At 32.1% G+C, this 230,686-nt stretch carries 249 protein-coding genes, 6 tRNA genes and 1 pseudogene (2 of these 256 cut by a window edge); 158 read left to right on the forward strand and 98 right to left on the reverse strand.

Going from position 1 to position 230,686, the window contains the following annotated elements:
- On the forward strand, positions 1-297 hold the end of the coding sequence (locus tag ACS5L2_RS00610) for a CBS domain-containing ParB/RepB/Spo0J family partition protein (RefSeq protein WP_459201834.1). It extends 498 nt beyond the left edge of the window; the window shows 297 of its 795 coding nt (coding positions 499-795); its start codon lies beyond the left edge, outside the window; the stop codon is at positions 295-297.
- A gap of 44 nt (positions 298-341) precedes the next feature.
- Positions 342-1,082: a heparan-alpha-glucosaminide N-acetyltransferase gene (locus tag ACS5L2_RS00615; protein ID WP_459201835.1), complete on the forward strand. Its 741-nt coding sequence runs from the start codon at positions 342-344 to the stop codon at positions 1,080-1,082.
- A 23-nt stretch (positions 1,083-1,105) separates the two neighbouring features.
- Here the strand turns inward: ACS5L2_RS00615 and hypD are convergent, their stop codons facing one another.
- A complete protein-coding gene (gene hypD / locus ACS5L2_RS00620; protein ID WP_459201836.1) occupies positions 1,106-2,188 on the reverse strand; it encodes a hydrogenase formation protein HypD in 1,083 nt (360 codons plus the stop codon).
- A 183-nt stretch (positions 2,189-2,371) separates the two neighbouring features.
- On the opposite strand from hypD, the gene ACS5L2_RS00625 reads away from it, so the two are divergent.
- Positions 2,372-2,752, forward strand: a complete 381-nt coding sequence (locus ACS5L2_RS00625; protein WP_459201837.1) for a nascent polypeptide-associated complex protein — start codon at positions 2,372-2,374, stop codon at positions 2,750-2,752.
- Between the two features lie 64 nt (positions 2,753-2,816).
- On the forward strand, positions 2,817-4,160 hold the full coding sequence (locus tag ACS5L2_RS00630) for an AIR synthase-related protein (RefSeq protein ID WP_459201838.1): 1,344 nt from the start codon (positions 2,817-2,819) through the stop codon (positions 4,158-4,160).
- Here the strand turns inward: ACS5L2_RS00630 and ACS5L2_RS00635 are convergent.
- Both ACS5L2_RS00635 and ACS5L2_RS00640 read right to left on the reverse strand, forming a co-directional pair.
- Positions 4,157-4,342, reverse strand: coding sequence for a hypothetical protein (locus tag ACS5L2_RS00635; RefSeq protein WP_459201839.1), 186 nt, complete (start codon positions 4,340-4,342; stop codon positions 4,157-4,159). The genes ACS5L2_RS00630 and ACS5L2_RS00635 overlap by 4 nt on opposite strands.
- Before the next feature lie 11 nt (positions 4,343-4,353).
- Positions 4,354-5,280 (reverse strand): aldolase, encoded by a 927-nt coding sequence (locus ACS5L2_RS00640; RefSeq protein ID WP_459201840.1) that lies wholly within the window; start codon positions 5,278-5,280, stop codon positions 4,354-4,356.
- A gap of 237 nt (positions 5,281-5,517) precedes the next feature.
- Here ACS5L2_RS00640 and ACS5L2_RS00645 point away from each other — a divergent pair, with 237 nt between their 5' ends.
- Positions 5,518-6,423: a homoserine kinase gene (locus ACS5L2_RS00645; RefSeq protein WP_459201841.1), complete on the forward strand. Its 906-nt coding sequence runs from the start codon at positions 5,518-5,520 to the stop codon at positions 6,421-6,423.
- A 23-nt stretch (positions 6,424-6,446) separates the two neighbouring features.
- Here ACS5L2_RS00645 and ACS5L2_RS00650 read toward each other — a convergent pair whose 3' ends face one another.
- A complete protein-coding gene (locus ACS5L2_RS00650; protein ID WP_459201842.1) occupies positions 6,447-7,535 on the reverse strand; it encodes a 60S ribosomal export protein NMD3 in 1,089 nt (362 codons plus the stop codon).
- A 56-nt stretch (positions 7,536-7,591) separates the two neighbouring features.
- Positions 7,592-8,008 carry a translation initiation factor IF-2 subunit beta gene (locus ACS5L2_RS00655; RefSeq protein ID WP_459201843.1) on the reverse strand — a complete coding sequence of 139 codons (417 nt, stop codon included), beginning with the start codon at positions 8,006-8,008 and terminating at the stop codon, positions 7,592-7,594.
- A 227-nt stretch (positions 8,009-8,235) separates the two neighbouring features.
- On the opposite strand from ACS5L2_RS00655, the gene ACS5L2_RS00660 reads away from it, so the two are divergent.
- Positions 8,236-8,820 (forward strand): 50S ribosomal protein L15e, encoded by a 585-nt coding sequence (locus tag ACS5L2_RS00660; protein WP_459201844.1) that lies wholly within the window; start codon positions 8,236-8,238, stop codon positions 8,818-8,820.
- 893 nt (positions 8,821-9,713) lie between these two features.
- On the opposite strand, the gene ACS5L2_RS00665 is transcribed toward ACS5L2_RS00660, so the two are convergent.
- Entirely contained in the window at positions 9,714-10,265 is a 552-nt protein-coding gene (locus ACS5L2_RS00665; RefSeq protein WP_459201845.1) for a hypothetical protein, read from the reverse strand.
- A 221-nt stretch (positions 10,266-10,486) separates the two neighbouring features.
- Between ACS5L2_RS00665 and ACS5L2_RS00670 the strand changes: the two genes are divergently transcribed.
- From ACS5L2_RS00670 to ACS5L2_RS00685, 4 genes are all read left to right on the forward strand, one after another.
- Entirely contained in the window at positions 10,487-10,714 is a 228-nt protein-coding gene (locus ACS5L2_RS00670; protein ID WP_459201846.1) for a hypothetical protein, read from the forward strand.
- Between the two features lie 239 nt (positions 10,715-10,953).
- Positions 10,954-11,415, forward strand: a complete 462-nt coding sequence (locus tag ACS5L2_RS00675) for an RNA-binding domain-containing protein (RefSeq protein ID WP_459201847.1) — start codon at positions 10,954-10,956, stop codon at positions 11,413-11,415.
- Positions 11,415-11,795 (forward strand): hydrogenase maturation nickel metallochaperone HypA, encoded by a 381-nt coding sequence (gene hypA, locus ACS5L2_RS00680; RefSeq protein ID WP_459201848.1) that lies wholly within the window; start codon positions 11,415-11,417, stop codon positions 11,793-11,795. The genes ACS5L2_RS00675 and hypA overlap by 1 nt, the downstream gene beginning before the upstream one ends.
- A 186-nt stretch (positions 11,796-11,981) precedes the next feature.
- Entirely contained in the window at positions 11,982-12,341 is a 360-nt protein-coding gene (locus tag ACS5L2_RS00685) for a hypothetical protein (protein ID WP_459201849.1), read from the forward strand.
- Between the two features lie 12 nt (positions 12,342-12,353).
- Here ACS5L2_RS00685 and ACS5L2_RS00690 read toward each other — a convergent pair whose 3' ends face one another.
- The 4 genes from ACS5L2_RS00690 to ACS5L2_RS00705 form a co-directional block, all read right to left on the reverse strand.
- On the reverse strand, positions 12,354-12,491 hold the full coding sequence (locus ACS5L2_RS00690) for a rubredoxin (RefSeq protein ID WP_459201850.1): 138 nt from the start codon (positions 12,489-12,491) through the stop codon (positions 12,354-12,356).
- 65 nt (positions 12,492-12,556) lie between these two features.
- Complete coding sequence (locus ACS5L2_RS00695) at positions 12,557-13,315, reverse strand: N-glycosylase/DNA lyase (protein WP_459201851.1); 759 nt, start codon at positions 13,313-13,315, stop codon at positions 12,557-12,559.
- Positions 13,316-13,363: 48 nt separating this feature from the next.
- The gene (locus ACS5L2_RS00700) at positions 13,364-14,224 is read right to left on the reverse strand and encodes a thiamine pyrophosphate-dependent enzyme (protein WP_459201852.1); all 861 of its coding nucleotides are present in this window, start codon (positions 14,222-14,224) and stop codon (positions 13,364-13,366) included.
- 4 nt (positions 14,225-14,228) lie between these two features.
- Positions 14,229-15,941 carry a 2-oxoacid:acceptor oxidoreductase subunit alpha gene (locus ACS5L2_RS00705; protein WP_459201853.1) on the reverse strand — a complete coding sequence of 571 codons (1,713 nt, stop codon included), beginning with the start codon at positions 15,939-15,941 and terminating at the stop codon, positions 14,229-14,231.
- Positions 15,942-16,013: 72 nt separating this feature from the next.
- On the opposite strand from ACS5L2_RS00705, the gene ACS5L2_RS00710 reads away from it, so the two are divergent.
- The 8 genes from ACS5L2_RS00710 (at position 16,014) to ACS5L2_RS00745 (ending at position 19,733) form a co-directional block, all read left to right on the forward strand.
- Positions 16,014-16,703, forward strand: a complete 690-nt coding sequence (locus ACS5L2_RS00710) for an SWIM zinc finger family protein (RefSeq protein ID WP_459201854.1) — start codon at positions 16,014-16,016, stop codon at positions 16,701-16,703.
- A gap of 156 nt (positions 16,704-16,859) precedes the next feature.
- Positions 16,860-17,072 carry a sulfurtransferase TusA family protein gene (locus tag ACS5L2_RS00715; protein ID WP_459201855.1) on the forward strand — a complete coding sequence of 71 codons (213 nt, stop codon included), beginning with the start codon at positions 16,860-16,862 and terminating at the stop codon, positions 17,070-17,072.
- Positions 17,073-17,081: 9 nt separating this feature from the next.
- Positions 17,082-17,426 (forward strand): DsrE/DsrF/TusD sulfur relay family protein, encoded by a 345-nt coding sequence (locus tag ACS5L2_RS00720; protein ID WP_459201856.1) that lies wholly within the window; start codon positions 17,082-17,084, stop codon positions 17,424-17,426.
- 115 nt (positions 17,427-17,541) lie between these two features.
- The gene (gene taw3 / locus ACS5L2_RS00725) at positions 17,542-18,126 is read left to right on the forward strand and encodes a tRNA(Phe) 7-((3-amino-3-carboxypropyl)-4-demethylwyosine(37)-N(4))-methyltransferase Taw3 (RefSeq protein WP_459201857.1); all 585 of its coding nucleotides are present in this window, start codon (positions 17,542-17,544) and stop codon (positions 18,124-18,126) included.
- Between the two features lie 54 nt (positions 18,127-18,180).
- Positions 18,181-18,567: a DUF2111 domain-containing protein gene (locus ACS5L2_RS00730; protein WP_459201858.1), complete on the forward strand. Its 387-nt coding sequence runs from the start codon at positions 18,181-18,183 to the stop codon at positions 18,565-18,567.
- Positions 18,568-18,587: 20 nt separating this feature from the next.
- Positions 18,588-19,040 carry a methanogenesis marker 5 protein gene (locus ACS5L2_RS00735; protein ID WP_459201859.1) on the forward strand — a complete coding sequence of 151 codons (453 nt, stop codon included), beginning with the start codon at positions 18,588-18,590 and terminating at the stop codon, positions 19,038-19,040.
- Position 19,041: 1 nt separating this feature from the next.
- A complete protein-coding gene (locus ACS5L2_RS00740; protein ID WP_459201860.1) occupies positions 19,042-19,497 on the forward strand; it encodes a hypothetical protein in 456 nt (151 codons plus the stop codon).
- A gap of 107 nt (positions 19,498-19,604) precedes the next feature.
- Entirely contained in the window at positions 19,605-19,733 is a 129-nt protein-coding gene (locus ACS5L2_RS00745) for a hypothetical protein (RefSeq protein WP_459201861.1), read from the forward strand.
- 41 nt (positions 19,734-19,774) lie between these two features.
- Here the strand turns inward: ACS5L2_RS00745 and ACS5L2_RS00750 are convergent, their stop codons facing one another.
- The 3 genes from ACS5L2_RS00750 to iorA are packed head-to-tail and all read right to left on the reverse strand — an operon-like array spanning position 19,775 to position 23,452.
- Positions 19,775-21,019 carry a phenylacetate--CoA ligase family protein gene (locus ACS5L2_RS00750; RefSeq protein WP_459201862.1) on the reverse strand — a complete coding sequence of 415 codons (1,245 nt, stop codon included), beginning with the start codon at positions 21,017-21,019 and terminating at the stop codon, positions 19,775-19,777.
- Complete coding sequence (locus tag ACS5L2_RS00755) at positions 21,009-21,617, reverse strand: indolepyruvate oxidoreductase subunit beta (RefSeq protein WP_459201863.1); 609 nt, start codon at positions 21,615-21,617, stop codon at positions 21,009-21,011. Before ACS5L2_RS00755 ends, ACS5L2_RS00750 begins: the two co-directional genes overlap by 11 nt.
- A complete protein-coding gene (gene iorA, locus ACS5L2_RS00760; RefSeq protein WP_459201864.1) occupies positions 21,614-23,452 on the reverse strand; it encodes an indolepyruvate ferredoxin oxidoreductase subunit alpha in 1,839 nt (612 codons plus the stop codon). The genes ACS5L2_RS00755 and iorA overlap by 4 nt, the downstream gene beginning before the upstream one ends.
- Positions 23,453-23,812: 360 nt before the next feature.
- Between iorA and fbp the strand changes: the two genes are divergently transcribed.
- A complete protein-coding gene (gene fbp, locus ACS5L2_RS00765; protein WP_459201865.1) occupies positions 23,813-24,964 on the forward strand; it encodes a fructose-1,6-bisphosphate aldolase/phosphatase in 1,152 nt (383 codons plus the stop codon).
- A gap of 83 nt (positions 24,965-25,047) precedes the next feature.
- Here the strand turns inward: fbp and ilvD are convergent, their stop codons facing one another.
- The 4 genes from ilvD to ACS5L2_RS00785 form a co-directional block, all read right to left on the reverse strand.
- Complete coding sequence (gene ilvD, locus ACS5L2_RS00770; RefSeq protein ID WP_459201866.1) at positions 25,048-26,700, reverse strand: dihydroxy-acid dehydratase; 1,653 nt, start codon at positions 26,698-26,700, stop codon at positions 25,048-25,050.
- Between the two features lie 68 nt (positions 26,701-26,768).
- Positions 26,769-28,040 carry a hypothetical protein gene (locus tag ACS5L2_RS00775; protein ID WP_459201867.1) on the reverse strand — a complete coding sequence of 424 codons (1,272 nt, stop codon included), beginning with the start codon at positions 28,038-28,040 and terminating at the stop codon, positions 26,769-26,771.
- Between the two features lie 20 nt (positions 28,041-28,060).
- Positions 28,061-28,747 carry a precorrin-2 C(20)-methyltransferase gene (gene cobI / locus ACS5L2_RS00780; RefSeq protein WP_459201868.1) on the reverse strand — a complete coding sequence of 229 codons (687 nt, stop codon included), beginning with the start codon at positions 28,745-28,747 and terminating at the stop codon, positions 28,061-28,063.
- A gap of 19 nt (positions 28,748-28,766) precedes the next feature.
- Positions 28,767-29,618: a shikimate kinase gene (locus ACS5L2_RS00785; RefSeq protein WP_459201869.1), complete on the reverse strand. Its 852-nt coding sequence runs from the start codon at positions 29,616-29,618 to the stop codon at positions 28,767-28,769.
- Between the two features lie 138 nt (positions 29,619-29,756).
- Between ACS5L2_RS00785 and ACS5L2_RS00790 the strand changes: the two genes are divergently transcribed.
- Positions 29,757-30,302, forward strand: coding sequence for a DUF447 domain-containing protein (locus tag ACS5L2_RS00790; RefSeq protein WP_459201870.1), 546 nt, complete (start codon positions 29,757-29,759; stop codon positions 30,300-30,302).
- Positions 30,303-31,760, forward strand: coding sequence for a replication factor C large subunit (locus ACS5L2_RS00795; protein ID WP_459201871.1), 1,458 nt, complete (start codon positions 30,303-30,305; stop codon positions 31,758-31,760).
- A 17-nt stretch (positions 31,761-31,777) separates the two neighbouring features.
- On the opposite strand, the gene trm5b is transcribed toward ACS5L2_RS00795, so the two are convergent.
- From trm5b to ACS5L2_RS00810, 3 genes are all read right to left on the reverse strand, one after another.
- Positions 31,778-32,806, reverse strand: a complete 1,029-nt coding sequence (trm5b, locus tag ACS5L2_RS00800) for a tRNA (guanine(37)-N1)-methyltransferase Trm5b (protein ID WP_459201872.1) — start codon at positions 32,804-32,806, stop codon at positions 31,778-31,780.
- A gap of 50 nt (positions 32,807-32,856) precedes the next feature.
- On the reverse strand, positions 32,857-33,237 hold the full coding sequence (locus ACS5L2_RS00805; protein ID WP_459201873.1) for a hypothetical protein: 381 nt from the start codon (positions 33,235-33,237) through the stop codon (positions 32,857-32,859).
- A 69-nt stretch (positions 33,238-33,306) separates the two neighbouring features.
- A complete protein-coding gene (locus tag ACS5L2_RS00810; protein ID WP_459201874.1) occupies positions 33,307-34,329 on the reverse strand; it encodes a type II glyceraldehyde-3-phosphate dehydrogenase in 1,023 nt (340 codons plus the stop codon).
- A 207-nt stretch (positions 34,330-34,536) separates the two neighbouring features.
- Between ACS5L2_RS00810 and metG the strand changes: the two genes are divergently transcribed.
- The 5 genes from metG (at position 34,537) to ACS5L2_RS00835 (ending at position 40,093) form a co-directional block, all read left to right on the forward strand.
- Complete coding sequence (gene metG / locus ACS5L2_RS00815) at positions 34,537-36,528, forward strand: methionine--tRNA ligase (protein ID WP_459201875.1); 1,992 nt, start codon at positions 34,537-34,539, stop codon at positions 36,526-36,528.
- 149 nt (positions 36,529-36,677) lie between these two features.
- The gene (locus tag ACS5L2_RS00820; protein ID WP_459201876.1) at positions 36,678-38,195 is read left to right on the forward strand and encodes an AMP phosphorylase; all 1,518 of its coding nucleotides are present in this window, start codon (positions 36,678-36,680) and stop codon (positions 38,193-38,195) included.
- A gap of 142 nt (positions 38,196-38,337) precedes the next feature.
- Entirely contained in the window at positions 38,338-39,144 is an 807-nt protein-coding gene (locus ACS5L2_RS00825; protein WP_459201877.1) for a DUF63 family protein, read from the forward strand.
- Between the two features lie 14 nt (positions 39,145-39,158).
- The gene (locus tag ACS5L2_RS00830; RefSeq protein WP_459201878.1) at positions 39,159-39,446 is read left to right on the forward strand and encodes a DUF2097 domain-containing protein; all 288 of its coding nucleotides are present in this window, start codon (positions 39,159-39,161) and stop codon (positions 39,444-39,446) included.
- A 14-nt stretch (positions 39,447-39,460) separates the two neighbouring features.
- On the forward strand, positions 39,461-40,093 hold the full coding sequence (locus ACS5L2_RS00835) for a cobalt-precorrin-8 methylmutase (RefSeq protein WP_459202641.1): 633 nt from the start codon (positions 39,461-39,463) through the stop codon (positions 40,091-40,093).
- Positions 40,094-40,132: 39 nt separating this feature from the next.
- Here ACS5L2_RS00835 and ACS5L2_RS00840 read toward each other — a convergent pair whose 3' ends face one another.
- Positions 40,133-40,525, reverse strand: coding sequence for an HIT family protein (locus ACS5L2_RS00840; protein ID WP_459201879.1), 393 nt, complete (start codon positions 40,523-40,525; stop codon positions 40,133-40,135).
- A 210-nt stretch (positions 40,526-40,735) separates the two neighbouring features.
- On the opposite strand from ACS5L2_RS00840, the pseudogene ACS5L2_RS00845 reads away from it, so the two are divergent.
- The 4 genes and pseudogenes from ACS5L2_RS00845 to ACS5L2_RS00860 all read left to right on the forward strand — a co-directional run bounded on the left by ACS5L2_RS00845 (position 40,736) and on the right by ACS5L2_RS00860 (position 44,958).
- A pseudogene (locus ACS5L2_RS00845) lies at positions 40,736-42,542 on the forward strand (AAA family ATPase).
- Between the two features lie 332 nt (positions 42,543-42,874).
- Complete coding sequence (locus ACS5L2_RS00850; protein ID WP_459201880.1) at positions 42,875-43,588, forward strand: TIGR00297 family protein; 714 nt, start codon at positions 42,875-42,877, stop codon at positions 43,586-43,588.
- 181 nt (positions 43,589-43,769) lie between these two features.
- Complete coding sequence (locus tag ACS5L2_RS00855) at positions 43,770-44,474, forward strand: TrmJ/YjtD family RNA methyltransferase (RefSeq protein WP_459201881.1); 705 nt, start codon at positions 43,770-43,772, stop codon at positions 44,472-44,474.
- A gap of 70 nt (positions 44,475-44,544) precedes the next feature.
- Entirely contained in the window at positions 44,545-44,958 is a 414-nt protein-coding gene (locus ACS5L2_RS00860) for a hypothetical protein (RefSeq protein ID WP_459201882.1), read from the forward strand.
- Positions 44,959-45,007: 49 nt separating this feature from the next.
- Here ACS5L2_RS00860 and hjc read toward each other — a convergent pair whose 3' ends face one another.
- From hjc to cobT, 3 genes are read right to left on the reverse strand one after another with little or no spacing between them, the layout of a single operon-like run.
- On the reverse strand, positions 45,008-45,406 hold the full coding sequence (gene hjc, locus ACS5L2_RS00865) for a Holliday junction resolvase Hjc (RefSeq protein ID WP_459201883.1): 399 nt from the start codon (positions 45,404-45,406) through the stop codon (positions 45,008-45,010).
- Between the two features lie 16 nt (positions 45,407-45,422).
- Positions 45,423-45,869, reverse strand: coding sequence for a methanogenesis marker 6 protein (locus ACS5L2_RS00870; protein ID WP_459201884.1), 447 nt, complete (start codon positions 45,867-45,869; stop codon positions 45,423-45,425).
- A gap of 35 nt (positions 45,870-45,904) precedes the next feature.
- A complete protein-coding gene (cobT, locus tag ACS5L2_RS00875) occupies positions 45,905-46,957 on the reverse strand; it encodes a nicotinate mononucleotide-dependent phosphoribosyltransferase CobT (protein ID WP_459201885.1) in 1,053 nt (350 codons plus the stop codon).
- Between the two features lie 137 nt (positions 46,958-47,094).
- Between cobT and ACS5L2_RS00880 the strand changes: the two genes are divergently transcribed.
- The 6 genes from ACS5L2_RS00880 to ACS5L2_RS00905 all read left to right on the forward strand — a co-directional run bounded on the left by ACS5L2_RS00880 (position 47,095) and on the right by ACS5L2_RS00905 (position 51,564).
- A complete protein-coding gene (locus ACS5L2_RS00880) occupies positions 47,095-47,610 on the forward strand; it encodes an NUDIX domain-containing protein (RefSeq protein ID WP_459201886.1) in 516 nt (171 codons plus the stop codon).
- A gap of 119 nt (positions 47,611-47,729) precedes the next feature.
- A tRNA-Arg gene (locus ACS5L2_RS00885) sits at positions 47,730-47,807 on the forward strand.
- Between the two features lie 27 nt (positions 47,808-47,834).
- A tRNA-Glu gene (locus ACS5L2_RS00890) sits at positions 47,835-47,909 on the forward strand.
- Positions 47,910-48,122: 213 nt separating this feature from the next.
- Positions 48,123-49,832 (forward strand): sodium-extruding oxaloacetate decarboxylase subunit alpha, encoded by a 1,710-nt coding sequence (oadA, locus tag ACS5L2_RS00895; RefSeq protein ID WP_459201887.1) that lies wholly within the window; start codon positions 48,123-48,125, stop codon positions 49,830-49,832.
- 44 nt (positions 49,833-49,876) lie between these two features.
- Entirely contained in the window at positions 49,877-51,400 is a 1,524-nt protein-coding gene (locus tag ACS5L2_RS00900) for an acetyl-CoA carboxylase biotin carboxylase subunit (RefSeq protein ID WP_459201888.1), read from the forward strand.
- Between the two features lie 87 nt (positions 51,401-51,487).
- A tRNA-Val gene (locus ACS5L2_RS00905) sits at positions 51,488-51,564 on the forward strand.
- Between the two features lie 108 nt (positions 51,565-51,672).
- On the opposite strand, the gene ACS5L2_RS00910 is transcribed toward ACS5L2_RS00905, so the two are convergent.
- The 11 genes from ACS5L2_RS00910 to ACS5L2_RS00960 form a co-directional block, all read right to left on the reverse strand.
- On the reverse strand, positions 51,673-52,344 hold the full coding sequence (locus tag ACS5L2_RS00910; protein ID WP_459201889.1) for a diphthine--ammonia ligase: 672 nt from the start codon (positions 52,342-52,344) through the stop codon (positions 51,673-51,675).
- A gap of 51 nt (positions 52,345-52,395) precedes the next feature.
- Positions 52,396-53,274 carry a hypothetical protein gene (locus tag ACS5L2_RS00915; protein WP_459201890.1) on the reverse strand — a complete coding sequence of 293 codons (879 nt, stop codon included), beginning with the start codon at positions 53,272-53,274 and terminating at the stop codon, positions 52,396-52,398.
- Positions 53,275-53,404: 130 nt separating this feature from the next.
- Complete coding sequence (locus tag ACS5L2_RS00920) at positions 53,405-54,526, reverse strand: double-cubane-cluster-containing anaerobic reductase (protein WP_459201891.1); 1,122 nt, start codon at positions 54,524-54,526, stop codon at positions 53,405-53,407.
- Between the two features lie 254 nt (positions 54,527-54,780).
- Positions 54,781-55,095 (reverse strand): hypothetical protein, encoded by a 315-nt coding sequence (locus tag ACS5L2_RS00925; RefSeq protein WP_459201892.1) that lies wholly within the window; start codon positions 55,093-55,095, stop codon positions 54,781-54,783.
- Positions 55,096-55,188: 93 nt separating this feature from the next.
- On the reverse strand, positions 55,189-55,923 hold the full coding sequence (locus tag ACS5L2_RS00930; protein ID WP_459201893.1) for an acyl-CoA dehydratase activase: 735 nt from the start codon (positions 55,921-55,923) through the stop codon (positions 55,189-55,191).
- Positions 55,924-55,958: 35 nt separating this feature from the next.
- The gene (locus ACS5L2_RS00935) at positions 55,959-57,284 is read right to left on the reverse strand and encodes a UDP-glucose dehydrogenase family protein (protein WP_459201894.1); all 1,326 of its coding nucleotides are present in this window, start codon (positions 57,282-57,284) and stop codon (positions 55,959-55,961) included.
- Positions 57,284-57,832 carry a hypothetical protein gene (locus tag ACS5L2_RS00940; protein ID WP_459201895.1) on the reverse strand — a complete coding sequence of 183 codons (549 nt, stop codon included), beginning with the start codon at positions 57,830-57,832 and terminating at the stop codon, positions 57,284-57,286. Before ACS5L2_RS00940 ends, ACS5L2_RS00935 begins: the two co-directional genes overlap by 1 nt.
- Entirely contained in the window at positions 57,829-59,127 is a 1,299-nt protein-coding gene (locus ACS5L2_RS00945; RefSeq protein ID WP_459201896.1) for a DUF58 domain-containing protein, read from the reverse strand. The genes ACS5L2_RS00940 and ACS5L2_RS00945 overlap by 4 nt, the downstream gene beginning before the upstream one ends.
- A gap of 12 nt (positions 59,128-59,139) precedes the next feature.
- Positions 59,140-60,069, reverse strand: a complete 930-nt coding sequence (locus ACS5L2_RS00950) for an AAA family ATPase (protein WP_459201897.1) — start codon at positions 60,067-60,069, stop codon at positions 59,140-59,142.
- Positions 60,044-61,036, reverse strand: coding sequence for a DUF4350 domain-containing protein (locus tag ACS5L2_RS00955; RefSeq protein ID WP_459201898.1), 993 nt, complete (start codon positions 61,034-61,036; stop codon positions 60,044-60,046). The genes ACS5L2_RS00950 and ACS5L2_RS00955 overlap by 26 nt, the downstream gene beginning before the upstream one ends.
- Positions 61,036-62,874 carry a hypothetical protein gene (locus ACS5L2_RS00960; RefSeq protein WP_459201899.1) on the reverse strand — a complete coding sequence of 613 codons (1,839 nt, stop codon included), beginning with the start codon at positions 62,872-62,874 and terminating at the stop codon, positions 61,036-61,038. Before ACS5L2_RS00960 ends, ACS5L2_RS00955 begins: the two co-directional genes overlap by 1 nt.
- On the opposite strand from ACS5L2_RS00960, the gene ACS5L2_RS00965 reads away from it, so the two are divergent.
- The 15 genes from ACS5L2_RS00965 to ACS5L2_RS01035 all read left to right on the forward strand — a co-directional run bounded on the left by ACS5L2_RS00965 (position 62,873) and on the right by ACS5L2_RS01035 (position 78,637).
- Positions 62,873-63,670 (forward strand): hypothetical protein, encoded by a 798-nt coding sequence (locus tag ACS5L2_RS00965; RefSeq protein ID WP_459201900.1) that lies wholly within the window; start codon positions 62,873-62,875, stop codon positions 63,668-63,670. The genes ACS5L2_RS00960 and ACS5L2_RS00965 overlap by 2 nt on opposite strands.
- A gap of 3 nt (positions 63,671-63,673) precedes the next feature.
- Positions 63,674-63,913 carry a hypothetical protein gene (locus ACS5L2_RS00970; protein ID WP_459201901.1) on the forward strand — a complete coding sequence of 80 codons (240 nt, stop codon included), beginning with the start codon at positions 63,674-63,676 and terminating at the stop codon, positions 63,911-63,913.
- A 9-nt stretch (positions 63,914-63,922) separates the two neighbouring features.
- Positions 63,923-64,468, forward strand: coding sequence for a DUF1616 domain-containing protein (locus ACS5L2_RS00975; RefSeq protein WP_459201902.1), 546 nt, complete (start codon positions 63,923-63,925; stop codon positions 64,466-64,468).
- An 80-nt stretch (positions 64,469-64,548) separates the two neighbouring features.
- Positions 64,549-66,540, forward strand: a complete 1,992-nt coding sequence (locus ACS5L2_RS00980; protein ID WP_459201903.1) for a TIGR04279 domain-containing protein — start codon at positions 64,549-64,551, stop codon at positions 66,538-66,540.
- A 46-nt stretch (positions 66,541-66,586) separates the two neighbouring features.
- Positions 66,587-67,972: a hypothetical protein gene (locus ACS5L2_RS00985; RefSeq protein ID WP_459201904.1), complete on the forward strand. Its 1,386-nt coding sequence runs from the start codon at positions 66,587-66,589 to the stop codon at positions 67,970-67,972.
- Between the two features lie 242 nt (positions 67,973-68,214).
- Positions 68,215-69,090 carry a glucose-1-phosphate thymidylyltransferase RfbA gene (gene rfbA / locus ACS5L2_RS00990; RefSeq protein ID WP_459201905.1) on the forward strand — a complete coding sequence of 292 codons (876 nt, stop codon included), beginning with the start codon at positions 68,215-68,217 and terminating at the stop codon, positions 69,088-69,090.
- Positions 69,091-69,101: 11 nt separating this feature from the next.
- Positions 69,102-70,025 (forward strand): dTDP-glucose 4,6-dehydratase, encoded by a 924-nt coding sequence (rfbB, locus tag ACS5L2_RS00995; protein ID WP_459201906.1) that lies wholly within the window; start codon positions 69,102-69,104, stop codon positions 70,023-70,025.
- A gap of 25 nt (positions 70,026-70,050) precedes the next feature.
- Positions 70,051-71,307, forward strand: a complete 1,257-nt coding sequence (locus tag ACS5L2_RS01000; RefSeq protein WP_459201907.1) for a hypothetical protein — start codon at positions 70,051-70,053, stop codon at positions 71,305-71,307.
- A gap of 42 nt (positions 71,308-71,349) precedes the next feature.
- A complete protein-coding gene (locus ACS5L2_RS01005) occupies positions 71,350-72,807 on the forward strand; it encodes a lipopolysaccharide biosynthesis protein (RefSeq protein WP_459201908.1) in 1,458 nt (485 codons plus the stop codon).
- A 102-nt stretch (positions 72,808-72,909) separates the two neighbouring features.
- Positions 72,910-73,608 carry a WbqC family protein gene (locus ACS5L2_RS01010; protein WP_459201909.1) on the forward strand — a complete coding sequence of 233 codons (699 nt, stop codon included), beginning with the start codon at positions 72,910-72,912 and terminating at the stop codon, positions 73,606-73,608.
- Between the two features lie 8 nt (positions 73,609-73,616).
- Positions 73,617-74,567: a hypothetical protein gene (locus ACS5L2_RS01015; protein WP_459201910.1), complete on the forward strand. Its 951-nt coding sequence runs from the start codon at positions 73,617-73,619 to the stop codon at positions 74,565-74,567.
- 21 nt (positions 74,568-74,588) lie between these two features.
- A complete protein-coding gene (locus ACS5L2_RS01020; RefSeq protein WP_459201911.1) occupies positions 74,589-75,860 on the forward strand; it encodes an ATP-grasp domain-containing protein in 1,272 nt (423 codons plus the stop codon).
- Between the two features lie 14 nt (positions 75,861-75,874).
- Entirely contained in the window at positions 75,875-76,825 is a 951-nt protein-coding gene (locus ACS5L2_RS01025) for an NAD-dependent epimerase/dehydratase family protein (RefSeq protein ID WP_459201912.1), read from the forward strand.
- A 19-nt stretch (positions 76,826-76,844) separates the two neighbouring features.
- Positions 76,845-77,552: a CatB-related O-acetyltransferase gene (locus ACS5L2_RS01030; RefSeq protein WP_459201913.1), complete on the forward strand. Its 708-nt coding sequence runs from the start codon at positions 76,845-76,847 to the stop codon at positions 77,550-77,552.
- Entirely contained in the window at positions 77,549-78,637 is a 1,089-nt protein-coding gene (locus ACS5L2_RS01035; RefSeq protein ID WP_459201914.1) for a DegT/DnrJ/EryC1/StrS family aminotransferase, read from the forward strand. The genes ACS5L2_RS01030 and ACS5L2_RS01035 overlap by 4 nt, the downstream gene beginning before the upstream one ends.
- A 35-nt stretch (positions 78,638-78,672) precedes the next feature.
- Here the strand turns inward: ACS5L2_RS01035 and ACS5L2_RS01040 are convergent, their stop codons facing one another.
- The 5 genes from ACS5L2_RS01040 to ACS5L2_RS01060 are packed head-to-tail and all read right to left on the reverse strand — an operon-like array spanning position 78,673 to position 84,793.
- Positions 78,673-80,823, reverse strand: coding sequence for a DUF2206 domain-containing protein (locus ACS5L2_RS01040; protein WP_459201915.1), 2,151 nt, complete (start codon positions 80,821-80,823; stop codon positions 78,673-78,675).
- A gap of 5 nt (positions 80,824-80,828) precedes the next feature.
- The gene (locus tag ACS5L2_RS01045; RefSeq protein WP_459201916.1) at positions 80,829-81,941 is read right to left on the reverse strand and encodes a glycosyltransferase family 4 protein; all 1,113 of its coding nucleotides are present in this window, start codon (positions 81,939-81,941) and stop codon (positions 80,829-80,831) included.
- 5 nt (positions 81,942-81,946) lie between these two features.
- The gene (locus ACS5L2_RS01050) at positions 81,947-83,053 is read right to left on the reverse strand and encodes a glycosyltransferase family 4 protein (RefSeq protein WP_459201917.1); all 1,107 of its coding nucleotides are present in this window, start codon (positions 83,051-83,053) and stop codon (positions 81,947-81,949) included.
- Complete coding sequence (locus ACS5L2_RS01055; protein ID WP_459201918.1) at positions 83,050-84,093, reverse strand: DUF354 domain-containing protein; 1,044 nt, start codon at positions 84,091-84,093, stop codon at positions 83,050-83,052. Before ACS5L2_RS01055 ends, ACS5L2_RS01050 begins: the two co-directional genes overlap by 4 nt.
- 10 nt (positions 84,094-84,103) lie before the next feature.
- Positions 84,104-84,793, reverse strand: a complete 690-nt coding sequence (locus tag ACS5L2_RS01060) for a glycosyltransferase family 2 protein (protein WP_459201919.1) — start codon at positions 84,791-84,793, stop codon at positions 84,104-84,106.
- A gap of 126 nt (positions 84,794-84,919) precedes the next feature.
- On the opposite strand from ACS5L2_RS01060, the gene ACS5L2_RS01065 reads away from it, so the two are divergent.
- Positions 84,920-85,537: a trimeric intracellular cation channel family protein gene (locus ACS5L2_RS01065; protein ID WP_459201920.1), complete on the forward strand. Its 618-nt coding sequence runs from the start codon at positions 84,920-84,922 to the stop codon at positions 85,535-85,537.
- A 94-nt stretch (positions 85,538-85,631) separates the two neighbouring features.
- Here the strand turns inward: ACS5L2_RS01065 and ACS5L2_RS01070 are convergent, their stop codons facing one another.
- The gene (locus ACS5L2_RS01070) at positions 85,632-86,465 is read right to left on the reverse strand and encodes a F420-dependent methylenetetrahydromethanopterin dehydrogenase (protein WP_459201921.1); all 834 of its coding nucleotides are present in this window, start codon (positions 86,463-86,465) and stop codon (positions 85,632-85,634) included.
- Between the two features lie 202 nt (positions 86,466-86,667).
- On the opposite strand from ACS5L2_RS01070, the gene ACS5L2_RS01075 reads away from it, so the two are divergent.
- Positions 86,668-86,916: a hypothetical protein gene (locus ACS5L2_RS01075; protein ID WP_459201922.1), complete on the forward strand. Its 249-nt coding sequence runs from the start codon at positions 86,668-86,670 to the stop codon at positions 86,914-86,916.
- Between the two features lie 29 nt (positions 86,917-86,945).
- On the opposite strand, the gene ACS5L2_RS01080 is transcribed toward ACS5L2_RS01075, so the two are convergent.
- Positions 86,946-87,476: a type II toxin-antitoxin system VapC family toxin gene (locus tag ACS5L2_RS01080; RefSeq protein ID WP_459201923.1), complete on the reverse strand. Its 531-nt coding sequence runs from the start codon at positions 87,474-87,476 to the stop codon at positions 86,946-86,948.
- Positions 87,477-87,560: 84 nt separating this feature from the next.
- On the opposite strand from ACS5L2_RS01080, the gene ACS5L2_RS01085 reads away from it, so the two are divergent.
- The 5 genes from ACS5L2_RS01085 (at position 87,561) to ACS5L2_RS01105 (ending at position 92,834) form a co-directional block, all read left to right on the forward strand.
- A complete protein-coding gene (locus ACS5L2_RS01085; protein ID WP_459201924.1) occupies positions 87,561-88,934 on the forward strand; it encodes a radical SAM protein in 1,374 nt (457 codons plus the stop codon).
- A gap of 440 nt (positions 88,935-89,374) precedes the next feature.
- Complete coding sequence (locus tag ACS5L2_RS01090; protein ID WP_459201925.1) at positions 89,375-90,313, forward strand: DNA adenine methylase; 939 nt, start codon at positions 89,375-89,377, stop codon at positions 90,311-90,313.
- Between the two features lie 10 nt (positions 90,314-90,323).
- A complete protein-coding gene (locus tag ACS5L2_RS01095; protein WP_459201926.1) occupies positions 90,324-91,208 on the forward strand; it encodes a type II restriction endonuclease in 885 nt (294 codons plus the stop codon).
- A 411-nt stretch (positions 91,209-91,619) separates the two neighbouring features.
- Complete coding sequence (locus ACS5L2_RS01100; protein ID WP_459201927.1) at positions 91,620-91,862, forward strand: hypothetical protein; 243 nt, start codon at positions 91,620-91,622, stop codon at positions 91,860-91,862.
- Between the two features lie 189 nt (positions 91,863-92,051).
- On the forward strand, positions 92,052-92,834 hold the full coding sequence (locus ACS5L2_RS01105) for a hypothetical protein (protein ID WP_459201928.1): 783 nt from the start codon (positions 92,052-92,054) through the stop codon (positions 92,832-92,834).
- Positions 92,835-93,076: 242 nt separating this feature from the next.
- On the opposite strand, the gene ACS5L2_RS01110 is transcribed toward ACS5L2_RS01105, so the two are convergent.
- The 5 genes from ACS5L2_RS01110 to ACS5L2_RS01130 are packed head-to-tail and all read right to left on the reverse strand — an operon-like array spanning position 93,077 to position 98,901.
- Positions 93,077-94,261 carry an RNA ligase gene (locus tag ACS5L2_RS01110; RefSeq protein ID WP_459201929.1) on the reverse strand — a complete coding sequence of 395 codons (1,185 nt, stop codon included), beginning with the start codon at positions 94,259-94,261 and terminating at the stop codon, positions 93,077-93,079.
- A gap of 5 nt (positions 94,262-94,266) precedes the next feature.
- Positions 94,267-94,911, reverse strand: coding sequence for a PHP domain-containing protein (locus tag ACS5L2_RS01115; protein WP_459201930.1), 645 nt, complete (start codon positions 94,909-94,911; stop codon positions 94,267-94,269).
- Between the two features lie 30 nt (positions 94,912-94,941).
- Positions 94,942-96,225 (reverse strand): amidohydrolase, encoded by a 1,284-nt coding sequence (locus ACS5L2_RS01120; protein WP_459201931.1) that lies wholly within the window; start codon positions 96,223-96,225, stop codon positions 94,942-94,944.
- Positions 96,226-96,230: 5 nt separating this feature from the next.
- Positions 96,231-96,554: a gamma-glutamylcyclotransferase family protein gene (locus tag ACS5L2_RS01125; RefSeq protein WP_459201932.1), complete on the reverse strand. Its 324-nt coding sequence runs from the start codon at positions 96,552-96,554 to the stop codon at positions 96,231-96,233.
- 4 nt (positions 96,555-96,558) lie between these two features.
- Entirely contained in the window at positions 96,559-98,901 is a 2,343-nt protein-coding gene (locus ACS5L2_RS01130) for a DNA-directed DNA polymerase (RefSeq protein WP_459201933.1), read from the reverse strand.
- Between the two features lie 179 nt (positions 98,902-99,080).
- Between ACS5L2_RS01130 and hacB the strand changes: the two genes are divergently transcribed.
- From hacB to ACS5L2_RS01145, 3 genes are all read left to right on the forward strand, one after another.
- Positions 99,081-99,566 carry a homoaconitase small subunit gene (gene hacB / locus ACS5L2_RS01135; RefSeq protein ID WP_459201934.1) on the forward strand — a complete coding sequence of 162 codons (486 nt, stop codon included), beginning with the start codon at positions 99,081-99,083 and terminating at the stop codon, positions 99,564-99,566.
- A 46-nt stretch (positions 99,567-99,612) separates the two neighbouring features.
- Positions 99,613-101,385, forward strand: coding sequence for a ribosome biogenesis/translation initiation ATPase RLI (locus tag ACS5L2_RS01140; protein WP_459201935.1), 1,773 nt, complete (start codon positions 99,613-99,615; stop codon positions 101,383-101,385).
- A gap of 485 nt (positions 101,386-101,870) precedes the next feature.
- Positions 101,871-103,475, forward strand: a complete 1,605-nt coding sequence (locus tag ACS5L2_RS01145) for an S-layer protein (protein WP_459201936.1) — start codon at positions 101,871-101,873, stop codon at positions 103,473-103,475.
- A gap of 264 nt (positions 103,476-103,739) precedes the next feature.
- Here ACS5L2_RS01145 and ACS5L2_RS01150 read toward each other — a convergent pair.
- The 5 genes from ACS5L2_RS01150 to ACS5L2_RS01170 all read right to left on the reverse strand — a co-directional run bounded on the left by ACS5L2_RS01150 (position 103,740) and on the right by ACS5L2_RS01170 (position 105,738).
- A tRNA-Met gene (locus ACS5L2_RS01150) sits at positions 103,740-103,815 on the reverse strand.
- A gap of 196 nt (positions 103,816-104,011) precedes the next feature.
- Positions 104,012-104,090, reverse strand: a tRNA-Met gene (locus tag ACS5L2_RS01155).
- Between the two features lie 114 nt (positions 104,091-104,204).
- Positions 104,205-104,387, reverse strand: coding sequence for a DUF2116 family Zn-ribbon domain-containing protein (locus ACS5L2_RS01160; RefSeq protein ID WP_459201937.1), 183 nt, complete (start codon positions 104,385-104,387; stop codon positions 104,205-104,207).
- A 236-nt stretch (positions 104,388-104,623) separates the two neighbouring features.
- On the reverse strand, positions 104,624-105,301 hold the full coding sequence (pyrH, locus tag ACS5L2_RS01165) for a UMP kinase (RefSeq protein WP_459201938.1): 678 nt from the start codon (positions 105,299-105,301) through the stop codon (positions 104,624-104,626).
- 233 nt (positions 105,302-105,534) lie between these two features.
- Positions 105,535-105,738, reverse strand: a complete 204-nt coding sequence (locus ACS5L2_RS01170) for a histone family protein (protein WP_011170330.1) — start codon at positions 105,736-105,738, stop codon at positions 105,535-105,537.
- Between the two features lie 289 nt (positions 105,739-106,027).
- Here ACS5L2_RS01170 and ACS5L2_RS01175 point away from each other — a divergent pair, with 289 nt between their 5' ends.
- Entirely contained in the window at positions 106,028-106,564 is a 537-nt protein-coding gene (locus ACS5L2_RS01175; RefSeq protein WP_459201939.1) for a S24/S26 family peptidase, read from the forward strand.
- A gap of 22 nt (positions 106,565-106,586) precedes the next feature.
- On the opposite strand, the gene ACS5L2_RS01180 is transcribed toward ACS5L2_RS01175, so the two are convergent.
- The 8 genes from ACS5L2_RS01180 to ACS5L2_RS01215 form a co-directional block, all read right to left on the reverse strand.
- A complete protein-coding gene (locus tag ACS5L2_RS01180) occupies positions 106,587-107,759 on the reverse strand; it encodes an NAD(P)/FAD-dependent oxidoreductase (RefSeq protein WP_459202642.1) in 1,173 nt (390 codons plus the stop codon).
- Positions 107,760-107,761: 2 nt separating this feature from the next.
- Positions 107,762-107,926: a 4Fe-4S binding protein gene (locus ACS5L2_RS01185; protein WP_012193397.1), complete on the reverse strand. Its 165-nt coding sequence runs from the start codon at positions 107,924-107,926 to the stop codon at positions 107,762-107,764.
- An 86-nt stretch (positions 107,927-108,012) separates the two neighbouring features.
- Positions 108,013-108,672, reverse strand: a complete 660-nt coding sequence (yjjX, locus tag ACS5L2_RS01190) for an inosine/xanthosine triphosphatase (protein ID WP_459201940.1) — start codon at positions 108,670-108,672, stop codon at positions 108,013-108,015.
- A 64-nt stretch (positions 108,673-108,736) separates the two neighbouring features.
- The gene (locus ACS5L2_RS01195) at positions 108,737-109,885 is read right to left on the reverse strand and encodes a pyridoxal-phosphate-dependent aminotransferase family protein (RefSeq protein ID WP_459201941.1); all 1,149 of its coding nucleotides are present in this window, start codon (positions 109,883-109,885) and stop codon (positions 108,737-108,739) included.
- Positions 109,886-109,982: 97 nt separating this feature from the next.
- Positions 109,983-111,317 (reverse strand): phosphoribosylamine--glycine ligase, encoded by a 1,335-nt coding sequence (gene purD / locus ACS5L2_RS01200; protein WP_459201942.1) that lies wholly within the window; start codon positions 111,315-111,317, stop codon positions 109,983-109,985.
- 207 nt (positions 111,318-111,524) lie between these two features.
- Positions 111,525-112,040: an MJ0936 family phosphodiesterase gene (locus tag ACS5L2_RS01205; RefSeq protein WP_459201943.1), complete on the reverse strand. Its 516-nt coding sequence runs from the start codon at positions 112,038-112,040 to the stop codon at positions 111,525-111,527.
- A 57-nt stretch (positions 112,041-112,097) separates the two neighbouring features.
- Positions 112,098-112,832 (reverse strand): uroporphyrinogen-III synthase, encoded by a 735-nt coding sequence (locus ACS5L2_RS01210; RefSeq protein WP_459201944.1) that lies wholly within the window; start codon positions 112,830-112,832, stop codon positions 112,098-112,100.
- Positions 112,833-112,846: 14 nt separating this feature from the next.
- Positions 112,847-113,125: a hypothetical protein gene (locus tag ACS5L2_RS01215; RefSeq protein WP_459201945.1), complete on the reverse strand. Its 279-nt coding sequence runs from the start codon at positions 113,123-113,125 to the stop codon at positions 112,847-112,849.
- 243 nt (positions 113,126-113,368) lie between these two features.
- Between ACS5L2_RS01215 and eno the strand changes: the two genes are divergently transcribed.
- From eno to ACS5L2_RS01270, 11 genes are all read left to right on the forward strand, one after another.
- Positions 113,369-114,661, forward strand: coding sequence for a phosphopyruvate hydratase (gene eno / locus ACS5L2_RS01220; RefSeq protein ID WP_459201946.1), 1,293 nt, complete (start codon positions 113,369-113,371; stop codon positions 114,659-114,661).
- A gap of 181 nt (positions 114,662-114,842) precedes the next feature.
- Positions 114,843-117,521, forward strand: a complete 2,679-nt coding sequence (alaS, locus tag ACS5L2_RS01225; RefSeq protein WP_459201947.1) for an alanine--tRNA ligase — start codon at positions 114,843-114,845, stop codon at positions 117,519-117,521.
- A gap of 41 nt (positions 117,522-117,562) precedes the next feature.
- Positions 117,563-118,438, forward strand: coding sequence for a pantoate kinase (locus tag ACS5L2_RS01230; protein WP_459201948.1), 876 nt, complete (start codon positions 117,563-117,565; stop codon positions 118,436-118,438).
- A 10-nt stretch (positions 118,439-118,448) separates the two neighbouring features.
- Positions 118,449-119,306: a zinc metalloprotease HtpX gene (locus tag ACS5L2_RS01235; RefSeq protein ID WP_459201949.1), complete on the forward strand. Its 858-nt coding sequence runs from the start codon at positions 118,449-118,451 to the stop codon at positions 119,304-119,306.
- A 9-nt stretch (positions 119,307-119,315) separates the two neighbouring features.
- Positions 119,316-119,969 carry a DUF5612 domain-containing protein gene (locus tag ACS5L2_RS01240; RefSeq protein WP_459201950.1) on the forward strand — a complete coding sequence of 218 codons (654 nt, stop codon included), beginning with the start codon at positions 119,316-119,318 and terminating at the stop codon, positions 119,967-119,969.
- 37 nt (positions 119,970-120,006) lie between these two features.
- The gene (locus ACS5L2_RS01245; protein WP_459201951.1) at positions 120,007-120,945 is read left to right on the forward strand and encodes a methionine synthase; all 939 of its coding nucleotides are present in this window, start codon (positions 120,007-120,009) and stop codon (positions 120,943-120,945) included.
- Positions 120,946-120,963: 18 nt separating this feature from the next.
- The gene (locus ACS5L2_RS01250) at positions 120,964-122,325 is read left to right on the forward strand and encodes a helix-turn-helix transcriptional regulator (protein WP_459201952.1); all 1,362 of its coding nucleotides are present in this window, start codon (positions 120,964-120,966) and stop codon (positions 122,323-122,325) included.
- A 293-nt stretch (positions 122,326-122,618) separates the two neighbouring features.
- Positions 122,619-123,704 carry an MJ1255/VC2487 family glycosyltransferase gene (locus tag ACS5L2_RS01255; RefSeq protein WP_459201953.1) on the forward strand — a complete coding sequence of 362 codons (1,086 nt, stop codon included), beginning with the start codon at positions 122,619-122,621 and terminating at the stop codon, positions 123,702-123,704.
- A gap of 31 nt (positions 123,705-123,735) precedes the next feature.
- Positions 123,736-124,689, forward strand: a complete 954-nt coding sequence (gene cofD, locus ACS5L2_RS01260; RefSeq protein ID WP_459201954.1) for a 2-phospho-L-lactate transferase — start codon at positions 123,736-123,738, stop codon at positions 124,687-124,689.
- Positions 124,690-124,769: 80 nt separating this feature from the next.
- Positions 124,770-125,570 (forward strand): GTP cyclohydrolase III, encoded by an 801-nt coding sequence (locus tag ACS5L2_RS01265; protein ID WP_459201955.1) that lies wholly within the window; start codon positions 124,770-124,772, stop codon positions 125,568-125,570.
- Between the two features lie 27 nt (positions 125,571-125,597).
- Positions 125,598-126,362: an MJ0144 family RNA dihydrouridine synthase-like protein gene (locus ACS5L2_RS01270; protein ID WP_459201956.1), complete on the forward strand. Its 765-nt coding sequence runs from the start codon at positions 125,598-125,600 to the stop codon at positions 126,360-126,362.
- Between the two features lie 11 nt (positions 126,363-126,373).
- On the opposite strand, the gene ACS5L2_RS01275 is transcribed toward ACS5L2_RS01270, so the two are convergent.
- Positions 126,374-126,787 (reverse strand): CBS domain-containing protein, encoded by a 414-nt coding sequence (locus ACS5L2_RS01275; protein ID WP_459201957.1) that lies wholly within the window; start codon positions 126,785-126,787, stop codon positions 126,374-126,376.
- A gap of 158 nt (positions 126,788-126,945) precedes the next feature.
- Between ACS5L2_RS01275 and ACS5L2_RS01280 the strand changes: the two genes are divergently transcribed.
- The gene (locus ACS5L2_RS01280; protein ID WP_459201958.1) at positions 126,946-127,866 is read left to right on the forward strand and encodes a DUF1611 domain-containing protein; all 921 of its coding nucleotides are present in this window, start codon (positions 126,946-126,948) and stop codon (positions 127,864-127,866) included.
- Between the two features lie 27 nt (positions 127,867-127,893).
- On the opposite strand, the gene ACS5L2_RS01285 is transcribed toward ACS5L2_RS01280, so the two are convergent.
- Positions 127,894-129,054, reverse strand: coding sequence for a GMC oxidoreductase (locus ACS5L2_RS01285; RefSeq protein ID WP_459201959.1), 1,161 nt, complete (start codon positions 129,052-129,054; stop codon positions 127,894-127,896).
- Between the two features lie 131 nt (positions 129,055-129,185).
- On the opposite strand from ACS5L2_RS01285, the gene ACS5L2_RS01290 reads away from it, so the two are divergent.
- Positions 129,186-130,049, forward strand: a complete 864-nt coding sequence (locus ACS5L2_RS01290) for a ribose-phosphate diphosphokinase (RefSeq protein WP_459201960.1) — start codon at positions 129,186-129,188, stop codon at positions 130,047-130,049.
- 71 nt (positions 130,050-130,120) lie between these two features.
- Here the strand turns inward: ACS5L2_RS01290 and comD are convergent, their stop codons facing one another.
- Entirely contained in the window at positions 130,121-130,624 is a 504-nt protein-coding gene (comD, locus tag ACS5L2_RS01295) for a sulfopyruvate decarboxylase subunit alpha (protein WP_459201961.1), read from the reverse strand.
- Positions 130,625-130,657: 33 nt separating this feature from the next.
- Between comD and ACS5L2_RS01300 the strand changes: the two genes are divergently transcribed.
- Complete coding sequence (locus ACS5L2_RS01300; protein ID WP_459201962.1) at positions 130,658-131,935, forward strand: tRNA (N(6)-L-threonylcarbamoyladenosine(37)-C(2))-methylthiotransferase; 1,278 nt, start codon at positions 130,658-130,660, stop codon at positions 131,933-131,935.
- 44 nt (positions 131,936-131,979) lie between these two features.
- Here ACS5L2_RS01300 and ACS5L2_RS01305 read toward each other — a convergent pair whose 3' ends face one another.
- Positions 131,980-133,848 (reverse strand): threonine--tRNA ligase, encoded by a 1,869-nt coding sequence (locus ACS5L2_RS01305; RefSeq protein WP_459201963.1) that lies wholly within the window; start codon positions 133,846-133,848, stop codon positions 131,980-131,982.
- A 182-nt stretch (positions 133,849-134,030) separates the two neighbouring features.
- On the opposite strand from ACS5L2_RS01305, the gene ACS5L2_RS01310 reads away from it, so the two are divergent.
- The 13 genes from ACS5L2_RS01310 to ACS5L2_RS01370 all read left to right on the forward strand — a co-directional run bounded on the left by ACS5L2_RS01310 (position 134,031) and on the right by ACS5L2_RS01370 (position 150,209).
- The gene (locus ACS5L2_RS01310) at positions 134,031-135,674 is read left to right on the forward strand and encodes a bifunctional N(6)-L-threonylcarbamoyladenine synthase/serine/threonine protein kinase (protein WP_459201964.1); all 1,644 of its coding nucleotides are present in this window, start codon (positions 134,031-134,033) and stop codon (positions 135,672-135,674) included.
- Positions 135,675-135,777: 103 nt separating this feature from the next.
- Entirely contained in the window at positions 135,778-136,374 is a 597-nt protein-coding gene (locus ACS5L2_RS01315; RefSeq protein ID WP_459201965.1) for an ECF transporter S component, read from the forward strand.
- Between the two features lie 208 nt (positions 136,375-136,582).
- The gene (gene hisA / locus ACS5L2_RS01320) at positions 136,583-137,299 is read left to right on the forward strand and encodes a 1-(5-phosphoribosyl)-5-[(5-phosphoribosylamino)methylideneamino]imidazole-4-carboxamide isomerase (protein WP_459201966.1); all 717 of its coding nucleotides are present in this window, start codon (positions 136,583-136,585) and stop codon (positions 137,297-137,299) included.
- Positions 137,300-137,325: 26 nt separating this feature from the next.
- Positions 137,326-138,234, forward strand: a complete 909-nt coding sequence (locus ACS5L2_RS01325; RefSeq protein ID WP_459201967.1) for a carbohydrate kinase family protein — start codon at positions 137,326-137,328, stop codon at positions 138,232-138,234.
- Between the two features lie 150 nt (positions 138,235-138,384).
- A complete protein-coding gene (locus ACS5L2_RS01330; RefSeq protein ID WP_459201968.1) occupies positions 138,385-139,896 on the forward strand; it encodes a sodium-dependent transporter in 1,512 nt (503 codons plus the stop codon).
- A 32-nt stretch (positions 139,897-139,928) separates the two neighbouring features.
- Positions 139,929-140,009, forward strand: coding sequence for a MetS family NSS transporter small subunit (locus ACS5L2_RS01335; protein ID WP_459202643.1), 81 nt, complete (start codon positions 139,929-139,931; stop codon positions 140,007-140,009).
- A gap of 272 nt (positions 140,010-140,281) precedes the next feature.
- Positions 140,282-141,241, forward strand: coding sequence for a CBS domain-containing protein (locus ACS5L2_RS01340; protein WP_459201969.1), 960 nt, complete (start codon positions 140,282-140,284; stop codon positions 141,239-141,241).
- A gap of 17 nt (positions 141,242-141,258) precedes the next feature.
- Positions 141,259-142,170, forward strand: coding sequence for a methanogenesis marker 7 protein (locus ACS5L2_RS01345; RefSeq protein WP_459201970.1), 912 nt, complete (start codon positions 141,259-141,261; stop codon positions 142,168-142,170).
- 34 nt (positions 142,171-142,204) lie between these two features.
- Positions 142,205-142,651, forward strand: a complete 447-nt coding sequence (locus ACS5L2_RS01350; RefSeq protein ID WP_459201971.1) for a hypothetical protein — start codon at positions 142,205-142,207, stop codon at positions 142,649-142,651.
- Between the two features lie 125 nt (positions 142,652-142,776).
- Positions 142,777-143,895, forward strand: coding sequence for an FRG domain-containing protein (locus ACS5L2_RS01355; RefSeq protein WP_459201972.1), 1,119 nt, complete (start codon positions 142,777-142,779; stop codon positions 143,893-143,895).
- A 253-nt stretch (positions 143,896-144,148) separates the two neighbouring features.
- Positions 144,149-144,790 carry a lactate utilization protein gene (locus ACS5L2_RS01360; RefSeq protein ID WP_459201973.1) on the forward strand — a complete coding sequence of 214 codons (642 nt, stop codon included), beginning with the start codon at positions 144,149-144,151 and terminating at the stop codon, positions 144,788-144,790.
- A gap of 9 nt (positions 144,791-144,799) precedes the next feature.
- On the forward strand, positions 144,800-145,369 hold the full coding sequence (locus ACS5L2_RS01365; protein ID WP_459201974.1) for a nitroreductase family protein: 570 nt from the start codon (positions 144,800-144,802) through the stop codon (positions 145,367-145,369).
- 406 nt (positions 145,370-145,775) lie between these two features.
- On the forward strand, positions 145,776-150,209 hold the full coding sequence (locus tag ACS5L2_RS01370; RefSeq protein ID WP_459201975.1) for a beta strand repeat-containing protein: 4,434 nt from the start codon (positions 145,776-145,778) through the stop codon (positions 150,207-150,209).
- A gap of 81 nt (positions 150,210-150,290) precedes the next feature.
- Here the strand turns inward: ACS5L2_RS01370 and ACS5L2_RS01375 are convergent, their stop codons facing one another.
- Entirely contained in the window at positions 150,291-151,238 is a 948-nt protein-coding gene (locus tag ACS5L2_RS01375; RefSeq protein ID WP_459201976.1) for a replication factor C small subunit, read from the reverse strand.
- Between the two features lie 90 nt (positions 151,239-151,328).
- Complete coding sequence (gene cfbD / locus ACS5L2_RS01380; protein WP_459201977.1) at positions 151,329-152,429, reverse strand: Ni-sirohydrochlorin a,c-diamide reductive cyclase catalytic subunit; 1,101 nt, start codon at positions 152,427-152,429, stop codon at positions 151,329-151,331.
- Between the two features lie 242 nt (positions 152,430-152,671).
- Here cfbD and ACS5L2_RS01385 point away from each other — a divergent pair, with 242 nt between their 5' ends.
- The 3 genes from ACS5L2_RS01385 (at position 152,672) to ACS5L2_RS01395 (ending at position 158,249) form a co-directional block, all read left to right on the forward strand.
- Positions 152,672-152,965 carry a DUF211 domain-containing protein gene (locus tag ACS5L2_RS01385; RefSeq protein ID WP_459201978.1) on the forward strand — a complete coding sequence of 98 codons (294 nt, stop codon included), beginning with the start codon at positions 152,672-152,674 and terminating at the stop codon, positions 152,963-152,965.
- A 55-nt stretch (positions 152,966-153,020) separates the two neighbouring features.
- A complete protein-coding gene (rnp3, locus tag ACS5L2_RS01390) occupies positions 153,021-153,716 on the forward strand; it encodes a ribonuclease P protein component 3 (protein WP_459201979.1) in 696 nt (231 codons plus the stop codon).
- 153 nt (positions 153,717-153,869) lie between these two features.
- Complete coding sequence (locus ACS5L2_RS01395; RefSeq protein WP_459201980.1) at positions 153,870-158,249, forward strand: NosD domain-containing protein; 4,380 nt, start codon at positions 153,870-153,872, stop codon at positions 158,247-158,249.
- A gap of 66 nt (positions 158,250-158,315) precedes the next feature.
- Here ACS5L2_RS01395 and ACS5L2_RS01400 read toward each other — a convergent pair whose 3' ends face one another.
- Positions 158,316-159,617, reverse strand: coding sequence for an MBL fold metallo-hydrolase (locus ACS5L2_RS01400; protein WP_459201981.1), 1,302 nt, complete (start codon positions 159,615-159,617; stop codon positions 158,316-158,318).
- Positions 159,618-159,790: 173 nt separating this feature from the next.
- On the opposite strand from ACS5L2_RS01400, the gene ACS5L2_RS01405 reads away from it, so the two are divergent.
- Together ACS5L2_RS01405 and ACS5L2_RS01410 are read left to right on the forward strand one after the other, a co-directional pair.
- Positions 159,791-160,552, forward strand: coding sequence for a TatD family hydrolase (locus tag ACS5L2_RS01405; RefSeq protein ID WP_459201982.1), 762 nt, complete (start codon positions 159,791-159,793; stop codon positions 160,550-160,552).
- An 18-nt stretch (positions 160,553-160,570) separates the two neighbouring features.
- A complete protein-coding gene (locus tag ACS5L2_RS01410; RefSeq protein ID WP_459201983.1) occupies positions 160,571-161,068 on the forward strand; it encodes a flavodoxin family protein in 498 nt (165 codons plus the stop codon).
- A 51-nt stretch (positions 161,069-161,119) separates the two neighbouring features.
- Here the strand turns inward: ACS5L2_RS01410 and ACS5L2_RS01415 are convergent, their stop codons facing one another.
- Complete coding sequence (locus tag ACS5L2_RS01415) at positions 161,120-161,368, reverse strand: DUF378 domain-containing protein (protein WP_459201984.1); 249 nt, start codon at positions 161,366-161,368, stop codon at positions 161,120-161,122.
- A gap of 284 nt (positions 161,369-161,652) precedes the next feature.
- Here ACS5L2_RS01415 and ACS5L2_RS01420 point away from each other — a divergent pair, with 284 nt between their 5' ends.
- Genes ACS5L2_RS01420 through ACS5L2_RS01430 form a run of 3 tightly spaced genes read left to right on the forward strand, consistent with a single transcriptional unit; the run spans position 161,653 to position 164,299 of the window.
- Entirely contained in the window at positions 161,653-162,258 is a 606-nt protein-coding gene (locus ACS5L2_RS01420; protein WP_459201985.1) for a RimK-like ATPgrasp N-terminal domain-containing protein, read from the forward strand.
- Positions 162,259-163,209, forward strand: coding sequence for an ATP-grasp domain-containing protein (locus ACS5L2_RS01425; RefSeq protein ID WP_459201986.1), 951 nt, complete (start codon positions 162,259-162,261; stop codon positions 163,207-163,209).
- Positions 163,196-164,299 (forward strand): glutamate-cysteine ligase family protein, encoded by a 1,104-nt coding sequence (locus tag ACS5L2_RS01430; RefSeq protein WP_459201987.1) that lies wholly within the window; start codon positions 163,196-163,198, stop codon positions 164,297-164,299. Before ACS5L2_RS01425 ends, ACS5L2_RS01430 begins: the two co-directional genes overlap by 14 nt.
- A 9-nt stretch (positions 164,300-164,308) precedes the next feature.
- Here the strand turns inward: ACS5L2_RS01430 and ACS5L2_RS01435 are convergent, their stop codons facing one another.
- Positions 164,309-165,094 (reverse strand): epoxyqueuosine reductase, encoded by a 786-nt coding sequence (locus ACS5L2_RS01435; protein ID WP_459201988.1) that lies wholly within the window; start codon positions 165,092-165,094, stop codon positions 164,309-164,311.
- A 90-nt stretch (positions 165,095-165,184) separates the two neighbouring features.
- On the opposite strand from ACS5L2_RS01435, the gene ACS5L2_RS01440 reads away from it, so the two are divergent.
- The 6 genes from ACS5L2_RS01440 (at position 165,185) to ACS5L2_RS01465 (ending at position 168,071) form a co-directional block, all read left to right on the forward strand.
- Positions 165,185-166,099 carry a dihydroorotate dehydrogenase gene (locus ACS5L2_RS01440; protein ID WP_459201989.1) on the forward strand — a complete coding sequence of 305 codons (915 nt, stop codon included), beginning with the start codon at positions 165,185-165,187 and terminating at the stop codon, positions 166,097-166,099.
- A gap of 156 nt (positions 166,100-166,255) precedes the next feature.
- Complete coding sequence (locus ACS5L2_RS01445) at positions 166,256-166,819, forward strand: DNA-directed RNA polymerase (RefSeq protein ID WP_459201990.1); 564 nt, start codon at positions 166,256-166,258, stop codon at positions 166,817-166,819.
- Positions 166,820-166,870: 51 nt separating this feature from the next.
- Positions 166,871-167,047 carry a transcription elongation factor subunit Spt4 gene (gene spt4 / locus ACS5L2_RS01450; RefSeq protein WP_459201991.1) on the forward strand — a complete coding sequence of 59 codons (177 nt, stop codon included), beginning with the start codon at positions 166,871-166,873 and terminating at the stop codon, positions 167,045-167,047.
- A gap of 33 nt (positions 167,048-167,080) precedes the next feature.
- Positions 167,081-167,557: a GTP-dependent dephospho-CoA kinase family protein gene (locus ACS5L2_RS01455; protein ID WP_459201992.1), complete on the forward strand. Its 477-nt coding sequence runs from the start codon at positions 167,081-167,083 to the stop codon at positions 167,555-167,557.
- A gap of 6 nt (positions 167,558-167,563) precedes the next feature.
- Positions 167,564-167,866: a 30S ribosomal protein S24e gene (locus ACS5L2_RS01460; protein ID WP_459201993.1), complete on the forward strand. Its 303-nt coding sequence runs from the start codon at positions 167,564-167,566 to the stop codon at positions 167,864-167,866.
- Between the two features lies 1 nt (position 167,867).
- Entirely contained in the window at positions 167,868-168,071 is a 204-nt protein-coding gene (locus tag ACS5L2_RS01465; protein ID WP_459201994.1) for a 30S ribosomal protein S27ae, read from the forward strand.
- Between the two features lie 107 nt (positions 168,072-168,178).
- Here the strand turns inward: ACS5L2_RS01465 and ACS5L2_RS01470 are convergent, their stop codons facing one another.
- The 11 genes from ACS5L2_RS01470 to ACS5L2_RS01520 all read right to left on the reverse strand — a co-directional run bounded on the left by ACS5L2_RS01470 (position 168,179) and on the right by ACS5L2_RS01520 (position 175,004).
- A complete protein-coding gene (locus tag ACS5L2_RS01470) occupies positions 168,179-168,454 on the reverse strand; it encodes a hypothetical protein (protein ID WP_459201995.1) in 276 nt (91 codons plus the stop codon).
- A gap of 207 nt (positions 168,455-168,661) precedes the next feature.
- Complete coding sequence (locus ACS5L2_RS01475) at positions 168,662-169,045, reverse strand: NifB/NifX family molybdenum-iron cluster-binding protein (protein WP_459201996.1); 384 nt, start codon at positions 169,043-169,045, stop codon at positions 168,662-168,664.
- Between the two features lie 158 nt (positions 169,046-169,203).
- Positions 169,204-169,560 (reverse strand): NifB/NifX family molybdenum-iron cluster-binding protein, encoded by a 357-nt coding sequence (locus tag ACS5L2_RS01480; RefSeq protein ID WP_459201997.1) that lies wholly within the window; start codon positions 169,558-169,560, stop codon positions 169,204-169,206.
- A gap of 30 nt (positions 169,561-169,590) precedes the next feature.
- Entirely contained in the window at positions 169,591-169,878 is a 288-nt protein-coding gene (locus tag ACS5L2_RS01485; protein ID WP_459201998.1) for a hypothetical protein, read from the reverse strand.
- Between the two features lie 146 nt (positions 169,879-170,024).
- On the reverse strand, positions 170,025-170,870 hold the full coding sequence (locus ACS5L2_RS01490) for an ATP-binding protein (RefSeq protein WP_459201999.1): 846 nt from the start codon (positions 170,868-170,870) through the stop codon (positions 170,025-170,027).
- Complete coding sequence (locus ACS5L2_RS01495; RefSeq protein ID WP_459202000.1) at positions 170,867-171,724, reverse strand: ATP-binding protein; 858 nt, start codon at positions 171,722-171,724, stop codon at positions 170,867-170,869. Before ACS5L2_RS01495 ends, ACS5L2_RS01490 begins: the two co-directional genes overlap by 4 nt.
- Before the next feature lie 9 nt (positions 171,725-171,733).
- On the reverse strand, positions 171,734-172,093 hold the full coding sequence (locus tag ACS5L2_RS01500) for a NifB/NifX family molybdenum-iron cluster-binding protein (RefSeq protein ID WP_459202001.1): 360 nt from the start codon (positions 172,091-172,093) through the stop codon (positions 171,734-171,736).
- Between the two features lie 178 nt (positions 172,094-172,271).
- Positions 172,272-172,544, reverse strand: a complete 273-nt coding sequence (locus ACS5L2_RS01505) for a hypothetical protein (RefSeq protein ID WP_459202002.1) — start codon at positions 172,542-172,544, stop codon at positions 172,272-172,274.
- A gap of 40 nt (positions 172,545-172,584) precedes the next feature.
- Positions 172,585-173,598 carry a site-2 protease family protein gene (locus ACS5L2_RS01510; RefSeq protein WP_459202003.1) on the reverse strand — a complete coding sequence of 338 codons (1,014 nt, stop codon included), beginning with the start codon at positions 173,596-173,598 and terminating at the stop codon, positions 172,585-172,587.
- Between the two features lie 128 nt (positions 173,599-173,726).
- Positions 173,727-174,248 carry a hypothetical protein gene (locus ACS5L2_RS01515; protein ID WP_459202004.1) on the reverse strand — a complete coding sequence of 174 codons (522 nt, stop codon included), beginning with the start codon at positions 174,246-174,248 and terminating at the stop codon, positions 173,727-173,729.
- 207 nt (positions 174,249-174,455) lie between these two features.
- A complete protein-coding gene (locus ACS5L2_RS01520; protein ID WP_459202005.1) occupies positions 174,456-175,004 on the reverse strand; it encodes a tyrosine-type recombinase/integrase in 549 nt (182 codons plus the stop codon).
- A gap of 1,118 nt (positions 175,005-176,122) precedes the next feature.
- On the opposite strand from ACS5L2_RS01520, the gene ACS5L2_RS01525 reads away from it, so the two are divergent.
- Positions 176,123-177,763 carry a DEAD/DEAH box helicase gene (locus ACS5L2_RS01525; RefSeq protein WP_459202006.1) on the forward strand — a complete coding sequence of 547 codons (1,641 nt, stop codon included), beginning with the start codon at positions 176,123-176,125 and terminating at the stop codon, positions 177,761-177,763.
- Between the two features lie 176 nt (positions 177,764-177,939).
- On the opposite strand, the gene ACS5L2_RS01530 is transcribed toward ACS5L2_RS01525, so the two are convergent.
- On the reverse strand, positions 177,940-178,137 hold the full coding sequence (locus ACS5L2_RS01530; protein WP_459202007.1) for a hypothetical protein: 198 nt from the start codon (positions 178,135-178,137) through the stop codon (positions 177,940-177,942).
- 242 nt (positions 178,138-178,379) lie between these two features.
- On the opposite strand from ACS5L2_RS01530, the gene ACS5L2_RS01535 reads away from it, so the two are divergent.
- The gene (locus ACS5L2_RS01535; RefSeq protein ID WP_459202008.1) at positions 178,380-180,026 is read left to right on the forward strand and encodes a hypothetical protein; all 1,647 of its coding nucleotides are present in this window, start codon (positions 178,380-178,382) and stop codon (positions 180,024-180,026) included.
- 74 nt (positions 180,027-180,100) lie between these two features.
- Positions 180,101-180,185 (forward strand) — tRNA-Ser (locus ACS5L2_RS01540).
- A gap of 421 nt (positions 180,186-180,606) precedes the next feature.
- On the opposite strand, the gene ACS5L2_RS01545 is transcribed toward ACS5L2_RS01540, so the two are convergent.
- Positions 180,607-181,017: a hypothetical protein gene (locus ACS5L2_RS01545; protein ID WP_459202009.1), complete on the reverse strand. Its 411-nt coding sequence runs from the start codon at positions 181,015-181,017 to the stop codon at positions 180,607-180,609.
- 166 nt (positions 181,018-181,183) lie between these two features.
- Here ACS5L2_RS01545 and ACS5L2_RS01550 point away from each other — a divergent pair, with 166 nt between their 5' ends.
- A complete protein-coding gene (locus ACS5L2_RS01550; protein WP_459202010.1) occupies positions 181,184-181,471 on the forward strand; it encodes a transcriptional regulator in 288 nt (95 codons plus the stop codon).
- A gap of 18 nt (positions 181,472-181,489) precedes the next feature.
- Here the strand turns inward: ACS5L2_RS01550 and ACS5L2_RS01555 are convergent, their stop codons facing one another.
- The 6 genes from ACS5L2_RS01555 to ACS5L2_RS01580 form a co-directional block, all read right to left on the reverse strand.
- A complete protein-coding gene (locus ACS5L2_RS01555; protein WP_459202011.1) occupies positions 181,490-182,476 on the reverse strand; it encodes a GTP pyrophosphokinase in 987 nt (328 codons plus the stop codon).
- A gap of 11 nt (positions 182,477-182,487) precedes the next feature.
- Positions 182,488-183,585, reverse strand: coding sequence for a nucleoid-associated protein (locus ACS5L2_RS01560; protein ID WP_459202012.1), 1,098 nt, complete (start codon positions 183,583-183,585; stop codon positions 182,488-182,490).
- A gap of 167 nt (positions 183,586-183,752) precedes the next feature.
- Positions 183,753-184,055 (reverse strand): type II toxin-antitoxin system RelE family toxin, encoded by a 303-nt coding sequence (locus ACS5L2_RS01565; protein WP_459202013.1) that lies wholly within the window; start codon positions 184,053-184,055, stop codon positions 183,753-183,755.
- Positions 184,052-184,300, reverse strand: a complete 249-nt coding sequence (locus ACS5L2_RS01570; protein ID WP_459202014.1) for a DUF2683 family protein — start codon at positions 184,298-184,300, stop codon at positions 184,052-184,054. Before ACS5L2_RS01570 ends, ACS5L2_RS01565 begins: the two co-directional genes overlap by 4 nt.
- A gap of 152 nt (positions 184,301-184,452) precedes the next feature.
- Positions 184,453-184,866 carry a hypothetical protein gene (locus tag ACS5L2_RS01575; RefSeq protein ID WP_459202015.1) on the reverse strand — a complete coding sequence of 138 codons (414 nt, stop codon included), beginning with the start codon at positions 184,864-184,866 and terminating at the stop codon, positions 184,453-184,455.
- Positions 184,851-184,988, reverse strand: coding sequence for a DUF2080 family transposase-associated protein (locus ACS5L2_RS01580; RefSeq protein WP_459202644.1), 138 nt, complete (start codon positions 184,986-184,988; stop codon positions 184,851-184,853). Before ACS5L2_RS01580 ends, ACS5L2_RS01575 begins: the two co-directional genes overlap by 16 nt.
- A 259-nt stretch (positions 184,989-185,247) precedes the next feature.
- Between ACS5L2_RS01580 and ACS5L2_RS01585 the strand changes: the two genes are divergently transcribed.
- From ACS5L2_RS01585 to ACS5L2_RS01620, 8 genes are all read left to right on the forward strand, one after another.
- Positions 185,248-185,538 carry a transcriptional regulator gene (locus tag ACS5L2_RS01585; RefSeq protein WP_459202016.1) on the forward strand — a complete coding sequence of 97 codons (291 nt, stop codon included), beginning with the start codon at positions 185,248-185,250 and terminating at the stop codon, positions 185,536-185,538.
- A gap of 92 nt (positions 185,539-185,630) precedes the next feature.
- Positions 185,631-186,125 (forward strand): hypothetical protein, encoded by a 495-nt coding sequence (locus tag ACS5L2_RS01590; RefSeq protein ID WP_459202017.1) that lies wholly within the window; start codon positions 185,631-185,633, stop codon positions 186,123-186,125.
- A 10-nt stretch (positions 186,126-186,135) separates the two neighbouring features.
- Positions 186,136-186,729, forward strand: a complete 594-nt coding sequence (locus ACS5L2_RS01595) for a hypothetical protein (protein WP_459202018.1) — start codon at positions 186,136-186,138, stop codon at positions 186,727-186,729.
- 70 nt (positions 186,730-186,799) lie between these two features.
- Positions 186,800-187,060: a winged helix-turn-helix transcriptional regulator gene (locus ACS5L2_RS01600; RefSeq protein WP_459202019.1), complete on the forward strand. Its 261-nt coding sequence runs from the start codon at positions 186,800-186,802 to the stop codon at positions 187,058-187,060.
- Positions 187,061-187,193: 133 nt separating this feature from the next.
- Positions 187,194-187,781 carry a barstar family protein gene (locus ACS5L2_RS01605; protein WP_459202020.1) on the forward strand — a complete coding sequence of 196 codons (588 nt, stop codon included), beginning with the start codon at positions 187,194-187,196 and terminating at the stop codon, positions 187,779-187,781.
- A 168-nt stretch (positions 187,782-187,949) separates the two neighbouring features.
- The gene (locus ACS5L2_RS01610) at positions 187,950-188,291 is read left to right on the forward strand and encodes a hypothetical protein (protein WP_459202021.1); all 342 of its coding nucleotides are present in this window, start codon (positions 187,950-187,952) and stop codon (positions 188,289-188,291) included.
- Between the two features lie 218 nt (positions 188,292-188,509).
- A complete protein-coding gene (locus tag ACS5L2_RS01615) occupies positions 188,510-188,779 on the forward strand; it encodes a hypothetical protein (RefSeq protein ID WP_459202022.1) in 270 nt (89 codons plus the stop codon).
- On the forward strand, positions 188,776-189,123 hold the full coding sequence (locus ACS5L2_RS01620; protein WP_459202023.1) for a hypothetical protein: 348 nt from the start codon (positions 188,776-188,778) through the stop codon (positions 189,121-189,123). Before ACS5L2_RS01615 ends, ACS5L2_RS01620 begins: the two co-directional genes overlap by 4 nt.
- Before the next feature lie 200 nt (positions 189,124-189,323).
- On the opposite strand, the gene ACS5L2_RS01625 is transcribed toward ACS5L2_RS01620, so the two are convergent.
- Both ACS5L2_RS01625 and ACS5L2_RS01630 read right to left on the reverse strand, forming a co-directional pair.
- Entirely contained in the window at positions 189,324-189,737 is a 414-nt protein-coding gene (locus ACS5L2_RS01625) for a hypothetical protein (protein WP_459202024.1), read from the reverse strand.
- 12 nt (positions 189,738-189,749) lie between these two features.
- The gene (locus ACS5L2_RS01630; RefSeq protein WP_459202645.1) at positions 189,750-189,872 is read right to left on the reverse strand and encodes a DUF2080 family transposase-associated protein; all 123 of its coding nucleotides are present in this window, start codon (positions 189,870-189,872) and stop codon (positions 189,750-189,752) included.
- Positions 189,873-190,096: 224 nt separating this feature from the next.
- Here ACS5L2_RS01630 and ACS5L2_RS01635 point away from each other — a divergent pair, with 224 nt between their 5' ends.
- From ACS5L2_RS01635 to ACS5L2_RS01660, 6 genes are all read left to right on the forward strand, one after another.
- Positions 190,097-190,363 (forward strand): MarR family winged helix-turn-helix transcriptional regulator, encoded by a 267-nt coding sequence (locus tag ACS5L2_RS01635; protein ID WP_181488708.1) that lies wholly within the window; start codon positions 190,097-190,099, stop codon positions 190,361-190,363.
- Between the two features lie 101 nt (positions 190,364-190,464).
- Positions 190,465-191,316 carry a hypothetical protein gene (locus ACS5L2_RS01640; RefSeq protein ID WP_459202025.1) on the forward strand — a complete coding sequence of 284 codons (852 nt, stop codon included), beginning with the start codon at positions 190,465-190,467 and terminating at the stop codon, positions 191,314-191,316.
- Positions 191,317-191,323: 7 nt separating this feature from the next.
- Entirely contained in the window at positions 191,324-192,070 is a 747-nt protein-coding gene (locus tag ACS5L2_RS01645; protein WP_459202026.1) for a HEPN domain-containing protein, read from the forward strand.
- Positions 192,071-192,705: 635 nt separating this feature from the next.
- A complete protein-coding gene (locus ACS5L2_RS01650; protein WP_459202027.1) occupies positions 192,706-193,089 on the forward strand; it encodes a hypothetical protein in 384 nt (127 codons plus the stop codon).
- Positions 193,090-193,270: 181 nt separating this feature from the next.
- Complete coding sequence (locus ACS5L2_RS01655) at positions 193,271-193,522, forward strand: DUF2683 family protein (protein WP_204936374.1); 252 nt, start codon at positions 193,271-193,273, stop codon at positions 193,520-193,522.
- 18 nt (positions 193,523-193,540) lie between these two features.
- Positions 193,541-193,801 carry a type II toxin-antitoxin system RelE family toxin gene (locus tag ACS5L2_RS01660; RefSeq protein WP_459202028.1) on the forward strand — a complete coding sequence of 87 codons (261 nt, stop codon included), beginning with the start codon at positions 193,541-193,543 and terminating at the stop codon, positions 193,799-193,801.
- A gap of 107 nt (positions 193,802-193,908) precedes the next feature.
- Here ACS5L2_RS01660 and ACS5L2_RS01665 read toward each other — a convergent pair whose 3' ends face one another.
- Positions 193,909-196,752: a NosD domain-containing protein gene (locus tag ACS5L2_RS01665; protein WP_459202029.1), complete on the reverse strand. Its 2,844-nt coding sequence runs from the start codon at positions 196,750-196,752 to the stop codon at positions 193,909-193,911.
- A 335-nt stretch (positions 196,753-197,087) separates the two neighbouring features.
- Complete coding sequence (locus tag ACS5L2_RS01670; RefSeq protein WP_459202030.1) at positions 197,088-197,501, reverse strand: hypothetical protein; 414 nt, start codon at positions 197,499-197,501, stop codon at positions 197,088-197,090.
- Positions 197,502-197,720: 219 nt separating this feature from the next.
- Between ACS5L2_RS01670 and ACS5L2_RS01675 the strand changes: the two genes are divergently transcribed.
- From ACS5L2_RS01675 to tsaA, 9 genes are all read left to right on the forward strand, one after another.
- On the forward strand, positions 197,721-198,002 hold the full coding sequence (locus ACS5L2_RS01675; RefSeq protein ID WP_204936369.1) for a MarR family transcriptional regulator: 282 nt from the start codon (positions 197,721-197,723) through the stop codon (positions 198,000-198,002).
- Positions 198,003-198,109: 107 nt separating this feature from the next.
- Positions 198,110-198,931, forward strand: a complete 822-nt coding sequence (locus tag ACS5L2_RS01680; RefSeq protein WP_459202031.1) for a hypothetical protein — start codon at positions 198,110-198,112, stop codon at positions 198,929-198,931.
- A gap of 26 nt (positions 198,932-198,957) precedes the next feature.
- Positions 198,958-199,539, forward strand: coding sequence for a hypothetical protein (locus ACS5L2_RS01685; RefSeq protein WP_459202032.1), 582 nt, complete (start codon positions 198,958-198,960; stop codon positions 199,537-199,539).
- Positions 199,540-199,756: 217 nt separating this feature from the next.
- On the forward strand, positions 199,757-200,047 hold the full coding sequence (locus ACS5L2_RS01690) for a hypothetical protein (protein ID WP_184231134.1): 291 nt from the start codon (positions 199,757-199,759) through the stop codon (positions 200,045-200,047).
- A 19-nt stretch (positions 200,048-200,066) separates the two neighbouring features.
- A complete protein-coding gene (locus ACS5L2_RS01695; protein ID WP_459202033.1) occupies positions 200,067-200,231 on the forward strand; it encodes a hypothetical protein in 165 nt (54 codons plus the stop codon).
- A gap of 15 nt (positions 200,232-200,246) precedes the next feature.
- Positions 200,247-201,104 carry a hypothetical protein gene (locus ACS5L2_RS01700; RefSeq protein ID WP_459202034.1) on the forward strand — a complete coding sequence of 286 codons (858 nt, stop codon included), beginning with the start codon at positions 200,247-200,249 and terminating at the stop codon, positions 201,102-201,104.
- 582 nt (positions 201,105-201,686) lie between these two features.
- Positions 201,687-201,920, forward strand: coding sequence for a hypothetical protein (locus ACS5L2_RS01705; protein WP_459202035.1), 234 nt, complete (start codon positions 201,687-201,689; stop codon positions 201,918-201,920).
- Between the two features lie 281 nt (positions 201,921-202,201).
- Positions 202,202-203,473 carry an ATP-binding protein gene (locus ACS5L2_RS01710; protein WP_459202036.1) on the forward strand — a complete coding sequence of 424 codons (1,272 nt, stop codon included), beginning with the start codon at positions 202,202-202,204 and terminating at the stop codon, positions 203,471-203,473.
- Positions 203,474-203,695: 222 nt separating this feature from the next.
- Positions 203,696-204,238 carry a tRNA (N6-threonylcarbamoyladenosine(37)-N6)-methyltransferase TrmO gene (tsaA, locus tag ACS5L2_RS01715; protein ID WP_459202037.1) on the forward strand — a complete coding sequence of 181 codons (543 nt, stop codon included), beginning with the start codon at positions 203,696-203,698 and terminating at the stop codon, positions 204,236-204,238.
- Positions 204,239-204,347: 109 nt separating this feature from the next.
- Here tsaA and ACS5L2_RS01720 read toward each other — a convergent pair whose 3' ends face one another.
- Positions 204,348-204,758 (reverse strand): hypothetical protein, encoded by a 411-nt coding sequence (locus ACS5L2_RS01720; RefSeq protein WP_459202038.1) that lies wholly within the window; start codon positions 204,756-204,758, stop codon positions 204,348-204,350.
- A gap of 135 nt (positions 204,759-204,893) precedes the next feature.
- On the opposite strand from ACS5L2_RS01720, the gene ACS5L2_RS01725 reads away from it, so the two are divergent.
- The gene (locus ACS5L2_RS01725) at positions 204,894-205,055 is read left to right on the forward strand and encodes a hypothetical protein (RefSeq protein WP_459202039.1); all 162 of its coding nucleotides are present in this window, start codon (positions 204,894-204,896) and stop codon (positions 205,053-205,055) included.
- 54 nt (positions 205,056-205,109) lie between these two features.
- On the opposite strand, the gene ACS5L2_RS01730 is transcribed toward ACS5L2_RS01725, so the two are convergent.
- A complete protein-coding gene (locus ACS5L2_RS01730; protein WP_459202040.1) occupies positions 205,110-205,433 on the reverse strand; it encodes a hypothetical protein in 324 nt (107 codons plus the stop codon).
- Between the two features lie 175 nt (positions 205,434-205,608).
- Here ACS5L2_RS01730 and ACS5L2_RS01735 point away from each other — a divergent pair, with 175 nt between their 5' ends.
- The 3 genes from ACS5L2_RS01735 (at position 205,609) to ACS5L2_RS01745 (ending at position 207,536) form a co-directional block, all read left to right on the forward strand.
- Positions 205,609-205,785, forward strand: a complete 177-nt coding sequence (locus tag ACS5L2_RS01735; protein WP_459202041.1) for a hypothetical protein — start codon at positions 205,609-205,611, stop codon at positions 205,783-205,785.
- A gap of 220 nt (positions 205,786-206,005) precedes the next feature.
- Positions 206,006-206,758 carry a hypothetical protein gene (locus ACS5L2_RS01740; RefSeq protein ID WP_459202042.1) on the forward strand — a complete coding sequence of 251 codons (753 nt, stop codon included), beginning with the start codon at positions 206,006-206,008 and terminating at the stop codon, positions 206,756-206,758.
- 22 nt (positions 206,759-206,780) lie between these two features.
- Positions 206,781-207,536 (forward strand): hypothetical protein, encoded by a 756-nt coding sequence (locus ACS5L2_RS01745; RefSeq protein WP_459202043.1) that lies wholly within the window; start codon positions 206,781-206,783, stop codon positions 207,534-207,536.
- A 116-nt stretch (positions 207,537-207,652) separates the two neighbouring features.
- Here ACS5L2_RS01745 and ACS5L2_RS01750 read toward each other — a convergent pair whose 3' ends face one another.
- The 4 genes from ACS5L2_RS01750 to ACS5L2_RS01765 form a co-directional block, all read right to left on the reverse strand.
- Positions 207,653-208,930 carry a restriction endonuclease subunit S gene (locus ACS5L2_RS01750; protein ID WP_459202044.1) on the reverse strand — a complete coding sequence of 426 codons (1,278 nt, stop codon included), beginning with the start codon at positions 208,928-208,930 and terminating at the stop codon, positions 207,653-207,655.
- 27 nt (positions 208,931-208,957) lie between these two features.
- A complete protein-coding gene (locus tag ACS5L2_RS01755) occupies positions 208,958-212,056 on the reverse strand; it encodes a type I restriction endonuclease subunit R (protein WP_459202045.1) in 3,099 nt (1,032 codons plus the stop codon).
- A gap of 17 nt (positions 212,057-212,073) precedes the next feature.
- Positions 212,074-213,579, reverse strand: coding sequence for a class I SAM-dependent DNA methyltransferase (locus ACS5L2_RS01760; RefSeq protein WP_459202046.1), 1,506 nt, complete (start codon positions 213,577-213,579; stop codon positions 212,074-212,076).
- A gap of 201 nt (positions 213,580-213,780) precedes the next feature.
- The gene (locus ACS5L2_RS01765) at positions 213,781-214,014 is read right to left on the reverse strand and encodes a DUF3892 domain-containing protein (protein WP_459202047.1); all 234 of its coding nucleotides are present in this window, start codon (positions 214,012-214,014) and stop codon (positions 213,781-213,783) included.
- Positions 214,015-215,263: 1,249 nt separating this feature from the next.
- Here ACS5L2_RS01765 and ACS5L2_RS01770 point away from each other — a divergent pair.
- The 24 genes from ACS5L2_RS01770 to ACS5L2_RS01885 form a co-directional block, all read left to right on the forward strand.
- Complete coding sequence (locus tag ACS5L2_RS01770; RefSeq protein ID WP_459202048.1) at positions 215,264-215,599, forward strand: hypothetical protein; 336 nt, start codon at positions 215,264-215,266, stop codon at positions 215,597-215,599.
- Positions 215,592-217,553 (forward strand): hypothetical protein, encoded by a 1,962-nt coding sequence (locus ACS5L2_RS01775; protein ID WP_459202049.1) that lies wholly within the window; start codon positions 215,592-215,594, stop codon positions 217,551-217,553. The genes ACS5L2_RS01770 and ACS5L2_RS01775 overlap by 8 nt, the downstream gene beginning before the upstream one ends.
- Complete coding sequence (locus tag ACS5L2_RS01780) at positions 217,550-219,568, forward strand: tetratricopeptide repeat protein (RefSeq protein ID WP_459202050.1); 2,019 nt, start codon at positions 217,550-217,552, stop codon at positions 219,566-219,568. The genes ACS5L2_RS01775 and ACS5L2_RS01780 overlap by 4 nt, the downstream gene beginning before the upstream one ends.
- 29 nt (positions 219,569-219,597) lie before the next feature.
- Positions 219,598-219,816 carry a hypothetical protein gene (locus ACS5L2_RS01785; protein ID WP_459202051.1) on the forward strand — a complete coding sequence of 73 codons (219 nt, stop codon included), beginning with the start codon at positions 219,598-219,600 and terminating at the stop codon, positions 219,814-219,816.
- Positions 219,817-219,826: 10 nt separating this feature from the next.
- Entirely contained in the window at positions 219,827-220,057 is a 231-nt protein-coding gene (locus tag ACS5L2_RS01790; RefSeq protein WP_459202052.1) for a hypothetical protein, read from the forward strand.
- A gap of 1 nt (position 220,058) precedes the next feature.
- Positions 220,059-220,586, forward strand: coding sequence for a hypothetical protein (locus ACS5L2_RS01795; protein ID WP_459202053.1), 528 nt, complete (start codon positions 220,059-220,061; stop codon positions 220,584-220,586).
- Positions 220,587-220,654: 68 nt separating this feature from the next.
- On the forward strand, positions 220,655-220,930 hold the full coding sequence (locus ACS5L2_RS01800; protein WP_459202054.1) for a hypothetical protein: 276 nt from the start codon (positions 220,655-220,657) through the stop codon (positions 220,928-220,930).
- A gap of 229 nt (positions 220,931-221,159) precedes the next feature.
- Positions 221,160-221,288 carry a hypothetical protein gene (locus ACS5L2_RS01805; RefSeq protein ID WP_459202055.1) on the forward strand — a complete coding sequence of 43 codons (129 nt, stop codon included), beginning with the start codon at positions 221,160-221,162 and terminating at the stop codon, positions 221,286-221,288.
- Positions 221,289-221,293: 5 nt separating this feature from the next.
- Positions 221,294-222,025 carry a hypothetical protein gene (locus ACS5L2_RS01810; RefSeq protein WP_459202056.1) on the forward strand — a complete coding sequence of 244 codons (732 nt, stop codon included), beginning with the start codon at positions 221,294-221,296 and terminating at the stop codon, positions 222,023-222,025.
- Between the two features lie 9 nt (positions 222,026-222,034).
- Complete coding sequence (locus ACS5L2_RS01815) at positions 222,035-222,529, forward strand: hypothetical protein (protein ID WP_459202057.1); 495 nt, start codon at positions 222,035-222,037, stop codon at positions 222,527-222,529.
- 5 nt (positions 222,530-222,534) lie between these two features.
- Positions 222,535-222,975, forward strand: coding sequence for a hypothetical protein (locus ACS5L2_RS01820; RefSeq protein ID WP_459202058.1), 441 nt, complete (start codon positions 222,535-222,537; stop codon positions 222,973-222,975).
- 11 nt (positions 222,976-222,986) lie between these two features.
- Positions 222,987-223,112, forward strand: coding sequence for a hypothetical protein (locus tag ACS5L2_RS01825; RefSeq protein WP_459202059.1), 126 nt, complete (start codon positions 222,987-222,989; stop codon positions 223,110-223,112).
- A gap of 3 nt (positions 223,113-223,115) precedes the next feature.
- A complete protein-coding gene (locus ACS5L2_RS01830; protein WP_459202060.1) occupies positions 223,116-223,655 on the forward strand; it encodes a hypothetical protein in 540 nt (179 codons plus the stop codon).
- 127 nt (positions 223,656-223,782) lie between these two features.
- Positions 223,783-225,135 carry an ATP-binding protein gene (locus ACS5L2_RS01835; RefSeq protein WP_459202061.1) on the forward strand — a complete coding sequence of 451 codons (1,353 nt, stop codon included), beginning with the start codon at positions 223,783-223,785 and terminating at the stop codon, positions 225,133-225,135.
- Positions 225,136-225,912, forward strand: coding sequence for a hypothetical protein (locus ACS5L2_RS01840; protein WP_459202062.1), 777 nt, complete (start codon positions 225,136-225,138; stop codon positions 225,910-225,912).
- 10 nt (positions 225,913-225,922) lie between these two features.
- Positions 225,923-226,456 carry a hypothetical protein gene (locus ACS5L2_RS01845; protein ID WP_459202063.1) on the forward strand — a complete coding sequence of 178 codons (534 nt, stop codon included), beginning with the start codon at positions 225,923-225,925 and terminating at the stop codon, positions 226,454-226,456.
- 16 nt (positions 226,457-226,472) lie between these two features.
- Positions 226,473-226,847 carry a hypothetical protein gene (locus ACS5L2_RS01850; RefSeq protein WP_459202064.1) on the forward strand — a complete coding sequence of 125 codons (375 nt, stop codon included), beginning with the start codon at positions 226,473-226,475 and terminating at the stop codon, positions 226,845-226,847.
- Positions 226,844-227,026 carry a hypothetical protein gene (locus ACS5L2_RS01855; RefSeq protein WP_459202065.1) on the forward strand — a complete coding sequence of 61 codons (183 nt, stop codon included), beginning with the start codon at positions 226,844-226,846 and terminating at the stop codon, positions 227,024-227,026. Before ACS5L2_RS01850 ends, ACS5L2_RS01855 begins: the two co-directional genes overlap by 4 nt.
- 1 nt (position 227,027) lies before the next feature.
- A complete protein-coding gene (locus tag ACS5L2_RS01860) occupies positions 227,028-227,384 on the forward strand; it encodes a hypothetical protein (protein ID WP_459202066.1) in 357 nt (118 codons plus the stop codon).
- A gap of 15 nt (positions 227,385-227,399) precedes the next feature.
- Positions 227,400-227,549, forward strand: a complete 150-nt coding sequence (locus ACS5L2_RS01865) for a hypothetical protein (protein WP_459202067.1) — start codon at positions 227,400-227,402, stop codon at positions 227,547-227,549.
- Positions 227,550-227,712: 163 nt separating this feature from the next.
- On the forward strand, positions 227,713-228,267 hold the full coding sequence (locus tag ACS5L2_RS01870) for a recombinase family protein (protein WP_459202068.1): 555 nt from the start codon (positions 227,713-227,715) through the stop codon (positions 228,265-228,267).
- A 164-nt stretch (positions 228,268-228,431) separates the two neighbouring features.
- Entirely contained in the window at positions 228,432-229,805 is a 1,374-nt protein-coding gene (locus ACS5L2_RS01875) for a hypothetical protein (protein ID WP_459202069.1), read from the forward strand.
- A gap of 2 nt (positions 229,806-229,807) precedes the next feature.
- Positions 229,808-230,401, forward strand: a complete 594-nt coding sequence (locus ACS5L2_RS01880; RefSeq protein WP_459202070.1) for a GNAT family N-acetyltransferase — start codon at positions 229,808-229,810, stop codon at positions 230,399-230,401.
- 142 nt (positions 230,402-230,543) lie between these two features.
- Positions 230,544-230,686, forward strand: partial view of a hypothetical protein gene (locus tag ACS5L2_RS01885; RefSeq protein WP_459202071.1) — the beginning only. Its footprint extends 268 nt past the window's final position; the window shows 143 of its 411 coding nt (coding positions 1-143); it begins with the start codon at positions 230,544-230,546; the stop codon falls past the right edge of the window.

Here is a 230,686-nt window from a genome sequence, read left to right on the forward strand (position 1 = left end):
GGAAGGGCTTATGAATTAAAACGGGGACTTGCTGAACCGATAATTGTTATAAAGACCAATAACAATAGAAAATACATTTTAGTCGATGGTCACCATAGGGCAGTGGCAGCATACCTTTCGAATATAAAAGAACTTGAAGCGCATGTTTTGGAAATAAATACTGATAAAAAAATGGGTATTGAGAAAACTGCAGAAAAACAAGGTTTGAAATGTTTAAAAGATATTAAAATACTTGATGAAGAAAAAATGAATTGTAGTAGCGCTTACAAACTCAAAACAAGCATTCTTGAGTTATAACTATTCAATAACAATCATCATTTTTAAAATGGATGTTTAAAACCATGCAAAAAACCGGCCGATTTTTAGAAATCGATTTTTTCAGGGGGATTGCGATAATATTAATGGTTGTTTCGAATTTTGTAACTGATTTAAAATATTTTTTGGGATACTCTGAAAATCTAGTATTTTGGAGTATTTTTGCTCTTTTTGTTGCATCCAGTTTTGTATTTATTTCGGGAGTTTCTTTTAACATCAGCTTTTCAAAAAAAGTTGTTTCTAAAAATTTAAATTATAGGTCGTATTTAATTCGTTTTTTAAAACTTTATTTACTTGCAGTAGTTATAACTGCTGTTACTGCATATTTTTTAACTTCTGGAACAATATATTTTGGAATAATGCACTTTTTGGCGATTTCAGGTATTTTAGGGATTTTATTCTACCGTTTTAAAAAATTAAATCTATTTTTTGCTATTATTTTTTTGATAGTTGGATTATTACTCAATAGAACTGCAATAGATATTTCATATTTACTCCCATTTGGAATAAGGCCTGCTAACTTTTACACGCTTGATTATTTTCCAATTTTTCCGTGGTTTGGAATTTATCTACTTGGAATGAGTTTTTCAGAAAAATATTACAAAAACGGAGTTTCAAAATATTCATTTGAAATTTTTAAAAACAAAATTTTTAATAAAATCTGTTATCTTGGACAAAACACGCTTTTTATTTACATAATCCACCAGCCAATCTTGGTTGGACTTTTAATTTTAAAATACGGAATATTTTCAAAAATAGCGCTGTAAAAAATAAAAACGAATTGTTGTATTTATCTAAATTTATTGTATTTATAAAATATTCTACAGGTTCCTTCGTCAGAAACCATGCAGCTTCCAACTGGATTCATTGGATCGCAGGTTTTTCCAAATAGTTTGCATTCATTTGGAAGTTTTTCTCCCCTTAAAATTTCACTGCAAATACATGCTTTATTTATTGATTCTTTAATGTCAGGAATATCTATATTTTCATGAACATCGTATTTTTTGAATTCTTCTCTTAATTTCATGCCACCATCTTTGATAACTGGAAAGCCTCTCCATGCAACGTCTGATGGTTCGAAAACTCTATTCATAATTTTTTGTGCAATAACGTTTCCTTCTTCTTTAACTCCACGGGTGTACTCATTTTCAACTTTAGCTTCCCCTTTTACGAGCTGTTTTAATATCATTACAAGAGAAGCCATTACGTCGATTGGTTCAAATCCTGCAACGACCATCGGTGCGTGGTACGTTTCACATGGGCCGTAGTATGGTTTTAAGCCGGTAATCGTTGAAACGTGGCCAGGACATATAAATCCATCCAAGTTAAGTGAGGTTCCACCACCGAGTAAAAATCCCATTACTGGGGGGGTCTGCCTGTGCGAATTTAAGATATAGAAATTTTCAGGTTTATTTAATAATTCAGCAGCAGTTGTTGGTGCAGTAGTTTCAAATCCTATTGCAACAAAAATTACCTTTTCATCCTGTTTTTTTGCGAGTTTTACTGCATCTCCAATTCCATAAACAATTTTTACGTCTGCACCTTCTGATTGGAGTTGCATTAATGATTTGTTACTTCCCGGAACTCTGTACATGTCTCCAAGGGTTGCAATTGTGTAGCCCCGTTCTGCAAGATACATTGCTTCATCGATTTCTTTCTGGGTTGTAACACACACAGGACATCCCGGTCCCGGAACTACGGTGATATTATCAGGTAAAACATCTCTTATTCCATATTTACAAATGGTATGTTCGTGTGAACCACAAACGTGCATTATTTTTACTTCATCCAGTTTTTCAGAGAGTTTTTGGATTGTCTGAATGGATTTCTTAATTAATTCTTTATCATTGATGTTCATGAGTTTTGCATCCATATTATTCCTCTTCTGATTAAGATACCAAAATTAGGATAAAATACTATATAAAAATAGCATAGTGAATTTTTCTAAAAAAAGCTAAAAATTCGTGAATGCCACGAAATATTATATATATTTTTATACCATGTTGCCAAATTATAGTTATTCTAAACATATTCGAACTTATTATGAGGTGTTTTTATGTTTCCTGGCGGAGGAAAGTTCAATCCAAGAATGATGAAACAAATGCAGAAAATGATGAAAGACTTTGGAATGGATTCTGAGGACTTAAAAGCTGTTAAGGTTACAATCGAACTCGAAGACAAAATTTTAGTCTTTGAAAAGCCAAAAGTTCAGGTAATGGACATGCTTGGAACAAAAACATATTCAGTTACCGGAAAAGCTAAAAAATTAGAAAAAAAAGAAGAAAAAATTGAAGACGTTGAAGTAAAAGTTGAAGTAACTGAAGAAGACATTGAAATGGTTTCAAGCCAATGCGGGGTTTCAAAAGAAGAAGCTAAAAAAGCATTGGAAGACGTGAACGGGGATTTAGCCGAAGCAATTTTAAAACTTGGAAATTAAATTGATTTTTTTTAATTTTTTAAACAGTTATTTATTTTTTTATTTTTTCTAAACCGGTGAAAGAATGGATATCGAAAGGTATGTAAGAAAGTGTCTTAAAAAAGGCATTTCAGAGTCTAAAATTGTTGAAGACGGTTTTAAAAAAGTTATTGAAGTCAAAGACACTGATGAAGGATGGGCAAGAAGATTTGTCGAAGCAGTAGTCGAAGAAGTAAAAACAACTGAAAAATTCCGTGAATCAGAAGATAAAAATTTAAAATATTTACTTGAATGCCCCGAATCAGGAATTACAATGGGAAAAATGGGCGTTGGAAGCCGAGGAGAAGGCGATTTTTTTGTTCACCGCGAAATTGCGAGAATTATTGAAAGTACAAATCAAGAAACTGAAGTTGACAGTACTGAACAGGATGATGCAGGTGTTGTAAAAGCAAATGCAGAACACGTTGTAGTCGCGGTTGACGGAACACACTCAAGATTAAGTGATTTTCCATTTATTGCAGGATTTCACGTTGCAAGGGCTGCTTTAAGAGACGTTTATGTAATGGGTGCAGATGCAGTTGCAGTTATAAGTGATATTCACCTCGCAGACGATGGAGACGTTTCAAAAATATTTGATTACACTGCAGGAATCTGCGCAGTTTCTGAAGCTGTAAATGTGCCTCTTGTTGCAGGAAGTACCCTCAGAGTTGGCGGCGATATGGTTTTAGGGGACAGGATGGTCAGTGCTGTTGGTGCAATAGGTGTGATTAAAAAAGGAGAACCAACTGCAAGAAAAAGGGCCGAAGCTGGAGATGTAATTTTAATGACTGAAGGAAGCGGTGGAGGAACGATTTCAACGACTGCTCTTTACTACGGAATGTTTGATGTAATAAAAGAAACGATAAACGTGGATTTTTTAACCTCTTGTAAGAATTTGATTGAAAAAGACCTTTTAAAACACATTCACGTGATGACTGACGTTACAAATGGTGGTTTAAGGGGAGATGCATTCGAGATTACAAATACTGCAAAAGTTTCACTTGAAATATACAAGGAAAAAGTCTATGAACTCGTAAACCCGAAAGTTCTTGAAATGCTCGAAAAATTAAACATTGACCCGCTTGGAGTTTCAATTGACAGCCTTTTAATAATTGTTCCAGGAGACAAGGCCGGAGAAATAATGGAAGAAACCGGTGCTAAACAGATTGGGGTAGTTAAAAAAGGTGATGTTAGTTATTTAATTGATAAAAACGGTGAAAAAGAGCTTTTAATTCCAAAATTCCGGGAAGCTGCATACACGCCAGTTAAAAAAGTGGTCGGGGAACAAAAACCTGACAACTTTGAAGAAATGAAAGAAAAAGTTAGAAAAACATGTGACATGGCAATAGAAAAGAAAGATTTTATCGTAAAAGAAATGTTTAAAGATTAATCGGTCTTTATATTAAGTTCTTTTATTAATTTTCCTATTTTTGAAGGGTCTACAATATTTATATCTACATTTTTATTTTTTATCGAAATTTCGACTGTTTTTTGGTTTTCAACAGACAGCTGAATTCCAACTCCTTTTTTTTCAAGGGTATCGATAAGTCCAAGTACCATTTCCATATCCATAGTATCACCTTTTAAGATTTTCTTTCGTTGTATGTATTTAAGGCTTCTGAAACGGTTTTTCCTTCAATTGTTATTGCATAGATTGCATTACACATCGAAATTGCATCAGACAATGATTTCTGGTGGATATTTCGACCAGTAGCATTTCCAGAAGCTCCACTTATGTGAATCTGTTCATAGAGCTGTTTTAAGAATGTTTCAATATCTGTACTTGATCCGCCTGCACAGACAACTTTAGTTCTTCCAGCAGCCATGACAGCTTCTTTAAATGATTCTACAGGATTTTCTGACTTTGGATAATTTACTTTTACAAAATCTGCTCCAAGACACGACGCAACACCCGTAGCTCCAGCAATTAGATGCGGGTCTTTTTCATATATTATGGCTTTTCCCCGAGGGTAAATCCAGAGTATTACAACGAGTCCCCCTTTATGGGCTTCATAAATTATTTTTGAAGCTTCAGAAAGCATTTCGGATTCATAATCACTTCCAAGGTAGATTGTATACCCAACTCCAACTATGTTAACTCCGGAATTTTTCTTAAATTCTAAAATATCGCTAATATTTAAAAGTGAGTGACTTACAGGGTCTTTTTGGTTCGTGTCTACAAGATTCGTTTTTGAATTTAATTTTACAATGTAATTTATGTCTTTATAGTCGCGGCCGTATCGTGATAGCAGCCCAAACTGAACTGCAAAACCGCCAATATTTGAATTTTTAGCAATTTTAAATAAATGTTCGGGGTTAGAATCATCTTTTGAAATATCTTTCCCGTAAAAATCTTCATTTAAGTGTTCAATTTTTTGGTCTCCTGCAAAAAGCATCAGATTACCCGTATTTCTTGTAAGATTCAGGTAATTTTTTATATACTCGTCATGCATCGATTCTGGAGTTTCCAGAGGAATTATTATATCGTTACGGGTTATTTTTTTAACCACTTATCTTCCCCTCTTTATTTTTTAACTAACTATAATAGTACTTTCTTTTTTTAATTTAAAATAGTTTAGATTTGTCAGACATAAGGTGTCTTTGTACAATACCGTAATCCAGTTAAATTTTCAATAACACCTTTTATTAATTTAAAAAGATTAAAATTCAGAGTAGCATTTTTATATCTATTTTTACTTATGTTTAATTAAGTATTGAGCAATATTCAGGATTATTTTGGTGATATTATGGAAAAAGTAAAAGTGTGTTCTCCAGGAACTTCTGCAAATCTCGGGCCAGGGTATGATATTTTCGGGCTTGCTCTTTCAAAGCCATACGATATAGTAGAAGTTAAAAAAACAAAAAGCGGAATTACAATCTCTGTTGAAGGGGAAAAAGCAGAAGAAATACCTACAAACGTGGATGAAAATACCGCGGGAGTAGTTGCTAAAAAGATGATGGAAGATTTTAAAATTGATTCAGGAATACATATCCACATAATTAAAGGAATAAAGCCGGGAAGCGGTCTTGGAAGCAGTTCTGCATCCTGTGCAGGGATTGCGTTTGCATTAAACGAACTTTTTGAACTTGGATTATCAAAATTAGAACTTGTTAAATATTCTTCGCTTGGAGAAGCAGTTGCAGCAGGAGCTCCTCACGCAGACAATGTAGCACCTGCAATTTTTGGGGGATTTACCCTTACAACAAGCTACGAGCCCCTTGAAGTACTTAACATTCCTGTAGACCTTGAAGTATTAATTGCACTTCCAAACATTCAGGTAAGTACGAAAACCGCAAGAGAAATACTTCCAAAAGAAATCCCGATAAAAGATATGGTAAACAACGTCGGAAAAGCTGCAGGAATGGTTTATGCATTATACAACAACGATTTAGAACTTTTTGGAAGATACATGTCGAAAGACTGCGTTGTTGAACCATGCAGAGCTAATTTAATTGATGGATATGATGAAGTTAAAGAAAAAGTAAAAGATTTAGTCTATGGTATAACGATCAGTGGTTCAGGACCTGCAATTATTACAATACCTAAAAAAGAACACGTAATTGATATCGAAAATATATTTAAGGAAGTCTGGAACTGTCCGGTTTACTACACGAAAGTGGGACTCGGATGTTACGTTGAAGAAATTGAATAATTTAAAAATAAAAAATTTTTTATTTATTCTATAATTTCTAAAATCCTGTTAATTTCTTCGTTTTTAAATATTCTTATTTTATTTCCTTCTTTTACATTTTCAATCGTATTATTATACTCGTAAATCTCGTAATTTGAATCGTCCATTGCAGTTATCGTGTCAGGTGTAATTGAAATAACTGTTGCTGTTTCGCAATCTTCTCCCTTTTTAATTAATTTTGCAGATTTATCGATTTCATTCCATGCAATTGAAATTTTATCCCCAAGTTCAACAGGTTCAAGGTAAACTCTCACTTCATTCAACGAAGAAACGACATACAGTTTTTCATTATATTCTAAAATATCTCCGAGTTTAAATTCTGGAATTCTAACTGCAACCGTAATTCTATACTGGTCTTTTCCAGTATCTTTATCTACTCCAACGAGTTTTGCAGTTTCAATTGATTTTCCACCGTATTTTGCTTTTATGGCTGATGCGATGTTTCTTATTGCACCCATTGAACCCATCTGGTAGTCGAGACCTTCTTTTTGAGGAATATATTTTGAGATAAATGCCATCCTGTCTTTATTAAGTCGTTTTTCAGCTTCATCTCTAACGAAGTCGTCCAACTCTATCCTTTCTTTGTCATTTAAAAACCGGTTCATGGCCCTAACTTGCAATGTTCCTTCGTAGTAGTTTGACATGCATCTCGAACATCTTGGGCACTGCACCATATCAAGATAAACTGTGATATGTCTTTCTTCATCTCTATCGTTATCTTCCCCAACAAGCCGTCCTTCTGCAAAAACAACAACCGGAATTTCTACACGTGATCTTTTTCCTCCGGGAAGCTGTCGTGGCTCTTGCGGGATTATTTCTACATCAATGCTTTTATTTGCCTTTTTTAAATTATCTTTAACCCCAAAATATGCAATTTCTTCCATTACTTCGTATGTTTCCCTTTTTTGAGGGTCTTGCCAGAGTTTTCTTTTATATGATCCGCACATGTGACAGACTTCAACGTGGATTTCGTTATCGAGTTCAATAAGCGGATTCATATGAGTATAACAGATTTTACAGAGACCATCAAGAAGTTCGCCTTCATGACCGCAGCGGTAGCAGAATCCTTTCATAATATCACCAAAAATGTAAAATTCGTTAATTAAGTAAAAAAGAAGAAAAAGAGTACTTATAATGTTTTAACTGGTTTCATTGCACCACAAGCTGTACATTTCAAGAAGTGTATTCTTCCTTCTTTTACGATTTTTGTGTCCGGTTTTCCACATTCTGGACAGAGTACGTATTCGTTTACGTAGTTTTGGATTTTTTCGTTTACCATTCTCCATCCAAATTTACCCTGCAAGATTAATCTAACACCTTCCATGTCTCCCGCAGTACCTAATTCTTTCATTACGTATTTTGCAAATTCTTGTGGGTCTCTTTCCATGAATTTTGCAATATCTTTAAAGTTTTTAATAATAGTCCTGTTTCCTTCTACAAAACTGTCTGCAGATGGAATTTCAAACCTTACGTCTCTGAATACTTCTTCTGGAAGTTGTTCTCGCGCTCTTGTCAATAAACTGTTGTAATCGAAGTAGTCGACCATGTTTTCACCAAATTTAAATTAGAAACTAATATTAATAAAAAAGTGTACAAGTTCTAAACTTGTTCTCTATTCCATTGTTTATATACTTGCCGTTAAATTAATATAGTTGTCACGATACATGATGTTAAGACTAGGTTATACTAGTAGTTTAGTGACGGGTGAATTCCCGTAGGGCATGTAGCATTAAGCTGAACCCATAAACAGAAATCGACGAAACAAGTGATACCATGAGTATGTACAACTACGTGAAAGAAGCATGGAAAGTACCTGCTAACTCATACGTTAAAGAGTTACAATGGTCAAGAATGCAAGACTGGAGAAAAGAACCTTCAGTATTAAGAATTGAAAGACCTACAAGAATTGATAGGGCTAGAAACTTAGGATACAAAGCAAAACAAGGAATTGTTGTTGTAAGAGTTAGTGTTAGAAGAGGAGGTTTAAGAAAACCAAGACCAAAACACTCCAAAAAACCTTCAACATTAGGTATCAACAAAATTACAATGGCAAAATCCATTCAAAGAATTGCTGAAGAAAGAGCAGCTAAAAAATACCCTAACATGGAAGTATTAAACTCCTACTGGGTAGGACAAGATGGAAAACAAAAATGGTACGAAGTAATCTTAGCTGATCCATGCCACCCATCAATCAAAAGCGACAAATCCTACAACTGGCTCTGCAAAGGAACCCACAAAGGTAGAGCAACCAGAGGTTTAACATCAGCTGGTAAAAAAGGAAGAGGATTAATGTACAAAGGAAAAGGTGCTGAAAAAGCAAGACCAAGTGTCAGAGCTAACGGCAAAAAAACGAAATAATTAAATTTCCTTTAGTTTAATTCTTTTAAATAAATTTTCTTTTTTTATTTTTTTAGTTTTTCAGATTATTTTAAAAATTTCAAAGTTTATTTTGAAACGAAGTTTCAATCCCCATTTAAAAAAGCATGTAAAAATCGTGTGGGAAAGTAATTTGTGAAATAAATACTTCACATTTAAAGTCAACCCAAATAATTTATCCAAAGATATTTAGTATCCCCAATTAAATCCAACGGTTTTTTGGTGTTCCCACACGTATTCTGTATATAATACTCCCTGTATTAATATTCACTATATTTTAACATATGACAAATTATATATCATAAGTATATTAAACGCTGTTAAAGTGGTTATTTCGTTAAAATTTCTTAAAAAAAGTTTATTTTTTAAAAATATGTATTATACCCGTTACAGTAAATGAAATAACCGCTAAAATAATAATTAAAGCTATAAGTTTTATAAAAATGTCTGTGAAAACAGCGGTGCTTGACGAATACATTATTCACCCAATTGATATGTAGATAATTAAATTTACCGCGATAGAATTTTAAATAGGTTTTCAATTTTAAATGTTGTTCTCTTGATTTTTAGCATGTAAATTCCATATTTAAATATTAAAATATTTAATCGCAACTAAATAGACTAAATAGAAACAGATAAAAACTGTGTCTAATAATATTACTAATGTACCAAATTAGCTTAATAAGTAGCTAAACTTATTTTACCAAATCTAAGAATTAACACTCTATAAAGTACTATTGAATTATTGACACGTGATTTAGTCTATAAATACCACCACTCTCCGATTTAAACCTAACTGGCCTTAAGGTTTAAAATCTAATAATCTAACCCGAACTTTTTTTATTTTTTTAACAAGTTTAAAAAAAGGTTCAGAATTACATTTCAAACATCGCAATTATCGAACCAAACACTTCTGGTAAAATCCAACTTGCATTATTTTTAAGGTACTTTAATGCATCTGTTACATTTGACCTGTTAATTATTTCATTTGAAAGTTCTTTTTCAATCATTCGAACGTTTTTAATGATTTCAAACCTGTTTTCTGGATTTTTATCATTAATTTTATCGTAAACTTTTTTAAATGGCAGTATCGTGATTAAATGTTCACTTCCCATTCCAAATATAATATCATTATCATGTATTACAGGCTCGAATTCAGGAAATTTGTTTTTAAAATGTTTTGAATTTTCGATAAATGCTATTCCACTTTTAGACAGCCTTACGATGTAAAAAATGCCAACTGTCGTGTGAACTCTCGACTTGATTTCTATATACCCAATTGAGTTTAAATTTTTAAATATTATATCAAGATTCTGGTCGTCAGGTTCTATATATTTAAAATCCTTTCTTTGAAGGCTTATATTCCCGTTCCGGTATTCTAAATACATTTTTTCTAAAATAGCGTTTTGAAGTTCATTCATATCCATTTTCACACCAATTTAAATTTCCCAAACAATAGTTATGTCCCAATTTATCTATTTTCAAAAATATATTTAAAAATGTTGATTTTATTAAATATTAAATTAAAGTATTATGGTATTTAGTTATCTAAAATATTAATAGCAAGATTATAGAATTAAATCGCAAACAAGATATATCATATAAATAATATAAGTTTGAAGTTTAAAATTGGGACAAAAGGGTTAAAATGGATATTGAATCTCAAATAAAACGATATTTTAAAAAAGATATTTCTTACATGCTGTTTATTGTTATTGCAGTGATGTTTTCAATTCTTACGAGTTTAACCGTATTTCACGTACTCGGATTTAAAAGTCAGTTTCTAATTGAATTATTTCACGACCTTACAATTTTATTAGGCTTTTTCATAGTGGTTTCAATAATTGGAATTGTGGTTTTAGAATTCATTTTTTAAAAAATTAGGGAAAATCAGAACTTAATTGTAAATATTAAAATTTGATAAAGCCACTAAATCTATTAAATCCTGAGTTGTTAGGTTCTTTTTTGTAAAATTTTAATTTTTCTTCCATCCTAAAAAGTAGTTTTCTGCTCATTGTCAACTACTGCTTAGCAGTATATTTTTAATATGTTTTGTTTATATAGTATGGTAAACGTCAAAATTTACGAATTTAATCCTCAAGGGTGTTTATAAAAATGGTAAATAACATCACAATATCGACGATTGCAAATGCAACCGAAGATGAAGAAAAAGTGCTCGATGCAATGGTTTTCTTTTTACCTGAAATAATTGAAGAAGACGATTTAGAAACCGAGACAGTCGAAACAGAAGGAAATTTTGGAAATCCTATTGAAATCCACACTGTTAAAATTTCTGGAAAAAAGGCAAAAACGGTATTCAATTATATTATTGATTTGATAAAAAGCGATGAAAGAAATGTAAACAGATTAAAAAGTGAATTAGATAGCAGGATTGATAAAAATAAACTTTATTTAAGATTTGATAAACAAAAAGCTTATCTTGAAGAATGTAAACTTTCAGATGGCGATGATACTGTACGGATTGTTGTAAATTTCAAGATTTTTGTTCCAAGTGGAAAAGAAGAAAAAGTAAAAACAATGGTTCTTGAAAGACTCGATAAAAGAGGTGTTTTTTAATGCACGAACTTTCATACGCGACATCGGTGTTAAATGCAATTCTTGAAGCGGTAAAACAGCAGGAGGACCTCGGCAGAAAGGTTACAAAAGTAAATGATATTAATCTTGAAATTGGGGACCTTACATTGATAAGTCTGGACCAGTTACAGTTTGTTTTTGAAGTTATTTCAGAAGATACTGTCTGTAAGGGTGCAGAATTGAAAGCAGAAATGGTAAAACCAAAAATTTTCTGTATTGACTGTGAATTTGAAGGAAATTTAAATACTAAAGATGAACTTGAAGTAATATGCCCAAAATGCGAATCTAGAAACATTAAATTAAAAGGCGGAAAGGAATTTAACATAGTAAATGCTACAATTGAATTCGAGGGCGAAGAATAATCTTTTTTATATAAATTTAGTTGATTTTAACTTTTATATAGTATCTTTTTGATAATGTTATTTGTTGAAATTTGATTTTTAAAATAAAACGATTAATATCAAAAATACTTTAAATTACTGAATGATTTTAAACATGGCCGTACATAAACTGCAAGAAACCAAGCCCAATCTGTTCTGGTGTACAAAATGAAAAAAGAAATTAAATTAAAAGAACTTTCGAATACCATTGTAAAATCGCTTTTAGAAAATCCTGACAAGCCCGTTCACGAGATAATGGACGAACTCGATATTTACTCGATGAATCTCGATGATGAGGATTTGGACAGGGCTAAAAGTTTAGTCTGCGAATTGCTCAGTAGAATCGATGTAGTTTCGATGAATCTCGATGATGAGGATATTGCACACACGATGTCGATGATTTCTTTGAGATTTCACATGCACGATAAATACAATAAATTCGAGATAATGGATGTACCGCACCTTCAGGCAAGAATAAAAGATGCTGCAAAATATATAAAATATGTTAAAAAAAGTAATAAAGCTTAATTTTCTATTTTTTTATTTCTTTTCCACGAATGCAGATTTTTTAGCTCCGCAAATTGGGCATGTCCAGTTATCGGGCAATTCTGAGAATTTTTTTCCCTCTTTCTCTTCGTCATATAAGTATCCGCAGATAGTGCATTTCCAAACTGACATATTATTACCTCCTTTTCCAATAGATTTATTTTGAAAACACTTATTTATATAATTTTATAACGGTATTAGATTTCAAGAAGTTTGTTCAAATATTTTGATTTTTCACCAATTTTTCCATCACATGAATTAAAATCAAAATTTCTTCCAAGAACTGGCCATATTATCGAATCTATATGCAATGGCGGAATTTTTGTGGTTTTTGAAATATTGTTCCAGAATTTTATCGGGTTTTCATCCGTGAATTTAAGCGTGTATTTTTCAACTCTCGAATCTTTTGGAATTTCAATTTCCATTGGGTAGGGGACAAACTCATTAAATACCATCCTTGAAGCGTATCCAAACATTTTTACTGCAAAAACAATAGTTTTTGAGTCTTTTTTTGAATTTAAGTTCTTTGATAGATTTTCAAGAAGTTTTTTCATGTTTGAATAGTAATTTTTAAAATCCAAAAGACTTAAGTTTTCAAGAAACGGAATAACTTTTTCGATCCTTTTTATTTTTACATTTAAAAGCCGCCGGTTTCCTTTTGAATTTTCAAGGAAATTAACGTAATTTTCCCCTAAATTTTCATTATTAACTTCATTTTTTGACCAGTATTCTGAAAATTCGCTCCACCAGAGTTCTCCAGTAGTGCATAGCTGGTAGCTCACAATTGAATTTAAAATTACAAGTTTTATAAACATTTCATCGTTATTCATGGAGTTTTTTAAATTTTCAAGCACGAAATATTGTGTATCTATTTTTTCTTCCATGAGTTTAGCAAATTCCACGTCAAAATGCCCAAATATTTCGACAAGTTCGTTTATTTTTTCTAAATTTTCCATAATTTTCACAAAAATTTTTAATAATAATTTAAATTGGTAATTTAATTCTTAAGTTCTTTTTGAATTTAGTATTTCTTCAATTTTTTCTAAATTTGGTTCCCTTTTCCATATCGGAGTTTTTTCTGAAATGTATGGTGGAACAACTTCTTCAAATACCGGTTTTTCACAAATATAAAATATTCCAAGAGGATATTTTTCAGTTTCAAGTGATTTTTCAAAGGCTTTTTTCCTATCTGTTGCGTCGTGGTCTTCCATAAAATATGTATTTTCTCTGTACCATTGAAGAGTATTTACTTTGTTAAATGATGGACAGGGATGGAAGATATCTACTATCGATAAACCCTTATGATTTATTGCTTTAATTATTATTTCTTCAGTTTTTTCAAGGTTTCCTGAAAAAGTACGCGCTACAAAAGATGCATTTAGGGATATTGCAAGTGCTATTGGATTTAGTGGCTCTTCAAACACCCCCCACGGTTGAGTTGGAGTTTTCGTTGAAACAAGTGTTGTTGGGGATGCCTGTCCTTTTGTAAGCCCGTATATCTGGTTATTATGTATTAAAACTGTGATATTTGGATTTCTTCTTATCGCATGAATAAGGTGATTTCCACCTTCCGCATACATGTCCCCATCGCCACCTTCCGCAATTACTGTCAGTTCTGGATTTGTAGCTTTTACGGCAGTTGCAGCAGGTATTGCTCTTCCATGTAATGTATGAAATCCGTTTATATTTATGTAGTGAGGCATTTTTCCAGCTTGTCCAATTCCTGAAATTATCGCAACATTTTGCGGTTTTAAATTTAGTTTTGATAGGGCATTTAAAAGTGATGCTTTTATTGCAAAGTTCCCGCATCCCGGACACCAGGAAATATCTATTTTTTCAGTTCTTTGAAAAGAATTGCTTTCCATAAATTCACCCCCTCAAAACTTTTTTAATTTTTTCAGTAAGCTCTTCAACCGAAAATGCCCTTCCATCGTATTTTAAAATACTATCCTTCATTTCAGTTCCAAATTCCCTTTTTAAAAGTCTTCCAAGCTGTCCAGAATAATTTAATTCAATATTTACTACTTTTTCAGCTTTTTTCAAGTATTTTTCAGCAGAATCTGAAATAGGATAAACTTGACTGAAGTGTAAAAATGCAGTATCATTTAAGTTTAATTTTTCAAGTGCATCTTTTATTGGGTAGAACGTTGTACCGAAAGAAACAATCAGGTTTTTGTAATCTTTATTTCCAATGAATTCTGGTTCAAGCGCATCTTTTTTAATTAAGTCTAACTTTTTATTCCGTTTTTCAGTCATTTTAGTTACTAAATCAATATCTTCAGTAATATCTCCAAATTCGTCATGCTCATTCCCACATATCAATACAATTCCGTCACCAAATCCAGGAATTCCTCGTTTTGAAACTGGATTTTCTGTTAATTGGTACCTTTTGTAGTTAGATTTGGTTTTTACAACATGATTTTCTTTTTTTAAAGTTTTTAATTCAGTATCTGATAAATTGTAGAATGTATCTGCAAGATATTCATCAGATAAAATAAAAACAGGAACCTGGTATTTATCTGCCATATTAAACGCAGTCTGGCTTATATTGTGGGCATCTTCAATTGTGCCTGGCGAATATATGATTTTTGGAAATTCGCCATGTCCAGAATATAATGCTAATTCTAAATCCCCTTGTGCAGTTCTCGTTGGAAGTCCTGTTGACGGCCCAGGTCTTTGTGCAAGGTATATTACAACTGGAGTTTCGGTCATTCCTGAAAGACTTACTGCTTCACACATTAGGGAAAATCCACCTCCTGACGTTGTAACAAGACTTCTTGCACCCGCATAGCTTGCACCAATGGCCATATTTATTGCAGAGATTTCATCTTCGACCTGTTCAACGATAATTCCAAGGTCTTTTGAATGACTTGCAAGAAATGTGGAAACTCCTGTTGAGGGAGTCATTGGGTAAAATGATACAAAATTACAGCCAGCTTTTGCAGCTCCTAATGCAACAGCTTCTGTACCACTTAATACAATTTCATCTTTGAGTTTGCCATTCTTTTCAAGGTTTATTTTTAAATCTAAATCTTTTAAAATTTTTTTTCCAAGTAAGTATCCTTCTTTTGCAGCTTCCAAGTTTTTATTTACAATTTCTTCTCCTTTTTTGGAAAATTTATCTTTCAGATAATTGTTAAAAAGTTCTAAATCACAATCAAAAATTCCAAGGATTATTCCTGAACCTACAGTATTTGAAAATAAAACGTTTCCTATGTTTTTACTTATTTCCTGAATTGGAATGTCTACAATATTGTTATTATCCAAAAATTCTTCGTCTATATTTTCTTTTTCCCCTAAAATAATCGTTTCATTGGAAATCCTATCTTTAAGATGATTTAAAACGCCTTTTTTAAACGTTACAAGTAAATCTATTCTCGTTAAAAAAGAACGCCTTTTTTCAGAGGATATTATAATTTCAGTAGTGTTAATTCCGCCCCTAACTCTTGACATGTATTCTTTTGTTGCAAATACGTTGTATCCTGATAATTTTAATATTTTGGTAAGTGATTCTTCAATGGTTTGTATTCCCTGTCCTGCAGCACCGCCGAGGACTATTGAAACTTCTTTTTCAAGATTCATGTTCCCCCTCCACTGAATACACATATAAATTTGAATTTGGATATATTTAACATTGTTATATTTAGTGATAAAATGGATAATGACATCTACGACGAAATGGTTAGGGAACGGGGAAAAGAGTATTTCTTAAAAAATATGGTAAAATACTGTATAAAACGAGGAAATACTCTTCAGGGGGCTGTTTATGGCAGTGATAATTATATCACAAAAGTTGATTTAAAAACAAATACTGGAATATGTACCTGCCCATATCAATACAACTGTAAACACGCTTATGCACTTTTAGAGTCATATAAAAATGGAAAATATACAAATGGGGATGAATTATTTTTCAATCTTTCAAAATTGGATAAAAATGAGATTTTAAAAATTTTTGAAGATATTGTTGAAAAACATAATTTATGGGATGAATTTGTAAAAACGGACAGAACATTGTTAGATACTGCAAAAAACATGCTTGAACTTACAAAAATCGAAAAGAAAAACTTATTTACATTTACTTCGTTTTTAAGAAATCAATTCCTGAAAAATGCGGAAAATCATGAATTACTTGAGATAATTCCTGATGTAATTAAATATATCCAAGAGAGAAGAAAACTCGAAGAAATACTATTTTTAATAGTTGATGAACTTTTCGAGCGTGGAAAAACGGATAAGGATATTTTGAAGAGATTAATAGAACTTTCAAGAAAATATCGGGAGCTTTGGATGGTAAAAGACAATATTTTAGATTACGAGTATTTTGAACTCTTAGATTATTAATTTTAGGAGTAATTTAAGCTTTATTAGAATATTTAATAAATATATTTATATAATCTCCTTAAAAATATAAATTGTAGCAAGTTAGCTCTTTAATAACAAAAATAAAAGTATGTTCTAAAAAATTAGTTTTTCTAATACCAACTTGGAGGTAATACTATGGAACTTGATGTTACTGGAACCGTATGCCCAATGCCGGTTTTAAAAACAAAAAAAGCATTAGATTCATTAAATTCCGGAGATGAATTAATCGTTACTGGGGACTACAAGCCCGCTCTTCAAAATATCAAAAGATTTGTAGAAGAAAAAGGCCACGAAGTGTTATCCGCTGAAGAAAGTTCAAATGGATTTAAAATTGTTATAAAAAAATAAGGTGAAATTTTGAAATTTACGGTTATAATCGGAGATGCACCTTACGGAAAAGAAAGAGCATATTCTGCTTTAAGATTTGCGTTAACCGCGCTTTTGGAAGGAATTGACGTGAATATATTTTTACTCGAAGATGGGGTTTACGTTGGTAAAAAAGACCAAAATCCTGCAGGAGTTCCAAGATATTCAGAACTTTTAGAAAATGCAATCGAAGCAGGCGCAGTTGTAAAAGCATGTGGCCCATGCGGCAAAGCAAGAGGAATTTCTAATGAAGAACTCATTGACGGGGTTGCTTTTGGAACAATGCACGATTTAATAGCTTTCGTAAAAGAAGCAGATAAAACAATAAACTTCTAATCATACTCTTTTTTTCTAAGTTCACTTTTTTAATTGTCAAATCAATTTTAAAATTTAGTTAAAGTTTTTATATTATTTTTTGAAACTTAACATATTCTATAAATCGAGTGAAAATATGTTTAGCGATGATAAAGAATTTACAATGAAAAAGCTTCAGGCGGCCCTTGATAATGGCTTTGTGGACCTTGAAGTCATGTATTTAGTCGATAAAATAAATGAATTTGATGATTACTACACTACAAGCAGCTGTATTGGAAGATGCGGTATAATCGAGTTTCCAAAGGATAAAAATCCAAAAATACACTCAAAATGGCTTGGAAAATGGCACCATTATGCAAATTATGATGAAATTGATCAAGCACTTTCTGAAAAATCTGAAAGTTTTGAAAAAATTTCTTTTGTATTAAATTCTCCAATTTTACACATCGCATCAAGAGACGCAGATACGAGTAAAAAGCTCTTAGAACTTGCGTATCACAATGGTCTAAAAGCTTCATCGATAAAATCAATTTCAAGCAAGAGATACATCGTAGAAATCATGACAACTGCTAAAATGGATGCACCAATTGGATATGATGGAAAAATCGTGGTTAATCGAGAATATCTTGATATACTTCTTGACGAGGGAAATTCCAAATTAAAACACGCGAGAAAATCGTTGAAGCGATTTTATGAAAGATTGGATGAACTTAAATGTTAATTAGAAAATATTAATACTTTGAAATACATATCTTCATAAACAGGTGGTGAGAATATGCTTGATTTGAAGTGCAGCAGTTCTAAGGATTTATTTCCGCTGGCTTATGCGATACACCTGCTGGTCAATAAATCGCCAGTAACAATGCGTTCTAAAGATAAGCCTGGAGTTAGGATTGAAAAAGGAAAATTAATTGACGATAATTACGAAGGTTATGTTTTAAAGCAGGTTTTGGAATTTGGAGAACTTTTAAAAGTAACTCCAATTTGTGGCCCTTATTCAGGGGTTCCTGTAATTGTGGTTCCGGTAAAAGAAGAAGATGGGGAAATTACTGGCGCAGTGGGAATTGTAGATTTAACAGCAGGAATATTCGAGGAAATTAATTCAATAGCCCGCAGAAAAGAACTTTCAAAATTTTTGCCTGACGAAGCATTTCCGAAATAACTATCAATTTTGGTGATATATTGAAAAAAGTATTCATATTTCCCCCAAATAGCCTTATTCTATCAGATTTGGTAGAGAGATTTGGTCACAAGCCACTGATGATTAACAATGCAATTGGTGAAAAGGTAAGGAATCTTGAAATTGACAGCCCTCCTTTAAATATAACTGACGAAGACCCTAAAAAAGGTCTTAAATATGCAGCTATCGAAGTTCCTTCGGGAGTTCGTGGTAGAATGTCATTAATCGGCCCATTAATCGATGAAGCGGAAGCTGCAATAGTCATGGTTCATGCGCCAATTGGATTTGGATGTGTTGGATGTGAAAGAACAAATGAACTTACGAAATACCTTATTCGAAGAAAAGAAATGCCAGTTTTAAATATCGAATATCCTGAAAATGATGAAGATGCAAAAGTAGTTGTAAAAAAGATTGCACTATTTTTGGAAAGTCTCGAAACTAAAGTCGAGGGATAGTATGAAGATAATAAATGCAGGCTTATTTTTGGCTTGTATATTACTTTTAAGTTCAGTATCCGCAGAAGCCGTTTTAATTTCTGATAGTTCCAATCTTTTTTTAGATATGAAAACAGCTGCGATGACTCATTCAGATGACCTTGACAAAGTCCCATTATTGTCGGGTATCGCATCAGACGAAAGAATAAACCTGAATGTAGAAACAGAAAGTGATGAGTTACTTGTTTCAATAATTATCAAGGATGGAAAAATTATAGATTTTGAGAAGGGAAGTTTAGACAATGCAACAATGACTGTTTACACCAATGAAAGCACTGTTAAAGAAATTTTAAATGATGATGAGCCAGTAATTGCTATTAAAAATGATTTAAATGAAGGTAAAATAAAAATAGAAGGTGTAGGCATCTTAAATTCCATAAAACTCCTGATTACATCTATAATAATGTTATTATTTTAAATATTCTATTTTTTTAATTTTAGGAGGTTTGTAGTCCACGTCCTGCAAAACTTTATATATCTCCAAAAACTAGGTTTTCAAAAATAATACTTATCTAAGTGATGAATATGGATTTAATAAAAAAACTGATGTCAAAACACGCTAAATTAGAATCATACTACTTATGGATGGTATTTTTTATAATTGCTGTTTTTTTGTTGGCTTTTGGAGTGTACCGCCTTCCAGATTTACTGTAATTTCTATTTTTTTAAAATAATGTTAAATAAAAGTAAAAAAACTAATCTCTATTATCAAATACTCTTTTACTCTTTTTTTCGCTCCTTGGAAGTTCTCCAATTTTTAAGCATTCAACATCGGGTGAAATTCCGATATATGTTTTAAATGCTTTTATAATCGCAAGTTTAGTTTCTTCAAATTTTTCCTCTGAAACATCAACTTCTACCTTAAATAACATTGAATCTCTTCCTTCAAATCTGCTCAAAACGATTTGATATTCGCTACTTACGCCTGAAACTTTATGTATTAAATCTTCAATCTGACCGGGGTAGATGTTTACCCCTTTTATTTTAATCCTGTCATCTGCTCTTCCAAGTATTCTATCAATTCTTGGATATTCGCTCCCACATTTACATTTTTCAGGGATTATTCTTGTTAAATCTCTTGTTCTGTACCTGATAAGCGGTGCGCCTTCTTTTGTAAGTGTTGTAATTACAAGTTCCCCAAGTTCTCCGTCAGGTAGATTTTCGCCAGTAACCGGGTCAATGATTTCAAATAATAAGTGATCGGACCAGTAGTGCATTCCTTCGTGGTATTCACAGTCAAGCGCAATTCCTGGACCATATATTTCTGTTAGTCCGTAAATATCGAAGCTTTTTATTCCAAGTTCGCTTTCGATTCTATTTCTCATCTTTTCGCTCCACCTTTCGGAGCCGATTACACCTATCTTTAGGTGGATTTTATCTTGAATTCCTTTTTTTCGTATTTCTTCTGCCAATAATAATGCATAAGATGAAGTGGAAGTTAAAACAGTAGATTTCAAATCCACCATCATTTGAAGCTGTTTTTCAGTGTTTCCCGGCCCCATCGGTATTGCCATTGCACCTAAACGTTCAGCACCGAGTTGAAATCCAATTCCTGCGGTCCAGAGCCCGTATCCTGGAGTTATCTGTACTCTATCAGTGTTTGTAACTCCTGCCATCTGGTAGCATCTCATCATCATTTCTGACCAGGTATCTACGTCTTTTTGTGTATAAGGTACAATCACTGGGCTTCCAGTTGTTCCGGAGGATGAGTGTATTCTAACGATTTTTTCATCAGGAACTGCTTGAAGGCCTAATGGGTATGCGTTTCTTAATTCTTCTTTTTCAGTGAATGGAATTTTTCTAAAATCTTCGATTGAATTGATTTCATCAATATTTATGCCAGATTCTGAAAATTTATTTTTGTAGAATTCACTACCCTCTGAAACGTGTTTGAGTAATTTTTTAAGTAATGCATACGTTTCTGAATCTTTACTGTTCATCTTGGCCCTCCAGAATATTAGAAATAGTTTCCGCAGATAATTTGGCAGCATTTAAATTAATTTTTTGGTATTTTTCAGGAATTTCCGATTCAATCGTTTTTAAAAAGTCATCGTATTTTAAAGGCAAAAATCCAGTATAAAATGCAGCACCAAGTACTGAAACATTCATTGATTTTGGATTTCCTGCGGTTTTCGCAATTTTTGAAAAATCGATACAAACTGTTGATTTAACTTTTTCTTTAATAAAATTTATAATTTTTTCCGAATTGTATTTTTCGTTTGAAGACCTTGCACTTGGAAGAATCATTTTAGAGTTCGTGATAATCTTACCATTTTTTTTAAGAAAATGAAGGTTTCTTGCAACTTCGGATACTTCAAGGCCGATTATCAAATCTGCACTGCCTTCGGGAATTAATGAACTCTGGATATTTTCACCAAACTGCAAATGGCTTACTACGGAACCTTCTCTTTGGGACATTCCAAGTGTTTCAGCGGTGTTTACGTGAAAACCTGAATTCATCGCAGTAATTGCAAGTAGTCGGGATGCTAAAACAACGCCCTGTCCACCAACTCCACAGATAATTACACTGAAGTTCATTTTTCATCCACCTCATTTATCGCATCAGCAGGGCACACGGCTTTACAAAGTCCACAACCTGTACAGTTTTCCATAATCTCTGGAATTTTTTCATTTAATGTTATTGCAGGGCATCCAAGTCTTTCAACACAGATTTTACAGCCTGTGCATTTGTTTTCATCAATAACATATTTTTTAGTGGACTTAACAAGCGAAACACAGTTTCCTCTAAAAACAACTGCAGAAGGGCCATTATATCCAATAGCTTCTCTTGAAATTTTTTTACATGCGGAAAAATCATCTACAGATACGGTTTTTACAAATTCAATTCCGCAACTTTTCAAAATTCCTTCAATATCTATTAATTTTGTGGAGTTTCCAAGTGCAGTTTTTCCAGTTCCGGGATGCGGTTGGTGGCCAGTCATTGCAGTAGTCCTATTATCTAATACTGCAATTGTAACATCAGCGTTATTATAAACCGCATTAATTACTGCAGGAATTCCTGAATGGAAAAATGTAGAATCTCCAATAAATGCAACATTCTTTGAATTTTTCGTAGTTCTTGAAATTCCACCTGCAATACTAATTCCTGCCCCCATGCAAAGGCATGTATCGATTAATTCCAAAGGTGGGGCATTTCCGAGCGTGTAGCACCCGATATCTCCTGAAAATATTGTTTGGATATTTTGTTTTTTCAATTCTTTTGAAACTTCCTTAAATGCGTAAAATACAGTCCTGTGCATACATCCAGCACATAAATTTGGAGGTCGTACTGGAAGCGGAATCATCTCATTTTTTTCGATTAATTTTTCAGAAATTTCAATTTTCTGAATTTTTAAAATATCTAAAACTTTGTTAATTCCGGTTTTTACAATATCTACGCTGTATTCTCCACAGCAGGGGAATATACTGTTTTTCTTTCCATAAACTGTCTTTGAAATATCATGTTTTCCAAGTAATTGAAGTAATTGTTCTTCCAAAAATGAATCGAGTTCCTCAACTGTAATTATCAAGTCAACATCAGTTATAAATTCAATTATTTTATTTTCTGGGAATGGATACGGAGTTCCAATTTTTAAAACTGAGAACAAGTCTTTATTATTTGAAATAGCTTCGTTTACGTAGTGGTAGGATGCTCCAGAAGTAATTATTCCAATTTTTCCAGTTCCTGTTTTAAAATTAAATTTTGAACTTGAAAATTCATTTGATAGTATTTTTTGTAATTTTTCTAACATTGGATGTCTTTCCGCGGCTAATTTTGGAAATATTACCCATCTAAAACTTTTTGAAAAACCTTCTATACTTTCGTTTGACGGTTTTAATTCATCTAATACAACATCATCACATCTGTGTGAAACTCTCGTTGTAGTTCGAAGAAATACTGGTGTTTCATAACGTTTTGAAATTTCAAAAGCATATTTTGTCATTTCATAGGCTTCTTGTGAATTTGATGGATCAAGTACCGGAATATTTGAAAATAATCCAAAAGATCGGGTATCCTGTTCGGTCTGTGATGAATGAGGTCCTGGATCATCAGTTACTAAAAGTACTAACGGCCCTTTTACTCCAAGATATGTTAAACTCATTAGGGGGTCAGATGCAACATTTAATCCAACCTGTTTCATAGTTACAATTGAACTTGCGCCTGAAAACGATGCTCCAATTGCCGTTTCAAGTGCAACTTTTTCATTTGTGGACCATTCAACATAAAAATTGTATTTTTTAGCATTTTTAATCAATGTTTCCATGACTTCTGTTGAAGGGGTTCCCGGATACCCTGTTCCAAACTGCAATCCTGCAGCAATTGCCCCGTATGCAATCGCTTCATTTCCCATTAAAAACTGTTTATTATTCAAAAAATTCCCTCTATTAAATTTTAAACTGCTAAAAATTTCCCTAAAATCTGTGACTTTAAAAGTTTAACTTGTATATAATATAAATATTTCGATATCGAGTTATTTGCCAGAATATGATATATTAAAATGCCCCTTATTAAAAAAAGAGTTAAAAAATGTTTATTTTATGATATATGATTTATTATTTTGTTATTTATCAAACATTTCTAATTTTAGATAAATATATAAAACTTAAATCAATAATTGTATTGGTTTTTGAATTTTGTTTTCCAAAATTTGGCAAAACATAAATATTTTCTAATAACAATATAAAACTAAGGTGGATTTAATTTACCCGAAACATGAATGAAGGTGTAAGGTATGCAAGACAAAGTAACTTTAAGCGTTATTAAGGCGGACGTAGGGGGGCTCTGCGGACACACATTAGCTCCAGAAGAATTACTCGATGCAGCAGAGTATGTTCTCGAAAATGCGCTCGATGAAACATTAATTGATTATTATGTTACAAACTGTGGTGATGACATTGACATGATCATGACCCACGATAAAGGTACTGACAACGAAGAAGTACACAAACTTGCATGGGACGCTCTTGAAGCAGCAACAGAAGTTGCAAAAGAGTTAAAATTATACGGTGCAGGTCAAGATTTACTTTCAAACTCATTTTCCGGAAATGTTAAAGGACTCGGCCCTGGTTGCGCAGAAATGGAATTTGTTGAAAGACCAAGTGAACCAGTTGTAGTATTCTGCTGTGACAAAACAGACCCTGCAGCATTCAACTTACCATTTTACAAAATGTTTGCAGACCCATTCAGCACTGCAGGATTAGTATACGACCCTTCAATGACATCAGGATTCAGATACGAAATCTTAGATGTTTTTGCACACAAAAGAGTATTTTTAGATGCTCCAGAAGAAATCTATTCATTACTCGCATTAATCGGAAACACTGAAAAATACGCTGTAAAAAGAGTTTACAGAAGAAAAGACAACGAAATTGCAGCAGTATGTTCATCAGAAAAATTAAACATGATTGCAGGAGAATACGTTGGAAAAGACGATCCTGTAGCAATTGTAAGAGCTCAAAGCGGATTCCCTGCAGTAGGAGAAGTTTTAGAAGGATTTGCAAACCCACACCTCGTTGCAGGATGGATGAGAGGATGCCACTTTGGTCCAATCATGCCAGTTGCAGAAGAAGATGCAATGCCTGCAAGATTTGATGGCCCTGCAAGAGTTATGGCTTTAGGATTCCAGTTATCCCACGGAAGATTAGTTGGACCAAACGACCTCTTCGCAGACAAATCATTCGATAAAGCAAGAGAAAAAGCACTCGACATGGCTGAAATGATGAGATCAATGGGTCCATTCATGCCACACAGATTACCTGAATCAATGATGGAATACACATCAGTTCCAAAAGTTTTAGCACAGTTAAAAGACAGATTCATCGAAATGGAAGAAGGATGTGAGTGCAAACTCGATGAAATAAGAGAAAGAGGAGACATGGAATAAATTTTCATGTTTAATTATTTTAAACTTTTTTAACTATTTTTTTAAAATTCAAAAATTAAAATTTAAAAAAAGTATTTTTTTAGTTATTTCAAAACTGCTCCTTCATCAGCTGAAGAAACGAGTCTTGAATATCTCGATAAATAGCCTTTTTTGATTTTAGGCTCAAATTCTTCCAATTTTGAAAGTCTTTCTTTGATTACGGATTCATCCAAATCAACATTTATTTCTTTTCCAATCATGTCGATTTTGATAATATCTCCATTTTCAATTGCAGCAATTACTCCGCCTGCTGCAGCTTCTGGGGAAACGTGTCCGATACAGGGACCTCTACTTCCACCACTGAATCTTCCATCAGTAATTAATGCAACGCTGTCATCAAGACCCATTCCACAGATTGCTGAAGTTGGGGAGAGCATTTCTCTCATTCCCGGTCCTCCTGATGGTCCTTCGTATCTAATTACTATAACATCGCCTTTTACAATTTTTCCGCCAAGTATCGCAGAAATTGCTTCATCTTCAGAATTGTAAACTTTTGCAGGGCCGTCGTGTTTGTACATATTGGGATGTACTGCACCGATTTTTACAACGCAACCGTTTGGAGCAAGATTTCCTTTTAAAACCCTTAAACCAGCAGTTTCGTGAACCGGAGCTTCAACTTTTCTTATAACGTCGTAATTTATGTATTTAACCGATTCTGCAATTTCCAGAGTACTTCTTCCGTCAACCGTTTTTGTATTTCTGATTTTTTCTTTTAAAACATTCAATACCGCAGGAATACCTCCAGCATTGTGTAAATCAATCATGTAGTGTTCTCCACCCGGTTTGATTGATGCAATGTGTGGAACTTCATTACTTAATCTGTCAAAATCATCGAGAGTTATAAATTTATTTTCTATTTCGTTTGCGATTGCAGGAATGTGGAGAGTAGTATTTGTCGATCCACCAAGTGCAAGGTCAACTAAAATTGCGTTTTCAAAAGCTTCTTTTGTTAATATGTCTGTTGGTTTTAAGTCTTCTTTTACCATATCAACAATTTTTGAGCCACTTTTTTTAGCAAGCCTAACTTTTTGGGCATCAACTGCATGTGTTGTTGCACACATTGGAAGAGAGAGTCCCAACGCTTCTGTAAGGCAGGCCATACTGTTTGCAGTGTAAAGCCCCGCACAGCTTCCAGCACCTGAACATGCACAGTCTTCGATACACTTTAATTCTTCTTCAGTAATTTTTCCAACCTGGTACTCTCCGACACCTTCAAAAAGGCTGATAAGTTCGTATTTTTTACCTTGGAATTCTCCCGGAAGCATTGGTCCCCCAGTAACTACAATAAATGGAATGTTTAGTCGTATGGCACCCATTATCATTCCAGGAACGATTTTATCACACGTAGGAATTAAAACAAGACCATCAAATCCATGTGCTCTTGCCATTGATTCAACAGCGTCTGCAATAATTTCTCTTGAAGGTAACGAGTATTTCATACCTTCGTGGCCCATTGCAATACCGTCGCAAATTCCAATGGTATTAAATTCAAATGGCGTTCCACCGTTTGCATAAACACCATGTTTAGCCGCTTCTGATAATGTTCTTAAGTGAATGTGGCCGGGAACAACTTCTGTAAAGCTGTTTACAATTCCAATAAATGGTTTTTCCATGTCTTCGTCGGTATATCCGCAAGCTTTTAAAAGAGCTCGGTTTGGAGTTCGTATAACTCCTTTTTTGACGTTATCACTTATCATATCTTACCACCATTAACGATTAAGCTAATATTCGAGTAAATTAAATAAAAAAGTATCGATGTATAAATTTAATTTTTTATAAGTTCTTCAAAAAGGTCTAATAACTTGTCCGTAGTTTTAATGTTTTCAGTTTCTTTAAATTTTATATTATATCGAATGTTTTGATTTAACCTATCTTTAACGGAATTACAACAGCTTTCGTCGTAATCCACAATTATCAATTCCTTTTTTTCGTCAAAATTAGTTAGTATGGCTTCAACGATATGGGGGTCAGACTTTAAAGAATTTCCAAATATTACTAATTTTGAACAGTTTTGCAGACTTTCTTTGAAAATTTCAAAATAGTGTTTAAGTACAAAATCATCGTTAATTAGTTCTAATTTCTTATCAGGGTTTCCAAATACCATAACAGGTTTTAATTTTGAGGTATCTGTAGGTATGTCTTTTTTAATTTTATACGTTTTTCCATCCTTTAATACAAATTTATGCGTTCCATGCAACGGAATACATAAATTCTTTGTACTGCTGACTTTATAGTAATATAAAAACCAGTAAGGCTCTCTTTTTGAGTAGTAATCACGATATTCCTCTTTTAAATATCCGTAATGGTTAGAAAATCCATCGTTTAAAATGTAATTTCCATTATCTACAAATAAATAATTTAATAATCCATCGTAATTTGTAGTATATATATGAAGATTTGAGTTTTCTGGAATTAAACTTCTTAAAGATTCGCCAAAAGACCCATTTTCATCAAAAAATTTGCAAAATCTTTGGTATTCTCCATTTTTTTCCATATTTAAAAATTCAAGCCCCACATCTTTAGTCCTAATGTCTATTCCATGAGAATATAACTCACTCACAGATTTACACGCTTTAATATTCAACATTATTACAAAATATTTTAGAACTCCGTAGATAAGGATAATAGATTCTCCTTTAGTGTATCCAATATTGGAAAATAATTCATAAACCTCTTCAACAGTATTATTTGGTTTAATTTTTCCAAAAGTAGTAATTATTTGGATTATTTTTTCATCAGTTCCGATATTGATGTTATTTTCCGTTAAATAACCCTTAAAATTTTTAAATAATTCGGCATGTTTGTTACATAATGTTATTATGTTATCGAGAAACTTTTTAATTTCAATAAGCTCTAAAAGGGTATCAAAATCACCCTGTTCTGATTCAAAAATACCTTCAATCTTTTCAGAATTTTTAAAATTGTTATTTATATTATTCTTTAAATTTTCTTCACAATTTTTTAAAGAAGTATTACAAATTTCTTTAATTAAATGATTAAACCCATTTCCAATTATAAAACAGATATTTTCCCCCAAATTCCCACCAAAAAATAAATTTATTTCAATTTTTTAATAATTGCTAACGATAAATAATCTTTAAACGGTTCAAAATCAATTTCATCGATTTTTCCTAACGCAGTTTTTTGATTTTTTGAGGTAACCCGGTTTACAACACCAACTAAATAGTTATCCTTTTTATCTTTTAAATTTTTCAATTTTTCTTCCAAATCGTTAGTTTTCATAACAATTAACGTATCAAATTCTTCTAAATACCGTTCTAAATCTTTTCCCTGCGGTAAAATTGCTAATTTTTCATCCCCTTCAACCAGGGGAATATTTAAAACACCTGCACCTGCAAATGGCGAAGAAATTCCATTTATAATTTCTACATCAATTTTATTTTCATTGAAGATATGCCAGACATAAGAAAAAGTACTGTAAAGCGTTGCATCTCCAATCGTTACAACTGCAACGGTTCCATTTTCTTCCATAACCTGTTTTGCAGCGTTATTCCAGTGTTTTTGTAAAAATTCAACATCTTTACTCATTGGAAAGAGCAATTCTACTACTTTTTTGTTTTCAGGGAGTATATCTTTTATAATATCGTATGCAACAGAAGTTTTTCCTTCTTTTGAAATTGGAACAAATACTGTATCTGCATTTTTCAGTATTTTTACAGCTTTTAAGGTTAGTAAATCTGTATCCCCTGGACCAACACCTATTCCATATATTTTATTGACCATATTTTCACCAGTTATTTAGTTAGTAGAGTATTCTCGCACCATTCATACTTGGTTTTGTAATTATTGTTTCCCCGTATTTTTTGAGTGCATTTTCAACGTTTTTTTCATCTTCTCTATAGCAGAGGGCAACATATGATGGACCGGTTCCTGAAAGTCCTGCGGTAATTGCACCTGCTTCTAAAGCATCGACGGAAATGTTTGAAGGGAAATTCAATGCAGAAGAATAGAGCAATCCATTTAAAAACAGTGCTTTATAGTAATCTCCTTCCATGCACTTTTCAAATGCCATATTAACGTAGTCTTTAATCAATTTCATCCTGTTTACATCAACATTCTTTTGAAATTCCGGCATTAATACGATAACTTTTATATCTTCTTTAAATTTATCTTTTTTTAGTATTTTTCTTTCCATATTGTTGCATATGGTAATTCCGCCAAAATAAGATGCAGTAGCGTCATCATACGCTCCGGTAACTGTTAATTTTTCTTCGAAAGAGGATTTTATTGCAAGGTCCAAAACTAAATCTGAATCTACTTTTTCACCAAGTGCACCGATTGTTGCCAAAACAGCGGCATTTGAAGCTGCACTGCTGCTGCTTAAGCCTGATTTTATCGGTATATCCCCGCTTGTTGAGATTTTTGCAGAGTAATCGACTTCAAAGTAATCGAGAACATTTTTAACACACCGTTCTACAAGACTTGGCTTTAAAGTTGGGTTATCTATTGAAATTCCGTTTATAATTTTTTTCCTGTTATCGATTAGCTCAACATCAGCTTTTATTTTCAAATCAACGCCGAAAGCAGAGCCAAAACCTGTCGCAATTGCATTAATTATTGTTCCAGACCCTAAAGAAACTGCAGAACATCGCATAATGTCACCAAAAGAATTAAATGAGTAAAATGAACCTTTTAAATTTAATAAGGGATACTAACATATAAAATCAATGTAGTGCTATAAATTATTCATATAATAATAAGTGCGTAAATTTTGCAATTGCAGTTGGTATCCATGAAATATGAAGTCGTTATAACTTCGGGAAATTCTAATCAGGCACCAATCGGAGCTTTTTTTAAGGGTGATTCCGTAACCTTGCACATGTACGAAGGTTCGCACACTTTTGAAAATTTACAAAAGGAAGATTTCTATATCTTAAATATATGCAGTCCCTATTTAATCGCAAAATCTGTGCTCGATGATTTAGGCGATTACGAATATTTAGATAAAGACGAAATAAAGATTCCATATTTGAAGGAGTCTTACAAAATAGAATTAATCGAAATCAAAAGCCGAAAAATCGTGGAAACAAAAAATGAATTTGGAAGTTCTAAACTCATGATTGTTGAAGGAAAACCGATTTTTGAAAAAATATTAAAATGCAATACAACGCCTTATAATCGTGCAGAGGGTGCCCTTTTAGAACTGGCAGTTTTGTATTCCCGGAAAGGTATGATTTCAAAAGAAAAAATGAACGAAGAAATGGATAGATTAATAAAAATTATTAAAAAAGTCGGCAGTAAAAATCATATCGAACTTGCAAAAAAGTTAGGTGTTTAAATGGAAGAGTGGGTTGAAAAATACAGGCCAAAGTCGTTAAATGACGTTGCAGGACACAATAAAACAAAGGAAGCCCTTGTTAGTTGGATAGAATCGATTATAAACGGTCAAAATCAAAAACCAATACTTTTAGCAGGGCCACCTGGTTCAGGAAAAACTACATTAGCGCATGCAATTGCAAATGATTATGCTTTTGACGTAATTGAACTTAATGCAAGTGACAAGCGAAATAAGGATGTAATTTCGCAGGTTGTTGGAACCGCGGCAACGTCAAAGTCCCTTACTGGAAGAAGGACTTTAATCGTTTTAGATGAGGTTGACGGGCTTTCTGGAAATGATGACCGTGGAGGGGTAGCTGAAATAATAAAAGTTTTGAAAACAGCTGAAAACCCTGTAATTTTAACTGCAAACGATGTATACAAGCCCGCTTTAATGACACTCAGGAACTCTGTAAATTTAATTAATGTCGGTTCAGTCCATACAAACTCAATTCCACCAGTTTTAAGAAGAATTGCACTAAAAGAAGGCTTTGAAATTGATGAAAAGATAATTAAAATGATTGCAAGTCATTCTGGGGGGGACCTAAGGGCTGCAATAAACGACCTTCAATCTCTTGCAGCAGGAGGAACTCTTGAAATCGAAGATGCAAAAGAACTCCCTGATAGGGATAGCGAAAAGAGTATTTTCGATGCAATGCGGATAATAATGAAAACAACCCACTATGACATTGCAACAAGTGCTACAAGGGATGTAAAAGAAGAACTTGGAACTATCGAAGAATGGATTTCTGAGAATTTACCAAAAGAATATTTAAAGTACAAGGACCTTGCAGAAGGGTATGATTACCTATCAAAATCGGATGTATTTCTTGGAAGGGTTTTTAGAAGGCAGTATTTTGGACTCTGGAGGTATGCTTCAGCTTTAATGACTGCCGGAACTGCACTTGCAAAAGAAGAAAAATATAGGGGCTTTACAAAGTATTCTCCGCCAACAATCTTTACAAAACTCAGCAGGACTAAGGGTACTAGACAGAAGATGAAAGATATTTTGAAAAAAATAGCTTTAAAGACACATAATTCAACAAAAAGGGCAAGAAATACTTTAGATTATATGGTTGTGATTTTTGAATCAAATCCGGAAGTTTCTGCAGAACTTGTGGAATATTATGAACTTACAAAAGAAGAAATGGAGTTTTTGACCAATAAAACAATTACAAAGAATATATTTTCAGTAATTACTGGGAAAAAGCCAAAAGTTGAAAAAGAAACTCCGAAAAAGAAAAAAACTGAAGAAGTAATGCCGATTATTCCCAAACGGCCAAAAATTTCAGAACCTTTGAAAGAACCTTTGAAAGAAGTAATCGAACAAACAATCGAAAAATCTGTAGAAAAAGTAGATAACAAAGAAAAAGAGAAAAAAGATCCAAAAAAACAGGCAACTTTGGACAGTTTCTTTTAAAAAATATTTTTAAGTTTTTAGTTCTTTTTTATTATTTTAAAATCAATTACAAAGACGTATTCTCTCGGGGAATACGATTTTACAATTCTTTTATCAACAACTTCGCATTTGCATTTTGATTTAAAAAGTTCAATTCCTTCACTAAATTCTGCGCCAACCGTATAGTAATGGATTATTCCGCCCTCTTCAACAATTTCAAGGGCCTTATCTACAAATTCGTGAGCGTATTTTGGTAAATTCATTATAACTCGTGTTCCTTTTACATTTACATTTCTTACATCTTCTAAAATCGGAACTATTTTATTTTCAAGATTATTTAGTACGATGTTTTGTTTCAAAAGTTCAATTCCATCTGGATTTATGTCTATTGAATAGATTTTTTCTGCATTTGCACACGCGATTGAATAGGGCCCAACTCCGCAGAACATGTCAACTACAACATCATCAAAAGACACAAGGTCCATGATTCTTTTTCTCTCCCATCCAAGACGTGGTGAAAAGTAAACTTTAGAAACATCGACTAAAAGCCTGTACCCGTTTTCTTTGTACAATGTAAGCGTTTTTTCTTCACCTGCAAGGTGTTCAAGATCCCGAACTCTGAAATCTCCCTTAACATCGCTTTCTCGTCTAAAAACTGCTTTTACAGAAGGAATTAATTTTAAAGCATTTTCCCCAATTTGTTTTCTAATTTTTAGAGCAATTTCTTCTGAAATCTGCAAAATTACGATATCCCCAATTATATCATATGCATGGGCTATTAAATTTCCATCAACTTCATCTTTAAAGTTTTTCAAGAGATAATCCTTAAAACTCGTCTTTTTTTCAACATCAATCTTTGAAATTTCATTTTCATCAATTTCTGAAATTTCAAAATCGATAATTTCATCTTCTAAAATTTTTTTATCAAAATTACTTGAAGTTAGGGGGATGTATAAAAATTCCCCTTCTTTTTTTAATTTATAGCTTTTACTAAGTAAATTATTGTCAAGCATGATTTTTCGTGTTTTTTCGCCCATTTTGGAATTAACTTTGATGCAGAATACCAATATTTCACCAATATTTAGAAATTATATAAATGATTGTTAATTTATCTGATTTACTGTGAAATAGCCTTTTTAATTTTATAATAGTGATATTCAACAGTTTTTATCGGAATTTGTGTAATTTCAGAAATTTCTTTTGGAGTTTTTTCAATATACATCTCAACAATTTCTTTTTTACTTGTTGGACGTCCAGTAGTCGGTTTAATTGACTTTACTTCAATTCCAATTTCTTTTAAAGCCCCAAGTACTTTTTTATTAGTCCGTTTAAATTTAGATTCGGGTAAAATAATTTTTTTAACTTCACAGCTCTCTAAAATTTCAATTATGAGGTTTTTAGAGAGTTCTGTGTTTATATATATCGCATCCTCTTCAGCGTCTAAATTCTCTATTTTTTCGACAAATTCTTCGAAAGAATGCCCTCTTAGGTATTTCATAAAATATCACGTGTAAATTCAAGTTTAAACATTTGTGTTAAAATAAGTAAAAAAGCAGATTTAAATAAATTATTTAATTAAACCCATTGCTTTATTGGTTTTTTCAATTGATTTTAAGTTGTCACTTTCCATTTCGAGCATTGCTCTGATACAGTCCACGTTTTCAGGGATAACGTCGCTTTCCTGGTGAATTGCTTGCATCATGTAAACTTCATTGTCTACAACGTTTACGCTTTCTTCCCATACTGCAATTTCGTTTAAGTCGTATCTGCTTCTTCCAAGGTCTCTCGCGTATTCAATAATTGTTGCAGTTGAATCGAATCCTTCTGAAGCTTTTAATGTTAATATTCTTGGTGTTTTTGCAAGTGCATCTATTATTTCGTCTCTGTTCGTTCCAGAAGTTTCTACCATTATTGAGTGCATGTGCATTAATGTTGTTGGAACAATAACTGCTGAAGTCATGATTTTTCCATCGAGCTCAGGAATAACTGATACAACGTCAGGGCCGTGGTGTGATGGAACGGATACTGGATTTGGAACGATTGCGTTTACAGGTCCGGTTTTTACATCGTTAGGGTCAGCAGCTCTTCTTATCAAAACTATTCTTGCTTTTAAAATGTCAGCAACTGAATTAATTGCATACATGGACCTACAAAGTCCAGTTGTGTTGCATGATACGAGTCTGATGTAATCTTTTCCGTAGCATCTGTCGTAACTCCAGAGTGAGTTAAATGAATCTTGTGCGTCTCCTGCTTTTTCTCCACCTTGAATTATTGCTTTTACACCATGTTTTTTGTATACATTTTCGAGATTTGCTTTTCCAATTTTTTTAGGAGCCCCATCAACTACGATATCTGCATCTTCAATAATATCATCGAGTGTTCCTTCAACAGGAATTCCAGCTTCTTCAAAAAGGTGCTTTCTTTCAGGGATTGCTGCGAATAATTTGTATCCTTTTTCAACAGCCATTCTCGCTTCAAAGTCAGGTTTTGTTTTTGTAACTCCAATAACTTTCATGTCGTCCTGTTTAGCTACTGCATCGGCAACCCTTTTACCGATAGAGCCGTAACCGTTTATCAATACATTTACCATAAAATCACCAGTTTATACCTATTTTTACCCCTATTTGGAAAATATCTATTTTTAAAAAGTTCAAACTTAGATATAAATATTATCTATATTAATTTATATATCGTTTTTGAAAATCGGTTTTGAATTTCATAAATATCTATTAATAAAATGTCTACAATTCATTTTGTACGAATGTTAATAAATTTTACGATTATTTGGAGGATTAAGATGAAGCATTTAGTTACAACCGCATTAGCATATACGAATGGGCCTCTTCATCTTGGGCATGCGAGAAGTACCTACATCCCTGCAGATATCTATACAAGATATTTAAGACTTAAAGGGGAAGAAGTCGTCCACGTAGGGGGAACAGACAACCACGGAGTTCCAATCACGTTAACTGCTGAGAGAGAAGGCGTAAAACCTATCGATATTGTTGATAGATACCACAATGCAATAAAAGCGGACCTTGACAGTTTAAACATTTGTTTTGATAATTTTGGAAGGACACACAGTGATATACACATCGAAACTGCTCAGGAATTCTATTCAAAATTAAAAGAAAATGGATATATCTACGAAAAAGAAATTGAACAGTTTTACTGTGAAAAATGCGACATGTACCTTGCAGACAGGTATGTTGAAGGAATCTGTCCATTTTGTGAAGGCGAAGCAAGAGGGGACCACTGTGAGGTTTGCGGAAGACACCTTGAACCAACAGAACTTGTAAACCCTTACTGCATACACTGTAATTCAAAACCAGAAATCAAAAGAACTACGCACTATTTCTTTAAATTAAGCGCAATGCAAGATGTTTTAAAAGAATACATTGAAAATTCTCCAGAAATGCCTGAACACGTAAAAAATATGGCTTTAAGATGGATTGAAGAACTTCACGATTGGGATGTTTCACGAAACATAAAATGGGGTGTTCCAATTCCAGGATGTGACGATCAGGTGATGTACGTCTGGATTGAAGCTCCTATTGGCTACGTATCTTTTACAAAACAGCTTGGAGATGTTTGGAAAAGCTACTGGCTTGAAAATACGGGTGACTCAAAAATATCACACTTTATTGGAAAGGACATTACTGTACACCACGCAGTATTCTGGCCAGGAATTTTAAAAGGAATTGGCGGATACAAAATGCCAAACGCAGTTGTTAGCGGCGGTTACTTAACTCTTGAAAACAAAAAAATGAGTACAAGTAAAAACTGGGTTGTATGGGTTAAGGACTTTATTGAAAACTTTAGTTCTGACTATTTAAGATATTTCTTCATGATAAATGCTCCATTAAATCGAGATACTGATTTTTCATGGGACGATTTCCAAAAAAGGATTAATACTGAATTAATTGATATTATTGGAAACTTTACACACAGGACTCTCGTATTTACAGAACGTAAATTTGGCAGTACTCCAGTTGTGGACTTAAATCAGTTAAAAGACGAAGATAAAAAGTTAATTTCAAAATGTGAAGATACATTAAATCGCGTTGATTCATTAATTAGAGAATACAACTTTAAAGATGCTTTAATGGAAATTATCCTTTTAGCAAAAGATGGAAACGCTTATTTCCAGGGAATGGCCCCATGGGCAATTACTGACGACGAAAGATTAAAAGAAGTAATGTATACATGTTCGGTTGCTTTAAAATACATAATTTATCTTTTAAGTTCATTCATGCCTGAAAAAACGGCTCTTCTTCTTGAATGCATGAACGAAGAACTCGATTTAGAGGTTAGGGGAAATCCTCTTAAAAAACCGAAAGTTATATTTACCAAGGTAAGCGATGAAGATATTTCGAGAATGAAAGAAAACCTCATGAAAGCTACGAAAAAGGCCGAAACAAAAGTGGACGAAAAGTCTAAAACAGTAAAATCTGGTGAAAAAATGGATATGATTGATATTGATTACTTTGGAAACGTTGATTTGAGAGTTGGACAGATTTTAGAAGTCGAAGAAGTTCCAAGATCAAAAAAACTCTACAAAATCATTGCAGATTTGGGCGATGAAAAGAGACAAATTGTTTCAGGATTAAAAGGGGCTTATGAAGCAGAAGAACTTGTTGGAAAAAAAGTAATTATTATCTGCAACTTAAAATCTGCAAAATTATGTGGTGTTGAGTCACAAGGAATGCTTTTAGCAGCGGAAGACGACAGCATTGTAAGTTTATTAGCACTTGACAGGGATCTCCCTGTTGGAAGCAAAATTCATTAATATTCTTAAAATTAATATTCTTAAAATTAATATTTTTTAATTAAATTTCTTTTTTTCTAAATTTTTTAAAAAAGTTTTTATTTTAATTTAAATATAAACTGTTTAGAGTTAATTTAATAATTTTATTAATAATCTGCGGGAGGGGCATCATGCTATTTTTAAATGCAAAATTTATAGACCTTGATTTGGGAGAAAATGCAGTAATTGTTAACGAAGAAGATTTAAAAGGAACTTCGTACTACCCGCAAGATAGGGTACTGATAGAGTCACACGCAGGTTCTGTCATTGGAAACATTTATTCCACAAAAACCATGGTTCAAAAAGGCGAGGTTGGAATGCTCGTTAGCGAACTTTCGGAAATTTCAATTACCGAAGGCGAAGAAGTAAAATTAAGACACGCCGAAAAGCCCGAATCGATTCCATATATAAAAAAGAAAATGGATGGGCAGGTTTTAAATCCACATGAAATAAGAACGATAATTGATGAAATTGTATCCAAAAAACTTTCAAATGTTGAACTGTCAGCATTTGTTTCTTCTACTTACATTAACGGAATGAATATGGACGAAATAAGCGAGATGACGAAAAGGATTGCAGAAACTGGGGATATGATTTCATGGGAAAAGAGTCTTGTTGTGGACATTCACAGTATCGGTGGAGTTCCGGGAAATAAATATGCCCTGCTTTCAGTTCCAATACTTGCAGCAGCAGGAATTACAATTCCAAAAACGTCATCAAGGGCAATAACATCACCTGCCGGGACTGCAGACGTAATGGAAGTGCTCACAAATGTTGAATTAAAAGAAGAAGAGATAAAAAGAATAGTAAAAACTACAAATGGATGTCTTGCATGGGGTGGAGGCGTAAATTTAGCTCCTGCTGACGATATTATCATAAATGTGGAACGACCTGTTTCAATAGACCCTCAACCCCAGCTTCTTGCAAGCGTTATGGCAAAAAAGATTGCAACAGGAATTAAATATACGGTAATCGACATTCCTGTTGGAAAAGGGGTAAAAATCAAAAATGAAGCTGAAGGGGCAAAATTAGCGAGGAAATTCATTGAACTTGGAGAATCGCTTAATATTAAAGTAGAATGTGTCTTAACTTACGGTGGACAGCCTCTTGGAAGGGCAATTGGGCCTGCACTTGAGGCAAAAGAAGCAATTGAAGCACTTCAGGACCCAAAAAATGCTCCAAAAAGTTTAATTGAAAAAGCGCTATCACTTTCAGGAATATTGCTTGAACTTGGAGGCGCTGCACAGATTGGGGAAGGACAAAATTTGGCATGGGAAATTTTAGAATCTGGAAAAGCCCTTGAAAAATTCAACCAAATTATAACAGAACAGGGTGGAACTCCGAAAAAACCCGAAGAAATCGAACTTGGAGAATATATTGAAGAGATAATTGCTCCAATAGATGGTTACGTTACAGATATAAGCAATACTGCAATTACAAACGTAGTTAAAGAGGCTGGAGCTCCAAGAGACAAAAAAGCGGGGCTTTTATTGAATTCAAAGATTGGAAATAAAGTTAGAAAAGGGGATATACTTTATACAATCTATTCGGGTTCGGAAGAACGGTTATTGTCAGCAGTAAATCTTGCGAGAAGAGTTTATCCTGTAAAAGTTGAAGGAATGCTTATTGAACGGATAAGTAAATTTTAACTTTTGATTTTTTGATTTAAATTTTTTAAACTCATTTTCTGTTTTTTATATCGGTAGAATTAAATAGAATTATTCATAGTTATTTTTTAGAAAAGTTTATTGATTTAGTTTTATTTTATCCAGATTTATCTGCGGTGACTTCATGAATGGAATGCTTTTAATCCGGGAATTTATATACCGATACTACATTTACCCGATAGATACAAAACAGGGCTATAATTTGATTCAGGAAATCACATATGGAATTTTACTGTTTGTAATGGTTTATACATTTTATCGGGTCTGTTTAAAACTCAAAATAGCAATTGACCGCAGATTTGCAGAAGTTACTGTATTTTACGTGATTTTAATAACATTAATGAGGGCCCTCGTTGATGCAGGATTGTTTCCAAGGCTTTATTATACCGTTACGCCAGGGATAGTGGTTTCAGTCGGAATTTATTACATGTTTTCAATAATTCTTTCAGGAATTCTTCTAAAAAAGAAATATTATCTACTTTCAATAGCAATGGCGGTTGTACCAATTTTATACATGCTTTTCGAGTTTTCGAGTAGAATAACTCACCCAGAAGCATTCGTTTATGTTTTTGGAATTTTGATTGCAAGTTATTATGCACTTATATACATCGTTGAAAAGCTAAAAAAAGCAAAAATTGAGCGGATAGATAAATACGCGATATTTTCACAGCTTGTAGATGCATCTGCAACATCTGTTGGAATTGGAATATATGGTTACTGGGAGCAGCACCCAGTTCCAAGACTTTTCATGGACTATCTTGGTCCCTACAGTATAATACCTTTAAAAATGCTGGTAGTGCTCTTAGTTTTGGACATATTTAATAAAGAAGTTAAAGATGATAATTTAAGGAATATTTTAAAAATAACGGTGATGGCACTTGGACTTGCACCGGGTCTTAGAAATTTATTCCGGACTGTAATGGGAGTTTAATATGGGTGAAAGTAATGGAACCAGAATACAGTGAAAAAATACGGTTAGAAGTTACGGAAGAGAAGATGATGGAATACATGAATAACGAAGTAGATGAAGGCGACTACATCGAAGTTTATTTTGGAAGGTGCCACGTCGAAGGAACTATCGATTCAAAAGATGGAACCCATTACCGGGTAGATACCGATAATAAAACGTTTGGGTTGATGGAATTTGATATTGAAAACATTTCAAGAGATGTTTTAGAAGTAGCGCACATTCCTGAAAATAGCAATAAAAAAATCATACTTTCAGTTCTGTAAGTGATAACATGTTTATGGGAGCCGTAACTAAAGATGGAAAGGACATTGCAGATAAGTCAAGAGAGATTGTTAAAACCAAAATCAACGAAGTTTTGGGAAATAAAGTTAACGATTATACTTTCGAAGAAATGGGGATAATTGAGCGAGTAGTTCATGCAACCGCTGACCCAGAATACGCAAAACTTGTTAGTTTTGATAACAATCCAATTGAAAACGGGGTAAATGCAATATCTGATAAAAAACCGATAATTGCAGATATTTCGATGGTAAAAGCAGGAATACGTTATAATGATGTGTTATGTACAATTTCAAATCCTGAAGTTTTTGAACTTGCAAAAAAAGAGCAGATTACAAGGGCAGTTGCATCAATTAGGGCTTCAAAGGAATTAATTGATGGTGGAATCGTAGTTATTGGAAATGCGCCAACTGCACTTCTTGAAGTTATAAGATTGAATAAAGAAGAAGGAATAGCCCCAAAATTGGTTATTGGGGCCCCAGTTGGTTTTGTAAAAGCAGCAGAATCAAAAGAATTATTAAGGACTACCAATATCCCGTCAATTTCCACAATCGGTCCAAAAGGTGGAACTCCGGTTGCGGTTTCAGCAATTAATGGAATTATTGCGTTGAGCAGAAACGAAAGAATTTAAATTATTTTTTTATTTAATATTTTATTTTTAAATTATGTATTATTCCATTATTCTATCGTAAATTGAATCTAAATCAACGTTTATAGGGTCTTTTAAAACATAAACCGGGTAGCCTTCATCTTCATATCTTGGAATGATGTGGAAATGAACGTGAGGAACTTCCTGGCCAGAAACCTGTTTGTTGTTGTTTAAAATGTTGTAGCCATCCATATCTAATTTTTCGAGCTTTTTTACAATTTTGTAAATAACGTTCATCATTTCACACGCGAGTTCTTCTGGAAGTTCATCAAATGTTTCAAAATGTTCTTTTGGAATTACCAATGTATGCCCAACTGCTCTTGGAAATGCGTCCATGAATGCTAAAAATTTGTCGTCTTCGTAAATTATTCTTGCAGGGATGTCCCCTTTAACGATATCGCAAAAAATACACATGATAAATCACCTTAATTTTATTCGAATACTCGATATGATTTAAATGGTATATAAAAATGATATTTTTGTTTTTTAAAACATTGTTTTATTTCGTAAAATTAATATTCTTTTAAATCGAATTTTTTATAAAACATAATCGAATGGGGCGATTTTTTGTATCTTTCAAAAGTACATATTAAAAATTATCGGTCAATTAAAAAATTAGATCTGGTGTTTGATAATGGTAAAAATGTAATTGTTGGTAAAAACAATGCCGGCAAAAGCAATAGATATAGTACTTGGTGAACGGGTGCCTGATTGGAATAAATATGAAAATATATCTAAATCAGATTTTTTTAATGGAGATACCTCTGAAGATATTTTGATAATCTGTGAATTAAGCAAAGAAAATGGGGAAACTCTAAATTTTTCAAGTGTAATCAATTCTGCTTTTTTTAAAGTTTGTATGAATAATAATGAACAGTATTATGTGGATGATGTATCTGATCTCGATCGAATATTTTATTTTACCACTGAAAAAGGTTCAATAGATTTGGATTCGGGAATTTATCGAAAAATATGGATTGGAGGAAAGAATTACTGCAAAGATAATTATTATGATGAATTTAGCAACGTAACTCGATATGCGCTTGTATTTAGGGCAAGATTTGAAGAAAATGTTATCAAAAAAGACCTTGTGTTATTATATAAAAAAGAAGACAAAAAATGGACTGTAGGGATAAATGCAAACTCATTAAGGGGTAATTTACTACAAAGTGCAATAATTCCGTCATTTAGGGATCCAAAAGATCAATTGAGGATAACTAACTACACGTGGTTTGGAAAGCTTTTAAAAGAGTATACAAAAGGACGGAATGGGGAGGGTATAAAAAAAGCACTTGAAAATCTGGCGGTGGAATCTAACCAGGTATTTGATGAACTCCAAAAAAGTGTGTGCAACGATAATATACAAATTGCATTTCCAAATACTTCATTTTCAGTACAATATAATCCTGATCCAAGGGATCAAGATATTTACAAAAGTGCTCTTATTTACGTAGATGATGGTTTCAATAGTGAATTGAAGGATAAAGGTTCAGGGATTCAAAGTGCAATGACTATAGGATTATTTAATTTTTATATTAAACATATTGCACATAATTCTGGTTCTTTATTGGCCATAGAAGAGCCAGAATTGTATTTGCACCCACATGGTAGGCGAATTATTTCTGACAGGCTTAGTGAATTTATTGGTGAAGATGAGAATCAAGTGATAATTACAACACATTCTCCAGAATTTGTATGTTGTGCAAATGAAAATATCAATTTAATAGTAGTTAAAAAGGACAAATGCGAAACAAAAGCATATAATTTGCAGTTTAATGATATAAAAACCAGACAAATACTTATTAAAAAACAGAATTCTGAAATGTTTTTTGCAGATGCTGTTCTGTTGGTTGAAGGTGCTGATAAATATATTTTGGAAGAATTTTCAAAAGAATATGGAGAATATAAAAAAGTTAAAAACGATTCCAAAATATTTGGAAAAAATTGGTTAAATAATTATAACGTTTCAATAATAAACTGTGGCGGAAAAACTGAATTACAAAAGTACGTGGCAGTATTAACGAGCTTATCAATTCCTAATTTTGCATTGGCAGATTTCGATTTTTTTAGGAAAGATTTAACCGGTTATTTACAATATTTGGGTTTTAATAGTTTAAAAAATGAATTAAACGGAATAAAATCTAAATTTGAATTTTTGGGTAAGGGTAAAACAATCAATGATGTGCCTGACGATTTTAAAATGGATGTTATTAAATATTTGAAAAAGTTACATGAAAAAAATTTATATATTTTATCAGGTGAGCTTGAACATTTTTATTATGAAAAACCACGATATGATAAAGAACAAGGTGTTTTGGAGGTTATATGCAAAAAATTAGACGAAAATCGTAAAATCCGTGAGTATATAGATACAAAAGAATTTGAAGAAGTATTTGATTTATTTATAGAAAAATGTTTAAATTTAGATTAATAGTTTAAAAAATTTTAAAAATAGTTGTTACCAATTTTTACGGGTTAATGCACCGCAATACTTTATATACTGGGTTAGACATAATTATTTTTCGAAATTACAGTTTTTGGCATTTTGGCATGGCTATTCAAGGTTATTTACGATGCCATAAAAATATTGATTATTTTAATATTGAAGATACTTGTGAAATAATTAAAAAATTAAAGAAAAATGGGCTAATAATTAAATCATCTGATTTTTCCCGTGTTTTAAAATAATAATTAATTTACATATTAGAATAGATACCGTAAGATTTAATAATCTTTTGTATTTATGGATATATGGTGAATTTAATGGACATGTTATTGAAGATAATTTATTCGGCAGCTATTACGTTGATACTTGCAGCACTAATTTATAAAAAGAAGTATCTCGATAAATGGGGAATATACGGGTCTTCGATAATGGCATTTACGATATTATTTTTAGCGGATTTAAAGTGGTTACTGCTCCTTATATCATTTTTATTCCTTGGAAGCCTTGTGAGCAAGATGGGTTACGGCTTTAAAAAGACGATAAAAATGGCTGAATCAAGACGCTCTTTAAAAAATGTTATCGCAAACGGGCTTATGGCAGTTTTGTTTGTTTTAGCGTATTCCTCTGGATTTATTACTAAAGAAATAGCGCTTATCGGGTACATCGGAGCAATTGCTGCTGCAAATTCGGATACATTTTCGTCAGAACTTGGAATGCTTTCAAGAGAAACTCCAAGGCTTATATCAAATTTTAAAACAGTTAAAACGGGAACTGATGGTGCAATAACTGTTTGTGGAACTTTTGCAGGATTACTTGGTTCTTTTTTGATAGGATTGATTGCATACGCTCTTTTTAACGATATAACGATGTTTTGGACTGCAACAATTTCAGGAATGGTTGGAAACTTTGCAGATAGTTTTCTCGGTGCATTTTTCGAGAGAAAGGGACTATTAAACAATGAACACGTAAATTTCATGGCAACACTGAGCGGCGGAACTTTCGCAGTTTTATTCTATCAGTTTGTACTTTAAATGACCAATCATTTTTCGGTTTTTCGGGTATAATATTAAATCAAAATCTATTTTTAAACTTTAAATTTTTAATTTTAATTTTAATTTTAAAATTTTCAACAATAATCAATTTTAGTCAGAATATATAATAATTATAAAAGAAAATCGAGATAAGAATTTAAATCAAAAAATTAGTGATAAAGTGAAAACGGTAGTTATATTAGTTAATCCAAAATATGGCGGAAATTTAGGGGCAATTGCAAGAAATATGATGAATTTTGATGTAAGTGAATTAAGAATAGTTGGAACTTCTGATATTTTGGATGAAGAAGCATATATACGAGCAGTTCATGCAAAAAACATATTAAATAATGTTAAATTTTATTCAACACTTGAAGATGCAGTTTCAGATATTGATTTTACGGTTGCAACTACGGGTGCAGTTTGTGGCGACAGAAATGTAAATCGAGTTCCAATTACTCCTCGAGAACTTGCTAAAAAGCATTTAGAACTTAATGGAACTTTGGGAATTGTTTTTGGACGTGAAGATGACGGATTAAAAAACGAAGACGTGGAACTCTGCGATATTTTAGTTTCAGTTCCAACATCTAATAAATATCCAATAATGAATCTTTCTCACGCGGTTTCCGTAATACTCTATGAAATTTATGTTGAATCACTTTCAGAAGATATTCCTTACGAATTAAATATGAAAAACGCATCCATTGAAGAAAAGAATGCACTACTTAGATTTTTCAACGAGTTTGTAGATAATTCAAAAGATGTACCAGAATATAGAAAAGATATTTGCAAGACGATTTTTAAAAGAATCGTTGGACGGGCGTTTATTTCGGGAAAGGAAGCAAATTCGTTGATATGTGTTTTTAAAGATAAATGCCCGAAATGATATGGAAAGTTTTTTAAATATTGCAAATGATAATAATACTATCTACAGTATGGCGGAAAAGGTGAGGGGAATGAGTATATCTGGTGCACAGGGAAAGTCTTTGGTTTTAAATTATGAAAACAACGAAATTATTTTCAATTTGATCGATGAGGAAGAAAACCTATTAGACGCTGTTTCAATGGATTTAGAAACATCTGCATTGTTTGTAACGCTTTTAAATCATGGGGTAGTTTCTGCTGAAGAAATAAACCGTAAATTCAAAAAAGAAGGCATAAAACTTCAAAAAATTCAGGATGTTGGGACCTGTTTTGCAAATGAAAGCAGGGTATCAATCGCGATACTTCCAGCAGATGAAAAAAGAACTGCTTCAATATTAATTGGAATCCACAAGGAAGAAGAACACTCTTCAATAATAATAAAGCCAAAAAGAGCAGCATATCTTGGTATCTCAATAACAAAAATTTTGATAAATACAATGGAATAAATCTTTCTTACTATTTAAAATTAAAATTTGTAAATATTAGATTAAATTTTCAGTCCAACTTTTTTTGAAGGCTATTTTCAGCAATATCTTTAATATCCAACGCAATCGGGCATAATTTTTCGTAATCAAGCGCGTAATTTTTGCCTGCAGATGTTAAGAGGTTTGGATTTATAAACAAACATTTCCTGTTGATTTTTAGTGCAATATATGGAATCCCATCAAAAGTTTCTGAAAATTCGAGCAATTTTTCAACATCTTCATTTGGGATATAATATTTATCTTTTGAAGTGGATTTGCATTCAATTACAATTGGTTTTTTTCCTTTTTTTCCGGCAACTAAATCTACACCGTGACTTCCAGCACTCCGGATAACTGCAAATCCGCAATTTTCAAGTTTTTTCTTTAATTCCCGCTCAAATGTGGATCCCTTCTGATACTTCTGTGCCATATTTTCCCAAAGATAATTAATTTTCTTTTAAAACTTCGTCTGCAATTTTTTCAAAATCCGCTACTTTTAATTTTTTAGGCTGTAATTTTACGAATTTTTCTTCAAGTTCATCTTCACTAATTTTTTCATTTTCTACTGCATCAAGTGCTCTTGAGATTCTATCAAGTATTTTCTGTTCTGCTTCAAGCTGGTGGAAACCTTCCCTTGGACCTCCTTTTCTAAATGCCCTGCATCTTCTCTGGTCCCATATTGGAAATCCTCGGTCTTTACAAAAAATCTTATTTTTTTCAAGATTTCTAACCATTTTAACTACTTCATCGACAATGCTGTCTTCACCTTCAATATATGCTCCAAAACACGTTTCTTTTACGTTGATGTCGTATTCAAGTGAATTTAAATATCTAAAAAGCCTTGAAGGTGATGTTTTAGAATCTTCTGCAAGAACTATAACTTTAGATTTCATGATTACACCTAACTGTCGTTGAAATTTGTTATTTATTATTGAATAAATTTTGAATACCATATTTCATAATTTTTTTCCACGTAATATCTTATGTCTTCGGGATTTAAGCCATTTGAGTAGCAGTATGTTGCAATTCCGCCAGCTCCAACACCTTCTTTTACTGAACCTTTACAGTATGCTTTTAATCCGTCAATTTTTGAATTTTCATATCCAAATTTAGATGCAAATAGTGGAACATCTCCAATCTGTTCCATGATGTCTTTTAAATCTGCATTTTTATCGTTTAATACAAATTCAGTAGTGCTTATTCCTATAAGTCCACTTTTAAGTGTTTCAGGGCTTATTTCTTTAATGGCAGCAAGAACCGATGCCATCTGCGTTCCCCCGGCAAGTAAAACTGGTTTTCCTTTTGAAACAGCAGAAATTGCCATACCTGCTACTACGGGCATCATTTTATCTCCTACTGCATTTAGAACATCAAAGACATCTTTTGATTTACAAGTTTTAAGTCCATTTTCAACAACACTTAATTTAAGGTCTTTCGGGTTTTCGACTGAACCTGAGCTTATCTTGTCCCTTGCATCGTAGCCTAAACCTAAGAGAACACCAAGTGCAGTTGTAGTTCCCCCTGGAACGCTTTCACCTATTATTAAACTATCATAAATTGTATTTTTACCGAGAATTTTTCCTAAATTTAATAATTCTCTTGAATTATCCATTCCAAGACCTTTTTGAATATCTCCTGTCGGTCTTTGATCTACTGAAATGTACGGAATTTTTGGTTTTATGTAGCTTCCAGCATCAACAGTCATTACCGGAATATTTAAAAGATCAACCGCTGCTCTCGTGATTGTTGCAGGACTTGGGCATCCTGTTGCATCTATTGGTGGGTGGTTTAATGATAAACTTTCCCCAAGAGTTACAAGTTCCATGTCTGCTGCAGGGGTGTAATCTATAACGCTTTTGTTAACTCCAGAAATACTCACGTATTTTGTAGTTTCAATTGAAGATATAACACATGAAAATAGCCCGTTAGTTCCTTTTAATTTATCTAAAAATCCGTTTTCATTAATCGAAATAATTGGCATAGTTTCTCCTTTTAAATTTCTGAATATATCTATAACCTTATACTTTACTTTGTTTTCTATTTTTCTTTTTGTTTTAATCTATATTTTTGTGTTAAATTATTATGGAAGTTTGAATAAAACATTAACACGGTGATTTTATGGAATATAATTTATTATTGAAAATAAATGATAAATCAATAGAAAAGGAAGTTTTAAACGAAATTCCTAAGTTTTTAGATGAAAAGTATTCTAAAAAAGTTAAGGTGGAACCCTATCGGTGCATAAATTTAACGGCAGATATTTTGATAAAATATAATTCTGGAATAGTTCTTATAAAGCGCAAAAATGAGCCTTACAAGGATTACTGGGCAATACCTGGTGGTTTTGTTGAATACGGTGAAACAGTTGAAGAAGCCGCAAAACGGGAAGCTAAAGAAGAAACGGGTCTTGATATTTATAATTTAAAGCTTGTTGGGGTTTATAGTGATCCAAATAGGGATTCAAGGGGCCATACTGTAACTGTTGCATATTTGGCCGATGGAATGGGAACTTTAAAAAGCGGGGATGATGCAAAAGATGCTAAAATATTTAGTTTAGATGAATTGAATAATGTTAATCTTGCATTTGACCATAAAAGATTAGTAAATGATTCTATTTCTTATTTAATTGGATAAATCTTTAATTTTTTCATTTATTGGTAGTATTTGAATCTACAAATGTATAGTTATGCGAAACATTTATATAGTAGAATACCCTTCCTATACTATGCTCTTGAAACACTAAGTGGAGACGGGGGCCCGTGGCCTAGTCTGGATACGGCACCGGCCTTCTAAGCCGGGGATCGGGGGTTCAAATCCCTCCGGGTCCGCCATTAATACTTTTCAAGATTTATACCCATGCTCCAGTGGTGTAGTCCGGCCAATCATCCGGCCCTTTCGAGGCCGGGACTCGGGTTCAAATCCCGGCTGGAGCACTTTTTTAATATTGGTTATATTAATCGATAGATTAGAATTAATGAATAATAATTATATACTATTCGTCAAAAAACGTACTTTTATTCGATAATATCCTTAAAAACATATAAATATCTAATTTAATATAACCAAAAGAGAATCTAATCAAAACAAGAGGAAACTCGTTTCTATCTTTTTTATTGATATTACGTTATGTTAAGCGAGGGATAACCATGGTAAAAATAACTGATACCACCTTCAGAGACGCTCACCAGTCTTTAATGGCAACAAGGTTAAGAACAGAAGATATGCTACCGATTGCAGAGAAAATGGACGAAGTAGGATTCTATTCGATGGAAGTATGGGGCGGTGCTACTTTTGATTCATGTATTAGGTATTTAAATGAGGATCCATGGGAAAGATTAAGGGAACTAAAGAAGAAAATTCAAAACACGCCCTTACAGATGCTTTTACGTGGCCAGAATTTGGTCGGATACAGGCATTACCCTGATGACGTCGTAGACAAATTTATTCAAAAATCTGTCGAGAATGGAATTGATATTGTAAGAATTTTTGATGCATTAAACGATGTTAGAAACGTTGAGTTTTCCGTAAAATCCGTTAAAAAATACGGTGCTGAAGTTCAGGGTGCTATTTCTTATACAACAAGTCCAGTTCACACAACTGAACAGTTTGTAGAGCTTGCAAAACAGTTTGAAGAATTAGGCTGTGATTCTTTATGTATTAAGGACATGGCAGGACTTTTAAGGCCATTCAGTGCTAAAGAACTTATTGGAAGATTAAAAGAAGAAGTATCAATCCCGATAGATTTACACAGCCACTGTACTGCAGGGATAGCTCCTTTAACATACATGACAGCTATAGAAGCGGGAATTGACATATTAAACTGTGCAATGTCACCACTTTCGATGGGAACATCTCAACCTCCAGTGGAAAGTATTGTAGCTGCTTTAAAAGGTACAAAATACGATACAAATTTAGACCTTGTATTATTGATGGAAATTAGGAACTATTTTGATGAAATTAGAAACAAATACAAATATTTGATAAATTCAATCTCCGAAAGAGTTGATGCTCGAATTTTAAGATACCAGGTTCCAGGAGGAATGCTTTCAAACCTCGTATCCCAGTTAAAAGAACAGGGTGCACTTGATAAATTCGAAGAAGTTTTAAACGAAATTCCAAATGTTAGAAAGGACCTTGGATACCCTCCATTAGTAACGCCTACTTCCCAAATTGTTGGAACCCAAGCGGTAATGAACGTTTTAACTGATGAACGATATAAAATTATTACAAACGAAGTTTCTAACTATTTAAAAGGATACTACGGAAAATCTCCAGCACCAATCAGTAAAGACCTCGTTAAAAGGGCTCTTCAAGATGGCGAAAAGCAGATTACATGCAGACCTGCAGATTTACTTGAACCAGAATACGAATTAAGAGAAAAAGAAGCTTTCGAAAAAGGAATCGTTTCAAAAGAAGAAGATATTTTAACTTACGCGCTTTATCCTCAAGTTGCGGTTAAATTCTTAAGGGGAGAGTTAAAAGCAGAAGCAATACCTCAAGAAAAGGATGTTTCAAAATTCATGGAAATTCCAAACGAATATGTTGTTGAAGTTGATGGAGAATCCTTCAACGTAAAAGTAGAGCCAGTATATGGTTCAGGAATTAAAAAAGAAGAGAAAAAAGAAATAATAACTGCAGAAACCGAGGGTGCAGTAACTTCACCATTCAGGGGAATTGTTACGAAAATAAAAGTTAACCAAGGTGCAGAAATTAAACAAGGTGACCAGATTTTAGTTTTGGAAGCTATGAAAATGGAAAATCCTGTGGAATGCCCAGTAAGTGGAACTGTTGAAAAAATAATCGTTAAAGAAGGCCAGTCTGTAAACGTGGGCGACATATTAATGATTATAAAATAAATTAAGCAATTATGTAACAACACAGCAATTCCGAAGGTAATATTATGTTTAAAAAAGTATTGATAGCCAATAGGGGAGAAATTGCAGTTAGGGTAATTCGAGCCTGTAAAGAACTTGGAATAAAGACTGTTGCAGTCTTTTCTGAAGCTGACGAGCACTCACTTTATAGGAATCTTGCAGATGAATGTTATCCAATTGGGGAGCCTCCTGCATCAAAAAGCTACCTTAACATTGAAAGAATCTTAAAAGTGGCTGAAAAAGCAGGTGTCGATGCAGTACACCCAGGATACGGATTTTTATCCGAAAATGTAAAGTTTGCAGATGAATGTGGTAAAAGAGGTATTGAATTTATCGGGCCCCCAACAAACGCAATTGATGTTATGGGTAGTAAAATCAATGCTAAGAAAGCAATGAAAATAGCAGGAGTTCCAGTTCTTCCTGGACGGGAAGAACCAATCGAGAACGAAGATGAAGCAATCGAAGTTGCAGATGAAATAGGATATCCGGTAATTATCAAGGCATCTGCAGGTGGTGGCGGTATTGGAATGAACGTGGTTTACAATAAAGAAGAACTCGTTGATACAATACAGTCTACAAAATCCATTGCACAGAGTGCTTTTGGTGATTCTACAGTATTTATTGAAAAATACCTTGAAAAACCAAGACACATTGAAATACAGGTGGTTGCAGATAAATTTGGAAATATAATCCACCTTGGGGACAGGGAATGTTCAATTCAAAGAAGACACCAGAAATTAATTGAGGAATCACCTTCTCCAATTATGACTGAAGAGTTGAGAGAAAGGATGGGAAATGCGGCTGTAAAAGCTGCTAAAGCTATAAATTATAACAGCGTAGGTACTGTTGAATTTTTATACAGCAAGGGCGAATTCTATTTCCTCGAAATGAATACGAGAGTTCAGGTAGAACACCCGATAACTGAAGTTGTTACTGGTGTTGATATCGTAAAAGAACAGATAAAGATTGCAGCAGGAGAAAAATTATCATACACTCAAGACGAAATTACGTTTAGGGGCCATGCAATCGAATGTAGGGTAAATGCAGAAGATGCAATAAATGATTTTGTTCCATCCCCTGGAAAAATTAAATACTATAGGTCTCCAGGAGGTCCTGGTGTAAGGCTTGATAGTGGTGTATTTGGTGGGGCTGAAATTCCGCCGTACTATGATTCGATGGTTGCAAAAATAATTACATACGGACTTACAAGGAAAGAAGCAATTGAACGAATGAAAAGAGCACTTTCCGAATACATGGTTCATGGGATAATTACAAATATACCCTTCCACAGGGCAGTTATCGAAGAAGATAATTTTTTAAAGGGAAACCTTTCAACACACTACGTTGAAGATAATTTATGTTCCTTTAGAAAAGCAATGGTAAATTATGCTTTGGAAGCAAAAGATAGGGAAAAAATATTCAGTGAGAAAGTATTCCACGGTAATAAAAAGGTTATTGCAATTGCAGGCGGTTTAAATGCCTATATAACCAGCGTTTCTCATAAAAATAAGGATAAATATGATAAAAAGTACGTGGATGATAGTAATTAAGTTAAAACAATTAAATCATCCATATATACTTATGAATAATAGAAAAATATATATACTAAATAAATTATCTTTTTATAGTATTAAAGTGAGTTCGTGGTCTAGTTGGCTATGATACCGCCCTGACACGGCGGTGATCGGGAGTTCGAATCTCCCCGGACTCACCATTTTTATTTCACAACAAAACATTTATAAATTTAAATATATTTATATCAAAATTTTATAGTTAGCAAGTTATAAATTTTAAATAAAAATAATAGCAAAAATTTTTGTAGTTAATATTTTGGGACAAGTTCAGCATCTTTTATATTATAGCTTCCAGAAATTCCGTCCCACGTAATTTCATAATCCAAAATTTCTATTTTTTTGTTAAAAAATGGAGCATCGAATACAAAAGTTTCAGCTTCTCCACCTTCAAAAGCTTTGTTGATTTGATATTTTTCCATTATTTTCAATAATTCGTCAATATTTGTTTCATCAATTCGTTTTCCAAGCCATTTTTTAGTCAGTCCGTAAGCTGCAACACTAACTATCCTGAAATCAAAGAATTTTGAGGTATCTCTTAAAATCAATTCCTGATTTTTATGCCATAATGGTGCAAATGATTTTATACCTATTTCTTCACAGATGTGGTCAATTCGTGCTCTTTGATACTCGCTTGCAAGAGCACCACTTACAACGCCGTCAATGTCAAGTTTTTCAAGATTTTTTTGTAAATCGAGGAGTTCTTTTTCTTTTTCACCTTTGGTAATTACTTTTACCATTTCAATTCCAGTACTTTCTGAAACGAGGTCTGTTAATTCAACGTTCGGGATGTGAAACATGTAGCTCTCTTTATTTTTTGAAGCCACATTTACAAGATATTCGACATCCCAGCCCTGATTTAGGGTCCAAAATAGTGCATAAGCAGAATCTTTTCCGCCAGAATAAAGCGATGCAATTTTCATAATTTCACTTAAAATCTTTTAAAACAAAAAAGTAAAAAATAGTTTAAATAATTATTCGAGATCGAAATCAAATATTTTCCATTCTCCATTAGTGTCCCTTCCATTTTTAAAGTATATTCTTGGTTCATCTATATCCTCAGGAACATCTTCAAAGAGCCAGTAGCCTTCTACAGTGCCAAGAGCAGGAATTTTAGAAATATTGTTCAAAGAACCGCCTGATGTGAATGGGTACTCGTTATATTTGGTATACACCATAACTTCTGAAGGGGTGAAGTCTTTTGGCTGTCCGTATCTGTTTTCTATTTTAATATCTACACGGAATATTTTTTTGGTTTTTTCCCCATAAATTGTGTAGAAACCACTTCTTAAAGCAGTTATCTTGAGGTCATCGATTTCAAATGAATCTCCACTTTTAACGGCATTTTCAAGGAAATCCTGCTCAGAAATGTTTAAAATTTCTTCTTCAGTGTAGTATGGAACCTGAATTGATTTTGCAATTTTATTTATTACTTTACCACTTTCTGAAGTAAATATCACTTCAGCGTATCCTGAATCAGTCATTCCTTTTTCAATATCGTCTAATGAAACTACAAGTGTATATTTACTGTTAGCCCCGGCTTTTGACGGGTCAACAACGTATTCTTTTTCAAAAATTTTGTTGTTGTAGTCGTCATATATTATTAATTTTGCAGTGCCTGTCGCAGTTACAAGTTTATTTTCCGCATCGTTAAAAATTAATGTAAATTTCAACGAATCGTCAGTTTTTGCGGCGTAAAATGTACCGATGTATTCTGCACCATCTGAAACAATATTTTCATTACCAGAATCAACTTCGTCAAGTGCTTGGTCTCCACTATCTGTTCCTGTGCATCCACATAGTAACAGGATAGATAACAAGCAAAAAACTCCAATAACAAGTTTTTTAACCATGAATTATCCCCTTTTAAAATTTACAGTTTAGATTATTACATTTAAATTATTTTAAATTTTTGAATTATTATTTTAAGAACTTCAAAAAAATAAAAGATTTTGAATATTTTAAAAAAGTATTTTAGGGAAATTAAATCATTTCAACAAATGCTTCAAGTCTTGTTTTTAACTGCTCTTTGTCACTTTCTGAGTAGTCGGTTTCTACTCTAATAACTGGAATGCCTGCTTTTTTGAGTTCTTTTTCAATTAATGCACCTTCAACGTTGAACGTGTGGCAGTACTGGAGGGTGTAATATACAACTCCATCGGCATTCTGTTCTTTTACAAGTTCTTTAATTCTTTCAATTCTTTCTTCGTTGCTGAATTTGCATGCGCAAGGGATTTTAAAATACCTGTCAGCTAATTTTTCAATTGTGTATCCTTCAACGTAGTTTTCAAACTGTCTTGTTCCTGTACAGCTTTCTTCCCCAACAACAACTGCTCCTGCATCTTCAATGATTTCTGGAATTTTCGTGTTTCCAGCAACCATTGGGCAGCCCGCAATTAAAATTCTTTTTCCCGTGTATCCTTCTCCTTTTTTAACTCTTTCTTCAAGTTCAGCCACTAATTCTTCAAGAAGGGATTCCATTGTATTTACGTCTAAAAGATATGCGAGTTGGAATAATTTTAACGAGTCTTTTCCGTTTATCGGTGAAGGAGTATTTGCTCTAAGTTCGTAAATTCTGTAGAAAAGCTTTCTTATGTTATTTACTTTATCAATAGCTTCTTTTAATTTTTCTTCAGTTATTTCGTTTCCTGTTTCTTCTTCAATTAATTTTTTTAAGTCTTCAACTTCTGCAAGCCACATTTTAGCGGACCTATCGTCTCTAAAGTGGGGTAACTGCATTACGTGGAGTTTAACCATTTCACTCATGTGTTCAAACATTTTTTTCTTTCCATCACAAGTGGTTTCTCCAAGAACGACATCAGCAGCTTCAAAGTAAGGGCATGATTTTTCTTTTTTAAATCCAAAAGATGATTTTATTAATGGACATATATTTCTTGGTAAAATTTCTTCTGCAGAAGGTATTGTAACTTCTTTTCCACCGCAAAGCCCTACAGGAATTGCATCAGCTGCTAAAATTAATTCTGTTGGAACAAATGTACAAAATAGTCCAAATACTTTTCTTCCTTCGTCTTTTTGACCGTACAGTTCATTTTTTCTGTTTGCAAATGCTTCGCTAATTTTTGTTATGGCTTTCAATTCTTCCATCATTTTCACCATTTTTAATTGAAGGTTAATTATTAGATTTACTAATATCTACGGTATTTGATGCCAATTTACCTTATCTATAAGGTTTTATTTATAAAATATAAATATATCTATTAATTTAGTAAATACTAAAACAGGAAATTAGAAAAATTTAGTGATAATTCCTTTTATTAATGTACGTTTTGGATGAAATTGTTTAAAATTGTAGGTTTTAAAAAAATTTTAAAAATTAAAAAAGGTTTTGATTGATAAATTTAAATTTCTATACGTTTTAGTTTTGGAAAGTACGAATTATACAAAATTCCAATCCATGGGATGATGGCGATAGTTAAAAACTCGTTTAAAGATAATTTGCAGTTAATAATTCCATTTTTTATAATTTCAAAATTATTTTCAGGATAAATCACCGCAGTATTTAATGGGTCGATATATAAAAACCTGTAAAAAGCGGTTATTAATAATATGAACCCAAAAACAAAAGAAACAGATTTTCCAAGCCCTAATTTGGATGCAAAAATCCATAAAACGACCTGACTTACAATTAAAATTAGAAAAAATTCCCCATTCATTTATACCCCCTCTAAAAATAAATGTACAGTATAAATTTTTTAAAATTGCCTATATATATTTAAGCTAACCAAAAGGGTATAACAAAAAAGAGATTATTCAGATGCCATCAGGCAAGCTCCAACAGCGCATACTATCTGTGGTTCTTTTGGAACGAGAAGTGTTTTTCCAAGTTTTTTTTCAAGTACACTTATTAAGATTTTGTTTTTAGCAACTCCCCCGCTAAATACAATGTCTTTAAGGTTCATTCTTTTAACCATCGGTACAATCCTATTTGAAATGCTGTCGTAAATTCCCATTATAATTTCTTCTTTGGGTATTTTTTTAGAAAGAAGGGATATTATTTCACTTTCTGCAAAAACGGCACACATTGAAGATATTTTTGCGTAATTTTCCGAGGAATATTCGTTTAATTCTTTATCTAAATTTAAAATATCAATACATTTTTCTAAAAATTTTCCAGTTCCAGCAGCGCACTTGTCAGAAAGGATAAAATCTAAAACCTGACCTTTTTTTATATTTAGAACTTTGCTGTCCTGTCCTCCAATATCAATCAATCCATCAGCATCTTTAAAAAAGTAGTTTGCACCTTTTCCAAGGGCAATTACTTCTGGAACAACTTTATCCGCAAAAGAAATTTTATGCCTTCCGTAACCTGTTGCGACAGTTTTTGTAATGTTTCTTCCATTTTTGAATTTTTCAACCATTTTTAAAACATCACTTTCTTCAACTACAACTCCAAAATCATTTATTTCGTAGTCGATTATTTCGTTATTTTCCATCAACACGAATTTGGTAGTGGTTGAACCTATATCTATACTTAAAATCATTTTTACACCAAAAAAGTTTAGGGATTAATTTAAAGTTAATTTTTTCCAACTCCAAAGTAAGTGTACCCTAAAGTTTTTAATTTTTTAGAATCCATTGCATTTTTACCATCAAAAATTACAGGGTTGTTAACTAAAGTTTTTATTTCTGACCAGTCTTCTTTATCGAAATCATATTCTGTGGCGATTATGATACCGTCTGCATTAAATACTGTATCTTTTAGTTCATCAAGAATGTGAAGGCTGTATCCCATACACTTGGAATCAGAAAGAGTGTATTTGTTAATAGTATTTTCCCTTGCTTTTTCAATGTAGTCGTAACCTTTAACGATTGCACCATTGTTTAAAAGAAGGTTTATAAGTTCAATAGACTTACTTTCTCTTAAATCGTCTGTGTTTGGTTTAAATGCAAGCCCAAGCACTGCAAAAGTTTTTCCAGAAATATCCCCGTAATATTTTTTGATTTTATTTTCAAAAAACCAGGTAGTTTGGGTCTGGTTTACGCTTTCAGTTGCATTTATTATTTTTGGTTCAAGTTCAAAACTTTCAAACTGTTTACCAAGTGCTTTTACATCTTTTGGAAAGCAGGACCCTCCGTAACCAATACCTGCATTTAAGAAGTTAGGCGCAATTCTTTTGTCCAGACCCATTGCTTTTCCTATGGTTTTGATATCTGCACCAACTGTGTCTGCTAATCGTGAAATTTCGTTTATAAAGGATATTTTTACGGCCAAAAATGCATTAGATGAATATTTTATCAATTCCGAAGTTTCCCACGATGAAATTACAAATGGTACACCGTTTTTTTCAAAATATTCGTAAACTCTTTTTAATGTTGTGACTGACTTATTATTTTCAGGGTTTTCAAATCCAAGAACTATTCTTTCAGGCTCAAAAAAGTCTTTAAATGCAATACCTTCTCTTAAAAATTCAGGGTTTGAAACAACTTCAACAGGGTAACCTTTTAAGCTTTCTTTTATTTTTCGACAGGTTCCAACAGGTACAGTTGATTTGATCACCAAAATTTTTGGTTTGTCATCGATGTGTTTTTTTATCGATTCAACTGCAGAATATAAAAATTTTAAATCTGCGTTTCCAAAATCGTCCTGGGGCGTTCCAACACATAAAAAAATAACATCAGCAGTATACACTGATTCATAAGACGAAGTAAATTTTAAATTTTCTTTTACAACTATTTTTAATTCATCTTCTAAGCAGTCTTCGTAAAGCGTGCTTATACCACTATTTAATTTTTTCACTTTTCTCTCATCAATGTCAATTCCTGTAACATTAAAACCTAATCTTGAAAGGCCAACTGCCTGAATTAAACCAACGTATCCCGTGCCTATGATTGAAATCTCCATTATATCGCCTGATCCTGATTTAAATATGAATAAAATGAATACATACATATTCCAAGTCCTATAACAACCATAATTTTGTAGATAATATTCTGGTTTACTATATCGCTATATTTTATGAGAACTAACGCGAAAAGGACTATCGGAATTAACAATATTGCTATTTTTTTACTAAAATAATTCTTAAACCTTGTGGTTAACAACAATAAGCTGCCAAATAAGAATGCCTCTTTATAAATTATTCCGAGAAATAGGCAAATTACTATAACTATATCTATTTTAGCGTATTTTTGCTCAATCCCACTTAAAAGTTCATATAATACTGTTAAATGGGGAATTATTATCATCGCTGCTATTAACAAGATTGAAGAATCTAACGGGTTAAAAAAATATCCAAAAAGGAGCACGTATATTGAAAAAAGAAACAAAAAACTATTTTTAAACCGTGTATCAAGAATATAAAATGATATAAGTATAACTGGGAAAAATGTTTCAAAATATAATCCACCGACAATTGCAGCGATTATTGAAGTTAATGTAGTGTTTTTCACTTGAATTCACCAATTATATAATCTGCCAAATCATTTGGGCCAACATCTATTGTAGGGCATAGATTATTTAGTTTTAATATATTTTTTTCTCTTTTTACATACGATTTATATACTGTTGGAATCGTTTCTTCAGTCAATTCGTTAATCCCAAATAAAAATGGATTTGGGGAAATAATATATAATTTTGATTTTGTTTTGATAATTTCATTATTTAACATTACCAATTCTTTGTACCTGTACGTATCTGTTATGATAAGTACAGTACTGTTTGATTTTATATGTTTTGCAATAGATAACCATTTTTCAGGCGAATTTTTTGAAAAAGACTTCACGATATTTAAAAATGCGGTTTTTTCAAAAAATTGGCTGGTTGAATTTAAAATATACGGGCTACCTTTTCTTGGAATTAGTTTATTTTTAATACATTTTTTTAATGATTCGCTACTTTTAATATTTTTTTGAATATCTACAAGTCCGGATTCATTAAAAAACAAGATATTAGCTGAACCATTTTTTATTATATTTGCCATTAGTTGAAATGTTAGAATGCTTACGTAATCTGTTTTGTTATTTCCACCGCTAAAATCTTTCAGGAAATTTTTACTAACATCGACCAAAACAGATATTTCTCCTTCGATTTCTTTTTCAAATTCTTTTGAGATTAAACGCATGGATTTTAAGGATGATTTCCAGTCGATATGCTTAAACTGATCTCCTGGAGTATAATCCCTTAAATAATCAAATTCTAATGTTCTCTGTCCTATTTTGGAGGATGAAAGCATTTCTTTTCCAATTTTTTCATGATTATTTGTATTAATTCCTTTTATTATGTTTTCATTCGATGGATAAACAGTGATAGTTAGGGAAGTGTTAAATTCAAAAGTTTTTTCAAACATCTCAAAAACATCTGAAATTTTCAGCGGTATTTCATTTATTAAAAAACTCCCCTTTGATTTGGATTTTAGGGAAATGAAAATATTTCCAATATTTTTTGGTGAAATCGTTGTACTTTTGGATTCCCATGTAAAATTGCTGTTATTTGGTATACATCCAATCTTTAGTGGATATTTAGACTTATTTTTAATTTTTAAAATAATATCTAATGTTTCAGATTCGGTAAACTCTAAACTTGAGGTTTGAACTTCAATTTCAAAATCTGGTTCAAATGAAAGTTTTAAAATCAAAAGAGATGATAAAATACCTACACCAAGCAGTGCTGATAAAATGTTTACAAAGAAATATCCTTCTAAAAAAAGCAGGATAGAAACAAATGCTAAAAACTCCCCTTTTTCCATTAATTATCCCTATTATCTAACAACAACAGCATTATCGAGTATTTCTTTAATAATGTCGCTGTTTGTGATACCTTCAATTTCGTAGTCAATTTTTAATTTAATTTTGTGCATGAGCGAGTATTTTGAAACTTCCTTAACATCGTCAGGTATTACGTAGTCTCTCCCATTTAAAAAAGCTAAAGACCTTGATGCATACAAAATATGTTCCGATGTTCTTGGGGATACCCCGTATAAAAGTTTGTCACTGGTACGGGTTAATTTTACAATTTCGTAGATATATTCTAATATTTTATCGCTTACTTTAATTTTTTGTACCTGTTCAAATGCTTCATTTAATTCTTCTGATGAAATAATCGAATTAACGGTTCCAAAAGAGTTTGCATACTTTTTTTTCAGCATATTTATTTCGTCATCTTTTTTAGGATATTCTAAATTAAGTTTAAACATGAACCTGTCCAACTGGGCTTCTGGAAGTGGGTAAACTCCTTCGTATTCAATTGGGTTCATTGTAGCCATTAATATGAACGGTTCTGGAAGTTTTATTGAATTTCCTTCAACAGTGGCTTGACCTTCCTGCATTGCTTCAAGCATTGCAGACTGTGTTTTTGGCGGGGTCCTGTTTATTTCATCTGCAAGCAATATGTTAGCAAAAATAGGCCCTTTTTTGATTATAAAGTCTTTTGTCTTTTCACTGTAGTAATAAACGCCAATAATATCACTTGGCATGGTGTCGGGTGTTAACTGGATTCTTGAAAAGGAAAGACCAAAAATTTTTGCAAAGTTTTTAACTATCGTGGTTTTTGCAAGCCCGGGCATTCCTTCTAATAAAATATGGCCTTTTGAAAGCATTGAGATTAAAAGAAGTTTAATTATGTCTTCATTTCCAACAACGCATTTTTCCATTTCTTTTTGAATTTTATTTAGTAAGTCTTTTCCTTCCATTATTACCATCTTTAATGTTTTTAATTACCCTTTTCAGGTCATTTAAATCAATTCCCTGATTTTTCGAAATGTTTTCAAGTAGTTCATTTTCGTTTTTTGGCTTTTGTTTTGTAAATTTTAAAATTAGTTTTTTAATTGCAGTGATATATAGCTTTTTATTTAGTTGAGATAAACAGATTACAATCAGTAATATACCTAAAACTAATTCTTTTGAAACAGTTTTTCCAATGTAAAAAATGCTAATACTGTATTCAAAGTCTTTGTGGTGTATTTCGTCGATATAGACTTGATTTGGATTTAATTTTTCAATAAAATTTTTTAAGAAATTTTGGTTATATTCATACAATCCATTTATGAATATATCCGGGTCAGCTATCAATATTATTTTTCCGTTTTCATAATTTATTTCAGAAATTAACGGTAAAGTTGCAAGGTTTGACTTTGTTGAAAAGTTACTTGCAGTAATTACTCCTTCTTTTGAGGTATACGTTGGAATATCTGTAACGAGGTATCCTCCGCCGTAGTTTTCGGAAACACTGTATTCGATTAAGTTTTCATTTGAAATGTAAAAAATGTCGTTTAACCGGTTTTTTGTAAATTTATCCGAGATGTTTAGTTTTTCAAGAATTTGATTTGCTGTTCCAAAGTCATCTGCAACAACAAGTGTGTTTCCAGATTTAACAAAATCGTGGATTTTCTTCACTTCATAATCTGTAAAATCCAATCGTGGGCCGATTATAAATAAAACACCGTTTTTATCAAAGTTATAATTATCGTATGGGGAGTATATTGGGGTTATTGTAATTTTTGAATCATAAAGCTGTTTTGTAAAGTTTGAACACCCGTTCCAGTCTGTGTTAAAACTGCTGTATTCACTAAATGATTTTATAACTGGAGTTCCTGCTGGAAGGGATATAAGAACTGCTCCAAAAAGGGCAATTATTAAATATTTAAAGTATTTTTCCATTATACATTCTCCATTACATGTTCAATAAGTTCGTAGAAGTTTTTAACTGTTGAATCTTCCACGTGTTTTTCACCATAAACTGCTATTTCGTGAATATCGGTGATAATTTGTAAATCCTGATATATTTCAGGGTTAAATTTTAAAACACAGTTTAAAAGCTCGTTTGGAGTTAATTCTGAAACGATATTGTATTTTTTTGTAAGTTTACGGTATAATTTTTGGTATTGTGAAGTAATCGTTTTTGCTGAAGGAATTACTTTTTCAAAAACATCGCTTGAAACTCTATCGGTAACTTCTGCCATGTTATTTTTGGAGATGTTTTCATTACGCGTACTGTATTTTTTAACTAAAGTTGGGATTTTAGTTCCAAAAATTAGGATTATGAATGCTAAAAGTAATATTTTCCAGTTAACTTTGATATTTTGAGAAATTGTGGTTATTAATGGTTTTTTATCCACCACGTTAATAGTTAAAACATTGGATTTTGAATACCTGTATTGTTCGTTTCCTGCAAATGTTACAAATACCGTGTAATTACCTGCTTTTTCAAAAGATATTTCTTTTTTGAATGAATTATCTGAATTAAAGTTTTCAACGGGGTTATTATCAACCCATAATTTCAAGTTTAAATCGGAATTATCTCCTTCAAAATTTCCAGTAATTATGCAGGACTGGTTCGGACTGATTTTTCTATTTTCAGAGTAAATTTGAATATTTAACGGGGGTTTTACGAAATTTATGGTGATATTTTCTTGAGTGGGCATATATTTTTCTGTTTCAATGAAGTTTAATGTAAATTTTTCTATTTTTTCAAAATCTGAATAAATATATGTTTTAAAAGTACCATTTTCAACAGGTATTGTTTCATTTCCCAAGATTACGGTTCCAAAATCAACAGGGCTGCCATCAGAATCAATTACTTTTCCAGTTATTGTGTTTTCTTTTAAAATAGGAAATTCAAAGTAACTTTTTACAATTAAGTCAGTATGAATTTTTGATACATTTACAGAAATAGTTTCTGATTTTTTATGGCCTTGGGTTAGTGTCAGGTTGTATGTTCCAGCTTTTTCAAAAGAATGAATTTCAGAATAGTAATTGTTTGTTAAAAGAATATTTTCGCTTGTGTTTTTTGGTCCAGTAATTACAATGGTAGCATTTCCATTCTGACCTGTTCCATAAATTAATGCATTTTTATAAATTGTTGGATTATTAGGTGAAATATGAATTGTTAAATTAGACGTCGGAGATACATTTCCAATTTTTTCGATATTATTTATCATTTTTAGTTCTAAATAGTATAAACTTGTTTCAACATCGCCTGTATCAAATACCAGTGTCTCGTTATCTTTTTTAAGTTCTGAAATGTTTTTAATATCGTCTAAATTATTTCTCATCAGATCTATTTTTTCAATTATTCTTAAAGCAGCAAGTTTTGCAAAATACTGGTTATTTGTGGTGTTTAATTTGAGATTTTCATCGTAATCCTGTACAAAATAACTTATTTCTTTTAAATTTTTTGAAAAATTGTAAAATGGGGGAGTTACTGTTTTTGCAGGCGTGGTCATGCCATTTTCAGTATATTCTGTAATTTCCAAATTTAACTGAACTGTTTTTTGAAAAATTAATTGGGATTCGTTAATGAATGTATTATTGTTTTGAATCATGTGGTTAATTGTAGATTCGTAGTCTTTTAGAAATGTGTTAAAATAGCTGTAAACGTATGTATCGTCTGATTCTAAATTTTCTGTATTTATATTTTCAGCATTTGCTACAGGAAAAGAAAATAAAAAAAATACTATAAATATAATGAACAATATTTTTGATTTAAACGGATTCATGGTTCTCAGCTTTGTAACTTTCCCGGGTGAAAATATCATAATCTCAAAAAACACAATTTTAGGATTATTCCTTATTTTAATAAGTATAAGTATTATTTATTATGGTATCTCTAACTCAATTATATCTTTTATAAATTTGGGTATTGCAGGACTATTTATTTTTGTTATATTAAACACGTTAATTCCCAAAAAAGTAATTGATTATTCGATTTACGAAGCTGTGCTTTCTTCAAATACTGAATTTTTAAAGAAAATTTTTGAAAATTTAAAATTAAGTGGAAATCCAGTATATGTTCCACCTTTTGAAAATTTAGAAAATGGGGGGATTTTTGTACCTTCCCACGATAAATTTAGCTTAAATTTAACCGCATTTGATGAAAATATGGTTTTTATAACAAATCCCAACGCGTCAAATGAAATGGGAGTTTTAATCAATCCTCCAATCGGGCTTGGTCTTTTAAAGATATATGAGGAACGTTCCGAGGGGAACATTCATGGATTAGACATGAATACTGTTTTTTCAGTTGTACAATCTGCACTTGGTTCTATGGATTTGCCCTCTGACATCGATTTTGAAGAAAAAAATGATGAAATAAAAATAAAACTTTACAAAAGTAGTGAACTTGAAAACTTTGGAAAACTCTATTATTTATCCCCCGTAATTTCTTCAATATTTCTGACGATATCAAAATCAAAAGGTATTCCAATTTTTATCAAAGAATTTTTGGAATCTGAGGAATATATGGAGTTTACTGCTGTTGAACTTAAAACTGCTAAATATCATGCTCTGGGATAAGTTATGAAAAAAATTAACTTGATGGTTATTGCACTGACGGCGTGGATAATTCTTACAGCTCTATTATCCCCTTCGTTAGATTTGTATATGACGCTGCTTCTTATTGGGACCTTGATATTCCTTGAAATCGGGGATTTTTTAATTTCAAGGGATAATAAAAATATTTTAAAAATTATAATATATATTTTTGCAGGAATTTTTGCTGTAATAGTGTTAAACAAGATATATACAATAATAAAATAGGCTGGTTTTATGGATAAAAACGACGTAAACAAGGTAGTAACTGGTTTTTTGCTTGTAGTATTAATCATGTCGATAATGGGCGTTATATATATTATAAAACATCCAAAACAGTCAGAATATTTTTCTGAATTTTATATACTTGGAAAAAATAATATGGCGTATGATTACCCGACTAAACTTTATTCTGGTGAAACCGGTTATTTAACAATCGGGATTGTAAACCACGAGGGAAGAAATGTTACATATTACGGGGAAACATGGCTTATAGCGTCAGAAATTGGCAATTCATCTAAAATGGATATTAACAGTTCGGTACTGCTTGATAATTATTCAGTTACCCTTGAACCAAAACCTTTGATTGTTGAAGGAGATTGGGAGCCCCAGTTTGAGAATAATTACAGTTTTTCAATAAATAATTCTGGAGATTACCAGATGTGGTTTTTCCTGTTCAAAGATAATCGTTCAAATGAAAATATCCCAAAAAAGCTTCAGGATGCAAAAGACAATAACTTACTTAGTTTAAAACTAAACATTGCCGTTTTAGACTGGACGTAATTATATATACTTAAAAAGTGCATAACTTAAATATATTTATCCAAATTATTGGAAATTTTTTATTGAGATGGAGGGATTTCATGAAAATTATTAATTTTCTTATCCCAATTTTGCTATTACTTTCTGCAATTCCAATGGGTTTTGCAACAAGTAACGAGATAGCAGTTATTGCATCAACCCCCGCAGATGCAGTTTTAGCTGCCCAATATGCAAAAGAAATGGGATATAAATTTGTATACACTCCCGGAGATAAACTCTCGGATGATGCAAAAAATGCTGTAAAATATTCTGACGAAGTAATAATGATTGGTGGACCAGATGCGATAAGCGAGAACGTGGAAAGCCAATTAAAAGAACAGGTTCATACTGTTGAACGTGTATGGGGTGCTGATAGGGTAGATACCTCATTAGAATTATTAAAAAGATTAGCTCAAGAAAAACCTGAATCTTTGAACAATCTTGTAATTGTATATGGATTCGATGAAAATATTATTCCTGGGGCAGTAAATTTCAATGCACCAATATTATATTTTGCACCAGATAACTACCAAAATGTTGCAGCGTATTTGAATGGAATGACTATTCAAAATGCAATTGTTCTTGGAAATAATGTTCCTGCAGAAATCACAAACGTGGTTAGGCATGTTGCATCAACAACAAATTTGGTAAACGGGATTACTAAAAATATTATTAAAGCAGGATTATCTATAGCTTCAAAACTAAATCCAAGTATATCTGACTCAATTGCTGCAATTGTTTATCCTGGATATTCTGATGATTCATTAATGAATGCAGCATCACTCTATTCCGCTGGAAGTGCTGGTTCGATTGTGGTTGTATTTAGTGAAGATGAAGATATAATTGATGAAATTGTTGAAAAAACTACAACGGTTACAAAAAAATTATATATCATATCAGATGACGAAAATGTCACAGAAAGTATTTCTGAAGCCGCATCAGCAGACGGTGCAACGATAATTACTACCATTCCAAGCACGGGTGGTGGCGGAGGCGGTGGATCATCAAGTTCGTCCACAACAACTACCGTTCAAAAATACACTGTAATTTCAGTTGATGGAACAGAAAAAGTTAAATTTGCAGACGTTTCTGCTTCGGAAACTGGTGGAAACAATTTAAAAATTGTTGGTGAAGACGATATAGTTCTTCCAAAAATCACGATAGCAACAAATTTGGCAACAAAATCCTATACCGGTTCATCCGGAAACGTATCCATTACTTATGAAGGAACCGGTGACAGTTTAAATATAATTTATCCTATAACTAATGGAGCTATTACGTATGGTTCCGATTTGAACGCGACATTCTATGGTTCAAGTCTTCTTGCAAATAAACAGGTTACTGCACACGTAATAACTGATAGGCAGGAATTTAGAGATGCAATGAATGATTTGTTAAATGGAAATGCCGATACATTTATTTCAATGCTTAATACTACTGCTAAAACAACGGCTACAACCGATAGCAGTGGTGATGCAGACTTTACAATAACTCCTGCTTCATACGGGGAAAATATTGTTATTGTAACACTTGGCAACGGTACAATCGATACAACTGCAACAGTTTTAGGATTCAGCGGATTTGAATATTTGAAATACGATTTAACAGTTAATGTAACCGGATTTAACCCTGCAACAGATACTTTTGAAGTAAATATGTTGCTAAATCAAACACCTTCAAACGATGTTAGATACGGTGTAATGGCAATTACTGAAGATGGATATTCGTTTAAGTTAAGTATCGAAGGAACTTCAACAGCAGATAAAAACATCAATGTAACGCTAATTGGTGACGAAAGTTCTGCAAAAATTGTTGAAAATTCAGAATTGGTTTCATTAAATGCATCAGCAGTACAAGATATCCTCGAAGCTGCATTTACTAACGGAACTGCAGGTGTTGCATTTACGGATGTTACAACAAGCAGCAACGTTACGAAATCATTCACAGTGGATTTCGATAGTGGCGAAACAGTATATATAATTGGAATTGTTTATGACATTTCTAATAAAGAAATAGTTGGTCTCGATCAGGTCGAGTATGGTCTTGCAGGTTAACTTAATATCTATAATATTCTTTTTTTCATTATTTTGGTGATTATAAATGTTCAAAAAAATTTTCATGATTCTTTCTATTTTATTTATAATTTCATCCGTCAACGCGGTTTCAGATGTTACAATATCACCTGAAAATCCAGAAGTTGGAGATACAATAATTTTAACGGGAAAAGCAACTCCAAATGAGGAAGTTTCCTGCAGTGCATGGTTTGAAATAAACCCGATAATAAGTCAGCCGTATTACGGGGCTCTTTTGTACGATGTGGATATTCCAGAACCTCCAAACAACTTTAAGGTTACAGCAGAAAATGTCCAAGGCGTAGATGTGAGCATAAAAATGGGAGTATGGGTTACAATAAGTGCTGATGCAGATTCTTCTGGAAAAGCAATTGTTTCTAAATCAAACGTTCCAGAAGGAATATATGATATAAAAATAGGCGGAAAAATAAAAGATACTTCAAAATCGGTTAATTTAAAAGTTTATGCATCAACAAAAATTAAAGCTGACGAGAATGGAAATTTTGAATATGTATACAGCACGGATTCGATAGATGAAGGAACAACGATTTATTTAACTATTGGCGGAGTTTCAAAAGAGGTAACTGTTCAGGGAACAACACCTGCACCGGTAGTTCCAACCACAAATACTACCGAGGAGGATACTACACCACCTACAATAAAAGTTTTAGCACCGTTAAAATCAGAATATGCGGCTAATTCAATAGATTTTAATATTGCGGTTACTGATAATTCAGATTTTGATTTTAATATTTATTTGAATAATAAAGAATTGACGTACAGCAAGAACGGGAAATATTTTACCGGAACATTAAGTTTGATTGAAGGTAAAAATACGTTAAAAATGGTTGCTGAAGATGAATATGGTAATAAAAATACAAAAATTGTTTATTTAACGTATTCAAAAGATGCAGTTGAAAATGAATCAAGTTCTGAAAATACTAACTCTGAAATCAATGAAAATTCTACTTCAAATGAAGTTTCAGAAGAAGAAAACATAGTATCAGGTACAATGATATTTAATGTAGGCACTGCACTTCTTACTGTAAGTGATGGAACTGAAATTAGCACGAGTGGAGATATTAAAATCGAAGAAATAGAACTTCCAGAAACAAAACTGGCTTATGTAATTTATCCGGAAGATTCCGAGTTTAGTGTTCCGCTAACTCTTGAAATTGATGTTTCTAATTTGGAGAGTAATTTAAAAGTAATTTATTATGATTCCAAAAAAGGCTGGGTAAATACAAATTATGTTTTAAAAGATGGTACGATAACGCTAAATGTTACAAAATCTGGATATTATGCAGTAAAAGAAACGGAAATTGTCGAAGAGAATGATTCTATTTTGGATATAATCAAAGGAATCTTAAAGGCGATTAAAATAATCCTAACTGCAATAATTGATAGAATCTAATTTTTTCTTTTTTGTTTAAAGTAAAAAATCGTCAACAATATATATGTTTAGCATATAATTTTTATAAAAAATCTGGTGAAATATTGCCGTTTATTTTTAAAAATTTAGAAATTCCAGAAGTAATTTTAGTTGAGCCAAGAGTTTTCCCAGATGATTTTGGTTTTATGTAAAAGATTTAAAAAATTTATAATTGAGAAAATCTATTGGAAAGAATTGAACATAAGTAATAGGAGTGGTGAACGATGAAAGGAATTATTTTAGCCGGTGGAAGTGGAACGAGGCTTTATCCAATGACTTATGCAGGAAATAAACATTTAATGCCATTATTTAATAAACCAATGATTTATTATCCACTTTCTGTGTTAATGCTCAGTAAAATTAAAGACGTTTTAATAATTTCAACTCCTGAGGCGCTGCCAGCATACGAAAAATTGTTTGGGAATGGAAAACAGTTGGGAATGAATATCGCTTATGCAAAGCAGGAAGAACCAAAGGGACTAGCAGAGGCATTTATTATCGGGGAAGAGTTTATTGGTTCAGATAGTGTATGTTTAATTTTGGGGGACAATATCATCTATGGTGGTGGTATAACTGGAATTTTAGAAAAATCCTCTGAATATGTCGAACAGAATGGCGGGGCAATTGTTTTTGGCCAGTATGTAAATGATCCTGAAAGATATGGTGTTTTAGAGTTTGATGATACTAAAAAAGTTATCCGAATTATAGAAAAACCAAAAAATCCTCCTTCAAATTATGCAGTAATCGGGCTTTACTATTATGATAATAACGTTATAAATATTTCAAAGTCAATTAAGCCATCGGATAGGGGGGAACTTGAAATAACTGATGTTAATAATGTTTATTTGGAAAAAAATGAGTTAAATGTTAGAATTTTTTCAAGAGGGGTTGCATGGTTTGACGCAGGAACTCACGAAAGCTTTTTAGACGCAAGTAATTATATTCACGTAATAGAAAAAAGAATGAATCTTATGATTGGTTGTATTGAAGAAGTAGCTTATAGAAATAAGTGGATTTCTAAAAAACAACTTTTAAGACTAGCAGAACCATTATTAAAAACAGAGTATGGTAAATATCTCGAAAGAATATCTAATGAATAACGGGTGTTTTAATGAAAATTTTAGTTACAGGCGGTGCAGGATTTATTGGTTGTAATTTTGTTCGATACATGGTTCAAAATTACGATCACGAAATAACAGTTTTGGATAATTTAACTTATGCAGGTAATCTTGAAAATTTAGCTGAAGTTTCAGAAAAAATGGAATTTATCAAAGGAGACATCTGTTCTGAAGAAGATGTTTCAAGAGCAATGAACGACATTGACGCCATAATTCATTTTGCAGCAGAAAGTCACGTTGACAATTCGATAAAAAATCCTGAAAATTTTGTAAAAACAAATATTTTTGGAACATATAATTTGTTAGAATGTGCAAGAAAATTCGGAATTGATAAGTTTTTGCACGTTTCAACAGATGAAGTATATGGTTCAACTGAAAACGGATTTTTTAAAGAAGAAGACAGGTTAGACCCGTCATCTCCATATTCTGCAACAAAGGCCGGAAGTGATTTACTCGTAAATGCCTATCACAGGACATATGGCTTAAATACATTTATAACGCACTGCGGAAACAATTTTGGCCCTTACCAATATCCTGAAAAATTAATTCCAGTACTGATTAAAAAAGCACTTAAAAACGAAAAATTGCCAATATATGGTGACGGTTTAAATGTACGTGACTGGATATATGTGGAAGATCACTGCACTGGGATAGATACAGTATTTAATAAAGGAAATTATGGTGAAGTTTACAATATTGGTTCAGGATATGAAAAAACGAATCTTGAAATTGTAAAATTTATTTTAAACGAGTTAGATAAACCCGAAAGTTTAATCGAGTTTGTAAAAGATAGGCCTGGACACGATAGGCGATATGCACTTGATTCTACAAAAATGAGAAATCTTGGTTGGGCTCCAAAATGGGGGTTTGAAAAAGCACTAAAATACACGGTAAACTGGTATTTAGATAGATTTTGATTATTAATTTAGTTGGTAGGTCCCTATGAAAAAATATATTATACTCACGAGAACAATTTACAATATCGGTGGAGCTGAAATATACTTACGAAATAAAAAGAAATTTTTGGAAGAAAAAGGATATACTGTGGAGATATGCAGTTATTTTGACAGGGGAACTTTGTATATTCGGGAATTTGGAGAATATCAAAAAAATATAATAAAAGAACTAAGGCTGTCACCATTTGTAATAAATAAAAACCGTAGGAATAATATAATTTCAAAAATAACTACAGATATTGGTGAATGTGACGAAGTTATTATCGAATCATTAAATCCAAATGTTGCAATGTGGGGGGAATTAATTGCACAAAAAATAAATTCAAAGCATATAATTTATTTGGTTGACGAGTATTTTAGAAAATTATCTCCATCGCAAACATTGTTTTTTCAATTTAAACATAAAAGGCGTGAATTAGCAGGGATACATAAGAAATCATTGGAATTATTATTTGGTACGAGTATTGCTGAGGAAGAACAGTATGTTTTAAATGCAGCTTGTGGTAATGTGGTTGATGAATTCGAAAATGAACTTATTGATGGTATTGACAAATATGAAATAAATATTGGCTGTATTTCAAGATTGGATAAAGAATATATTCCTTATGTATTTGATGAACTAGTAAAATTTGCTAAACAATATTCTAACAAAAATATACAGTTTATAGTTGTTGGGGATACGGTAAATAAAAATAATGAATATATTAAAGAAGATCTTAAGAAAAAAGTTGCTGGAATTAATAATCTTAATGTAATCATGACCGGATATTTATATCCGATACCTAAAAGATTATTTAAAATAATAGATGTTGCAATAGGCAGCGCAGGATGTGCAAGGATAACTGCAAGCGAAAATGTGTTGACTATTGCTTTAGACGTTTCCAGGTGTAAACCTGTGGGAATATTGGGATACAATACTGAAAATACCATATACTGTCAAGAAAACTACAAAAAAGATCTTTCTGAAATTTTGGAAGATATCGTAATAAGTAATATAATTAAAAAAGAAGATCTGGGACTTCCAGAAAAATTCAAGCTCAGTAATTTCATGGATAAATATGAAGAACATTTTAAGTTTGTATTTTCATCTGAATGTAAAATGGATTTTTTTGTTTTTGAAAATTATCGTCTTGGAAACTTAGAGCAAATACAGAAACTGATAGTTACAGTATTTGGAATTAACGGGTATGACCAGATATTATCTGTATATCTAAAAAATTTGAAGAAATTTTTTAAAATTTAATTTTAATAATTGTGTATTAACTTATAAACCAATGTTGAAAGAATGGAAAAAGCTGCGTTAAAGAAAAAAACTATATCTGGATTAATTTGGAGTTTTTCCGATTTGGCTGCAAATCAGGGAATACAATTTGTAATTCAAATTTTTTTAGCGAGAATGCTACTCCCAGGTGATTTTGGAATAATAGGAATGATTACGGTTTTTATTGCAGTTTCACAATCGATAGTTGACAGCGGGTTTAGCAATGCACTAATTCGGGAAAAAAATTCTACTCAAGAAGATTATTCAACAGTGTTTTATTTTAATTTAGCAATGTCTTTAGGTTTATATATTTTGTTGTATTTTTTAGCGGTTCCAATAAGTAGCTTTTTTGGTGAACCAAAAATAATCCCAATACTCAGGGTTCTTTCATCAGTTATTATAATAAATTCATTTGGGCTGATACAAAGAACTATTCTTATTAAAAAAATCAACTTCAAAGTTCAAACAAAAATAAGCATTATTTCATCTATTTTATCGGGTATTGCAGCAATAATTTCAGCATATTCGGGACTTGGTATTTGGAGTTTAGTTATTGCGATGTTAACACTAAATTTTATCCAGTCACTACTGTTATGTTTAACAAATCGCTGGATTCCCTCATTAACATTCAATAAAGATTCTTTTAAAAGGTTATTTGGTTTTGGTTCGAGATTGTTAGTTTCAGGACTCATTGATACCCTGTATAAAAATATATACTATGTAATTATAGGGAGATTTTTTTCTGCATCGGAATTAGGTTATTATACAAACGCCCAAAAATTTAGGGATGGAGTATCTCAATCAATAACCATCGCTATTCAAAAAGTAAGTTACCCTGTTTTAAGTAGCATTTCTGATGATGAAAAAGTTCTTAAAAATACATATCAAAAAATAATAAAAAGCACGGTTTTTGTAACATTTCCGTTAATGATTGGTCTTTTAGTAATTGCTGATTCATTAATACCGCTACTTTTTGGGGAAAAATGGGTTCCTTCAGTACCTTATTTTCAAGTATTATGTATCTCGGGAATGTTTTATCCATTACATGCAATTAACCTTAACATGCTTCAGGTAAAAGGTAGGTCAGATTTATTTTTACGTTTAGAAATAATTAAGAAGATAATAGGAATAATCTCTATATTTTTAGTGTTATTTTTTAAACTTGGAATTATGGGATTACTTTGGGCCTTAGTGGTTGTTTCACTTATTTCTTATTTTATAAATTCTTATTATTCTGGAAAACTAATAAATTATTCTACAACAATGCAGATTATAGATATATTTCCAGTATTTATTATTGTGGTGATTAGTGGAATATTAGTACGATTTATTGGGGTAATTCCGTGTAATAATTTAACAACAATGATAATTCAATGCGTCATTGGAATAGGCTTTTATACTGGTTTTTGTAAAATTTTAAAAATCGAAGAAATAAATTATTTTATAGACGTAATATGTTCTTTATTAAAATTAAGTAAATAATGGACCGTAAATTAAGTAAACATAATGGTTTATTATTGAAGTGTTCTTATACAGTAATGAGGACATAATTGTGAACATATATAAAATTTAAGATGGGATAGTTTGAAGATAGGGATCATGCAACCATATTTTTTTCCATATATTGGCTATTGGCAATTAATAAATGCAGTGGACAAATATTTGATTTATGATGACGTTAACTTTATTAAAGGTGGTTGGGTAAACCGTAATAAAATTTTAATAAATGGTGAAAGTAGGTGGATAAATCTACAAATGGCTGGTGCAAGCCCAAACAAACTTATAAACGAAATAGAGTTATCCTCAGATGGTAAATTTAATAAAAAATTGTTAAAGACGATTGAACTTAATTATAAAAAATCACCATATTTTTCTGCAGTTTTTCCAGTGGTAAAAAATATTATATGTAATAATGAAAGAAATTTGGCGAAATATTTGGAATATAACATACTAAAACTTTGCGAATATTTAGAAATAGATACTGAAATAATTGTTTCATCAGATATTGTTAAAAATAATGAATTAAAAGGTCAAAAAAAAGTCATAGAGATATGCAAACTACTTAATGCAGATAGTTATTATAATGCAATAGGTGGTAAGGAGTTATACTCTAAGGATGACTTCTTGAATCAAAAAATTGAACTTAAATTTCTAAAAACGCGTGATTTTGAGTATAATCAGTTTAAGAATAAGTTCATATCTAATTTATCGATTATTGATGTTATGATGTTTAATTCCGTTGATGAGGTAAAATTCATGTTGGAACAATATGATATTTATTAGGTGGTCTTATGGTGGAAATTGGCGGTTATTTTGGGTTGGAACAATTCACAGGTACTGAATATCATGATAATGTTGTTGCATTAAATACGGGTAGAAATGCTCTTTTATATTTAATTAAAGCTAAAAAAATTCAAAAAATATATATTCCCTATTTTTTATGCGAATGTATTCCTGAAACTTTGAAATGTGCAGGAATATCATATGATTTTTACAATATAGATAAAAATTTTAATCCAATTTTTGAAAAAAATTTGGAAAATGGGGAGTATTTATATATTGTTAATTATTATGGTCAACTAAATAACAATATTTTTAAAGATTATAAATGGCGGTACAAAAATATTATCGTAGACAATGCTCAAGCATTTTTTAAAAAGCCTATTGTGGGTATCGATATGATATACACCTGTAGGAAATTTTTTGGAGTGCCCGATGGAGCTTATTTATCAACAAAATCACGACTTAAAGATTTATTACCGCAGGATATATCAAATAATCGAATGAAACATATTTTGGGACGTTATGAAGAAACAGCTTCCGAATATTATTGTGAATTCCAAAAAAATGAAGAATCGTTTAATTTGGAACCAATTAAGTCAATGTCAAAGTTAACACATAATATCCTTAAAGCTATTGATTACAATAATGTTATTAAAATTAGGGATAATAATTACAAATATCTTGAAAGTAAATTAAATAAATTTAATAAACTAAAGTTAAAAACGCAGGAGGGTGCTTTTGCATATCCCTTGTATATAAGCAATGGCTCTAAAATTAAACAAGTATTAATTAAAAATGGAGTATATATTCCAACAATTTGGCCAAATGTTTTAAAAAACATGCCATACGGAAGTATTGAATATGATTATGCTTCAAATATATTGCCATTGCCCTGTGATCAGAGGTATGGCACAAATGAAATGGATTATATCATAGAATTACTTTTGGATAACCTTTAATAGAATGTAAAAAGGGATAAAATGGATTTAACAGGAAAAAAACTTTTAATTTTAGGTGGTACTGCCTTGTCCTGTGAAATTATAAAACAGGCAAAAAAGCAAGGAGTCTTTACAATAGTAACGGATTATTTGGAAGATTCCCCCGGTAAAAAAATTGCAGATAAAAATTTTATGGTTAGCACAACGGATATTGATGCCGTAGTGAAATTAATACATGAAGAACAGATAAATGGGGTATTAACGGGATTTATTGATTCCATGTTACCTTATTATCAGAAAATTTGCGAGAAATCAAATTTACCATGTTATATTAATGAAGATCAGGTGGAGATAACTACGAACAAGGAATTATTTAAAAAATACTGTCGTAACTTTGAAATTCCTGTAGTTGAGGAATATAATATTGAATATCCTTTTAAAATTCAAGATATTGCTAATATTGAATATCCTGTATTGGTAAAGCCTGTGGACAATAGTGGTGCAAGAGGTATTTATATATGTAAAGATTCGGAAGAATTAATAAAAAATTATGAAAAAGCATTATCTTTTTCTAAGCGTAAGAATGTTCTTATAGAAAAGTATGTTGAATCAAAAGAGGCCACTATATTTTATTTAGTACAAAATGGAAAAATAGTTCTTAGTTCTATGGGTGACAGATACGTAAAACACAATGGAAATAATATTATACCATTGCCAGTTGCATATATTTTTCCATCGAAAAATTTAGCAAATTATCAAAAAAATTTAAATTCGAAAGTAGTTGAAATGTTTAAAGCAATGGGGATACATAACGGCATGATATTTATTCAAACTTTTGTTGATACTGAAAATTGTATATTTTATGAGATGGGTTACCGATTAACAGGATCTTTAGAATATAAAATTATTTCAAGTTTAAATAATGTTAATCCCTTAGAAATGATGATAAATTATTCATTAACTGGGAGTATGCATGAAAAAGATATGGTATCACTATTATATCCAAATTATAGGGATTATGGTTTCAATATGACTTTTTTGTCGAAACCTGGAATCATTGGGAAAATAAACGGAATTTCTGAAGTAATTTCTTTAAAAGGAGTACTTGATGTTGTTTCCACATACTGGGAAGGGGATAGGGTACCTGAATCAGCAGTTGGTACATTACAGCAAGTTGTGTTGAGGGTATTTGGAACAGCCAAAAATGAAAATGAACTTAAAGATTTGATGAACCAAATTTGTAGTTTGGTAAAAATATATTCTGAAGATGGTGAGAATATGCTTCTTGAAGTTTTTGATATAAACGAGTTATGATTGTGGGTGAAATATTGAAATCGAATGATAATTTTGATTTAACTAATGAAAAAGTAGTTTTAATTACTGGAGCCGGTGGATTTTTGGGATCAGAGTTAATTGCACAATTATCAACTAAAACAAATTATAAACTCATGGCTTTAACGTCTGAAAAAGAAAAATTATTGAATCGTTTTCCATATTTGGATTTAAAGATTTATGAAAATAATGAATTTGAGTTTGGACAAATACCGTGGAATAATGTTGATGTTATTATACATTGTGCTTTCGCCCGAGGTTATAAGTCTAATCAAGAAATAGCTTCAAGTTTAAAATTCACAAATTGTCTATTTAATAATGCGTCGGTAAATGGTGTTAGCGGTATTATCAATATTTCTTCACAAGGTGTTTATGGACAAGAATTCCCCCCATTATGGAAAGAAGACGTTATGGTAAGTCCAGATTCGATATATGCTTTTGCAAAGTATTCAAGTGAATTGTTACTCGAAAATATAGCTTTAACTGGGGGAAATAAAACAAGATGTACTAATATAAGACTTTCGAGTTTAACTGGGGGAAATGTGGGATTAAAACCGGAATTAATATCTAAATTTGTTAACAATGTATTAAATTCAGAACTAATTCGGATTGTTGGGGGTAAACAAGTTGTTTCCTATTTGGATGTTCGTGATGCAGCAGATGCTATTATATCACTACTTTCAACAGATTGGAGTATTTGGAAGCAAGTTTATAATTTGGGTTCTAACCAACAGTATAATATTGTTGAAATTGGGGAACTGGTTGCTGAAATTGGAAAAAAATATACTGGAAAGTATACCCCTATAAATGTTGACAAGAAAGATGTTTTTTTAAACGTGGGTATGGATTCAGGTTTATTTTATAATGATACGGGGTGGATGCCAAAATATGATTTAGAAAGTACAATTAATTCGTTATTTGAATATTTAATGCGCGAAAGTATTTAAATGAGATTGGGTGACAAGAATGGTAAATATGGATTTAAACAATTCAATTTCTGAACATGTTAAATTATATCGGGATGTAGACATAAATTGTAGTAAATTAGACGAATATGTATCTATTGGTGATTTAACAGTTATTACTGGGAGCCATATAAAAAGCAATTCTATGATTAATCGTAGAAATTATATTTTAAGGTCTATAATAGATTCATATACATATACTGGAATAGGGACGATTATACTTTCATCTGAGATTGGAAGGTTTTGTTCAATAGGGTGGAATGTATCTATTGGGGGTGCAGATCACGATTATAAAAAAGTCACCACATCACCGTTATGGCGATTTCAACTAATGGATAATGGAAAGTTAGAAAATGGTATTGAATATAGCAAATCACCTTGTAAAATTGAAAATGATGTTTGGATTGGATCAAATGCGGTTATTTTGAGGGATGTTCATGTTGGAAATGGGGCGGTTATTGGGGCAGGCTCTGTTGTAACTCATGATGTGGAGCCCTATTCAATCGTTGCAGGTGTTCCCGCAAAGCCCCTTAAAAATAGATTTAAAGAATCGACTATATCTAAACTTCAAAAAATTCAATGGTGGAACTGGCCAAAAGAGGTTATTCGATCAAATTTGGATATAATATATTCACAAAATGTTACTGATGATGTAATATATAGATTAAATGAAATATCTAATAACATAAAGAGTTATGATAAATTATGAAACAAATTCAAGTAACAAAATCTTCAATGCCTCCAATTGAAGAATACATTGAAGAAATTAAAGATTTGTGGGATAGTCACTGGCTTACAAATGCCGGGGTAAAACATAAATCTTTGGAAGAAGAACTAAAAAAATATTTATCTACTCCAAATGTCGCACTTTTTACAAATGGCCATCTTGCTTTGGAAAATGCAATTCAAGCGTTTAATCTTAAAGGGGAGGTTATTACAACTCCTTTTACATTTGCTTCAACTACTCATGCAATTGTTAGAAACGGGTTAAAACCTGTTTTTTGTGATATCAATTCAGAAGATTATACGCTGGATTCTTCAAAAATTGAGGATTTAATAACAGATAAAACGTCTGCTATTATTCCCGTGCATGTTTATGGTAATACCTGTAATTTTAAAGAAATTGAAAAAATAGCAAAAAAATATGATTTAAAAGTTATATATGATGCAGCGCATGCTTTTGGTATAACTTTTGATGGTATAAATGTAGCTAATTTAGGGGATGCCTCAATGTTCAGTTTTCACGCTACAAAAGTTTTTAATACTATCGAAGGCGGAGCATTATGTTTTAAAGATGTTGAGTTAAAAGAAAAATTAGATTCATTAAAAAATTTTGGAATTACGGGCTCAGAATCTGTTAGCTACGTTGGCGGAAATGCAAAAATGAACGAGTTTCAAGCTGCAATGGGTATTTGTAATCTTCGGCATGTTAATGCAGAAATCGCTAAAAGAAAGCAAGTTTTTGAGCGATATGTGGAAAATCTTGAAGGAATCGATGGGATAAAATTAAATATTCCCAAAAAAGGAGTTAAAAGTAATTACTCATATTTCCCAGTTCTTTTTGATGACTACAAATTTAATAGGGATGAAATATTTGAATTATTAAAAAGAAATGGAATCAATGCAAGAAAATATTTTTACCCATTAACCAATAGTTTTGAATGTTATCGGGGGGAATTTAATGTTGAAAAAACGCCTGTAGCAGAATACGTTGCAGAAAGAGTTTTAACGTTACCACTCTATGCAGATTTAACTTTAAATGATGTAGATAAAATTTGTGAAATTATAAAATAATGTTGAATCTTATTAATTAATATAATCATTTGAAATCAATTATTCAATAATATATCACTTTTACCATTACTATATATTTTATTTAACTCTGCTATTTTTGAATAATACGTGGATTCATTGAAGTTATAACTATAATACAAATCATATTTGGTTCCGTGCGCAATATTCTCATGATTGGCAAATAATATCCAAATGTACTCATTCTTTTTAGAATATGTCATATTTTCATAAAATGTTAACACTTTCATATCCGAAGATGCATAATTTTTAAATGTACTCGCAGTACCCGTATATCCCACGGTGGTTCTTATCGTGTTAAGCGTATGGTATTTTGCGATCCAAGTTGACGAGTAAACATCATATTCAAAAACGGTATTCGCATAAATTTTAGCTTTTTCATCAAAAGTAAGTGCATCGAAATCGTTACACAAACTTTCCGAAATGGGGCCTTCATTGGTGAATTCTCTAACAACGCCCAAATTTAGCAATATCATAATTGAGAAAAATAATCCAAACAAGGTTTTAATTTTAGAATAGCTAATGGTTATTGGCAACTTGTTCGATAACGTAACTAAGATATTAAAAAAATAAAAGCTGCCAAGTATTACAAAAGGCATTGCTGTTAACATTGAAAGTCCGTAAAGTCTTCCTGGAGACATTACTGAAAATTTGGGTATCAAAACTGAAAAAATCATTAAAATATAAAAATATGCTGAAAAAAGAAGATATTTCACTGGAAATTTTCGGCATTTGGGTAATGAACTTTTAATTAGGCCTATAAGTATAAAGAATGGGATTGATAAATTTAAATATTTGGACAATAATGATATCCCGGTTTTATGAGATGTAATGAGCACAGAACCTCTTGTGGAGGTAGAACCAAATTCTGACGATAGATTTTCTAAAATACTTTTAGAAATAGATTTTAAAATGTAGAGCAATGATCCGTTTGAAATATTTGTATACCATAAGAGGAAGAATATTACATAAATTATTAATAATTTTGTAAATTCTCTTTTTTTTATATTAAAAACTTCAAATGCTGATAGGAACAATAATAGCCCTAAAACAAGAAATGCAGTTCCGTAATGGGACCAAATTATTCCAAAAAAAGATATTATATACAACAAGTACTTTTTATATTCCGGAATATCTTTTTGGAAAGTAGTAATTAAAAATAACAATAAAAAAAGTTCTGCAAAAAATTGTTTTGAAATGGTATATGAATTTAAAAAGACCAACGAACCAGTAAATAATGTTAGAAATGATGCTAAAAATGATTCTTTTGGAGGCAAATATTGTTTCGAGAGCAAATAAATTCCCAGGGGCAATATCGAAAGCCATATTGGGAATATAATTTTATATACTGATAATAATGAAATATTGCATAAGTAATAGGGGATACATGGTAGAATATTATTACTCAATGTTGAATAATATGTTCCAAATGTTGCACTATTATATATTCCGTTGTCTAATGTTTCTTTTGCAAGCGTGTATTCTCCATCGTGACTAATTGTAAATGTATTGGTCAGGGAGAAGGTTAATATTAGCGATATAGAAAGTAAGTATATTAAAATTGGATACTTCCCCCATTTTCCTTTTATTTGTAATGATCTCATTAATATAATTATTAATAACAAAATGGCTAAGGTCGATATTGAATTATATAAATAATATTTTTTTAAATACATCCCCAAAAGGAAGATGATGGGAATTATGGATATTAACACGACATCTAAATTCGTTAGTTTTTTTAAATCTAAATAAACATCTGAATATCTAATATTATAATTTTGGAAACATGAAGCAATTGTTATTAAAAAATTAAAAATTGCAATTGTTGATAATAGGCTGTATTCTGAAATAGGTTTTTCACCAAAAATGTTTAAAGGATTTGAATTGACGAAAAAACCCAGGAACATACTTGTAAAAATACTAAGTATTAAAGCGTATAAAAAACTCTCAGAACTATCTAATTTATTCAACTTTAAAAGTCTTAAAATTATATATCCCGGAACAAATGAAATATAAATAAATCCAACAAATGCTCTTAAAATCGGGGTTTCAACACCCAATTTATTAAGTCCAAAAAGCCCAAGTAATGAAAGTTGAATCCCGAGAATTACTATCAAAAATTTTTTATATTCCCAGTTTTGTAATTTAAAAGGATTTAATATTTTCATTATATTCACTTCATATTATAAACTTCTTCATAAACTTTTATGTGTTCTTCAGCACATTTTTTCCAGCTGAATAATTTAGCTCTTTCAAGGCCTTTTTTAGACATTTCTTTTCTTAAGTATTCATTAGTTAGTACTTCATACATTTTATTTGCAAGTTCGTCAACATCATAGGGGTTAACCATTATGCCCGCATCACCCACAACTTCGGGTAACGAAGAAGTGTTTGAAGTAATTACTGGAGTTCCACACTGCATGGCTTCTAAAGGTGGAATTCCAAAACCTTCATAAAGTGAAGGATAAACAAATAAATCTGCTGCATTATATAGGCCAGGTAAATCTTCATCCGGAACATATCCCGTAAATATTACATCGTTTTGTAAATTCAATTTTTCAATAGTTTCAAATATTTCTTTATATTTATAACGTTTTACGCCTGCCAATACTAATTTGTGGGTTACCCCTAACTTTTTAAGTATATTATAAGCTTCAATCAATCTAATGATATTTTTATGGGCTGCAAGCCCACCTACGTAAAGAATAAATGAATAATTAATAGCATATTTTTTTTTAATATCTGATATTTCAATTTCATTTAATTTAGCAAAAGTTTTATCTGCTGCATTATATATTACTTTAATCTTATTCGGAGGAATTTTGAAATGATTTATTAAATCATTTTTAGTGTTTTCAGAAACTGCTATTATTTTATCTGCAGATTTCAATGATCTTAATAGCATAATTTTTTGTGAAAGATATATACTTTTTTTAGTTTCTTCAAAAAATATTGTTTGTATTATATCGTGGGTTGTCATGATATATTTTTGTTTAAACTTTGTAAATGTTGGCAATTGATATGGATTATGTATAATATCTAAATCTTGCAATGATTTCGAAAATGGTAGTGTTTGTGCCCACAAAAAATTTTTATTAAATTTATTAAATGGATTATCTATAATTATTTCCTGTATATCTTCGAAAAAGCAGGTTTCAGTATAATTTATGGTGCATAGATTCATTGACTGGGAATAAAACGTCATGCATTTTAAAATATTATAGACATAATTTCCCACACCTGTTTTTGGTGGATTTAGTGTATTCGCAATTACTCCTATGTTCAAGTTCATCACTTCATATTATAAACTTCTTCATAAACTTTTATGTGTTCTTCAGCACATTTTTTCCAGCTGAATAATTTAGCTCTTTCAAGGCCTTTTTTAGACATTTCTTTTCTTAAGTATTCATTAGTTAGTACTTCATACATTTTATTTGCAAGTTCGTCAACATCATAGGGGTTAACCATTATGCCCGCATCACCCACAACTTCGGGTAACGAAGAAGTGTTTGAAGTAATTACTGGAGTTCCACACTGCATGGCTTCTAAAGGTGGAATTCCAAAACCTTCATAAAGTGAAGGATAAACAAATAAATCTGCTGCATTATATAGGCCAGGTAAATCTTCATCCGGAACATATCCCGTAAATATTACATCGTTTTGTAAATTCAATTTTTCAATAGTTTCAAATATTTCTTTATATTTATAACGTTTTACGCCTGCCAATACTAATTTGTGGGTTACCCCTAACTTTTTAAGTATATTATAAGCTTCAATCAATCTAATGATATTTTTATGGGCTGCAAGCCCACCTACGTAAAGAATAAATGAATAATTAATAGCATATTTTTTTTTAATATCTGATATTTCAATTTCATTTAATTTAGCAAAAGTTTTATCTGCTGCATTATATATTACTTTAATCTTATTCGGAGGAATTTTGAAATGATTTATTAAATCATTTTTAGTGTTTTCAGAAACTGCTATTATTTTATCTGCAGATTCTAAGGTTTTTGGCAATAATAATCTGTAGGCCACTTTTTTGTATGTTTCATAATTTTTTGAGTTTAATTTTATTCCAAAAATGTCATGTACAGTAATAACATATTTTGAATGTTTTAATTTGAAGAGGGTGGGAAAATGTCGTGGATTATGTATAATATCAAAATCAGTTTTATATTTCAGAGAATATGTTACATAAGGGTACCATAATGTTGCGAATATTATTTTGAATGGATTGGATATGATATATTCATTAAATTTTTCAAGAGGTAATTTTTCGTAACCTATACAATATATGTTAGATTTAACGTCAAAATTTGACAATAAATTGGATAAATAATGTTCCACGCCAGTTTTAGGTCGATTTAACGATTCTGCAATTATTCCTATTTTCAATATTCCACCGAATATGTTTCATAATTTTCAACCACATTACAAATGAATTTTGTAACATCAATTTTTTCATCAAGTATTTTTTTTCGTACATCCATAGACTGTTTTTTTAGGCTGTTATTTTCAAGCATATCTAACATATGTTTTAAGGTTAATTCAGTGTTGGATAGATTAATGAGTCCATATTTAGTTTCTAATTCTCTTATATATCCTGCATATAACGTATTGCTATATATCGCTTGAGTTCCCAATACGGTACTTTCAGAAGCAAGAGTTACCCCTTCTCCAAAATATATTTTTGAGTAACTTATAATATCATGTAATTTTTCAGGCGGTAATGACATACAATATTTATCCATATCTTTTTTTAGTTTTGATTCTGAAGATATGATTACAGTACCATAGTTTTCGAATTCTTTTAAGTATTTTAAAAAATTAAAAACACTTTTTTTACCAACATCATGAAAAGCATTCCAAGAAACTAATCGCAGTAATATAATATCGTTTTTTGGTAAATTTAGGTCATCCAATATCACATTATCCGGTTTAAAATAGTTGGGATGCAAATAAGCTAATTCATGAAACCCTTCATATTTTGTATGTTTTTTACCTAAGTTTAGTAAATAACTTGAGGGTGTGAAAATTCTGGTTGCGAATGGAAATGATAATTTATGTTGTAATTTTGCCTGATCATTAGTATCAAATATAAATGAGGGTCGATTTATCATTTTAGATACGTGAGCCACGTAGAGGTCGCCACAGCCCCCAACTAACAATTCGGGTTTAAAATTTAAAGCTGTTTTTAATAAATTAAATTCAATTGATGGAACATTAAATGCCTTTTTAGTTAAATTGCCAGAATTTAGGCCTATAACTTTATAGGGTATATTATAAAGATTACAAAATTTTTCAGCTAATTTTAACGTAACTTCTTTATCAACAATTGTTAAAAGTACATCGTTTCCGTGATCTTTTAATATTCGCATTGCGTTTTTAAATAAATGAAACTTTGCAGGATGATCCACATTAAATAAAACTTTCATAATTCACCAATTAATTCCTTAACCATGCTTTTAACATTACTGGAAATGCAATAAATGGATATTTCATAACTTTTAACCTTGAAACACCGTGCATCCTTTTTTCAAAGACTATTGGAACTTCACAATATTTTAAACCTTTTTTTCCAGCCCTAATTATTAATTCTTGATGAATTCCCCATCTTTTGGCTTGTAAATCGAGTTTTGATGCTGCAAGTTTACTCATTGCAACAAGTCCGCTCTGTGAATCTGTTGTTGGAAGTCTTGACATTACTCTTGTGACTGTTGTAGATATGTTATTACATAAAATTCTTGTTTTGTAATTTACATTTGCATTATCCTGATATTTTCCAATAAATCTGGACCCTACAACTAAATCTGCCGCATTTTCTAAAATCGGGCTGCATGCTGGAAGTATATCTTCTTTCCGGTACTGCCCGTCAGCATCATAAATAATAGAAATATCGTAATCTGAATTAACAAAATATTCGTAACCTTTACGCATTGCATTTCCTTTGCCTTGATTTTCGGTAAAGGTAATTACTTCTGCGCCTGCGTCTTTAGCGTATTTTGTGGTGTTGTCGCTACTTCCATCATCAATTACTAATATGCCTGAAACTGTGTCTTTGATGTTTTCGATAACGTGTTTTATGGATTTTTCTTCATTATATGCCGGAATTATTGCTAAAATCCTGTTATTCATAATAGTGCCCCCAAATATTATCGTTAGGTTTTTTAAGAAGGAGTGTTTATGGAAAAATTATGTATTAAAGATATATAATGGTTATGTTTTGAACAATAATAAAATATTAATCAATATGGAAGAAACATGATAACAGAAAACATATTTTTTATAATGAATATAATCGGTCTTTTAGCGTTTGCAGTAGTTGGTGCATTAAAAGGAATTAAAAAAGGATTAGATTTACTTGGAATAATAGTTCTTGGGATAATGACTGCACTTGGTGGCGGAATTACGAGAGATTTACTTGTAAATACAATTCCTTATGCATTAAGGTCGCTAACTGATATGGGGGTTGCATTAATTGGAGTATGGTGTGCAATAGTAATTTTTAAAGTTTTTAAAGAAGATGTAAGCAACAAATATATTATACAGATTCCCGATGCAGTGGGCCTTTCTGCGTTTACGACAACCGGTGCAATGATTGCATATAATTATGAAGTATCATTTTTTGGAATAATTATACTTGCAACGTTAACTGGAGTTGGTGGTGGGATAATAAGTGACATACTCTTACAAAAAACTCCTTCTGCATTAACTGAAGACTTTTACGCAAGCTGTTCAATAATTGGTGCAATTGCATTTTACATGGCAATTTTATCAAACTTAAGTTTAGAAGCAAGTGCTGTTATTTGCAGTATCGTCGTTTTAATGATTAGAATTGTTGCAATGCTCTGTAAATGGAGCCTTCCTAAAATTTTATAATGAACAAAAATAACAACTAAAAAATATCTAAATTTTTTTAAAAATCAAAAAAAGAGAAATGGTTTGGTAAATATTTATTTAAGTAGATGCAAAGTTATTCTGGTTTTACCATTAATTTACATTTGTTTAAGATTTTTCCGTCGCCTGCGTGAGGTTTTCTTGAAACAGCGTCTGTTGCTTTTTCTAACTCTCTTGCTTCGTCAACTAATTTTGCAGCGTATCTTATTGTTTCGTGTGCAGATGCAACAATTGGTATATATTTTTCCATTTCTTTGGTCATGAAGCATCCTTTAACGTCAATATCTGCTACTTTTTCAGCCATTACAAATGCAGCCATAGCTTTTGCTTTTGCGTATGGGTTTGCAAAGTCCATTGCTTCAACTGCTTTTTGTTCGGTGATTACGATTTTTGGTAATGGTATTTCTTTTCCTTCTTCAACTGCAAATACCATTTCATCAATAGCGTTTTGTACAACTCTTAAAGCACCTGTTCCAGCTAAAACTCTGATTACATCAGCGTTGAACATTGCCATTTCAACAGGGTCTAAGAACTGTCTTCTTGCACCGATCATAGGGTCGCATTTGATTAAAACGTATCCGAGTCCTTCTTCTGCCATAGCGTCTTTGTCTTTGATACCTGGTGCGTCACCAATGATAACTGCAGGGATTCCGCCAGCGCTTAAGATTTCTCTAGCTTTTTTTGGACCTGGTGCAGCAGGGTTTGGACCAATGTATACGATGAAGTCTGGTTTTACTTCTTCAACCATTTTTTTAGCAACTTCTTCTACCTGGTCAGGGTTCATTTTAGCTCCGCTACCTAAAACTCTAACGTCAATGTCGTTTCTGTCTGCTCTTTCGTCTAAACAAAGATCAATTACAGGGGACATTCCTATGTTTCCACATTTTAAAATACCTATTTTTACAACCATTATATCACCGAAAGATATTATTTCCTTTCCGTATTACCTTTGAAATCAAGGGCATATATTAATTGCTATTCGAAATCTTTATTACCCATATTAATAAGTGTAATTATAAAATATAGTGGTAAAAAATAAAGGTATAAATAATGCCAGACACAGATATAACTCCGTAAAAGAGATTTAATTTATTTAAACGGAGGGGAATTTTATGGACGACTTTGAAAAAATAATCAATTCGTTAAGTGATAAAGAAATAATACTTCGTGTGGACATAAAACAGAATATAAAAGTTATTAACTTTAAAATTGGTTCAATGGATGTAAATGGCGAACTTGGAATCAGTTTCAGAACCATAAATCCCGAAAAAAAAGCAGAAGAAATTCCTGAAAATATTATAGAAGTTGCTGAAGAAGTGAGTGAAGCTGCAGAAAAAGTCGAAGAAAAATTGAAACTTTAATTTAATTTTAAATTGAAAAAGTAAATTAATTAAAATAATTTTTTTGGCTTTTTCTTTTTATCATAAAAATTTTTACCTTTTTTAAGTCTATTTTTTACCATTTTTCGATAAAGCGGGCTTCCGCAGACTTCACATTCATCATCTTGATAATTTATCGGATACATCTTTTTACAGCCTTTACAGATTTTTTTCCAGACAAAATCTTCCTTTGAACCAGCTGAAACGATATTTTCGTAATTAATTTTTAATTTTTTTGAAACGTTTTGAATGCCGTAGTCATCAGTGTACAAAATTCCGCCAAGGTCAATTGCAAGTGCGAGTATCTCGATATCGTTGTTTGAAATAGTGTCTCCAGTATCTATCGAAGTTTTGACTACCTTTTCAATCGTTTCAGGTTTTGGATCGAGTATTTTTAATTTTCCGTATTCGATTGCCAATTTTACAATATCTTCTTTTGAAACGACTTCTGAAACGATTCCGTTTGTAGTGTAGTGCTCTCCTTCTTCAATTGACGGGTTGTATCCGTGTATGAATGCTGAAGCATCGAGTATTTTTATCATAAAATCACTTTTTAACTAATCAAATATAGTTATATTATATGGATACTTACTACTTTTACATATTTAAAAATCTCCGGTGTAAATGTGACGAGAAATGCAAATAAAAATAATATGGGGAATGAGAATTGTTGGATTTTTGATTTGAATCAATTTAAGATGATTACCGATTCAATATTGGACGAAAATACGCTTGTTCTTGAAATAAACCAAAATTATGAAGTAAGTGTTTTGATGGATTATGATGTATCCCTTGAAAACGGAATTTTAATTTTCAAAGATTTTGTAAATGATAATTCTAAATCTGCACAGGTACTTACAGGTTCATTAAAAACAGGAATATTGAATAAAATGTCTCAGAGCATTTCAGAAGGACTTTTAAATAAAACTACAAACCGGAGAACTTACTATATCACGGAACCAACGCCTTTAATCGGACACACTGCATTTGGACTGATTGACAGGGGAACAAACGTAATTCAGGTAAGGGGACTTAGTGGATGTAATATAAACTGCCCTTTTTGTTCTGTTGATGAAGGAATTCACTCAAAATCCCGAAAAAACGATTACTACGTTGATAAGGATTATCTAATTTCAGAATACGAAAAAATTGCAGATTTTAAGGGATATAAAAAGCTCGAAGCACACCTCGATGGGCAGGGGGAGCCTTCATTATACTACCCCCTTCCAGATTTAGTTCAAAATTTAAACGAAATAAATTCGAAAAACAAAGGAATAGTTTCAATCCAGTCAAACGGGGTTCATTTGACAGAAAAACTGATCGATGATTTAGAAGTTGCAGGACTTCACAGAATTAATCTATCAATTAATGCAATCGATGAAAAGTTTTCAAAAGGGCTTTCGGGAAGTAAAAATTACGATATCGAAAAAATTATGGAAATTGCAAAGTACATAAAAAATTCAAAAATTCACCTGTTGATTGCACCACTTCTACTTCCAAATTACAATGACGAGGAATTTAAAAAAGTACTCGACTTTGCAGTTGAATTGGAACAAAAAACTCCACAAACTACGATAAACCCGATAACAAACAAGAAAAATCCAATTGTCGGCCCGCAGTTGTGTTTAACTTACCAATTTGGAAGAAAAATTTCAAAAATGAAAGTCTGGGATTTTCCAAAGTTCTACAATCTTTTGGATGTTTATCATAAAGAATATCTTAAAAACGGAATAAATGTGGATTTAGAGGTTCCATTGCACGGATTTTTCGGAAGCCACAGTAGGAACAGATTGCCCTGTCCATTTAAATTAAATGAAACGATTTCAGTAACCATTTTAATGGATGGCAGGGTCAAGGGAGAAGTTATCGGTGCTTCAAAAAATCGGGTAATTCAAATAATCGACTGTAAACAAGATGTTAATAAATTGATTGGAAAACGGGTAAATGTAAAAGTTCTTCGTGTAAAAGACAACGTGATTGTTGGTTCACTGGTAAAATAGTTTCATGGAATTTCAAGGAATGGAAAAATAAAGCAACTCTCAGAAACCCTGTATTCATCATTTCTTTAATTTGCAACTAATATAACAAATTAAAGTCAGCAGGGATGACAATCATCATCGAGCGCTTTTGGTGTAAAATTTACAATAACTACGTAATTATTCATTTCATTTAATATATTAAACAGTATGTGTTGACCAATGTAAAATTGGTTTCGCGTATTAATCATATTACATAATCGCGCTGCCTTTAATTATCAGTATAAGCTTTTTTGTTTGTAATAACTTTCAAATATTGAAATTAATTTTAAATGGATATACAAAAAAATGGCAAACCATATATCCATCTTGATAATATACTAAAGTTAGATCGAATACTGCAAAAAGTAATTATGTCTGTTTTTTAAAATATAATTTAAATTTATCGTAAACGAGGATATTAAATGTCAAAATTAAATGCAAAACCGTTTTTAAAATGGGCTGGAGGTAAGGCCGGGTTATTGGGCCAGTTTAAAAGTCATTACCCGAAAAAACTTCTTAAAAACGGGATAACAAAATATGTTGAACCTTTTTTAGGCGGCGGTGCAGTTTTTTTTGAACTTCAAAAACACTATGATTTTGAAGAAGTGCTTTTAAACGATATAAATATCGAATTAATTGCAGCATATAAAGCAGTTCAAACCGATGTAAATCTTTTGATGTCTATTTTAAGTGAGATGAAAGAAAGTTATTTAAAATTAAACGATGAAATGCGGTCTGAATATTATTATAACGTTAGAAATGACTTTAATGTGGAAAATGTCAAGGTTAAAAATAATCATTATGATATTTTAAAAAAAATTGATTCTGGAAAATGTTTTGAGCACGTGGCAAAACTGATATTTCTAAATAAAACCTGTTTTAACGGGCTTTACCGGCTAAATAAAAAAGGAGAATTTAATGTTCCATTTGGAAAGTATAAAAATCCAGCAATATACGATGAAAATTTAATCAGCGTTAGTGAAGCTTTACAGGATGTAACACTAACGTGCGGGGAATACTACGATATTGAAAAATATGTCGAATTAGACATTGATACCTTTGTTTACATGGACCCGCCATACCGGCCACTTCCAAACACTTCAAGTTTTACATCGTATTCAAAATCCGATTTTAACGAGGATAATCAGATTGAACTTTCACAATGGTTTAGAAAAATTGATAAAACCGGTGCTTTATTGATGCTTAGCAATTCCGATCCAAAAAACGCTGATCCAGATGACAGTTTTTTTGAAGATCATTTTAATGATTTTAAAATTGAAAAAGTATATGCTGCTCGTGCAATAAACTCAAAAAGTGACGCAAGGGGCAAAATCTCTGAATTAGTTATTAAAAACTACTAAAGGGAGTGTTATGGATTATATTAAACCAACTATCGACGAATTTATAAGCGAATTAAAGCCCACTATAAAATCTCATGATTATTTTGTTGACTGGGAAAAAGTAAAAAGCAATGTATTTGATTTTAAAATTAATCTTGGAATAATGAGTGCTCTTTTGGGTGAAACCGATTTTGAGAATAAATTTAAGGAATTGATTAAAAAGTACCCTGAATGTGCTTCTGTATTGCCGCTTCTCGTTGCAGTTCGGTTTAATGGCAGTGATCTGAATATTATTGATGATTTAGAACAGATTACAACTTACAATTTTAACAAAATTAAAACTGTTGATAATGATTTAGCAGATAAATATTACCGATTTGCTAAAGAAACAGGTATTGAAAAGTTATTTGTAGATAAAGAAGTTACAAATCTCATGGATTATGTTTTTGGCGTTGAAGTTGGTCTGGATACCAATGCAAGAAAAAACAGAACCGGAAAATCAATGGAAGATAAACTGGAAAATGTTTTAAAAGCAATTTCAGAAGAAAATCAAGAGATTGAGTATATCACACAAGCAACTGCTTCGCAAATAAAAAAAGCTTTTGGAATAGATATAAACGTGGATAAAAACAATAGAAAATTTGATTTTGCAGTTAAAAACGGTAATGGGCATTTAACCATAGTGGAAGTTAATTTTTATGAAGGCGGAGGTTCAAAACTTAAAGCCACTGCCGGAGAATACAAAACAATAGAAGATTTAATTAATTCTCAAAATCATACTTTTGTGTGGATTACCGACGGATTTGGGTGGAAAACTGCTAAAAACCCGTTAGAAGAAACTATTAATCACAATAACTACGTTTTAAATTTAAAGATGGTTTCAGACGGACTTTTGGAAAGAATCATATTAAAATAACGGGATTAGTTCTTCAATTTTTTTAATTTTTTACGTTTTATATGGATTTGAAAGATAGCCACGATTTTGTTAAAGTTAAACGAATATTTTATTAATCAATTATTAATCGTTTAATTAAATTTTTTGATTTAACTTGATGTGCAAATCTAATAATTAAAACATATATATGGCATACATAATAGAATTTTTGGGGAGTAAAATTATCCGCAAAACGTCACTGAACTACATAATTAATTATAGTTTTTAATTAAAAAGTGCGTATTACGGACCGAACCTTATCTGTGGTACTTATGCTCCCAATAACCAATGATAATACAATATTGAATATTTAGATATGTGGAGGTCATAACTGAACTAATGTGGCTTAATTTATAAATTATGATTATATTTTATCAATGCAAAAGGAATAATATGGATCAGGAACTGATGGAAGCAATTAATAAATGGGTTAACTTGAGTGGGGATATAAATCTAAAAAATCCTCCTCATTTTGTTATGGAAATTCTTAAACGGCGTAAAGAATCAGTTAAAAACCTTGAAGTAAAATTAGACTTATTAGTATCTCTTGGAAAATTCGAAAAACTCAGTTCGGGAGTTTATATTCCCTGTAGTTGTGAAAAAAAGCAGGCTGGTTTTTTCGGGTTATTAAAATGATTTTTTCTTTTTTCTTTTCTTTTTTCAGAGTTAATTTTGGTATGTATACCCATTATGGCTTTTTTCATGATTTTCGTGTTGAATTACTCTTAAAAATAACCGTTGTTAAGTTTATTTTTACCTTTTTTTCCGATAAATATATAATACAAAAAAACAGTGTTAAAATATCGTTTTATCGGGGATATTAACATGAAAAGAATTTTACCAGTTATTGTTTTATTTCTAATTATCGGGAGCGTTTATGCTGCAGAACAAAAAATTGTCGACGCAAAAATTGTAATTCGAGAACATACAAATAAATCAGACAATACATTTTATGATGCATATAATAATTCATTTACCGCGGTGGTCCCAGATTATAAGGGTTCAAAGTATTATTACGGGGTTATCAGCTATACAATGGCGGATGGTTCTACAAAAACCCAATTTTTATCATTAACTGATAATAGGGGTACAACTGACCCTGCACCAACAGTTTTACTAAAAGTAAATGATAATAACATTTTTAATAAAAGTGGAAATACTGTAAATGTTCCAGAACTTCCTTATTATTCTGAAAATTTGCTCGGTTCTTCAATAACACTTGGTTTAAACGATAATGCAAATGATAATAATTACAATGATGGGGAGTATATCTGGGAGTTTTCTGAGGATGGTTCAGAAGTAAATATGAGCCGTAATGTAAATTCTGCACACAGTTATTTTAACAACGTATCTTTAACAATGTTTGACCCGGATTCAGGAGTTAACCAGTCTGTGGAGTTTCCTTATTTAGGTTCAAGAGTTGGTTCAACAGATACATTAAATTTTAATATTACAAATGGTACGTACTCGTTAAATGGTGGTTCATGGGTAGATGCGCCAGTTCTAAAATATAAGTCCTCAAAACCTATAAAAGCACCGATTTCACCGATTTCGGTAATCATATCTGTAATTTTAATTGTTGGAATACTCTTTAAAAGAAATTATTAATTTTATAAAATTTTTTTATTATCTAAATTTTTTGAAATTATTCTGACTTTAAAACTATTTTAAAAAAGCGGTATTTTTTTTATCGGGGGGCATATAACATTCAGGTTCCCCAACCACAATTAAAATATGCCCCACACGACCACAAGTATTCACATGGAGTGCCCGCATAGGACACAAGGTTAATATCGTATCGATGTATATAACCTTTTCTGATAACCAAAACGGAGTATATCTACTTTAAATTACCATAAATTACCATCAAGGTGGCTTTTAATCCTATCCGTAGTAGAATTATAAATTCTGCAGATTCTAACTTTAATTACGCCTTTTTTGATATATTCCCTGCTTTCAACGGCAAAATTGATGTGCATGGTTTTAAGATAGTTTATAAATTCATCAAAATCTTCTTCAAACTCAAAATAAAGTTCAAAACATTCTTTTGCAAGGGAGTCTTTCGAAATTTCTTTTATAGTTTCAACCATTGGGAGTAAAATCGATTTTCCAAGGTCATGTGCACGTTTTTCCATTTCTTCTTCGCTTTCACATTTTTCAAATGATTGATATCCTTCTCTTACGATTCTGCTAAACATGAAATCAATTCCGAGGTCGTAAACGTATGTAAATGCGATTGAAAGGTCTCCGCACTGCGTATTGTGGGTGGTGTACTTTATCGGGTTTTTTATCATTTCGGGGTCCTTTAAAACGACACCTTCCCGGTGATTTTTATTTAAATCATCCAATATGTCCCATAATTTTTCTATATCCGTACTGTCAATGATTTTTATCGGTTTTACGTATGGAATGTTGTATTCATCTAAAACTTTTTCCTTTTCAGATATTGAAAGAGCAGAATTTGTTTCTTTATTTCGTATATCAAAAATGTAAAAACCGAGGTTTTCGTAAGTCTTATCAGCTTCAGGGTAGTAGTGATTTACATATGGGTTATTTAAACCGACCATCTCTCCACAAAGCATTAATTCTGGAAAATCGTCCAAAAATTTGGTATTTATATATTTTTTCACTTTTTTAGTCGTGAACGGGCAGATTTTCCCCCCACGGGTAATTGCGATAATTTCGCCATAAAATTTTACTATTCTAATGTTGTATCCATCTAATTTTTCTTCTACTGCAATTTTGCCATCAAAATATTTATTAACAGTCGATTCAAGAACCATAGCACGCCTTATTTTTGGATAGCCCATAATAAAATCGAGATTTTCATTTAAAAAAAGAATAGTTCCTCGCTCAATATGTTTCAGCTTTTTTTTAAAACAGAGATATTTTTTTCCATTATATTCATATTTTGTAATTAATTTTCGTTTAAATCCGTTTTGTAGAGTATCTTCATCAATATCTAATTTTTTAGACACCTTTACTATAAATTCTTTAAAATTTGAAATATCCTCTGAAAAATACGTCGGGTTCATGAAAATCAAATCAATTTTTTAATTCTTTTTGAGAGTTTGCTACATACGAGCATGTTGCTTGGGTGTGACCGTTTACAGTAAAATCCGTTTCTATCGGCTTTTTTGAGCACATTTAAAAATTCTTTTGGACTTTCAAAATCAAATTCATCTACATTTAAATAGGCGTTCCCAACTTCCCATGGAAAATGTGCATCACTTCCAACGCCCATTAAAAGTTTGTTTGTCTCTGCAAAAGAGTAAGCTTCTTCATTTGGTCTTTGTTCGACACATCTGCTGTTATATACTTCAACAATATCTACTTTTTTTATAAATTCAGAACTTTCAAGCGCTCCAAATTTACAAAGAGACCGTTTTCTTCTCCAGTCGAATGGGTGGGGTAAGTAAATAAGTCCGCCTTGTTCTTTGACCTTGTCAACAGCTTCAAAAATGTCTTTTTCGATTATTTCTTCAGTTAAAAAAATTCCGCAAAATTCCCCTTTTTCCGTTGAAATCTCTTCTCCGGGTATCCCAAAATCGACTTTGGTCATAGCATTGTGATCCGTAATTATCGGCACAATGTTTTGTTTAATACACGTCTTTTTTAACATCTGCAAAAAATTCATGGAACATTTTGAAGTGTTTGTATGCACGTGCATATCAATTTTTATCATCAAGTCACCAGAAAGTTTAAATTGATAAATCTATTCGAATTTTTCCGTTATTTTCTGTACATTTTTGTAGATATTATTTATGAATGTTTCGGATAGTTTATATTTTTTGTTCTCAAGTAAAATATTTCCATCGACAATTACTGTATCAACATCGTTTCCAAATGCAGAATACACAATATTTGATTTTATATTGTTAAATGGCTTAAGATGTGCTGAATCAAGGTCAATTAATATAATATCATTGTTTTTTATTCCAATACTTTCACTATTAATTCCCATTTTTAAAACTGTATTAATTCCGGCAACTGTCGGGTCCCAACGGTGTGCTTTATGTAAAAGGGATGTCATTTTCATTTCTTTAAATATGTCTAAATTATTATTACTTGCAGGCCCGTCAGTTCCAACTGAAACATCTGCACCGTACTCTATAAGTTCGAAAAGTGGCATTACGCCCCCGCTTGCAAGTTTCATATTGCTTGTTGGGCAGTGGAGCACTTTAATGTTATTTTTTGCAAGTTTTTTTGCTTCGTCTTTTGTAATCCATACGCAGTGTGCAGCATGTAATTTTTCATTTAAAACTCCGATTTTTTCAAGGTATTCTATGGGACGCATACCAATTTTATTTTCAAGTTCAACAACTTCATAACGTGTTTCAGAAACGTGTGTGTGCATATCTACATTATAATCGTTTGAAATTTCACTGCATTTTTGGTAGGTTTCTTCTGAACAGGTGTATGGTGCGTGAGGTGCGATTCCAACTTTTATATTCTTTTCATCAATATTGTTTTTAACAAATGATTCCGCGGAATTTAAGAGTTTATCAATACTCTGTTCTTCAGGGGTTCCAAAATCGATAATAGGGTAAGAAATTTGCGCATTCAAGCCGATTTCTTTTGTAGCTTTCAATATTTCTTCAGAAAAGAAGTACATTTCATTAAATGAGGTAACTCCAAAACGAAGCATTTCAAGGCATCCTAAAAGTGAACCGTAGTAAACATCGTTACTATTTAATTTCGCTTCATTTGGCCATATTTTTTGAGTTAACCAGTCCTGAAGAACCATATCATCTGCAATTCCTCTTAAAAGAGTCATCGGAATGTGAGTGTGTGCATTATAAAGCCCAGGCATTGCACATTTTTTCTCACCAGAAATAATTTTTAATTCATTCATGTTCAAATTCAATTTTTCGATAAGGTTTTTTCCAACAGTTATTTTTGTTTCAGAATTTTCCGCTTTTTCAATTAAAATATCGTAATTTTCATGAACAATTAAATTGTTATCGATATAATACGACGCATTTTTTATCAATATCATAATTTTCACTCCAATCTCACGTAAACGTATGATTCGTAACTTTTTCCCTCTAAATCATAGCAAATAGTTTTATTTTTTGAGTAATATGTCCCTTCATCTTCGTAATTATCAAAAATTTCCAATTCTTTTGAAGAAATATCAAAAAGAATGATTCCATCAACTAAAGAATTTTCTTTGAGTCTTACACCATAGTAGCCAATTTTTTCATCGAAAAATTTTTCAAAATTAATTATTTTTCCAGAATTTCGTTCAGGAATTCTATTTATAAGTTCGAGCAATCTTTCGTCCTTCATCAGTTCTCCGTATGCAAAAATATTAACATATTCCATAAAATCACTTTAAAAAATGGTGGAGTGTGTACTGCTTTTTTGAATCTTTTAATTCGTCTTTGGTAATTCCCAAAGCTTCCATTAATCTTATGACCGGTGGTAAAATCTGGTTTTCAATATAATAATTTGTATCGTAGTCTTTTGCAGTTTCTATCGGCTCAGCCCGCTCACTGATTGATTTATTCCCACTCGTTATAATATAACTTATGACATCTCCAATATTTACCCGATTTCCAGATTTTAAAATTTTTTTTGCAACTTCAACATGTGGGGAAGTGGTTTTGTAGTCTTCAATTCGTTTTGTAAGCTGTGTGTGGATTAATAAATCTTCTTTGTTTACATTTCCATTTTTTAATTCTTTAATTGTGTCCTGAATTACTTTCTTTGCATTTTCAACGCTACCTTCTTTTAAAAGCGCGTTTAATACATTTCTTTGGGTATTTTTAGAAACGTTTGACCAGTCCCGCCTTACAACTTCGAGCCCTTTTACTGTAATTTTTTCATTTTCATCAATAAGCGCATATTTCTTTTTGGTTACAAAAATACCTCTTTTAAAGTAACCTTCAAACTCAAGTTCCATTTCACCCGGCAGTTCGTCATTGATAGTTTTTAAAAATTCCTTTGTTTTTTCTAAAAGTTCATTTTTTGTGAGTTTTTCCCCATTTTCCCATTTAGAATAAAATCCATCAGTATCCGCGTAAATTACTTTAAATCCAAAGTTTTCGGCTTCTTCGATAGTTTTTTGAATATATTTTCTTCCAAGGTGTGTTGTAATTTCTGCGCAATCTCTCGAATACCACCTTGCCATTGGAAATGCGAGGTACCCATAGTGTGAATTTGCAAGAACCTTGATAGATTTCTGTTCATAGTCTAAAATCTGGTACTCTTCATCAAATTCTTCTTTTTCAGCCTTTTCCTTTAGTATTTTTTTGACTTTTTTTCTCCTATCAATCAAGTCCATGAGGGTCTTTGGAATAATCCCGATATTTTTTTTACAGAACTTGTGGCCCAAAATCTCTTCATTTTCTTCGTCATTACAACAATCACAATCTATTGTTTCAGGGCTTAAGTTGTGGCTCATTATAATGGATGGATAAAGGCTTAAAAAGTCCATCGAGACAATATCTTCATGAATTCCTTTTATTGGTTCTTTTACGTAGCCACCCTCATATGAACTTCGAATTCTTTTTTGATATTCTTTTCCAGAGGGTTTGTTTGGTGCAATAACACCTTTATTATACGAATTTTTTAAAAGTAAGTATTCTACCATTTGGCTGCTACTCATACGGTTAATATCATAAAGTGACTGGTTTACAACCCTTGAAAACATTATTTCAAGAGGTAAAAACTGTTCTCCCATTTTTTGGGTGTAATATGCATCTTGATGGGAATATTCAACAAGGGTTTTATCTAAACTATCCCACATTTTTGGGATATTTTCATGGCCAACATCTACTTTTTTTATTCCGAAAAGAGCTTCGGTTACATTTTCAAGCCGGTATTTTGTTAAATTTAAAAGCCGTCTTGCAATAGGGTACAAATCGATGTGAACTCTTCCAGGGATATAACTTTTAGAATTTATCCCGCCTTTAGTAATTTTTATTTTTTCATCGTTTTTTCCAAGCTTTAAGTCAAGCCCAAAAATTTCAGCTCTTTTTTTAAGGTATGGAAAATCAAAATTGTCCCCATTGTACGTGTAAATTATGTCATAATCTTTTAAAATTTCGATAATTCGTTTTATGAGTTCTTTTTCATCTTTTACGTATTCTAATTTGTCATGATCGAATTTTTTGGTGGAAACTACGGTGTTAAAATCTTTTGAACTAAAACTTGCCATTATTATTGGGTCTGTCTTTGGTTCTGGCGCTTTATGACAGTAAACTTCAATATCAAAAGAAACAGTTTTAAATTCTGGAATTTTGTTATCAATCAAGCTATTAGTTTCAAAATCCCAGTTTGACGTAGGAATGATATTATTATCTATTAAATACCGTCTTACAAATGGAATATCATACTCGTATAATCTTTCAAATTCCATTAATATTTCACGGACCGTTTTTACGTTATTTGGGTATTTTACAGTAACTTTTGAGATTTCTTTTTCCTGATAATTTTCATCAAAAACTATTTTTTTAACAGTTTCGATTTTTTCAATCATTTTGGTGATTTCACTATTCAGGTTATGTTTTTTTTCGTAATCTTTTAAAAATTCAAGGATTTTTTCATTATCTGTTGAATTTATGTAAAAATATGGTTTGAAATCCTTTTCTTTTATGATATTATTTAATAAATAGAGGTAAATGCACAAATCATCAGAATTATAGTCTAAATCAATCAGGCTTTCCATCAAAACACCGCAGACTTTAGGTTTTAGTTTTTAGTACAAAGTCGTTTTTTAAATATTGGAAAATATTAGTTAAATTTATATGTTTATTTAAGTAATATTTGAGAGTTACAGTTTTTAGTATATTTTAAAATTTAAATTCGGAAAAATTCGGTTTTATTTTAGTTATTGATGGTGACATGATGAAAATAACGGGTAAGGTGCACTTATTTGGGGACGACATCGATACCGATGCGATAATTCCCGGAGCTTATTTAAAAACAACTGATGAATACGAGCTTGCATCGCACTGTATGGCAGGAATCGATGAAAATTTTCCAGAGTCTGTTGAAGAAGGCGACTTTTTAGTTGCAGGTGAGAATTTCGGGTGTGGAAGTTCAAGGGAGCAGGCACCAATTGCAATAAAATACTGCGGAATCAAAGCAATAATTGTCGAGAGTTTTGCAAGGATTTTTTACAGAAATTGTATCAATCTTGGAGTTTTCCCAATTGAATGCAAAGGAATTTCAAAACACGTCAAAGATGGGGATTCAATAGAATTAGACCTTGAAAACAAAAAGGTTATTTTAAAAGATACGGTTTTAAACTGCCACCTTCCAACCGGAACTGCAAAAGAAATAATGGACGAAGGCGGGCTTATAAACTACGCAAAGAAACACAAAAATTAATTACAATTTAAGATAAAAATTATATAAATGAATATTTGGTGAATTTATGTCACGACTGGCGATTTTAGATTATGACCGATGTCAACCAAGAAGATGTTCGACTGAATGCATGAAATACTGTCCTGGGGTCAGGATGGAAGAAGAAACAATCGTAATGGATGAAGATTTAGGAAAACCAATAATTTCAGAGGAACTTTGTAGCGGATGCGGTATCTGTACCAAGAGATGTCCATTCCAAGCGATAAAAATTATCGGGCTTCCTGAAGAATTAACTGATGACAGGATTGTTCATTCATATGGTCAAAACAGGTTTAGATTATATGGATTAATTACTCCAAGAGATGGAGTAACTGGGCTTTTAGGGCCAAATGGTGTAGGTAAATCAACAATAATTAAGGCACTCAGTGGAGAGATGGTTTTAAATTTAAACAATTTAACAGAAACTCCGGATATGGGAAAAGTTTTAGATTACTTTTCAGGAACGGAACTTCAAACTTACTTTGAAAAATTGAAAAACAGCGGAATAAAACCAATCCACAAACCCCAGTATGTTGATGTTTTACCAAAAGTTGTGAAAGGAAAAGTTGGGGAACTTCTCAAAAAAGTTGATGAAAAAGGGGAATTTGAAAAAATAATAACTGCTCTTGAAATCTCAAATATATTGGACAGGACTTTTGACCAGCTTTCAGGCGGGGAGCTTCAAAGGGTTGCAATTGCGGCAGCATGCCTTAGGGAAGGGGACATTTATTATTTCGATGAACCAACATCTTGGCTTGATGTAAAACAGAGATTTAGTGCGGCAAAAGTAATAAGGGAAGTTGCTGAGGGTAAAAAAGTTGTTGCAGTAGAGCACGATTTGATTGTTTTAGACTACCTTTCAGATTATATACATATAATGTATGGTATCCCTTCAGCTTACGGGGTTGTAACCCACCCGCGAGGAACAAGGGTTGGTATAAACACGTACCTTGATGGTTTCTTAAAAGAAGAAAACATAAGATTTAGGAAAAGCCCGATAGTATTTGAAAAAAGGCCTCCACAAGATAGCACCAATAGGCCTTTACTTTTAGATTACACGGATATTTCAAAGAAACTTGGAGATTTCAGCTTAAATGTTAAAGGCGGTCAAATCTACCAGGGTGAAGTTGTAGGAATTTTGGGTCCAAACGGTATTGGAAAAACTACATTTGTAAAAGCTCTTGCAGGTGTAATTTCGCCTGATTCAGGGGAAGTTAACGGGGAAGTTGCTGTTTCGTATAAACCACAGTATATTTCATCAGACTTTGAAGGAACAGTTGAAGATTTACTGATGTCAATTACTGCAATACACACTTCATACTACAAGTCAGAAATAATAAAACCACTTTCACTTGAAAATCTACTTGATTCATCTGTAAAAGACCTTTCAGGCGGGGAACTTCAAAGAGTTTCAATTGCCGCATGTTTAAGTCACGATGCAGACTTGTATTTGATAGATGAACCTTCTGCATTTTTAGATGTCGAACAGAGGTTGAGTACATCAAGAGTTATTAGAAGAATGGCTGACGAAAAAGAAGCAGCAATGTTTGTAGTTGACCACGATATCTTGTTCCAAGACTACATTTCTGATAGATTTATTGTATTTAGTGGTACTGCAGGATCAAACGGAACTGGTTCAGAGCCATTACAAAAAAGACCTGGTGCAAACAAATTTTTAAAAGAAATGGGAATTACATTTAGAAGAGACCCTGACACTGGAAGACCGAGAGTGAATAAAGAAGGAAGTCAAAGAGATGTTTATCAAAAAGAAATCGGGGAATACTACTATATTGATGAATAAAACACTTAATTTATTTTTTTAATTAATCTACCTTCTATTCTATGTTTTATATAAATAAATTTTAAAAAAAGTTTACTGATTTTTCATAAATTATCTTAATAATTTATTATAATATTTTACCTTGAAGTGAATTAAATTATGTTGATAGTACTATAAATCATTAAATATTTAGATTAATATATATTTTTTTAAAATACTTTAAAAATCATTTTAAAAATAATCCGTGGTTATTTTTAGTAGTGTTGACCGGTATAACATTTTAAAATTTCATTTACTAAAAAATTCTTTAAAAAAGTTGCAAATATTTGCAACAGTTTATTTTTTAAAATAATCTTTTATTTAACTTTTTTTGTTAAAATTAACCTATAATTGATAGGTTATTGCCCTGAAACTATTATTGCAACCGTTTCAAATGGTAAGGTATATATAGTGATGGCGACAAGGCTATTCTTGTAAAAAAAGTAACACAACAAAGGTGAATTACTATGGCTATGAGCATGAAAAAAATAGGTGCTATTGCTGTAGGCGGTGCAATGGTTGCATCCGCTTTAGCATCAGGCGCTTTCGCTGCTGAAAAAGTTGGAGATGTAGACGCTTTCGCTGCTGATGTAGTAACAGATGGTGAAGCAAACGTAGATATTGTAGTAGGATCAGATGCTGCTGCATTAGACGTTGTTTCAGCTGCTAACATCGCTGCAAAAATCGGATCATTAATGTTCAAAGAAGGAACAGTTGAAGATGGAGCTGCAACAGTTTCAGTAAAAGCTGAAGCAGAATCAGACGACTTTGAACTTTACGTTAATGATGTAGACCAAGCAACAACTGCTGATGTCGCATTTATTACATCCCCTGATAAAGATTACAACGATGTATTCGACCTTGCAGGTTCAGCTGGTGACTTCACATACAGTGCACTTGAATCATTAGGAAAATTAGATACCTTAACAGAAGTTGATGATGTTGACCCTTCAGAATGGAACAACAGTGATGAAAACAACGCTGCAGAAATCGTATACGTAAAAGTCTCTGGAACAGATGACGATGACGGAGAATACGACATAATGGAAGGAGATGCAATTTACTTATCAGCTGCATTTAACGATGACAAAGATGACTTCGAAGTACTTAGAGTAGGTAACAGAATACCATTCTTAGGTGAAGAATACGCAGTTGTTAAAGTAGACAACGACGACGACTACATTGCAGTAGGTAAAGAAGTATTTGATGGAGTTATCAAAGAAGGTGAATCATACGATTTAGGAAATGGATACACTGTAGCTATTGACTCAGTATTATCACCTCTTACAGCTTCAGGTGACCCTAAAGTAAATGTTAAAATCTTAAAAGATGGAAAAGTTGTTTCAGAAAAATTCGACACAACACAAATTAAAATGATCTACGGCGACATCGGTGTAGTTGTAAACAGTGCATGGGAAAACGTAGGTTCAGATTACGGTTACGCAGAAATCTTAATCGTTGACAACGTAGTTAAATTAGAATTAGGAGAAGAATTCATCCCTGACTGGGAAGTATATGCATTTGACTCAGATTCAATGTCCTTAGAAAAAGATATTAGTGATGTAACGACGTTATCTGGTGTTGCATTACAATACGCTGGTGACGACGAAGAAGATCTTGAAAAAGACGATTCATTCGATGTTGCAGACTACGTGACATTTGAATTAGAAGATGACGACGACGACATCAACACCTTGTTCAAAATGGACCAGGCAAAAGAAGTTTCATTATCTATCGGTCAAACAGTAAGTGTATTAAACGCACAAATCAAATTAGCTGAAATCGATGCTGAAGCTAAAGAAGCTGTTGTAATGACTGCACCTATTGCAGTATTAGACTCAGAAGCTTCATTAGACGATGCTGACAAAGCATTAATCTTAGTTGGTGGACCAGTTGTAAACACATTAACAGCTGAACTTGCAGATGCAGGATTAGTTGCAATCGACAACGACTCACCAGCAACATTAGCAGTAGTTGCTGATGCTGCAAACGGTAACGATGTATTAGTTGTAGCTGGTGGAGACAGAGCTGCAACCGAAGAAGCTGCTGAAGCTTTAATCGACATGTTATAATTAAACTTCAAAAAAGTTTAATCAAACATACCTAAGGTGGGTCTTTTGACCCACTTTTTCTTTTTTAGAAAATAATATTATTATATTTAAATTTACAGATTTATTTTATAAATTGAAAAAATAAGTTTTATTGATTTTAAAATATTCTTTAAAAAAATTAACTTTTCGAAAATAATACTGCTAAAAAAATAGCGAGGAGAACGTTTCAAACCAACCTTTTAAAAAAGGTTGATCAAAACTCTTTTGATACGTTAATAAAAAAAATAGCGAGGAGAAGATTTGAACTTCTGATCTCCGGGTTATGAGCCCGGCGGGATAGTCCTGGCTACCCTACCTCGCTTCAACACAATTAGCTTTTCAGATACGTTTTTGATCAACCTTTTTCTAAAAAAGGTTGCTGGGTACCCTACCTCGCTTCAACACAATTAGCTTTTGATCGACTTTTCAATTACAAATTTTTCCAAATTGATAACAATTCAGAATATGGTAATCAATTTAAAAAACGAAAACTCATAGTTTCAAATTCAATTAAAAAATGGTAGCGAGGAGAAGATTTGAACTTCTGATCTCCGGGTTATGAGCCCGGCGGGATAGGCCTGGCTACCCTACCTCGCTTCAAATAAACATTAGCTTTTTAACTAACACTTTGCTAACACATAAACATATTAACCGTAGTATTTAAACTTATGGGTTAAATATTTAAAAAAATTTTTTAAAAATGGCCTTTTATTAGAAAAATACGGTGTATGCATAGACTGCTAAGATAGCAAGCATCGCAACGAAGAATATTTGCTGACTTCTCATCATTTTTTTTCTTTTTTGAACAAATTCTTCTTTACATTTTTGTGAACAGAATGATTCTTCTGGAGGGATAGATAGTCCGCAATTTACACAGTGTTTGTGTTTTTCCATGTTATCACCAAAGTTTAATATTTGATTTTTGAAGTTTTAAATTATTTTTAAATAACTGTTTAGAAATCTTTTTTCCCATTTAAACAGAAATCAGAGCTTTTTGATATTTTGCAAAATTTAATTTGTAAAATGGCTTTTTCTATTTTTAGAATGTTTTTTAAAATATTATTTATTTCTTCTTTTTTCCCATCAAAGGCTTTTTTCTTTTTAAGAAAAAAGGGTTTGGAAAGAATGGTTTAGGGCGTAATTATAGTTCCGTTATGTTTTCCAGAAACTGATGCTAAAATTTCTTCAGGAGTTCCTTTTACAACAACAGTTTTTAATTTTGCCCGGTCAATAATTTTTGATGCTAATGGATCAACCACTCCTGATGATCCTGCACTTATTGAACATGAACCTGTAATTTCTAAAAGTTCTTTTGTATTTATTTTATCAAGTTTTACTGCATCTTCGTTTACTCGCGGGTCTTTGTTATACACCCCATCAACATTTGTTGCAATGACGAGTAAATCTGCATCGATAAATTCTGCGAGAGTTGCTGAAACTGCATCTGTTGTGTGTGCAGGATGAGTTCCACCCATTACAAGTATTTTATCCATGTTTAAAATAAGTTCGGCATCTTTGAAATTTTCAGGAACTTGTTTTACTGCATCTTTTCCAAGTGCTGAAATTAATAACATGCTGTTCATTCGTGTTGCAAGGATTCCGATTTCATCACAAAATGATTCATTTGCAAATTCTCGCGCAACTGATATGTATTGCCTTGCGGTATTTCCACCACCAACAACAACCGAAACCCTATGGCCCATTTCCTTTAATTTTTTAAATGCTTTAGCATAATTTTGAATGTTTTCAGTTGACGCTCCTTCTTTAGGCATCAAGACTGATCCTCCAAGTGCAAAAACTACATCCATGAAGTAACCTCAGTTCTATTTTGTAAGTTTTCAAAAAACAATAACTCTAAATTATCCTAAATAGTATAATCATTCATTATATAAAATTTTAGCTAAAAATTCGAAAAAAGAATAAAAAAGTAACAATAAAGATAATTGATAACTGTAATATTGAATCACAAAATCAAAGATTTTGATATCTGATAATTAACTTATCAGTAGTTTTAAACGTGCAACTTTCCCTTAAAGGGTAATTACATTTTTAAAGCCATTTTAATGTCTTCAACTTTAACAGTTTTTCTTCCAGCATGTTTGGATAAATCTGCTGCTTCTTTAGCGATGTCCATTGCGATTTCTTCTAATGCCTCAACAAACATTTTTGCTGCATCTTCACTTACTCTTTCAGCACCTGCTTTTTTTAATATTCTTACTACTGGTGCAACTGGTAGTTCTGCCATAAAATCACCTCAATCTTTTACAGTTTTAATTTTGGAAAACTAAATATATAAATCTTTCGGAAAAAACCACGAATGAGAAGCCTATACCAATATGAAATCTTGACTCAACTCAAAACCACAATGTAATTTATATTAGCTTACGTATATTATTATTAAGAATCCAAAAATCTTGAAATGAAATTAGAGTTTGGGTGGTATCATCAATAATAAAAATATTCTTGAATGGACTGTATTTTTATTCGTCTTTCTCATTGTGTGGACACATGTCAATGTCGTGGTCTCAGACAGCATGGTTCCGGTAATGACAAGAGGCGATTTTGTAGTTGTAGAAAACTCAAATTTCGAGTTTGACCCCGAAAACGTGTCAGTGGGGGATATAATAGTATATAACGCCCACTGGACTAATGCAAGAGAAAATGAAATAATAGAACAGGATTTACCCATAAACGGGCGGACTTTAAATTATTATGCAATAAATCCACGGGAAAGTATAATATATAACATTCCAATAATTTCAGAATTTTCGCCAACAACGCCTGTAATCCACAGAGTTATCGATACATGGACTAATCCTGAAACCGGAAATAAATATTACATCACAAAAGGGGATAATAATCAAGACTATGACCCTGAATTAATACGTGCAGAACAGATTAGACAAAAAGTGGTCGAATTAGATGAAGAACCATTAATAATTCCGTATCTTGGAAATATATCGATAATTCTAAAAGAAAATTTGATTATATTTGTGATATTGATTGTAATATGGATGTATTATGATTACAGAAAAGAGAAAGATGAGAAAAACCAGTTAAAAACTAAATAACACCAAAAAATATATTAATTTTTTAAATTAATTCTTTAAAGTGCCTTAAAAGGGACGGTGCTTTCGTAACAATTCTAAATGCAAGCTTTCCAACATCTACTTCTTCTAAATTTTCTGGAAGCGAATTTGCAATTGCATTTAATTCATCGTTACTTAGTTTTTGAAGTATATTTTTGTATTTTAAGTCATTCATCAAGAGTTTGTAGTATTTTTCTTTCCATTTTTTTTCGTAAAGACTTAAAAACTCTTCTGAATAGTTTTCAGCTTTGATACTCTGTGCAGCAACTTCTCCTGCCATTAAACCACAGTCGATTGAAAGGCCTATTCCTCCACCTGTAAGCGGGCTGACGTGTCCTGCAGCGTCGCCTACAACCATGATGTTATCAGCAGCTGTTTTTTCAATTGGGCCACCTACGGGGTCACCACCAACTTTAAACTCAACTGGAACTGCTTTATCAAGCCTTCCTTCAACTAATGGGTCTGTTAAAAATTCATCTAAATAATCAATTGCTCTTTTTTTACTATCAATGACACCAATACCAACGTTTACAGTGTCACCTTTTGGGAATAACCAGATGTATCCTTTAGGACATATATCACCAAAGTAAAATTCCATCATTTCATTATTCAATAATTTTACGTTGGTCATCTCGTATTCTGCACATGAACAGATTTCTTTAGGATTTTTCTTTGATTTTAATCCCGCGTACTCTGCAATATTACTTTCAACGCCATCTGCAGCAATTACTATTTTTGATTTAACTACGTATTCGTCTCCGAGATAGTTTACAAAAACGTTGTATCCATCATCAGTTTTTTCAATTCCTGTAACCCTGCTTTTAACTGCAATCTGGGTTCCAGCCTGACCGCTCCTTATTGCAAGGTGTTTATCAAATACTTTTCTTTCAACAACATATCCATCCGTTTTTCCGCCCTTTACGACTATTTTTTTACCGTTTGGAGCAACTAAATATCCTCCTCGGATATATGATTTGATATATGAAGGGTCAGGTTTAATTCCAAACTCTTCAATTCTAGGAACTGCTTCAGCGCACCTTACTGGAGTTCCAATTTCCTGAGACTTTTCAATTAAAAGTGTCTTTGCCCCATTTTTGGATGCGTTGTAAGAAGCCATACTGCCCGCAGGCCCTGCACCAACCACAACTACATCATAGCTATCGTTTAAAGCCCTCATGATTATTCCTCCAACGCATTTACAGGACATACAACTGCGCATAGTTTACAGTTGTTGCATTTTTCTTCCTCAATGTATAATTTGTTTTCAATTAATTCTATTGCCATACTTTTACATACTCCAACGCATGCCCCACAGTAGCCGCATTTGTTGTAATTCACTTTCATCGTATCACTTTTACCATTAGAATTATTATACAAATTAAAATCATTGTATAAATATTATCCTCATTAGATTGTTGTAGTAATTCTATTTAAAACCTTATTTTTGAATTCCTTTTAAACTTTGGCATCATTGCCATTACTACTGAATCAATGCACAGCTGTTCCCTTACTATGTTGTCATCAGTAAGAACCCCGATAAGCCCGTTTTTCTGACCAATATCTTTTATTCCATAAGTTTCTTCTGCAACACTGCCGCATTCAAAACCTTCATTTATTTTATCGGAGATTTCTTTCGGAATTTGAAAAGCTTGAGAAGTTCCAACGCTGTAATCCAATCCATTGTAAACAACACAAATATGAATATCTAATTTTTTTTCTCCAAGTTCTATCATTCCAGCTTCAATTCCAATTCCATAAACTGAGTTTACTTTTTCAAATGCATTCTTTGCCCGATTGTAAGCACCTTTAAAAGTTTCTTCAAATCCTTTAGGCTGATTAGATACTCCACTTTCAGTATCTACTGGCGTTACAAGCATATTTCCAACAGTTTTTTCAAGAGCTTTTTCTACCGCAGAAACTTTGACAGGATTTGTACTTCCAATAGATACAACCCTTAGTTTGTGTCCTGCAGGGCCTCCACGAAGTTTTTGTGCTTTTTCTAAGCATTCGGGATTATCGCAGAGTAGGCTTCCAAATCGATATGTTTTTGCAGGTTTGCCGCAAATATCGCAAAATCTGGATTCAAACATTAACTCACCAAAATAAATTACTCTGATATTAAAAAATAAAAATAATAGTTAAAAAAGTTATGTTTTAGTTAGATAGCACTTTTTTTGCAGCAGCAACTCCGCCTTCTGCATTGTAGCCTAATTCTTTAAATACAAGTTCGATAGCAGCTAATGTTCCTAAAACCTGGTATTCTTTAATTGAACCCATGTGTCCAACTCTGAATATTTTTCCAGTTAAATGTGACTGTCCGCCAGCAACTCTTATGTCGTATTTTTCTGCAAGGAGCCCTCTGAATTTTTTGTCATCAATTCCTTCAGGGTAGTATGCTGAAGTAACTGTAACTGACTGTGCTCTTTCTTTTGCAAATAATTTAAGACCCATGGCTTCTAAACCTGCTCTTGTAGCTTTAGCAAGTAATTCATGTCTTTTAACTCTGTTTTCAAGTCCTTCTTCAAGTACCATTTCAAGAGCTTCGTTCATTGCGTAAGTTAATGAAACAGATGGCGTGTATGGGGTTTCTTTTTTGCTGTCCCATGATTTTTTGTACGCGTTTAAATCTAAGTAGAATGATTTGGTTTCCGTTTTTGAAACAACATCCCAAGCTTTTTCGCTTACTGTAATTGCAGCAAGTCCTGGTGGTGCAGCAATACATTTTTGTGAACCTGTAACACAGATATCGATGTTGAACTTGTCTACATCTACGTAATCTCCACCAAGTGATGAGATTGTGTCTACGATGTAGATTGCGTTGAAATCTTTTACAACGTTTCCAAGTTCTTCGATTGGGTTTTTAGCACCAGTTGAGGTTTCGTTGTGAACGACAGTTACTGCTTTTACATCTTCGTTTTCTTCAAGTAATTCTTTTAATTGTTTAGGGTCAGCTAAATCCCCCCATTCAGGTTCGTACTGGATGGTGTCTGCTTTATAAACTGATGAAATTTTGTAGAATCTTTCTCCAAAATTTCCGTTTGTAATGTTTATTACTTTGTCGCCTTTATCAAGGGTGTTTGAGATAGCCATGTCCATTACAGCAGTACCTGAACCGGTTATGATGTATGTATCGTTTTTAGTCTGGAAGACCTTTTTCATCATGTTGACTGTATCTTCGGTTAAGTCTCCAAAGTCTTTTGTCCTGTGGCCAATAATTGGTAATGCCATGGTGTTTAAAACCCTGCTAGGAACCATTGTTGGGCCTGGAATCATTAACAGTTTTTCAGTATCCATCTGTTTCATTAAATCCCTCTATTTTACTTGTTGTTTCTAAATTCAATAATATTGATGAAATTTGATATATATTTCTATTATTTATATATTAGCATGAATTTTAATTTTATTTAGCAAGCTGTTTTACTCTTTCCACCCTTTTTTTAATCAAATCCGGGGTTCCAATATCGCTTCTGTAATATACTTCGCCTTTAAAGTTTTCAATTGCTTTTTGAGCGATTTTTTCAGCTTTTTCGATATTTTCCGAAATTCCAACAACAGCCGCACTTCTTGAGCCAGTAATGAATAATTTTCCATCTTTTTCGTTAATTGAAGCGTAGAATAATATTGCGCCTTCATTTTCAATTGCTTTTTCATCAACTGTTAATTCTTTGTTTTTTACGGGGTCTATCGGGTAACCGTTTGGTACAACATATTTACAAACAGTTGCTTTGTTTTCAAATTCGATGTTTATTTCGTCAAGTTTTCCTTCTGCGATTGCAAAACAAACATCTAAAAAGTCTGTTTTTAGTATAGGTAGCAAATTCATTGCTTCAGGGTCTCCAAATCTTGCGTTATATTCGATAATTTTTGGACCGTCTGCAGTTAGCATGAATTGACCGTATAAAAATCCGTTGTAAGGACCAACTTCTAAATTAATCGAACTTACAGTTTTTTCCATGATTTTTTCTGCTCTATCAAGCATTTCTTTGGATAAAAATGGCAGTTCGTGGTTTGGACAGGAGTATGAACCCATACCTCCGGTGATAGGTCCTTCATCATTATTGTATGCGTGAGGGTGGTCTTGAACGGCAGGCATGAATACGATATTTTCGCCATCTACAAAGCCGTGGAGTGTAAATTCAACACCAACAAGCTTTTCTTCGATAATTATGTTTCCGCCACCAATACTTTTATCAAATACTTCTTTTGCATAGATTTTAGCTTCTTCATTATCTTTTAACTGTTCACCAACGACTTTTACTCCTTTACCGCCGGTAAGTCCCGCAGGTTTTACAACAACGTCTTTTCCTAACGCGGTCATTTCATCGATAAACAGTTCAAGTTCAGTTCCATACTCGTTAAATGCAGCGTATTTTAAAGAACCGTCTATTTCGTATTTTTTAAAGAGGTTTCTCATGAATTCCTTGCTTGTTTCAATTTGAGCTGGAAGTTTTTTTGGGCCAACTGTTGGAATGCCCATTTCTTCGAGTAAATCAGCAGCTCCAACTCCAAGTGGGGACTCAGGGCCAATTACTGCAATTTCAGGTTTAATTTTTTCCGCAAACTCTTTTATTGCAGGAACATCGGTTTCACTATTAAATGATACCTCATCAGAGAGTGCATATATCCCAGGATTTTTATTTTTCATTAACGTGTAGAGTTCCACGAGTTCGTTTTTTTTAAGGGCCATAGCAATTGCGTGCTCTCGTGCTCCCCCACCAATAAGTAAAACTTTCATACAAACCACCATTTCGATTATTTTAGTTAAAAAAACATTTTAAAAATATATGTTGATGTTAGTATTTTTAATTTTTGAAAATGGAAATGATTTAATCATTTTTTGTTAATTCATTATAATAAATAAAATTATCCATACCGATTCATGATTAAAATACGCATTGAAAATAAATTACAAAAAAATCTTAAAAATAGAATTTAAAATGATTTAAATCTCAGAAACTTCGTCTAAATCAATTTCTTGATATTCTTTGTCTTTTGTATTTAATATTGCAATTGTTGGTTTTCCTGTTAGGTATCCGCAGCATTCTCCAGGGTTTATCACTAAAACACCGTCGATTTCCTCAAACTGTCTTTCGTGAGTGTGCCCGTGAATTACTACATCATATTCTTTTGATTTGATTACTGATTCGAGGATTGGTGCATGCGTTCCGTGAAGAATGAAGAACTTATGCCCGTCAGTTTCAAAACTTACATACTGTTCAAGTTCATTATCAGAATCGATTTCCTTCAACCATTCTTTTAACAGGGTTTTTTCACCGTCGTTATTTCCAAAAACTCCAACAATTTTTGAGTTTAAGTGTTCAAACTCTTTGATTACAAACAATGATACGAAATCACCACAATGAACAACCATATCTACTTTTTCGTCATTAAAAACGGCGATAGCCTTTCTAATGTTTGGTAAATGGTCGTGTGTATCCGACATTATTCCAATTTTCATAAAACTCACCAGTATTAACAAGATAGTTAAACAATAAAACAAATATAAAATAGAAAATCAGATATTTAAAGCTTTAATCACAGAGAGCATTCCTTCAACAGTATAATTTTTTTTAGGCATCAAAGAATCGAATCCAAAAGAATCAACATTTTTCTTTGTTATCGGCCCAATTGATACAACATACTGCTCTTTTAAAAGTTCTAAAAATTCTGGTCTACAGTGTTTAAAGAAGTTTTTTGCAGTAAGTCCACTTGTAAATGTTAAAATTACTTTTCTTTTATTTTTATTTTCAGAAATAACCTGTTTTTCAAGTTCTTCTAATTTTTCAGGTATATTTTCGGGTTCTTCCGAACTGTAAACAAAAATCAGGTCAGCGTTTAAACCTTTTTTTAACACATCTCTTGTTGAGGGGGTTGTTGGAACAAGTACTCTTTCATCAGGTTTAACTTCTCTTTGAAGTGCTTCAAGCAGGTGTTCTGCAGTGTATAACTCAGGAATAACGTCTACAGTTTTTTCAAAGATTTTTTCAAATTCTTTTGCAGTTTCAATTCCTATTGCACCTATTTTTTTAGTTGAAACTTTTTTAATATCTTCCAAAGTTAAATTCTTAAAAAAACCTTCAATTCCACGTGGACTTGTAAAAACTATCCATGAATACTTTTCAAGATTTATTTGGGCTTTTTTAAAAACAAGTTCGAGGGTTGGAAAAATAATCGTTTCAAAACCGGTTTTTTCAAGCATTTCTGAAAAATCCATACCTTTTTCAACGGGACGTGTGATTACAACTTTCATAAATTCCCCAACGATTAAATCTTTTTCATATTCAAATCCCTTAAATACGCCCTTAATTTTTCAATATTTTCTTCAAAATATTCCATGTCTTCCAAATCCCTTAAAATTTCTTCGCCCATGTAAATACCTGCAGAAACTTTGTCTGCAAGCAGCCTGCTGTTACTTACATCGTATTTTCGATATAGTAACGCTAAATCTCTTTCCATGTCTTCAAGTTCTTCTTTAAAGACTTTTTCCATGGAATTTACGATTGTTTTGTCATCAACGGTAATTAGATTGCCAGTTCCTTTCATAATATCATCTTTTAAGTTTTAAGAATCATTTTAATTTTATTTTTTTAATTATAAATAACTTTTTTTATTTGATTTTTAAATTGGGAATGCTAACAGATTTTTTAAACATAAAACCGCCGTTTCGTAATTGAATTAATCATGGGAAAACTATATATTTCTTAAAACACAATCATTATTGTAGTTTTTAGCGGCATTTATCTTTTTTAAACTTTAATAATGTGGAAATTTACCAGAGGTGAGATTTTGCTAAGAAACATGGACGATTCGTTCGATATATACGAAATAAAAGCAAGACAAGTACTCGATTCAAGAGGAAACCCAACTGTGGAAGCTGAAGTTTTAACCGCAGGTGGAGGATACGGACACACAATTGTTCCAAGTGGTGCTTCAACAGGAACTTTCGAAGCAGTTGAATTAAGGGATTCAAATGAAAAATACGGTGGAAAAAGCGTATTAAATGCAGTTTCAAATGTAAATGACATTATTGCACAGGAATTAATCGGTGAAGATGCAAGAAACCAGAGATTAATTGATGAAATAATGATTGGCCTTGATGGAACTGAAAATAAAGGAAATTTAGGTGCAAACGCAATTTTAGCAGTTTCACTTGCAGTTGCAAAGGCAGCAGCAGATACTGCATCAGTTCCACTTTATAAATACATCGGTGGATGCAATGCATATGTCATGCCTGCGCCTATGATGAATGTATTAAATGGTGGCCAACACGCAGGAAACGCGCTTGATTTTCAGGAATTCATGATAATGCCTGTTGGCGCAGATTCATTTGCAGAAGCTGTAAGAATGTGTGCAGAAACATACCAATCTTTGAAAAAAGTAGTTGCTGAAAAATACGGAAAAGATGCAGTAAATGTAGGGGATGAAGGTGGATTTGCACCTCCTGTAAAAACAATTGACGAAGCTCTTTCTGTACTTTTAGACGGTGTTAAAAGAGCAGGCTATGAAGATGAAATAGTCTTTACAATTGATTCTGCGGCAAGTGAGTTTTACGATGAAAAATCAGGTTCATACTTAATTGCAGGAGAAAAAGTTTCAACTGACAAATTAATTGAAATCTATAAAGAAATGGTTTCACAGTACCCGATAGTTTCAATTGAAGATCCATTGTTTGAAGAAGATTTTGAAGGTTTTAGAACAGCAACAAAGGAATTAAAAGGAATACAGATTGTCGGCGACGATTTATTTGTAACAAACACGAAAAGACTCAAAAAAGGAATTGAAATGGGCGCTGCAAATTCACTTCTTTTAAAAGTAAACCAAATCGGAACACTTTCTGAATCAATCGATGCAGCAAACATGGCTTTCAGAAACGGTTACAGTTTAGTTGTTTCACACAGAAGTGGGGAATCAGAGGACTCAACAATTGCAGATTTAGCTGTTGCACTAAATGCAGGTCAGATAAAAACAGGTGCTCCTGCAAGAGGAGAAAGAACTGCAAAATATAACCAATTAATCAGAATTGAAGAAGAACTCCAGATTTCAAAATATGCTGGAAAAGACTTCAAAATTCCATTTTAATTCTATTTTTTAATATTTTTATTTTTAAATTCAGTCTTGTTGATATTTTTTTAAATTTTAAGTTAAACGTTATTTTGTTATGATTTGTGAATGCCGCTGGGCAAAGAATAAAAACAAAAGATACATAATGTTTTAAAATCATTATCAATAATGTCAATTATTGCCGGATTGGTGGTTTGTAATGGAGATTAATCACGATTATAGAGTAAAACTTTTTGATGAATTAGGTTTTGAAAGAAAGCAGTGTACCGAATGTAAACAGTGGTTCTGGACACTTGATAAAGACAGGACTACATGTGGGGACAGCCCTTGTGATGAGTATTCTTTCATTGGAAGTCCAATAACCAGTAAAAAATATACTTACAATGAAATGGTAAAAGAATTTACAAATTTCTTTGCTGAAAAGGGACACAGTCCTGTAAAAAGATCTCCTGTAGTTGCAAAAAGATGGAGAGACGATATTCTTTTAACTATCGCATCAATTGCAGTATTTCAGCCATGGGTTACAAATGGACTCGTAAAACCCGTAAAAAATCCGTTAGTAATTGCACAGCCATGCATCAGGCTTAACGATATTGATAATGTCGGAAGGACAGGAAGACACTTAACATGCTTTACAATGGGTGCACACCACGCATTCAACTCAAAAGACGAATACAAGTATTGGACAGATAAAACTGTTGAATACTGTTTTGAATTAATGCAAAGACTCGGAATCGATGGAAAAACAATTACCTTTATCGAAAGTTGGTGGGAAGGCGGTGGAAACGCTGGACCTTGTTACGAAGTAATAACACACGGTGTTGAACTTGCAACACTTGTTTTTATGCAGTACAAAAAAGTTGGAAACGATTACGAAGAAATTCCTCTAAAAATTGTTGATACGGGATACGGAATCGAAAGATTTGCATGGGCTTCCCAAGGGACACCAACAGTTTACGAATCTTTATTTTCAGAAGTAATTGAAAAATTAAAGAAAGACGCTGGAATTCCTGAAGTTGATGAAAAAATAATGGCTGAGAGTGCAACTCTTGCTGGACTAATGGATATTGAAAATGTCGGTGATTTAAGAGTTTTAAGGCAAAAAGTTGCTGAAAAAATCGGAATGGATGTAGATGAGCTTGATAAATTAATAAGCCCGCTTGAATACATCTATGCTATTGCTGACCACACGAGATGTCTTTCATTCATGTTTGGGGATGGAATTGTACCTTCAAACGTAAAAGAAGGCTACCTTGCAAGATTGGTATTAAGAAAGACGTTAAGATACATGGAAAAAATCGGAATCTCGATGTCTATCAAAGATATAATTTCAATGCAGCTTGAAAACATGAAGGAAATTTATCCTGAATTAAGCGAAATGAAAGAATACATCATGGATATTTTAGATGTTGAAGAGAAAAAATACATTCAAACCGTGAACCGTGGAAGAGGAATAGTTGAAAGAATGGCTGCTTCAAAGTCTGAAATCACGCTTGACGATTTAATTGAATTATACGACAGTAACGGGCTTCCTCCTGAAATTGTAAAAGATGTAGTTGATGAATTAAACAAAACGGGAAAGAAAACTATCAAAATTACAGTTCCAGACAATTTCTACACGATTGTTGCAGAAAGACACGAGGAAGAAAAACCTGAAGAAGTAGTTTCAACGAAAAAAGAACTTCCAGAACTTGAAGTTTCCGAAACTGAACTTTTATTCTTCAAACACCCAACACAAGCAGAATTCGAAGCTAAAATCTTGAAAATCGTTGAAAAATATATAGTACTTGATAAAACACTCTTCTACGCTGAAGGTGGGGGTCAAAAGTACGATATTGGACAGTTAAATGATATTGAAGTTGTTGATGTTCAGAAAAAGAATGGAATCGTATTCCACAAAGTTTCAGACATTTCGAAATTCAAAGAAGGCGATACTGTAAAAGGTACTGTAAACTGGGAAAACAGGCTTAAATTAATGAGAAATCACACTGCAACGCACGTAATAAATGCGGCAGCAACAAGGGTTCTTGGAAAACATATATGGCAGACTGGTTCAAACGTTGACACCGAAAAAGGAAGACTTGATATAACTCACTACGAGAGAATTTCAAGAGGGCAGGTAAAAGAAATTGAAAGAATTGCAAACGAAATCGTTCTTTCAAAAATACCTGTAAATTCCACATTTATGGATAGAAACGATGCGGAACAAAAATACGGCTTTACAATCTACCAGGGCGGTGTAGTTCCAGGGGATACTTTAAGAATAATCGAAATCGAAGGAACGGACGTTGAAGCATGTGGTGGAACTCACTGCAGCAACACTTCAGAAGTTGGATACATTAAAGTTTTAAAAACCGAAAGAATACAGGATGGTGTTGAAAGACTTGAATATTCAACCGGAATGGGTTCAGTTTCAGAAATTGCGAGCCTTGAAGATGTTTTAATTGATTCTGCTGAAATTTTGGGAATTCCAAATGACCAGCTTCCAAAAACTGTTAAAAGATTCTTTGATGAATGGAAAGAACAGAAAAAAACAATCGAAGAACTCCAGAAAAAAGTCGGTGAACTTGTTAAATACGAACTTGCTGATAAATTCGAAAAAGTCGGAGATTACGAAGTTTTGGTTGAACAGGTCAGCGGAACTCCAAACGAATTGATGTCAATTGCAGACAACCTTGCTGTTGGAAATAAACTCATAGTTTTAATGAATGAAAGCGACTACCTCTTATGTAAAAGGGGAGAAAACGTTGAATTAAGCATGAAAGAATTAATCAGAAATATTGGAAAAGGTGGGGGTAAAGATAACCTCGCACAAGGAAAATATTCTGAAACCAAGGAACAAATCACGGAAAAAATAAGCCAGATTTTAAATAAATAATTTTTATTTCTTTTCTGTTTTGATAAATATTAGGTGCTAAAATGTTCATACCTTCTCATATTACAGGTTTTTTCAAAATAACTAGACACGAAAATTTACTAAAGACTGGGTCAACTGGTGCAGGAATTACGCTAAACAGGGGTGTATCCACAAAATTGGTTGAAGGTTCTGGAAAAGTTTATTTTAACGACGAAAAAATAGATTTGTGTCCATCAAACGATGTTATAAAATATTTGGGACTGAAAAACGAATTAAAACACGATATAGTTTATACTTCCGATTTTCCGCTCGGTTGCGGCATGGGAACGTCAGGATGCTGTGCACTTGGTGCTGCATACGAACTGAGTTCAACATACAACTTTAAGAACATGCAAAATGATATTGATAGAAGTAATTTAAATAATGCAAAAAATGAATCCAATGTCTCGGAACTCGTACAAATTGCTCATAAAGCGGAAGTACGATGTAATACTGGTCTTGGTGACGTTATCGCACAGCACACGAAAGGTTTTGTTATTCGAAAGAGTCCCGGATTTCCAATTGGTGTTGAAAGCGTTGAAATTAAAAATATGGATGAATACAATATATTGGTAGATATATTTGGCAAAAAGGAAACAGATACAGTAATCAATGATCCTTTATGGATTGAAAAAATAAACAATACTTCAGACGAATTACTTGGAAAATTATTGAAAAAACCAACTCTTGAAAATTTCATGGACTTATCATACTACTTTGCAAAAAACACGGGCCTTGCATCTGATGAAATAATCGAAATATGTGACGATTTAAGCTTTACAACAGGAGCTTCTCAGGCAATGCTTGGAAATGCGATATTTTGTATATGCAAAGACGAAGAATTAAACGATGCAGTTTCAATTTTATCCAATCCAGTAGTTTGTAAAATTTACAAATAAAGGTGTAAACATGATGTCTACAGTAAAAGTTCTTTTATTGATGGCACTTTTAACGGGAATGATTTACGGAATTTGTTATATGCTTGGATTCCCCCCAATATTTGCAATACTTTTAGCACTTATCCCAAATTTAATAAGCTATTTTTATAGCGACAAAATAGTTCTAAAGAGCTACGGTGCAAAAATGGTGGATGAAAGCGAAGCACCAAATTTACACAGAATTGTTGATTCAATAGCAAACAGGGCAAATATTCAAAAACCAAAAGTTGCAATAATTAATACTGATACTCCAAATGCGTTTGCAACAGGGAGAAGTCCTAAAAATGGTGTAGTTGCAGTTACCACTGGAATACTACAACTTTTAAATGAGCAAGAACTCGAAGGGGTTTTAGCACACGAAATTGGACACATAAAGCACAGGGACATATTAATTGGAACAATAGTTGCAACAATGGCTGGAGCGATAATGTATATTGCAAATTTCTTACAATGGGGAATGTTATTTGGATATGGAAGAGATGATGATGGAAATCCAATGCAGATTGTTGCATCATTACTTTTCATAATTTTAGCGCCAATTGCAGCAATGGTTGTCCAGTTTGCGATTTCAAGGCAGAACGAATTCACGGCTGACGAAAGTGGTGCAAAATATTCAAACCCAATTTACCTTGCAAATGCACTAACAAAACTTGAAAAAGGAGTTAAATACCATCCTTTAAAAAATGGAAGCCCTGCAACTGCGCACATGTTTATTGTAAATCCTTTTAAAGCAGGAAACGTTGCAAGGTTATTTTCAACGCACCCTTCAACCGAAGAACGGGTAAAAAGATTAATGGAAATGGCAAGTAACCCTAAATATTTAAGATAAGGCGATTAAATGCAGCTTGGACTCACTATTCTCGCGGAAGACCGTGTAGGCATACTCTACCGGCTAACAGGAATAATTTCGGAATCAAATGCAAACATAGTGTACACTCAGCAGTTTATTATTGGTGAAGATAACGGTTTAATTTACGTGGAACTTGATGGAGTCGAGGATGAGAGGAATTTAGTTGAAAAACTCGAAAAACTCGAATTTGTAAAGAAAGTTGAAACTCACAAAACAATGAGTAAGATATTTGGTAAGAGAGTTTTGATATTTGGCGGTGGAGCACAAGTTTCACAAGTTGCAATGGGTGCGATAAGTGAGGCAGACAGACACAACATCCGCGGGGAGCGAATAAGTGTCGATACAATGGCTGTAGTTGGGGAAGAAAATCTTGCGGATGCCATCTTAGCAATAAAAACACTTCCAAGAGCAGGAGTTTTGGTTTTGGCAGGGTCTTTAATGGGTGGAGAAATTACGAAAGCTGTCGAAAACGTAAAAAAAGATACAAATATTCCAGTAATCTGTTTAAACATGTTTGGAAGTCTCCCTAAACTTGCAGATTTGATTGTAACTGACCCTGTGCAGGCAGGAGTTATTGCAGTAATGACCGTTGCAGATACTGCTAAGTTTGACATAAATAAGGTTCGCGGAAGAATACTTTAATTTTATATTGTTTTTTTACTTTTTTAAGGTGATTTTTATGATAAAAACTGTTGTTGGAAGTTATCCTGTAGTTAAAGGACAACCCGATTCCATATTAGATAAATTTAAGAAATTTTTTGGAAAATATGACGAATATGAAAATTCAATAAAAAGAGCTTTAGATGACCAAATAACTGCTGGAATTGATATATTAAGCGACGGTCAGGTCAGGGGAGACATGGTTGAGATATTTGTATCAAACATGTACGGTTTTGAGGGTAGACGGGTTGTAAACCGGGTTGAATTTGTAAAACCAATTACTTTAAACGACATAAAATATTCCTTAAAATATATTTCAAAAAAAGACCCTAAAAAAGGAGTAAAAGGAATAATTACAGGAGCCTGTACGCTTGCTTCATCAATTCGTGTTGAAAATTACTATACTGATAATAAGGATGAAAATTTAATTTATGATTTAGCGGCGGCTTTAAACAAGGAAGCACTTTCAATTCAAAATTATGTAAAAATGATACAGTTTGATGAGCCAATTCTTTCAACTGGATTATACGATCTCGAAGTTGCAAAAAAAGCAATGGATATACTTACTTCCGGGATAAATGTACCTGTTGCAATGCACGTTTGCGGAGATGTTTCAAAAATATTTTACAAATTAAATGAATTTAATGTAGATATTTTAGACCACGAATTTGCATCGTGCAGGAAAAATCTTGAGATATTAAATGAAATTACAAAAAAGGTTGGTTTTGGGTGCATAAACACTAAACTTAAATCCGTAGATTCTGTTGACGAAGTAAAAGCATTAATAAGTGAAGGAATAGAAATATTAAAGGATAATTCTAAATTCGGGGTTTCGATAAATGATTCCGTGATAATAGATCCAGATTGCGGTATGAGATTACTTCCAGTGGATGTTGCATACTCCAAATTAAAGAACATGGTTATTGCAGCAGATGAAATCGAAAGGGATTTAATTTAATCAGTGGGTAGGGTAAAAATGTCAAAACCAAGTTTAAATAACTACAGGCTGTATTTAATAATCGCCTTAATTTTTTGTTCGATAAGTTCGGTTGATTCATACCGTTTTGATGAGTATTCTGTAACCTATTCTATAGATCAAAACGATAATTTTTATGAAGAAATATATTTGAAAATTTACAATAATAATTCAGACGATTTATACGAAATTAGCTACAGTATCCCACAGGAAACTTCAAATTTAACATTTAATTCTTCAAAAGGAATAGATTCTTATTCCATAACTACAAACGATGCAGGCGTAACCGAAGTCAGTGTTAAGTTGAATGAACCGATAGGGGCATGGCAGAGCGGCGATTTACTGGTTAGTTTTACCGGAAAGGTTTCAGACCTTAGTGGAAAAAAACAGGTATATATTATAGTTCCGGCATTTGATTCGACTTTTAAAGTCTCGGTAGAACTTCCAGAAGGGGCTGCAATTGTGTCTCCCGTAAAAGACGTTTTAAGTATAAGTCCAAGGGATTATACCGTTGGAACAAACGGTAAAAGTATTTTTGTCGAGTGGGAAAAGGACTTAACTTCAGAAGAGAAATATTTTGAGGTTACTATTAATTACGTGCTGACAGCTGCAGTTACTCCTGTAGTGACAGAAGAAGATAATGAAGATTTATACCGTGCAATAAGCATTGTTTTGGGTGTACTTGTAGTTGCACTGATATTTTTTATTTATCGAAATTATAACAAGGTAAAAATGATAAATGAACTGCAAAATGAACTAATTGGATTAAATAAAGGTCTTGAAATCTCCCAGCTTAATTTGCAGAACAAAAATAAAGAACTTCAAAGATTGGAAGAATTAAACAACCATGTTTTAAAAGAATTGGATTTATCAAAAAATACTTTAAAAGATTATGAATTAAAAATTGCCGAATTAAAAGAAGAAATATTACAGTTTAAAGCTAAAATTGAAAATTACGTTAAATTAAAGGAAGAATTAACTTCAAAGGATTTAGAAATTAAAAATTTAATGTCTTACAAAAAATTGTCCGAAGAACTTAAGTTGAAAGTTGATGAATTAAATGAAATTGTGGAAGAAAAAGAAGATTATATCCTTGAATTAATAGGCAAAATTGGGGATTACGAGTCCCACAAAAGCGAAACCCTGATGAATATTTTAACAGACGAAGAAAAAGGTTTAATCGAATTAATCAGGGAACACGGATCGATTTCCCAAAAAGAAATTGTAGATATAACTGGACTTACCAAACCAAAAGTTTCAAGGATGATTTCAGACCTCGAGCAGAGAGGGATGGTTAGAAAAGTAAAAATTGGAAGAATTAACAAAATTGCCCTTTCACAAGATTTGGATGGGTCAATTTAAAATGATTCTTCATTTAAATCCCAATTTTTTCAATGGAAAACTATATGGGTTTAAAGGTACTATTTTAAAATTATAAATTTCAATGTTTGAATTAAGGATTTATTAATATAGTATAATTGTTAAATTGAAATCAAAATTGAAATCGAACGATTACAGTGCGGATACTGAAGTCTTTAAATGAAATATTGAAAAATCCACTTTTTAATTTTTATCCTTTTTTAGGGAATTACACTGTTGAATTAAGTTATTTTGGAATTATGGTGTTAATAACTATTCGAGTTTAGGTGAATATCATGAAAATACTTATTTCCATATGTGGTGAGGGATTTGGACACACCACGCGCTGTATTGCCATTGGAAATGAACTTTTAAAGAAACACGAGGTCAAATTTGCAGCATATGGCAAAAGTAAAGACTTTGTAGAAATGTCTGGGGGCGAAGTTTTTGAAACTTATCCTGAAATCAAGCTTTCTGGAAAAGACGGCAAATTTGATGTTAAAAAGAGTATATTTAACAACGACTATCATCCTGCAAGAGCTATAAAAAAAGAAATTGAAATAATAAAAGAATATAATCCTGATTTAGTCATTTCAGACTGTAAATACAGTTCGGTAGTTGCTTCAAAAGTTTTAAAAAAGCCATATTACATAATAACTAACCAAAACTGTACTAAAACTGATAAAAAGGAAAAATATATTGTATATCCAGTAATGGAGATATTAAACGTCATAAACAAATCTGCAGAAAAGGTTATAATTCCTGATTTTCCGCTTCCCTATACAGTATGTGAGTACAACTTAAAACTCTTAGAAAATCTATCGTTTATCGGCCCATTAATCAGGTATAATGTAGTTCCCGAAGAAATTAGTGATGAGGGTTACATTTTATGTGTCATTGGCGGGTTTGAATATCGATACAAGATATTGGAACTTTTAAACAAAATTTCTGCGAAAAAAGGATTAAAAGTAAAGATGGTTTGTGGAAGTTACGAAGTTGCAGAAAAACTTGAAAAAATAAAATCAAAAAATGTCGAAGTAATCCCGATAACAACGAGTATGGATGAATTATTAAAGAAATGTTCTTTTGTTGTATGTCATGGCGGACACTCGACATTGATGGAAGCAGCGTGTTTTGGAAAACCTGTAATCACAATTCCTGACCTCGACCACCCGGAACAGGAAAACAACGCGAAAAAAGTAGCAGACATGGGGTGCGGAATTGCACTTTCATACAGAAATGTTGATGAGACATTACAGGATGCAATTGAAAAAATGGTTTCAACTACCCACTACTTTGAAAATTCTAAAAAGCTGATGAAAACATACCTTACTAATCGTGGAACCGATAAAGTAATGGACATTGTAGAAAATGGACTTTAAAATTTAAAATAAATTAAGGTCAAGTGAAAAAATGAAAATAACCATTCTTTCGGGCGGAACTGGCACACCAAAGCTGATGCAGGGTTTCAAAGAAGTTCTTCCAAACGAAGAAATATCTGTTATAGTAAATACTGGCGAAGATAATTATATTGGGGATATTTACTTATCTCCTGACGTAGATACTGTTTTATACACGTTTTCAGATTTAATAAACGATGAAACATGGTATGGTCTAAAAGGAGATACTTTTTTCTGTCACGAACAGCTTAAAAATTTTGGATTTGACGAAGTTTTAAGGATTGGCGACAAAGACCGAGCTTTAAAAATGCATAAGGCTTCCCTTTTAAAAAAGGGAGTTTCAATGTCTGAAATTGTAAATATTGAGAGAAAAGCCCTTGCAATACAATCAAAAATTTACCCAATGTCTGATGAAAAAGTTGAATCCAAAGTTTTAATTGAAGAAAATGGCGAAAAAATTCTTTTAAAGTTTCACGATTTTTGGATTTTTAGACGGGGCAACGCAAAAGTTTTAGACATTTTCTACGAAAACTCAAATTATGCAAAAGCTGCAAACGGTGTTTTAAAAGCAATTCATGAAAGTGACTTTGTGGTTATCGGTCCATCAAACCCGATAACATCAATTGGACCAATTTTGAGTATTTCTGAAATAAAAAATGCATTAAAAGAAAAGTTGGTTTTTGCAGTTTCGCCAATTGTTGGTGAAAATCCCGTAAGTGGGCCAGCAGGAACACTTATGAATGCAAAAGGTTATCCTGTAAGTGCACTTGGGGTTTATGAATATTATAAAGATATTATAGATGTCCTCGTGTTAGACAATAGTGATATTAACAAAAAGAAAGAAATAAATTGTGAAGTTTTATATGCTAATACGATAATGAAGACTATTGATGATAAAATAAATCTTGCAAAAAATATTCTTGAATATTATACATCTAATAGGGATATTAACAACATTATTGAGTAATATATTTATTAAGCATTAGATTAATGTCAAGTTATTGTTTCGTAGACTGAAAGGTTAGCGGATTAATAAAGGAGATAATAATGATTCAAATAACCGTTGTACAAATTGATAATTACGGCCCATGGACAGTTACCCCCAATCCAAGAAGAGAAAGTGACCTACAGGCACTTCAATCAAGACTTTACTGCGATATGAATTTGCAATTTGGAGCACACAAAGGTCTTGCGTTTTACACAAGATTTGACAATATTATTGCAATTACAAACGGGATTGATTTAGAAACCCACAAAAGAATTCAAAATAGCGTAAAAAACAGGTATCCATTTACTGTCAGTATGGCAGTAGCTTCTGCAGAAACTGCATACGAAGCTCAAAAACTTGCAACAGAAACAATTCAAGAGTACGGTAGTGCACAAGACGATGTTAGAAAAGAAGTCTTGGATGTAGCTAATGAATTTGTATCAAATGGTTACGTACAACTTGCACACGTTGATATAAATGACATAACCGGTAAATTAACTGATCTTGAAACTGCATACGATACATATCTCTCAGTACAAAAAACAAAGCTTAAATTAATGGAAGAACTTAAAAAATATGATTCAATGGGCTTTTTTATTGGCGGAGACAACTTCATGTGCCCCTGCAACGGAATGAACGAAAAAGATTTCCTCTGCATGTTTGAAGACATAAAAGAATCCTGCGGTGTTGAGTTAAAGGCAGGTATTGGAATTGGAAAAACTGCTGAAGATGCATCAAACCTCGCAGATATTGGTTTAGAAGTTATTCGAGAAGGAAAAACTGATTTTCAAGTTTACACTTTGAAGCAGGAAATCGAAGAACGAAAAGATGTAACGTACAACTACATGTGCCCGATTTAACTTAATTCTTTTTTTATTTGGGATTTTATGAAAAAATTAAATAAAATTTACAATGTTTCAAAAAAAATAGTCCTTGCTCCAATGGCAGGGATTACTGATGGCGATTTTTGTTTGAATTATAAAGACACTTTTGGGATTGTGTGTCTTGGTGCATTTAATTTAGATTTTGATACGGATTTGGCAAGCAAAAAAATCCAAAGTCGCGGAAGAAAAGAATTTATTTATGATTTAAACGGAATCGATAAAAAAATAAATTCTGAAATTGAAAAAGCGAAAAAAAGTAACTCTTTAGTTTCCGTAAACATTCGTTTTAACGATTTTTCCAAAGCAAAATCCCATATCATTGAAATTTCAAAAAATGCAGATATTTTGGAATTAAACTGCCACTGCAGGCAGCCTGAAATAACTGATTTGAACCTCGGACAGAATTTACTTAAAAATGAATCTAAATTAATAGATTTTTTAAAAAATATTGGTGACTTAAATTTAGAAATTCCTATTTTTTTAAAATTACGGGCTAATTTTTTAACCGCTGAAGAATTAATGGAATTACTCGATAAAATTCGAGAATATTTTGATGGAATACATATTGACTGTTTTAATCCTAAAAAAAATTATGCCGATTTAGAATATTTAAAAAAAATTAGGGAAAGTTTCCCTGAAAAAATAATAATCGGTAACAATTCAGTTAATTCGGTTGAAAGTGCAAAAGAAATGCTAAAATACGCAGATTTTGTATCCGTAGCACGTTGTGTATTGATTAACAATGTAGACTGGGTTAAAAAAATGTAATTAATTTAATATTAACAGAGTTTTGAGATGGCTCTTAAAATATCTCCATCGGAAAGTATTCCAACAAGTTTATTTTCATTATCTATTACAGGTAACTGGTTTATAATTTCCCTTCCATCTCCGTGAAGGTCCATTTTTTTCAGAGCATCAACTGCAGACTCTTCCAAACCAATTGTTACAACATTTTTAGTCATAACATCGGATATCGTGGTTTCTAAAGTGTATTCATCGATTATTAAGTTATATCCTATGTCGGTAGTCGTTACAATACCTATTGTTTCGTTGTTTTGATTTACAACAGGCAGACAACTTATCTTATTTTTTAAAAGGGCTTCAAAAGCTTCAACTACGCCTGATTCCGGGGCAACTGAAACCACGTCACTGCTCATAATATTTTTAACAATTATTTCTCTGATTTTTTCCATTTTATTCTCCTGTTGTCTTTAATAATCCCAAAAGGTATTTAAATTAAATACTCAATTGTATATTAGATTTTAAATTTATTAAATAAACTATCGATTTCAAATCGAAAGCTTTAAATACTAATATTTTTTTAGACAAAAAATTAGCGGTTGAATGATTTATGAAGCGGGCAAATCTGTCTCATCATGATAAAGTAGCCAATGGAATCCGGCTTTTTGGAAATGTCGTGATAGACGAGTCAAATTACGATACATTCATATGGACTAAAGAAATACTTGGCCCAGATGATATGGAAGTTTGGAAAAAGACAGTTGAAGAAGAAATTAAAAAGGGAAATAACATCTACAACATGGCAAGGCTATGTAGAATTGGAAAAAATGATTATTTAAAAGAATTAGCATCAAAATATAATGTAAAGTACTACGATTCGTCAGACCCAACTAAATACGATGAATTACGAATTTATGCAAAAAGCGGGCTTGATGGGATTAATACAAAAGTAATGACTATCATGGGAACGAGCAGGCAGTCTGGAAAGTTCACCACCTGCATGATTTTAAAAAAGGAACTTGAAAAAAGAATTAAGATTGGGATTGTTGGGACAGAGCCGCAGTCTTTAATCTGTGGAATTGACGAAATGGTGGTTCCGCAAACTATAGAAACCTGCCACTGCGCATCAACGATATTTGGCGCAGTAAAAAAACTTGATACCACAGATAGGGATTTAATTATCGTATCGAGCCAGACAGGAATATTTGCAGATACCTTAGAAGTTGGAACTGGAAGAGGCGGCGGTTTAATCAGTATTGCAGTTTTATTTGGTTCAAAACCGGATTTTACAATTTTAGCATCAGATACACAGGATTTAGAAGTTATAAAAAAGAACATTTCTGCGATAGAACTTTTGAGCGGAAAACCTGTAATTGCAGTTACATTGAACTCAAGATGCATGAATGAAGAGAAATTAAAAGAATCAATTGAAACATTGTCAAAAGAACTTGGAATACCTGTTGTTGATGTTTTAAAAAGAATAAATCTCGATAAATTATTAGATGAGATTTTTTTAAAATTGAAAAATTAAATAAAAACTAAAATAAAAAAATTTAAACTATTTTTTCAAATTTTCGACAAATTTCTTTGAAATTGCCATAATTCCCAAAATTGGTGGGGTGCCCGGTGCGTTTGGAATTACTGATGCATCACACACGTATAATCCTTCAATTTCGGTTTCAAGGTTTTTATCAACGACTTTTCCAATTGCACAGGTTCCTCCCGGGTGAGACCCTCTTGGAACTGTAGAATAAATATTTTCAATTCCAAGATTGTAGAGATATTTTGAAGCTTTAGAAACGCCTTCACACAAGGTTTTCGTATCATTCATTGACATTTCTTTTTTTACGCTATTTTCAAACACTTCTCCAGTATTTTCATCTTTAATTTTTACCATGAGGCTGAATATATCGTTTTTATTTACATTTTCAACTTCTGAAATTCTTTTGTGGAGTAATTCTGAATAATGGGTTGCAAGTAAAAAATTGTCGTATTTTTTATAAATCGCCATTGAAACTTCTGAATTTAAGTTTGAATCTTTTAAAATTCCTCCAACAGTTACAAAAGTATCAAGGTATAAATTTTTACCAACTTCTTCATTATTTGATATTGTTTTTAAAATTCTTGGGGAGTTAATACCTCCTGCTGATAAAATTACCTGTTTAGACCTGTAAACTTTAATTTCACCGCTTTTTTTATCAAGTGCAACTATTGAAAAAACTCCATCCTGTTTTGCAAGCTTCATTACAATTGTATCGGTTACAATATCATCGTTGTATTTTCTCAAAAAGTCACATGGTATCCATTTGGCATCACATGGTTCATGTGCACAGAGCCCACAGTTTTTGCAGAGTTCGAAGTTTATAAATTTAGGAGTTTTTGAAAAGCCCACTTTTAGAAGTTCTTTTGAATTTTTTCTTAAGAAATCATCGGGAGTTTCTACAACTGACAACTCTTTTTCAATTTTTTCATATACTGAATCATTTTTTGAAATTCCAAGTTCTTTTACATCAATTCGAACTGCATTTGCAACAGAATAAACGCCTGTCCCGCCAAATGAATTCGCATAGATTACTTCAATATTTTCCCCTTCGGATACGTAGAAGGGATTACTTCCACATTCAAGTAGTCGTATTTTATGGTTTGGAAAAGACTGTTTTAACTCTTTAAATACGGTACTTCCCCCAACCCCTGAACCAATTACAATAATGTCTTCCATACTCTTACCTCAAACTCACCGATAATTATAAATTATAATATAAAATACTCTTTTGTTAGATTTTTTAAGATTCATAAAACACATTAACTTTTCGGTAATAATTTTTTTTATAAGAAAAATATGGTGACACCATGATTATTATTCCTGGCCCAAATTCGCAAAATCTGGCCAAAGAAGTTGCAAAACTCACAAATTCGGAACTTGCAAGGGTGGAATCAAAGCAATTTCCTGACGGCGAAATCTATGTTAGGGTTCACAGTGAACTTAAAGGAAAGGATGCAGTCATAATTCAGACCCAAAACATGCAAAACAATGCAATTGTCGAAGCAATTTTAATGTGCGAAGCTTTAAGAGAAGAAGGCGTAAAAAGCATAACTTTAGTTGCACCTTACCTCGCATATGCAAGACAGGACAAGAAGTTCAATGCTGGAGAACCAATCAGCATAAAAGCGCTTGCAAAAGTATATTCAAGTATTTGTGATAGAATCATCACGATAAACCCCCACGAAACACATATCAAAGAGTTTTTTGATATACCATTTATTTACGGGGATGCAATACCAAAATTAGCAGAACATGCAGGAGTAAAACTTGTAAAACCGCTCGTACTGTCCCCCGACAAAGGAGCAGTCGCGCTTGCAAAAAGAGCAGCTGAAGTTTTGAACTGTGAATGTGATTATTTAGAAAAAACAAGAATCTCTCCAACAGAAATTAAAATTGCGCCAAAAAATCTCGATGTATCCGGAAAAGACGTTTTAATTGTTGATGACATTATTTCAACAGGTGGAACGATGGCAACTGCAATTTCAATGTTGATTGAACAGGGTGCAAGAACCGTTATTGCTGCATGCGTTCACCCTGTTTTAATTGGGGATGCAATAAACAAACTTCATATCGGCGGAGCTTCTGAAATCGTTGGAACAAACACTTACCCTTCAGAAGTTTCAAAAGTATGCGTTTCAACAATAATCGCGGACATTTTAAACGAAGAATAATTAAAATAAAATAATTTTAACTATTTTTTAATTAAAATTGGAAAAAAGTAAAAATATAATAAATTTCTCGATTATTTGTTATGTTCCCAGTAAAGTGCATCGAGAAGTATCGCTACAGGGTATTCCATGTTTATGGAAAGCTCTGACGCATCTTTTATTAACTTGTAAGCTTCATCAGGTGTTTTTGGACTGAAATATGGAATTTCAACTGTTTCAAGCAATTTTTTGGTCCACTGACCCATTGGAATTTGTGCAGAAATTTTTTCCTTTAAATCCCCCCTGTGGCTTATTATAATTAAAATCGGGATTTTATAAACTTTAACTAACGAACCAATTGCATTTATGGAATTTCCAAGGCCTGAGTTCTGCATCAAAAGTGCAGTTTTTCTACCCCCCAGATAAGCTCCAGCACAAACACCAATTCCTTCCTCTTCACGAGTTACAGGAATGTGCTGAATATCTTTATCAGCATTTAGATAATTTAAAACAGTTTTTAAATTTGCACAAGGAACACTTGTTACAAAATCAACCCCTGAATCTAGTATTGCTTTATAAACAGCTTCACTTGCATTCATAACTCCACCATCCGGTTTTATTTTGGTGATAAATTGAAAATTTACATTGAAGGATATGGCTGCACTTTGAACACCGCAGACACCCAAATAATAAAAAATTCAGTTAATGAATTTGAAGATTTTGAATTGACCGATAATGTGGACGATTCCGACATAATTGTCATAAATACCTGTATTGTCAGGCAGGAAACCGAACACAGAATGATTTCACGAATAGAATATTTCAAATCATTGGATAAAAAAGTTGTCGTAGCAGGATGCATGGCAAAAGCGCTGTCCAAAAAAATTGAAAATCTTGCAGATGTTTTGATAATGCCAAGAGAAGCTCAGCATTCTGGAAACATTCTGAAAGATAAACTTTTAAAAGATTGTTCTGAAAAAAACAATGAATCAACTCAAAATTTAAATTTTGAAGACCAGTTAAACGAAAAAATCAAAAAAGTAAGTTCACAAGGTTTAATTACTGCACTACCGATATGTGAAGGATGCCTTGGAAGCTGTACTTACTGCATTGTAAAACGTGCAAGAGGAAATTTAGCGTCATACGATCGAGATTTAATTGTTAAAAAGGCAGAAGAACTTGTAAAAACAGGTACGAAATGTTTACTTGTAACGGCTCAAGATACAGCATGCTATGGACTTGATAATAACGACAGCCTTCCAAATTTAATAAATGATATTTCAGAAATTCCTGAAAAATTTGCAATGAGAATTGGAATGATGCACGCAAAATTTGCAGAACCAATTCTTGATGAATTAATAGAATCTTTCAAATCTGAAAAAGTAGTAAAATTCCTTCACCTTCCAATCCAGAGCGGTGACGACCAGGTTTTAAAAGATATGAACAGAAACTACTCAGTTGATGAATTTATTTCTGTATTAAATGAATTCAAGTCAAAAATTAAGAATTTAAACTTTACAACTGATGTAATCGTTGGATTCCCAACTGAAACTGAAGAAGCATTTGAAAATACCCTTGAAATCGTGAAAAAGATAAAACCTGACTTTACTCACGCTGCAAAATATTCTCAGAGAAAATATACAAAAGCAGCAATTTTAAAGCAAGTCGATACAAAAATAAGGAAAGAAAGGTCTGAAATTTTAAATGAACTCCGGCGAGAATTAAGCTATGAAAATAATAAAAGACATATCGGTGACACTTTCGAAATACTCGTAACAAAAAATAATTTAGGAGTTACAGATAACTGCAAAAACGTGATTTTCGAAGAACCTGCAAAAATCGGTGAGTTTAGACAAGTTAAAATAACTGGTGCGAAGACTTTCGGACTTTCGGGTAAACTGTTAAATTAAAATACTCTTTTTAATTTTTATTTTAAAAAAGTTTAAAAATTTAATTATCTAAAGATGGGCTGCATTGAGCACTTCATTGGGAGTGGAAGTGGTCTTTTTGGAGAATCTTTGGTTTCTGAAGTTATTTTTTCAATCAATTCTTCAACAGTTAATGATTCTTTTGTAGGCTGTTTTAATGTTGATTCTTCTCTAATTGTTACGGTTAATTTGCCGTTTTCCATTTCGCTGTCTCCAATTACGATAACGTAGTTTACCCAGTCAGTTCCAGCGTTTCTAACTTTTTTACCCATGCTGTCTTCTCTATCATCGAAGTCAGCCCTTATTCCTGAAGCTCTTAATTTATTTGCAACTTCAAGTGCAAATTCTTCGTGTTTATCACCTACAGGAATAATTCTTGCCTGAATAGGGGTTAACCATGTTGGAAGTGCAGGAGGTTTGTTTTCTAATGTATTTAAGTAAGCATTTTCTAAAAGGCCGCATAAAACTCTTTCAACACTTCCTGTTGGGGAACAGTGAAGGATGATTGGGTAAACTTTTTTATCGCCATCGTGAACAACGATTCCAAATCTTTCGGCGCTTTCAACGTCTATCTGAACAGTTGGATTTTCAATTGGTCTTCCAAAGCTGTCAACAACTGCCATATCGACTTTTCCAACCCAGTAGTGTTTTCTTCCGGATAAGATTTCGAGAATTGCATCTTTTCCGTATTTTTGTTTGTACTCTTTTGCCATTGCAAAGAACCAGTCTTTGTTTTCGTCAAAGAAGTCCTGTGTAAATCTGAAGATTATTGCGTAAGGAGTTTTAAAGTCATCTCCAGTTTTTAAACCCATCCAAAGCTGGTCTTCAAATGCTTCCATTGCCTGTTTCATGTCCATACATACGGTGTGCATATCAGGCATTGTAAATGCTCTTAATCTTTTCAAACCAACTAATTCTCCTCTCTGTTCGTATCTAAAGCTGTAAGTTGAGAGTTCGTATAATTTTAAAGGCAGGTGTTTTGGTAAAAGGTACATATCTTTTTTCATCATGAACTGACCAAAACAAGCTGCAAATCGAAGCATTAAATCTTTTCCGCCCTGTGTAAACCTATACTGTCTTTCTCCAAATTTGTCAGCGTGTTCTCTTATCGCGTTATTTTGAAGGTCGTACATTACCGGAGTTTCAACAGGCATTCCTCCTCTTTCTACAACGAGGTTGTAAACATAGTCTGAGAGTAAATCTCTGATTAATTTTCCTTTTGGGTACCATCTGAAATGTCCTGCATCTGAACTTGGCTCATAATCGCAGATTTCTTTTTCTTTAATGTATTTAACGTGAGGAGGTTCCCCTCTTTCACTTCCATCTTCTTTAATATCGAGTTCGTGTTTTAAAAGAGCTAAGAGTCTTTTATCATCCATTTTTGAGATGATGTCTTCGTTGACTTCAGTAAGTTCTTGAGTTTCCCCATCGATTATGTAGAATTTTGAAACAACTTTTTCTTTTTTAACTTCTTCTTTTCTGTCAGTTGTTATTTTTCTTGAAAGTTCACTCAAAGGATGTCCTTTACAGCTGATTTTAAATGCTTTGTACCATCCAAATGGTGCTCTGAGCACTTCGTAGTTATTTGAAAGTTCGCTTTCGATTTCTGCTAAAATTTCTTTTGCAGTAGCGGGAGACCCTAAATCACTTGATAAGTGTGCGTAAGGGTAAACCACAACGTTTTTTACTTTTAAATTATCCGCAGTTTTTACTATTTCTTCAACAGCGTTTTTAACAACAGCTTTTGGATCGGATTCGTCATCTTTTTCAACAGCAATAAAAACGGTTAAACATTCGTCCATTTTTCCGTTTAAAACATCGGTGTTTTCTGCAATTTTGGTTTTTTCCTTGGCTTCAAATTCCAAATAATCAGAATGTATTAAAAGTGTTTTCATTTTTTCCCTCAATTTAGAAGAACTAAACTATAATTGGTAATTTACATAAAATTTATATGTTTAATTAGGATACACAATATAAAAAATTAATTACTGTGTTTTACCGTGTTTATTTGTAGAGCATCTTTTTTTAATAATTGTATTTTATATTTTATTTTACATTTGATAATCTGGTGGCAATCATGGATAATTTTAAAGACTTAATATGCATTGGATTTGAAGGAACTGCTGAAAAAACAGGTATTGGAATTATTACCTCAAGTGGAGAAGTTTTATTTAATAAAACAATAATTTACACACCTCCAGTACAGGGAATTCACCCAAGAGAAGCAGCAGATCACCACGCGGAAACATTCGTGAAGCTTTTAAAAGAAGCTTTAAATGAAGTTCCGCTTGAAAAAATTGACCTTGTTTCATTTTCACTCGGTCCGGGCTTGGGTCCAAGTTTGAGGGTTACTGCAACAACTGCAAGGGCACTTTCTCTTTCAATAAATAAACCGATAATTGGTGTAAACCACTGTATCGGCCACGTGGAAATTGGAAAATTAACAACAGATGCAGTTGACCCGCTTACATTATACGTAAGTGGCGGAAACACGCAAGTTTTAGCTTACACTGGAAAAAAATACCGTGTAATTGGTGAAACACTTGACATTGCGATAGGAAACTGCCTTGACCAGTTTGCAAGGCACTGTAATTTACCGCATCCTGGCGGGGTTTACATTGAAAAGTTTGCAAAAGACGGAAATAAGTTTATAAATCTTCCATATACTGTCAAGGGAATGGACATATCTCTTTCAGGATTATTAACGTCTGCAATGAAAAAATACGATTCAAAAGAAAAAATTGAAGATGTATGCTACTCATTACAGGAAACTTCGTTTTCAATGCTCACGGAAATTACTGAACGAGCACTTGCACACACGAATAAAGCAGAAGTAATGCTTGTTGGAGGGGTTGCTGCAAATAACCGCTTAAAAGAAATGCTTAATGTAATGTGTGAAGAACAGAATGTTGATTTTTACGTTCCAGAAAAACAGTTTTGTGGCGATAACGGTGCAATGATTGCGTGGCTTGGAATTTTGCAGTACGTAAATGGAAAAAGAATGGATTTGATTGATACAAAACCGATTTCAAACTACAGAAGCGACATGGTTGAAGTTAACTGGATACATGACGAAAACAAGAATTTGGAAAATGGAGTCACCAAATCTCGGATAATTCCAAAACATCTGATTGGAAAAGGGGCAGAAGCAGATATTTCAAAAGGACGGTATTTAGAATTTGAATCAATTACAAAAGAGAGAATTAAAAAAGGATACCGTATTTTAGAATTAGATGAACTGATAAGGAATAGAAGAACCGTAAAAGAAGCCCGATTTTTAGCGGCAATTAAGGACTTTGGAATCTATGCTCCAAGCATTTATGACATCGACAAGGAGAATAAAAAAATTACGATGGGCTACATCCACGGAAAACTTGCAAAAGAAGAAATTGAAGATGGAAATATTGAATTTTGTAAAAGTTTAGGGGAAATTATTGGAAAAATGCATGATAGTGGGATTGTGCACAATGATTTAACAACTTCAAACTTTATAATTTCAAAAAATCCGTATATTATAGATTTCGGGCTTGGAAAGTACAGTGATTTAATTGAAGACAGGGCAATCGATTTGATAGTCCTTAAAAAGTCAATAATGAGTATTCATTACGATAAATTCGATTCAGTTTGGGATAAAATTGTTGAAGGCTATAAATCTTACGATATGGCTGAATCGGTTTTAAAATGCATAAATGAAGTTGAAAAACGGGCAAGATATCTTTAACTCTTTTTTTATTTTATGTCGGGGACATAACATAATTTAATATATGTTAATTTTCATATATTTTTCTATAATTTATTGCACTGCTTTACGGGGTAGGCTATTTATGATGAAAGTAAACCATTCAAAATGCCGGATTAGCGATATTTCATATATCGTTGCAATAAGCCTTGGTTTGAATATTCTCGGGTCTCAAGCGGTTACTTATTTTCAATTACCTGCATTTTTGGATAGTTCTGGAACTATTTTAGCGGCGATACTGTTTGGGCCATTAATCGGGGCTTTAGTTGGGCTTTTGACAAATTTGGTCGAAGGATTTTTCATATATTCTGGATTATACTACTTTGCGATAGTTAATATTTTAATTGGATTTGTTACCGGGGTTATTTTTAAAAAATACCCGTTTAATTTAAAATATGTGGTTATTACAACAATAATCCTTGCTCTGATTGGAACGATTGTCGGAAATATCATTGCATATTATTTATTTGGCGGGATTACTGGGTCATCAATCGATGATATAACGATGTATTTTGCAGGTAGTGGAATGAGCGTTTACAATGCAGTATTCGTTAGCGGATTTATCGTAAATCTGTTCGATAAAATAATTTCATTTGCTTTAGTATTCGTGATAATTGGCTTTTTCCAAAAATACTTTGATAAATACTATTTAAATATCGAGTTCGAAGACGAAACTGAGTAACTTTTTATTCAGCTAAGTTTTAACCTTTTTTTAACGTTTTTAACTCTCTTTTAATTCAAAATTAAATGATATTTTTTAGATATGTCGACTCGTTTTTGTTTTTTTATTTTTAGATATTCATATATAGCTTGAAATTTAATCTAAAATAGATTTAGGCAGTGTGTAATTTTTCTATTTTGAAGATTTAGTTACAATAAGGTGAATAATTGTGTTAGTTATTCCTGCAGTTGATATGAAAAATAAAAAATGTGTGCAGCTTATCCAGGGAAATCCCGATAAGAAACACGTTGAATTAGACAACCCTCCAGAAATTGCAAAAAAATGGGTAAATGAGGGTGCAGAAATGCTTCACCTCGTGGACCTCGATGGTGCACTTGATGGAAAACGGGTAAATGATGAATTTATCGAAGAAATAATTAAAACATCCGGAGTTCCAGTTCAAATTGGCGGCGGGATTCGTTCTATCGAGGATGCAGTGTATCTAATTGAAAAAGGGGCAAAAAAAGTAATAATTGGAACAGTTGCTGTAGAAAATCCTGAAATTATTAAAGAACTTTCTAAACGTATCGGCAGTGAAAAAATAATGGTTTCACTCGACGCAAAAGATGGCAAAGTTGTAATAAAAGGCTGGAAAGAAAAAACTAAGTATGCTCCTGTAGAAATTGGAAAAATACTTGAAGAAATGGGCGCAGGAAGTATTCTATTTACAAATGTGGATAGCGAGGGTCTTTTGAATGGAATAAATATTGAACCAACGAAAGAGCTTGTTGAAAATTTAAAAATACCCATTGTAGCATCAGGGGGCGTTACAACAATCGATGACCTTTTAAAATTTAAAGAAATCGGTGTATACGGCGTAGTTGTAGGTTCTGCAATTTACAAAAACCTGATAAATTTAAAAGACGCAATTGAAGCAGTAAAATAATGGATTAATACTAATTTGGTGGTTTAATGGATAAAATTGGAAAAATAACAGCGGTAGGCCATATTGCTCTGGATTATATATTCAATGTTGATAAATTTCCGGAATTAAACACTTCAATGCAGATTCCAACTGCTAAAAAATACTACGGTGGTGCTGCATGTAATGTTGCAGCAGAAATTGCAAATTTGGGTCTAAAATCAGAAATACTTTCATGTGTTGGAACAGATTTTGAAGTTTCAGGATACGGCAATTATCTTGAAAAATTGGGTGTTTCAATTGAAAACGTGTTCGTTTCAAGTGAAGAAGAAACTCCAAAAGCATGGATATTTACTGATCCTGAAAACAACCAGATAACGTACTTTTTATGGGGTGCTGCAAAGCACTACAAAGAAATTGAAGTTCCAGAATTTGATTCGAAAATCGTTCATCTTGCAACGGGGGATCCCGATTATAATTTAAAATGTGCTAAAAAAGCAAATTCAAAAGGAATTCTCGTATCATTTGACCCCGGACAGGATTTAACCCTTTATTCAAGGAAAAATTTAGAAAATATTATCGAAAACGTTGATTTTTTATTCATGAACAACCATGAATTCCAGAGAACTCTCGATTTATTGAATATCCCTGAAAAAGAGCTGATGGATAGAGTTAAGGTTTTAATTGTAACTTACGGAAAACAAGGAAGTATAATCTATTCAAATGGCGAATCAATAAAAGTTCCAGCAGTATTAACCGAAGCAAAAGACCCGACAGGTGCAGGGGACAGTTACAGGGCAGGATTTTTAACTGCATACTTAAAAGGACAGGATTTAAGAAACTGTGGGCTTGTAGGTTCATGTGTGGCTTCTTTTGTTGTAGAAAACGTTGGTTGCCAGACCAATCTTCCATCGTGGGACATGGTTATTGAACGACTTAAAGAAAACAACCTCTTATAATTTTTTACTTTTTTTAGTTTATTATTATTCCATTATTTTGCCCGAAAATACTTTTTTAATGGCCGGATGTTTAAACCTAAATCACAATTTATATATAATTTAATTTTGAAAAATTAATGTTTGTATTAAAAAAAATGGTGGTGATTATGTATGGCAAGAGAACAGTGGGCCTCTAAAATGGGTTTCATTTTAGCGGCAGTTGGTTCCGCAGTTGGGCTTGGAAATATCTGGCGTTTCCCATACATGGCATATGATAATGGTGGTGGAGCGTTTTTAATTCCTTATTTCGTTGCTTTATTGTTTGTTGGTATAATGGTAATGGTTTTAGAACTTGCTTTGGGTCATTCAACAAAAGGTTCAGCACCTTTAGCTTTAAGGAGACTTGGAAAGAACTTTGAATGGATAGGTTGGTTTGCAATAGCTACCGCATTTATAATTACAACGTATTATACCGCAATTATTGCTTGGTCAGTAGTATATCTTGCTAAGTTGTTCATGGTAGGATTCCCAACTGATTTTGGAGGATTTTTCTTTAGCGATATTTTGGCACTTTCTTCAGGTCACGGGGACCTTGGAGGATTTAATTTACCAATACTTGTAGGATTAGCATTTGTCTGGGGAATAAATTACCTTGTTGTAAATTCTGGTGTTAGAAAAGGTCTTGAAAAAGCAAATGAAATATTAATGCCAGTGTTATTTTTCCTGATTCTTGCTCTGGTTGTAAGAAGTATTACTCTACCTGGGGGGCTCATGGGTATTGAATACTATTTAACTCCTAACTTTGCGGTATTATTGACTCCTAAAGTTTGGATAGATGCATTTTCACAGATATTCTTTACACTGAGTCTTGGATTTGGTATCATGATAGCATATTCAAGCTATTTACCTAAAAAATCAGATTTAACTGCAAGTGCATTTACAATTTCTTTAATGAACTGTGGATTTTCATTCTTAGCAGGATTTGCGGTATTTGGAACACTCGGATACATGGCAATGACACAAGGGGTGCCTATTTCAGAAGTTGTAACACAAAGTATTGGTTTAGCATTCGTTGCATTCCCTCAAGCGCTTTCATTAATGCCTGGAGGACTTATACTTGCTGCAATCTTCTTTATCGCGTTATTCGTTGCAGGAATTTCCTCATCAGTTTCACTTGTTGAATCAACTGCATCAGCGGTAATGGATAAATTTAATCTTCCAAGACACAAAGCTGCTACTGCAGTTATTGCAACCAGTTTCTTTGCAAGCTTAATCTATGCAACAAATGCAGGTCTTTACTGGTTGGATTCAGTTGACCACTACATCAACTGGTTTACAATCCCTCTTGTTGCAGTACTTGAAATAATCGTTTCAATCTGGATATTTAAAGGAAACAAACTTGAAAAATACATTGACAGCCTTTCAGAATACAACTTGGGGTCATTTTGGAAATTCTTCGCAGGTATTTTTTCCCCGTTATTCTTGATATACATGCTGTTAAATGGAGCTTGGACCGAATTAATTTCGGGATACGAAGGTTACTCTTCAATATTTTTATTATTGAGCTTAGGAATTCCAGTATTTGGTCTTGTAGTTTCATTAATCATGCCAATGATTCCTTGGATCGATAAAGGAAAAGAAATCGAAGAATGGGATGAATTTGTAAAAAAAGATGAAGAATAGGAGGTAATAAAATGAATACCAGTGCCATAATAATGTTCTTGTTTGGAGCAATTGTTTTATGGGGGGGTTCAGCATTTTTCCTCCATAAAACACTGAAAAATAATAAAGAATAAGTTAAAATTAAATATTCACTATTTTTTTATTTTATATTATTTAGATTCAGTTTTAAATATTAACATAATTTAAATGCAGGGTCATTTTTTATTTTATATTATTTAGATTCAGTTTTAAATATTAACATAATTTAAATGCAGGGTCATTTGAAGCGTTTAGATACGATAATTTAAAAAGTAGATTTTCAATAGTGGTTGTTTTTTATATGTTTTATAATATATGAGTTAATAATTTTGATCAATATTATCTTGTTATCAGTCATGGTGGTTTAATGCTATTTAGGAAGCTTTCAACGATAGAAAGGGTATATAATATTGGAATGGAGCACGATTCAATTAATTACGTATTTAAGTATATAACTAATTTTATTAAAGAATCGGAAAGCGACCTTGTAAGGCTTTATGACTTAAAGGTGCTTGATAAAATATTTGTAAACGATATAATGACTAAGGACCTCGTTACTCTCCACGAGGACCAATTTATAGATGAACTTGGGGCACAAATAAAGAAATACCGGCACATGGGTTATCCAGTACTTAATTCAAAAAAAGAGTTAGTTGGGATTGTTACATTTGATGATTTAAGAACCAAAAAGTCGTCAATGTTGAAAAAATTAAAAATAAAAGACATAATGACGAAAAAAGATGAAATTATTTCAGTTTCGCCGCATTCTTCTGCGTCAGAAACTCAAAAAATAATGGTAAAGTATGATATTGGAAGGGTTCTTGTTATCGAAGATGGGAAGTTAGTGGGAATTGTTACCAAAGGAGATATTGTACGAACATCTGAAATTTACAGTCCTGAGCCAAAAATAAATAAATGCAGCCACATAACAAATATTTACTTCTACGGGGATAACCAGAGGAAAGTAGAGGAACTTGCAGACGAGATAATTGTTTTAATGGGTGCAAGAGGCTATATTATCAGCGAAAAAGAAGATTTCATTGAAATTTCTGACAGGGAATGGGAGCCAATCGCAAAGATAATGAAAAGAGATGGCAAAGTTGACCACATTTCGATAGACACGAAACTTATCGACTTTTTAGAATTAAATATTTTAAAAGAAGTATTAAAGTTAATCGAAAAACCTAAATTTGAAGAAATAATTATAACTGACCACATTACCCTCGTGGACGAAAAATCGGCGATTCAAAGGATTATTACGGATGTAACCCTGTTTGAAAAGAGCATGAAGACTTTTGGAACTATTACTGTTAGGATTGACTTCTAACCCTTAAGGTGGAAAATATGTACCAGATTATCAGATATGAAGGGGGAGTTTACAAAAACAATATTTTGAAGGAATGGATTGAGGACGTTGGCGGATTTATAATCCAGGAACACGTGATGCAGCTTGACGTTTACATGACAATCGCAATCCCTCAGGATGAAATTGAAAACTTTAAGGAAGAAGCAAAAAAATACAAGGGAAAAGTAGTAGAAACCCCGCTTGCAGGAATTGAAATTGCCGTCGTATCTCCAAGTCTTTCAAGACACCACCTGCCCCATATTGCATGTGATGTTTCAGAATACGTGCGGAAATTTGGTGCAAAACCAAACATGATCGGACTTGCACACGGTGCTGGAAAAAGCATCAGTGAAATTCGGGAAAAAGAAAAAAGGCTGATTCAAGAACACGACATTGCAATTTATGTTATGGGAAACTTTGAATCATGCATTTTAGATAAAACTCATCTTTTTAAAGTTGACTTGCCCCTCGTAGTAACTGGCGGCCCTGAAACTCTTGATATTCCTTATACATACGTTGGAAATCTTGGAAGGCGGGCACAGAGACTTAGAAAAGGAGAAGAAATAAGGGCACTACGACAAATGATTGATGAAGTTACTAAAAAAATAAACGATAAAAGAATGGAACTTTCATACGACCCCCCGATTATTCCGCCAGTAGTTTTAAAAGACGAAATCGAGAAAAAAATAGATGAAGTTCGTGGAATTCTTGCGCCGATGCCGATTGTAACGCAACTTGATGGTTTGAGAATTAAACTGGACTACGACAGAAATCACGAAGAAATCGAAAACGTTAAAATCGGCAAACACCTTTTAAAAGACATTGCTTACATTACAAGGTCTGAAATGAAAAATTACATAATTGTCAAGCTAAAATCAACATCTGAAATTAAAAATGCTGAAAAAGCTTAAATTTATAGAATATAATAAAGAACGCAGGGAAAATATGGAAATTGATAAAAATATTGAAAATGAAATCGAAAATGAAGAGACAGAACAGATAATCGAGATTCCTCTGCCTCCGGGACTTCCGCAATCAATTATTGGAAGGCTTACATGCGTTTGCGACATTGGATACGAAATAAAAAAAGATGAAATGATGGATAAGGAATATCCAATAATTAAAGGTACCAAAGAGCAGATTGATTACGTGAAAGACTACATTTTCTTATTTACCGAGTTAAAACTTGCTTTGAGGGAAATTTCAAGGCTTGCAAGACGGTTCAAAACAGATGTTAAGCTCTTCACCGAAGACGAGGAATTGCAATATGTTTTAGGATTTGCAGTTCAGGACGTATCCGGAAGAGACAGGTTTGAAGTTGTTTTCGAAAAGCCTGAAGGAGAAGGCGAAAAGATAGCAGTTCTTGAAAGAGAATTTTACGTATACATCTAAACTGTTTTAAAATTTTTTTAAAATATAAACCAAACATTTTTTCAAGCGGTTTTTTCAAAGAATTTAACAATATTTAATTTTCATTTAAATTTATTCAACGGGGTAAAATAACTTAAGGTGGGGAAATGGCTTTAGAAATTGAGATAAATTCTATAAGTGAATTATTGGATTATTTAACGGATATTGACGAGTTGTCTCAACTGTTGTATCTTATTCAATCTGAAAGAAGGCATGAATTTCCGGATAAAGATGAAGTTGAGGTCATAGGTTTAAATTCTAAATTGGAAAAATTAGTCGATTTAAAAAAAAGTATACTAAATAAAACATGTAAGGATTTGGAAAAATCTAAAAAAAACTTTGAAGAACAATATACTCAAATAATTAATGAATGTTTTTATGAAACAGAAGGATTTGTTGTGTACCGGGGTCAGGAAGATGAAAAATTTAAGTTAAACCCCTCATTATTTCGAAAAAAGAGCAAGGACGATAATTATGATTGTAAAACCCGCGAACTTGATCTTTATGACTCTTTAATTGAACATAATCATCCAGACTTTAAAAAACAGAACGATGTATTTGATAGACTGGCATTAATGCAACATTATGGTATTCCGACCCGACTATTGGATTGGACAAAAAATCCGCTTGTTGCATTATATTTTGCTACTGAAAAAGTTTCAAAAAAAAGTAAAACTGAAAAAAATGGGAAAGTATTTGCGTACTCTCCAAAATTAGAAAATATATTGCATTCTACTGATGAAGAAGTCAAAATCATATGTGATATCCATATTAATAACAAAAATTTCAAAATCAACGAAATACTTAAAATTCGTTTTTATGGCGGAAATCTTATTGGAACTGATGAATTATTCGATGTAAATATTGGGGGAAAAAATCTAAATGATATTATCAAAAAAAATGATAAAAATGAGATATTGCGATTAATCGGGGGCGTATTTTTAATCATTCCGGTTTTATCAAATGATAGATTAAGAATACAACACGGATGTTTTTCAATGCATGGCTTTGATGTCGATATTTTAGATAACAGCTATTATAATGTTGAAAAACCAACAAGTTATAAATTAGAAAATTCAGACGAAATACTCGCCACGTTCATAATTCCTGCGGATAAAAAAGAAAAAATAAGAAAAGAACTTTCTAAATTGAATATTCATGCTGGAACAGTATTTCCAGAGCTTGACAAATACGGCGAATATTTGAAGAAAAAATATTCTAATTAAATTTAAAATAACTCTTTTTTTCTAAATTTTAAATAGTAAATTGACCCATAATATTTAACAAACTAAATATCGGTGTTAAAATGGGACTCGAAGGAATATTTGTTATCGCTTTAACGATAATTGTTTTACTCGGACTTTTGAAATTTATCACGGGCAAATAATGTCTTTTAAATTCCAATTTTTATGAACATAGATTATTTACATGACTTTTTTTAAAGATTTAATTAAGAATAGCGGGGGCAGGTGGAAAAAAATGCAGGAAGTTCACAAGTGGCATAACGACTTAAACGGCAAAAAACTCGTAGAAGCTTTGAAGAAAAACCTTTTTGATGCGTATTACTTTGAAGATGAAAGCGAAGTTTCTAATTATATTATGAATTTTGTCGGAACCGGAACTAAAATTGGTTTTGGCGGTTCAGTTACAGTCCAATCTTTAAATATCGCAGAGCAGGCAAGGGAAAAAGGTGCGGTGATTTTGGACCATAACGACCCGAATCTTACGCCAGAAGAAAAAATGGATGTAATGAGACAGCAGTTAACGTCTGACATATTTATTTCAAGCACGAATGCAATCACGACATCAGGAGAACTCGTAAATGTTGATGGAGTTGGAAACCGGGTTTCTGCGATTGTGTTTGGCCCGAAAAAAGTGATAATCGTTGTTGGATTGAATAAACTCTGTAAAGACATCGATACTGCATTTGAAAGAATTAAAATGGAAGCAGCTCCAAAGAACATGAAAAGATTGGGATTTTTAAACCCGTGCATAAAAACAGGATACTGTGTAAACTGCGATGCGGAAACAAGAGCTTGCAGGATTTATTCGGTAATTAAAAGAAGACCAATGCTTACAGACGTGACAGTACTTGTTTTACCAAAAAGCCTTGGATTTTAAAGGGATAGTATGAATCAAGTTTTAGAAACAATAAAAAACAGAAGAAGTGTCAGAAAATTTAGACAAGAACAGATAACGGATAAAGAACTCGAAGCGATAATCGAAGCTGCAATTTATGCGCCAACTGCGTTAAATGAACAGCCCTGGCACTTTACAGTAGTTCAAAACAAGGAATTGCTCGACGAAATAAATACGGTATCTAAAAAGACTCTCGCAGAGAATCCAACTTCAATGAAAAATCTGCCTGAAAGCCTTATAAATGCAATGAGCAATCCAAAATATAATATACTTTATGAAGCTCCAACTTTAATAGTCGTTTCTGGAAATAAGAATGCGCATGCAGCGATTGTTGACTGTTCTGCGGCAATTCAGAACATGCTTTTAGCGGCAGAAAGCATGAATATCGGTTCAGTATGGCTTGGTCTTGTAAGGCCTTATTTTACAACTGAAAACGTTAAAAAATTAAATATTCCAGAAAACTTTGAACCGTTCTACGGGGTTGCTTTTGGTTACAAATTGATCGAAAAAGCAAATCCTGCGCCTGAGCGAAAAAAAGACGTTGCAAATTATATAAAATAATTTCTTTTTTAAATTTTTTTAAAAAACCCTCTTTTTCAAGATTTTTAATCGTTTTTACGGCCATATTAGGTATACCTTAGTGATTTATTTAAAGTGTTGTGAATGTTAGGGTACACAGGACCTCAAAGCTCATATTATGCTTAAAATCGTGTTAAAAGCCCGTAACCGTAAGATATAATAACTATAATTGTTCATCTAAATAATGTAATTATTTATACCTATTTTTTATTACTAAAAAACCCTCTGCATGATGTAATTTCTGATTTTGTTGACAGTAATGCTTTGTTTTGTCAATACTGTTAATAAATTATATAAATTGTTTATTTGGGGACATAATGGAGGTAAGTAAATGAAGCAATCTATCAAACTACGTATTTTATTATTACTACTACTAACCTGTTCTTTTATGACTAGCAACGCATTAGGCGCCTGGTACGAATCACCGGATGAAGGTGATGTTTATAACTACAGTGATGTGTATTTTGAAATACATGTATTTGATTTGGGGCCTGCAACTAAAGTGTATGTGGATGGTGTTGAAATAAATTTATCTGACGTTCACTCCGTGTTGGGGCATTATGTAATAAGTGGTAATTGGGCCCTTAATGATGGATTTCATTCTACATATGCTAATGATACCATATTGGGTACCGAATATAGTACTGATACAATACACTTTTTGGTTGATGCAAATGCGCCAAACGTTACAATTAATACTGAATCGATAATTTATAATCAAAATACTGACATAATAAACGTTTCAGTATCCGACGTAACCAATGTGACAGTTACCGCAGAAATCGATGGAAGTAAAAATGTTACATTAACAAAAGTGGGTGATTACTACGTAGATTCCACATATACCTTCAGTGAAGGAACACACAATGTCAGAATCTACGCAATCGATGCATTAACCCACATAAATTCAACAGAAACTGTAAACTTTACTGTTGATACGACAAATCCTTTAGTTACAATTAATACTGAATCGATAATTTATAATCAAAATACTGACATAATAAACGTTTCAGTATCCGACGTAACCAATGTGACAGTTACCGCAGAAATCGATGGAAGTAAAAATGTTACATTAACAAAAGTGGGTGATTACTACGTAGATTCCACATATACCTTCAGTGAAGGAACACACAATGTCAGAATCTACGCAATCGATAGTGCAACTAATAAAAATTCAACAGAAACCGTAAAATTTATCGTTGACCAGTCAAAACCTGAACTAAACGTAACAGTTCCAGGGTCTACGAATTCCACGACAATTCCAATCTCAATTAACGTCTCGGAACCAGCTAACACGACCATAAACGTCTACGACGAAAATGGAACACTTATTCAAAACGTAACAGTTAGCGGAAACGCTACGGTAAACGTAACAGTTCCTGGAGAAGGAACCTACACTGTAAACGTAACAACAACCGATGACGCTGGAAACAGCGTATCGAACACAACTCACGTTACTGTTGACCAGTCAAAACCTGAACTAAACGTAACAGTTCCAGGGTCTACGAATTCCACGACAATTCCAATCTCAATTAACGTCTCGGAACCAGCTAACACGACCATAAACGTCTACGACGAAAATGGAACACTTATTCAAAACGTAACAGTTAGCGGAAACGCTACGGTAAACGTAACAGTTCCTGGAGAAGGAACCTACACTGTAAACGTAACAACAACCGATGACGCTGGAAACAGCGTATCGAACACAACTCACGTTACTGTTGACCAGTCAAAACCTGAACTAAACGTAACAGTTCCAGGGTCTACGAATTCCACGACAATTCCAATCTCAATTAACGTCTCGGAACCAGCTAACACGACCATAAACGTCTACGACGAAAATGGAACACTTATTCAAAACGTAACAGTTAGCGGAAACGCTACGGTAAACGTAACAGTTCCTGGAGAAGGAACCTACACTGTAAACGTAACAACAACCGATGACGCTGGAAACAGCGTATCGAACACAACTCACGTTACTGTTGACCAGTCAAAACCTGAACTAAACGTAACAGTTCCAGGGTCTACGAATTCCACGACAATTCCAATCTCAATTAACGTCTCGGAACCAGCTAACACGACCATAAACGTCTACGACGAAAATGGAACACTTATTCAAAACGTAACAGTTAGCGGAAACGCTACGGTAAACGTAACAGTTCCTGGAGAAGGAACCTACACTGTAAACGTAACAACAACCGATGACGCTGGAAACAGCGTATCGAACACAACTCACGTTACTGTTGACCAGTCAAAACCTGAACTAAACGTAACAGTTCCAGGGTCTACGAATTCCACGACAATTCCAATCTCAATTAACGTCTCGGAACCAGCTAACACGACCATAAACGTCTACGACGAAAATGGAACACTTATTCAAAACGTAACAGTTAGCGGAAACGCTACGGTAAACGTAACAGTTCCTGGAGAAGGAACCTACACTGTAAACGTAACAACAACCGATGACGCTGGAAACAGCGTATCGAACACAACTCACGTTACTGTTGACCAGTCAAAACCTGAACTAAACGTAACAGTTCCAGGGTCTACGAATTCCACGACAATTCCAATCTCAATTAACGTCTCGGAACCAGCTAACACGACCATAAACGTCTACGACGAAAATGGAACACTTATTCAAAACGTAACAGTTAGCGGAAACGCTACGGTAAACGTAACAGTTCCTGGAGAAGGAACCTACACTGTAAACGTAACAACAACCGATGACGCTGGAAACAGCGTATCGAACACAACTCACGTTACTGTTGACCAGTCAAAACCTGAACTAAACGTAACAGTTCCAGGGTCTACGAATTCCACGACAATTCCAATCTCAATTAACGTCTCGGAACCAGCTAACACGACCATAAACGTCTACGACGAAAATGGAACACTTATTCAAAACGTAACAGTTAGCGGAAACGCTACGGTAAACGTAACAGTTCCTGGAGAAGGAACCTACACTGTAAACGTAACAACAACCGATGACGCTGGAAACAGCGTATCGAACACAACTCACGTTACTGTTGACCAGTCAAAACCTGAACTAAACGTAACAGTTCCAGGGTCTACGAATTCCACGACAATTCCAATCTCAATTAACGTCTCGGAACCAGCTAACACGACCATAAACGTCTACGACGAAAATGGAACACTTATTCAAAACGTAACAGTTAGCGGAAACGCTACGGTAAACGTAACAGTTCCTGGAGAAGGAACCTACACTGTAAACGTAACAACAACCGATGACGCTGGAAACAGCGTATCGAACACAACTCACGTTACTGTTGACCAGTCAAAACCTGAACTAAACGTAACAGTTCCAGGGTCTACGAATTCCACGACAATTCCAATCTCAATTAACGTCTCGGAACCAGCTAACACGACCATAAACGTCTACGACGAAAATGGAACACTTATTCAAAACGTAACAGTTAGCGGAAACGCTACGGTAAACGTAACAGTTCCTGGAGAAGGAACCTACACTGTAAACGTAACAACAACCGATGACGCTGGAAACAGCGTATCGAACACAACTCACGTTACTGTTGACCAGTCAAAACCTGAACTAAACGTAACAGTTCCAGGGTCTACGAATTCCACGACAATTCCAATCTCAATTAACGTCTCGGAACCAGCTAACACGACCATAAACGTCTACGACGAAAATGGAACACTTATTCAAAACGTAACAGTTAGCGGAAACGCTACGGTAAACGTAACAGTTCCTGGAGAAGGAACCTACACTGTAAACGTAACAACAACCGATGACGCTGGAAACAGCGTATCGAACACAACTCACGTTACTGTTGACCAGTCAAAACCTGAACTAAACGTAACAGTTCCAGGGTCTACGAATTCCACGACAATTCCAATCTCAATTAACGTCTCGGAACCAGCTAACACGACCATAAACGTCTACGACGAAAATGGAACACTTATTCAAAACGTAACAGTTAGCGGAAACGCTACGGTAAACGTAACAGTTCCTGGAGAAGGAACCTACACTGTAAACGTAACAACAACCGATGACGCTGGAAACAGCGTATCGAACACAACTCACGTTACTGTTGACCAGTCAAAACCTGAACTAAACGTAACAGTTCCAGGGTCTACGAATTCCACGACAATTCCAATCTCAATTAACGTCTCGGAACCAGCTAACACGACCATAAACGTCTACGACGAAAATGGAACACTTATTCAAAACGTAACAGTTAGCGGAAACGCTACGGTAAACGTAACAGTTCCTGGAGAAGGAACCTACACTGTAAACGTAACAACAACCGATGACGCTGGAAACAGCGTATCGAACACAACTCACGTTACTGTTGAAAATTTACCTGATGATTCAGGAACATCCGGATCAAGTACAAGATCGCATTCTTCCGGTGGTGGCGGAGGAAGTTTATCTGGCAGTAATTTCTTTTCATCTTATGTAGTAATTTATGGAAATGAAATTGACTACAGTTGCTGTCAGTACCTTGCAGGAATAAACGCTTACAATGATAGTGGTGAGTACACTGGAAATATAATAATCATTGGCGGTCCAAACGCAAACAAATATGCAGAAAAATACAACGAACAGTTTGAAATTCCAATATCTAATGAAATTCCTGGCGAAAATACAGGAGTTATTCAGGTATTAAAACTGCAAGATAATTCTGGGATAGTCCTTAAAACGACTACGATTCTATACCTTGCAGGAAGTGACAGGTATGGAACACAAGCTGCAGTGGACTATGCTAAAAACATGACTGAACTACCTGAAAGTCCAATAAAAGTTAAATGGACTGAATCTGGGCCAAAAGTAGTTGAATAGATTTAAAAATAAAATTTTCTTTTTTCTTTTAATTTTAAAATTTAAAAAATAGAATCAATATTTTAAAAATTTAAAAAAAGTTTATTCTAAAATTCCCATTTTTGCGAGGAGTGCGCTTAACTGTATCCTTTCGTTTGAACCTTCAACGATTCTAAAGTCGCATTCTCCAATTGCTTCGACTAAATGTACTTTTTCTTTTTCAGAAATATCTAAATTTGGAACTTCCCTAAATACTTGAATTAATATGTCTTCTCCACTCATACCCCAGTCGATCATTAAGTTGTAGAGCTGTTCTCTTGCTTCAACGAATTTTCCATTTAATGCAAGTTGTGTCATTTTTTTAATTTCATCAGGTCTTGCTTTTGAAGCAACTTTGTAAACTATTTCTTCGGTTATTTCATCAGAAACTGCAGCTGCGGTTTGTAAAACGTTGATTGCTTTTCTCATGTCTCCTTCTGAAACATAGATTATCGCATCAATTCCTCCTTTTTCAAGAGTTACATTCTCTTTTTCAGAAATATCTTTTAAGTTCTGAACCAAATCTTCGGTTTTTAACGGTGAAAATCTAAAGATTGCACATCTTGATTGAATTGGGGGAATAATTTTGCTTGGATAGTTACAGCTTAGTACAAACCTGCAAATATCTGAATATTTTTCCATGGTTCTTCTAAGTGCGTTTTGTGCATCTGAAGTTAAAGCATCACTTTCATCTAAAAATATGACTTTAAATGGCGCATCCCCGATAGGTTTTGTTCTCGCAAAATCTTTTACTTTTGTCCTGATTACATCGATTCCTCTTTCATCAGAGCTGTTTAATTCAAGGAAATTTTCCCTCCAGGTTTCGCCATATAAATCTTTTGCAAGAGCAAGTGCTGCAGTGGTTTTTCCAACTCCCGGAGAACCACTAAAGAGCAAATGCGGCATTGACTTTTTTTCAACGTAATTTGTAAGTCTTTTGATAATTTCGTGGTGTCCAACGACTTCAGAAAGTGTTTCCGGCCTGTATTTTTCAACCCATGGTTTTTGCATTATTTTCCCTCGTAAAAATGGTAACAATAAAATCCAATTAAAATATTTCCATGATTTTATTAATATTTGACTATTTAAAAAAGAAAATTTTTAGAATTTCATGAAACTTAAAATTTCTCCAAATCTTGATTTCACGATATTTTTCTTTCCAAGAACCTTTGCATGGGCATCAAGTTCAATTATTCCGTAAGTGTAAACTTCTTTTATCGGGTGATAAAGTCTTGGGCCGTCGCTTATTCCAACTGTTATTACATCTGGATTAATTTCTTTTAAATCTTCAATTAACAGTGCGTGTGGAACTCCTGACACAACAACAATATCTGGATTAATTTCTTTTAAGTAAGATAATGCTTTTTCACCAGTTATCGGGTATTCATCAAGTCCACCAGTAATATAATCTATTTTAAATCCGTTTTCACTAAATTCATCTAAAATATTTTTAGCATCGGCTTTTACTTTATTAAAACCGATATTTTCATCGAGATTTGCAATATTAATACATTTGAAGTGTTTATTTAATTCTAAAAGCGGGTCAGAGAATAAATATGCAGTTTCTTTCTTTGCATTTAAAACACAGGCAATTTTTACATCTTTACCCTGTTTTATTTTTGAATCTGTTTCTTTTAAGATATTTATAAATTCTTCAAGGTCGTCTTCGTACGTTGGTTTCAAATACCTATTTTTAGCCATTCCTCGCTTTTTCTCAACGTCAGTTGCGCAAACAAGCATTTTTTTCTGTCTTTCGTATTCTGAATAGTCAATTAATCCTGCATTTAATGCGCCATCCATAGCCCTTATTGCGCCAACCGTGTTATCAACAAGGCCGCTGTGGATGTCTACGGGAATTATTATGTCATCAAAGTCATCGATAAGGCTTTCAAGGTCTTCTCCGATAATCATGCTTGCACAGGTTCCAACGATTCCAATTTTGTATTTTTCATCTTTTGGAGTTTCTTTTTTTAAATATTCCAAAACTTCGTTTATTACATCTCTTAATTTATCCATTGCACCAAAAATAAAATCGTTTTCACCCATTGCGCTGGTAAAAACCCTTATTCCGTCAATTTCAAGAAGTCTCGCAGTTCTAAAACAGCATCCACTTGGCCCGTGGAGAATAATTGCATCAACACCGATATCTCTCAACTGGTACATTGCAGCAGCAATCGGGGAAGGTCTTGGATGTAAAATCATGATATCACTTTAAATTATGGTTTTTTATATCGTGTATATTTTATTTTTGAAAAATATTTATTAAAATATTCGATGATTTATAAATAAAAAGATATTAATTCGTAATATAAATTTGCATTGCAAATAATATATAGAATATGGGGGATACAACTATAAATATAAATAATAGCTCTTTTAAATTAAAGAGAAATAAACAATGGAAATATCTTAAAAATAGCAGTTGTCTTTAGAGGAGGATACTTTTGACCAAGTTAAGGAGAATGGTTTTGGATGTTTTAAAAACACACGAGCCGAAATTAACCGATTTAGCAGTTAAATTATGTTCTGTAGATGGTATTGATGGTGTAAACGTAACAGTTTATGAAATAGACAAATCTACCGAAAATATTAAAATTACAATTGAAGGATTTAATCTTGATTACGATGCAATAAAAGCAATTATTGAATCCATGAATGGGGTAATCCACAGTATTGATGAGGTTGCAGCAGGTAAAAAGCTCATCGACGAAGTAAAAACTCCACAAGATAGATACTAATTTCTTTTTTAATTTTTTTATTGTATTACCAGTTAATTTGATTTCAGGGGATTTAATGCTTGAAGGAATTTTTGATATAAATCATATTTTTGACGAAGACGGGATAAAAACGTTAAAACGATTTGGATGGGACGGTAGCGTTGCAGTTCAAAATCACGATGAATATTCCGAAGAAATAATCAATAATGCAGTTGAATACGGGGAAAAACACGAATTTAATGTATTTTCGGGAGTAAAAATTTCAACAAAAAATCAAAATGAAATGGAAAAAGCAGTTAAAAAATACCGAAATAAAGTTGATATTTTACTTGTTGAAGGCGGGGAAATTAAAATAAACAGGAGAGTTCTTGAAATGAACGATGTTGATATTCTATCAACTCCTGAATTAAATAGATTAGATAATGGTTTAGACCATATCCTTGCAAGGCTCGGCAGTACAAATCGTGTTGCAATTGAATTGAATTTTGGAAGTCTTTTAAAAAGCAGAAATTACGATAGAGCAAAAATTCTCTGGGCATTTCAAAGGAACTTAAAACTTGCTAAAAAATACGACACTCCGGTTGTAATTTCAAGTGGTGCGAACGATATTTACGGAATAAAGGCTCCAGGGGACTTGAGGGGATTTTTAAACACGATTACTGACCCATTATATTCTAAAAAAATAATGGAAACAACATCAAAAATAGTTGATTACAGACTTTATTTGAAAAGAAACAATGTGTTATCTTTTGGAATTGAAATTGTTGAATAATACTTTTCTTTTTTAGCATTTTCTTAGTAATATAATCCTATTTTTGCCGACTTTTTTTAAAATGGACGTTAAAAATATAAATTAAAAAAATCATAACTTTAACGTTTTTTACTGAATTTTATTATAACACATACTTTGCGTTCGGGGTGAACGATGATAAAAAAGTGTTTATTTTTATTTTTACTGCTTTTTGCAGTTTCAAGCGTTAGCGCTGAGAATTACTACTTAGATCAGAGCAATTTTACTTCAGGAACCGTGACTATTTCCGGTTCTGGAACGTATTATCTGACTGAAAATGTTACAAGTGTAAATGGGATTATAATTACTTGTGATAACGTAACATTAGACGGAAATGGAAATTCTTTAACTGTTACAAACAGTCATGGAATTGAAATAACTGCAAACAAAAATATTTCTATCAATGATATTACTGTAGATACTACCGCAAGTTCATCTTATCGCGGTATTTTGGTTTCTTCTGCAGTATCGAATATAACTTTAAGTGGAAACAATATCACTACAAACGGCGCAGGGGTTTACTTTCAAGGTAGTTCGGAAAATGTCACAATTTCCGGAAATACTATAAGTGGATACTATGCAGCGCTACTGTTCAATGTTTATGTAAATGGGAGCATTATTTCTGGAAATACGATAGATTCGGACACCAATAATGCAATATATATCCCCCATGGAAATAATAACACAATTTCCGGAAATACCCTATCTGGATCACAAGCAACACTATATTGTAATGACGTTTCAGAAACTTTGTTTTTTGATAACAACATAATTTCAACTAGTGATGATTATGGAATTCGGTTTTATGGATCAGAAAATAACACCATTTTTGGAAATACGATTAATACAACGAATGTTGGCATATACCTTCAATTTGATTCAAATAACAACAACATTTCGGGAAATAATCTGATTTCAGAACGCATGCAGGGACTGTACACATATGAATCAGAAAATAACACAATTTCTGGAAACAATATCACTTCAGAAATGCATGCTGCATTATACTTATATTCTAATTCAAATAATAACACAATTTCCGGAAACAATATTATTTCACAAAGTTATTGTGGAGTTCGGCTTTCCGGGTCAGAAAATAACACATTTTCTGGAAATAAAATCACAGCTAATTCTTATGGTGACACTACAGGTATTCTTGCAGAGTACTCAAATCTTTTAAGTTCGACAATTTCAGGAAATAATATCACAGTTACTTCTGCAGGTGGATCTGATTCTTATGGTATTCGTGCAGATACCAGTATTTTAGATAGCATAATTACGGGAAATACGATTACACTTAGTTCTACATCCGACGCTTATGGTATTTTCGCAGATGAATATCTTCAAGACAGCATCATATCAGGAAATACAATTAATACAAACGCAGTTTACGAGTCTGCAAGTATCTATGTTTACGATTACAGTATAGTAAACACAAATATCTTGGAAAATGAAATAACTGCGATTTCGCAAAATAGTAAGGCTTATGGAATTTATACCTACGAATATCATATTCAGGGTACTACAATTTCCGGAAACAATATCACAGTTACGGGTGTTAATTATCCTTGTGGTATATATTCTGACTATTATTTTACCGATTCTGTAATTTCAAATAATAATATAACAGTAACAGGCAATAACGCATACATTTTGGGCTTTAACTCCGATTTTAATAATAATGAAATATACGCTAATATATTATCCAGCTCCGGCAGCAATTCAATCGGTATTTATCTTTCTGGCGATTCTGGAATTTATGATATCTATGATAACAGTATTGCTGTAACTGGCGAGGGTTCAGAAGCTATTAAACTTTATTACTGGTTATCTGGACCTAATTCTAATATTTATGGAAATAACATTACATCAGAGCAATCTTACGCAATAGATATAATCGGATGTCAAGGCGTTAGATTCTACCAAAATAATATTAATGGTTTAATAAACAACGGAACGAACAACTACTTTGTTTCAAGTGGAAACATAACATACAACTATAATGGAACTTCATACACAAGCGTTCTTGGAAACTACTGGGTAGGATATTTGGAAGCTGATGTAGATGGAGACGGTATAATCGATACCCCATACACGGCAAACGATATAAACGATACAAAACCTCTTGCAGGTCATTGGAATAAATACACAAATACAATTGAAGTAAACTTTGATGAAATTGCATTAATATTTACGGAAATTTCAGAAAATTTAACTTCAAAAGGTATCTTAAATAACTTAAATGAAGTAAATTCAACAAATTACGAGTCATTCGAAGGATTATATTTTGGAATGAACGATTTAGGTAATATTACATTCACAGAAAGTTTAAATTTATCCGATCCAGAAACTCAAGATTTTTTAAATGGATTAGAAAGTAAATTTAACTTAACTAACGGAAGAATTGCATTCAATGTCGCAGGTTCAGAATTTGATGGAATCAATGCAACGATTGAATTTTACAATATCGATAATATTGTATTCTTAGAAAATCTGACTGCCGACAATATTTACGAATATTTAGTTGCATTTTCAGATAACGGAACAGCTTTAAATGTTTCAGAACTTGTAACGGGATATGAACTTGATGGAACAACATTCCGGTTTAACGTAACTCACTTTACCGTTTATGAAATAGATTATGATGACGGAATGATTCACATCACAGAAGAAAACTTTACAGGCGTAAGTCCTTACACTGGAGGCGGTAGCGCATACGTTGTAATTACTGAGCCTGGGTACTACATATTAGAGTGCGATTACGTAAACGATTCATCAATTTACGAGTTTATAGTAATTGAATCAGACAACGTGACATTCGATGGAAATAACCACTGGTTAAATCGTTCTTTAAATAATGTGATTTATTCAAATTACGAAACGCCTATTGAAAACATAACTGTTAAAAACTTAATGTCAAATGGTATTTTGTACCTTAACGTTTCAAATTCAGTTATCTTTTCAAATCAAGCCTATTGGATAAAAAATTATGGGGATAATAACACAATTTCCGAAAATAATGTATCGCTTATATCAGTATATTATGGGGATAATAACACAATTTCCGAAAATAATGTAGGGGATTACATATATTGCCCAGAATGTAAATTTACTGCGATTTCTTCAAACAATGCCTACCAAATAGTGTTTGATAGTGGAACTAATAACACAATTTCCGAAAATAATGTAAGTTATCAAATACTCGGGCGTTATTTGGACAATAACAATAACACAATTTCAGGAAATACGGTATATTATTTAGAAATTGATTACGGAACTAACAACAAAATCTTATCAAACACAGTATACGGCTTACAAGTATATTATGGACTCAATGACACGGTTTCGTCAAATAACGTTCACTATATCTCAGCGAGAGGAGATTATTTAACAATTTCTAAAAATATTGTGCAAGATCATATATGGACTTGGGGCCAGTATACGTTAATTTCTTCAAATACGATAGTTAATGCAGATTACTATGCAATTGACCCTAACGGATATCAAAACCTCGGAATAGATGCATTTGCAACCGTATTTAACAATACCGTTCTTGCAAGTAAAGTTGGGATATGGCTTGATAATTATTGCGAAGGATATTCAAATATTACTCAGAATACCGTATATGCAGACGATTACCCAATAATTATTGGAGATGAAGTCACAGGATGTAATATTTATTTAAATAACTTCATATATACTGGAAATTCGACAAATATCTCAGGAATAATGCCAAATAACACCGTAAATAATAGTTTGGTAAGTCCTGCTAAAATTACATATTCATATAAGGGAAATACTTACACTAATTTCCTTGGAAACTACTGGTCTGATTACAATGGAACAGACTCGAACGGAAACGGAATTGGGGACGAAAACTACCTTTATGGATGTGACTATGAAGGTACTTACCTTGGCGAATATTATGATATTGATTATTTAGAAAATGATACCGCACCATTAATTGATATGTGGAACGGAAACGAAATTGGAAATTACGTTGCACCAACTACAACAAGGTCAAGCGGTGGCGGTGGAAGTGCTTACGATTCAGATATTGCTGACGACATCGAATCAAAAGTAGTTAAAAACTTCGTTTCAAGTGCAACCGTACTCTTTGGAAACGAAATTGATGAAGGTTACGCTAACCAATTAAGAGAAAGGGCAACAAATGCGAATGGATTTACAATTTCTGGAAATACAATAATTATTGGTGGACCTTTGGCAAATCCATTTGCTAGAGAATACAACAACCAGTTTGAAATTCCAATTTCAAACGAAAACCCTGGAGAAAACAGAGGGGTTATTCAAATATTAAAAGTTCAAGACAACTCTGGAAAAGTCGTTAAAAGTTACACGATTGTATACATTGCAGGAAGTGACAGATATGGAACTTTAGCTGCATTAGAATACTTTAAAACTTTAGATGAACTTCCAAGTGGGTCAATAACTGTAGAATGGACCGAGAATGGACCGATAGTTGTGGAAGGGACAAATGGATCAGTCTTGATTTAATAATTACTTAAAAATAGTATTTTCTTTTTTTTTGAAATTAATTTAAAAAAATTTAAAAAATGTCGTTTATTTTAAAATTTCAGTCAAATTTATTCTATCTCCGACTTTTGGAGTAAATACCTTATTTTCATTAAATCCTTCTGAAACAGCCCAGTCTTTAAATATTTTTACGACTTCTTCTTCACCGTGCTGGATTACGAGGGTTTCAGGATTTGCCTTTTTTACAATATGTCTTAATTCATCCATTTCACCATGTGCCGAAAATTGGTATGATGCAATTTCAAATTTAGGTTCAATATCAAATTCTCCCATCTCAAGTTTTCCGGTTTCAAGCAAATGCCTTCCAGCAGTTTCTTCAACCTGATATCCTGTAAATATCAGTGAATTTTTAGGTTCTTTCATAAATTCGGTAATGTATGGAATTATTGGGCCGCCTTCAAGCATTCCTGCAGTACTTACAATAATTCCGCCGTTTTGTCTGATTTCTTTTATTATTTTTGGCCTATCTTTTGATTCGACTTCTGTAACGTTCAAAAATGCGGCTTTTAAATCATCAGGATGGTTTAAAAATGCAGGATACTGGAGCATTATCCTTGTAATTTTTCTTCCAAGCCCGTCAAAGTATATTGGAACTCCAAAATCATGTCTATTCAGTATCATTAAGATTTCTTGACTTCTATCAACCGCAAATACTGGAATTAGCGGAATTCCTCCTCGTGCAAGTGTTTCTTTTATTTTATTTATGAAATTTTTTTCTGCTTCTTCTCTATTTTCCTGATTTTTGTCCCCGTAAGTAGATTCAACAATTAAACAAGCAATGTCTTCTTTTGTGTATGATAGATCAGCACCTTTTACAAGGTCTGTATCGCTTACTTTAGTGTCTCCCGTATAAACTACTCGTTTTCCACTGTAATTTAGGGATATTGTTGAACTTCCAGGGATGTGGCCTGCATTAAAAAATTCAAATTCAAAATCTTTGAAGTTTTTTGGATGATTGTATCGAGCTTTTCTAAAGAGATTTAATGATTTATTAACATCTGCTTTATCATAAGGGATGTCCTGTCCTTCTGCACCCGCGATTTTTATAGAATCTCTTAAAAGTTCTTTTGAAATTGCTTTTGTAACTTCTGTAGCATAAATTGCAGGAACCATGCCTTTTCTGATAAGTATTGGGATTCCCCCGGTGTGATCGAGGTGTGCGTGGGACGCAAAAACACAATCTGCATTTAAATTATCTAAATTTGGGTATTCTGATTCTTTTGGAGATAATTTTACACCGCAGTCAAATAGAACCGTACTTTTTTCAGTTTTGAGTTCTACACAACTTCTTCCAACTTCACAAGCTCCGCCTCTAAAATAAAGTTCCATTTTACCGCCTCTTAAAATGAATACTAAGGTTATGTTTTATAATGTATATAAAGGGGTAAAAACAAAATTAAGATAGAAATGTATTAAAATGATTGGCAGATACACTTCAAACTTTGAAAATTATGCCGTATTTTAATTTAAAATCGATTAATAATTATCAATTGGGTGGTTTAATGATTGATTCCCACGTACACATCGATACAAGGCCTTACGAAGATTTTGAATTGATGGCAGCTGTTTTTGATTGTGTTATTACTCACGCACACGACCCTTTAAAAATGAGGTCTTTTGATGTAGTTCTTGACCATTTTGACAGGATTTTAGAAAATGAAATGGCAAAAGCACAGAAAAATGGTTTAAAAATGAAGGCCTGTATTGGAATCCACCCTCGAGCAATTCCGCTAAAAATAGATTATGAAATTTTAAAAGAATATCTAAAAAAAGAAAATGTTGTTGGTGTTGGAGAAATCGGGCTTGAAAAGTGTAGCAAAGAAGAAATTGAAGTTTTTGAAAATCAGGTAAATATTGCAAAAGAAATGAATTTACCAGCAGTAATTCACACCCCAAGAACGAACAAGACGGCAGTTACGAAAAATATCATTGAAGTTCTCGATACAATGGATTTACCAATCGAGTTTAAGAAAAAAATAGTAATTGAACACGTTACAAAAGAAACTGTCCCGATTGTGTGGGAAACTGACTATAAACTCGGAATTACTGTTCAACCTCAAAAATTAACTCCAAATGATGCTGTTGAAATACTTGGGGAGTACTGTGAAAGGAGATTTTTATTAAATAGTGACAGTTCTTCTGCTCCATCTGATATAATGGGAGTTCCAAAAACTGTTTTGAAACTAAAAATGGCAGGATTTGACGAAAAGGTAATAAAAGCTGTTTCTCATGATAATGCAGCAAATTTATTTAATATTAATTAAATTAGTGAGGGGAATAATATGGACGGAAAAAAACTTGTGATATACTATTCGCTTTTTGAAAATACTGAATATGTAGCAAAAATAATTTCAGAAAATACCGGAGCGGATTTGTTAAAAATTGAAACTGTAACCGAAATTCCAAAAAAAGGATTGGGAATGTTTTTAGAACTTATCAGGTTTTTATTATTTAAAAAAATGCCTGAAATAAAAGAAATCTCCCTAAATTTGGAAGATTACGATGTTATATTTATTGGAACTCCAGTATGGGCAGGAAATATGTCTGCTCCTTTAAAGACGTTTTTTTCAAAATACAAGTTTGACGGAAAAAAAGTTGCAGTATTTTGCACTGCCGGAAAAAGCATTGGAAATACGCTTGAAAATATGAAAAAAGAGCTTGTTGATAATGAAATTGTTGGTGCAACTGTATTTTTAGATGTATTAAACAACAAGGCAGAAACTGAAAATTACGTAAAAGAATGGCTAAGTACAATGTATAAATCAAAAGAAGAAGAGTAATCTTTCAAAAAAAAATAAAAAATAAATTATTTTAATACTTTTTTTAAGTTTTTAAGTTTTTGAAGCGTAATAAATCATGTATATAGCAGATAATCCTACAAGAATGTATAAAATTCTTGCAACTGTCGGGAAGCTTCCAAATACTACCTGAATAAGGTCTATATTAAAAGCTCCAACGAGTCCCCAGTTAAGACCCCCAATTATTACCAGAACAATAGATACCCAATCTAATGCATCCTTTTGTGAATGGGTCTGCGAGACGATACTGGGCCTTTTTTCAATGTGATGTTCACCTTCCATAATACCCCCTCAATTTTATGCAAGGCTTTTATGGCCTTAATATATTCTATTTTCAAAAGGGTTAATATATGTTTACGTAATTTTGCGGTATTTAACCGTTAATTTACCAAAAAAACGGTTTTAAATGGATTTTTTAAAAAAGGCATAATTCAAAATTGCATAAATTTATATATCCGGATGTTGTAGGAATCATGATACTTCAGTTACAGTGCGGGGGAGTATCGGGCCTTTAAAACAGCAATGAAGGTGAGTTTATTCCAAAAAAAGGATTTTTTTTGAATAAAATGTCTCATACAACAATAAAAGACGGAATAGACTGCGTAATAAGCAAAGATTATTTTTACAAAACTGAAAGCTACTACGAACTGATAGTAAGGGAAATGTCTGATGAACATAAGGTTTTTCCAAGTAGCAGTGATGTGTTAGATGCATATATCGTTCCAGTAGCACTTAAAAGGGCAGAACTTGCGGGAATTCCTATTTTAGAATGGGATATAGCTTCAGGCTACGCTCCAACTCCTTCAATCGTTTATTCGGTAAATTATTTTTCAGACCCCTCGATGTATTATATCGCTAAGAATCGGGAAGAATCTCGAAAAATATCAAAACACGTAACAAACTGCGGAAAATATCCTTTTTGTTACCAAAAAGTTCCCGAAAATTTTGAAATGGTCAATTTTTCAATATTTTTTGGAGAAGTATGTACCGAAAATCAAGTTATAAAACAGCTTGCAAATAAAATTTACCAGACCTTTAAAATTCCGCTGATTAACGCGTTATTTGTAATTATCGACGAAAAGATATTTCTTTCATCGCTATCTCCTGTAAAGGTATCAAAACTTTCAAAAGACGAAAAAATAATGATTGAAAAGACCTTGTTGGTGGATTAAATGGGAAAATTTGGAGTGTTTGTTGACAGACAAACTCTTAGCAGTTCAAATCAACTCCAATCTTTAATCAGATTTCGAGATATTGCAGAATCAATGGGCCACGAGTTTTATTTCCTGTTCCCAAATGAAATACACAAAATAAAAACACTGAACGGCCTATTCATAAGGTCCAAAACTGACCCGATGAATATAAGCTACGTAGCATCAAGGATTGCAGAATTAAACGGCGTAAAAGTAATAGATGATTCAAAATCTATTCAGATATGTGCTGATAAAATAAACATGTATCTGCACATGATGAAAAATAATGTGCAATTGCCAAAAACAAGATTTTTAAGAAAGTCTGATAACAACATTGAAAATTTAAGCAATATTATTAAAGAAATTGGACTGCCGTTAATCGTAAAAGAGCCTTCAACCTCCTTTTCGATGAGGGTTGAAAAAGTAACTTCATTAGAGGAATTTTCAAAAGTAACTTCCAGATTCTTAAGACTTTCAGATATTTTGGTTGTACAGGAATTTATCGAAAGTAGATTTGATTGGAGAGTTGGAATTTTAAATGGCGAAGTAATTTATGCCTGCAAATATTTAATTCCAAAAGAGACGTTCAAGATACAGGACTGCGTGGATGGGCACAGGGTATACTGCACTGTTGAAAGCGTAATGTTTGACGAAGTTCCAAAAGAAGTTATAAATACGGCTTTAAAAGCTGCAAATGCGGTTGGAACAGGTCTTTATGGGGTAGATTTAAAAGAAAATGCTGGAAAGGTTTATGTAATCGAGGTAAACGATAATCCATCCCTTGAAACGACTGAAGATGAATTTTACCCCGATGCATATTCAAAGATTGTATCATATATCATGGATAATTCAGGAAATAAATTTTCAAGTACAAAAATGAATTTTTCAGAAGCAATCGATTCAGATGGTGTGGTAAATGATAGGGACTGAACACGAATACTCAATTAATAATAATGATTTAAAAGCAGTACCTGTTTCAGATTTGATAATTGAAGAAATTTCTGGAAAAGTACAGAATGAATTTTCTTTTGGAACAGTTGGCATTTCAAAAGAATTACAAAAACACGTGATAGAATTTAAACCAAGCAGTCCTTCGGAAAGTGTTTTAAATCTTGAAAACCAGATTGTGACAGGTTTAAAAAATTTTTACGAAAAGACCAATAATAAGTACAAATTATTGGGGCTTGGAATGCACCCAACTTTAAATTTATCAGAAACTTCATTTTGGAACCACGATGAAAGGGAAGTTTTCGATACTTATGATAGAGTATTTAACTTAAGACAGCACGGATGGATGAATATTCAGGCTTTGCAGGTAAATATAGAATATTCAAGCGAAGAAGACCTCGTTAGAAAGCACAACAAGCTTCGAACGCTTTTGCCATACCTTGTAGCAATAACTGCATCCTCCCCGATAGTCGAAGGAAATGTAACGGGATACATGGATAACCGTCTTTTATATTACAAAAAAAATCAGAAAGAAATCCCGGAAATCTGTGGAAATTTAATACCTGAAAAACTCGAAAAATCTTCTGATTATGAAAAACTACTTGAAAAAATGTACGTAGAACTTAGAAAAAAAGATGCAGAAGTTTTATGTGAAGAATGGGTAAATTCAAGAGCTTTAATTGTAAGGCGTGGAAGAAAATGTGTTGAAATAAAAATAATGGATGAACAGGAATCTATTTATGCAGATATGGCCGTTTCAGCATTTATAAATTGTCTTTTAAGAGTTAATGATTTGAAAGTAGCAGAAGACGACGAAACAATACTTGAATTAACTGATATTGCAATAAAATCCGGAACAAAGAAATTAAAAGCAGAATTAGAATCTTTATATAAAAAAGCAGTTTCCGTTGCAACTGAAGAAGAAAAATCTTATTTAACTCACATTCAAAACAGGATTCAAAATGGAAATCTTTCAGAAATTATTCTTAAAAAATACAATTCTGAAAAAGACATTTCAAAAATATTAAATGAAGCAGAATTCTGTTTAAGAGAAAATAAAACGATGTTTTAGATTTTATTTTCACTTTTTTAATTTGTCCTGTAAATTTTTCGCAGGATTTTTAAATGAACATGGAACATTACACAAACATTTTCCACAAACGTCTGCAACTCCATATTTTTCATAAACTTTTTCATTTGATAAGCATACTTTATAACATTCCTTTCGATTAAATTCGTTTATTTTTAAAGCTTCTTTTTCACATTTTTCAATGCAAAGTTTGCAAGTACCATTATACTTATACAAACAGTATTCATAATCTGGTTTTTCATTAGGTTTTAATTTTACAGATGTAATCAAACTTCCAAATCGGCCGTTACAGCCTTTTTCTGTAATTAACATATTGTTTAGTCCAAAAGTTCCAAGTCCTGCAATTTTTGCAACGTGCCTGTGAGACCAATAGCTTATCAGTTTTTCTTTGTCAAAATTATGGGTTGGAGGAATTTTTGAAGAAGTATGATTCATTTCACCTAATTTTTCAGAGAGATAGTCGTTTAATTTTTCTATCATTTTATTTGTTTCAACATATGCAATTGCCCAAGTCTCAGATACAAGTCCGGGTTTTGCATTTCCAAGGTTAATTTCTTTTTCAAACGGCAAAAAGTAGCATATTACACTTTCTGATTCACTCAAAACTTCTTTTGGAGTTAGATGTTTTTCTGAAATTATATTCTTTAATTCTAAAAATTCTGGATTGTTGGAATCTGCAAATCCAACAATTGGGGTCAGCCATTTTGTTTTTGTGTTGTATTCTTTTGAATAATTTTTTACAAATTTAATAATAAGATTTTCAATTAATTTTTCCATAAATCTCACCATAACAACATGATTATCTGATTCTTTAGTTTTTTATATGTCTTCTTATAAAATATATTCAAAAATATCGGGAGATTTCAGATGCTAAAAACTAAACTTTGGGATATTGAATTTAAAAATCCAGTATTTCTTGCAGCAGGGGTCATGGGTGAAACTGGAAGTGCCCTAAAAAGGATAGCAAAAAATGGTGCAGGAGCAGTATGTACCAAATCTGTTGGAATTGAAAAAAAGCCTGGACACAACAATCCAACAATGGTTGAGGTTGAAGGCGGCTTTTTAAATGCAATGGGACTTCCAAATCCGGGTGCAGAGGAATATGCTGGAGAAATTGAACGAATAAAAGACGAAATGAAAAGAATGAATGTTAAAATCATCGGTTCAATTTACGGTAAAAACGATTCTGAATTTCAAAAAGCTGCTGAAATAATTGGAAATTACGTGGATGTTTTAGAATTAAACATATCATGCCCTCACGCAGGTGGCGGATACGGTTCATCAATCGGCCAGGATCCATATCTATGTAAAAACGTGGTATCTGCCGTAAAAGACGTTTCAGATATTCCAGTTATTGCAAAATTAACTCCAAATGTAACAGACATTAAAGAAATTGCAAATGCAGTTGTAAATGCCGGAGCTGACGGAATTGTTGCAATAAACACGCTTGGCCCAGGAATGGTAATTGATATTGAATCAGGAGTTCCAATCCTTGGAAATAGGGTTGGTGGAATGAGTGGAAAAGCAATAAAACCAATTGCAGTTAAAAATGTTTACGATATATGTTCAGCAGTGGATGTACCAGTAATCGGTGTCGGTGGAATTACAACTGGCGCAGATGCAATAGAATTTATGATGGCAGGAGCTTCAGCAGTTCAGGTTGGAACTGGAGTTTATTACAGGGGATATGACATATTCCAAAAAATAAATAACGAGATTGAAGAATATCTACTGAAAAAAGATTTAAAAATGTCCGATATCATCGGAATTGCCCAGAAATAATTTTTATTTTTTTATCCGATTTTAACAATCAGGAAACCTGTGCGTAGAATTTATATACCAAAAACGAGAATATATATAGTGAAACTGTTTTATTATTTTAAAATATTTCGTTATCTCAACTGTTTTAAAAGTTTAATCTGCTACTGAGGTGGTTATTTGTATAAAATTTTAAAAATTTCTGATACCGTGAGAATTCCCCCTAAAATGTTTGGAAACCCGTTAAGCGAAAACGTAAAAAGGGTTTTAATGGAAAAATACGAAGGAATTCTTGATAAGGACATCGGATTTATCCTTTCAATTGTTGATGTGGATAAAGTAAGTGATGGAAGCATAATTTACGGTGATGGTGCAGCATACCACGAAACAGAATTTAACGTGCTCACATACGTTCCAGAACTCCAAGAAGTAGTTGACGGAGAAATCGTTGATGTTGTTGAGTTCGGTGCTTTTGTAAGACTTGGCCCCCTTGATGGTTTGATTCACATTTCACAGATTATGGATGATTTCGTAAGCTTTGACCCAAAAAGAGAAGCAATTATTGGAAAGGAAACAGGCAAAGTTTTAGAAAAAGGCGACAGAGTAAGAGCTAGAATAGTTGCAGTAAGTTTAAGAGAAGAGAAAAAAAGAGGCAGCAAAATAGCTTTAACAATGAGACAGAATGGTCTTGGAAGACTTGAATGGCTCGAAGATGAAAACGAAACACTAAGTGAAGAAAATTAATTTTTTCACCATTATTATTTTTTATTTAATTTTAATTTGAGGTGAATTTAAATGAATGCATGTTTAAGATGCAAATACATCACAAAAGAAGATACCTGCCCAATTTGTGGATTTGATACTTCAGAAAATGTTAGGGGTTTATTAATCGTACTCGACCCTCACAACTCAGAAGTTGCAAAAAAAGCAGGAATTGACATAAAAGGAAAATATGCATTGAGCGTTAAATAACTTGAAATTTGAATTTTTGTTATAGTGACCTTTATGTATTTATTAAACGACAAAGTAGCTCACGAATTGAAAAAACCTTTCGGAAAAGTATATAAGGAACTTCCCATTATAGAAGGAAAGGTCGTTTCTATAGGTGATGTTACTACAAAACACCTTTTATTGAATGGTATAATACCAGACTTATCAATTTTGGACTTTAAAACTAAAAGAAATATTCCTGTTGACATCCCTCACAAATTTAAAACAATTTTTGAGGTCGAAAATCCTCAAGGGTGCATTTCTGATGAAGCCATAGAAAGGATTAAATACCTTTCCACCATACATGATAGAGATATGGCTTTAATCATTAAGGGTGAAGAAGACTTACTTACGATTCCTGTAATAAAGTACTTCCCCGAGGATACCTCAGTCATTTACGGACAGCCTGATGAAGGCATGGTACTGTTAAAAATCACAGACGAACTGAAACAGAAAATTGAAAAACTTCTAAAAAACATGGAAACAAGGTGATATGGTATGGATATAAGCATTATCTCAGACAAAAATAACCCATTATTACACAGAAGGGAAATAAAATTCACAGTATCTTTTGATGCAGCTACCCCTTCAATCAAAGACGTAAAAATGAAACTTGTTGCAGTTTTAAACGCAGACAAAAAAGTTCTCGTTGTTGACACATTAGACCAGGTTTTTGGTAAATTGGAAGCAGAAGGTTACGCAAAAATCTACAACGACGAAAAAGCAATGTCAGCAATTGAAACAAAATCCGTTTTAGAAAAAAACAAAATTGAAGAAGAAGCAGAAGTAGCGGAGGAATAATATGGCAGCTAAAAAAGGAAAAAAAACATCAACAAAAAAATCAGACTACTACAAAGTTGAAGGAAACACTGTAGTAAGATTGAAAAAAGTATGTCCAAAATGCGGTGCAGGCGTATTCATGGCTGAACACTTAAACAGATTCGCATGTGGAAAATGTGGACATTTGGAATACAAAAAGAATGAAAAAGCAGAAAGTGAAGAATAATTTTTTTTACTAACTTAAACCTCTTTTAACGTTATTTAATTCTTTTTTTATTACTTCCAATTTAATCTACACCCTATGTTCAATAAATTACAAATTTTTCAATTTAGTTAATCTAAACTCCCCAAGGTACGAATATCCACAACAGGATTTTTCAAAAGCCCGTAAATGCTGATATTTTTACTGGGATTTTTTACAGGAACGTAAGCTTTTGATTCAGGGCATTTTTGGAATTTTCCAAGAACACATAACATATCCATTGAAAACTCAAACTGTTCTTTAGGATAGTGGTACTTGAAATATTCTAAAATCCATTCTGGTGGTTTTTCAAGGTTTATAATATCTTCATGCATTGCCCAATGGCATATAACGTTAATTAGTTCCATGGTTACCCCCAATTTACATTAACGGCACTAATTAGCATTTGGTAGATATGTAAAAAATAGTTATATTTTTTATTTTTAGGGAGTTTAACATAAACTACATGATAATATTTTTAAAAAGCCATAAATATAGTTTACTATCCATCAAAACAACCTAATTTTGATTAAACGTAGTTTAATTGGCAATTCAAGGTTTTAAAAAATTAAATTTTATTTATTATTAATTAAATTTTCATCTATGAATTCTTTTAAGGCCAATTTAATCTCTTGAGTAGTAGTCTGGTATAGTTTTACTTTGTCTTTTAAGGTTTCAATTCTTTTTTCGCCCATGGTGTTGTATATGATTATATCAGGGTTTTCAAGAAGTAAATTTTCAACCGGGGATCCTCCCCCATTGCCGTCACAAGGAGTATTTTGAACCCTTGAAATGTTCACTACTTCATAATTTTCGTCAATTTCAAAAATTAAGAATAACGCAGTTTTTCCAAAATGTTCACAGATTTTGTTTTCAAATACGGGTACTGCTATTTTCAAATTATCACTCTGATTTTTATTTTCTAAAACATCCTTTTCTTTTAAATTTCTGTAATCCATATCTCTCATCATTTATATATTTAAATATATTTTAACGCGTATGTGGGGATATGTAATGGCGTAAAAATTGATATAATTATTTTTCTTTTCATAATTTTAAAAATCGAGCTATTATATTAGATATTTTTATTAAAAAATTTAAAAAAAGTAATTTAAAATTAGTTTAATTTTGTTAAATTTCCATTCAAGAATTCATTTAATGCTGATTCAGTATCTTCCAAAGAGGTTTGATATAGTTCAACAACGCTTGCAAGCGCATTTACGCTTCTTTGACCCATATTTACGAAAACAACTGCATTAACTCCTTCAGAAAGTAAAGTTTGAACTGTGGTTCCAGGTCCCTGTGCATGGGCGTGTTCAGCTTCGTGAGCAGCTCCATGACAAGGGGAGTTTCCAACTTGTTTTGAGCCAATTATTTCATTATTTTCGTTTATTTCATAAATCATAAAAAATGGAGTTTTTCCAAAATGCGAACAAACTGTTTTTTCATCAAGTACAGGAATTGCTAATTTCAAATTATCGCCTTATTTTTTTAATTAACTATATTAAAATCTCCCTCTTCCAAAGCCCATTCCTCTTTTGCCACCTCTGCCCGCACCGCAAAAGCTATTTCTCATTCCGCGAGCATCGATAACATTATCTTCAGAGATTTCTTTTGATAACTGATTTACATCTTCATCAGATATATCATTACCAGTTTCTCTTTTAATGATATTTTTGATTTCATCAGAAGTCAAACCCATTCTAAAAAATCTTCTAATTCCAAGTCCAGGGTAGGCAGTCGTGTTGGTTAATTTTCTGCAAATACAATTTCTATGAAGTCTGTAATCCATATAATTCACCTTATTTTATGCAATAACTATTTTCGCACATATGTGCATATTTATTATATTAAAAAACAACTATATAATACTACCCTTTTTTAGAAATTGCAGGTTTTAAGTCAATATTGGGTTATTAACAAAAAAACAAAATGTGATTATTTGAGTTTGCCGTAAAAATCATTCCAAATTCTTTTAATTTCACTACCTGCAGGGCATTCATAATTTACAACGGGAATTCCATTCTGAATCGATTTATTTACCGTGATATCAAACGGAACTTTTCCTAAAATTTCAAAGCCAGATTTTTCGCAGTAATCAGTTATTTCCGAAGTTTTTTCGAGGTTTATATCATATTTATTAATTATTACATAGCTTTTAATATCAAAAAATGAGGTAAGTTCTAAAACACGGCTTAAATCATCAAGACCTGACTGTGTAGGTTCCGTTACAACTACTGCATAGTCACACCCTGTAAGTGATGCAATTACAACGCAGCCAATTCCCGGAGACCCATCAATTAACAAGTTTTCAAAACCCTTGTTTTCGAGAGAATTTTTTCTAACTTCAGTTACGATTTTTCCAGCGCCTTCTGCTCCAATATTTAGTTTTGCGTAAGATAAATACCCATCTTTAATTTTACAGGAAAAAACATGTCCTGTAACGTTATTTACCATTTTTACAGCATCAACAGGGCAGACGTATTCGCATAAACCGCAACCTTCGCATTTTAATAAATTTACTTCTATTTCGGTAGTTATTGCACCAAATCGACATTCTAAACATTTTTCACATTTAATGCATTTTTCAGGGTCAATAACTGCGCTTTGAGAACCGATGTAGTTATTGGTTTTAATTATCTCATTTTCAAACATTAAGTGTAAGTTTGGAGCTTCAACATCGCAATCAGCGATATTTTTTTTATCTAATAATTCTGAAAATGAAGAAGAAATGGTAGTTTTTCCAGTTCCACCTTTTCCGCTTATTATAACAATCTGTTTCATAATATCGACCTCTTTTCAAGTTCAGAGGCAATATTCTGTAAATTTTCTGTAAATTCAACGTCAGAATTAATTAAAAGGTCTCCTTTTGAATATTTATTTGCAATATTTCTTGAAAACGGAATTTTTCCCAAAATATCGATTTTTTCATTTTTACAGTAATTTTCAATGATAAAATCAAATTCATCAGATTTATTGATCAAAACACCAAATGGAATTTTTAAATACTTCAAAACTTCAACTGCAATTTTTAAATCGTGAAGCCCAAATTTGGTCGGTTCTGTAACGAGAATTGAATAGTTGCTATCTTCAACAGTGGTTATGACACTGCAAGAACTTCCCGGAGGTGCATCAAGTATGTTTATTGATTTTTTATCTAAACATTTTTTTAAGTTGGATATTACGGGAACTCCTGACGGTTCCCCTATATTCAAAACTCCCCTAAACACGCCTAAATTCGGGGTATTTTTAGATTTTCCAGATTCTATTTTCCCAATTTCTCTTGAAATTTCTGAAATTGCCTGAACAGGGCATGCGATGTAACAGAGTCCGCAGTCGTGACATAATTTTTCAAAAACAGTTGAATTGTTTGGGGTTATTGAAATAGCGTTAAATTTACATAATTTACTGCATTCGCCACAGTTTGTACATAAACTTTTATTAATTTCTGGAACTTTTTTAAAGACCTTTTTTTCATTTTCAATATCGGGTTTTAAAAAAATAAACCCGTTTGGCTCTTCTACATCAAAATCAAGGTAATTAACATTATTATATTTTTTTGATAGAAGAACGCTTAAATTAGTAGATATTGTAGTCTTTCCAGTCCCGCCTTTTCCGCTCAATATTGAAATGTTCATACTTTTTCCTTACATGCCATGATGTGGCTGTCCAGGCTGTTTTATTTCAGATAATTCATTTTTTTCAAATAATTCGATATTTTCAAGAACCGTATTTGCAGTTCCCTTGTAAATTTTGATATTTTCGCCATCTAAAACCTGTTTTGCATTTGGGCCCATGTTACCGCTTATTACTGCATCGATGTTTTGTGAAATTACTGTTTGTGCAGAGCCGATACCTGCGCCGTGTGCAGAATCTCCATTTGTATTATCGATTACGCTGAATTCTTTTGAATCAGTATCGTAAATTATAAAATAGGGGCTTCTTCCAAATCTTTGTTCAAAATTGCTTTCTAATGTATTTCCGGTACTTGTAATACAGAGTTTCATGACTGTTCGCCTCGTTTTACTTTTGTAAAAATGTGTAGTAAGATTCTATATATAGTTATCCCCATATGTGCAATATTTAAAAATCCTATTTTTTCAAATGTACTCAAAAAAATACGCTAAAATAAAATAATAAAAAAGCACACCCTGTTAAAAAATTTAAAAACGGTTTAAATGGTATTTAAGCGAGATATAAAAGTAAAATAAATAAAATGGCAACTGCAACTATCAAAAGGGTTATTCCAATTAAAAAGTACTTTTTAAAGCTATCGTTTTCATGTATCTCTTTACCAAATCCTGCAATTATCAGCAAAAATCCTGAAATTGGGAGTATGATTAGCATCGAGTCCCAATCTTTTGTTATTTCAAGGTATGCGGTTATTACAATAAAAAGTACCCCAAATGAAATATTTATTTTTTGTAAGTCTCTTAACATCTGTTCATCAGATTTCATAAAAAATCACCTTCCCCCAAGGTAATATCTTTTAAATCTGTTATTGGTTATTTTTTAGCCCAAGAATACTTAACGTTCTTACTATATCTGTTTTAGAAATTATTCCCATGATATTTCCATTATCCGAAACATAAACACGGTCGGTGTTTGTCATGCCCTGAATTAATTCGTTTAATTTTGCATCTGGCGATACCATTACTGGTGGAGACATCAAATCTTTTATTTTGGTTGTTTTTGATTCAGCAGAAGATATTTCATTCATTGTAATCGTTCCAATAATGTTTCCATTTTCAAGTACCGGGTAGCCCAAAAATCTGTTTTTAAGCATTAAATTTAAAACATCGTCAACAGTATCTTTCGAATCAACATAAACAATGTTTTTGGACATTATATCTTTTGCAGGAACGTTTTGAAATAGTGTATCTGCAACGAGTGCCCGGTATTCCTGGGACGCTCCAAAGTAGATAAATACTGCAATTAAAACGAGGATTACATTGAAATTTATTAATCCTGCAATTAGCAAAAGGAGTGCAAAATACTGGCCAACTGTTGATGCAATTTTTGTTGCCTTCATATAACTCATTTTGGTTAATTTTGAAAGAAGTGCCCTAAATACCCGTCCTCCATCCATCGGAAATGCTGGAAGTAAATTAAAAATCCCAAGAAGTATATTTAATCCTCCAACAGTTTGAAAAAGCGGGTATTCTGCTAATGTGTAGTCAGTCACTGTTGAAATGCCAAGAAGTGCGCTTCCAAGTATTAAACTGACTAAAGGCCCTGCAATCGCGATTTTAAACTCCCCTTCTTTTGAAATTTCGCTCATCATTGCCATTCCACCAATTGGCAGGAGCAGTATTTTTTCTATTTTTACGCCATATTTTTTTGCAACGTACGAGTGCCCAAGTTCGTGCAAAACTACGGATGTGAATAAAAACATGTATAAAATTAGCCCTTCAATGCCCCAGAAGTAAAAAACAACAACTAACAGTAGTATAAACGTAATGTGGAGTTCTATAGGGATTCCCATCACGCGTGCTATTTTAAAAGATTGCAAAAATTTCCCCTCCAAATTCGATATAGTATATTATTGATATCTACATATTAATAATGTGTTTTGATGAGTTTATTTAATCGGATAAATTCAAAAATATTAAAAAAACAGTAAATTGGTAATTTTTTGATTTAATCTTTCTTTTTTGAATATTCTATGATTTTTAGAAGTATTTTTTCAGCTTCTTTTAAATTGTCATTTGAAATATTCATGTCAAGTTCTAAGAAAAGGGTTTCTATATAATCAGTATACTTTCCTTTTTCGATTAAAAGCTCTTTATAGTCGTAAATCATCTTTCTAAATTTTTCCTGCTTTATTTTTGCCATATCGTCTTTGATATTGTCCCAGATTGTTGATTTTTTTAGGTCGTATTCTTCGGCAATTTTTCGAATACTTTTGCCGTCGATGATTTCTTCGATAATTTTTTTCTTGATGTCGCCTTCAACTTTTTTTGGTCGTCCAACTTGGTCTGTAATAGATACATCAACCCCAAATATTAAAAGACGGTTCAAAGCTCCTTTATTTTTCTTTTCCATGTATTCATATACCGATTTTGGCATTGTAACTTCGTCTATTCCTTGTTTTATTAAATCCTCTACCTCTGTTTTCGATAAATATTTTGAGGTGTGGTAAGTTTTATATTTTTCAGACATTTTTATCATCTTTAAATTTCGTTTAAATTGGATTTTTAACGTTAAAAAAGTGTTTTGACATCCGGTTAACCAATTAATTGGTTTTTATTATTTAAAAAGTTATTTGTGGGTAAATTATTTGAAATTATTTAAATTTGGCCACTTTTATTTTAATTTTTAAAAGATATATTTTCGGAAGAATTGTCCGAAAAACATTTGAAAATTTGTTCAAAGGTCGTACCAATCTCCAATTTTAGTAAGTTCCTTTTTAATGTCGTCAACAGTAATTTTCAAGTAGTGCATTGTGGTGTTTATTGACTTGTGCCTTAAATATTTACTCACTTTTTCAAGCGGAACTCCATCATTTAACAGGTGTAGTGCCCTACTTCTTCTAAATGTATGTGTTGAAAACTCTTTATGAATTTTGGCGTCTTTAGTATATTTTTTGACGAGTTCCCATGCATATGTCCGGTTTTTGAACTTAAAAAGTTGGTCATTATCTTTTAAATCGTTATCAACGATATGTCCGAAAATATCTTCGTTTAACCACTCCGGAATAACGCAGATTTGGAATGTTTCGGTTTTAGTGTCTAACAATTTACAAACGCCTTCGTTTAAATTTATATTTTTTACTTCAATTGTCAAGAGTTCTGAGACCCTGAGTGCCATTCCATAGAGCATTTTAAAGAACAGTTTATGTTCTTTAGAGTCTACCGAATCGATAAATACTTTTAACTCGTCTTTTGTAAGCCAGTCTTTACAATAATGCCTTGTCATGGTATCAACATAAATTTAAGTTCTTAAATATTCTCAATTGTTAATTTAATATTGTATTCATTCTTTATATAGTTATTTGGCTATTTTTAACCGTTTTTGTTTATATGTATTATTTTATATATTCAAATATTTCTACTTATAATTTTATTTACTAATCTATCTAAATATTAAAATATTTATTTATATAACTAAATAGATTCTATAATTACGGTATTTTGTCCGGATATTTTAAACTAACAATTTATCTAAAATGTTAGGTTTGAAAAATAGTATATACAAAATCAAAAAATAGCTTTTTTTAGCTACAATTACGAGATTAATGGATAAATTTAACGAAAAAAAGATTCATTCTATTTTTAATTTTTAAAAAGTAGATATTAATTTTTTAAAATTTCTAAAAAAGGATAATTAATCGAGGTAATACTTAAAAAACGAATTAAATGGGGTTTTTTTATGGTAAATTATCAATGTAATATTGATATTAATTTATAACCATATTATAATAGTAAATACTAAGATTAGTTATAATACTCATACATATCGACATTTTTCGGGCGCAATGTATATATTACTCTATAATGATATTATATTTTGTAGTAGGTATCTGATTAAACGATATATAATAATAGTAAAAAGACGATTTGAAACTATTTTTGGGGTTAATTTAAGGGAATGGGATAAACACGGTGTTATAACTATTCGGGGGAAATGTATTTAGAACATAACAGGGGTTAGTCACATTTCGGGGGGCGTGTGGCTAATCGATATTTTTTTACTTTTGAGAGTTTTAGAAGTTTTTCATTTTTTAAATTTTAAATTTATTTTTTATTTTTATTTTTACTTTTTTAGTCCAGTCAACAGATAACTTGATATAGGAGTATATGCTATTACTGATAGTTGGCGATGGATTGAATGTAAATCCTTTTGATCGGAAAGACTAATAGTCAAAGCCCAAATTTCTCCATGTCGTTATGATTTATGAGGGTTTGACTATAACCTCGTGAATCATAATTTGGGAGTTAATTTACTCTTTTTAAATTTATGATTTTTTCAAAAGATTATTCAGAATTTATATTCGTATTCATTTTTGACGTAAAATTCAAAAAAGAGGATATACTATGGAAAGTTTTAAAAATTTAGGTTTATCTGACGAGATAATAAAAGCGTTAGAAAAGAAAGGTTTCACAAACCCAACCCCTATTCAAGAACAAGCAATCCCTATTTTAATTGAAGGAAAAAGAGACGTTGTCGGCCAAGCTCAAACAGGTACCGGAAAAACCGCAGCATTTGGTATCCCTATTTTAGAAACAATTGACGAAAGCTCAAGAGACACACAAGCACTTATTTTAGCACCTACAAGAGAACTTGCAATACAGGTTGCAGAAGAAATCGATTCAATCAAAGGTTCAAAAAGATTGAACATCTTCCCAGTATACGGTGGCCAGTCAATTGACAGACAAATCAGAGAATTAAAAAGAGGAGTTCAAATTGTTGTTGGAACCCCTGGAAGAATACTCGACCACATTTCAAGAAGAACAATAAAACTCGAAAACGTTTCATATGTAGTTTTAGACGAAGCTGATGAAATGTTAAACATGGGATTCATTGACGATGTAGAAGAAATCTTAAAATCAGTAAGCACTGAAAAAAGAATGCTTTTATTCTCAGCAACACTTCCTGACAGCATCATGAAACTTGCTAAAAACTACATGAGAGAATACGACATCATCAAAGTTAAAAGACAGCAGCTTACAACAACTTTAACTGACCAGTCCTACTACGAAATTCACTCAAGAGATAAATTTGAATTACTTTCAAGAATTATCGATGTAGAAAAAGAATTTTACGGTTTAATCTTCTGTAAAACAAAAGCAGATGTTGATGAAATCTCAAGCAGATTAACAGAAAAAGGATACGCTGCAGAAGGTCTTCACGGAGATATGACCCAAGCACAAAGAGAAAAAACACTTGAGAAATTTAAAGCAAGAAAAATCAACGTTCTCGTAGCAACCGACGTTGCAGCAAGAGGAATCGATATCAGCGACTTAACACACGTTGTAAACTACGATATCCCACAAAACCCTGAATCATACGTTCACAGAATTGGAAGAACAGGAAGAGCTGGAAAACAAGGTTACGCAGTTACATTTGTAGAACCTTCGGAATTCAGAAAATTCAAATACATCCAGAAAATCGCAAACACTGAAATCAGAAAAGAAGAAGTTCCGGATGTTAAAGACATAATCGGAGCTAAGAAAAGAAAAATTGTTTCAGGAATAAAAGAAGTTTTAGAATCTGGAAAATACAACGACTGCGAAAAAATGGCTGCTGATTTATTAGAAGATGCAGATCCACAAGAAGTTCTTTCAGCAGTTTTAAAATACGCATTGAAAGATGAATTAAGCGAATCCAACTACAAGAGAATTGGAAAACCTGCAAACAGGGAAGGAAGAGACAGAGGCGAAGGAAGAAGTGAAGGTAGACGAGACAGAGGCGAAGGAAGAAGATCCTTTGTATCTGGCGGAAACGTTAGGTTATTCGTTGCTCTTGGTAAACTCGACAAAATGAACCCTAAAAAATTAGTTGACCACATCTCAAAAAAATCAGATGTTAAAGGAAGAGACATCGACGATGTAAAAGTATTTGAGAAGTTCTCATTTGTAACAGTATCTTCAGACAATGCAGAAATAATCCTCGATTCATTCAAACATGAAAAAAGAGGAAGAAGATCAATAATCGAAGTTGCAAGCGGCAACTAATTACTTTTCTTTTTAATTAAAATTATTTTAAATTCTTTTTTTCAATTTTTAAAACAGAAAATCTTTTTCGGAAATTTTATAGGTTTGTCAAAAATATTAAAATTCTAATAGTTACATTCCTGATGATTTTATTTACTTATGTTACTGATTCATCAAGAATTTAAAATATTTTACTTTTAATCATCATCACAATCATCACAATCATGATGATGATCATTATGACAGCATTCTGTGTCGTAAATTGAAGAATCCGTCCTGTTCGAATTGCCCTCTTTAATATTTCGAATCTCTTTTTTAATATTTCGAATAAATAGCGTTAAAATTGTCGCCATAACTAAACAAGAGCCTGCTAAAATCGGTAGTAACGATACCATAGTTTTACCCCTTATTTATTTTCATCAAAATAACAAATTAATATTTATGTCGGGTCTATTTTAATGTAATTATATTTATGAGTGTTTGTAACAATTCTTAACAAAAACAACCTATTCCCACTTTAGAAATTTTAAAAAAGATTATTTTTATTTGAATTAATTTTTTTAATCAATATTATTTCGAAATTGAAATATACGTTTTTCAACATAATTTTATCAGAGTCGTTTAGGGGGCGGTATTTTTGAGCGTTTACGATTTTGATTTAAACCTTCAAAAAGTATTTTACAATTATTTTAAAGATTTTAAAAGTGTAACTTGGAAAAACTGGTTAGATATATCTTCAAGCGAAGAATACGAAGAAGCAATTTTTAAAAATTCGGGTCTTTCAAGAGATATTCTCGATGAAATTCATTTAAAAAAAACTGATCCAAAGGATTTTTCACTAAATCCAAAAGTGTTTTTAAAGAATGGTCTCGAAAAAGAGGATGTACACGATTTATTTTTGAACGACACCGCAATTGTAACTCACACTTCAGGAACTTCTGGTGGGGATATTACAAAATTAAAGTGGTTTTTGATTTCAGATGATTTTTTAAAACGAGTCTGGGTTCCCGGAATGCAGGCAATATTTGAATCAAGCGGTTTATCAAAAAATAAGTCGGCAGTGATTTTTGTTCCAAGCCGTATCAAGGTTGATGGACTTTCAAAAGTTGAAGATTTAAATCTTATTCGCCTTTACACGTCGGAATTTTCTCAACGGGTTGTTTTGTCGCACATTCGCCCTTCTTCATATTTAATCGACGAATACAAAAATGCGCTGAATATACTTACAATTTCAAAAATACTAACTCTTGATGATATTTCTGTAATTTCTGCCCCTGCTGCAACGATTATCAAATGGGCAGATATTGATAAATTAAAAATGGGACTCGAAAAATCAATAAACTCGATCGATTGGAATAGTTTAGGAAATGAAAATTCAGGAGCTTTCGAACTAAAAAAATTGTACGAAAGAATTGGAATTGATAATTTTGCAATTGAGATTCAAAACCGGCTTTCAAGAGCACTTACAGATTCTACACTGATATTTAGCATAACTTCCCTTTCAAAAGATGAATGGGCGAAAATCCGGAAATTTATGGGATGGAATGTTGGTGAAGAAAAGTTTACAAACCTTTATGTTGGAAGCGAAATCGGGCCGTTTGCAGGGGGAATAAATAAAGAAGATAATTATCGAATGTATGTATTTCCCTTAACGTATCCCGTAATTGAACGAAAAGGAAAAAAAGAATTTATTTCTAAAACTAAAGATAATTATGGGGTTTTACTTGTTTCAAGGCCGGGTTCAATTCCATTAATAAATATCGATACTGGCGATGTAATAACTATTTTAAATCAAGAAGGGGTTCCAAAAATTTCCGGTGAAATTTTAAGGTCTGGCTTTAAATTAAAATTAGAAATGAAACTTGAAGGTTTTCCAAAAAATACCGAATTTTTTGCAGGAGATTACTTTGATATTGGTGGAATTGAGGTATTCAACCCTCGAAAGATGGTTTCGTGTATGGGGCAGAGATTTGGATTGGAAAAAGATAATCCTGTACTTTTGGTTTCAGGGGAATCTTACAAAATGGTTTTACCGCTTGAAAATAATAAAAATGTGCTTATTGATAAAATAAAAGAAGAAATGCCAAACTGTTCTATCGGGCAGGATATTGAAGAAGCTCTGAAAAATGATAAGATTTCCGTTGAAATGGGGAATACAAATGTTAAAACTTCCATTGATCACACGGAACTTTTAGAAAAGGTTAAAAAAGGCGATCTTCCAAAAGGGGTCCTTAAAAAATGGCCATTTTATATTTTAAATGTACCTGAAAATTCAAAAATTTAAAAAAATCATTTTTGTTTTAAATTTTGAGCATGGAAAAGTATTTATAGAATAATCACCCTTATTAAGTTGTTCGTGCGGAGATGGCCCAGCCTGGTACGGCGCGGGACTGCTAATCCCGTTACTCTCTGAGTAACCCGAGTTCAAATCTCGGTCTCCGCGTTTCTCTTTTGATGTGGTTTTTTCAAGTTTTATTTATATAGTTTTTATACTGATTTTCTTTCTTAGGTCACAAATTTACTCCTATGACGTTTACCGCTCCTATTGACGTGAGGGGTAAGGGGACCAAAAGGACGATGACCAGTCAGGGTTAGGTAATTATTAACAAATACGTGGGATTTTCCTAAAAAATAATAAAACTTTTCCTAAATATTGTGTTTTAGATTTTTTTCAAAAATAAAAATATTTTGGTAACCATGGTAACTTTAATATTTATTTTATAATCTATTATTTAATTTAAAAAATACTTTTAATCTGTCTATTTTTTAGGTTACCAAAAAGTTACCAAAAAGTTACCACGTGGTAACCTCTAAAAAATATAATAAAATAAGGATAAATTATAATGTTTTTAAAAAAAGAAAAGTTAAAATTCGTCAACATTGATTTTGTAGAAAAGTTCAGCTTCTTTTGAATAATATAATTCGTTTCCTTTTTTGATTTCTTCAATTACTTCATTTTCTGGAACAATATATCCAACTAAGAACTGTTCAACTGTAAATGTTTTTTCTGAAAGCAGTTCTATCGAATTAGTTTCAAGGTCCTGAAATTTAATTTTCTGGAGTTTGTGGACTGAAAGTCTGTCATCAAGTACTTCTTCAACTGATTCGATTTTTCGGACTGCATTTGCAAATGAATCAGGATTTAAATAATTTTTATAGTCTTCAAATGCTTCAAAACCTGTCAATGCTATTCTATAAAGTGTCGCTTTTAGAATACCATTTAATTCATCATGTTTTTTTACATTATTCAAGATTTTTTCTTCAATTTCTGTCATGTTGGTTTCACCTGTTTATTTTAGTATTATGTTTTACTTTTTTACAACATAACTTATAATTTAGATATTATTTAAAAGTTTCTTTTTTTACAACGTAGTACTAAAATAAAATATTACTATATATCTAAAACAAAATACTATTTTATTTAAAAAAGATAGTGAAAGCATGTTAATTGAAACCCTTGGAAAAAAACACGTTCGAGAAATCTTAGATTTGTTAAATTTCCACGAAAGAATTTATTTTGGTGAAATCTGCGAACATGTTGCAATTAATAAGGGTAACCTAAGTAAAATTTTAAATTTGCTTGTTAATATTAGGATTTTAAAAAAGGAAGAAGAAGAGGAAGGTAAAAAATTAAATAAAACTTACTATTCTCTTACTGATTTTGGAAAAGAAGCTTATTCACTTTATAATGTTGAAAAAGAAATTGAAAGTAAGTATTCTTTTGAATAGAATTTGATTTTTGAAAGATTATAATGATATCCCTAAATCGTCTGAAAAACACTTAAGCTGTCGTTCTGTCATTGGCCACAGTTTTTTTAATGCGTGTTTTGTTGTTCGGTCGTTTAACAAATGATAAATCAGTAACACTACAGGTTGTCTGTATAATTTATTTTCAGAGTAACTTCTGTTTATGTATCTTTCATATCGGCCTTCTATAGAATTTATAACGTTATTTACGTCTAATTCTGAAATAAGTTCATCAAGTTCTTCCAAAATTAATAAATTAAGTTTTTCAGAGTAATTTTCTTCATAAAATTTGGAGTTGTCACTATTCAATAATTTTATGTACTCGGGTAGTAATTTATCTAAAAAACCTCTGTAATATGCCTCTTTTTGGGAAACAAGTTCATCTACTTCCATATATAAATCATCAACAACTTCAATTAGTGCCATACATTTTGCAACGTTTCTGTATAGTTTACTGTTTGGATGGTTTTTTTTATATAACTTATCATGAGTAACTTCACTGTATGAATGTTGCATTAGTGTTCTAATCTGTATTTCACAAGGCGTATCTACAGGGATTTGGCATTCTTCATACGTAATAGGTTCTTTATTTTTTACAACATAATGGACAGATTGGTAGTCAAAAACATTGGGTTTATGTATTCTTTCATCATCAAAATCTTTGTCTTTACTATAGTCCCAGATATCAATGCTTTTAATAATATTTTCTATCTTGCGTATGTCTGAACCAAGAAGCACCACAAAACGAACCCCTACTTTATCCTCAATTTGAGCATAGGGGTCTTTATAATTCTTATTTCTATTAAATGCCTTATCTACAATAGATTTTATTTCCTTTAATCTCGGTTCACAATTTATTTTTAGAAAATTCTCTGAATTGGGCATATCTTTTATTTTATTACATATTTCTTTTTTAACATACATGCCCCATGCCTTAAAAATAGGCATTTCTTTACAATATTTCTCAATAAATTGTTTTTCATCCATAATTTCACAGATTATTGTTTACTAAGTTTACCACGTATTTTTACAATAGTATGTTCATCTGTTGATTCTACTATTTCTACGGGTTCCTGGGTTTCTTCAAATGAAAATTTAAGCTGTACACCTGATGAAAAAGAAAGAGTTCTTGATTTAAGTTTTTTCTTAATTGGTTCTATATCTTTTGGAACGCTATGGAGTGGAACTTCTTTTTTTTCTAATTTATCTAAAAATTCAACTTGATAATCTGGTTCAATATACGTTTCAACAAATTCTTTTGCATTGATTTCTTTGGTATTTGAAGTAAGGTATGAATACACTTGATTGACTTTTAATACCTTTTCTTCTTGTGGAATCGGGAGGCCTGCAACAATGCTTTTCGCACCTTCCAAAAATCTTTTAGTGGCCCTTGCAGAATCTTCTAATGAACATCCAAGAAATGTATTGTAAAAATATATTGCAACATTGTTTTTTACAGCAGTTTTGGAAGTATTATCATCAAAAACAAATGCTTTGAAATCTTCTTTATTTCTAAGGCCTGATTTAGATCTATCTTCTGGATTCACATCGATAAATATTCCTACTTTATAAAGTTTCTGTGTTTCAGTTAATAGTAAATTTGAGATATACTGTAATTTATTATCTGTAAATTCGAATCCATCTTCCATTTCTGCTTTTATTACTGCTGAAAAATCATTCATTTCAGGGCCAGTCTGCCCTGTAATTATGATTACAATACCATTTGGAATATTTGGATTCGTTGCCTGTGCTTCTTGTAGATTCCATGTAAGTTGTTTAGTAGTTTCCACGTATTTATTCCAAAATTCTGGATTTTTATGATCTTTTTCAGGATTGGCATATTTGTATGTAGCTAAGTATGCCATTTTTTGAAAAGTACTTTCGGGGCTATCATTAGTAATTTCTAGATTCATCCTCTTAGATTCTTTATTTAAAACCCAGTTTAACCTATATTCTAACGCTTTTTTTCCTTCTTTGTCTAATTTTTCAAAATTATCACTAAAAATTGGTTTTTTAGCTTCTTCATCAGGAATTCTTTGGAATATTTGATGAACTATTATATTATCTAGAATAATATCTTGAAGTAAGTCTGTCATTAATTCACCCTCAATAACATAGTTAAACTAAATTAACTCCCACATAAATATAAAATTTCCGAAAAGAATTAAACGATTTAAATTTGATTAAAATAATCTTTTTTTGAAATTTTAATGAATAGAAAACAGTGTTTAGTGATTTTTAAAGCTGATGAATAAAAAAAGAGTTATTTTTTTGATTTTTTCATCTTGTCGTTCCATGAATACATTTCATCATGGTGGCCGTAGTTGTCGATATATATTATTTTTTCATCTTCATCAACGAAATAAAGCATAACAAAAGAATCATAAACATGCAAATGCCTAAAACCGGCGAGTTCACCCGTCATTGGAATACCTCGATTGGGATATTCAAGGATTTTATCAAATGCAGAGTCAATGGCATCTGCATGAACTTTATCTTTTTTAAAAATTTTTTGGAGTTTTTTCTGGACCCTTTTGTCGCGAATCGCTAATTTCATATCACTCATTCTAATCCCAAATGTTTTCTTCTGGATTTTTTATCTGTTATATCGATAAAATCAGTTCCTTTACTGTGTTCTAATGTTTCTTTTACAAATGCCGGGTTATATTCTAAAGCATCTTTACCGTAGCTTGCAAATTGAGAAATAAACATGTCTATTGCGATAGATTTTTTAGGGATTGAATGTTGAGCCTTAAATATTTCAATAATTCTGTTTGAATCTTCACTTAAATCAACTTGAACTTGAACCATATGTATCACCGTGATATATATTATATCAGTATGATATATCATATATCATCAAATTATATATACTCTTTACTTTTGCTCATGTTCTCGCTCATGATTATTTTACTTCTCTGGCCGTATTTTTCGAGCAGTTTTTAATATTATGCCCCTGCCTTTTAGAATTCGTCAACATTGATTTTGTAAAATAAATCAGCGTCTTTTACGTAATATAATTCGTTTCCTTTTTTTATTTCTTCCATTACCTTATCTTCTGGAACAATATATCCAACCAAAAACTGATCAATTGTTAAATTGCCTTCTGACATAATTTCTGTAGTTTTTGTTGTTAAATCTGGTAATTTGATTTTTTGTAATTTGTGAACTGATAACCTGTCATCTTCAACCAGTTCGACCCATTCGATTTTTTTAACAACGTTTGAAAATGAATCTGGATTTGCGTAAGTTTTGTAGTCTTCAAATGCTTCAAATCCTTCTAAAGACATTTTATAAAGTGTTGATTTTAAAATATCGCTCAACTCTTCGTGGCTTTTTAGATTTCTTAAAACTTTTTCTTCTATTTCTGCTGACATTTGTTTTCACCTTCTTTAATTTTGACTTCTACTTGTTTTCCAACGAGTTTTTTAGGTAATGTAATGTGTCCAGTGTTACCGAAGGGTTTTACTTCTTTAATTATTGTTTTTTCATCTTTGATTCTTCATCATCTCTTATTTTTTAAAAAAATAAAATGAGGGGGTGCTGTTCAGGCGGGTTATGTTTTGTGAATACAACAGTATACATTTTTTTAGTAGTCTGCTTTTTCACATACTAATCTGTGGATATCCACCTATAAAAATCTTTCTGTATTTTTACATACTACACCATAAATTCATACTTACTTAAAAAAACAGTATTCTCTTAATATACGGAATTCTATAAATATTTATGAGTAAAAAATGACAATGTGAAGTCTTATGCTGATAAATCTACTCTCGAAAAAGCATGTTAAAGAAATTATGACTTTTTTAAACGAATCTGGCGAAGTCCACTACAGTATGGTTCAAAAAAGTTTGAAAATAAATAAAGGGACCTTATCAAGTCTTTTGTTATTATTAATAGAAAATGAAATAGTTGAAAAACGGAAGGATGAAACTGATGGGGATGAGGGACTAATAAAAACATTTTATTATTTAACAAATTATGGTAAGGACGTAATGGGCCTTTTTGAATTGGAAAAAGCTCTTGAAAATCGTGATAATAAATAATTTTTATTTTTAAGAATGTTTTGTAAGATTTATTTAAAACAACGGTGTTGTATCTGTTAGATTTGACTTATGTTTATTAATTGAGGGAAAAATTGAGTTTCTTTAATTTTGATAAAAAATATAAGAAAGAAGTATCAAAGGGTAGGGCTTTTGCACTTGAATTAACTCCCGAAAAAATTGGGATTACAACTAAAGATTTTCAAAGAATCATGTTACTTGGACTTTACGAGAAATTAAACGAAAATCCTCAAAGAAAATTTTATAATGGTTATTGGAGGGGATTTTTGGACTTAAATCTCGATGTAGCAGATTTAAATGCTAAAGAATTAATTAAAAAAGGGATTTTAACTGCTGAATCAATAAATGAAAGTGAATACTATGTACATATTACAAAAAAAGGAACGATCTATGCAAAATTACTGAATATATGGGTATTTTTTATTGATAAATTGGATGAATTTTTAGTTTTTTTAGCATTATTATGTTTAGACAGGATAATCTCCCAGTTTATTCAAAATTGGACATTCAAAATCTATATCTTGGGATTTTTAGTATTAATTGCACTTAGATATTTTAAAAATAAATGATGGTGGGGAAATGCGGGATAAAAATTCTAAAAAATGGGAGTATCTAAAGTTAGAACTGGAACAAGCCTGTTCTGACTATCGATATTATGATAATAAAATAAAAAATCACGTAACTATGATGGTAGGTGCATGGATTGCATTTATTACCCCCTTTGGGCTAATACATGACTCTATTACGGAAGAAATTTTATTTTTAACATTTATATCTCTTGTATTAACGTTAATTCTCTTAATTTTATTGATGGTAACTCAGGATTTAAAAAAATCCGTTAAAAATTTGGAAAATGCATATTTGTCGATTAATAAACTTAAAAAACATATTTATCCAAAAAACATGCCAAAATATGAAATAAGTGCCCCTTATGGGGTAATTACACAGTTTTCGTGGCTTAATTATCTTGCATTTGTTGTAGCTGGTTTTTTATGGGCAGGTACTTCGATTTTATATATTCTTAGTTATTTATCGGATTTATCTATTCGCAGTGCTTCATTTTTCATGTTATCATTTTTAATGACCGCAATGATTGTATATCTCTCAAAAAAATATTCTGATGAATATGCTGAAATTTTAAAAGTTTTTAAAAAATATGACAAAGAAATTTAAAAACCTAATGATTTAAAGGAACATTCCCAAATTTATATAACAAATAAAAAAATTTTAAAAGAAATAAAAAATGCTCACAAAGTTATTGGGAAAAAAATACGCCGTAGAAACACTGCAATTTTTAGAAGACGATGAAAAATACTTTGGGGAAATAAATGATAACCTTGAAACCCATAAAAGTAGTTTAAGTTTGCTTATGAAAGAATTAGAGGATGCAGGTTTAATTTCAAGGCGTGAAGAACCTTATCGAAACATGAACAAAGTTTATTTCAAATTAACCGAAAAAGGAATAGATGTTTTAAAATATGTAAATATCATAAATAATTTGTAAATTGGATGATGTGAATCTGACTTAAAAAAGATTCAAAATAAACTATTTTTTAAATTTAATTTAAAATTAAGCTGTATTTGTTTAATTTAATTTATGTTTATTAATTGAGGGAAAATTGATTATTGGTGGGAAAATGACATATTTGCTAATTGATGGCGATAAATTCAAAACTAAAAAAGAACTGCATCAGTTTTTAAAAGAAAATCTCGATTTTCCAGATTATTACGGTATGAATGCAGATGCTTTATGGGACATGCTTACAACATGGATAGACTTTTCCACAACAATCGAATGGATTAACTATGATAAAAGTTTAGAATTTCTTGGAAAAGATGCTGAAATTACGTTAAGCGTGTTCAGATCGGCTGAACGAGAACTTAATAAAGGAAACGTTGAATTCATTCTCAAATATCGGGAAGAAAAAATGAGTTTTCCCGAAAGAAAAACCTTGATAATAGAGGGAAATACCTTTAAAGATGCTTTTGAACTATACCCCTATATTGTAACTGAATTAAATCTTCGTAATAGATGTTGGGCTACTTCAGAACGACTTTGGGATTCTTTTTCCGAAAAATACGATTTACCAGTAACAATAAAATGGATAAACTTTAAGGAAAGCCGGAAAAAACTTGGAAAAGACGCTGATGAAATGGTAGATGTACTTTTAGAAATAAAAAACATTTTGAAAAGTTTTGAATTGGAAGTCAGTTTATCTGATTAATTTTAAAAACCATTATTATCTTAAATTACTCATTTTCAAAAAATTGAAGAAATTTATCTTTTTTAAGAAACTTAAATCAACATTTTTAAATAAAATTTATTTAATAATTTGGTTCACGACATATATTGTTTTTAGTAAAAGGAAATTTAAGAAAATTGGGGTTTAAACGTGATCAAGTTAATTTCAGATATAATATTTTTAATTGCTGTATTAATACTCTTAAAAACTTCATATATTCTCTTTAATTTTTTAATATGGCATCGTGCAAAAATTGGGGTACGTACGGTGATTGCGATAATTTTGTACCTTATAATGGGTGTATCTTTTATACTACCCCTTTATTCGTTATTTTACTTAAAAATCCTACTTCCAGCAGTTCCTGTTGAATATATAAAACTTCAAAGTGCAGTTATTATACTGGCATCTACTCTAATATGCAGATATATCACAATAAGGTCTAAAAATGCTTTGGCGGATTACTGTTTGAAAAAAGGAATAATTACAAAATGAGACCCTGAAGAAAGTATATTGGGTAAATAAATTAAAAATACGTATTTTCTTTTTAAATTTTAAAATAACCTTAAATAATTATTAAATGAGGGGTAGGATTGGGTTATTTAGATAATTAAAATTCGTCAACATTGATTTTGTAAAATTTCAAAAACTCAATAGTTATTTATATAATTTTGTAAATAATAGTTATCAACTTGTATCAAATGGTGATAACTATGGCAGTAAGTGAATCAAAAATACAACACTCGCCAACCCTAAATACAATTCTTATGGTCGAAGAAACATTGAAAGATGCAGACAGTATCATAACAATTCCAGAATTAAAGAAAAAACTTCCAAAAAAAGTGAATCACAACACTTTAAAGGTAATTTTAGAATATTTAGAAGAAAGTAACAAAATTGCAGTATCTTTAAAAGGAATTACCTGGATATTCAATACAAATGTGAATTTAAGAAACGTAGTGCATAATGGGCTTGAACTATGAAGGATGTAAGAGTAGTTCTTTCTCCAAATGCTGCTGAAATATATAATAAATTAAAAGAAAGCGATGAAAAACTTGACAAATCGATACTTAACTCATTTTTAGAAAAAGTTGAAATTTTAAAAACCAACGTTCATTATGGCGATCCTGTTGCTAAAAAGTTAATTCCAAAGGAATACGTTAAAACTTACGAAATTAAAAATTTATTTCGATTTGAATTACCTCAATTTTTCAGGGTTACGTATACAATTACAAATGGGGCAACCGGAATTGAAATTGTTGTTTTGGTGTTGGATATTATGGACCACAAAACATACAACAAGAAATTTGGCTATAAAAATCGGTAATTTTTGATTATAGTAAAATTTTGATGAATTACGATTAAATTATCTTTTTTAATTCTTTGAAAATTAAAGAATAATTATCGACTATCCACATCTGTTGTAAAACAGGTCCCCTGACTTTTGAATTTATAAAAATTGAATTTTAAAAACTTCTATTTTAAATTAAATTTAAAATAAAACGGTAAAAAGAGATTTTTTGATAATTAAAATTCATCAACATTGATTTTGTAAAATAAATCAGCATCTTTTACATAATAAAGCTCATTTCCTGCTTTTATTTCTTCGATTACCTTATCTTCTGGAACGATGTATCCAACTAAGAACTGATCTATTGTTAAATTGCCTTCTGACATGATTTCTGTAGTTTTGGTTGAAAGGTCTGGTAATTTGATTTTTTGTAATTTGTGAACTGATAACCTGTCATCTTCAACCAATTCGACCCATTCGATTTTTCTAACTGCATTTTCGAATGAATCTGGATTAGCGTAATTTTTGTAGTCTTCAAATGCTTCAAAACCTTCTAAAGACATTTTGTAAAGTGTTGATTTTAATATGTCGCTTAATTCTTCGTGGCTTTTTAGATTTCTTAAAACTTTTTCTTCTATTTCTGCTGACATGGTTTTTCACCTTTATTTATTTTCTTCTTTAATTTTGACTTCTACTTGTTTTCCAACGAGTTTTTTAGGTAATGTAATGTGTCCGGTGTTTCCGAATGGTTTTACCTGTCTTTCAATCGTTTTTTCATCTTTGATTCTTCATCATCTCTTATTTTTTAAAAAATAAAATGAGGGGGTGCTGTTCAGGCGGGTTATGTTAGAAACTATTCCAACTGTTAGAATTTTTTCCAACAGTATACTATGGGGATATCCAAATATAAATAGTTTATCTTTTTTCCAACAGTTTCTATTTTTTTGAATTATATTATTTAATCTAAACAAACATAATATATTTCAACTATTCAGAATGGGTAAAAAAGATGTTAATTAGTTTTTTAGGTAAAAAAAACATTTTTGATATATTGAATCTGCTTAATACGAATGAAGAACTATATTTTAGAGAAATAGAGGATACTTTGGGAATCCACAAAAGTACACTAAGCAAAACTTTAAAAGAAATCGAAGAATATGGGCTTATTTCAAGACGTGAAGAAGCTACAAATTTAAAAATCCCTAAAACATATTTTAAATTGACGGAAAAGGGAAAACAGGTAGTAAAATACTCAAATATCATAAATAATTTGTAAATTGGATATTTTTTATTTTTAAGTAATTTTAAGGGATATTTTGATTGAATATTGGACATTTAAGTTTATTTAATGGGGTAAAATAAATAAAAGGTGGGTAAATGGGGGATAAATTAAACGATATAATAATTATTACAGTATTTTGTGTGTTGCTAGGTTCAATAATTTTAGTTTTGTTCACTGGTTTTGGAACAAATATTCAAAATAATCTTTCATTTTTTAACTTAATATTAACGTCTTTTGTAGCATTGGCCACATTTATGACGGTTAAAGAAATGCAAAAACAGAGAAAAGCACAACATACTCCTGAATTAATTGTTCCAGATATTAGATTATGTTATAATTTGGGTTATTGGTTTGAATCTGCAAAAGAATTAGATAGATGCTTAAATGATGAAATAGAAGAAGATTTTTTTTCCAATGATCCGGATAAAATTTATGGGATAATTGAAAATGTAAATGCTTACGTAAAAATCTATAATATGGGAACAGGCTACGCAAAAAATATCAAAACATCTTTTGAAATCGATTACAATAAAATAATTGAAAAATTCAATGAAGAATATTTAAAATATTCTAAAAAACCCATAATAAAGTTACAGTACAATTCAGAAAATGACGAATTGATTATAAAAAATGCCGGAGATACCTATGTTCGACATATCTATAATAATGATAGGTTTTTTCAAGTTATTTTGCCGTACTCCCAAGATAAATCCAATTTGATAGTACCGGTTCCAAGACTTATTTCGGAAATATTTTTTGAATTATTAGATTTAGATTTTCAAAAAATGCCGGAGATACCTGAAATCAATTTTAATTTAACTTTGAAATATCAAGATATGGACAATAAACTTGATACTAAAAGAATTCCTTTACAAATAGTTAATTTTAGTAAATATACGTATAAAAACGATGTAATCGGGGAATTAACCATAAAAATGAAAAATTAGTGAAAGTATGGAACAAAAAGCAGGTTTAAAATATTTAAAAAAAGCAAAATCTAACTTAAATTCTTCTAAAATACTTTACAAAAATGAAGAAAAGATAAATGCAGTTTATTTTTTACAGCAGACCGTAGAACTACTTTCTAAATCTTTTTTAATGTATTTGGGTGCAGAAGAAAAACAGTTAAAAAATTGGATAGGTCATGATTGCATAATGCTTCATGAAATATTTAACATATATAATGAAGTGTTAATAAAGCAGGGGATAATGCCGATCGATGAAGCACGAAATTATATCAAAAAAATCCATTATACTACAATACCTGAGATTTTTAAAGATAGTGAACATAGATTTTTAGACGAAAACGGTAAAAAAACTAAAGAATATACGAAAATAATTGATAAATATGCTAAAATGGCTAAAAAGTTGGATATACAAAAAATGATTCAAATAAACAAACACTACCATACAAAATCTGATATGGTACTACTTCTGAAACCCAATAGCAATTTAAATATTAAATTCCCTACGTCTTTATTATATTATACGGGATTATTAAACGACATTTCAATAGATTTACTAAATTTAACAGTAATGTTTCCAGATGGGGCTATTAATCAAATAAGATATACAACTGATACTAAAAACGTTAAAAAATATCTTTCAAATTACAAAAAGATATGCGATATACTTGATAAATGCATTTACACACTGGAAATTTTAATAAATGAATATCAAGACATTAATTCTTTAAATTAACAATTTTCTTTAATTTCAAAAACCATTCTTATCTTAAATTACTCATTTTCAAAAAAATTGAAGAAAATTTATCTTTTTTTAAGAAAATTAAATCAACATTATTAAATAAAATTTATTTAATAATTTGGTTCACGACATATATTGTTTTTAATTGGGGCGGGAAGTTAGCATGAATTTGGCATTTATCTTTGTTATAGGATTATTTGTATTTGTATTCCGGAGAATGTTTTTCGAATCGTTTGAAGCTCTTTCATATTATGTGGATTCCAAAGCTGACAATGTTATATACAGTATATTCTGTGTTATACTGATTTTATGGACCATTTGTTATATGTTCTCGTTCAAAGCGATAATAAGCATAGCTTCAACATATTTTGGAGTGGGTATACCTACTAATACGGAGTTTATAATGGTGGGTATAACAGTAAATCTCACAGGGTATTTAATTTCAAGAAGTATAATCAATAGTATTGTGAATTTCAGCTTTAAATTGGGGTTAATTGAAAAAGCTGATACAAAAGTGAATCGGTCAATATCTATTGGATATGGCGGCAGAACTAAGAAATTTTAATAAAACGACAGATATGAAAAATTTAAGAAAATTGGGGTTTTAAAAATTTAAAAGGGGTTTAAACGTGATTGAGTTAATTTCTAACACAATATTTGTAATTTCAATAATGGTATTGATTTATACGGGATTTAGAATAGGCATGATACTTTTTTGGTACGAAGATAAAACGATAGGATTAGTTATTTTATTAATTGCGATTATGTTGGGGGCTGTTATGCTTTTATCTATCGTAATATTGATGTACGCATTATATTATTTATCAAATTTAATAATACCAACAATTCCAACTGAATATATAAAATTCAAAAGCGCAATTTTGATATTGATCATTAATGTTATTGTATTCTTTATTTCGATCAATACCAAAAATAAAGTCCTCGATTACTGTTTGAAAAAAGGAATAATCACAAAACGGGAATCTATATTGAATATATTTAAAGTAAATTAAAAAAGTTTATTTTCTTTTTAAATTTTAAAATAACCCCGATTTTTAAATTAATTGATTTTACAGCATATTCCAAGAATTGTATAAACTAAACTTGAAAAATACATATATATACGAAGTTACCATATGTTAGTTTAAGTTAGTATAAGTTAGTCGAACTAATTTTTAATAACGTGGTGAAAATATGGTACGTGCAAATATTGCTTTAAATGATGAATCAAACAGTGTTTTAAACTTTGTAAAAGCTACAAAAGAATTTAAAGACAAAAGTGAAGTTGTAAACTTCATAATCATGGAATATGCTGAAAAAATACTCAATCACGAAGAATTTAAAGACGAGTTTATAAAATCAGTACTTAAAAACAGGCAGTCAAAAACTTCAGAGTACGTTGATGTAAGTGATGACGCTAAAATGAAAGAGCTCCTTGGTTTATAATCAAATTAGGGTTTTTTCATGAAGATAGTAATTGCAAATAAAAAACTGGAAAACAAGATTAGTAAGATTGCAAAAGGGGACAAATCCCATGCAGAAGCAATATTTAAAGCATACTCTAAAATAAAGGAAAATCCGCATGTTGGAAAACCACTTAGAAACAAATTAAAGGGAACTTATAGAATACACGTATATACTTCGTTTGTAATGATTTACGAAATAAAAGAAGAAATCGAAACGATTGTTATTTTGGAATACGAACACCACGACAAGGCATATTAAACTCTTTTTTAGTTTTTTGTCGAAACCTGGCAGATGATTTTAATGTATGAAATAAAATGTACATTTTAAATCAAATAAAAAAAGAGAAATATTTATTTTTGAATAAGTTATTTAACCACTACTGGCCCATTTACAGTCCATTTTACAGTTATTGGTTTACTTGGAAGTTCATTCAAAGTTTTAAAGTATTCTAATGCAGCTAAAGTTCCAAGTCTGTCAGAACCTGCAATATATACTATTGTGTAGCTTTTAATTATACTTCCTGAGTTTTCTTGTACTTTCATAACTTGAATAACTCCCGTATATTCTCCAGGGTTTTCGTTTGAAATTGGAAGTTCAAACTGGTCGTTGTATTCTTTAGCAAATCCATTTGCTTCAGGCCCACCTACAATTACTACGTCTTTTGTAAGTGTGTAATTAGTTCCATCCTCTACATTGTCCCTTAACTGTGCTGCATAGCCCATATCTACATCAGTTCCATAAAGCACTGCAGCACCTGAAACAAAGTTTCTGATTACATCTGATTCTATATCCTCTGCAACGTCTGAACTTGAGTGGGAATTTGGAGTATCAATTACAATCCTTGTAGTTTCACTTGAATTTACGTTTCCAGCCAAGTCAGTTGCAATGATTGTTATTTCATAACTTCCATCTGAAAGTTTTCCAGTACTTGCTGTGTAGTAGTCACCCACCTGAGTTAAAGTTACGGTTCTAACACTTCCAATCTGTGCAACTACTGATGAAATGTCTGATAACGAGTCATTTGCAGTTACCGTTATTGAAGTAGAACTTGTTCTGAATCTTGATCCTGTTGCAGGATTTACAATTGTAACTTCCGGGTTTACTGTGTCAACTGTAAAGCTTACGGTTTTATTTACAATATTTCCTGCAGTATCGTTTGCGTACATTGTTACGTTGTAAACACCGTCAGCAAGTTCATTTGCGTTTAGGTAGTCTCCTGTGATGTTTTCAAGGCTTATTTCTGTTGATCCATTGAATGCAGTTATTGAATCAATGTATTCTTCTTCAACTGAGAAGTTTAGTACGTTTGATCCATTGTTGAAGTATTCTCCTTCAACGGTATTCACTGTAATTACTGGATATGTTAAATCAACTCTGAAGTTTACGTTTTCAGTTGAATTTACGTTTCCAGCCAAGTCAGTTACAATAAATGTTACGTTGTGTTCTCCTTCGGCAAATTCAAAGTCTGAATTTCCAAAGTATCCTGAAATGTTTTCTAAATTGATATTTTTAGTTCCGTTTATTTCCGCAATAACTGTTACAAGTGTAAGGTCACTTACTGTAACGTTTAGTATACTTTTATTATAGTCATATGGTCCAAATCCGTTGTTAATTACAACGTTCGGGTTTGTTGTATCGACTGTTACCCTGATTGGTTTAGTCGTGTTTATATTTCCTGCTGCATCTGTGACAGTTACGTTTATATTATAAACTCCGTCTGAAAGATTTCCGGTATTTGCAGTATAACAACTGCCATTTAACGTGAGCGTTATATTTTTAATATTTTCAATTTCAGCTACAACAGCGGAGATAATGGATAAAGAATCGTTTGCAGTTGCATTTATCAAAATAGAACTTGTATTATACACTGTTTCGTTTACTGGTGTAAATATACTGATTTCTGGAGGAATTTTATCCCATAAAATCGGTAAGTAATCCGTATTATTTGTTGATAAATTATGTTGATAATCACAAAATCCATCGTTATTCCAATCTGGAGTTATTTCAGAAAATCCTGGGACTTTTGGAGTAAACCAGTAGTTTCCACCACCCAATTCTTTTGAAGTGTTCCAATAATTCATACCGCAAGACCAAATATTGTAATTACGGGTATTATTGAATATATTGTTGTATATTTGGTTATTATCCGAGGAAGACTCTAAATAAATACCATATGCATGGTTCGAATTTGCAGTATTGTTTTTTAATGTATTATTTGAAGAAGAATGCAAGCAAATACCATAATTACTATTTGAGTTTGCAGTATTGTTTGAGATACGGTTATTATTACATAATTCTAAATAAATACCCGAATAATAGTTTAAACGTACGTTATTGCTAATAATGGCATTATTTTCTGATAGGGAAGATAATTCAATACCAATATGGTTCGAATTTGCAGTATTGTTTGTTAAAGTATTGTTATCTGAATGATCTAAACAAATTCCATACCTGTTGTTATTATTTGCAGTATTGTTTATTAGGGTGTTATTTGAAGAATAACCAAGAATTGCTCCGGTATAAACATCTGATAAATTCAGATTTTCAATTATCATTTCAGAACAGTTTGCAAGGATTACCTGTCCTGCATCTGCTGGAACAGTTCCTCCAACTTTATTTTTAAAATAATAGATTGGTTTTCCATTTACGTTATTGTTTTCTACCGTCTGTGTGTTCCATAGTCTTAAGATGTTACCAAATAAATTAATTCCTGATTTTAGAGTATTGTTTATAATTTTATTATCCTGGGAATAAGCTATTTGGATATCTGCACGGTTTAAGTTTCCAGTATTATTTATGATGCTAATATTCCTTGAAGTAATTATGCCTATACCTGCATAGGTGTTCGAATTTGCAGTATTGTTTGTTATAATGCCGTTAGATACGCCAGATAGGTAAATCCCGTAACCAAAATTTTTTACGTTTGTATTTTTTACTGTGATGTTGTATGGTCCATTAGAATAAATTCCAGAACCTGTAGAATCAACCCCTTCTATGGTATACCCCTGTCCATCGATCACAACATCGCTGCAGGTAATAGTTATGGCATCGCCGTCACTACAAGAAATATTACTTGTTAAATAATAGTTTCCAGGTGTACTGATTGTACACGTAGTATTTATTGCCTTATCTGCAGATACGCTTGAAATACATGCTAAACACGTCAGCACTGCTAAAAAAATAACAGTTTCAATTTTTAACTTTTTCATAATCTCCCCTTTTTATCAGATGTTCCTGACACTGAAATATTTTTTAAAGTCAAATCTAAGCTTCATGGTTACAAAGCCTGAAAAAAATAAACTAAATATTGATTTTTACAAATATTGTATAAAAAATAATATTTCTGATATATCTACCTTTTTAAAACGTTTTTTAGGATAACGACGTTCAATGTTTAGTCGATACATCGGGGACTAATCCTAAAAAGTAAATCTTTATAAAATCGAAGTTTTTATTTAAATAAATTTGAAATATTCTTAAATTTTAACTCATGAATACAGGTTTTCAAATTTAATGTTTCGAAAATATGCTAAAAAAAGAAAAGTTAAAATTCGTCAACATTGATTTTGTAAAATAAATCAGCATCTTTTACATAATATAATTCGTTTCCTTTTTTGATTTCTTCAATTACTTCATTTTCTGGAACGATGTATCCAACCAAAAACTGATCTATTGTTAAATTGCCTTCTGACATAATTTCAGTGGTTTTTGTTGAAAGATCAGGTAATTTGATTTTTTGTAATTTATGAACTGATAACCTGTCATCTTCAACTAATTCGACCCATTCTATTTTTTTAACAACGTTTGAGAATGAATCTGGATTTGCGTAATTTTTGTAGTCTTCAAATGCTTCAAATCCTTCTAACGTCATTTTATAAAGTGTTGATTTTAATATGTCGCTCAACTCTTCGTGGCTTTTTAGATTTCTTAAAACTTTTTCTTCTATTTCTGCTGACATTTGTTTTCACCTTTATTTATTTTTCTAACGTTAGAATTTTTTATAACTATAATTCTAATGTGTAACTGCAACTATTTATAAGTTATTATTTTTTCTAACGATGTAAAAAAATCTAACATTAGATTTTTATATTATATATATTTTTAATCAAACATTGATAGAATATCTAACGTATGATAAAATGTTACACTGGAAAAAATAGTACAAAAAGGATTTTTTATGATTTTTGAACTTTTATGTAAAAAATACGTTGTAGATATTCTTAAAATCTTAAAAAACGAAGATGAAATAAATTTGAGTACAATTGTGGAAAAAATAGGTACTCATAAAAGTTCATTGAGTAAGATTTTAAAAGAAATGGAAGAAGCGTCTTTAGTATCAAAAAGAGAAGAACCGTATAGAAATATGAATAAAGTCTATTTTAAGATTGATAAAAAGGGAATAAAGCTTCTTGAATACTATGATTTAATAATTGAATTGGATTATGTGAATCTGACTTAAAAAAGATTCAAAATAAACTATTTTTTAAATTTAATCTAAATTAAGCTGTATTTGTTTAATTTGATTTATGTTTATTAATTGAGGAAAAAATAATTTGGTGTTATGGGATGAACAAAACATTTATTGTATTGAGATATTATATAATAAAATCAGTCCAAAGAACTTTAAACGATTTTCATGGTAATGGCAATTTGGATACTCCTGAAGGCAAGAAACAAATGTTCATTGATTCTTTTTTAAGAAATGGATTTTCATATGGTCGGGGTGTTGAACTTACATATGAGGTACTGGGAGTTCACTCTATCGACGAAAGATATTATGTGGGAAAATTTAGTAAAACGAAAAAACAGAAGGACCCTAAAAAATCTGGTGAAGATATTGAGTATTTCGAAGACATTATTCAGCCATTTTCTGAATTTGTATGCGATACTGATAGACACTATCTAATCATTGAAAAAAAATCTGACGTTTTTAGAAACGTTCCCCATTTATGTAGGCTACTTTCAGACATGGTCACTACGGAACTTAAAAATTCTGGATATATTGTACAATTTGAACCCGTTGTAGAAGAACAAGCCTTTTGGAATATAATTAAAGAAGCTGAAAAAGTAAAAAGTATTTCATTTACATTAAATGCACCAAATTTGTTTGGAGTTAATGAAAAGTCACGAGAAGTAATGTCCCGAGTTAAAAAGACAACAAATGCTGATGAATTGAATTTAAAATATTCAAATAAAAATGGTGAATTAACAGTTACGGAAGAAGAATTTAAGGATCCTGTAAACTATGTCAATGAAGGAGGGGGTAAATGGGAAATTGAAACAGATAAACGGAAAATAAAAAGTTTTGAAAGTATTATGAAACTATCGATTTCATTTACTCAGATTTCAGATGTCGTAGAATATGTTAAAAAGGTATTAAAAAAATAGTGTTATACTATGAAACGGGTATTCAAATGAGTGAAAAAGTGCAAGATTTATTAAAAATACTAACATTTTTAATTCTTTCTTACATTTTTGTATGTGCAAATATCAGCATTTCTGCGGAATTACTTAATTTATTATCGAATATCTCATTAAACTGTTTTTCAATTATTATTGGTTTTATTATCGGTGCAGTAGGTATTTTGGTTGGTACGTTAAGTGGAATATATGGTTCCTTAACTGATATGCCAAAAAATAAACATACTTCTGAAACCCTAGAAAGTTTGGACATATTTGTTAAGGAATTACGCGATAACACAATATTTTTGGTAATTTTATTAATTGGCAGTTTAATAATTGAATATATTAAAATTATGCCTATAGATTTCTCACAATTATGGTTTATGCTTCCGTCATCCATTCAAATATATTTTACAAGGGATATTATAATTTCAACACTTTCATTATCTGTTTTATCAATGGGTTTTTGCATAATATATGGAATAGTTTCTTCAATTTTTAATATTTATGATGTAAGAAATGAATTGCTAAAAAACGGTTCAAAAAATTCAGAAAATTTGAATCGACGTTCTAAAAATAATAAACGAGCATGAATGTACATAAAATTCCAAAAAATAACCTTCTTTTTAAATTTCAAAAACCATTTTTATCATAAATTACTCATTTTCAAAAAATTGAAGAAAATTTATCTTTTTAAATTTTAAAATAACCTTCTTTTTAAATTCCAATAACAATTTTTTTATTTAGTCAGGTATAGAAAGTATAATATAGATTAGGGTACAATAACCATTTAATAAATTTTGGGAAATTATGAGAAAAAGATCGAGTGATTCAATTATTTTGGCAATATTGCTCATTGGGTTGCTTTTTATATTGGCTTTAAGCCAAAACTTTAACTTTTTAATTATATTTATTGGTGCAGTAGTACTTTCTTTTGTATTGAAAGGAACTCTGGATTTTGTAACCACGGTTTTGATAATGGTAACAATACTGCTATTAAAATCGTTTTTGAATTCATTAAGCTCACCTGACGAAATAATTCAAATGATAATCCCTGTAGCGGCAGGATTACTCATATTATACATGCTAGGAAAAAAGTAATTAAATTTTGGGGGAAAATATGGCATCCGAACTCATGGGTCAAGTTGTAGGAATTCTTGCAGGAGGATTGACTGCAATATTTGTATTCAAATCATACGAACTTTTAAAACCCCTATTTAAGAAAGAAGAAACTGAAGAAACTGAAGAAAATACTTCAAAAACCTTAACAAAGTACTCCAACTAAATTATCGGTGAAATTTTGAAAAGGAGGGCGTTAAGGGGTAAAAATAATATTGAAGACGATTTAAAGGTTTATCTTAACATAAATATTGATGAAAAAATTTATGACTTTTTTAAATTCATGTTTTCTCTTTATTTTGCAGCAATCACAATTTCATTAACTGCATTTTATTATTTAAAAAACGGTCAAGACTTTTATCGGTTTATGTCACTTTTTTTGTATGTTGTATCCCTCATAGGGCTATATATTTTACCATTAACGTATGAATTAGTTTATAACATGGAATACCAGATAAATGATCACTTCAAAAAAATAATTGGACTTAAAAAAACAAATGAACGAGAAAAACATGCAAATCACGCTTCATTAAAAGATTCTTTCAAATCTGTTTCAAAATTAGTATGTAATAGTTTAGTTCTGTTGGGATCCATTATCACAATTCTTTCATTATATTTTATAATAAAATCAGATTTTGGAAACTTTAGTCTTATTAAGCCTCTTGTAATATTCATGTGTTTGGATATTTTTTTAGGATATTTCATTTTATCTCCGTTATACCCAAAATTACGCATAGATTCATTAGATTTAGAGCTTATCAATCCTTCAAAAAAATTTTATATCGCGATGCCGAGTTTAGACGATTTTAACGGGCCGTCAAGAAAAAATAATACTATAGAAACGCCCGTTGATCCAAAAGAAATTACAAAAAAAATAATAGAAGTTATAAATTTAATTCTAAAATATTCAACTATAATTGTAATATATGGTGTTGTTATCGTGATCTACACTGATTTCTATGATATGATTCCATACATTATAAAAGACTTTATTTCAACAATTTCATTTTTTATAACAGACATACTTTTAAAATACTAAATTCTTAAATTTTTTTACTCAAAACCGATAAAAACTCTTTTTTAATCTTTTACCAACTAAATTTAAAAATGCGTATTTTCTTTTAAATTTTAAAATAACCCTGATTTTTAAATTTCAAAGACCATTCTCCCTAATTTTAAATTACTCTTTTTATTTGATTAAACGTGAAAAAAGAAAGATAAAAAAGTTTGCATATACGAAATTTAATGATATTTCATGTTTAATCTAGTTTCAGTGTGGCGTATGATATTTTTCAATTTTTAAGTAACAAACCCTAATGACTCAAGTTTATTCACAAAGTGAAAGTATGGGATATTATCCCACATATGTGTTTATTTAGTATTGTCCTTATTACTACTTTTCATTGCGAAAAAATCGAAAACTTTAATAATGACCAGAATTTAATGGTTCAAACTCAATTAAAATAGTTATTCTTCAAAAAAATATTAAACTTCCTTTTTTACATTTTAACATTAAACCTTCGATAAAATTGTAAAATTATATATACCTTTTTTTAAAAAAAATTAATTGTTAGCTTAAACTTTAGTTGGAATATACACAAATTAAGAAAAGGGGTTTAAAATGGATATTGGTGTTGAAATTAAGCGGCATTTTAAGAACAATATTTCTTACGTACTCTTTACCGTTCTCGTAACTGTATTTCTACTATCATTAATGTTTAACTTATGTTATGTTGGCGGATGTGGGTTGATACCATTCTGGGTTGACTTAGTTCCTGCGTTACAGACTTATTTTGGAATAATAATGGCATTTTTGGTTTTTGGAATTATATTTACGGAATACCTCTTAGAATAAATGTACATCGGGCAGATATTGGCACTTAATAACCTGAGTTTAAATGAACCATTTAATTAACTAACTTCCTGAAATACTCTTTTTTTTAATGAATTTTAACTTTTTTTCAAAATCTACAAATTTGGTAATTATTGGTAGTTAACTATCAATTCATTATATTTTGATAGATATTGATGATTAAAATATGCTATTTTCTAAAACATTTATATACCTTTACCCACAAACAGGTAAATAATTGTATTTTATTTACTTACATATAAGTAAATATTTGGGTGAGAAATATGGAACTTCGGGGCACTATAAAATCAATAATTAAAGAATACGAACAAAGAGAAGTATCGTTAAATGAAAGAAATATAAAACTGCCAAAAACAAATAAAGCTCTTTCCGTTGTAGGAATAAGAAGGTCTGGAAAAACATCAATATTAATGAAATTATATAAAGAAACTGAAAATTCAATATTTTTTCCACTCGATGATGATAGGATATTTCCCGTAACTCTCGATACATTAAGGGAGATTGTGAAAGTTTCAAAAGAGATGTACTTGAATAAAAAAATAACCTTCTTTTTTGACGAAATTCAGGAAATCGAAAACTTTGAACTTGTAATAAAACGGCTTGTTGAAAGGGAAGATTATAAAGTTTATTTAACGGGTTCTTCGTCAAAACTACTCTCAAAAGAAATTGCAACAGAGCTTCGAGGAAGAAGTTTAAGTGTTGAAGTGTTCCCATTATCATTTAAAGAATACCTTGATTTTAAGAAAATAACGTTAACTGATGTTTTAACGGAACAAGAACACGCTATTTTAATAAATCACTTGGAAAACTACTTAAATTACGGCGGATTTCCAGAAATAGTGCTTGAAGAAGAAAATCGAGAAGATATTTTGAAAAACTATCTCGATATGGTAATTTATAAAGACATTGTTGAAAGGTACAATGTGAAAAATACTGATTCATTGCGTTTATTTTTGAAATTATTAATTAATTCAAACACGAAAAAAGTTTCAATTAATAAACTTGCAAATCACTTTAAATCAATGGGAATTAGTGTAAGCAAAAATACGCTGTATGAATATTTAAGCCACTTAAATGACTCTTACGTAATATTTCCGTTAAAAAAATACGCTTACAGTTTAAAAGAAAGCAGTTTAAGTTTAATGAAATCATATGTCATCGACAACGGGTTTATAAAACTATACGATTTTAAAAATTCGAGTGATAGTGGAAAATACCTTGAAAATGCGGTTTTTATTGAATTAAGAAGAAGGGGATTTGTAGAAAATCAAGAACTCTTTTACTATGAAGATGATGTTGGTGAAGTCGACTTTTTAATTAAACAAAACGAGAATGTTTCAAAATTAATAAACGTCTGTTACAGCTTAAATTTTGAAAATTACGATCGAGAGATTAAAAAACTTGTCAAAATCGGGAAAAAAATACAATGTAATGAATTATACCTGATAACTTTTGATCAAGAGCAGGAAATAATTGAAGACGGCATTTTGGTTAAAGCCGTTCCGTTCTGGAAGTTTATTGATTTAGAAATTTAGTTTATAAATTATTATTGAAATATTTGCAAAACATTGGGATTTTAACTAAAAAATCTGCGAATACTGAATGAAATTTGGTATTTTTGTGCGAAAAACATTAAACAAATAAAAAACTATATATAAATTCTCTGCGCATAGTATAAATTAAATAGGGGTCAAATACATCTCTAAAACAAAGATAAAGTCACTATAACTAAATTTATTGGAAACAGGGGGGTAATTATGGATACATCATTCGAAGATATCATGCTGCACCCAATCGGTGTGGTGCACAATACAGTCAAGCAGCCAGTTCTCATTGCAAATGAAAATGGTCTTAGTATGCGGGAAGGTCTTGCCCCGACAATTGAGAATGTTCGCAAAACCGAAGAGATGATCTCAGAAGTTGTCCTAAACAGCGACCTTGCTGACCACCTCGATGGAATCGACGAATATTCACATATCAAAATCATCTACTGGGCCCACGGCGTCCCCCGCGAAGGTCGTGATCTGAAAAAAGTTCACCCGATGGGCAATCCTGAAAACCCTTTAGTGGGGCTATTTTCCACCCGCAGCCCTGCTCGCCCAAATCCTATTTTAATCACAGTTGTCCGTCTCATCGGGAGGGAAGGCACGACTCTACATGTCACCGGTCTTGATGCTATCGACGGCAGCCCCGTTCTTGACATCAAACCGCATTTTAAAGAGTCATATCCTGCAGATGATGTGAAAGTTCCTGATTGGATGGAAAAGATTCAGTTAAAACTTAAGGAGAAAAAACAGTGAAATAATTGATTCATACGAAATATACAATCATGACTTTTTAACGTCTAAGAATACGGATATAAAATATACAAAAGTAAAATTAGTGGATATGTATAGGTTATTTAGATAATTAAAATTCGTCAACATTGATTTTGTAAAATAAATCAGCATCTTTTACATAATATAATTCGTTTCCTTTTTTTATTTCTTCGATTACCTTATCTTCTGGGACAATGTATCCAACTAAGAATTGATCTATTGTTAAATTACCTTCTGACATAATTTCAGTGGTTTTTGTTGAAAGATCGGGTAATTTGATTTTTTGTAATTTGTGAACTGATAACCTGTCATCTTCAACCAATTCGACCCATTCGATTTTTCGAACTGCATTTTCGAATGAATCCGGGTACGCGTAAGTTTTGTAGTCTTCGAATGCTTCAAAACCTTCTAAAGTCATTTTATAAAGTGTTGATTTTAATATATCGCTCAATTCTTCGTGGCTTTTTAGATTTTTCAGAACTTTTTCTTCTATATTTGTCATTTTTTCACCTTAGGAATTTTACTATACATTTTCATATATACTTCTGTATATATTATGATATATATATTTTATTATATATACTTCTATATATACGAAGTCATTCAGATTATATATCAAAAAATAACGTGGAAAATCATGGTAAAAGTAAAAATTAGGAAAGTAGGGAGTGGCTTCGTCTGCGGAGTTAATAAAACGGAATTAGAATTTTTAGGTATCGAAGAAAACGAAGAAGTCGATAAAAGATTAGAAATTGTCGATGGAAAACGTTGTTTAATAATTTTTAAAGCTGATGAATGATTTTTCAGATTTCTTAAAACTTTTTCTTCTATTTCAGTCATGTTTTCACCTTTTTTATGCAGTTTCGCTTTTCAAATAACTCTCATATTCCAGAACCTTTTTAGACAACGCTTCCTTTTCTTCAATTTCTTTTGAAAGAGTTTCTTTTAAATTCTGGTTTTCTTCGGTTATTTTCTTGAAATTTATGGTTAACTGTTCGTTTTCTGAAATTACAGAAATTTTATCGAATGTTTGACGAATCACAGACCTTATATATGCCGAACGAGATACTTCTCTTCCGGTGGTGGTTCGAAGTTTATCTAACTTTTCGAGGTCGGACATATCCAAGTTAAAAGGAGTCCTAATTGCGCAAACTAACTCCTTTTTTCGACCTTTCATTATCCATCACCATTTAACGATTTTTATGTTTTAATTTTGAAGACTTAAAACTTCTAAATTTAATTATCTACTTACCTATATTTATAGGTAACTAAATACCTATTAAATTAGGTAACTAACTATCTATATAAATACTGAAGTTCAATATATTGTTGGATAAATTATGGTGTAAAACATGGCAAAATCGAAAATACAATCAGTAGGGGCTTCGTTAGGGATTACATTAAGCAGAGTAGAAATTGAAAGTTTGGGCATGGAATACAGTTTAGAAAATCCCCAATATGTTGAAAAACGAATTAAAGTAATTGATGGCGAAATGTGTTTAGTTTTAACGCCTTTAACAAAAGAATAATCTATTTTTTAAGTTTGATTTTAATTTAAATCCTATTTTGTTGTACAATAAAATAAACCCTTAATATTATTTTATTTTCTAATTAATTAGTTACGTAACTAATTAATTCCTCGGAGTAATTATTAAGGGGCTTTTTTTCGGGGTTAAATCTCTGATACAAATAGTATAGTATTAATATCCTTGAAACAATATATTGTTTAAAAACTATTAGTGTGGGATTATGCCGATTGATGAAGTTATTGCAGGTGTTGTTGCAAAAAAAGGTTTTGAAATAGCACTTAGAATATCTGGTAAAAAATATGAAGAGTACATGCAAAAATCTTCATTTATTGATAAATCACAAAGTGAATTCCATAAAATTATTAAATTTAAAAAAGGAAATCAACCCAAAATAGATTCTATAAACGATGCACTACGAAAATTCTTGAAAAAATATAATTACGACAAAAATAATGAAATTTTGGAATTAATGTACAATTCAAAAGTTGCAGATGCAGCTTTGGGGTATTATCTTTATTCTGAAGTAGTATATACTCCTGAATTACTTGAAAATTGGGATGAAAACTTGGAAATGGACGTGGAAGATATATATGATTCATCAATTGTTGATGATTTAACGATGACGATAATTCCTAATTTACAAGGTAAAAATAAAGAAGAAATAAAAAAAATAATCTATAAAATTTATGAATACTTCGATGATTTAGAAAAAACGCTCAGAAAAGATTATTTTATAAATTCTTCAGAATTACGGATGAATTTGATATTTTCAGAAAAGAACAACGCTGAAAAATTTAAAAAAGAAATGGATAAAAAACTGAATACAAATAGTCATTCCAAAATTGGAAATTTGGAAGAAAACATGGATAAAAAGATGACTATATCCATTAGAAATCCTGACCAAATATTTATTGAAAAAGTATTAAAAAATAACATAATTAATTCTATTAAATCTACATTTTTGGGGGCATAATGTGGTTAAAAGTTGTAAAATAATGAAATTAAATCCATCTAAACTTCATGTATTGTCGAATGGATTAACAGCGGGAACCAAAATAACTTTTGGAAATTTTGGGGTAGTTTCTGATGATATTGATTATGACCCAATTAATAATGAATTAGAATTAAATACTTACGTAAAATCAGTTAAAAACGTTAAAAAGGGCATATGTGTTTTATTAGAGGTTGAAAAACCAATGATAATACCTATGCATGATAGAAAAGTGGCTTTCAAACCTACTGAGGATGTTGAAGTATTTATATATAATAATGAAAATGAAGATGAAATACAGGGTTATATGGCAATATCTGCAAAATCGAAAATACTTAGCAATGCAGTAGAATCCCTTGAAATTTTGCTTAGGAATTATTATTCTGAAAATGGACTATCAAAACAATCAAATCCCCATATCCAACAATTATTTTTTTTAATTCATGAAAACGAAGAAAAAATACGGGAAGAATTTGGAAATTTTAAACAGTTTTATACTGAGGGAATGACCCATGAACTGGTAAAATATGCAAATTTAGGGGGAGTTAACCTCGAAAAAAGTCAGGATTATAAACGCTATTTGGACGATTACGGGGGCCGTCTTTCAGCAGTGGTGGTAACAGTAAATAACACTGATATCATGATAACGTCTGAAGGAAGAATTTGGGGCACATGTCATGAATTTAAGAAAAATAAGTATGAATTAATAGCCGAAGTTTTAAAAAGATTAAATGATTCAGGAATCATAAAAATGTGTTAATTATCCATTCTTTTTTACTAATTTAAACAAATTTTTTATTTTGGCGTAGTTTTTTAAAATTTAAATGGGTATTTTTTTTATTGAATATTGAGAAATGAAAAGAGTTTAAAAAAGATTTATCTTAATCGAATTTGCCCGTTCATCAATTTTGGAAGCAGTATATCTCTTAAATTTGATAGGTTTTGATTTTCTATTTCATTACTTAAAATTTTATTTTTCAAAGGTTCCATTTTTTTATGATATTTTTCCAAAATATCTTTTTCAGGCATTATTATTTTTATCTTCGAAAATTCAGTCGTATTTAAGTTTAAAGTTGCTGAACCCCCGCCTGCAAGTATTTTAATATAATCTATCATTGATTTTAAGGTAAAATACAAGTAAATTGTTAAATTATCATTTTTTGGAATTATTGAGTTTATTTGTTGATTCGTTTGAGATTCTGTTACAGTTATTGAAACTAAACCTACCGTGGCAATACAACTTACACAGATCGAATTTGCAGGTATTAACTTATTTTTTTGACTATTTACTCCTTTTTCAGTTAAAGAGTCTTCAGTCTTTACTAAAAACATTTTATTGTGCATATCGGGTATTTTTATAAATGGAGTTTCCCCACAAAAATATTCACTAACTGATTTTGAAGGAGTTTTTCCACAAACTATTTTTCCAAATTCCTTTAATTCATTAAATTTCCAGCCTTTAGGAATTTTACTTCCCAATTCTTTGTTAAATTCCATTTCTCCGCCATTTTCAAAGTAGGGTTTTCCATCCTCATCTAAAAAATTGAAATTAACAAACCATTCTTTAAAAATTGAATTAGCGGTTTCTTCTAAAATTTTATTTTGCTGGCTGTTGTTTTCGATTTTGTCGTCGAGAGAGGAGAGAATTTGTGCGATTTTTTGTTGTTCAGAAAGTGGAGGAATTGGTATTTTCAATGCACGTATATCCTTTAAACTTATTGTTTTTTGTGTTGAACCGGTAACTGCACATTCAATCTGGGTTTTAATAATATTTGAATTTAAAGCATAATAAAGATATTTTTTTGAAAATTTGGGAATTATTACAACGGTATTTTGTCCCAAACAAAATTTTTCATCAGTATTTACGTAACTACTAATTCCATATGAACCAACCCTACTAAAGACAATATCTCCTTTTTGGGGTGTGTACTTTTTATTAAATTCCTCAAAAACCTCATTAGACACTTTTAATGCGTTTTTTAAATTTAAATAACCTTGTGAAATATCTGTAACCCTAACCATGGGATAACCTATTTCACAATATTTTGGGGTTTTATGCAACGAATCTATTACTTCGGAAACATTTTGTAATTCTAAAACTTCCCAATCAACAGGAATTTTTCCAATCTCTGTATCTTTAAATTCATTTTCCATTTTTTATCAAACCTATCTATTGTAAATTTAACCATTCATCCATTCTTTAGAAATTGTTTCAGCCTGTTTTAAAACAAGGTCAGCTGCAATCTGTGCTTTGTCTGGAGGATACCCGTATTTTTTAAGAAGTCTTTTAACCCTGACCCTTAAAGTCGCCCTTACAGTTTCTCTAACTTCCCAGTCAATGGAAATGTTTTTCCTCAAAGTGTCAGTCAGTTCCCTTGCAATTTCACTTAAAACTTCTGTTCCTAAAATTTCCCTTGCTGACTCGTTATTCGATAACGCATCGTAAAATGCAAGCTCTTCTTCAGTTAGATTTAATTCTTCCCCTCTTCTTTTAGCGTTTTCAATCTCCTTTGCAATTGCTATGAGTTCTTGAATAACTGCCGCCGAATCTATCGCTTTATTGTGGTATCTTTTAATCGCGTTTTCAATCATCTCTGAAAATTTCTTTTCCTGCAAAAGATTGTTTCTAAATTTGGCCTTTATCTCGTCATTTAATATTTTTTTAAGCGTTTCAAGTGCTAAATTTTTATATTTCATGTTTTTTACATCTTCGAGGAACTGCTCAGACAGAATCGAAATATCGGGTTTTTCAAGTCCTGCTTCACCAAATACATCGATTATTCCATCAGTTCGAACTGCACCAGATACGATCTGTTTTATCGCGCTGTTTAGTTCATCTTCGGGTTTTCCTGAAATTTCCGTATTTTTATATAGTGCCGCTTTAACCCCTGTAAAGAACGCGACTTCCTCACGGATTTTTATGGCTTCTTCATGCGGCAGAGATAGAGCGTATGACTTTATAAGTTCAAGCGCAAGTTTAACAAACCGCTTTTTCCCATCAGGCTGAGTAAGGATAAATTCTAATGTTTCTGGAATTACATCCATTTTTTCAATATTTGTTCCATTAAAGAATTTTGAATAGTCATGGCCATAAAAGAAATCTTTCATAGCTTCGTATTTTGATTTCATGAGGTTTACTGCATCTTCTATATCATAAGTTGGTTTTCCAGTACCGCCATTTGAAGTGTAATTCATGAGCGCATACTTTAAATCCTGTGCAATTCCGATGTAGTCAACAACAAGTCCTCCAGGCTTATCTCTAAATACTCGGTTTACCCTTGCAATCGCCTGCATTAAACCGTGCCCTTTCATTGGCTTATCGATGTAGAGTGTGTGTAAACACGGAACATCAAAGCCAGTAAGCCACATGTCACGAACAATCGCAATTTTAAATTCGCTTTCAGAATCTTTGAAGTGTTCAGCAAGCTCTTTTCGTTTGCCTTTTGAACGGATATGTTTTTGCCAGTCAAAACCGTCAGCCGCAGAACCTGTCATTATAACCTTTAAAACACCAAGCTTGTCATCGTCATTATGCCATTCAGGCCGCAAACGAATAATTTCATCATACAGATCAACGCAAATTCTCCTGCTCATGCATACAACAATTGCTTTTCCAGAAAGTGTTTCTTCTCGCCTTTCAAAGTGATTGACAATATCCTGCGCAACTTTTGAAATTCTGTCTCTGCTTCCAACAATCGCTTCAAGCTGTGCCCATTTGCCCTTTAATTTTTCTTTTTTATAATTTTCCTCAAATTCCGTAACTTCTTCAAACTCCTCGTCAAGTTTTCGAAGAACTTCGTTTTCAATCCCGATTTTTGCAACACGGCTTTCATAGTAGATTTTTACAGTTCTACCATCAGCAACAGCCCGTCTTACATCGTAAATATCGATGTATTCACCAAATATCGAACGGGTGCTTTTATCTTCAAAGTCTATCGGAGTTCCTGTAAATCCAATAAATGAAGCATTTGGTAGAGCATCACGTAAATATTTAGCAAACCCGTAAGTTATACCAACTTCACCTTTTCGCTCAACAGATTTTGCTTTAAGCCCGTACTGGCTCCTGTGCGCTTCATCTGCCATTACAATTATGTTTTCTCGTTCAGATAAAGTAGGATAATTTTTATTCAATTCATCAACAGAAAACTTCTGTATCGTTGTAAAAATTACCCCGCCTGATGCGACCTTTAATTTTTCTTTTAAGTCATTTGCATTTTCAGCCTGAACAGGGGCCTGTTTTAATATGTCAATACATGATGCAAACGTTCCAAACAGCTGGTCATCAAGGTCATTTCTGTCAGTTACAACTACAATTGTAGGGTTTCTAAGTTCAGGAGTAATTGCAAGTTTTCCCGCATAAAAAGCCATTGTAAGACTTTTTCCAGACCCTTGCGTGTGCCATACAACACCGCACCGGCGATTTCCAGAAACTGCTTCAATAGTTTTTTCAATTGCACGGTTTGCCGCAAAATACTGGTGGTATCCTGCAATAACTTTTACAGGGCCCTTTTCATCCGTTTTAAAAACAATAAAATTCTTTATTATATCAATAAACCGCGTTTTATCAAACATTCCAAGAATCGAAATCTTAAGCTGGCTTACTCCATTATTAATTTCAGAAGTTCCGTCAATAGATTTCCACGGTAAAAACCACTCTTTATTTGAAGAAAGCGTACCTATTCGCGATTCCGTACCATCAGAAATTAGTATAAGCTCGTTATACTTAAAAAGTTCTGAAATTTCCGATTTATACGTTTGAATCTGGTTATAAGCACTCCATATTGTAGCATCTTCTTTTGTAGGATTTTTAAGTTCAATAACTGAAAGCGGAAGCCCATTTACAAATATAACAATATCTGGCCGCCTGTTTTTATTATTCTGAATGATTGTAAATTGATTTACTGCAACAAATTCGTTTTTTAATGGGTCTTTATCGAGTAAATAGACCTTATCTCCCTTAACTCTTCCATCAATCGGATATTCTACATCAATTCCTTTAAATATAAACTCGTGAAACTTCTCGTTATTCATGAGTAAATTTGGATTTTCAAGCCTCAAGACTTTTCGAAGTGCATCTTCTCGAGCTTCCACTGGAACTTTTGGATTTATTTTTGAAATTGCATTTCTAAGCCGAGAAACAAGCACAACTTCAGAATAATCTTTACGTTCAGGAGAAGTTCCATCAGGCGCAATTTCAGGACCTGAAATTATTTCGTATCCAATACTCTCTAAAAGCTCAAGAGTTCCCTGTTCAACCGTATCTTCACATAAATTAGACATTTTACCCCCTCATTACCTTAAATTTCGTACCCTAATTTTTTCAAATTCTCTTTTATCCGTTTGTCAAGAATTTCCCCTTCTTCAAACGTCTTTTTAAGTTCAGATACTAAACTTTCCATTTTTTCTTCAAATGGTATGCCGTCATCTTCCTCTTCCTTAAATCCAACATATCGACCAGGTGTTAGAATAAAGCCCTGTTTTTCAATATCCGAAATATTTGAAGATTTACAAAATCCAGGAACGTCCTCATAACCTTCACTATTTCTCCAAGAATGATAGACGCTTGCAATTTTTTTAATATCTTCTTCAGTAAGTGACCTGTTTTTCCTGCTTATCATTTCCCCCATTTCACGAGCATCGATAAAGAGTGTTTCGCCCTTTCGAACTTCTTTTCCACGTCTTACAAACCATAAACACGCAGGAATTTGTGTGTTATAGAATAATTGTGAAGGAAGTGCAACAATTGCATCAACAAGACCTGCATTTATTATATCTGTTCTGATTTCCCCTTCGCTTGACGTATTTGATGACATCGAACCATTAGCAAGAACAAAACCTGCAATTCCCGTAGTTGAAAGGTGGTGGATCATGTGCTGAACCCATGCAAAGTTTGCATTACCTGTTGGTGGAGTTCCATATTTCCATCTTTTATCATCAGTAAGCAGATTTCCTCCCCAGTCGCTGATGTTAAACGGAGGATTTGCAAGTATAAAGTCAGCTTTTAAATCCGGATGTAAATCATTGTGGAAAGAATCCCCAAATTTAATATCTGCCTCAATTCCACGGATTGCAAGGTTCATGTTTGCAAGTTTCCATGTTGTTGGGTTTGATTCCTGACCGTATATCGAAATATCGTTAATCCGTCCAGAATGTTCCATTACAAACTTTTCACTCTGAACAAACATTCCACCAGAACCACAGCAAGGGTCGTATACTCTTCCTTTGTAAGGTTCAATCATTTCAACGAGTAATTTTACAATGCAGTCGGGAGTGTAAAATTCACCACCTTTTTTACCCATCGCACTTGCAAACTGGCCTAAAAAGTACTCGTAAACCCTACCAAGTATATCTTGTGAGTTTTCCTTGTCGATTAAAGTTATACGTCCGATTAAATCAACAAGTTCACCAAGTCTTCTTTTATCAAGTGTCGGGTTTGCATATTCTTTTGGCAAAATTCCTTTTAATCGGGAGTTTTCTTTTTCAATTAATTCCATTGCACTATCTATAACAATTCCAATTGAATCCAATTTTGCGTTCTCTTGAATAAACTCCCATCGAGATTCTTTTGGAACCCAGAATACACTTTTTCCGTGAATATTTGATTTGTATTCATCAGGGTCTTCTGGGTCTGCCCCGTCCTTAACTTCCAAAAGTAACTGGTTATACCTCTCTTCAAAAGCATCTGAGATATATTTTAAAAAAATAAGTCCTAAAACAACATTACTATAATTTGAAGCGTTTATGTTTCCTCTTAATTTATCTGCTGCCTTCCATAAATCTTCTTCAAAGCCTAATTTTGCCATTACGCCCACCTTATAATTAAAAATAATATAATTATATTATAAATTAAGACTATAAAAAGGCTTTATATAGTAATTTAAAAAGTAAAAAAAGAAAAATAACCTTCTTTTTAAATTTCAATAACCATTCTTATCTTAAATTACTCTCTTTAAAAAATTAAAAAGAAATTAATAATTTTTATTTTTAAGTTTAATTTGGATTATTTATCCCAAATTATTACTTTTCTTTCCGTCAGGGTTTGAACAAGGTGTTTCTACGCCATTTATATTTCTATTGTGTGCATGCGTAATTTCTCCCGATTTGATTTTTTTTACAACTTGAGCTCGGCTTAACTCTTCACCAGTTTTGGTGTTTTTAAACTCTAAATTTCTACCCGAATCGGATTCTTTGGTAACTTTAATATCCTTAATATTAGTTTTACCAGATTTATTTCCCATTTTTATCACCTACTTTTTTAAAAATAAAAGATAATTAGCGTTAATTTAAAAAATTAAAGAGTTTTTGAGAATTATTTAAATAATTTAATGATGGGACCTGCAGCTTTTACGCAGATCGAGAGGAGTACTATTCCAGTAAATACTGGAACAAATATTTCATACATCCATAGAGTATCTATCATATAACGTCACCTTGTTCTTCTTTGACAATATGGCTAACGCTAATCCTTTTTCAAAAGGCATCAGTCAGTTATCAAAATATACTCAGAACTACGGAAAAATTATAAATACAACAATACCCAAAAAGAGATATTGATGACTACATTTCAGAGCTGTAGTTCATTGTTTTAGTTTGCGATATTATTCTACATTGTGTCACCTCTAACTGGTGATATATTTCTCATTTTCATGTTTTAACCAGATTTAAAACTATAAACCGTATTATTTTTAACAGAGTTAACTTGCGATATTATTACTCTCTAAATCATAATATTTAAATTACCCACAAAGCCACATGTTTAAACATACTTGGCGATGTAAATCTGCGTATATTACAAACGGATTTAACGAATTTTGTAATGTTGCAACAGTATGTCATTATAACATTAACGTTTTGTAACAAAATATCAAAAGTTATACTAAAAATAGTAATATAAGTATGACCTGCAACTTTGAAGTATACCAAAAAGCGTAAGTATGTTTTAAAATTGTACTTTAATCAGGGTAGCAAAAATTCGAAAAATAGATTTATTTTTTAATTTAAAGAGAATTACTTTTTTTAAATTTAAATAACAATTCTCATTAATTCTAAATTACTCTCTTTAAAAAATTGAAGAAATTTATCTTTTTTAAATAAAATTAAATCAACATTTTTAAATAAAATTTATTTAATAATTTGGTTCACGACATATATTGTTTTTAATGGGGCTTTTTTTCGAGTAGTTTTCGGGTTAAATCAACATTTTTATATATGATTCAAAGTTTCATTTAATTTTTTTGAAAAGGATTAAATAAAAAAGAATGTTATAATATTTTTTTAACTATTTTTCTTTGATTTTAAAGCTAAAAAACGAATTTAAACAGTTATTTCAATAAATTATAAATAATATAAGCTCTTTTATTTAATCAGGTAGAGTAAATTTTTTTAATTCTTATTTTGAGATTTATCAATCGTTGAAAAATAAGATACGCCCCTGATGATAACTCTATCGACTTTTTTTAAATACTCCCATTTCCCCCTCTTTTCAAGGTGATTATTTTGATTAAAATCTGCCCATACTGTTTAAAGCCTGTAGAACATTTTGAAAAGGATTATCACAAATCCGAAGTAAAAGCAGTCAATGTTCACACGAGCAATAAAAACTGCAGCGTTTTGCAGACTAATTTTGTTAAAAACCAGGCAACGTGTTCTAACATACAGAGCTTAAAAACGACTGCAGGTAAAATTGCAAAACAATTGAATTTTACTGAAATTCAAAAAGAAACGTTTTTTAATTCAATTGTCAAACTAAAACGAGCAAAAAACCATCTTAAGGATTATATTATTTTACAAAGTGCATTAAACACCGTTTTGGTGGGTGGTTAATTTGATAAAACGTTATTTTCTTTTTTTATTGATTTTAATGTCTGTTGTGTGTTCCGTTAATGCCGTAACGTGCACTATTCCCGAAACGTGCACGGCTACGGATTATTACATTATACTTACAGACGACACAATCTCGCAGGATTTAGTTATCTCTATGCTGTCCGCTTATGATTTCGGAGTTGTAGCCCCTGAAGTGTCAGGTATTAATGGTCAAACGATATATTTTGCTTCCGAGTCTGATTTAGGCCGTTTTTGTTCGGTTATTTCGAATTCAAATAAAGCTTTACCTTTTGCAGGAGCTTTTGATGTATATACAAATAATAAACGTGTCGCAATGACTGTTTTATTAATCGATGGTACGGCTTATTTGCCCTACGGCTCGGATTTATACCAGTATATAGATATAAACGCGTCTAAAACTCAATTGGGGTACATGTATTCGTGGCTGTGGTCCGATTATTCGAGCAATTATATAAAAATACTTCTTAATGGTGAGCAGGTATTTTCCGCGGGTGGTGAGTCTTCAAACTCAAATTACCTGTCTAAAATATTTTTATCCGATAACGTTATGAAAATCGCGTGGACCAACGTTCACGGATACCAAAGGACGACAACATCGATTGTATTATTTGATTATGTCGATTATATTACATATTCAGATGTAAACAGGACCGATTTTACCATCACTGAGTTATACGCGCCACCTGAACGGGCAACTATTGATATATATTCAGAGCCTGCAGTTGATGTTTACAATTATGCAAACGATCAATTGCTTGGTACAACCGATAACGGCGGATATTTGGCCGTACCGTTATTTTTAGGTGAAACTACCTTAAAATTCGTTAAAGAAGGCTACTGGGATACTTTAGAAACTATCACGGTTACGGCAGGTAATAATCCCGAATTATTCATTTCATTATCTCCAAAAAACGCAATATTCCAGATTTCAAAAGAGTTTTCTGGAAATTTGTATCCTAATTCAGTTGGCACTCTTTCGATGGATATAACACCAATTAAAGATGCATATGCAGCAAAACTAAGAGTTTCCGGGATTGATGTAAACAAAGTTTACTACAAAGCCCAGGAACTTCCAAGGACCTCTGATGGATACTACATTTTAGGTGATGTATCGAGTACTCAAAATATAGAAATCGAGTTTGATACTCCGCAATCATGGGGTGAAAAGACCTTCACTGTTGAAATAACTGCAACAGACATCGAAGGTAGTCTTTACACAAACCTTGAAACGATTAACTATGAAGTTTTAGAACTTCCATTTTTACTCGAAATGCCTGAAACATTTGGAATCGGAACAAATGATATTACCTTAACAGACATGTCTGGAAACGCCTATTCTGTTTTAATGGTTCTTTATGATTCTGATGACGTTGAAGTATGGAGTTCAAGCACGAGTCTTTTAGCATACTGTGAATACACGTTTGAAGTTCCAATTGACGATGCAGGAGCTTACACATTAGAGCTCAATGCAAAATCAGGAACTGTTAAAACATATTATTCGATTGAAATAATCGAGCCTGTTACATTAATTACAGAAGAAATAACTGCAAATCCCGGAAAAGTGGCAACAGTGCAGTTTAAAATATCAAACCCTACTTCAAACGTTAAATATTATACTGCTGAGTTATCATGTCCATTTTTCAATGAATCAATCAATAAAACGTTTTCAATATCTCCTGAAACCGTTGACAAAACGGTTGATATATCGTTTGAAGTTCCTGATAGCCTTGAACTTGAAAACTACCAGTTAGTTTTAGAAATATTCGATCCAGATAAAACCGATGCAATATATTCTGGAAACGTGGTTTTAACTATCTCAAATGAATCTCTTCTCTTTGCTTCAGTTCCCGGTGGAAACACCACGGTCATAATTTTAGCAGCTGCACTTATCCTGATAGTTGGAACATTTGCAGCAATGAGGCTGAAAAAATGATAAATTCAAAACTAATTTCTATTTTCTGCATTTTTTTAATTGCAACGCTGCCTTCATCACATGCCATAGATGTTTTCGGGCATGAAATAAATGCAGGATTGGACGATGTAGCAGCCCTCGGACTTGGGGGGGTTGTAGTTGGTGCAGTTGCAATGACTGCAGGAGCTCCAATATTACTTGCTGCAGGTGTTGGAATTGGTGGAGCAATCGCAGTCGATTATGCTTACCGATGGGCCACTGGAAAAGATGCGGAAGAAGACAGCGGTGCAGTTACGGGGGCTAAAAAGACTAACGTGTCTGATGAGGAATACCTTGATGGAACGTACAAATATGAACTCCTTGCAGGATACCGACAGTATTCAGAAGAATCTGCAGCAGAAGATATTGCAGAAACTAAAGATCGGCTTAAATCAGGAATTGGAACATATCCTTATACTGTATCAGGAACCCTGTCGGATGTTTCAGTTTCGATGAAAGGCCCTGACAAAATATACGGTTTTTCAGCTTTTCCTGTTCAGTTAAAGTTTGATGAAGCGTTAACGGGTACAGAAAGTTCCTATGTGATGATTGAGAACGTAAATGTTTATCTTGTAGATTCTGATGGGGTAAAGTGGAATGAAAAAACTTATTCAGATGATATAAAACTTCAGGATATTGATGATAATCCTGGAGCAATTGAAGAAATGATAATAAATTTCACGATGAAAACACCTGACCCATACATTGGAAAGGCAAAGTCACAAATAACGAATGCACCTGACAGGGAAATCCTTGAAGAACTTGTAAATGCTGAAGTTAAGAAATTTGAACTTGTTGTTGAAATTAAAGGATATGCTAAACTTTACAAGCATGAAACCTATTACAGTGAAGAATTACAGGATTATCTTACACGGGAAGAATATGATAAAACAATTACAATAGATACGAAACTTAGTACATCTGAACCATCCACAAGAGTCCGCAGTGGTGCATATTATCTTAAAGGGGCCAACTGTTCACTCCCTACAGATTATATAAACGAGGTAACTCCAATTGCATACTCATCATATTCAAACGGGGCAACTTCAAATATTATTGGAAGGGTTTGGGCAAGTCCTGTACACTGCTACAATTCATCAGCACAGTACCGGTTTGTTCTTATCGGGCAGCCTGACAATTTAGAGCCTGTTCCGGTAACTATTGAAGATGATTATCGGGCTTTAGTTTTAAAACTGCGTGATGATGGGATAGCAACGGTTGCTTCCGAAACTCCTGGAAACTTCGGGGATATGTCAGTCCATAACGGGGTTACAACTTCGCTCAATTACTTAAAAGACGACAGCACTGAAGCCTTTGAAACCTACTTTTTAGTGGTTGCTGATGTTGATGATGGGATTGACTCAGCACTTCCCGTGTGGGGCATTATTCAGCCCGTGATTTCGGTGATTGACAACGTGAAATATTCCTTAACAGATGAATTCAAGGAAGAAATTCTTGAATTAATCAAAGATAATTCTATTTCTGATACAGATTCTCAAAGAATCACCGAAATAATTAAAATGTCTGAAGACAGCTTAAAAGAAAAACAGTATATTGCAGAAACAGAATCTGAAATGTACTCGGATAACGAAAAAGCAAGCAATGCAATAGCAAATGCCTTAGAAGATTATGAAAAAGCACAAGAATACTATGAAAAAGCCATAACTACTGATGACCCTGAAGAATTAAAAGTTTACACGTACCTTGCAGGGGATGTGTATGAACCAGCAGGGGATTACTGGAAAGAAGCTGCAGAAAAGTATAATTTGGGGCTTGATGACCAGGGTGATGGACTCGCAAGCAATGCAGAAAAACTTGAAAATCTTGCTTCAGAATACGAACCAAGTTTATGGTTTAGTGCAGGTTCAACCCTTTCTGAATGGTGGAATCAGTTTAAATCTGGTTTCGGGTTAGGGGACGTTCCGGATACGGTTTTAATTATAATCGTCCTTGCAGTTTTGGTCTGCGGTACGATAATTGTTACAAAAATTCTTTAATTTTCTAAAACTTTTTTAAGGTGGTTATTTTGTCGAATAACGACATGGATAATGAAGTATGTAAAAAAATCGATTCGCTCATAGATAAATTTGAAGAAAGGATTGAAAAAGAAACCGGCTGTACTGTTGAAGGTTTTGGGATATGTTTTACGATAAAAGGTAACGACTACCAGCATACAATTCACACAGGCCCTTATGAAAATATCGAAGTAATGGGAGGAAAAACCGTTGATGTAACAATAGAATAAGGTGGTTATTTTGTCTGAAATTGAAAATAAGCATGAAACATGTAAAAAAATCAATTCAATAATGACCGAATTTGAAAAAACAGTTGAAAAAGAAACCGGCTGCACTATTGAAGGTACTGCAGTACTTTTCAAAGTACATCCAGGTGATGAAACTTCAATCGCGATTCACACAGGTCCTTATGAAAATGTAAATGTCATGGAAGGAAATCCTGAATTTCTTAATGTAGATTACTCCAAATAAGGTGATTTTTTTGGCAAAGGATAAGAAAGAGGACACGGGTCCAACAAAATTCTCTTCCAGAACTATTTTTATCATAAAAATGATTGGCTGCGGGGTTGGTTTTGCAGGAATTATGTGGTATGTAATGAATAATTCTGTTATAGGCTCCGATGTTGTCCGAGGTCTTGCAGCAGTTCCGTTGGTCTTTTATTTAATGGCTGAGCTCGTTGACACAATAGTCGATATGAACACAGATGTATATGGTAAAATTTTTAAAAAGTACGATGGCTACGTGGCAATTGGTTTAACTATTTTAACCGTATCCTGTATGTTTTTTGTAACTCTCTGGGCGTTATCAGGTTCAATTACTTTTTCAATTGGTTCAGCAGGTGCTTCAAGTGTCGTGGTTGCAGCAATCTTCTCATTATATTTGTTAGCCCCAAACACTGGAAAAGAAAAACTTCTTTTATACATGTGGATTGGTGCAACAATTGCAACATGGGGTTCTTATTTATCAATAATTCCAAGTTTCGCAGGCTTTGGGATTTAAGGTGGTAAAATGTAGGTGTAGCTATGATTAATCAGTTAATAGTAGTTATCTTGTCTTTTGTGCTATCTATGGTTCTTAAACCACAGGTAGAAGTTATTGGTCAGGCTCTTGGATTGCCAGGGCTTTGGTCCTGGATCGTTCCAACACTAATCGTGTTAGTATGTGTCTGGAAGATTGGTTCTGACAATTGGAATTTAGGCGATTTAATCGCTTCTTTTGTTTTAATTATCCTTGTTTTGCTGTACTTCTACCAGGATGTTTCCCAGATTTTCCTCGAATGCTCACGGATACTCCTTGGTGTCTGTCTTGGTGCAATAGTTGTGTCAGCTGCTAATAAAAAATAAGGTGGTGGTGAGTGTATGTGAATATTGAAACGATAATTCCAATAATTCAATCCTACTGGATTCAAATTGCTATAATTGTGCTCGTAGCTCTTTTAATTAAGAATATTAAGGCAATAATCTTTGCCACCACAGTTGTTTTCATAATATCTTATTTTGGATTCTTAGACATTTCAAACATTGATTTTTCGAGGGTCCTTACTTATCTCAACTTATTTATCGGAGGTATTGAATGGCAGAAATTATTGGTAAGGTAAAACGAAAAAAAGGCTCTTTTGTTTACGTTGACGGCAAAGGAAACGTAGTTCAAAAGAGTAGAAGTGAAATGAAGAAAAAGGCGGGTAAAAAATCTAAAAGGTGATAATTTTGGGAAATAAAAATAACATATGGATTGGCCTTGCAATTGCACTGGTTCTCGTTGGAGGAGCAACTTATTGGTACGTAAACCAGGGAGAATCGGGAGGAATTATTATTCCAATTGGAACAACATTTTCCTCGGACGCAGCATTTGACAGTGAAACTGGTGACGTTTTAATTACATTTAATGCTTCAAAAGAGAATATAACTGCAGATTCGATTGAACTGTATGTTTCATACGATGAATTGACATTCACAAAAACGAATACCTTTGAAGATGTATCTTTCCCTCTTGATGTAGAAGTAACTCCTGAAACAGGAGCTGAAAACCTATTCTATTATGCTGTTGTTTCATACAGCGACAAAACCTACAGATTACCTGACAGTGCAGGCTCTTACGAAACTGTTGAAATTTCAAATGCTACTGAAGAACCTGTTGATGTTTTAACATTTACAGCACTTTCTGACTTTAACAGCACCACGGGAATTGTTTTATTCTCGCTTTCAGCATCAGAGGACAACAAAACTGCTGATGTTTTATTATTCACTTCATACGATAACATAACATTCACAAATACTGTAAATTCAACAGCTCTTTCACTTCCAGGAACTTTTGAATTTACTGCAGATGCTGCTGAAACAGACCTTTACTATTACATGGAAGTTGTCTGTGATGAAAACACATCAAGATTACCTGCTGAAGGTGCTGATTGGATTAACATCACTGTTGCTGCTGAGTAAGGTGATTTTATGAACATGGAGCGCTATTCTCTTAACATATGGCTTCCAAAAGCTGTTGGTGCTTCAATTGTTGTTGGATTACTTTTATGGGGGACTGGAACACAATTAGTTACAATTTCAGAAATTGCAACTTCCATTTCATCCATCCCTTTCACTGTAATTCTATTAATTGAAGCTCTCGATAAATTTGCAGACGTTTCTGGAATTTATGGCAGAATACTTCCAGAAGGCACATCAAACCACTTGTTAAAATCAGTTGTTATTGGGGTAATCGCATTTATCGCGGTTATTTACGGAATACTTGGAACAATTAGTTTGTCTATAGGTTCAATAAGTTCAATTTCAGCACCTGCCCTCGTTGCTGCAGGAATATGTGCAGTATATATCCTTGCTCCAGAAACCGGTGATGATGAATTATTACTGTTCGTTTGGCTTGGGGCAACTGCTGCAACACTCGGGACTAATATTTCATTAATACCACCTATCCCTGGAATAACAGGGTGATTTAAATGAAGAAAATACTTTTCTTCACATTTTTAGTTATTTTTTTGCTCGTTTTTCAAATAGCAAACTCATCCAAAACAGATGATGAGATTATTCAGCTAAAATTATTGAAAATGGGTTATCCTTCATCAGGATACATCATTTGTAATGAAACCGTGTATTATAAAGACGGTTCTAAAACAGAATTGTCAAAACCACCTAAAATGTATGAAATCGGTGGGGTTGAAGCTTACTATCTTGCACAGAATTACATCGATAAAGAATATGGTGATTCACTATCATCAAAGGACCTGATGATTAGGGTAGAACCAAAATCAATTGAAGAGTCTGAAAACTATTGGAAATTTAAATTTTATTTTGGTGACACAGGCACTACAGGTCGATTCATGGGTTACATTACTGTGAATCGTGAAAAAGGCTATGTTGATATGGAAGGATTATTTTAAAAGGTGAGTTAATGAAACAGTTTACAAAAGGATTCTATACGGTTTTAATATTGTGTGCTGCTTTAGCGGTTTTTGGATATATTACTGGGTTTTTATCTGTGAATTTAGGTGCCCTTACTAATTTAATAGGGTTATAACTCATGCAGAAAAAACTGTTTTTAATCATGTTCCTTTGTTTTCTTTCAGGCGTTTTCGCACAAAGTGACAATGAAACAGTTTATGTTTTGACTGATTACGATGAATTAAACTATTCCACACTGATAGTTTACGATGGAAACATGGTTTCAGGGCAGAATGCACTGGTACATGAATTAAAACAAAACATTACAACATTGAAAGAAGAACTTCGTGAAAAGGATAAACAGCTTTCAAGTTATATCGTAGCGAAAAAAGAGAACGTTGAATTAAAAGAAAATATTACAACGCTTAATTCAAAGATTAAACTGTTAGAAGCTGAAAAAGATATTTTAAAAACCCAGAATGACGGGTACAAGGATATGATTACAGACCTGATTAACACCCAGAGCAACGATACTAAGGAGCTCAATGCTGGGGCTTATAATAATGCTGTAAAAACAGTAAATAACTTTAAACTTGGCGTTTTATTTGGTGTAGTGGTATGTTTAGTGTTATTTTTGATACTCAGACAGAGGAAAAAACAGTTCGATTTTGGAATTTAATTTACATGTGGTATACATTTTTTTAGTTTTTTTTATTGTGTGGTATTGGTAGTATCACGGGTATTAATGGTATCACTGGTATTCAAACCCCGGTTTTTTGACACTTTAAAGTATAGGAGGTCTAAAAATGGTACTTATTAATTTAGGCATAGGAAACCGAGATTTGCAGAAAAAACATGGAGAAAAGACCAAAAGAACTTTAGACCTTAAAAATGATGAAGCAAACCATATAACGCTTTTAGGAAAGTCGGGTTATGGAAAAACCACGATAATGCGTGGAATGGTAGAAGAAATTTATAGTTCATATTCAGATGCAGGAATTCCACCCATAATCATTGTGATTGAGAGGAAAGTTGACACTTCAAAACCTAAAAAAGTAATTGAAATTTTCCATGAAGAATCTGAAAAAAATACTGAAGGACAACTTTACAAGAAATATGGTGAAGGAATCTGGAATTATATCGAACATTATGTTAATGAACTTGAAAATGACAAGGAGCTAAAATATGGTTTAATGGGTGATTTTGCCATTGGTTTTCCAAATATTCTCGGAAAATACACGAAAGCAGGGATCGATGAATACAAAACACTTCTTGGAAGGCATGGGTTAAGCCCTGCAGCATATCCTGCAAGGCGGTTCGTGTTCAGACCTCGAAGAGAAGTTAAAGATATTGCTTTTGATAATGGGCCTTTAACTGAAGTAATCAATTCAAAACTTGCTTATCCAGATATTCCATTTGAAATAATTGCTGATATGAATAATTTAGGTGAACAGACCCGGTATTCAGCTGTTTTAAAAAATATCTGGGATATTTCAAAAATCAGGGACCCTAAAGAAGTGTTGTTGATTGCTGAAAGTTATGAAAATCCAAATTCTGGACCATCTCAGACTTATTTAAGGATTGATGAAACGATGAACCGTTTAAAAACAGATATTCTTTTTACCGATGACACAAAAGACTCTTTTTTAAAACAGATTACAAATAAAAAGATAAATATTCTCGATTTTTCACAGAATTCAGAGCTTGATGCGTATGAAGAATGTTTACTTTTTAAATTGGTGGTTAAACACGCGATAAACGTTGCAATAAAATACAGAATTCCTGTGTTTTTTGTTGCTGATGAGGTCCAGAACTTCATGAAAGATAATAATGGAAAATGGGCCATTGATAAGATTTTAAGAGAAGGAAGGTCGCTATGTATCAATTTAATCTGTGCGACACAGTACACCGATAATCTCCCAAAAGACATTTTGATTGGTTCAAGCCATATCGGAATAATGGGAAAGTTAGCATCGAATACTGATACCAAAACCCTTGAAAAATTGATTCCAGACTTTAAAGACGTTGTTGACTTTGATGAACCCGGAAGTCTTTCGGAATGGGAAAATTTAAAAAGAAAACTTCGATTCAGGGGCTATTTTTCGTATAATAAAGATTACACTGAACATATTGAATACAGGCAGCCACAGAGTTTGTAGGTGATTTTTTTGGGTTTTTGGAATATTTTGGGATTTAAAAAGAAAAGTGATTCGAGTCCTGGAAAAGTGGGGCCTGAAAATACTGAAGAAAAAAGTGGTCCCGATCCTGGAGAAGTGGGACCTGAAAATGAAAATTTTGTAGGGCCTGTAAAAAAAGTAAAAAATAAAAAAGAATATACTGCAGAAAAAGAAGCCTACGATTCCCTTGCTCCATATTTATGCAGACAAAAACTATTAATCTGGCATAACGGGTCTGGTGCTAAAGTATTTGGTTATCCTCATGCAGTAATTCCTGATGAAGGAACATATAAAATATTATACAAAAATAAGGCCACGGACTGGCTTGAAGATTTAATAATAACTATCAAATCAACTTTTTTTAGCTATAAACGCCATTATGCAATAGTTTATGCCCCTAAATCCTGTGTTGACATTTCTGAAGATATAATAATGTTTTTTGTTGATCACTTTAGGGATGACAAATATGCAAATTTTGTGAAATACGCAGTTCCTCTCGAAGCTGATGACCCACGGCAAAGGGTCGCCTGGATTGTTGAGCGGAAACGTGCTGAAGCTTACGAAATGATGTGTGAAAATCTATTATCTGAAGATATTCCAAACCTTGTCGATGCTGCATTATACATTAATCCTACGATGAAAATGTACAAAGGAAGTGAAAAGGAAAGCAGTAGAAAGAGCACAAAAGAAAAGAGCTTTGAAGGCGGGGAGTTTTCCTTTGATAATGCCATTAACAGGATGAAAAATGAAATGATGTGAGGGTGATTTTTTGGCTGAAGCTGATGCAGATCTTGACCTTTCGGGCAGGGAAAATACTGAAGAAAATATTGATGAAGAAAATACTGAAAGACCAAATGAACCTGAAGAAAAAAGCGGACCTGAAACTTTTGATGAAGTTCCTGGAAAAGTAGGGTCTGAAAATACTGAAGAAAAAACTGTTGAAAAAGAAAAAAATCTTTCAAATGAATGCCTTGAAGAAGAAGTTGAAGCGGACCTTGCCCCAATACAACAGAAGGAAAATGAAGAAAAACCCCTCCAAAACAACCCTTTTGACATACCAACTGGAAGATCCCGGACACAACCTGAAACTTTTGATGAAGAAAATGAAGAAGGCCCTGGAAGAACTGCAGGAAGAAAAAAGTCAGTGCACCTTGAAAAGGTGGTTAATAAGACTATTATTGATATTTTAGAAGATTTAAAAGAAATCCATAATTCTTCATATCAAAAAGAAATTAAACGAACTTCAAAAAAGATTGGGGAAAATGTAGTTTATTTAAAAGAAATTTTAGATGATAACCTTTAGTTTTTGGGTGATTATCTTGAAATATGGCGATAGATTAATTAAAGGAATGAAAAAAGCAGGTTATTCTATTGAATTCTTCACTATTGAAGAAGCTGCAGAAAAACTTGATTTTATAACTTCTGAAGAATTTGGTTTTGTGGTTTGTAAAGTACAGGGGGATAAAGCCTGGGGGATCACTGTTGCCAAATCTAAAGTTTTAGCTTTAAAAAAGAATATATGTTCATTTAGGGAATGTTTTGAGTCTGATTATGATGATGCGGAGGGTAAACTTCATGATTTAGGCTGGCCTGAAGATCATGAATTAGAGTGTGAGCTCCCGGAAGCTGAAAGTGAAAGTGAAATTTTAAATAAAATATATCCTGGAAACTTTGAAAGAGATGATCTGTTATGAAATTATATGGAAAAGAATTTATTGTTTCTGTGCCCCCTTTCGTTTTATTGGTCGTTGCATACGTATTCCTTTCAAAAATGGGTACTGTTCCAGTAAGTAATATTACATTTATGGTGCTTATTGGGGCTTATGACATTTTGCAGGTTTTATTAAATAAAATCATGTTTAAAGGTGAGTAAAATGGATATTGAATTTAAAACCAAAGAAGATGAGTTTATGACTTTTTTTAGGGGCGTTTTAATGGCTATTGGTGTTTATGGCTTGTTAAGCGTTACGACATTAACCTCTTTTGACCCTAACATTGCCTTTGCAATTTTAATGTTTGGAATGCTATGTTCGTTCATATATGCCAGAGTTAAAGACCGCAAATACAGGAAACAGCACGGATTGTTGTTTAATACGTTAGAATTAAATTATTCAGATGGAACGTCTGAAGAAATGAAAATGTATGAACCCCCTAATGATAGTTTATTCGTTGATAAAGTGGTGTATGCAGGCAATAAAGGGCTTTCAGTCAGTGTTAAAATAATAAAATAAAAAAGGGGTTAAATTATGAAAGTAAAGGAACTAAAAGAATTAATAAATGGTCTTCCTGAAGACATGGAAATATATGTTCGAGACCCTGAAGAAACTGAAGCACCGAAACCACTTTGTGATTATGATATTAGTTTTCAGAGAGGCCTTCCAAAAATGGGCCAATAAATCAAGATTTTACAAGTAATAAAAACATGTGTTTTTCTAACTTTTTTTAAACGATTAAATTTCTTAAATTTTTTTCGATTTTTCAGTCATAAAACTCAGTAATAAAATCAAAGTATGAATATTTTACTTTTCTTTGACTTTTCAAACTTCAAAACGTGATATTATGATAATTGGTTATGCAAGAGTATCCACAAAAGATCAGAATCTAGAAAGGCAGCTTGATGAACTTAAAAAAGCAGCTTGTGAAAAGATATTTTTAGAAAAAATTTCAGGAACTAAAAGAAATCGTCCGGAATTTGATAAAATGTTTGAATTGTTACGTTCTGGAGACATTATCGTTGTAACTGAACTTACAAGAATTTCGAGAAGTACCAAAGACCTTGTTGAAATTGTTGAAACATGTAACTCATTAAATATCGAGATAAAGAGTTTAAAGGAATCCTGGCTTGATACAACTTCGGCACATGGAAAATTATTATTTACTATTTTTGCAGGGCTTGCAGAATTTGAAAGAGATTTAATTTCTGAAAGAGTAAAATCAGGACTAAATGCTGCAAGATCCCGAGGTAGGCTTGGCGGACGTCCAAAAACAGATCCTGAAAAAGTTGAAATGGCACTAAAAATGTACGATTCAAAAGAATATTCAATAAAACAGATTTTAAAAGCTACAGAGATTAGTAAGTTTACACTTTATAATTACTTGGGGAAACGTAACTAATAATTATTAAACCTTAATTTAAATTTTAATTAAAAAATCTAGGGTTATTTCTCAGTTATCAGGTAACTAATTCTTTTTTAAATTTTTAAAAATAAAAAAATCTTTTCGGAAATTTTATATTTATGGGGGTGATAACTTACATTAACACTTTTAGGGTAGGGAGTATGAATAGAAGTTTTGTTGTATTGGCACCTAAATCTTACAATGATAAAATCAAAATTGAAAAGTTACATTTAAATATTTGGTATATCTCCGAAAAAGAAGTTTATGTAGACATTGGCGTAATGGTTGAACCTGAACTGATAACTAATGAGTACATTGAAAAATTAAATGAGATAAATGCTTTAATTAACGAATGGAATACTAAATCAAACAGTAATTTAAGTAAATTGGATGAAACTGAAAAATCTTTAGATATATTAGATGGAGAACTAAAAAAGTTTATCAAACTCCATTATGACTTTGCAGATCTTAAAACTAAATTAAATAACATTGCTAAAATACCTAAAGGAGTTGAGGGACTCGAAGGGGCCATTGAAGACAGAGTTAATGAGCTTAAAAAGTTAAAAGATGAATTGGAAGTACTAATGCAACTAAGGGAAAAAAATTATTTAGAAAAAGATATTGAGTTATATATTATACCCCCTTTTTCAGTTACTGATGTTCAAGACTTGAAAAAGGAGCTTTCTAATATGGAAGTCCTGCAGATGATTTTTAACTCGGAAATTTCCTATGATAATGATTACGTCGGAACCGACTCTGATGATTTTTATCTTGTAAATTCATATCCTGTGGTGGAAGAAGGTAATAAAATAAAAGTTGGAATTTCTGTCGAAAACAGGTCCGAAAAACATTATTTTAGGATACGGGCTAAACTAAATATTAAAGATGATAAAAAGAATAATTTATTTAGTAAACGTAGAAATTATAATATTTTAAATGAATATTTGTATTTTGATATCCGAGTTAATGAAAAAAGACTGAGCCCCAATCCCACATTTAATAGCCACAAATTTTGTAAAATTGGGAAAATTTATACTTTTTTGGTGGTTCCTGATCATTACAAACCTAACATAGATATTAGTAAGTATCTTAAAAATATTAGATTTTTGGAATCAGAAAATGACATTTGGAATAGATATATTAATAAACTAAAGAATAATAAAGATAAGTTCATAGTATATTTCTGGAAAGTATCTTCTGAAGACGGTTCCGAAGTTAGTGCCAGTATTACAGTATTATTTGAAAAGCTTGTAGTATCTAAAAATATCCTATTTGTTGCATTGTTAATTATATTTCACTCAGATATTGCAACACTTATGTATTTATCACAAATAACAGTATTTAGGGATTTATTGTCTAAAATAAGTATTCTAAAAGATTTAGTTTCGGGAGACGGTATGCTCTCGATAATCAATTATGGCGCAATGATTCTATTAATCGGAATTCCAATTGTGTTTGTTTTTGCAAATAATATTATGCAAGATTTCAGTCATGAACTCAAAAGAATTAAAAAATGTATTAAAGGTAGGGGGTAATTATGGACATTTTAACATTTAAGAAGAAAAATTATCAACCCCAGGTTCTAAAACGATTTAAAAAACCTTTAAACCGGAAAATTGACGAAATTGAATTATGTAAATTACAATATACCGGTAGCTTTAAAAATACGATTGAAACAAAAGTGCCGTTATTTATGAATAAATACTTCAAAAGGCACTATCCAAATGTTGATAAATGGTATACTAAAAAAGTTATAAATGATGTAAAACAAGGATTAAGGAATATTTACGTCGTAAAACATAAAAAAGATGATGAAATATTAGGAATTGCGATCACAAGAATATCTTCAGGCAAATATGCAAATAAAACGCCTAAAATTTGTAGTTTTTATGTATGTTCTGAAATTAGGCGAAGATATTTCGGAAAAAAATTATTTGAAAAAGTTCTGGGAGAGCTTAAAGAAATATGTCCTAATGAGGAAATCATAATCACGGTACCTGAAGAAAGAGTTTTTGAGAGAAATACAGGCATAAGTTTTAAAACATTTTTGGAAAAATATAACTTTACAAATGTTGATGAAGTGCCTGGCAAATATCGAGAAGGTAAACTAGAATATATATTTAAAAAATAAGTTTTACCTTTTAGTTTATAGTTAAGAATCCTTTTTGATGTAAAACCGAAAATGAGTTATTTTGGATGAATTATCCCTGAGTGATAGTCTTAAACAGTTACTGAATGGCATGAATCATGAAAAAAAGAATGGAGTGGTATCGATGGCAATTTTACTATCGATAAAACCAAAATATGTCAAAGAAATATTGAATGGTTCTAAAAAATATGAATTTAGAAAGTCCATATTCAAAAACCATGACAAAGATGAATTAGTTTTTATTTACTCGTCATACCCAGTAAAAAA

Source organism: Methanococcus mangrovi (assembly GCF_054506835.1).

Excerpts from the sequence above, each read along its gene's own strand:
- ACS5L2_RS00615 (WP_459201835.1), top strand. The coding sequence starts at position 342 with ATGCAAAAAACCGGCCGATTTTTAGAAATCGATTTTTTCAGGGGGATT.
- hypD (WP_459201836.1), bottom strand. The coding sequence starts at position 2,188 with ATGGATGCAAAACTCATGAACATCAATGATAAAGAATTAATTAAGAAA.
- ACS5L2_RS00625 (WP_459201837.1), top strand. The coding sequence starts at position 2,372 with ATGTTTCCTGGCGGAGGAAAGTTCAATCCAAGAATGATGAAACAAATG.
- ACS5L2_RS00630 (WP_459201838.1), top strand. The coding sequence starts at position 2,817 with ATGGATATCGAAAGGTATGTAAGAAAGTGTCTTAAAAAAGGCATTTCA.
- ACS5L2_RS00635 (WP_459201839.1), bottom strand. The coding sequence starts at position 4,342 with ATGGATATGGAAATGGTACTTGGACTTATCGATACCCTTGAAAAAAAA.
- ACS5L2_RS00645 (WP_459201841.1), top strand. The coding sequence starts at position 5,518 with ATGGAAAAAGTAAAAGTGTGTTCTCCAGGAACTTCTGCAAATCTCGGG.
- ACS5L2_RS00650 (WP_459201842.1), bottom strand. The coding sequence starts at position 7,535 with ATGAAAGGATTCTGCTACCGCTGCGGTCATGAAGGCGAACTTCTTGAT.
- ACS5L2_RS00655 (WP_459201843.1), bottom strand. The coding sequence starts at position 8,008 with ATGGTCGACTACTTCGATTACAACAGTTTATTGACAAGAGCGCGAGAA.
- ACS5L2_RS00660 (WP_459201844.1), top strand. The coding sequence starts at position 8,236 with ATGAGTATGTACAACTACGTGAAAGAAGCATGGAAAGTACCTGCTAAC.
- ACS5L2_RS00665 (WP_459201845.1), bottom strand. The coding sequence starts at position 10,265 with ATGGATATGAATGAACTTCAAAACGCTATTTTAGAAAAAATGTATTTA.
- ACS5L2_RS00670 (WP_459201846.1), top strand. The coding sequence starts at position 10,487 with ATGGATATTGAATCTCAAATAAAACGATATTTTAAAAAAGATATTTCT.
- ACS5L2_RS00675 (WP_459201847.1), top strand. The coding sequence starts at position 10,954 with ATGGTAAATAACATCACAATATCGACGATTGCAAATGCAACCGAAGAT.
- hypA (WP_459201848.1), top strand. The coding sequence starts at position 11,415 with ATGCACGAACTTTCATACGCGACATCGGTGTTAAATGCAATTCTTGAA.
- ACS5L2_RS00685 (WP_459201849.1), top strand. The coding sequence starts at position 11,982 with ATGAAAAAAGAAATTAAATTAAAAGAACTTTCGAATACCATTGTAAAA.
- ACS5L2_RS00690 (WP_459201850.1), bottom strand. The coding sequence starts at position 12,491 with ATGTCAGTTTGGAAATGCACTATCTGCGGATACTTATATGACGAAGAG.
- ACS5L2_RS00695 (WP_459201851.1), bottom strand. The coding sequence starts at position 13,315 with ATGGAAAATTTAGAAAAAATAAACGAACTTGTCGAAATATTTGGGCAT.
- ACS5L2_RS00700 (WP_459201852.1), bottom strand. The coding sequence starts at position 14,224 with ATGGAAAGCAATTCTTTTCAAAGAACTGAAAAAATAGATATTTCCTGG.
- ACS5L2_RS00705 (WP_459201853.1), bottom strand. The coding sequence starts at position 15,941 with ATGAATCTTGAAAAAGAAGTTTCAATAGTCCTCGGCGGTGCTGCAGGA.
- ACS5L2_RS00710 (WP_459201854.1), top strand. The coding sequence starts at position 16,014 with ATGGATAATGACATCTACGACGAAATGGTTAGGGAACGGGGAAAAGAG.
- ACS5L2_RS00715 (WP_459201855.1), top strand. The coding sequence starts at position 16,860 with ATGGAACTTGATGTTACTGGAACCGTATGCCCAATGCCGGTTTTAAAA.
- taw3 (WP_459201857.1), top strand. The coding sequence starts at position 17,542 with ATGTTTAGCGATGATAAAGAATTTACAATGAAAAAGCTTCAGGCGGCC.
- ACS5L2_RS00730 (WP_459201858.1), top strand. The coding sequence starts at position 18,181 with ATGCTTGATTTGAAGTGCAGCAGTTCTAAGGATTTATTTCCGCTGGCT.
- ACS5L2_RS00740 (WP_459201860.1), top strand. The coding sequence starts at position 19,042 with ATGAAGATAATAAATGCAGGCTTATTTTTGGCTTGTATATTACTTTTA.
- ACS5L2_RS00745 (WP_459201861.1), top strand. The coding sequence starts at position 19,605 with ATGGATTTAATAAAAAAACTGATGTCAAAACACGCTAAATTAGAATCA.
- ACS5L2_RS00750 (WP_459201862.1), bottom strand. The coding sequence starts at position 21,019 with ATGAACAGTAAAGATTCAGAAACGTATGCATTACTTAAAAAATTACTC.
- ACS5L2_RS00755 (WP_459201863.1), bottom strand. The coding sequence starts at position 21,617 with ATGAACTTCAGTGTAATTATCTGTGGAGTTGGTGGACAGGGCGTTGTT.
- fbp (WP_459201865.1), top strand. The coding sequence starts at position 23,813 with ATGCAAGACAAAGTAACTTTAAGCGTTATTAAGGCGGACGTAGGGGGG.
- ilvD (WP_459201866.1), bottom strand. The coding sequence starts at position 26,700 with ATGATAAGTGATAACGTCAAAAAAGGAGTTATACGAACTCCAAACCGA.
- cobI (WP_459201868.1), bottom strand. The coding sequence starts at position 28,747 with ATGGTCAATAAAATATATGGAATAGGTGTTGGTCCAGGGGATACAGAT.
- ACS5L2_RS00785 (WP_459201869.1), bottom strand. The coding sequence starts at position 29,618 with ATGCGATGTTCTGCAGTTTCTTTAGGGTCTGGAACAATAATTAATGCA.
- ACS5L2_RS00790 (WP_459201870.1), top strand. The coding sequence starts at position 29,757 with ATGAAATATGAAGTCGTTATAACTTCGGGAAATTCTAATCAGGCACCA.
- ACS5L2_RS00795 (WP_459201871.1), top strand. The coding sequence starts at position 30,303 with ATGGAAGAGTGGGTTGAAAAATACAGGCCAAAGTCGTTAAATGACGTT.
- ACS5L2_RS00805 (WP_459201873.1), bottom strand. The coding sequence starts at position 33,237 with ATGAAATACCTAAGAGGGCATTCTTTCGAAGAATTTGTCGAAAAAATA.
- ACS5L2_RS00810 (WP_459201874.1), bottom strand. The coding sequence starts at position 34,329 with ATGGTAAATGTATTGATAAACGGTTACGGCTCTATCGGTAAAAGGGTT.
- metG (WP_459201875.1), top strand. The coding sequence starts at position 34,537 with ATGAAGCATTTAGTTACAACCGCATTAGCATATACGAATGGGCCTCTT.
- ACS5L2_RS00820 (WP_459201876.1), top strand. The coding sequence starts at position 36,678 with ATGCTATTTTTAAATGCAAAATTTATAGACCTTGATTTGGGAGAAAAT.
- ACS5L2_RS00825 (WP_459201877.1), top strand. The coding sequence starts at position 38,338 with ATGAATGGAATGCTTTTAATCCGGGAATTTATATACCGATACTACATT.
- ACS5L2_RS00830 (WP_459201878.1), top strand. The coding sequence starts at position 39,159 with ATGGAACCAGAATACAGTGAAAAAATACGGTTAGAAGTTACGGAAGAG.
- ACS5L2_RS00835 (WP_459202641.1), top strand. The coding sequence starts at position 39,461 with ATGGGAGCCGTAACTAAAGATGGAAAGGACATTGCAGATAAGTCAAGA.
- ACS5L2_RS00840 (WP_459201879.1), bottom strand. The coding sequence starts at position 40,525 with ATGTGTATTTTTTGCGATATCGTTAAAGGGGACATCCCTGCAAGAATA.
- ACS5L2_RS00850 (WP_459201880.1), top strand. The coding sequence starts at position 42,875 with ATGGACATGTTATTGAAGATAATTTATTCGGCAGCTATTACGTTGATA.
- ACS5L2_RS00860 (WP_459201882.1), top strand. The coding sequence starts at position 44,545 with ATGAGTATATCTGGTGCACAGGGAAAGTCTTTGGTTTTAAATTATGAA.
- hjc (WP_459201883.1), bottom strand. The coding sequence starts at position 45,406 with ATGGCACAGAAGTATCAGAAGGGATCCACATTTGAGCGGGAATTAAAG.
- ACS5L2_RS00870 (WP_459201884.1), bottom strand. The coding sequence starts at position 45,869 with ATGAAATCTAAAGTTATAGTTCTTGCAGAAGATTCTAAAACATCACCT.
- cobT (WP_459201885.1), bottom strand. The coding sequence starts at position 46,957 with ATGCCAATTATTTCGATTAATGAAAACGGATTTTTAGATAAATTAAAA.
- ACS5L2_RS00880 (WP_459201886.1), top strand. The coding sequence starts at position 47,095 with ATGGAATATAATTTATTATTGAAAATAAATGATAAATCAATAGAAAAG.
- oadA (WP_459201887.1), top strand. The coding sequence starts at position 48,123 with ATGGTAAAAATAACTGATACCACCTTCAGAGACGCTCACCAGTCTTTA.
- ACS5L2_RS00900 (WP_459201888.1), top strand. The coding sequence starts at position 49,877 with ATGTTTAAAAAAGTATTGATAGCCAATAGGGGAGAAATTGCAGTTAGG.
- ACS5L2_RS00910 (WP_459201889.1), bottom strand. The coding sequence starts at position 52,344 with ATGAAAATTGCATCGCTTTATTCTGGCGGAAAAGATTCTGCTTATGCA.
- ACS5L2_RS00915 (WP_459201890.1), bottom strand. The coding sequence starts at position 53,274 with ATGGTTAAAAAACTTGTTATTGGAGTTTTTTGCTTGTTATCTATCCTG.
- ACS5L2_RS00920 (WP_459201891.1), bottom strand. The coding sequence starts at position 54,526 with ATGGAAGAATTGAAAGCCATAACAAAAATTAGCGAAGCATTTGCAAAC.
- ACS5L2_RS00925 (WP_459201892.1), bottom strand. The coding sequence starts at position 55,095 with ATGAATGGGGAATTTTTTCTAATTTTAATTGTAAGTCAGGTCGTTTTA.
- ACS5L2_RS00930 (WP_459201893.1), bottom strand. The coding sequence starts at position 55,923 with ATGATTTTAAGTATAGATATAGGTTCAACCACTACCAAATTCGTGTTG.
- ACS5L2_RS00935 (WP_459201894.1), bottom strand. The coding sequence starts at position 57,284 with ATGGAGATTTCAATCATAGGCACGGGATACGTTGGTTTAATTCAGGCA.
- ACS5L2_RS00945 (WP_459201896.1), bottom strand. The coding sequence starts at position 59,127 with ATGGAAAAAGGGGAGTTTTTAGCATTTGTTTCTATCCTGCTTTTTTTA.
- ACS5L2_RS00950 (WP_459201897.1), bottom strand. The coding sequence starts at position 60,069 with ATGGAAGGAAAAGACTTACTAAATAAAATTCAAAAAGAAATGGAAAAA.
- ACS5L2_RS00955 (WP_459201898.1), bottom strand. The coding sequence starts at position 61,036 with ATGGAAAAATACTTTAAATATTTAATAATTGCCCTTTTTGGAGCAGTT.
- ACS5L2_RS00965 (WP_459201900.1), top strand. The coding sequence starts at position 62,873 with ATGGTTCTCAGCTTTGTAACTTTCCCGGGTGAAAATATCATAATCTCA.
- ACS5L2_RS00960 (WP_459201899.1), bottom strand. The coding sequence starts at position 62,874 with ATGAATCCGTTTAAATCAAAAATATTGTTCATTATATTTATAGTATTT.
- ACS5L2_RS00970 (WP_459201901.1), top strand. The coding sequence starts at position 63,674 with ATGAAAAAAATTAACTTGATGGTTATTGCACTGACGGCGTGGATAATT.
- ACS5L2_RS00975 (WP_459201902.1), top strand. The coding sequence starts at position 63,923 with ATGGATAAAAACGACGTAAACAAGGTAGTAACTGGTTTTTTGCTTGTA.
- ACS5L2_RS00980 (WP_459201903.1), top strand. The coding sequence starts at position 64,549 with ATGAAAATTATTAATTTTCTTATCCCAATTTTGCTATTACTTTCTGCA.
- ACS5L2_RS00985 (WP_459201904.1), top strand. The coding sequence starts at position 66,587 with ATGTTCAAAAAAATTTTCATGATTCTTTCTATTTTATTTATAATTTCA.
- rfbA (WP_459201905.1), top strand. The coding sequence starts at position 68,215 with ATGAAAGGAATTATTTTAGCCGGTGGAAGTGGAACGAGGCTTTATCCA.
- rfbB (WP_459201906.1), top strand. The coding sequence starts at position 69,102 with ATGAAAATTTTAGTTACAGGCGGTGCAGGATTTATTGGTTGTAATTTT.
- ACS5L2_RS01000 (WP_459201907.1), top strand. The coding sequence starts at position 70,051 with ATGAAAAAATATATTATACTCACGAGAACAATTTACAATATCGGTGGA.
- ACS5L2_RS01005 (WP_459201908.1), top strand. The coding sequence starts at position 71,350 with ATGGAAAAAGCTGCGTTAAAGAAAAAAACTATATCTGGATTAATTTGG.
- ACS5L2_RS01015 (WP_459201910.1), top strand. The coding sequence starts at position 73,617 with ATGGTGGAAATTGGCGGTTATTTTGGGTTGGAACAATTCACAGGTACT.
- ACS5L2_RS01020 (WP_459201911.1), top strand. The coding sequence starts at position 74,589 with ATGGATTTAACAGGAAAAAAACTTTTAATTTTAGGTGGTACTGCCTTG.
- ACS5L2_RS01030 (WP_459201913.1), top strand. The coding sequence starts at position 76,845 with ATGGTAAATATGGATTTAAACAATTCAATTTCTGAACATGTTAAATTA.
- ACS5L2_RS01035 (WP_459201914.1), top strand. The coding sequence starts at position 77,549 with ATGAAACAAATTCAAGTAACAAAATCTTCAATGCCTCCAATTGAAGAA.
- ACS5L2_RS01040 (WP_459201915.1), bottom strand. The coding sequence starts at position 80,823 with ATGAAAATATTAAATCCTTTTAAATTACAAAACTGGGAATATAAAAAA.
- ACS5L2_RS01055 (WP_459201918.1), bottom strand. The coding sequence starts at position 84,093 with ATGAAAGTTTTATTTAATGTGGATCATCCTGCAAAGTTTCATTTATTT.
- ACS5L2_RS01060 (WP_459201919.1), bottom strand. The coding sequence starts at position 84,793 with ATGAATAACAGGATTTTAGCAATAATTCCGGCATATAATGAAGAAAAA.
- ACS5L2_RS01065 (WP_459201920.1), top strand. The coding sequence starts at position 84,920 with ATGATAACAGAAAACATATTTTTTATAATGAATATAATCGGTCTTTTA.
- ACS5L2_RS01070 (WP_459201921.1), bottom strand. The coding sequence starts at position 86,465 with ATGGTTGTAAAAATAGGTATTTTAAAATGTGGAAACATAGGAATGTCC.
- ACS5L2_RS01075 (WP_459201922.1), top strand. The coding sequence starts at position 86,668 with ATGGACGACTTTGAAAAAATAATCAATTCGTTAAGTGATAAAGAAATA.
- ACS5L2_RS01080 (WP_459201923.1), bottom strand. The coding sequence starts at position 87,476 with ATGATAAAAATACTCGATGCTTCAGCATTCATACACGGATACAACCCG.
- ACS5L2_RS01090 (WP_459201925.1), top strand. The coding sequence starts at position 89,375 with ATGTCAAAATTAAATGCAAAACCGTTTTTAAAATGGGCTGGAGGTAAG.
- ACS5L2_RS01095 (WP_459201926.1), top strand. The coding sequence starts at position 90,324 with ATGGATTATATTAAACCAACTATCGACGAATTTATAAGCGAATTAAAG.
- ACS5L2_RS01100 (WP_459201927.1), top strand. The coding sequence starts at position 91,620 with ATGGATCAGGAACTGATGGAAGCAATTAATAAATGGGTTAACTTGAGT.
- ACS5L2_RS01105 (WP_459201928.1), top strand. The coding sequence starts at position 92,052 with ATGAAAAGAATTTTACCAGTTATTGTTTTATTTCTAATTATCGGGAGC.
- ACS5L2_RS01110 (WP_459201929.1), bottom strand. The coding sequence starts at position 94,261 with ATGAACCCGACGTATTTTTCAGAGGATATTTCAAATTTTAAAGAATTT.
- ACS5L2_RS01115 (WP_459201930.1), bottom strand. The coding sequence starts at position 94,911 with ATGATAAAAATTGATATGCACGTGCATACAAACACTTCAAAATGTTCC.
- ACS5L2_RS01120 (WP_459201931.1), bottom strand. The coding sequence starts at position 96,225 with ATGATATTGATAAAAAATGCGTCGTATTATATCGATAACAATTTAATT.
- ACS5L2_RS01125 (WP_459201932.1), bottom strand. The coding sequence starts at position 96,554 with ATGGAATATGTTAATATTTTTGCATACGGAGAACTGATGAAGGACGAA.
- ACS5L2_RS01130 (WP_459201933.1), bottom strand. The coding sequence starts at position 98,901 with ATGGAAAGCCTGATTGATTTAGACTATAATTCTGATGATTTGTGCATT.
- hacB (WP_459201934.1), top strand. The coding sequence starts at position 99,081 with ATGAAAATAACGGGTAAGGTGCACTTATTTGGGGACGACATCGATACC.
- ACS5L2_RS01140 (WP_459201935.1), top strand. The coding sequence starts at position 99,613 with ATGTCACGACTGGCGATTTTAGATTATGACCGATGTCAACCAAGAAGA.
- ACS5L2_RS01145 (WP_459201936.1), top strand. The coding sequence starts at position 101,871 with ATGGCTATGAGCATGAAAAAAATAGGTGCTATTGCTGTAGGCGGTGCA.
- ACS5L2_RS01160 (WP_459201937.1), bottom strand. The coding sequence starts at position 104,387 with ATGGAAAAACACAAACACTGTGTAAATTGCGGACTATCTATCCCTCCA.
- pyrH (WP_459201938.1), bottom strand. The coding sequence starts at position 105,301 with ATGGATGTAGTTTTTGCACTTGGAGGATCAGTCTTGATGCCTAAAGAA.
- ACS5L2_RS01170 (WP_011170330.1), bottom strand. The coding sequence starts at position 105,738 with ATGGCAGAACTACCAGTTGCACCAGTAGTAAGAATATTAAAAAAAGCA.
- ACS5L2_RS01175 (WP_459201939.1), top strand. The coding sequence starts at position 106,028 with ATGGTTCCGGTAATGACAAGAGGCGATTTTGTAGTTGTAGAAAACTCA.
- ACS5L2_RS01180 (WP_459202642.1), bottom strand. The coding sequence starts at position 107,759 with ATGAGGGCTTTAAACGATAGCTATGATGTAGTTGTGGTTGGTGCAGGG.
- ACS5L2_RS01185 (WP_012193397.1), bottom strand. The coding sequence starts at position 107,926 with ATGAAAGTGAATTACAACAAATGCGGCTACTGTGGGGCATGCGTTGGA.
- yjjX (WP_459201940.1), bottom strand. The coding sequence starts at position 108,672 with ATGTTTGAATCCAGATTTTGCGATATTTGCGGCAAACCTGCAAAAACA.
- ACS5L2_RS01195 (WP_459201941.1), bottom strand. The coding sequence starts at position 109,885 with ATGAAACAGATGGATACTGAAAAACTGTTAATGATTCCAGGCCCAACA.
- purD (WP_459201942.1), bottom strand. The coding sequence starts at position 111,317 with ATGAAAGTTTTACTTATTGGTGGGGGAGCACGAGAGCACGCAATTGCT.
- ACS5L2_RS01205 (WP_459201943.1), bottom strand. The coding sequence starts at position 112,040 with ATGAAAATTGGAATAATGTCGGATACACACGACCATTTACCAAACATT.
- ACS5L2_RS01210 (WP_459201944.1), bottom strand. The coding sequence starts at position 112,832 with ATGAAAGTTGTAATCACACGTCCCGTTGAAAAAGGTATGGATTTTTCA.
- ACS5L2_RS01215 (WP_459201945.1), bottom strand. The coding sequence starts at position 113,125 with ATGAAAGGAACTGGCAATCTAATTACCGTTGATGACAAAACAATCGTA.
- alaS (WP_459201947.1), top strand. The coding sequence starts at position 114,843 with ATGGAGATTAATCACGATTATAGAGTAAAACTTTTTGATGAATTAGGT.
- ACS5L2_RS01230 (WP_459201948.1), top strand. The coding sequence starts at position 117,563 with ATGTTCATACCTTCTCATATTACAGGTTTTTTCAAAATAACTAGACAC.
- ACS5L2_RS01235 (WP_459201949.1), top strand. The coding sequence starts at position 118,449 with ATGATGTCTACAGTAAAAGTTCTTTTATTGATGGCACTTTTAACGGGA.
- ACS5L2_RS01240 (WP_459201950.1), top strand. The coding sequence starts at position 119,316 with ATGCAGCTTGGACTCACTATTCTCGCGGAAGACCGTGTAGGCATACTC.
- ACS5L2_RS01245 (WP_459201951.1), top strand. The coding sequence starts at position 120,007 with ATGATAAAAACTGTTGTTGGAAGTTATCCTGTAGTTAAAGGACAACCC.
- ACS5L2_RS01250 (WP_459201952.1), top strand. The coding sequence starts at position 120,964 with ATGTCAAAACCAAGTTTAAATAACTACAGGCTGTATTTAATAATCGCC.
- ACS5L2_RS01255 (WP_459201953.1), top strand. The coding sequence starts at position 122,619 with ATGAAAATACTTATTTCCATATGTGGTGAGGGATTTGGACACACCACG.
- cofD (WP_459201954.1), top strand. The coding sequence starts at position 123,736 with ATGAAAATAACCATTCTTTCGGGCGGAACTGGCACACCAAAGCTGATG.
- ACS5L2_RS01265 (WP_459201955.1), top strand. The coding sequence starts at position 124,770 with ATGATTCAAATAACCGTTGTACAAATTGATAATTACGGCCCATGGACA.
- ACS5L2_RS01270 (WP_459201956.1), top strand. The coding sequence starts at position 125,598 with ATGAAAAAATTAAATAAAATTTACAATGTTTCAAAAAAAATAGTCCTT.
- ACS5L2_RS01275 (WP_459201957.1), bottom strand. The coding sequence starts at position 126,787 with ATGGAAAAAATCAGAGAAATAATTGTTAAAAATATTATGAGCAGTGAC.
- ACS5L2_RS01280 (WP_459201958.1), top strand. The coding sequence starts at position 126,946 with ATGAAGCGGGCAAATCTGTCTCATCATGATAAAGTAGCCAATGGAATC.
- ACS5L2_RS01285 (WP_459201959.1), bottom strand. The coding sequence starts at position 129,054 with ATGGAAGACATTATTGTAATTGGTTCAGGGGTTGGGGGAAGTACCGTA.
- ACS5L2_RS01290 (WP_459201960.1), top strand. The coding sequence starts at position 129,186 with ATGATTATTATTCCTGGCCCAAATTCGCAAAATCTGGCCAAAGAAGTT.
- comD (WP_459201961.1), bottom strand. The coding sequence starts at position 130,624 with ATGAATGCAAGTGAAGCTGTTTATAAAGCAATACTAGATTCAGGGGTT.
- ACS5L2_RS01305 (WP_459201963.1), bottom strand. The coding sequence starts at position 133,848 with ATGAAAACACTTTTAATACATTCTGATTATTTGGAATTTGAAGCCAAG.
- ACS5L2_RS01310 (WP_459201964.1), top strand. The coding sequence starts at position 134,031 with ATGGATAATTTTAAAGACTTAATATGCATTGGATTTGAAGGAACTGCT.
- ACS5L2_RS01315 (WP_459201965.1), top strand. The coding sequence starts at position 135,778 with ATGATGAAAGTAAACCATTCAAAATGCCGGATTAGCGATATTTCATAT.
- ACS5L2_RS01325 (WP_459201967.1), top strand. The coding sequence starts at position 137,326 with ATGGATAAAATTGGAAAAATAACAGCGGTAGGCCATATTGCTCTGGAT.
- ACS5L2_RS01330 (WP_459201968.1), top strand. The coding sequence starts at position 138,385 with ATGGCAAGAGAACAGTGGGCCTCTAAAATGGGTTTCATTTTAGCGGCA.
- ACS5L2_RS01335 (WP_459202643.1), top strand. The coding sequence starts at position 139,929 with ATGTTCTTGTTTGGAGCAATTGTTTTATGGGGGGGTTCAGCATTTTTC.
- ACS5L2_RS01340 (WP_459201969.1), top strand. The coding sequence starts at position 140,282 with ATGCTATTTAGGAAGCTTTCAACGATAGAAAGGGTATATAATATTGGA.
- ACS5L2_RS01345 (WP_459201970.1), top strand. The coding sequence starts at position 141,259 with ATGTACCAGATTATCAGATATGAAGGGGGAGTTTACAAAAACAATATT.
- ACS5L2_RS01350 (WP_459201971.1), top strand. The coding sequence starts at position 142,205 with ATGGAAATTGATAAAAATATTGAAAATGAAATCGAAAATGAAGAGACA.
- ACS5L2_RS01355 (WP_459201972.1), top strand. The coding sequence starts at position 142,777 with ATGGCTTTAGAAATTGAGATAAATTCTATAAGTGAATTATTGGATTAT.
- ACS5L2_RS01360 (WP_459201973.1), top strand. The coding sequence starts at position 144,149 with ATGCAGGAAGTTCACAAGTGGCATAACGACTTAAACGGCAAAAAACTC.
- ACS5L2_RS01365 (WP_459201974.1), top strand. The coding sequence starts at position 144,800 with ATGAATCAAGTTTTAGAAACAATAAAAAACAGAAGAAGTGTCAGAAAA.
- ACS5L2_RS01370 (WP_459201975.1), top strand. The coding sequence starts at position 145,776 with ATGACTAGCAACGCATTAGGCGCCTGGTACGAATCACCGGATGAAGGT.
- ACS5L2_RS01375 (WP_459201976.1), bottom strand. The coding sequence starts at position 151,238 with ATGCAAAAACCATGGGTTGAAAAATACAGGCCGGAAACACTTTCTGAA.
- cfbD (WP_459201977.1), bottom strand. The coding sequence starts at position 152,429 with ATGATTTTACATCCAAGACCTTCCCCGATTGCTGCTGCAATGTACCAG.
- rnp3 (WP_459201979.1), top strand. The coding sequence starts at position 153,021 with ATGCTTGAAGGAATTTTTGATATAAATCATATTTTTGACGAAGACGGG.
- ACS5L2_RS01395 (WP_459201980.1), top strand. The coding sequence starts at position 153,870 with ATGATAAAAAAGTGTTTATTTTTATTTTTACTGCTTTTTGCAGTTTCA.
- ACS5L2_RS01400 (WP_459201981.1), bottom strand. The coding sequence starts at position 159,617 with ATGGAACTTTATTTTAGAGGCGGAGCTTGTGAAGTTGGAAGAAGTTGT.
- ACS5L2_RS01405 (WP_459201982.1), top strand. The coding sequence starts at position 159,791 with ATGATTGATTCCCACGTACACATCGATACAAGGCCTTACGAAGATTTT.
- ACS5L2_RS01410 (WP_459201983.1), top strand. The coding sequence starts at position 160,571 with ATGGACGGAAAAAAACTTGTGATATACTATTCGCTTTTTGAAAATACT.
- ACS5L2_RS01415 (WP_459201984.1), bottom strand. The coding sequence starts at position 161,368 with ATGGAAGGTGAACATCACATTGAAAAAAGGCCCAGTATCGTCTCGCAG.
- ACS5L2_RS01420 (WP_459201985.1), top strand. The coding sequence starts at position 161,653 with ATGTCTCATACAACAATAAAAGACGGAATAGACTGCGTAATAAGCAAA.
- ACS5L2_RS01425 (WP_459201986.1), top strand. The coding sequence starts at position 162,259 with ATGGGAAAATTTGGAGTGTTTGTTGACAGACAAACTCTTAGCAGTTCA.
- ACS5L2_RS01430 (WP_459201987.1), top strand. The coding sequence starts at position 163,196 with ATGATAGGGACTGAACACGAATACTCAATTAATAATAATGATTTAAAA.
- ACS5L2_RS01435 (WP_459201988.1), bottom strand. The coding sequence starts at position 165,094 with ATGGAAAAATTAATTGAAAATCTTATTATTAAATTTGTAAAAAATTAT.
- ACS5L2_RS01440 (WP_459201989.1), top strand. The coding sequence starts at position 165,185 with ATGCTAAAAACTAAACTTTGGGATATTGAATTTAAAAATCCAGTATTT.
- spt4 (WP_459201991.1), top strand. The coding sequence starts at position 166,871 with ATGAATGCATGTTTAAGATGCAAATACATCACAAAAGAAGATACCTGC.
- ACS5L2_RS01455 (WP_459201992.1), top strand. The coding sequence starts at position 167,081 with ATGTATTTATTAAACGACAAAGTAGCTCACGAATTGAAAAAACCTTTC.
- ACS5L2_RS01460 (WP_459201993.1), top strand. The coding sequence starts at position 167,564 with ATGGATATAAGCATTATCTCAGACAAAAATAACCCATTATTACACAGA.
- ACS5L2_RS01465 (WP_459201994.1), top strand. The coding sequence starts at position 167,868 with ATGGCAGCTAAAAAAGGAAAAAAAACATCAACAAAAAAATCAGACTAC.
- ACS5L2_RS01470 (WP_459201995.1), bottom strand. The coding sequence starts at position 168,454 with ATGGAACTAATTAACGTTATATGCCATTGGGCAATGCATGAAGATATT.
- ACS5L2_RS01475 (WP_459201996.1), bottom strand. The coding sequence starts at position 169,045 with ATGGATTACAGAAATTTAAAAGAAAAGGATGTTTTAGAAAATAAAAAT.
- ACS5L2_RS01485 (WP_459201998.1), bottom strand. The coding sequence starts at position 169,878 with ATGGATTACAGACTTCATAGAAATTGTATTTGCAGAAAATTAACCAAC.
- ACS5L2_RS01490 (WP_459201999.1), bottom strand. The coding sequence starts at position 170,870 with ATGAAACAGATTGTTATAATAAGCGGAAAAGGTGGAACTGGAAAAACT.
- ACS5L2_RS01495 (WP_459202000.1), bottom strand. The coding sequence starts at position 171,724 with ATGAACATTTCAATATTGAGCGGAAAAGGCGGGACTGGAAAGACTACA.
- ACS5L2_RS01500 (WP_459202001.1), bottom strand. The coding sequence starts at position 172,093 with ATGAAACTCTGTATTACAAGTACCGGAAATACATTAGAAAGCAATTTT.
- ACS5L2_RS01505 (WP_459202002.1), bottom strand. The coding sequence starts at position 172,544 with ATGAAATCTGATGAACAGATGTTAAGAGACTTACAAAAAATAAATATT.
- ACS5L2_RS01515 (WP_459202004.1), bottom strand. The coding sequence starts at position 174,248 with ATGTCTGAAAAATATAAAACTTACCACACCTCAAAATATTTATCGAAA.
- ACS5L2_RS01520 (WP_459202005.1), bottom strand. The coding sequence starts at position 175,004 with ATGACAAGGCATTATTGTAAAGACTGGCTTACAAAAGACGAGTTAAAA.
- ACS5L2_RS01525 (WP_459202006.1), top strand. The coding sequence starts at position 176,123 with ATGGAAAGTTTTAAAAATTTAGGTTTATCTGACGAGATAATAAAAGCG.
- ACS5L2_RS01530 (WP_459202007.1), bottom strand. The coding sequence starts at position 178,137 with ATGGTATCGTTACTACCGATTTTAGCAGGCTCTTGTTTAGTTATGGCG.
- ACS5L2_RS01545 (WP_459202009.1), bottom strand. The coding sequence starts at position 181,017 with ATGACAGAAATTGAAGAAAAAATCTTGAATAATGTAAAAAAACATGAT.
- ACS5L2_RS01550 (WP_459202010.1), top strand. The coding sequence starts at position 181,184 with ATGTTAATTGAAACCCTTGGAAAAAAACACGTTCGAGAAATCTTAGAT.
- ACS5L2_RS01555 (WP_459202011.1), bottom strand. The coding sequence starts at position 182,476 with ATGGATGAAAAACAATTTATTGAGAAATATTGTAAAGAAATGCCTATT.
- ACS5L2_RS01560 (WP_459202012.1), bottom strand. The coding sequence starts at position 183,585 with ATGACAGACTTACTTCAAGATATTATTCTAGATAATATAATAGTTCAT.
- ACS5L2_RS01565 (WP_459202013.1), bottom strand. The coding sequence starts at position 184,055 with ATGAGTGATATGAAATTAGCGATTCGCGACAAAAGGGTCCAGAAAAAA.
- ACS5L2_RS01570 (WP_459202014.1), bottom strand. The coding sequence starts at position 184,300 with ATGGTTCAAGTTCAAGTTGATTTAAGTGAAGATTCAAACAGAATTATT.
- ACS5L2_RS01575 (WP_459202015.1), bottom strand. The coding sequence starts at position 184,866 with ATGTCAGCAGAAATAGAAGAAAAAGTTTTAAGAAATCTAAAAAGCCAC.
- ACS5L2_RS01585 (WP_459202016.1), top strand. The coding sequence starts at position 185,248 with ATGCTGATAAATCTACTCTCGAAAAAGCATGTTAAAGAAATTATGACT.
- ACS5L2_RS01595 (WP_459202018.1), top strand. The coding sequence starts at position 186,136 with ATGCGGGATAAAAATTCTAAAAAATGGGAGTATCTAAAGTTAGAACTG.
- ACS5L2_RS01600 (WP_459202019.1), top strand. The coding sequence starts at position 186,800 with ATGCTCACAAAGTTATTGGGAAAAAAATACGCCGTAGAAACACTGCAA.
- ACS5L2_RS01605 (WP_459202020.1), top strand. The coding sequence starts at position 187,194 with ATGACATATTTGCTAATTGATGGCGATAAATTCAAAACTAAAAAAGAA.
- ACS5L2_RS01615 (WP_459202022.1), top strand. The coding sequence starts at position 188,510 with ATGGCAGTAAGTGAATCAAAAATACAACACTCGCCAACCCTAAATACA.
- ACS5L2_RS01620 (WP_459202023.1), top strand. The coding sequence starts at position 188,776 with ATGAAGGATGTAAGAGTAGTTCTTTCTCCAAATGCTGCTGAAATATAT.
- ACS5L2_RS01625 (WP_459202024.1), bottom strand. The coding sequence starts at position 189,737 with ATGTCAGCAGAAATAGAAGAAAAAGTTTTAAGAAATCTAAAAAGCCAC.
- ACS5L2_RS01635 (WP_181488708.1), top strand. The coding sequence starts at position 190,097 with ATGTTAATTAGTTTTTTAGGTAAAAAAAACATTTTTGATATATTGAAT.
- ACS5L2_RS01640 (WP_459202025.1), top strand. The coding sequence starts at position 190,465 with ATGGGGGATAAATTAAACGATATAATAATTATTACAGTATTTTGTGTG.
- ACS5L2_RS01645 (WP_459202026.1), top strand. The coding sequence starts at position 191,324 with ATGGAACAAAAAGCAGGTTTAAAATATTTAAAAAAAGCAAAATCTAAC.
- ACS5L2_RS01655 (WP_204936374.1), top strand. The coding sequence starts at position 193,271 with ATGGTACGTGCAAATATTGCTTTAAATGATGAATCAAACAGTGTTTTA.
- ACS5L2_RS01660 (WP_459202028.1), top strand. The coding sequence starts at position 193,541 with ATGAAGATAGTAATTGCAAATAAAAAACTGGAAAACAAGATTAGTAAG.
- ACS5L2_RS01665 (WP_459202029.1), bottom strand. The coding sequence starts at position 196,752 with ATGAAAAAGTTAAAAATTGAAACTGTTATTTTTTTAGCAGTGCTGACG.
- ACS5L2_RS01670 (WP_459202030.1), bottom strand. The coding sequence starts at position 197,501 with ATGTCAGCAGAAATAGAAGAAAAAGTTTTAAGAAATCTAAAAAGCCAC.
- ACS5L2_RS01675 (WP_204936369.1), top strand. The coding sequence starts at position 197,721 with ATGATTTTTGAACTTTTATGTAAAAAATACGTTGTAGATATTCTTAAA.
- ACS5L2_RS01680 (WP_459202031.1), top strand. The coding sequence starts at position 198,110 with ATGAACAAAACATTTATTGTATTGAGATATTATATAATAAAATCAGTC.
- ACS5L2_RS01685 (WP_459202032.1), top strand. The coding sequence starts at position 198,958 with ATGAGTGAAAAAGTGCAAGATTTATTAAAAATACTAACATTTTTAATT.
- ACS5L2_RS01690 (WP_184231134.1), top strand. The coding sequence starts at position 199,757 with ATGAGAAAAAGATCGAGTGATTCAATTATTTTGGCAATATTGCTCATT.
- ACS5L2_RS01695 (WP_459202033.1), top strand. The coding sequence starts at position 200,067 with ATGGCATCCGAACTCATGGGTCAAGTTGTAGGAATTCTTGCAGGAGGA.
- ACS5L2_RS01705 (WP_459202035.1), top strand. The coding sequence starts at position 201,687 with ATGGATATTGGTGTTGAAATTAAGCGGCATTTTAAGAACAATATTTCT.
- ACS5L2_RS01710 (WP_459202036.1), top strand. The coding sequence starts at position 202,202 with ATGGAACTTCGGGGCACTATAAAATCAATAATTAAAGAATACGAACAA.
- tsaA (WP_459202037.1), top strand. The coding sequence starts at position 203,696 with ATGGATACATCATTCGAAGATATCATGCTGCACCCAATCGGTGTGGTG.
- ACS5L2_RS01720 (WP_459202038.1), bottom strand. The coding sequence starts at position 204,758 with ATGACAAATATAGAAGAAAAAGTTCTGAAAAATCTAAAAAGCCACGAA.
- ACS5L2_RS01725 (WP_459202039.1), top strand. The coding sequence starts at position 204,894 with ATGGTAAAAGTAAAAATTAGGAAAGTAGGGAGTGGCTTCGTCTGCGGA.
- ACS5L2_RS01730 (WP_459202040.1), bottom strand. The coding sequence starts at position 205,433 with ATGAAAGGTCGAAAAAAGGAGTTAGTTTGCGCAATTAGGACTCCTTTT.
- ACS5L2_RS01735 (WP_459202041.1), top strand. The coding sequence starts at position 205,609 with ATGGCAAAATCGAAAATACAATCAGTAGGGGCTTCGTTAGGGATTACA.
- ACS5L2_RS01740 (WP_459202042.1), top strand. The coding sequence starts at position 206,006 with ATGCCGATTGATGAAGTTATTGCAGGTGTTGTTGCAAAAAAAGGTTTT.
- ACS5L2_RS01745 (WP_459202043.1), top strand. The coding sequence starts at position 206,781 with ATGAAATTAAATCCATCTAAACTTCATGTATTGTCGAATGGATTAACA.
- ACS5L2_RS01750 (WP_459202044.1), bottom strand. The coding sequence starts at position 208,930 with ATGGAAAATGAATTTAAAGATACAGAGATTGGAAAAATTCCTGTTGAT.
- ACS5L2_RS01755 (WP_459202045.1), bottom strand. The coding sequence starts at position 212,056 with ATGTCTAATTTATGTGAAGATACGGTTGAACAGGGAACTCTTGAGCTT.
- ACS5L2_RS01760 (WP_459202046.1), bottom strand. The coding sequence starts at position 213,579 with ATGGCAAAATTAGGCTTTGAAGAAGATTTATGGAAGGCAGCAGATAAA.
- ACS5L2_RS01765 (WP_459202047.1), bottom strand. The coding sequence starts at position 214,014 with ATGGGAAATAAATCTGGTAAAACTAATATTAAGGATATTAAAGTTACC.
- ACS5L2_RS01780 (WP_459202050.1), top strand. The coding sequence starts at position 217,550 with ATGATAAATTCAAAACTAATTTCTATTTTCTGCATTTTTTTAATTGCA.
- ACS5L2_RS01800 (WP_459202054.1), top strand. The coding sequence starts at position 220,655 with ATGGTTCTTAAACCACAGGTAGAAGTTATTGGTCAGGCTCTTGGATTG.
- ACS5L2_RS01805 (WP_459202055.1), top strand. The coding sequence starts at position 221,160 with ATGGCAGAAATTATTGGTAAGGTAAAACGAAAAAAAGGCTCTTTTGTT.
- ACS5L2_RS01815 (WP_459202057.1), top strand. The coding sequence starts at position 222,035 with ATGAACATGGAGCGCTATTCTCTTAACATATGGCTTCCAAAAGCTGTT.
- ACS5L2_RS01820 (WP_459202058.1), top strand. The coding sequence starts at position 222,535 with ATGAAGAAAATACTTTTCTTCACATTTTTAGTTATTTTTTTGCTCGTT.
- ACS5L2_RS01825 (WP_459202059.1), top strand. The coding sequence starts at position 222,987 with ATGAAACAGTTTACAAAAGGATTCTATACGGTTTTAATATTGTGTGCT.
- ACS5L2_RS01830 (WP_459202060.1), top strand. The coding sequence starts at position 223,116 with ATGCAGAAAAAACTGTTTTTAATCATGTTCCTTTGTTTTCTTTCAGGC.
- ACS5L2_RS01835 (WP_459202061.1), top strand. The coding sequence starts at position 223,783 with ATGGTACTTATTAATTTAGGCATAGGAAACCGAGATTTGCAGAAAAAA.
- ACS5L2_RS01855 (WP_459202065.1), top strand. The coding sequence starts at position 226,844 with ATGAAATTATATGGAAAAGAATTTATTGTTTCTGTGCCCCCTTTCGTT.
- ACS5L2_RS01860 (WP_459202066.1), top strand. The coding sequence starts at position 227,028 with ATGGATATTGAATTTAAAACCAAAGAAGATGAGTTTATGACTTTTTTT.
- ACS5L2_RS01865 (WP_459202067.1), top strand. The coding sequence starts at position 227,400 with ATGAAAGTAAAGGAACTAAAAGAATTAATAAATGGTCTTCCTGAAGAC.
- ACS5L2_RS01870 (WP_459202068.1), top strand. The coding sequence starts at position 227,713 with ATGATAATTGGTTATGCAAGAGTATCCACAAAAGATCAGAATCTAGAA.
- ACS5L2_RS01875 (WP_459202069.1), top strand. The coding sequence starts at position 228,432 with ATGAATAGAAGTTTTGTTGTATTGGCACCTAAATCTTACAATGATAAA.
- ACS5L2_RS01880 (WP_459202070.1), top strand. The coding sequence starts at position 229,808 with ATGGACATTTTAACATTTAAGAAGAAAAATTATCAACCCCAGGTTCTA.